The organism is Bacillus sp. FSL L8-0199 (genome assembly GCF_038005705.1).
GTDB lineage: Bacteria > Bacillota > Bacilli > Bacillales > Bacillaceae_G > Bacillus_A > Bacillus_A cereus.
Window position 1 is genome coordinate 2,619,657 of the sequence record NZ_JBBOTS010000001.1, and the last position, 230,686, is coordinate 2,850,342.

Genomic DNA, 230,686 nt, shown 5'->3' on the forward strand with positions numbered 1-230,686 from the left:
AATTTTGTATGTCTTTATATCAGTAATTCCCTCAGCCTTATTTAAGAAGTCTGTAACATTAGAAATTGATAGATTTTCAGCAAAATCATAAAACTCATCATCTGTTTGTGGTGCTTTCTCATTTGCGTATCCACTAAAAGTAACAAAATAACGATTATCTTCTATCGTTTGAATAAGAACGCCATAAGGGTTATCAGGGAAACTAGGAGACATTAGCATATTACAACAGTCTAACTCCTCATTTTCTTTAAGTTTGAACATTTTCGTTGCGTAAAATAAATCAATACGAACTTTCTCTTCTTGTACTTTAATTTCGTATTCTCGTAGCCACTCTATACTTTTCGAGCCAAATCCACTCGCATCAACTACAAGATCCGCATGAACTTCTTCTTGTGTGTTTGTCTCTAAATATTTAACTTTTACTCCACACACTTTGTTAAGCTTTGCATCTACCAATACCCCTTTAACCAATGTTTCATATTTAATAGTAATATTTGAAATTTGATGTATTCGTTTTTGAATATGCCATTCTAGCAAAGGACGACTTTGTTGAATCATATGTACTTCCCCTATGAACGGTTGTTTCCATAGACCGAATTGATGCCATTTCAAATCACGCGTAAAGTTGTTTATAATACTACCCGCTTCTATTAATTCGTTCGTAATATTAGGAAACAATTCTTCAATTGCGTTTTCTCCACCTTTTAATAACACGTGAGGATGATTACTTTGTGGAACTCTTTTTCTCGAAGACTTTCCATCCCATCTTTCACCAGCTTCTATAATGATTACTTCTTTAAAAGAAGTTGATAATGCTTTTGCTGCAAACTTTCCTGCCATACTTCCACCAATAACGATAGCCTTATTAAACATATTTTCCCCCTTAATAAAAAGAGATCCTGCCTTGTATGAATGAAACAGGATCTTAAACTAATTAACTTCTTTATCATTATACTTAAAATACATCAGTAAATTGCAACATTAAAATTAAAATACCTAATCCCCATACGTAATACGCGAATACTTTTAAGGAGTGACGTTTTAAATATTGAATCATCCATGAAACGGCTATGTATCCAAAAAACGCTGCTGATAACGTTCCGACAATTAAAGATGTGCTAGAAATAGATTCTGCTTTCCCTTGAAAAACGTCTACAAATTGCAAAATGATAGCTCCAACGATGGCTGGTGTCGATAGTAAAAAAGAAAAGTAAGCAGCAGTTTCACGGTCTAATTTTCTCCATAATGCAGCGACAATTGTCATTCCAGAACGGGAAATGGCTGGAAAAATAGCAGCAGCTTGAAATGAACCGATAATTAATGCGTCTTTATATGTTATGTCATCCATTTTTTTACGACCATTCTTTTGTTTATCTGCCATGTAGAGAAAGAATCCGGTCACTAAAAACTCCCAACCGATCGTGATTCCTGTTTTTGAAATATCTTCAAAGAAGTCTTTAAACAATAAACCAATTACAACTGCGGGTATTGTCCCAACGATAAGTAATAACATGAGCTTTGAAAATGGGTTTTTAATTAAATATATAAATTCTTTTTTGTAATAAATAAAAACCGCAAGTAAAGTCCCAATATGCAGCATCGTATCTAAAAATAAGCCAGCCTCATCTAATCGGAACAAATGCCTTCCTAAATAAAGATGTCCGGTACTACTGATTGGTAAAAATTCTGTTAAACCTTGAATTATACCTAGTATGAAAGCTTCTAACCAATTCATGATGGTCTCCTTTCTCTTTTGCTTGTACCAATATATGAGGGTTAAATTTTCGATATGAAAAAAACTATATTTCTCTATGAATTTACTTTTTATTTATGGATATATATGTAAAGAGGGGTAAGGAGGGTTATTATGTGGAAGCACACAAAATTCGGTAATGTATTACTTTGGGTGGGCCCTATCCTTGTATTTTTAGGACTATGTATGACAAATGTTATTTCAGATATTCCTTTCTTTGAGGGAAAACATAAAACGGTTGGTATTGTACTTATATTTATAGGTGTAATCTGTTTTGTTGCTGCTAATCATTTGAAAAAAGGAGAAAGATATGAAGAATAAATCTAAATAAAAAACAATCCTTGCATATTAGCTAGGATTGTTTTTTATTAATGTTGATTATTTGTAGAATACTTTATCAACGTTATATTTCGCTTTGTATTCATTAATGATATATGTTTCGTAAATTTCTCTTTCTGTTGGATCTTCTACGATACATGCATCAATGCGGTATACTTCATCACGGTGATTTTTAATTGGTGAAACATTATCTTCAAAATGCTTCTTAATACGTTGTCTAATTTTACGAGCTTTACCTACGAAAAGAAGTTCGTCATTAATATTGTAAAACATAAAAATGCCGCCTTTATCTCTAGGGAACAAGTGGAAATCGATAAATCCATTAATTGGAGTAATGATTGGCTCGTCTCCTTTAATAACTTGTTTACGTTCAGTAATTGAAACATCAGCTTCAGGAATATTAATTTTAATCAAGTTCATTCACGTCCTCTTTTATTATAAAGATAAATAATAGCATACATAAGTAAGAAAAGCTATGTTCAGAGGCATATTTCATTTTATAATTCAAATATTATAGGTGTATCATGTAAACTTTTCTTCCAAATCATATGATCACTGGATTCTCCCCAGTAATCTTTCAATACATAGTTAGGTTTTCCAAACTTTTTCGTCCATATACTTTGCGCATTTTTATATCCACTATCTAAACAATATTCTGTTATCCCTCTGCTAAGTAATGTAAGAAACATTGTATGTAGTAATAAACTCCCTATTCCCTTTCTTTGATACTCCGGAAGTATGAATACAGTTCCTATTTCATACAAATTTTTAAGTACACCACCTGTACAACTATTAATTAATGTACTTGCTGGACCGATTTCGATTGTTCCAATGATTTTATTGTTACTTGTATCAATTGCTAATAAAAAGTAACGACTTTCTCCGTTACTATCAAAATCACTTTTCAAATACTGCTTTTTTGAGTTAATTTCATTTTCTATGTCATCCAATAATTGTGACAGTCCTTCATTTTTGTATGTATTTGTAATAACTATACGGAAAAATAAATATAGTTCATCTACATCATTCAAATTCGGTCGTCTAACTGCAACGTTAGTCATGAATTCAATCTCCAATCCTCATTATGCCATTGTCAATACAACACTTTATATAATCTATTCATCATTATTCTGCAAAAACCTGCATAAATCCAACAGTATAGAAAGCTCATTATAAATATTGATAAAATAATTTTTATATCCATAGTTGTATGAACAGCAGGACCAAGTACCGGAAAGTGGAAAACATCGAGAACGATCATAATACCTATAAGTAGACAAGTTGCTGAAAAAGAAACAATCCATATTCTCCTCTTTAATTTTAAAAAGGATACTCCTAAGGCTAGACCTAATAAGCCTGTAGTAAAAGGAAAGACAATTAGTTCACTGGGCTCAATAATAAATAATAGAAAAATAGTAAGAATATAAGAAAGTATTCCCTCACGAATAGAATAGAAAATAGCAAAAAAAATCGGTAATGTCGAAAATGGACTAATGAGCAAACCTATACCAGGAACTAAGTTCCCAGCTGCTTGAAACATGGTGGCCAATGCACTCATCAAAGCTGTAAGTACTAACTTATTCGCAAGGGACAATTTTCTTTTATGAACAAAGCTCGTATCATGTTCTATCATCAGTTGATACCAATAACGTACAAACCAATTCATTAAAATACCCCCTAAAGATACCACATTCATTACTTTCTATATTATTCATACACTTATGGTTTATGAGTTGCTTTCTATTTGTTATGAATTACTATATAATAAAAGACTTTTAGGGGGATAAATTGTGCGTGTTGAAACAAAATGAATTCCTTGGATTATTAAACTGCGAGTGTATATCGTATCAAGGAATAATTTCAAAAATGGTACCTTTGTTAAAATCAGTTACTTTCATAGAACTGTAAACTCCTAAATATAATTTAGTTTGATTCGAATTTGTTCCTAAACTCATATAATAAGCTGCTTGCGTACCAAAATCATAATTGGTTTCAATAGCATAAAAGTCAGCATGTTTACCGTCTGTACCTGCTCTAGTATAGGCTAAAACACCCTTAATTGGAGACTGGGATTCTCCTTTCTTGGCAAGGTCAGTAAAAACAACGCTACCTGTTAAATTTGGAATTGCATTTCCCATATATGGCTGAACTCCTGTAAGTGAAGTTCCTCCAAACTTATCTGTTCTAGAATCTTTATGAAAATAACTAAGTAGAGGCAGAATACGCTTCACTGAAGTTTGTATTGTTTCATCATAATAAACCATCGTTCTCTCATCCAAAGTCTGATTCTCAGAACAATGTCGTATAAAAGAAGTAGGTAAATCCCCTTCCCATCCTCGCCACCCAAAATTGATAAACCCATCTTGATTGGTAGTTAACCTCATAAAATGCATTTGAACAAGTTCTGTTACCGGTATAGGTTTATATTGAACAAATGAAAAAATAGACTCTACAATATCTTGTCCGACATTTCCGGCGTATTTGATATATTGATTATAAAACCTTTGAAATGAAATGCCGGTTATATTACGTACTCCTTTTGCAATTACTGTAAGTGTTTCTTGTATAGATAAAGGAAGTTCATTAAAGCGTGTAACTACAGGAGGGTTATTTATAAATGTATTTTTACTTACATCGATTTCAATTATTTTTCCTGCTATTTCTAAATCATCTTGGCTTAAATTAAATGGATCATAACCTGATCCACCATCTCCATTTGTAAAAACAAGTTTTCCAGTCTCAGGTGAAAAGTTTAAACTATTGACTCCGTTATGATTAAAAAATGGTCTTCTTACATTCAGTAATGTTCGTCGCTTTTGAGCTTGACCATTAGATTGTAAAGTCCATTCTTCCACTGTATCAATGTGATCATATTGCGTATTTCTATTAACCCACTTTAAATTTAACGTTTTAGGGTCACAAGGATTCGGTTTAAATTGTTCAGAAAGTGCACCTGGTCCTTGAGTTCCGGCTACTGAATAATGAAGATAAAATAACCCATTTTGATAAAATTGTGGATGGAACGCAAGTCCTAGCAATCCGCGTTCATCATAACCGCTACTAGAAACACCTTCTTCAAATGTACCTAATTTAATAATTAGGTGACGAATATCTAAAAATGTCTTTATAACTCCGTCCCCTATGTAAAAAATCTCTCCTAATTGAGTTGCGATAAATAGTCTTTCGGTCGATTCACCTGGAAGTATCGTTGTTTTCAATACAGTTGGTAAATTTACGTTATGAACAATGGGTCGTAAACTAACTTTAACTTTTGTCAATTAACTGTACACCCCTTTTTCTTCTTTTTTATAGAAGAATATGATTAGAGTAGTTCTGTTAGTATCAAATAAGTTTTATTCCTTTTTATTACAATTTTGTATATAATATAATTATAAATAATCTGGGGGACGAACTATGATAATCGTGCTACAAATCATCTTACCACTAATTTTCGCAGTCTATTTATTTACCCTCTATCGTAAAGGGACGTATGGATCAGCTTCATTCCTTTTAGCAGTCATGATAGGAATTTTCGGTTTAGAGAATATTTTTCAGCATGCTAGTCTAACAGATCATGCTATTTATCCATATTGGGGCAGTTTGAAGGCTGTTGTTATCGTTTTATCAGTCGTATTTCTATTTAAAAAAGGTGGTTTAACAGGAAAATATTGATTTTTAATGCGTTACATATTTTCTTGTTAAATTGTTTTTATTTTATAAAAGAAGCAATATTTATGTGAAAACAAGAAGGGATGTGTTACATATGTCTATAAATATTATTTCAATAGTTTCTATCATAATATGGATTGTGTTAATTACAGAACTTATAAAACCTTCAAAAGAACAGAACGTACGAAAAATAGTAACTTTAGTAACTGCTGGTTCCGCATCAACACTTATTTTGACGGTTTCATTTATTCAAAATATCCCGTTTTGGAATTGATAGTGATATATATAACTAACAAAAATATGTATAAATAAAAAGATTAGGGTTCACTCCTAATCTTTTTATATTTTGAGGTAGCACCACATGCCCAGCAAGCTAAGGTCTTGAAGTAGCCCTAAACAAAATTTAAAATTTTTCTAAAGTTATTTATGTGAATTTAACTCGTTTTCAGGAACATATGTGGTCCTTTTATAATTTGAAGTTCTTTTTAAGCTTCTTATATTTTCTATACGAACGTCTAACAATGTTTAACATAAAATACGGTATTTTAACAGAGAAAGGCAATTTATAAATGAAAGGAAAATAAAAGGTGAAATATGCCTTTTCTAGATCCCTCCACTTACTATCTTCTTTTGTTTTTAAGAAATCAGATACATCGACTACATATCCCCTTCCTTTTTCCATCATCACATTTTTCCCGTGAACATCACAAGGAGTTAATCCTTGTTCCCTCGCATACTCTAAAGCTTTATTTATATCAAGGATCACCTGCTTAGGAATTTTAATCCCCTTATGAAGGGCATCGTATAAGGTAATTTCTTTTAAACGTTTCAATACTATGAAATTTTCCCCTTTATATATAAGCTTTGAATAAGAAGGATGATCTCCAATTCTTCGGTATACTTCTGACTCTTTTTCAATTCCTTCTCCTTCTCGCACGTAAACTTTCACTACCCAATCTTTGTATTCTCTGTGCATGAATACTGCGGCATAATTACCTGTTCCTAAACACTTCCAAAGTCTAGGAATACCTTTAACTACTACAGGCTCGAATTCATCATCACTTCTTATACTTACCTCTTTTAATAATTCGTCATTTATCAATCCCACAAAACTATTTATACTCATCATTCCCACTCCGGTTTTGCTAAAAGGGGGCCCACCCACATTTTAACGAAAATATACACTAAGCGAATTTTAGCATAACATGCCAAATCTATATTACTCTATTTTATAATCTAAAACATTGTTTAGAAATGTAGCAAGGGTTTGTTAATGGTTCAATTCTTCTTTCACTACTATTTTTGTTAGCTAACACTTTTATTGTTTTAATAATCTTTTGTTTAATTCCCACAATGCTGTTTTGTTGCTATCCCATTTCAAAAACGTTACTGCTTCCTCAAAGCATAACCATTTATAATTAAAGTGTTCTTTAGATAATGATATGTTTTTTGTAGGAACTTTAACTCCAAAAGAAAATTCTTTTATTACATAAACCTCTTCTCCCCAAAGGAATCCTCCAACTACATCCTCTACTGGTAGTGAAGACACAGAATCTAATTGTATATATGGACATTCTCTTGTAATACCAGCCTCTTCAAACGCTTCCCGTTTTGCTGATTCAATAGGAATCTCACCGTCTTCTCCGCCACCAGCTATTCCTTGCCAATAACTATAATCACTTCTTTTGAAAATAGCATATTGAATGGAATTAGCAGTTTTTATATAAGGAAATATCAATACTTGATATGGCGCTCTCATTGCTTAAGCTCCTCTCGAAAATAAGTTTTAAATAAATATAAACAAAGAGCCGACATCACAATTCTACATTATTAATGCAGGTTTATAATGTCGGCCTTCTATTTTTAAAGAATTTTATTTTTCATAACCAGGTTTACTCTTAACAGAGGAAAAACTGCTTATTCCCTGTCGAATGTGTTTAGCATGGTTTTTCCTAAATGTTAGCAGTACCCTATATTATTCAATTGCGCCAGCAACATCATAATCATTTAAATCTAATTCAATCGGTTGTCCGAGCGCTAGTTTAGCAAGTTCCGCTCCTAGATATGGACCAGCTGTTAAACCCGAAGCCCCTAATCCATTCGCAACGAGAATTCCTTCAAAGTTAGGTAGTGGTCCGATAACAGGTAAGAATCCTGGTGTAAATGGTCTGAATCCAACTCTCGTTTCAAGCATTGTAGCATTTTCTAAGCCAGGTGCAATTGCTAATGCCTTATGGAATACTTCATGTAAACCACCTGCTGTTACACGATGATCGAAACCAGTATCATTCTCATGTGTTGCACCAATTACGACATGCCCATTGTCAAACGTTAAAATATATTGATCGTTCGGTGGCATAACAACTGGCATATTTTCTGTTGCTGTATTCTCGATTTGCAGATGAACAATTTGTCCTTTTTGGAATGTAACTAAGAAATTAATTCCTAATGGATTCAAGATTTCGTTCGCCCATGCGCCTGCAGTTACAATAACCTTTTCCGCTAAAATTGTTTCATCGTTTACTGTAACTCCCGTAATATGATTTCCTTCACGGACTAATATAGCATCGCCTTTTATTAAAGTTGCACCATGTTTTTTCGCAGCACTTATTAATGCATTGCGTAATAATCTTCCATTTACTCGTGCAGCACCACTAATATGAACAGAACTATATTCGTCTGATAATGCTGGGAATAATTTTTTTGTTTCTTCAGCTGATAAGCGAGTGATTTCACCAATCTCTGGGGCATCTTCACGTCGTTTATAAGCTCGCTCTTCCATTTGATCTAACTTTTTCTCGTCAGTATGTAAACTAATTGCACCTACACGATTATATCCTGTGTCAGTTTCACCGTCTTCTTCTAATTGCTGAATTAACGAAGAATAGTAACGTGCACCGCCTTTAACAATTTTATACCATGCTTTATTACGACGCTGCGATAGCCATGGACATACAATACCTGCTCCTGCATCAGTTGCTTGCCCTAATTGTTGGCGATCCACGATAGTAACATTCGCACCTGCCTTAGCAAGATGATAAGCAGTAGACGCTCCTAAAATTCCAGATCCAACTACAATATACGATTTCATCTCAAACACCTTTTCTCTTTTGCTAATTATATAAATATAAGAACATTCCTTAGTATAATAGAAGGAATGCTTTTTTCAATGTACTCATCACAATTAATTGTTGCAGCATTGTGACTTTCTTAATCATTATTTTTTCTTCTTACGGAATAATTCAATTGTTTTATAGCCTTGTGAAAGGATCTCTATCATTTTCTCTAGACGTTTTTCACGTGTTTTTTCTTGTTTTACAGAAAAAAGATTACGTGCCCAATCTTTCTGATATCCAGGCGTTAAACTTTGATAAAACTTAAGTTCATTCGGATGATTAGCTAATAATGCTTCAACATCTTTAATTCGATCTGCATAATCGGCAACACATTGACTCATAGCAGATGTTTTCGTTGTTTTTTTCTTCTCGCGTTTTAAACCTACAACAGTAAAGACTTCATCCATACTTACCATTCGTGCAAATTTAATATCACTTTCTCCCACATAACCATCTTCTCCAACATTTAATGCCGGAAACATCTCATCACGGTGAATAAACGTACTATAACGAGCATTACCTTTTTTCGGATATGCGAAGAATACGTAACCTTTTTCAATTAGTAATTCTTCATTACTTATAATAAAATTCGTTTGTTTCACCATTTCATCAAGCGTTTCTACAAATATAAAGATAGCATCGTGTTCTTTTGAGAATGCAGTTTCTTTACCTGTAAAAATGTCATAATCACTTGGTTCGTTAATAACGACCATATTTGTATACTTATTAAGTTTCAATTTATCAATAACTGACATATTAATCTTCCTTTACATTCAAAATTCATTGTACATACTTTTGCGTACTGTTCTAGTGTATTATATGTATTAAGAAAATCAACTTTAAATCGTATTATTCTGCTGCAAAAGAATATAATTCTTTACTAGATGGGGTGGTTTTATGCCATATGTAATCCGAGATGAAGGGCTAGTTTTACAAGGGGATGATGGAAAAGAACCAATTTTTCATACATATGAAGAAGCGGAGGAAACATTAAAAACATTAACTATACCGCAGTTTCCGAAACATATTAGAAGAAAACCATTTACACCAAAATAATAAAGATAGCCGCTTCTGAATAAGAACCGGCTATCTTTATTATTCATAACTTAATAGCAAATAAAGTATATAAAAACTCTTTATATTGATCTTCTGTAATTTCACGCTTAGTTTTTTCCCCATGAATAATTTCGGTTAAACTTGTATTCGTTAATGAAATATGGCCAGAGTTCGTCAACTTTACTGCAATTGGTCCTTTATTAAAAATAGACTTCTCATCTTCTATCACTCTTCTTTGAACATCGTTTACTACTATCTCATTAATATTAGGTTTATAAAAAGCATGACAAACTTTCCATTCTCCATCAGTATCTATTCTTTCTAAAACATAATTTCCTTTACTTGTATCTTTTCGTCTCACTCGGTACGAACCATTTTTTGAAGAAACAGACTCGCCAGTAAAAGGTACAGGAACAAGAGGTACTAACGAAGCTATACCTACATCAATTAAATACTGTAGATTATCATAAGTTAAAATAATTGTTATATGGCCATCCTCCAGTGCCCATGCATTTATATCATTTTTATACACCGTACCTAATGCCAGTTGTACATCATAGCCACAGTCTTTTAAGAAATAGTAAAAAAGAGTATTTAATTCGTAGCAAAGTCCACCACGGGAATTAGTTAAAATTTTCTCTCGTAAGTTTTCCAGAGAGATTTGATTCGTATTTCGTGCTATAACATCTAAATTCTCAAATGGTATAGTATGTGCAAACGAAAAGAGTATGGTAGGTAATTCTTCAAACGTTACATCATTACATTTTTTAAGATTTAATCTTGTGAAAAGCTGATCTTGTAAACTTGTCATATTTAGCACCCCTTAAAAATTTATAAGTTTAAATAATATATGCTGATTGTAAATTTTAAGGGGCACTGTAACAACGTACATTTCATTTAACTGTACCGGTACAAAAATTACGATTCACGAGGTAAATTAATAGAAGGCGTCATTACAAATGCCTTTTCTGTAATTACTTCTTTTTGGAGTAGATCAAAAGCTACGAATATAAATTTAATAGTTTATCTATAGGCAAATTATTAATATCACTTAAATCAACAAAATATTGAAGTTGCCACATTTGACTCTTTTTAGCTTGATTGCTAACAGTGCTATCCCAAACAGGATAAATTCTCATTGCCATTTTCCCTGTTTGACTTTGTGTTCTCAATATTTTTTCTTTAAGAAGAATCTCTTTAGGAAAAATAAATTGTCCTAGTTTATTATCAGCAATACAAGTGATTACTAATAAATCAGGAGCAGCTTCATAAGAGAAAGCTCTATTTCGCATATTTTCATCTTTCTCCCAAAAAGAAACAAATTGACCAATTTTATTAGGTGTAACTTTTGATTTTCTAAAACGAATAGTTTTGTTATTTAAATGGAATAAACATCCTGCATATTCTGCGTTTTGCTTTTCTTCTTTTAGATTCGTAATCATTAAGTTGTTAGGTTTGTAAACTATATTATTTAAATTTTGGATTATATTATTAAAATTGTTCAAGAAAACTCCCCCTTTATTCATCTCTTAGTTTACCACAAACATCAGTTCTTCTATATCGTATATAATCATGAACTAAGTGAAATGGGGGAATTTAGCGGGATATAATTATTACTTTAATGTACTTAGTTTTTCAATTGCTTGTTGTTCAGTTGCTAAGTAAAAAATGTCATTCCCTTTATTACATTCATAAATAAAATCCTTTAAGCTTTTACTAGTATACATAGAGAAATCTCTAACAATAGCAATCTTTACCTTGTAGTTTATAAACTTTTGAAGGATATCGCCCGCAAGCCGTGTTTTTAGATCAAAGAAATCTTCATTTATTAAAGATTTATGGATAATAATATGTTTCGCATCTACCTCATATTGAACTGTTGCCATAGTATCTAATGCAGACTGAACATCCGATATTAATACCTTATCGCTCCTAATGACCGCAATATTGATTCCATCGATTACTACTTTCTTTATTTCCATAGTCCCACCCCTTTATAATTTTCACAGTATGAGTAAAATTGTTTTACAAAACTTCGTATTAATCATAGATTAAATTAGCCTCAGCTATTAAAATGGCCTCTATTTTTTGTTGTAAATATATATTTTTTTATTACTAATACGGTCAATGAAATTAATGATAGTTTCTCTTTTTTATATTTTTGAATGTATATATATGAAATTGCTTTTACTTGTTATAAAAATATTGTGGAGTAACATAACTTAACAAACTATCCAAAGTGTTAATCTCGGCATATGGTTGTATTTTGGTCGTATTCTTGATTTTTTGAGGGTTAAACCACACACCTTTTATATTTGCATTTTGAGGACCAACAATATCCTTTTCTAAGTCATCCCCAACAAATAAAGTATTTTCCGGCTGTAAATTTAGCTTCTTTAATGCTAGTTCGAATATACGTTTATCAGGTTTACTAAATCCCACTTCTTCAGAAATAATGATTGTTTCAAAATACCTATTTAAATTCGTATTAAATATTTTAGCTTTTTGCCTCTGAGTTGAGCCATTTGTTATAATTCCAACTTTAAAGTGCTTCTTTATTTGATTTAAGAAATGAATAGTATTTTGGTCTATTGAAAAACATCTAGGGAAATTTTCATTCCAAAAATCTTGGATATAATTGTGTGGCAATCTATATTTCGGCGCGAATTCATCAAATAATGATTCTAAAACTATCGTTTTATCACTAATGCCGTATTCCCTTTTATCGTATTCTTTGAATTTCTGTAACATATTGTTTTTGACTGTATCACTAACATCCTCATAACATTTTTCTAAAACTAATAAAAACAAGTTATCTACTGCCTTATCCCTATCAATTAACGTATCATCTAAATCAAACAGCATCGCTTTATAACCCATCAAATAATTTCACAACCTTTCTCACATGATTTAAATAATCCTTAGTTCAACTTTAAGCGTTTACTAAATTAGCAAAAAAACTCTAAAGTTTGTGAAGTACACTCTATAATTTCGCTAGCTTTTTTTATATTGAAATTCATTTCCGTTTCCCCTTTTAGTAAGTAGCGCAAGTATATGTTCACACAGTTTAAGAAATCACATGCAGTTCCCAATATTATACATTGGTTTTTTAGAAATATAAATCGTTCAGCTTTTCATACGATAAGTTTTTTCAAGCATACAATTATTTTTTCATAAAAAGGAATATGGCTAATCATATTTTTTGGAGAATACACATTCTTGAAAATGAAGCTAATACGTTAAACGTCCTATGAAGTTCCTATTGTATCTCCACATAAACTCCAGATAGTACGGCTATAATGACTACCAGAGGTGATATTATGAAAAACTATCATATTCTCGTGGTAGAGGACGATCAAGAAATTCAGGAATTAATTAAACAATTTTTAATGACACAGCATTATACAGTGGTAGTCGCTTCAGATGGACTAGAGGGTATGACACAATTTAATAAGCAATCATTTGATTTAATTCTTCTAGATGTCATGATGCCCAATCTTAATGGATTTGAAGTTTCTAAAATGATTCGAAGTCAGTCAAACGTACCAATTATTATGCTAACTGCGTTGGAAGAAGAGGAAGATCAAATGAAAGGATTCGACCTTGGGATCGATGACTATATAACAAAGCCCTTTTCATTTCATGTTTTGATTAGACGAGTCGAAGCTGTACTTAGAAGAAGTTATGATAAAAATGTAAATAATCATTTGATATTTAAAGAAGTGCGTATTGATGTGGATGCATATAGAGTATATGTAAATGACGTTGAAATTATATTAACGACAAAAGAGTTTGAAATTCTACAACTACTATTTCAAAATGAGAGAAAAGTACTCACAAGAGAAAATATCGTTGAAAAGGTTTGGGGTTACGATTATTTTGGAGAAACACGAATAATTGATACACATATTAAAAACCTACGCAAAAAATTAGCTATCCCTTATATTAAAACAATAAAGGGTATTGGATATAAAATTGATGAATAGTATTGTGAAACTCATGAAAATGAAGCAAATTACTTATAAACTCTTTATGACTACATCTCTCATTTTATTATCCTTTGCAGTATTGATTTATTTAACTTTATACTTCTTTCTCCCTACGTTTTATGAGCAATATAAAACAGATCAACTTCAAACAGGGATAAACGAAATCATTGATAAGTCTAAAAATCTTACGTTTCAAGATGCGATACCACTTTTTGATGAATACGCCAAAAAAAATAATGCGATGCTTTATCTTCAAAATAAAGAAGGAGTAATTATTTACTCTCCTTCATTTTCTTTTATTCAAAGTGGTACCCAAAAAACAGTAGTTACTAAAGCAACACGATTCGAGAATGCAAGTACCCTTAGCAATTCATATAACGTTACGAAACCAATTCAATTTCAAGATGGTAGTTTAACGCTTGTAGTGTTTGCTACATTTCAACCGATTGATGAAGCTTCACAGGTTTTAGTACGCTTTCTCCCCTATATTAGTATCATTGTGCTTGTTATTGGTATAGGAAGTGCTTATTTTTATTCCAGGTTTATTACAAAGCCACTTATTTATATTAATGAAGGTGCACAAAAGATGGCAAATTTAGATTTCTCCGAAAAAATTGAGGTTCGCTCTACAGATGAGTTAGGAGAATTATCTAATAGTTTGAATGACATGTCTATTAACTTGCAACAAGCTATGTTTGATTTGAAAAAAGCAAATGAACAATTAAAAAATGATATTGAAAAAGAAAGAGAAATAGAAACAAAACGCAGAGAGTTTTTTGCGATTGTAGCACATGAATTAAAGTCCCCTCTTACTGTAATGAAAGGATACTTAGAAGGAATGATATACAATATTGGCCCTTATCAAAATCGCGATCAATATTTAAAGAAAAATCATCAAATTATTGAAAGTATGGAACAATTAGTTCGTGAAATTTTAAGCGTATCGAAATTAGAACAACACACCTTCAAACTAAAAGTAGAGGAAGTTAATCTTTCAAAGTTAATAGGTGCAATCACAAAAGATCTCGAATTTTTTGCTTCTCAAAAAAGCATTGAAATAATAAAAGAAATTGATTCTGACCTTTCTATTTATACCGATTGTGCTCTTTTAGAAAAAGCATGTAAAAATATTATTCACAATGCGGTTATGTATTCACCACATAATGAAAAAGTCTATATAAAGTTAAGTGAGGATTCGAAACAAGGTCAAATCGAAATGCAAATTATAAATACAGGTGTCAATATTAAAGATGAAGATTTACAACAAATTTTCAAACCATTTTATCGAATTGAAAAATCAAGAAATCGAAATACTGGAGGAAATGGTTTAGGGCTATATATTGTTAAGCAAATTCTTGAAACGCTAGATATAAAGTATTCAATAAAAAATATGGAACATAGTGTGCAATTTTACATGAGTATTCCATTATCTAAACATAAAAACAAACAAACTCTCCTTTAAATAGGACGAGTTTGTTTGTTTTTGTAGTAAGTATAAATTTATTAACAGGTTTTTCACTTAATGGACAAATACTGCTTCTTAGATGGCGATTATCATAAGTAGTGACAAACTGTATTCAACTTACATATTTATCTTCTACTATAACAGCAAAAAAACGAAATTCCGCTTAACAGCAAATTAGATTCTCTTATTCGAGATGCATTTCATCTATGAAGATGAAAAGGAAGATGAAAAATGCATATTTCCCTCCATTTTTCAGATTAATTTAGAATTCTTTTATGATAAGCTATATGTAAAGATTAAATATAAAACATAAAGGATGATTCGTATGCAAATAAGACCAGAGGTAAGTGAATATAACTCCTATTATGCAACGTATACCAACTTGGTATCAGACGGAAATATCATACATATTCTAGAACAACAAATGAAGGACACAAATCTTTTATTAAAGGGAATTTCTGATAGTGAGGGACTTTTCCGGTATGCTCCTACTAAATGGAGTATAAAAGAAGTAATCGGTCATATAGCAGATACAGAACGGATTATGGCGTATCGATTGCTATCAATCGCTCGAGGCGAGACAGCAGAACTTCCAGGCTATAATGATGATATGTATGTTCTTAGAGCTGCTTTTGATAAGCAATCTATGCAAGATCTTCTTGAGAATTTAATAGTTGTTCGCCAATCTACCCTGTATTTACTTAGAAGCTTAGATAAAGAAGCTTGGTCACAAAGAGGAAATGCGAATAATTCTGAAGTTACAGTTCGTGCATTAGCATACATCATTGCTGGTCATGAGCTTCATCACCTTCAAATTATAAAAGAACGTTACCTTGGTTCTGATTTATATCCAGCAACTTAATATTTGAAGAAAAAGAGTCCTATTTATGTAGTGCTCTTTTTCAGTATTTATAACGGATTAGCGCTTAGAACCATGGCAATTAAATGCATTTATTTATAAAATTCACCACATAATATTTATGCTATCCCCTCTTATTCTGTACATAATTTTCTTTAGGCTGATATACTATAAACACAATAGTTCTGGAAAGGTGATGATAGTATGTATGAACAACAAAATAATAGAGATAGAGATCAAAAAATGATGTTTTCTATGCAGGGAGTTCCCTCAAATAAAATTAACATGAATCAATTACCTAAATGGATTAGAATTTTTGGCTATTGTGCGTTTGGTTGGATAATAGTATTTAGTTTAATTATGATTGTAGGTTTAATTCTGCAATAACTATACAGATACACAGTTAAACGGGACAGCATTTAGATTATATATCTAGGTACTGTCTCGTTTTTCATATGTGATTATCCCATGATATAGGTAACCAATTATAATAAAAAGAACTTGTAGAATATCCTACAAGTTCTTTTTCAAATATTATTAAAACGGGAACAACAAACTATTTTAACATTCAGTACAGGGAGACCATTTTGATTATGGCTTGATATTATTATAAATCAAATATAAGCTTTTGAAAGGTCTAGATTTTGAAAATTATGTGAATTAAATAACTACGATGTTTATATTAGATTTCATTTACGACCAACTTCTTCTTACTTAAATACACTGCACGATCTGATTTTTTAGCAACCGCCTGTGAGTGCGTCACAACAATAATGCATTTATTCTCTTTATGTGCAAGTTCTTGAAACAGTTCTATAATATCCATTGCGGTTTCCTCGTCGAGGTTTCCTGTCGGCTCATCTGCAATCAGTAAATCAACATTACAAGATAGTGCTCGAGCAATTGCTACACGCTGTTGTTGTCCACCGCTTAGTTGCAGGACGTTTCGTTTCGCTTCAACTTCTGTGAGTCCTACCCTTTCTAACAATTCTAATGCTCTTGCTGTTTTATTTTGCACTTTAACACCTGTAATTTCCATTGCTGTTAAGACATTTTGAAGAGCTGTCATATAGGTTATTAAGTTATAAGATTGGAAAATTACAGATACATTTTGATTACGGTATCGATCCAAACCAATTTTTCTAATATCTTTGCCATTATACAGTACATAACCATTTTTAGGGACATCTAGTCCACAACCTAAGCTTAGAGTTGTGGTTTTACCAGATCCAGATGGTCCTAAAATCGTGTAGAAATGTCCTTTTTGAAAAGAAAAGTTAACATTTTCTAGTATCGCTACATTTTTTCCATTACTTTCATAATAATAATCCAAATTTTTAAACTGTAAAATTGTCTCCATATCGAGCCTCCTCATTCATCTTTTAAAAGAATTTGTTTTGGGTTTAAACGTAGAATAGATAATGCCGGAAGAAGCGTTGCTATTATAGCAATAGCTAGTCCAATTCCACCCATTTTCCCTACATCTTCTCCTGTTACACTTACATCAATTTTATCAATTGGATCTTCTTTTTGATTTTGTAGAGTACCACCAGGTCCAGCCATCATTACAGTACCATGTTGCGAGGTATCTGTTTCTTCGCTTGCAGTAGCAATTTCATTCGAAAGTAAATTATCCCCGATATATTGAGAAACTTTAGCTCCTGTTGTTATAGATAATCCAAATGCTAAAATAGCGACACATACTACTTCTACTACGAACTGTGCCATCAGTTTCCACTTTTTCTCTCCAATGGACAATAGAATCCCCATTTCCTTACGACGTCCTTTAATTGATAGCATAATAATTAATCCTAAAATAATCGCACCTGCAATCGATACAATATAAATAATCATTTGAGAAGTCGAAGAGATATTTTCGATAGGACCAATCATTTGCTTGTACAATGAATCATGCGCATCTAATTTATAATAATTAAAATCAATATTAGATTTTTTTGCTTCTTTTTTAAATGCATCAATATATTGTGGATCATTCAAGAAATACACGACTTGAACACTACTTATACCTTGGTCTACTTCTAATTTTTTCATAGTTGAATGCGGCATATATAGTTTATTAGCTGGATCCATAATAGGAGGAGCCTGTTGACCCATTGCTTGCTCATTTGTTTCGTAAATACCGATAATTTCAACTTCAAGGGTTTCCTTCTTATCCCCTGATTGCACTTTAACTTTGTCTCCTAATTTCAAATTGTTTAATTCCGCTAATCGTTTTTCCATTAAAGCTACATTCTGATCCTTCATTTGCTCTGTTATTGGTTTTCCATCAATGATTTTACTTTTTCCGTTTTTAAAGCTTTCTTGTAATGCAGTCTTGCGAACTCCCTCAATCATAAAAGAAGCATTCATATCTATTTCTGTACCAGAGCTTGAACCGCCTCGCGCAGCCGTCATTCCCACTTTACCTTTTCCTTCTTCTTCTCCTTCTGAAGCTCCTACTAGTTTAAGCCCATCAGAAATACCGAAAGTGTTAGCTATGTAATTATAATCTTTTACATACTTGGACTTCGCTAATTGATCTGTTTCTTTTGCATCGAGCTGCGGCGGATTTGGCATTTCTCCAGTTTCCTTAGCTTTTTGACCTATTTTGTCGAAATCAAGACCTAAAGTAACATCTGCACCAAGTTTTTTTCTTGCAGCATCCGCTGCTTTTTTTGATGCATTTTGGATTGTGAAACCTGAAAGAACCAAATTTGTAACAATCAGAAAAACTGCCATCAAAATTAATGATGTTCCTATCCTTTTTTTCATACTGAGAATCGCTCGTTTCATAAAATTCATTTTTCTTACCTCCTTGATAACTTGTATTCTATATAGGTTATCTAGAGTTTATATGGAGCTAATCGGTAGTTTAACTAGAGATATAAGGAGTTTATGTGTAGTTATTCATTTACCTGTTCAAGAAAAACTAGAACACAAATTCAAAAATGCAGTCGTTTTTGAATATTGGTAAGGAGTTAGTCAATTTAAGAGATTTATAGAAAAGAGAGGTTAAGCTTAATTTAATGTATATAATATAAAAAATATATTTATTGTATAATTTCTATACAATAAATATAGAGAAGCTATTTGTGAATATCTAGATGGGAATTGTTAAGTTCCTCATAGAAATTACATCTTTTAATAAGAAAAGAAACAAGTTAACATTCTTCTTAAATTTTAATATAAATTATTTATAGTTTTATTTTATTGCAAGATTTATAATATAATATACAAATTTATCACCTATTTTTATAATTCAAGCACCTACTATTAGAAAAAGGGAATATTTCCCAATTAATTTAAAACATAAATTTTGTCTATGTTTTAAACAATATGTATTTTGGAGGAGGTTAATTTGATTTTTTCAAAACTCATTGATCGGTACGCCTTATATGATTTACACAAAAAAAGAAGTGTAGCGTTTCAGTTTACTTCCCTTTCTAACACTTCATTAAATATAAAGAACATAGAATCTTTTTATAAAGTAAAACCATCACATTTTCATTTTGACATTAAGCATTCAAAGCAGGAAAATGAATACATGGTTGGGCAATTCAACTATAAAAGTTCGGTTCAATCCGGTGATTCACACAACGACTCTGTAACTGGGGAATTATTCTTACATAAAAATGAAAATGCACCTCATGTTATCTTTGTTCACGGTTGGAGAATGGATTCTAACGAACGTGTGAAAAAAATATTCCACGATCATATGACCAGCCTGAAGTGGAATATGTATTATTTCACTCTACCCTATCATTTTGAAAGAAAACCCGATCAATCCTTATTCAGTGGAGAGTATATGGTAAGTGCAAATATTGAACGAACATTACAAGCAACTAGACAAGCGGTAGCTGATTTACGAGCTTTGATTAAATGGATTAAAGCAAATAAAAAGGGGCCCCTGATTCTAATAGGAATTAGTTTAGGCGGATTTATTACTAACTTAACCTCTCTTGTTGAAGAAGAGATTGATGTGTTAGCATCCATTTTCTATGCAAATCGACTTTCTTATTCTATTTGGAATACAACTCCAGGTAAATTTATTAGAGAAGACTTGGAACATCATGGTGTTACGTATGATGATTTAATAGATTATTGGAAAATCACTGAACCGAGTCAAGCATTACCAAAAGTACAAAAAGAAAATATTTTATTAATTTCAGGTAAGCACGATCTATATGTGCATTCTGAGGATACAGACTACTTGTGGGAAGCTTGGGAAAAACCTACACGATATATTTATACATGCGGGCATGCCGGGATCGTTCTTAAACGTAAAAAAATTGCAACTGATACTATCAATTTTATTCAAAATCGATTGAACGCCCCGCACTTATCCAATGCCATGCCTTAAATCGCGAGATTACTAAGTACAAAATCTTATACTTATATTGTTATATTTTTTACTAGTCACCTTTGTAAATCTTAGCCCCAAGCCTTACACGATTGAAAATGAAATAAAGTAAATAACTAAAGAACTAATTTACCATATGGAAAAACATTGCTCAGCATTTTCACCAGTGGTCCCTGTATATGCAATATTACATACAAAAATATTTATTTATTACATTATTTATTTAAAAATAAATTATTCATCCATTAATCTATACCATCCTTATTTACATTTATGGATACCCTAATTACATATGAAAAAGAGAGAAGAACATTGGTTAGTTCTTCTCTTTTTGTTTATTTTTAAGGTAACTATCTATAAAATTTTGCTTTTCATAATTCTTCATGAGTCTAGAAAATAAATTTTTCTAATGTACATAATTACAACGACATTAAAACACTTTGCTCTTAAATCTGCTACTTGTATTATTAATTGCATGAAACTCCTTCTTGAGAAAGGTTTTAATTTCCGAATATTCTGTTGACCGTTATAACATATCCAATTTACAATTTAATTGTGGTGTTCTTTCACAATTAAACTACTTAGGATACACTTCGTTTATTTGAAAACAATTACAAATAGAGGTGCTAAAATGAAAACTAGAGTAAATCCAGAATTATTACAAGGGTTAGAGATGTTTCCGGATCTCGATTTACGCCCAGAAAATTTGCAATCAATCAGAGAAGGAATAGCTCAAATGAGACCACCTACCGTTGTTGATGACTCCCTTTCTTTAACAGATAAAGTCATTGCTGGGCCTGATGATAATCCGTTACCATTACGAATTTATCGTCCAAAATCAAATCATGAATCTTTACCTGTCTTATTATGGATACATGGTGGAGGTTATATCTTAGGGTCTATAGATGATAACGATGATACTTGTATGAGGTTTGCAAAAGAAGCTAGTTGTGTGGTCGTGTCTGTAGACTACCGCTTAGCACCTGAACACCCTTACCCAGCACCAATTGAGGATTGTTATTCAGCTTTAAAATGGATTGCTGATAATGCAAAGTCATTAAACATTGATTCGAATCGAATTGGGGTTGCAGGAGTAAGCGCTGGCGGTGGACTAACAGCAGCATTATCATTATTAGCCCGAGATCGAAAATATCCTTCAATTTGTTTACAAATGCCACTATATCCAATGATTGATGACAGAAATGATACACCTTCAGCGAATGAAATTAAAGAGGGATTTGTTTGGAACCAAAAGGCAAATGAAGCTGGTTGGAAAATGTATTTAGGAGAAATGTATGGAACGGATCAAATCCCTGCCTATGCAGCACCTTCTCGAGCTGAGGATTATAGTGACTTACCGTATACTTACACATTTGTTGGTCAATTAGATCCATTCCGCAGCGAAACATTAACCTATGTAAGCAAACTAGCACAAGCTGGTGTTGATGTGGAGTTTCATTTATATCCAAATGCCTATCACTGGTTTGAAGGGTTAAATCCAAATGCCGATGTATCTATTTATGCTGTGAACGAAATAGTACAAGCAATAAAGACTGGTTTCAAACGAGTATCCAAGGTTGAGGCTTAATCCCATTACAAGAGAAACACTTATAAATAGTATATATGTATTTATCGTTTAAATATAATAGCCGATTCTAAATAAGAATCGGCTATTAATATGTAAAATCCGCCTAATATATCAAGGTTGAGAAACAGATATAAGATGTTTAGGCGATGTGTTTATTTCTTCTGCTAATGCTTTTATGTTCATCATGATTTGAAGTATTTCTTCTTTTGTTGTTCTTGGGTTGATAGAGCAAAGTCGAATTACTACTTTTTCTTTTAATTTAGTCGTACTTAGCATAGCAAATCCTCTTTGATTAATTTCTTCCACCAATTTTTTGTTTATTTCATGAATTGTATCTGTAGATGTTAGCTCACATGGAATATAACGAAAAGTAACAATTCCTAATTGGGCAGGTGTTACTACTTCCCAATCTTTTTCTTTCCTTAAAAACTCTTCAACTTGTTCAGCTAGCATAATGCCATGATCAATTGCCTCACGAAAAGCTGTAACTCCGAATGCTTTAAAAGAAAGCCATACCTTTAATGCTCTAAATCTACGAGAAAGTTCAATTCCACGCTCCCCAAAATTCACTTTTTCTTCTATATTAGTTTCTGTATCCTTAATATACTCTGGGATCATACGGAATGTTTCACTTAAATATTGGCTATTTCGAATAAGTACACAACCAACATCATAAGGCTGAAAAAGCCATTTATGCGGGTCTAACGTTAAAGAATCGGCACGATGAATTCCACTTAATAACTCCCTTCCTTTTTCACTGAGAATTGCTGCAGCCCCATAAGCTCCATCCACGTGTAGCCATATATCTTCATCACCACATACATCAGCCAATTCATCGAGGGAGTCCACCGCTCCGCAATTCGTTGTCCCTGCATTAGCAATAACACAGAATGGTTTTTTCCCTTTTAATCGATCTTCTTTTATTTGTTTTCTTAAAGTACTAACTGAAATTTTTAAATCTTCATCTGTCTCAATTCGGCAAATTTGATGCTGTTTAAAACCTAATACTTTAAGTGCTCGATCTACAGAAAAATGAGTTTGGTTAGAAAAATAAACAATCGCATTTTCTATGTCATTATTCAGCTTGACCTGTCTCGCTACAGTAAGTGCAGTCAAATTAGCCATGGAACCACCACTGACAAATAATCCTTCAGCTGAATCAGGGAATCCTAGCATTGATTTTAACCAGTTAATTGTCGTTAATTCAATTTGTTCGGCACCTGCACCTACTATCCAAGCTGTAGGAAATACATTAAACCCACTTGCTAAAAAATCTGCTAATACACTAACATAATTATTAGGACCTGGCACAAAAGCCATAAAATGAGGATGATCCACATGAGTAATTTGATTAAACACATTGTTATTAAGAAAATGAAGTAATTCCTTTGGATTAGATCCGTTTTCCGGAATCGTTTCAATTAGCTTGTCTCTAAAAATATTACTATCAATCGTTTCTGAAACTGGTTTACTTTTTAAATGATTCATATGATCAACAATCAAGTCAACCGCTTGATATCCTAACTGACGCATCTCTTCGGCTGATAACTGCAAGTTTTTTGTCATTTGATTTACTCCTATTCTATTTAAAAAGGCGAGTTCTTGCTCGCCTTTTCATTTTTTATAATTTGTAATCACCAATTGCTTGTATTGGATTTTGAAGAATCATGTTGATTAATCCATGGATGTGATTTAATATTTCCTGTATTTTCTCTGCTTCATATACCGTTTGATCAAATCCAAACTTTATTGTAAGTTTTTCTTCAGGGAAGCACATAATTCCATACTTTACATGTGGCTCATCAACAACTTCGTAATCCGTGATAGCAAAATGTCTGTTCTCATTTGAAGAAAAGATTGCTGGATTAGTTGGATAGTTTTCAAAAACCCAAAGATGGTCAGTCAACTCAGTTTTTAATTCACTTTGCTTTTGTATATCAACAAATGAATAGTATGCATACTCATTACATTTCAATGTCTCTAGTTGTACCTTTTGCAGAAAATCCACAAAAGATTGCGTTTCTGTCCATGCTAATCGGATAGCCAAAACATTTGTGAACAGACCGAACATATTTTCAATTCCTTCTACTTCGGGAGGTCTGACTGATACTAGATTAGGCAATACTACTTCTCTCGTTCCGTTAAATTTGCCAAGCAATATTCCCCATACAGCTAGTAATGCCGTATTCATAGTTATATTATTTTTAGTTACAAATGTCTGTAACTGATTAGTCAAATCCTTGTCTAATGTTAAATCCATAAAAGTGAAGTTTAACCCTTCACTTTTAGATGGGACTTTCTTTTTAGGAATACTAATTTTCTGATTGTATCCTGATAAATAATCTCGCCAAAAATGACGTGCTTTCTCATGATCTTGTGCCAAAGTCCAATCTATGAATGTTTCAAAAGGTTTTACCATAGGTAACTCCGCCGTAGTTCCCGCATTTGTAGTTTCGTAGAGCTGGAATAATTCGTCTATCAAAATGCTGACGCTCCAACCATCACATAATAGATGATGGGAACTCCAAATTACCTTATGCTCGTTATTACCTAGTTGGAATATACAGAGACGGGTCATAAGTTCACCATTTTTAAATCCTTGACTTAAATTTTCATTCATCCACTGATCTAGGAATTCTTGCTGTTCTTGTTTCGTCATCTCAATTAAGTTTTTTATTTCTGAATTTATTTGAACATCATATAGAACAGCTTGCCAAGGTTTTGCTTGTTCATCTTGCACAATTATTGTTCTTAAAGAATCATGACGATCAACTAATTGTTGGAAACACTGAATAAAGAGTTTAATATCCAGCTCCCCCTCAAGTGCCCAAATTGTTTGTTCAAAATATGCATTTGTATCAGGTTCATTCGTAGCGTGCTCATAAATAACTTCCTGGAAAGGTGCTAACGGATAAATACGTTCTATTTTTATATCCGGCATTTTTTCTTGTATTTTGGTAAGTGTATGTTGATTAAGTTGTTTATCTTTAACATTTAGTAATATAGCTTTATTATCGTTCATTATATTTACATCATTTGTTTGTGAACTTGAAAACTGGTCTAGCTTTTTAACAAATTGAACCATGTCCCTTAATATAGGAAATGAAAATAGATTTTTTGGTTCAAGCTCGAATCCTTGTCGATATAGTCTAACGGACACTTGAATCGCTTTTATCGAATCTCCACCTAAGGCGAAGAAATGATCATTTACTCCAACTTGATCTATTTTGAGTACTTCTTGCCAAATACTAGTTAATATTTTTTCCATTTCAGTTTTTGGGGCAATAAATACTTCATTTTTTTGTTTCTCCGGAGTAGGAAGCGCTTTTCTATCTAATTTCCCGTTTGGAGTCAGGGGTAATTGTTCCAAATAAACAAAATAAGAAGGAATCATATAATCTGGCAAGTGATCTCGCAAATGCTTTCGTAGTTCTGTTGTACTAATATTTTGCTCAGTTACCACATATGCAACTAAAAATTTTATTCCGTTCTCATCTGTTTGATCAATTACGACAGCATGTTCGACTTGTTTATAAGTTAGAAGACAATGAGAGATTTCTTCTAACTCTACTCGATATCCCTGAATTTTCACTTGGTAATCTTGGCGGCCTAAAAATTCAATATATCCCTCAGAATGCATTTTTCCACAATCTCCTGTTTTATATATAAGACCAAAATCAGGATGTGACACAAACGCTTCATTTGTTTTCTTTTCATCATTTAAATATCCTTTAGCAAGGCCCACTCCCCCGATATATAAATCTCCAATTACACCAACAGGGCACATTTTCTTTTCATAGTTCAACACATAATACGTTTGGTTTGCCAAGGGCATCCCGTATGGAATACTATTCCAATGTGATTCCACCTGTTTGACCGGATAATAAATTGACCAAATCGATGCTTCTGTTGCCCCTCCTAGTGAAACTACTTCTGCAATCGGAAAATGTCTTTTTATTTTTTCTGGTAAAGAAAGCGGAATCCAATCTCCACTATGTAAAACTAAACGTAAAGAAGGATATTCAAAATGAGAACCTACTTGATCCAATGCCAAATCCATGATTGCAGGCACTGTATTCCAAATTGTAATCCCTCTACGTTCAACAGTGCGGATTAATTCTTGCATGTCTCTCGGATCACGAATCATTACTAACATTGCACCTGTGCTTAAAGCTCCGAAAATATCGTATACAGATAGGTCAAAACACATGGAAGAGATACCAATAATACGATCATCTTCATTCACCTCATATTTTTGATTTATGTCTTGAATAGTATTTGTAACCGCTTGGTGAGTAATAATTACTCCTTTTGGTTTTCCTGTACTTCCTGAAGTGTATATAATATAGGCAATATCTTCTGAACCAGCAATAGCGGGCATATCTTCTGTTGTATAAAATGACAAATGATTTTCTTCATAAAGACTAGGTTCTAATAAAAGCTTGCATGAGCTATTTTTTAAAATATATGTTTGGCGATCTAAAGGATGATCGGGATCAATCGGAACATAAGCGGCACCTGATTTTAAAATACCTAACATATTAACAATTGTGTCAACTCGCCTTTTTGCTAAAAGACCCACTTTGTCACCTAGACCAATACCTTGCTCTTTTAAGAAGTGGGCAATTTGATTAGAACGTTTATGAAGTTCCGAGTATGTTAACCATTCTTGTTCAAATACCACTGCTACTTCATCCGGCGTACGTTTTACTTGGTCTGTAAATAATTGATACAGGGTAGTTGAAGGTATTTTTTCTGTTGTTTCATTGTATTGCTTAATTAGAGTTTGATCCGATTCTTTCATCTGCAAAGATGTTATATCGCTTTGTTTCACCAATTGTTCCAATAAGTCAACAAATTGGGAAAACATTGCTTCTATTACATCAACATCAAACAACTCTTCAACGTAGTTCCAGCTAATTAATAACTCTCCATTTTTTTCAATTACTACATTATCCAAATACACTTGTGGAGTCCGAGCATGAATATAGCGAAGAGAACCAAGTTGTTCCCAAGAGAAAGCACCTGCACCTGCTAACATCGAGGTGAAAACGATTGGCATAACTGCTTTTGGCGTCATTTGATGATATCGAGTAAAATCTCGAATAAAGTTAACTCCATCGTAATGACGATGTTCAAGGCCATCTAATAAAGTAGCTTGCGTTTCTTTTACTCTAGTAAAGAAAGTTTGCTCTGATTTTACATCAACATCCAATAAAATAAGTGATGTGAAATCTCCAACAATCTGTTCTACTTCATCATGAACAGGATAACGGTTAAATACAGTCAAGTTAATTGCTAATCGACGTTGATTACTCCAATATGCCAACACATCACCATATATTGTACAAAGTAGAGCGGAAGGCGTTACCTCTTTCTCTTGTGCTAACTTTCGTAGCTTTGTCCATTTTTTATTATCCAGGATTTTTGTAAGTGATTGGAATTTAGGAGTAGCAATCTCTGCTGGATCCTTTTTTAACAGCAAAGAAGGTGCAAAAGGAAAGTCAGGAAGCTTACTTGTCCAATAATCTTTTGCTGTTTTATATTCTTCGCTTTGTTCCATTTCATCATAGATAAACATATAATCTTGAAAATCAAAAGATAAAGATTCTAATTTTTGATTTGGTTTATAATAATAATGCAACAAATCCTGTCCAACAATGTTCATGCTTGCTCCGTCCATTAATAAAGCATCGTATCGAAAACATAATAAATACGTGTCTTCTTTTAAAAGAAAAGCTTTCAATTCAAACAAAGGCCATTGCCCCAAAGGGAATACATGGTTAGTCATTCGAGAACGCTCTTCTTGTAAGCGAGCATTTTGATTCCTATCATCTAAATCTATGAGACTCACTATTTCAATCTCGTAATCAGGAACGCTTTGTAATATTTGCTGTTTTCCCTCTGGTAAAATTACAGCTCGCAACATTGGATGACGATGAATTACCTTTTGAAAACTTTTTGAAAGACGATTGATATCCAATGCTGTTTCATATTCAAAATATGTTTGAGGTGAAATACCGCTTAATTCAAACTGTGAATTCCGTCCTATCATATACGCTGTCTGAACTTCTGTTAAGGAAAATGGCTTAGACAAATCTTTAACATGAGTTGGTCTACTTTCAAGGTTTTCCTCTTTATGCTCTAACTTTACACAAGAACTCAATTGAGCGATTGTGGGGTGCTTAAAAAAATCTGTTGTACTTATTTTTAAGCAGTCTTTTCTTAATAAATTAATTACCTGAAGTGCTTTAATAGATTCTCCTTTTAATGCAAAAAAATTATCATGAATACCGATTCCCTCAATCTCCATAACTTTTTCCCATGCCCGCACTAATTTTTGTTCAATTTCATTGCGCGGAGCAACGTATGGAATTGATACATAATCCGTTTGTGTTATATCCAACAATCTTTTTCTATCTACTTTTCCATTTGGATTCAATGGAATCTCTTCTACCTGAATCATTTTTTCAGGAATCATAAACTCAGGTAGTTTATCACTTAAATATTTTCTGATTTCACCAAAAGACACCTTGTTATCCGATACATAGTAGGCAGCTAATAATTTCCTATTTCCATACACTTGATCAACAACGATAGCCTGGTTTATTTCTGGATATTCCCTTAATCGAGTTTCGATTTCTCTTAATTCAATCCGATACCCCCGAATTTTCACTTGATGATCCATTCGACCTAAATATTCAAGTTCTCCATTAGGCAACCAACGAACGAGATCACCTGTATGATACATCATTTCCCCTGCCGCAAAAGGACTCGGTACAAACTTTTCATCTGTCAGTTTATTTTTACCAAGATACCCTCGTGCTACCGCTACGCCAGCAATGCAGAGTTCACCGGGAATTCCAAATGGTTTTAATTGGCCATACTTATTCAATATATAGGAATGATAATTCGGGTTAGGTTTGCCAATCGTAACTTCTTTGGAAGTGCTCAAGTCTTTTACTGTTGCGCAAATGGTTGTTTCTGTGGGACCATAAATATTTAAAATTGTTGCTTCACTGATACAACGAATTTTTTCAACCAAATCAATGGAAAATGATTCTCCTGCTAATAAAATAGATTTTAAATCTTTTAGAAAATTTGCCCCTTCTGGATCACTCAAAATCACTTCCATTCGCGATGGCGTTGATTCCCATAAATCCACCTTATGTTTTTTGACTAAAAGAGCCAATTCTTTTGTTGCAAACTGGTCCTCTGTAGCAATTACTACTTTTGAACCTTGCGTTAAAGGAAGACATATTTCTAACAAGGAAATATCAAAAGATACACTAGCAAGAAACAAGAATGATTGATTAGCCTTTACTTTTTCTCTCATTACATTTAAAAAATGAACTAGCGATTTTTGTTCGATCATTACCCCTTTTGGATTTCCTGTCGATCCTGATGTGTAAATAACATAAGCCAAATCATTAGGATTATGTTCTCGTACTAAATTACTTTCTTCACCTTGGAAAAGATATTCTTTATCAAGATACAGTACTTCACCCGCAAATTGCGGCAATACTTCCTCTGTTCGCTTACTAAGTAAATATTTTGCTTGACTATCTTGTAACATATATTCAATTCGTTCAGTTGGGTAGTTAGGGTCGATTGGTAAATACGCTGCTCCTGCTTTTAAAATCCCCATCATACCAATAATCATTTCTAATGACCGATCTACCATAACGCCAATAATACTTTCTTTTGAAACACCTTTACTTTGAAGAATAGAAGCCAATTGATTCGCTTTCTTATTCAATTCTCTATATGTCAAAGATTGATCATTACAAACAACAGCAATTTGATCTGGAGTTTTTAATACTTGCGCTTCAAACAAATCTTGAAATGATTGAAACAAATCTATGCCCGTTTGAAAAGTATTCAATCCTTCTAACAACTCTTTTTCTTCTTCTGCAATAATACAAATATCTTTCAATGCCAAATTCGGATTTTGTGAAACTTGCTTTAAAACATAACAATACGAATTGGCAAACTGTTGCAAAGAAGAGAATGAACGGGACTTGCAAGAAATTTGAAATTCAAATTCATTATGTATTTCATTCCATTTTCTTCGTATCCATAGGACTAAATTATTCTCTGCGTATTCTTCTAGCGAATTTTCATTATGTAATCCTTCCATCCCGATTACAATTTGAAAAGGAGTTAAATTGTGTTTAACTAATAATTCAGAGAGCGGATACTCCTGATTTTCATACCCGATTAAAGTCGTTTGTTCAATCTCATTTACTAATTGTTTAAAGGTGTGATGCGGATGGATTTCACTTCCTAAAGGAATCAACTTATTAAGATTCTCACTTTGTTCAAGATTCTTTTCAATTATAGGAATACCAATAGTAATTCTTTCTTGATCTGTATAATGTGCCAAACAAACCCTTAAAGCGGCTTGAAACCAGCTAAATAATAATAAATCTTGAGACTTACTTATTTTTTGTATACTTTTACTAAATTCTACATTCACTATGACTTGAACGTACTCACAAGGTATTTCTTTATTTAGTTGGTAATCGCTATTAAATTTAAATACAGAAAAATCGAGAATCTCGGAAGATAATTGCTCCTTCCAAAACGCTTCTACTTCTTTATTTTCATGAATCGAACTTCGATCTTTAATGTGCATTTTTATCTTTATCCCCCTAATATTCATTTCTTCTACTCGTTAATTTTTAAGCCAACTTCAAGCCCATGGAGAAACACTTGATGATTATCCAAACATAAAAATTGCTGAATATCTTCAAATTTCATATGACCAACTGAACAAACCCCTAAATTTAATGTCTCAGCAACCATATTTAAGGTAGCAGTGATAATGCCTGACTCAATACAAGCAAATAAATATCCATCTGAACCGTATTTCGGGATGGAAGCGTTCGCATTATAAACCAAATAAACTGAGAAGGCAGATTGAGTAAATAAATCCTGATTAATTAACTCATGATCACTTTTGATTACTTGATCAATGCTATTTACAATCACAAGACTATTTTTTGATGGGTTATAATAATAAAATCCAGCTTTCATACCCTCTATACGTTTTGGTTTTACATAAACAAAGATATCAATGGGATAGAGCCCGCCTGCACTTGCGTAATGATAGTATATTTTTTCTTCCCTAACCTGTTTTAGAGTTGATAAGAATCGGGAAAATTCCGAAAAACTAATATGTTTTTCCATATCAAATTGACGACAAGATCTACGTTCCTTGATTATAGTAGGTAGCTCATTTGTTGTTTCAAGTTGAATTTCGGTCGACCGTGCAGCAACGTGCGTGCGATTTAATTGTTCACTCATATACTTATCTAACTTTTCTTTAGAAAAGCGAATCTGGTTGCTATATGGATTTGAAAAAATCTTTTCTTGTGAAGAAAATACTTCTCTTGGGTGTAATATGTTACTTACTAACACACGATTTTTTATCATGAGCTCTATGTTTTTGTGTGTCTCTTCTACATTTCCTAATGAAAAGCGCTCTACTAGTTCACTGATTTTCACACCTTTTTGAGCCATAAAATAAAAATCAGGAAACCACTCAGACAGAATACCTGTAAATCTCATTTCCCCGATTAAAACTTCATTATGCAACTTCTCCCAATGCTTAATCGGAGACCAGTAATAAATTTTCTCGCTCATATAACCCTCCATAAACGTTTAACTTATTTTTGAAATGCAATTTTCTAATCTACAAAATTTTTTTTAGATTCTGCTCCTTGTCTCATAGTGATTATAAATACATGCACTTTAACGAAACTTGAAAATAATGAAATAACTTTTTCTTCATTAAAATTTTTTATTTCATCATAAAAAATGATTTTTTTTTGGATATTTCACATCCTTTCCCATAGTAATCCTATAAGGTATAAACCATTTATAACATTGAGAATATTCATGTATTTCCAATGTGAAATTATTGTAATGGATTGGAGAGCGGTTGAATATAGTTATTAAATCAAATAATGTTGAGAAAGTTTTATTTATTATATCGATAAAATTTTATGATGTAATTTATTACAAATAGATTAAGAAAAGAGTTTTAAATTTTTCTTAATCAGTTAGTGTGAAAATATCACATACTATTACATACAATCGAGTTACTTACATTTCATATTCAAAATAGAGAAAAGACACCATTCAAGGTGTCTTTTCTCTATTTTAATTCCATATACTTTTTACGCCTTTGTTATTTTTAAACGATTTGTAGGAATTAATACAACTCGAACATCTAGTTCGTTATATGTTCGAATATATAATAAACATTATCTGAATTACGAATGTATTTCAGATAATTTTATAAATAAACTCAAAGATATCTTCTTCTCCTACTGCCATAAAAGAAATAATCTATTGCTTATTTCTTTTATTAAATTGTAATATAATTACAGTATGTGAAATTATATTACATTAACTTTAAAAGCGAAGTGAGAATAATCTTCACTTCGCTTTTTTCATTTGCAATCCTTGTTAAATTTGCTCAATGCAGTATTTATTTCCACATTCTTCGCTTTTATTTAATCGGTTTCTCTGTTTTTAAGACAAATGAACTTAATGCAGGAACTTTAATTTTATTGTCATGGACAACATAAAGTGGTTTACTTCCCGCCTGCTTGCTGTCTACTAGTACTTTCCAAGGCCCTTTCGATGGAAGTGTTATTTCAACAGCTTCTCTATTTGCATTGTGAGCCACTGTAAAGTATTCATTTTTATTCCCCTCTATTGTATAAGCTACAGTATTTTTCGGAGCATCAATAAATGATACGTTTGTTTTTATTTGCTCTGCAGATGTCATTCGAAAAGCTGAGTACTTTTTGCGTAATTCTATTAACCCCTTCATATAATCTACTTCATTATTAAACGTTGCACGGCGCATCCAATCCATCTGGTTAATTGAATCTGGAGATTTGTAACTATTATGATCACCGTATTTCGTCCGCATAAACTCTTGCCCTGCATGTAAAAATGGAATTCCTTGTGATGTTAATAAAATTGAAGAAGACAATTTGTGCATTTGTTTTCGCACTTCTTCACTGTCACCTGAATTAGTTAACTCAAGTTTATCCCATAATGTATGATTGTCATGTGCTTCCACATAAGTTAATACCTGTTCCGGATCTTGATAGGTAGACGAATTTGTATCGTAGTCAATACCTGCCGTAATACCTTTTTTAATACGATCTTCCATGTTTTCCTTTCCATTTATAAAACCATTTTCCTTTTCCTCAAATACACTACCTTTCAACCCATCACGTATATTATCGTTAAAATGAGCAATCCCTTTCATTTTCTCTGCATTTTTTTGATTTGCTTTCAACTCAGCTGCAAGAGGTGTATTTAAATCCCATCCTTCTCCGTGTAGTATAATAGAAGGGTCAATTTGATTAACAGCTTTACGTATTTCATTCATCGTTTCATAATCATGAATACCCATTAAATCGAAACGGAATCCATCTAAATTGTATTCTTTTGCCCAATATGTGACGGAATCTATCATAAATTTCCTCATCATTTTTCTTTCTGAAGCAGTATCATTTCCTACTCCAGTTCCATTTGCAAATGTTCCATCTTCATTGTAACGATAATAATAACCTGGAACTAACTTATGAAAATTAGATTCAGCAGCGTTATACATATGGTTATATACTACATCCATCACTACTCGAAGATTATTATCATGTAGTGTTTGAACCATTTGCTTTAATTCAGTTATTCGCACAGTCGGCTCATAAGGATTTGTAGAATAGGAGCCTTCTGGAACGTTGAAATTTTTAGGATCATATCCCCAGTTATATTGCGGTTCATTTAAAGTCTCTTCATTTACTGAAGCATAATCAAATATCGGTAAAAACTGAACGTGAGTAACACCAAGGTCCTTTATATGATCAAGTCCTGTTTTTACACCTCCTGGCCCTTTTGTTCCTTTTTCTGTTACACCTAAATACTTCCCTTTCTGTTTAATACCACTTTCAGGTTGAATGGAAAGATCGCGTACATGTAACTCATAAATAATAGCATCTTCCGGATTTTTAAATTTTGGCTTTTTGTTTGCTTTCCATTTTTTCGGATTTGTTTCTTCTAAATTAACGACTGCACCTTTATCCCCATTTACAGAAGCAGCACGCACATATGGATCAACCGCTTCAGTCCACTTATCACCAATTTTGACCTTATACGTATAAAAGAGCCCTTTTTGGTTCCCCTTTAGTTCTGCTGTCCAAGTTCCCTTTTCACCTTGTTGCATGTTTATTTCAGTACCTATTTTATCGTTCCAGTTTTTATATGTAACTAACTTCGCTTCGCTTGCAGTAGGAGCCCATAAACGGAACTTTGTATGTTGCGCGGTATATGTATTTCCTAAATCGTTACCACCATAATAAAATAAATTATCAAATTCCTCGCTACGAATGACTTTACCAATTTCAGTATTCGTATCAGCTAAGTTTTCAATTTTAACTTTGTATGTTTGTTTTAAATCAATTTTCTGTTCCGTAATTATTTTAACCTTATTAGTAATATCTCCACTGTTTGTATCATACGGAGTAATATTTTTAATTTTAATGCCTTCAATTTCAATTTTCTTTTCCTTAATATGAAACGGGACATTAGTCGTTACGGTAATTTCATGGAAACTATCAATAGTTGCTTTTTGAATTGAGAGATCCGATGAAGGTTTAGAATTATATACTTTTTCATCACCCGAAAGAATCCATACTTCAGCACGACCGTCCTTTATATTTTCAATCCAACGATCCCCACCATCTTTTTCCCATTCATTTGTTCGAACTATAAATCCTACACGATTATAGTCACCGTCTATTTTTATCTTAGCGTATTTTCCAAATTCATCTTTACCAGTAAATTCATAAGATGTACCATTTGCATTTTCTCCCCATAACCAAAGATTCCAGTTTTTTGTATTTCCAAGCTTCTCTTTGTAGTGAATAATGACTTCAGTTGTTTTAGAATTTGAAACTGCCTTCACACTCTGAAAGGAGAAAACAGATGATAACATAACGATTAAAGTAAGTAATAAAACTGTTTTGTTAATTAATCTTTTTGTAATTTGCACCACATACACCCTTTCTTCAAATATTACTAACGATTTATTATGCTTTCACTGAATAACACTGCTTAAATTAATCTAGAAATCTCTTTTACTTCACCTCCATATTGGCTATTTTCACGTATGTATTTCAATGACCTTTTAATACGAAAGCGTTTGCATTAATGCTTAAAAAAATAGATTTGTTTATGCCTTCATATATTTGTAAATACTAAAAGATCAGGGAAATCATTTTAAAGCAATCGTTTGTTATCGCTTTCATTTTATAGACTTTCTATCAAGAGGTCAATATATTATTAATTTTCTGTTTTTATACACTTTAAACCTTATTGATTTGTCACTACTTCTTAAAGAGAAAACGCCTCATTATTGCTTAGTCAGTTTATTTTCAATAATACATTGCTAAGTAAAAAAACAGCTAATATCCTTAAAATGATATTAGCTGTTTTTCATAATGTATTAATATATGAATGAGAACTATATTTCTAAATTACTTAATTTTTGCTGCATCAAATGCTTTTTGAACTGCTTGAACTTCAGCTGTATTCGCACCATATTTATTAGTTGCCACTCGAATACATGCTGATCTCAATTCTTTGAAATTAGAAGTCATGTTTAACTCATCTGTATTTGCATAATAGAAAATATCAAACATTTTATCTTCACCAATTCCTTTAACAGTTACTCCGTTATGAGTTCCGCCTTTTGCAATGAGATACGCAACTTTATTAATAATACTTGAATTAAAATGAACACCGCCTTGATCCCATCCATTAAAATCGTTAAATTCACTGTAATCATCTGGATAAGGTACTCCTAGTGAAGATGGAACAGAAGCTGGGTTTTCCATATCACGGAAAACAGATCCTGTTTGTTCTCCCATTGTCCAGTTAAAGTTTCCATTATTTACGTATTTCTCAATAGATGTTCCCATAATATCAGATAATGCCTCATTAATCGCACCGGATTCCCCGTAATATTCAAGATTAGATTCGCTAGAAGTAACAGCATGTGTAAATTCATGTCCAGCTACGTCATATGCTTTAACAATAGGATCGCCATATACAAGCATACTTCCATTATTAGCACTTAATGCATTCTGCCAATTTTTCGGATCATTCGTCTCTTCAGAATCCCAAGCGTGTACAACTGAAACTACTTTTTGTCCCTTATTATCAAAGCTATTACGCTTGTATTTATCTTTATAAAAATCAAATACTTTTGTTGCTAAGTAATGAGCGCTTACTGCTTTTGGATCGTTAAATGTTGCCGAAGTACTAGTCGCTAATGTACCAGGATAATAGCTTTCTTCTTTAGTAATATCTCTGTAATTCACATCATATGTTTCAATGCCTTGCCCTCTTGTATAATCAGCAAGAGCATATTTGCCATTACTTTGTTTAGAGATACCAAATGAACGAGAAATACCTAAATCATCTTTTCCTGTTCCAGTTAATGATGTAAGACTGCTTTGTTTACTTTTCTTTAAAGCTCCAACTAGTTTGTCACTGGCTTTTAAGTTAGATTCTTGTACCATATTTTTTAACATATCACCATTTTGTGCATTTATTAAATAAGTACCAGAAACATAGGTTGGTGTTGCAGCTTCAAAGGTAACTTGGTATGCATTTTTAGCTTGTCCATTATTTTCATCAACAAAAATAACCTCTTTAACTTCTGGCTCAGAAATAAACTTGATATCGTTCCCGTACTTCGTATAAATAAATTGTTTTGCTTCATCTTTTGATAGATTAATAGGTTTTTTCAATTCTTCTTGTTTTAAATTTTGCGCGCTATCACCTGAAACACTTTTAATAACACCCTTATTATCTACGTGTGCAGTTAATTGATGGCCATATACTTCTTTTCCTTCGTATGTTTGCTGCATACGCACAAGTGTAGTTCCATCATACGAACCACGTTTTTGAAGGACTTTATAATCTACCCCTGCTTCTCCATTGACTTGTTTTTGGGACAGAGCTTGCTCTGTTTTCTCCTTAAGTGCATCCTTTACTACATTTTCTGGTGCCTTTTGTGACGGCTGTGTAAGTTCACCCGAACGGAACGATTCCTCTTGAATTTGAACTTGTAGTTGATCTGTTTCCTCTGCATGACCTACGCCATATGGTGCCACAGCTGTTAAAGCTAATCCTGTTGTTAATGCTACCTTAGTTAATGTCTTTTTGTTTTTCATTATTTCACCTCGTATAATTTTTGAAATAGAAAGCTTGTACAAAGTATACTGTCTATTCCTGTCGGAAAAAAGAGAAAATACGAAATTTATGTAACATTATGCAAAATTACATAAATTGTGGTCAATATTATAAATAATGAACGGAACACATATGTACATTATTTTGAATAAAAGAGAATCCTGATAGACACTCATCCAATTGGTTAGTTATTAATTATCTATATTCATTCTAATAAAAGTATACTTACATCTAAATAACAACATAAAAACCCACTCTTTACTATTGTAAGAGTGGGTTTCATACTATTAAAATAACAATTACTATAAGAAACCTTATAATTTATATTTTTTTAGTAATCCTATTAAGTTTTTTATAAAATTCACCTTTTGTCTTTGCATGATTAAACTCATTTGGATTAATATTTGCTTTTTGTGCGAGTGCTACAATCTCTTCTTTTGAAATTGAGTCTTTCGTATTTATAGATGCTATATTTGTGTATTTTCCGTCTTCTGTTTTTGGAATTTCTAAAATCCCTTTATTCACAAGATCAACTACAGCCTTATGCTCTGAAGAATGTAAATCTACACCAGTAATTTTCCAATTACGCATAACTTTTGGTGTGTATACACCGTTCTTTACCTCTTTTAAATATGTAATAGCAAGGTTACGAATGGTTCCACCAGTTTCTCCAAATGCATTCTCTTGTTTAGATGACCAAATTTGTTCAAACTTACGCCCCTCTAAAGCTCCCCCTTTTGCCTGAAGAGCCTCCATTCTATATGCATTCATTCCCAGCGTCATAACATCGCTCGTTTTGATTGGTTTGTTTGTACGAATAGAGCGTAAATTTGTAATTCTACTTCCATATGGTTTTGTTAAGTCAATTTCGTATTTTACGCCTCCAAAGAAATCGTTCGTACTGTATTTAGATGCACGGCGGGTTTTATCAAAGCTAACGGTTACATCTCCGGCACGAGATGAGTTAAAATATCCTGCTGCCCATTCCATATAGTCTTTTAAATCTTTTCCAGAAATCTTATATACTGTAATTTCTCCCAAGGCATATTGGTAATTGTACGCAATATCTTTTTTCTTAATAGGACCTATATCCAAACGGGCATAATCATTATCAATTTGATGGGCTACTACATCCGCTTTACTGTAGTAGAGCATGACTTCATGAAAGAAATCTGATAAAGGTGTTTCTTGAATCTGAACACTTGGAATACCTTTTATTTCATTTTCAGGAACAAGATTTCTCCCCTTTAATTGAGCGACTACAACATTTGCATCTCCTCTCGCATATTCGTGAAAAGGTGTTAATGTTTCTTCAAGTGTAGGATCAGATAATATCGTTGTTCCATCAGCATTTTTTACAGGTATAGCGGTAGCAGTTTTATCTTTTAAAACCAATTTCCCATCTTGCTTTGTAAAAGTAAGGTCAATACGTGAAATATGTGTTCCAAATTTATCTGGTTCTGTAATAATTACGCCATTTACAACTTCTTTTTTTACAAGTTTATGCATATGAGCCGCAAAAATAGCGCTTAGTTCCGGACAAGCATTTGCAATATCTTGAACACCAGTACCAGGGATACCATTCTCATTTTCTAATCCCATATGCATAACTCCTACCATTACATCTACTTTACCTTCTAATTCCTTAATTGCCTTTTTCGTCTCTTCTACCGGATTTTTCACCACTAAACCATCTAAGTGATCTGTCCCTTTTTCAAAATCACTAATCATTGGTGTATTCATACCAATAATCCCAACTTTAATTCCACCTTTTTCTACAATTGTATATGCAGGAAGAAAGCGCTCTCCATTTTCCTTATAAATATTTCCTGCTAACGTTTTTCCCTTATATTGCTCACTAACTTTTTTCAATGTATCTAATCCAAAATTGAATTCATGATTTCCAAATGCCCAGGCGTCATATCCCATTGTATTCATCGCTACCATCATTGGCGATTGTGGTTTATCGTTGAATAATTCTACTGAGTTTCCTTGAATTGTATCCCCAGCATCTACTAATATGGTATTTGGATTTTCTTGACGGACCTTCTTTATAACTGTATAAAGCTGCGTCAAACTTCCACTCATATTTGCTCCATCAAGCGCATAATCCCAAGGCATAAATCTACCATGAATATCTGCAGTACCTAACAATGTGATATTAACTTCAGATTCCTCAGCCTTAGAGATAGGTGGTTTGACTATTACTGCTGTTCCAAGCAGTAATAGAATTACAAAGTAACATACATAGTTCTTCCATTTCATTTTTTGCATAATAATAATATTTCTCCCCTTTTTGTACTTTCATAAAGTTGCTTGAACTTTAAAAATGTAACTTATTATTCAGGAAACTTCAACTACAAAAGATAATTTTGAAGGTGGTTCTGTTGCAAAATAAAGAGAATAAATTGCATACATCCCCTAACAGAATTGTATTTTATCGTTTCCTGACAGAATACCCCTTCCTTAAGCGTGTGAAGAGTACTGTCAAAATACGGACATATCATTCATCATCATAAAATCATTATTTCAATTTACTAAAATTCGCATATAAAATATGTTATGATGATTAATTTTTTGAATTTCATTGTCGAAGTATTTCCTTCTCAATGAAAATACTTCCAAAAAAATAACCCCGCTCTTCATTTAAGACGGGGTTACACTTATACAGAAAATTGGATAGTTTCATATTTTCTTAAGCTTATTGGTCACTTTCAACTAATTTCATTCTATTTTTTTCTTCTGAATCAATATGAATCAACCGTTTCCCCTGTTTATAATACGCATCAATAAATAGGGAATGATTTTTACTCTTCAATTTCACAAAGCAATTTTATCTCTTTGATTTGTTCTATATGACGCTGTTCATGCAAATAGATCAGTTCTATCCACTGATCAAGGGATAATTCTCCAAGAGCTGGATGCATCACTGCTTTTTTCGCTAATACAGACTCATCTTCTATTGTACTCAGGAAACGCATCAATTCTTTTCTTGATTCGTTTAGCATATTGAGCATTTGCTGCACTTCAAATGGTTCTATACTTGGTTCAATCATTTCTGGGGCTATAAACTTTTTCGTTCTATCTAATAAAATAGTGTGAATTTCTTTACGCTCATTTTGGGTACTATCTAACTTTTTTAATCCTGATGAAATAACTGTTATAACTCTCTCATCTAATAAAACTAAATGATGACAAACTTGTGCAATACTCCATTTATCCTTATCTGGTTTCCTATTAAATTGAGCATCACTCAACAAAGAAATTTCCTCAACTAATTGTTTTCTCGTTTCATAAAACTTGTCATTTACAAATGTATCCATGTGGATTCTCCTTTCATTGCAACCTACATACTTAAATTCCTACGCTAGAAATATTATCTTTGAAAAAAGATTTTCTTTCACTACTATTCCAATTTCATTTTAAAACCACAAATGAAGTTATTTGTTTTTTATATCTTTTTAATTGGCACAAATAAATCAACCTTTAACTTTCCTTCTAGATCTTCAGCAACATTATTTAAGCAAAACTCTAAATTATCTCTATCATAATCTGCATCATACTCACTATTTGGTAGCCACTCTGCATACATGTATTGATACGCTTCACTTAATTTATGAGGTTCATCATAGAACTGGCATAGACCATATATACCTCCATCTAATCTTTTAAATTGCACATCATGATACTTTTCTTTATCGAAGTTTTCAGGAATCGTAACACATGCATCATGCCGGCACTTATGACTTGCAACAAGTTCAGGATTATCTAATGATATTCCGATAAATGATTGCTCTGGTGGATAAAGTTTATTTTCAATTGACCAATTTAGTAACTTTCCCCAGTGATCTTGTGGTTCAAAGTAGCTACCAGTTCGTCTTATATATGCTACTTCTAATGGTGGTAATTTTTTTATAAAAACTTTCATTTACATCTTCTCCCCTATAAATATGTACACTGTTTATTTAGCTTTCTTTAAATATTTATTCCTTCTTAAATAAAAAGAATCCTCTAATCACATGAATTTTAATTGAAATACAATTGATTACTATTACTACTACTAAAGTAGTATGTACTTTCATACTTTTATTTGATTTTAAAGTCTTTTTAAATCGATATATTGATTGTAAGAAAATAAAAAGGTGGAGGATTTTAATTGATTAAAGGAATATACGAAGCGCATTTACCAGTATAATGTCCTATCAATTTATCATTAAATAAATGTAAAAAACGACCCTATTTATTCATTTTTAATGCGTATGTATGTACATTTGTTAATTTATTCGATATATTATGGGTATTGAATGATTACGTAAAGTGTATAGGTCGCTTATATAACACCTTATATTTTTATATCCGTGAAAACTACAAAGTGTATGAAAATCCATTTGTCAAATGAATTTAGTGTGGAAGGAGGTTTGTGGTTACTTCATAGGGTATAATAATCAGTTTTTTACTGATAAAAATATAGGAGGCGACATAATGTTTCGTACGATTTCAAATTTCATGAGAGTAGCTGAGATAAGAAGGAAAATCCTTTTTACACTAGCGATGTTAATCGTTTTTCGAATTGGCACGTTTATTCCAGTTCCTCATACTAACGCAGAGGTATTAAAAGTACAAGATCAAGCTAACGTTCTAGGTATGTTAAACGTATTTGGCGGAGGAGCATTGCAACACTTCTCAATCTTTGCTGTAGGTATTACACCATATATTACAGCTTCCATCATAGTACAATTACTACAAATGGATGTTATACCTAAGTTTTCGGAATGGGCAAAGCAAGGAGAAATGGGCCGTAAGAAATCAGCTCAATTCACTCGATACTTTACAATCATTCTCGCATTCATACAGGCCATCGGAATGTCTTATGGCTTTAATAATATAGCAGGTGGACAATTAATAACAGATCAAAGCTGGACTACATACTTATTTATTGCGACAGTTTTAACTGCAGGTACTGCATTTTTACTTTGGTTAGGCGAACAAATTACCGCTAACGGAGTTGGTAATGGTATTTCGATGATTATCTTCGCAGGTCTCGTTGCTGCGATTCCAAATGTTGCAAATCAAATTTATTTACAACAATTCCAAAATGCTGGAGATCAGCTATTCATGCACATAATAAAAATTGTTTTAATTGGACTCGTAATTTTAGCGATAGTTGTTGGCGTTATTTACATTCAACAAGCTGTACGTAAAATACCGATCCAATATGCAAAAGCTGTTTCAGGAAACAATCCATATCAAGGAGCAAAAAACACTCATTTACCTCTTAAAGTAAATAGTGCTGGTGTTATACCAGTTATCTTTGCTTCTGCATTTTTAATGACGCCACGTACAATTGCGCAGCTCTTCCCTGATTCAAGCGTATCAAAATGGTTAGTTGCAAATCTTGATTTCGCACATCCAATTGGAATGACACTTTATGTCGGTCTTATCGTTGCTTTCACATACTTCTACGCATTTATTCAAGTAAATCCTGAACAAATGGCTGAGAATTTGAAAAAGCAAAATGGATATGTTCCTGGTATTCGTCCTGGTAAAGCAACTGAACAATATGTAACTAAAATTCTATACCGTTTAACATTTATCGGTGCAATTTTCTTAGGTGCTATTTCTATATTACCGCTCGTATTCACGAAAATTGCTACGTTACCACCTTCTGCTCAAATTGGTGGTACAAGCTTACTTATCATTGTCGGTGTAGCACTAGAAACTATGAAGACGTTAGAAAGCCAGCTTGTAAAACGTCATTATAAAGGCTTTATTAAAAAAGTGAATTAATTATAAAAAACACAGTTGGTTATTTTTCCAACTGTGTTTTTTATTTTATCAGTCCTGTAATATACAGGGCTGTTGCTTTATGGAACTACATCTCCTTCTCTAATAACCGCCCTTTTTTGAAATAAGTCCGTAGTGTTGAACGATTGGCCAAAAATACACCAATCAATATAAGACAAGCCCCCATTCCCATTGTAGGATTTAAAGGTTCTCCTAAAATGATATATCCCACAATTATTGCAATTAATGGTGATACATATAACCACGTCGATGGAAATACTGGATTTGTTTTTGATAAGAGCCAGTAATATAATCCGTGTCCACCAATCGATCCGATAAATATGAGATATAAAATAGGCCATTGCACACTCCATGAAGTTAATACGGTTACATTTGGTTGTTCTACAATAATAGATGCGATTAGTAGTAAAATCCCTCCATAAAACATTTGAATACCGTTAATAAGAAATGGTGATACATTTGATAAATCTGACAGTATTTCTTTCGAACGAATAGAGCCTATTCCGTAAAATAACTCCCCTATAACTAACACAATACAAGCAATACTCCATATGAAACTTACTTGTTGATGCATTCCTGGTAAAGAAACAAATATAACACCTGCTAGTGCAATAACTAAAGCAACGAGTTGTTCCTTTTGTAATTTCTCCCTATTCCTCTTTGCTTGTATTAATAAAATCATCATTGGTCCCGTAGCAGAAAGAACAGCAGCTAATCCCGAAGAAATATATTGTTCTGACCAATATAAACTTGCGAATGTCATAAATGTTAAACAAAATCCAGCATACATAATGCGTTTTGAAAATATATGTGGCATAATTTCTTTTCGCTTTAATTTAAAAATAATCATAAGGATTATGCCCGCTAAAAAGAAGCGAATTCCTGCTGAAAACAACGGTGGCGCCCCTGCTTCAATTCCAATTTTTATCGTTAAAAATGTTGTCCCAAAAATAATACATACTAAAATGTAATTAAAAATGACCATTTTGCTTCCTCCTTTTTACTCTTAGAATGAGTATAGAGGCTATGGTGTATAACAGTGTATCGGTACATATAACAGTTACTTCAAGTTGTAGTTGATTCCCTATATATTTTTCGCTTTAATTAAGTTAAAAAGAAAAATAGGTGAACCTATGAAAATTGTATTGCGTAAAGAAACAAACATACCGTATTACAAGCAAATATATATGCAAATTGTTGACAGAATACAAAGTGGTATGCTTTCACATGGTGAATCTCTTCCTTCTTTACGTTGTATGGCCACAGATTTACAAATCAATGTATTAACAGTTCGTAAAGCGTATAAACAGTTAGAAACGAAAGGGTATATACGCATCGAAAAAGGAAAAGGTGCTTACATATATAAACGGGTAAAGAAAGATTTCAAACCAATTCCGTATAAATGGCAACAAACGAAAACGATTAATGTTATGCGTTCTCAATATGCAATGAATAAGCACCGTAAATATTATAATTTTTCACAAGCAATTCTGTATCCTCGTCTGTTACCAAATCCATTTTTGGCAGATGAAATGCATAAATTGCTGGATAAAAATCCGATGTTGTTAGCAACTTATGGGCCAGTTCAAGGCGATTATGAATTGCGAGTTGAAATAGCAAATTACTTAAATGAACACCAGAAATTAGTGACAGACCCATCTCAATTATTAATTACAAGCGGAGCACAACAAGGAATTGATTTAATTGCTCAAACATTATTAAAACCTGGAGATATTGTATTAGTAGAAAGTCCATGTTACAGTGCTGCGCTTGATGTTTTCATCAATAAAGGTGTTCAAATCATTCCCGTTTCTCTTGATAATCATGGAGTTCGCTCCGACTTAATTGATGATATTTGTCAAAGTAAAAATCCCGTTTTATTGTATACAAATCCAACCTTCCAGAATCCGACAGGTACAGTAATGAGTAAAGAACGAAGAATGGAACTTATAGAACTAGCGGAGCTATATCAATTTTTTATCATTGAAGATGATTCTTTCGGAGAAATATATTTTGAGGATGCTATAATCCCGCCCCCAATCAAAAGTTTTGATAAAGATGGCCACGTAATATATATAAAAGGATTTAGTAAAACGTTAGCACCAGGACTGCGTATCGCAGCACTTATTGCCGATGGCCCTATTTTTGAATGGCTATATGCAGTAAAAGGTTCGATGGATATCGGTAGTCCTTTATTAACACAGAAGGCACTTCTACCATTTTTACGTGCAGAACGTATGAAAAACCATTTAGAAAAATTACGTACAGCTTTACAAATGAGACGTGATTTAACAATTGATATATTGTCGCCATTAAAAGAACTAAACTTTGAAATACCAAATGGAGGTTTTAATTTATGGGTGACACTGCCTGATTCGATAGATCCCTTTACCTTATTACAAAAAGCAAATGAAGTAGATGTCTCTTTTTTACCAGGAACGGCTTGTCTATTAAATTACGAAACAAATGATAACCAATTAAGAATTAGCTATTCAATGTTAAACGAGAAAGATATGGAAATTGGATTAGAAAAATTACACGATACAATACGAAACAGTATTTGTTAGAAGTAATATCACAATAGCTAACAATAAATAATACCCGCAAATGAAAATGTATAGTATGGGATATTATTTATTGTTGAGCTTTTTCGTTATTCTGAACAACCGGTTTTAAAACTTGCCTTTCTTTTAATTCTTCAACACTACCATATTGATCAATAACAATTGCTTTCATTTCCTCTCCTCCTTGCTGTTTATTTTAATAACATACAATTATTTCTCAAAATTTTTTTCCTTGAATTAACATATAATTATTTTTGGGGGTAATTATGCAAGAAGCATTATAAAGTGAAACTTTAATCAACCCTCGCCAATTGGGCTTTTTCGGGCAGTTGGTCCCCTCCCAACCTCTTTACTTTCCCTGAATTTTGAGACGGGACTCTTACTGACCAGCAAATAGCGGGATGAATTCCAATACGAATCTTACACACATCTTAGAATCATCCAAAACTGTTTTATTAATTAAATTCAAAAGAAATGGGGCTAACTATATGAGTGAAAAGATATTTAAAATAAACGAAATTGATATATGTACAGAAAGCTTTGGAAACCCTAAGAACCCTGCTATTTTATTAATTATGGGTGCTACATGTTCCATGGTTTATTGGGATGAAGAGTTTTGTGAGCTGTTGGCTAGTACGGGGAAGTTTGTTATTCGCTTTGATAACCGTGATGTTGGACGCTCTGTTGCCTATGAACCTAGAACTTCCAATTATACAGTAACAGATATGGCTGAAGATGCAATTGGAGTACTAGATGCTTATCATATTGATAAAGCTCACCTATTTGGTATGTCATTAGGTGGTATGATTGCTCAAATTGCCGCTGTAAAACATCCCGAAAGAATTTTGACGCTAACTTTACTAGCGACTAGTGTAATAGGATCTGATGACAATACTCGCGATTTACCTCCAATGGATGAAAGGATTTTAACACATCATGTAAATGGCACAAGTATAGATTGGACAAATAAAAATGATGTGGCAGAGTATTTAGTTTCAGGATCTCGTCTATTATGTGGATCAGAACGAATATTTGATGAAAATAGAGTTTATAAACAAGTAAAACAAGAAATAGAACGCGCAAACAATTTATTAAGTATGTTTAATCACGCTTTACTTCAAGGTGATGATGCATATGAGGGTGTACTTCACTCCATACAAGCACCTACATTGGTTATTCACGGAACAGACGATACAGCACTCCCATTTGAACATGGCCTCGCACTAATTGATGAAATTCCAAACTCAGTGCTATTAACTCTTAAAGGGGCCGGCCATGAAAACCATCCAGATGACTGGGAAAGCATAATTAATGCTGTTTCTAAACATACATCTAAAATTTAGATAAATAACTAATGGAAGGGGCACAAATTGTATTGTGCCCCCTTCTATTTACAAACAAAACCCCATCACTGTATTCGTATGTATAGTGATGGGGACTTCTTATATTTTTCTATGTTTAAAAAAATGGACAATCTAATTGATCAACAGATTCCCATAATTTTTTTTTTGCATTTTCGGTGGATGTATTTGTGTCTAGTGTCATGTTTTTAAAAGGGTTTACCTCGACTTTTAATAAGGATGAAGGCTCCACATATAATGAGAAAACATGGCTGCTTGGTAAAGCTTTAGAAACGTCAATATCTCCTACTTGTTTAAATAGTTGCTGCGCAGCAAAGAAGAAGAAATTAGTTGGATTTGATTGTTTATTCAGCCACGCAAGCATTTCAGGTGATACCGATTTATGAATATTGATTTTTACTCGATCACCACGTTTATATCGCCTAGATCGCATACTTCCACCAACTAACTTATCGTTAAGTTTGTAAATCCTAACTCTTTTTGCTTATGCTCTCTATATTTTGGCGAACAAGTATAGACTAATAATCCTCGTGCATTTGTAAATAACGGATTATCTACAAAGATTACATTTTTGAGTCGTCCTTTTTGCTTTAAAATCATTTTTAAACTGTTTTTAATAATTACTGCACCCCCGCCATAAATAAACACGTATGGATCGTCTTTCATATCATCAATTTTATTTATAATATCTGTTGCAACACGTGCTGCTAAACCTAATAGTGCTGGCTGTGATTCCTCAACTAATAATGTATTTCTCGGATGCTTATCATTTAAATAAATTTGATTGAATTCTGTAATACTATCAATCGTTTTAGTTGGATACTTCCGGTTCCATCTCGTAATGATTTGTAGTAACGTCTCTTTTACACCATAAGATAAACCTTTACTTAGTTGCGGACGGAAATTCACCCCTAATGAAACGACTTCTTCTGTCGTCCCTGCGCCAATATCAAAAGAGAGTAGAGTTTTATCTACAAAATCAATTTCAGAAACTTGATTTTGCTCACATTCTATTTTATGTTTCACAACATTTCCTTCTTCATCGTATACAATGCCCCACGTCCCAGAAGCACCCTCAGGCAGGCATTTACAATACTCAATTGAAACATTAATTGTCACATCGCGTCCGTTCGGATAATGGAAAATAACCTTATGATTTCCCATATAACGTTTTGCATTTTCAGCAGCTATTTCTTGTGTAATAAGTTGCATAGGAAGAGCGACAGATAAATCATAACGAATATTAATATGGCTAGAAGTTGGACTTTGACGCATAGCGCTTACCGCCAAACCTGATAGTATTGTAATAACCATTAACTCATCCGTTGACTTATTTGATTTCTTCTCTACCTCAGTACCTTTTAATTGATCTTGAATGACTTTTTCTCCAACGATGTATCGTACATTATTTAGCATTAACGATGGCGAACTTATAGTCACATCAATGTGGTTTTCTAATTCAGATAATGAAACATCTACCTCATCTAAGAGTCCTGTAGGCTCACCTATATATAAAGAATAAATACTCGGAATAAAAATAGGGTCTTGCCCTTTCACCATTAACTTCAAACCGTTGTTTCCTGCATCTGCACCAGCTTTTAAAAGTATAGACATAACTACCCCCTAAATTAATCTGACATCCCTTCCAAATATATGCGAGCCCATTCTTTTACATTCAAATGTATTGTAATTTTTTATTTATCATAGAACTAAAATATTACATACTTACATATTTCATGTAAAAAGTATTTGACATGATACTTTTCCAATTTTATACTTATATTTGTAAAGAGTTTTTTACAATCGAGGGGGCAATTATTTATTGAATACTAAAAAAACTATTTTTATAATCATTGTTTTAGCATTAATTGCAATACTAGTACATGGCACATATAAATACATAACTGAAGGTTCTATTTTGGGCGGTACGATTTTTGCTATTTCGTTAATACTTAGTAATTTAATTAATTACATTACTTGGGGAGATCCCCACGGTGTATCAGAAGAAAGTCAAGATGAAATGGGACAACAAATTACATATAAAAGCTTTAAAATTGCATATTTTGTGCTTGTAGTTGTAATGTTCCTTATATTAATCTTCTCTGAAGGATTTTCTATGGGGGCTAATTTAGATGGAGTAAAAAACCTCCCTCTGTTCATCGCAATTTGCTCTTCATTCTTTATTTATCCTATTGTCGAACTCGTAGTTGCAAAACAATATAAATAAAAAGATGAGGTTTTCTACATGTAGAAAACCTCATCTTTTTATATTTACATACCCTCTACAATTGCTTTTAATTTGTTCACAGTCCGCCAATTCCTAACTGTAGCTGGTGTATGTAACTTCTGAAACTGGTTCATTAATTTAGAATTTCGAATGCTATTTTTGAAAAACAAATAAACGACCTTCTCATCTATATAGCAATCTTCAAGTTCACTTTTAAATATAAGCAATTGACTACTCTCTTCTTCAGAAAGTACATTAGCTAATAAAGCAATATGAACACTTTCTCCTTCTAACAATGAATGAACTTCATACGGACATTGCTTAATAATATTTATAAATTCATCATGTGTTCTTAGCATGACTGGAACATCGAAATCAAATTCATTTTTTATTTCCATTTGTATTCGGTCTTTTAGAAAGTTTATATCTTCCTCAGATTCGAACACTATATTACCACTTTGTATATACGTTTTCACTTGTTTTAACCCTATTGATTCAAACACTCGTTTTAACTCAGCCATTTTGATTACTTTATGTCCACCGACATTGATTCCTCTTAGTAATGCAATATAAAGTGTCATACTATTCCCCCCACAATAAAATGAACTTATCAATTGAATCGATTTTCCCACTCATATTTCTCGGATATTTGTTTTAATTCTTCTAACATATCATGAATAGATAATACCTCAAATAAAATAATATACTCACTTGAAAAATGGTGATGATAATGATTTGGTTTATAATCTTTTAAATCATTTTTATAACTCCAAGTTGAGATATTAAAAAATTCACAAACTAACACTGTAAGAAAAACTGCAATCCCAGTTTTAATCACTCTTCCCCCAACGATATTCCATTTTCTATCTTGATTCATTTTTTATATCCTTCATTTCTATTTCATTTTATATACATATATTATATATTGTTAAAATAAAAAAACCTACTACATGAATATTCAAGAGTAAGTTTTCTATCTCATTATTTCATTATAGACAAATGCATTATTATTTGTTGGCCTATTGGTCCCATTCTTCTAAAACCTTTATCTTGGAAGCCGACTTTTGCATATAAATCTTGTGCAGGAATATTTCTTTCATTCACAGCAAGTACAACTTCATTTTTTATTGGAAAATAACGTTTTACAAACTCGTCTAATAATAACAATGACTTTTTGGCGTATCCTTTTCTTTGTCTATTGTGATTTATAGAAAATGAGGTTAAAAGTAAAGCGTTTTTATTGTCTGTAAATTCCTGTACTCTATCGCCTGTTTGCAATGAGAAAAGACCCACCGGTACCCCATTGTAATCTAAAATAACAATCACATTTTTTGTACGATCACTTTTTGCTTTCTCCAGTAATGCGCTTGGATCTGATGTAAACTGAACTTGTTCACTTGGTAAAGTAAATGTTTGTATAACTTCTTTATATTTCTCCTTATACGGAACTAATTGAATTTCCCCTGTGTGTATGTTCATGCTAAACTCTCCCATTTTTTAGCTTATTAACCTATACCTTGCTGTGCTTTTGAATGCACTCTTCCATCTAAAAAGGTAATTTCAACAAATGAATTTGGATTGTTTCCTTTCCAAGCAAAAATTTGTTTAATTTGTGTAGAATGTTCTACCCCTTCTTCTATAAGTAAATCTCCTTCAAAACCAATTAAATCTTTCACTTCTGTATAAGTCATCCCTTCATTTATACTCGAGAAATGATTTATATTGATAGACTCTTTCTGTTGCTTTTCCATCACAGTAGAAGAAGTTGCTGTTTGATTTTTCACTTCTTTTCTCTGTTCACACGCTGTCATACTGAAACCTAAGCATAAACTAAACAATATACATGCGCTTTTTTTCATCATAACAGTTGTCCCTCCCATCATAATTAAACCATATTTTCCCTTAAAAATAAACTGAATATTTAATATTATATTTAAAAACCTCGTACAATTAAGTACGAGGCTAATTTCATTTATTCAAATGATTATTTGATTGATCATTCTGTTCTTTTCTTAACTCTTGTTCTTCATCTTTTGGTAATTGTTTATCATTATCTTTAATTGGATTCGTTTCTCTATTTTCTATCATATCATTTGGAACTTGTGGCATTACTCGGCCCACAATAGCGGCTAATTCATCTAGTATACCTTCACCTGTTTTTCCTTTTTTAATTTGCTTTCCAATTTGTTTGAGGCGTTCATACGTATCAACATCTGCTACAACGACTGCATTAGCACCGTCAGGGTCATTTTTTAAACTTTCTGCAACAGAGTATTTAATTGATTCAACTCGAGTTCGATCAAGTTTTGCTTTTACATCAATACCTACAATAGCATATTTTCCAACAACGACCGCGGTTGCATCATTCACACCTGGCACACTTGCCGCTAAAGATGCTAAATGATCTGCTGCTTTTTCATTTGGCTTATTTGATTTATTCGTATAATTAACATTTTTCATTGAAACATTTTTTTGTTCCGTTTTTTCGTTTGGATTGTCTTTTTTTCCAATACTGCATCCAGTTATAACAAAGCAAAGCATCAATATATATATTAGAGTTTTCATTATTTTCACCACTTCACTATTAAGGTTTAATCATAAATTTTTTCAACAGCTTGCATTTTCTTTACCTTTTCCTCGGCCCCGCTATTAGCATTAATGAATATTTGGTACGTATCTTTTCCTAAAGTGCCTACAAATTCATAGCAAAGTACTTCATTATGCAAATCATTGACTACTAAAGCTTTACGTTCTTCCATGACTTTTACATCCGGATTGATTTTCTTTCTTGCTTCTGCTGCAGTTAGCTTTGCCGATGGAACTGTTCGCTTTTGATGTGATGCTAAATATTCTTTTGCGGAGAACCCAACAATAGAACCATCATCTAAAGCAATTTTCATTTGGATTGCTTCTGGATAAATTCGTACTCCATTTTCATTTACTACATACGTAAATACACCAACATTATCATATTGAGAGCTATCATAAAGCTCCATATTATTAAACTTATGGTCCTTTAAAAATTTCAAACCTTTACTACCTGCATCGTTTAAACTAACTTTCTGTTCTTTAATTTCGCGGTTATTCATAACCCAAATTGGATATCCGCCTTTTCCGGTAATATCCATATAGAACTCATTGTTCGTTGCTTCATCTTTAATTTTCACACTATAGAAGGATTCTTTCGCACCTTTTCCGCTTTTCTCAACATCTACTTTTTCATTTCCTTTTAAATTCAAAAACGATTTGGCAATTTTCGCCGCTTCATCTTTAGAAATTGCCTTTCCTTCCGCTTCAAATCCGCCTTTTTTATTTTTTTGCGCACTTGTAAAGGTCGGTCCGAAGTTTGTAGAAGAATATGATGTTACGTTTTTCTCTACAGTTTTCAATCCATCAATAATTGTGTTATCTGCTGGATCGCGATTTGATGCAAGTGCCATTTCTACATCCATCCAGCGTAAATTATTTTTCAAAACAAGATGTTGTACTTTTCTTAGTTCATCTTGTATATTTCCTGCATTTGAATATAAAGTTTGCAACGTTTTATATTCTTGCTCATTTAACGGTTCTTTTTCTAAATCACGAATGGCTGCACGGTAACTAAAATCACCGATATTCGCTAAAAATTCTTCCGTTTTATTAAATGGCATTAATGTTAAAGGAAGTTGTCCTACATCTGAGCGAGCTTCAGATGTTAAACGCCATACATCTGCTAATGCAGGTGATAAAGATGATCGTGAATTCATCGCAAGTGTTGTGCCAATTTTATCGTGTAATAAATCGACTTCGTATGCTAAATCATGGAATGCACGTTGATAGCTATTTTCCGCTCGAATTAAAACCGCATTTTTCTCTTGGTGCTCTTTATAGCCCCAATATCCTGTTCCTACTACACCGACTGTTAATAATACAATAATAATACCTCGTAACATTGTCCCACCTCCGCTCTATTTACAGAAAATATGTTTACCGATTTTTTTAATTTGTGGACGAGTCCAAATCCATTTACTAGTCGCAGTATCTGGATTGAAATAATATAAAGCATTTCCTGTTGGATCCCATCCGTTAATCGCATCTAAAACTGCTTTTTTTGCTGTTTCATTTGGCGTTAAATATATTTGTCCATCGGCTACCGCTGTAAATGCTCTAGGCTCAAAGATTACACCTGAAACAGTATTTGGGAATGATGCACTTGTAACACGGTTCAAAATGACAGCAGCTACTGCAACTTGTCCTAAATATGGTTCACCGCGTGATTCTCCGTATACTGCGTTTGCCATAAGCTGAATATCATTTTGAGAATAACCGTTCGGAACATTTGTCCCTTTATTTTGAGGTGGTTTATTCTCTTGTGCAGTGCCACCACTATTTCCTTTATTCGTTGTCGTCCCTTTATTAGCAGTTGACTTGTCATACTTTGTTGCTTTCACGAGCATTTGCTTCGTTTTAGCTCCAGCTAAACCATCAACGGGTAATCCGAATTTCTCTTGAAAATTCCGAAGTGCCCAATATGTACCCCATCCGAAAACACCATCCACTTTTCCCGTATAAAATCCGTTATATTTCAAACGAGATTGCAGTTCAATGACATCTTCGCCAGATGCCCCTCTTTGAATGACTTGATTAGAAAAAGCTTCTACATTCTTTAGTTGTATACTACTGACCATTAAAGACAGTCCTATGAACGCAAGTAAAACTGCTATTTTAAAAATAGCCTTTTGGCGCATAATTTTCCCTCCTTAATTACGGAAATGATTTCTTGGTTATGTTTTGTAAAAGCCTCGCTTTTATGTAAAGAAGACAAAAAAATCCAAACTCATATCGTTGAAAAAATATGTAAACAATATACAAAAAAGATAAAAGGAGTTCATCATGAAGAAATTGTTAAAGCGTGTCGCACTTGTCATTCTGTTCCTAACAACATGTTCAAATATATATACAGGCTCATCAATTGTTCATGCGCAGCCGCCGTATGCCAAATGGGGTAAGCTTGCCGTAGAAAAGACGAAAGAACAATACCCAAAAGCAGAAATTATTGACTATCTTCATATAGGTAGAAAACCAAAAACAGTTCAAATAACTGTTGAAAAATTTAAATTGTGGTTACGTGAAGATGGAAAAGAATACGGTGTTTTTGTTGATGTAGAATTTGAAACGAAGACGGAGAAATTTATAAAGTTGTCGTTTCAGAAGACGAGTAGATAAAGTGAAACCTTAATCAGTGGGGGTTTTGTTCATCTCCCACTAATCATCAGCCCTCACCAATCGGACTTTTACGGGCAGCCCGACAAATAGCTGGATAAAGTGAAACCCCCACTGTTAAAAACAGACACAGTGGGGTTCTTGCATTTCTAAAATTCTTTTCTAAAGTTTCGATTCCCTAAAAATCTTACCAATATACAAATAGCACCGATTACAACTGCTATCCCTATACTGTATAAAAGTACTTTACCATACCCACCTATTCTTGGATCTAAAAACGGATATGGATACCAATTCACGATTGGGCCACGTATTAAGCTATATACAACGTAAAAACACGGGAATAAGAGCCAACTTGCAGATTGTTTCCAAGTGATTTTCTTAATAGGTGGATTTAAAATCCAATCTAAAAGCATTGCAATCGGCATGATATAATGTAGCACAGTATTTACCCATGGTATTGCCGTTTGAAGTGACTCTTCTAACCCTCTTAGTAACAAAAAATAAACGAGTCCTGTCGTAAGTATGTATACCGTTGCCGCACCACGAAGTATACTAAACTGTTCTGAGCGACCAAATGTAGCTGTTCCGATACTGCTTAAAAGGAGAATACATGCAACTAAAATGTTACTTTCGATAGTAAAGAAACTAAAAAAGTTAACTGGATTGAACGGTTTCACTTGTGCCCTGATTATGAATTGCGTAATAATGGCGCTACATACTAGAAGACTTAAACAGAATCTAAATAAAGATAAAATTTTTTCATCCTTCATACATTCCCTCCTTTTCTTATATATAATTAGAAATTCCCTGTACATGCTCAATAAATAGTTTTAATGGAACGAGCCCACGTTTTGGCATATGACTACTTATAATAGCTACTACTTCTAACTGAGGAATGATAACGATGTATTGTCCGCCGTATCCCATAGCGAAATATATACAATACGGTATGTGAAATCTTTCGGTATGTAATACCCACCAGTGATATCCATATGCGCCGACATGTTCATATGTTTCAAAATGCGCCCTACTTGACTCTTCTAACCATTTCGCTGATACAATTTCTTTTTCATTCCAATATCCATTTTGCAAACATAATTTTCCTAATTTTAATAAATCGGTAGATTTCATTTTCATACCGAAGCCGCCGACATATATACCCTGCGGATCTTGTTGCCACTCGTATTCGTTAATTTCTAATGGATTAAATAAATATTTCTTTGCAAACCGCTCTGTCGACATTCCAGTAGCTTCTTGAATAATATAGCTCAGTAAATGAGAAGAACCTGAATTATAATTCATTTTTGTAGCAGGTTCTTCAATTATTGGCTTTTCTAATATGTACTGTACCCAGTTCTCTGATTCTACAAAGTCATTTGGGAATACTACTCCATTCCCAAACTCTTTCCAGTCCTCACCAGTAGTCATTGTTAATAAGTGATATAGTGTTAAATTATGTTTTCCCCTAGGTACATTTTCAATCCACTCTGTGATCGGTGTATGTATATCATTTATATAGCCCTTATCAACTGCAATACCAATTAATAAAGATACGATACTTTTTGTAATCGAATTTATTTTATATAAGTTATTTGCACATTCGGGTGTTTTATAATACTCAGTTGTTAATTGTCCTTTTTGATAAACAAGAAATGTATTCACTTTTTTCTTTTCGAATTTATTTTCTAGTTGCTTGAAATCCAAAACTTTACCTCCATTTAAATAGTTAATCCATTTATTATATCTTGTTCCTTCATTTTAAACATAATTGTGCTCAAATAAAAATAAACCTGTCAGCCATAATGAACTGACAGGTTTATTTTTATAATTTCGTACGAACATTCCAAAGCTCTGGGAAGAATTGTTGATCAAGTACTCGCTTTAAATAAGAAACACCGGAGGATCCACCTGTACCCATTTTATGTCCAATAATTCTTTCTACTGTTTTCATATGACGGAAACGCCATTGTTGTAGCCAGTCTTCAATATCAATCAATTTTTCAGCAAGCTGATATAAGTTCCAATATTTTTTCACATCCGCATACACTTCTAACCATGCTGCTTCTACTGTTGCATCTTCTTCATAAGGCTGCGTAATATCACGGTTTAACACATCTTTATGAATAAGGAATCCTTCTTTTACTAATGCTTGAATCGCGACATCATATAGACTTGGTGCATGTAGCGCTTTATGAAGTCGTGCATGTAATTCTGGATCCTTTTCATAAATTTTTAATGCATGTGGCGTTTTATAGCCAAGTGCATACTCAATCATACGATATTGATACGATTGAAAACCTGAAGCTTGACCGAGTGAATCACGAAACTCAATATATTCTGATGGTGTTAATGTCGCAAGAATATCCCAAGATTGAATAATTTGAGACTGAATTTTTGATACACGTGCTAACATTTTAAAAGCTGGTTGTAATTTATCTTGTTTAATAGATTCAATCGCCGCATTTAGCTCATGTAAAATGAGCTTCATCCAAAGCTCACTTGCTTGGTGAATAACGATAAATAACATTTCATCATGATGGTCTGATAATCTTTTTTGAGAAGATAGTAAACTATCTAATTGTAAATATTCCCCATACGTCATATTCTCTTTAAAATCCGTATGAATCCCTTTTTCCATAATTACTTTTTCATTTTCTTTCATATTAGCCAAACGCCCCTTTTATATGATTCTACTTATATTGGTCTAATAACGGCTCGAACTGGACTTCCATCTGCATCAGTTAATGCAAGTGGTAATGCAATCAATTCATAATCACCGTCTGCTACATGATCTAGTACGACATTTTCTAAAATATGAATTCCATGTTTAAATAATTGATGATGCGCTGCTAATTCTTTATCATCTAGCGGATCAACTGATGGTACATCTACTCCGATTAAACGAATACCTTTCTCCGAAAGAAAAGGTGCTATGTCTGCACGTAAATGAGGGATCACATCTGGAAATTCTTCAGCTTTTCCATGTGAAGATGTACGTAATAATAATCGTTCTACACCTTCTAAATGAAAGCTTTCTAATTCCTTTTCCCCGATGCTTTCAAGATTAGAAACGTCAATAATCCGTGCTGGGCCAACATAAACTTGAACATCTAAATCCAATACTTTCTTTCCATCATTATCAAAATGAAATGGTGCATCAATATGAGTGCCTGTATGAATACTCATCGTTAACTTTCCAACATTTACCGAGCCACTTTCTTCTTTTGACCATGAAACTTCATATGAGAACGGTGTGTCTCCTGGCCACGTTGCAATATCATTATTTAGCGGTTGTGAAATATCAATCCACTCTGATGTTTTCATGCTTATGCCACAACCTCTCGCTTATTTTCAAACTGTTTATACTCTTCTTCTTTCATAATTTTCTTTAATATTTGTACAGATTTCCACACTTCTTCATATGTGTTATATAAAGCGACCGGCGCCAGTCTTACTCCATTAGGTGCTCGGAAATCAGGGATAACTCCATTTGCTTTTAGCGCTTTACAAATACGTGCTGCTTCTGCATGTTCTAAATATATGTGCCCGCCACGTTTTTCATCCTCTAATGGATTTCCAATTGTAAATCCGAAATCTTTTAATTCGTGATCAATTAAATTCAGCATATATCTTGTAATATGTAAAGATTTTTCGCGTAAACGTTCAATACCAGCATCTTTAAACATTTCAAGAGAACCAATTAAAGGTGCTGTACTTAATACGTGCGGTGTACCAATTTGATAAGCACCTGCATGATCGGCAGCTGTTAATGTATGCTCCATATCAAACTGCTTATCTTTTCTAGAACTAAACCATCCAGACAACCCTGGCAGTCTATTAAAATGTTTACTATTTACATAAATTCCTGCAACGCCACCCGGTCCTGCATTTAAATATTTATAATTGCACCAAACAGCAAAATCGACATCCCAATCTTTGAAATGATGCGGAATAGATCCTATTGAATGGCATAAATCAAATCCAATATGAATACCGCGTTTATGAGCTTCCGTTGTTAAACGTTTCATATCAAGAATTTGACCACTTCTATATAAAACAGAAGGTAATAAAATTAAAGCGATATCATCTTCCATCGCATGGATAATATCTTCTTCAGAAAGTGTTCTACCATCTCTGCTTTTCACTCTTACTAAATGTTCATCTGGATCTAATCCTTTTAAACGAATTTGACTTTGAAGTGCATATATATCTGACGGGAATGTTAATTCATCCGCAAGAATTTTTGTACGTATTCCTTTCGGCTCATAAAATGTGGCAATCACTTGGTGTATATTTGTCGTCGTGGAACCGGTTACAATAGTTTCTTCTGGTAAAGCTCCAATAAGAGGTGCAGTCAACTCACCTAATTTCTCCGAGAGGAAAAACCACGGATGCTCACCCTCTGTCCAGCCGTCAATGCCATACTCTTTCCATGAATCTAGCAAAGTAAGTAACGATTTCTCTGCTCTTTTTGAAAGTAGTCCTAATGAGTTTCCATCTAAATATATCGTTCCTTCTTTTTTATAGAATTCAGTTTGAAAATCTTTCAGTTCATCATGTTTATCACATTCAAGCGCATATTCATAATTCGGTTGAAATGGTTCTTTATACATGGTGTCACCTTCTCTTAATTTTCTTTTTATTCTAACTAATTGAAATATATCACCTCAATTGATACGACGTCAATGATATTATGTCAGTTGACTTTATATATGAATTTCTTTTACAATACAGTTATATTTTCAGATATTTCAGTATAAAGAGGTGATTCTTTGAAAAACAGTACCCTTTCATCAAGAAAACACCGCTCCTTAGAAACCAAGAAGAAACTATTACACTCTGGTTACACTATTTTTATACGTAACGGATTTCAAAAAACGACAATTACACAAATTATTAAACATGCAGAAACCGGATATGGTACAGCATATGTATACTTTAAAAACAAAGATAATCTCCTTATCGTTTTAATGGAAGATGTTATGAATCAATTTTATGATATTACCAAGCGCTCCTTTTTGCCTCAAACGAAGGAAGAAGCACATAAAATGATTCAAAATCAAGTTAGAGCATTTCTACAACTAGCAAAGAAAGAACGAGCTATTTTACAAGTTGTAGAAGAAGCAATCGGATTATCAAAAGAGATACGTCAAAACTGGGACGAGATACGGGAACGCTTCATAAACAATATTACGCAGGATATTACATACTCTCAAGAAAGTGGATTAGCACAGCCTGAATTAAATAAAGAAATTGTAGCACGTGCTTGGTTCGCAATGAATGAGATGTTTCTTTGGACGATTGTGAAAAATGATAAAAAATTAGAGTTAGAAGAGATAATACATACATTGACGGAAATGTATACGACGGGGTTATATAAATAGCACACCTGTAATAAATACGGTGTGCTATTTTACATTTATAAAAATATTTTATCTGGGTATGGCAATGCTAAAAGGGGCTTTTCAGATAAAGGGAAATATTTTAGTTTTAACGATTCGTCATCTATCGATCTTAACTCGCCACTAGTAACTTCACACTCAAACACAACAACAATATATTCTACTTCATCACCATTCGGATATATATGGCGGTACTTTTCTCCTCCAAATACTCCTTTTTGTTTTTTTACTTGTACTTCCAATCCTGTTTCTTCCCAAACTTCCCGAATTACTGCTTCTTCTGGAGTTTCCCCAAGTTCAATTGCTCCAGCTGGCAAACTCCAGTATTCCCCGCCAGGATATTGAAACAAAATATCTCCCTGCCCATTTTTTATAACAGCAGCTACACTTGGCATGAATATTAGTTCATGTCCTAATTGCTCACGGATTTTTTTATAATATAGCGACATAGACATAAAATTCTCCCCCACTTCATTAGTAAATACCTTTATTTCCTGACATCTATTGTATAATAATACCAATAACAATTCCTATATAGAAAGGACAAGAAAATGTCTCAAGAACAACTAGTAAATAGTTTTCTATCATTTTTAGGTGCTACAAAACAGCATACTAGCTTAAAGTTTTTAAATGAACTTATTAAAGCTCATCAAGAAAAAGTAAAGTGGGAAACTCTTACTAAAATAATTGACTGGGAAAAAGGTAATAAAACAGGTCATTTTTTTCCTTCCATTGAGACATACATATACCGTATTTTCCAAGGTAAGAAAAGAGAACATAACCTTACCTCTTCTGAACTTACTTATTGGATAACAAAGAGATTTTGTATTGATAAAGAAATATAAAAAAGAGCTTTTAAGATTTCCAATGAAAAATCTTAAAATAATAAAAACGTTACTCAATCCTTTGAGTAACGTTTTCCCCTTAATATTTCTTTAATATTAATTTTCTTTATTATAAGCAGTTTCTACACATTCTGCTAGACGCTCCATTTGTTCCATAGTTATACCTCGTGATATCCAGCCTGTTAACTTATACATAATTTTATAATAAAAATTACTAGATTCATATTCTGAAATTACTGTTAGTGCTGTACCTTCCTCATCTTCTTCTAACATATAAGTCATTGCTGAATATCCTTGCTTCATTTCACTACCAAGTGAAATAATATGCGGTGCATCGTATTCAAGGATTTCTACTTCAGCCTCGAATATTTTCTTACCGACTTTTTGAACAGTAATATATTTATCTCCTACACGTGGATTCTCTTTATCCATATTTGAAGGATAGCGATTTTCTATTATAAACGTATTCCATTCTTTTATTTTTTCATCTTCTATTATGTAGTCACATACAACATCCAATGGTGCTTTTATTACTATTTCAATTGCAAAACTCATTATACTGCCCCTCTCAAATACCCTATCCATTTCTATTTTAACTAAATCATTATGCCATATTTTATATAGTGAAATACAAGTAGAATTTCAACTTTTTATTGTGAGGGGGATTCAATAAATAATCATTTTTTATTAATTTAAAAACTTATTCATATAAAATATTTTATTAAAGATACAACAATTAAAAACAAAGCCACGAGTAGTAAAGCAATTCCTATACTTCTATTTTCTTTTCCGTTATTTTTTAAATTTTGCACGCCTAAGCTAACTAACATAAACCCTAAAAGCGTTTGTAAAATTAGCATACTCAGTTCCGAAGTATCATTCCAACTATAAATGGAATACCCCATTATAATAATTGCAAGTAAAACAGTTACGATCCTATTCATACGCAAACCCTCCCTTTTTAAAAAGAAACCGCTAAGTTTTCTTAGCGGTTTTATTAACAATTTATATTTAGTAAATGTGCTTTTCATGAATTTGATATAAGTCAAAAGAATTTCCTGTCCAATATAACTACGCATGTTAGCCCACTTTTTCTTTATTCAGTCTACTTACAATTCCAACAATAAATTTATATTCAACCCTTCTCTTCTTATCTTTCTTAAAACCCTCTTTCGTATCAAAAATAAAACAAGTTTTCCGAAACCAAATACGTACGTATAATGACTCAAAATAAATAGGTTTTATAATACCTCGTTCTTCAAATTCAGTCCCATCTTTATTTTCAGTTTCCGTTCGAACAAACCACCTATTCCCGATTCCAATTTCAATGTACTTCACACACTAACCTCCATTAGGAAATTTCCCTTCTAACAATTCTATTATTTCCCCGGTAAGCGCACATTCCGACAGAACATGAGCCCACAAAGAAAAAGTAGATTACAAAAATCTACTTTATAACTTATATTTTTGCATTCGTTTATAAAATGTACTACGGGGTACATTTAATAGTTTTGCAGCTAACGAAACATTTCCATTTGTCTTTTGTAATGCTTCAATCATGCTATCACGCTGTATTTTTTCGCGAAAATGTAATGTATGTTCTGTTTTATTTTCAACTTGTAACTCAAGTTGTTGTTGATTTCCCCTCATTGTTTGTAACAAAAAAGCTACTTGTTTTTCGCATATTTCCCGTCCTTGCGACAAAATGTAAATGCGTTCTAATACATTTACTAGTTCCCGAATATTTCCGGGCCATGTATGTTGTAAAAATTGATTGTATATACTCTTTGGAAATACAACATTCCAATTCTTCCGTTCGCAAAAGTGTTGTATAAAATATGGGATATCCTCTTTTCTTTCTATTAACGATGGAACATATAACGGATAAACGTGCAAACGATAATATAAATCTTGACGGAATTTCCCTTCTTCTACTAACCGTAGTAAATCTTTATGTGTGGCAGTAATAATACGAATATTTACTGGTACCAATTTTGAACTCCCAATTGGAGTTATTGTGCGTTCTTGTAAAACACGCAATAATGCTACTTGCATCTCTGGTGGTACTTCACCAATTTCATCTAAAAATAATGTTCCTCCGTTTGCTTGTTCAAATTTCCCTTTATATCCTTGACGTCGCGCACCTGTAAATGCACCTTCAGCATAACCGAACAATTCACTTTCCATTAATTCTTTAGGCAAAGAACCGCAGTTAACAGCTATAAAGGGCCCGTCTTTTCTTGGACTATTTTCATGAATCGCTCTCGCAACATATTCCTTTCCTACTCCTGTCTCACCACATACATACACACTAGCATCAGTCGGTGAAACAAGCTTAATTTCTTCTAGTGTGTGTTGAAATGCTCTGCTTGTCCCGGTAACTCCTGAAAAAGTAATCCCTTTTATAAATGTGAGAGCAGAATATGTATTCATTTGTTTATTTTCCTTTAAATACATACATTTCCCAATCATTCTTTCATTACTATATACTGGTATCTCTAATTTAGTTTCCAATCCATGGTGCATTAACTCTTCAAGTTTCATTCTTGACCAATTATTTATTCGTTCACGAACGCTCTTACTCGCAGAAACGATAACATCACGATGATTACAAATAACTACTTGTTCATCACTATCAATGACATCTAAAAAACGATGGATTAAGTGTAATTCATTTTGATGAACTCTTATGCTACATTCACGTTCTATTGCATGTGCCATTGAAGTTACCATACCGAGCATATATGGATGCGAAAATTCAATTGGACATGAGAAATTTAGAACACCAATTAATTTCCCGTCATCGTTATGAATGGGAGCGGCCGCACAACTCCAGCTATGAGATACCACGGAGTAATGTTCAGTACCACTTATCATAATAGCTTCTTCAATTTCTAGCGCTGTTCCAATTGCATTTGTGCCAACAGCTGCTTCCGTCCATTTTACACCTTCAATAAAATTAATATGTTTCGCTCGCTTTAACGTTTGTTTATTTCCACTTAACGATAGAACATAACCATCTGGATCGATTAATAATGCCATCATTTGTAGTTCATCAATGGTTTTTCTCATATTTTGTATTTGAGGTAATGCTATATCAAGGAAAATTTCACTCTTTTTCTTTTGTTCTTGAAAAAAATTAGAAGACAAAATTTTCTGACCTTTACTCATATGAGGATTCACATTTGCTTGTTTACATCGGTACCATGATTCTGAAATTCTTTCGTTTATACGGTTCGAATCAAGGACTCCTTCATCAATAAACTTTTTCCATGTATGTAAGTAAAACGGTGAAGCTAACATTGTATCATCTCCCTTTTAATTGTTTTGGAGATTTATAAAACATACTTTTATTATAAAACTGAATAAAAGCGTTTTCAATACAACTAGCAAGACGACACAAATATATTAATAATTTGAATATCCTAATACACTTCTTTATTCTTTTTTAGTAGTACTATATTTTGTATAATGGCCGCAAAGAAAATACATAACCAAAACCACTTTTGTGGATTACCATTTATAAAGAAAACAATCACGGCTATTGCAAATAAAATAGCGGCTGATAAACTAATATATAATTTCGTTCTGACCTGCATTAGTCTTCACTCCTATTATTTTACAGTACATACTAACTCTTCATTTTTCATCTCTACTATGTACTCCTGTAAAACATATTCTTTCCCGCCATGGTTTTCATACCATTCATGTATTCTTCTAATATGCCTCTCGTCACTTCTAATTTTCGATTCTATTTCATTATACTGTTCATAACTATCATATTCCCATATGGCAAATACTTCAGACGTACCATTCTTATTATCTTTCATCCAGCGTCCTATTAGCCTAGAACCATGCTTTAATTGATTAGGTAAGTTCGTATTATTGAAATGATCATTAAATACTTCTATGAATTCATTTTTCACTACATAGTACTTCCTTCTGTAAAACATACCTCTTCCCCTCTTTTATGAAAAGTATTAGTAAATCTTCCCATCACTACCGTATTATAATACTTTCCATCCGATAGTCTTTTGTCATTTTTCAAAATGCCTTCTACTTCAAAACCTATTTTTTTATAAAGATGAATAGCTTTCTCGTTTGTCTCTAATACTTGTAAAGATATTTTATTTACTGCATTTTCGTCAGCCCATTTAATAGATTGTTGTAATAGGCTCTTACCCATTTTATATCCCCAAAACTCTTTTAAAATGCAAACACCAAACTCCACTTTATGAGATAATCTCTTAAAATTTGATCCTTCACACCTTGAAAATCCAACGATTCGATTGTGCACTTCTGCAACTAAAAAGAGATTCTTCGTTTCTTCACTATCTGTTTTTATTATTTTTTGAAACCCTAGGTCATCTATAAATCCCTCTCCAGCATCTCTATCCATATTTTCAGTTTCTCCATCAATCTGAACTCTAATTTTCGATAACTGCTCAGCATCTTTCTCAGCTGCAGAACGAATTGTATAAGTTAATCCATTTATATGAAACTCTTGCTCTTTTACAATCATGTCAAACTCCTTTCAAATCAATATAATGGCGCTATTACAACTTGTTTACCTTGTTTCTCAAAGTCCTGAACAGTTTCTTTACTCGCCTGTTCGTCAGTTATAATAATGTCAATTTCTTTTAAAGACTCTCCTCTTATAAAACAATCTATTCCAAGTTTATTATGCGGAGCTAAACAAATATTTCTTCTAGCAATTTCACTTACTCTTTTACTAAAATAAGCAACTTCAGGTGTTGCAGTACTAATACCTTGTAATGAAATGCCTCCACCTGTAGAGAAATAAAGATCAATAGAAAATCTACTTATCAATTCAGAGGCAAGTGTATCAGTAATATTCCCTGAAGGTTTTACTTTTCCGCCAATTAAATACGTATCAATATTCTTATATTCTCGTAGATAACCAGCTATTTCTATAGAATTCGTAATAACCGTAAATGATACTTCCGGTAAATATTTCAGCATCGCATTATGAACGGGAGCCCCGCCAATAAAAATTGAATCACCTTCTTGTATATAAGATACCGCAACTCTTGCAATTGTGTCCTCATATATTGAGCTATCACTATAACGTTTAGCTGGTTCCGCGGCTAAATTTCTCACTCGCGTAAGTTCAATTGCACCTCCGTGCGTTCTTTTTAATAAACCATCCTTTTCCATAATAGACAAATCTCTTCTTATAGAATCAATAGACATATCAAATCTTTCCGCAAGATCCTTTGCGATTACTCTTCCATCTGTATTAAGTAGTTCTAAAATTTTCTCTCGACGCTCTTCAGTAAACATGTTATCACCACCGTTATTGAAGATTCAGAAACTTAAACTTTATTTTAATTATATGCATGCCTCTTCTGTTTTACAATATTTTCAATTCTTATTTATTCCGTTTTATACAGTCTTCTCCCTCTTTCTATCCTGTTAACTTGACAACCAAATAAATGTATATCTGTATATTACGCAAAAATACTTCCATTCACCTTCCTATTGATGTAAAATTATTCCTATGTTTTACTTTTTAACACAGAAAGGGATTACTATGAAATCATTAATCAAAACGACATGTACAGCATTATTATTTACTGGAATATTGACAGGATGTAATAGCAATACTACATCAAAACAAGAAAAGAGCGCTCTCGAAAAGAATGCAATGCACTATGGAGAAATAGTTAAAAACGAATACTATAGAGCGACAGTTGAAAATGCAAAGTTTGAAAAAATAGACAAAGAGCGGCGCCTTACTACTCGTGTTATGATTAATAATGTTCGGGACGATGGACAAACTATTGATCTTTCGGAAATAAAATATTTCATACAAGATGAAAAAACTGGTCAGAAATATGAAGGTGAAGCTCATCCGATAGATGACGAGCACTATAAAAATGTTCCACACGAATTCTCTTTAACTACTGACGTTGTGTTTGAACTGAAAACTTCACCAAAAGATTTAAATAATATGTATTTATACATAGATAGCAAAGCTGCGCCGTTAACAGATACATATTGGAAGCTTGATAATTTAGTATCTAAATAGAAAGACCAGTCTTACATGACTGGTCTTTTTACATTCATACATTTACCTTTCATTAACACTTATATTCATTTTCTAATAACAACTTGAATAACATCAGCTAAACCAGTGTGCCCTTTCCCTTCAACTCGCTCTTGTTCTCCATTAAAGAAATGAATTACCTTATGTTCTTCACACCAAGTAAGAATATCAATTGGATCATACAGCATATCAACATCTTTTGGTCCACCAGTACTATAGTTTATTTGTTTTTTTGAGTAAACCTCAAACATAATTAAACCACCAGACTTTATCGTTTGTATCATTTTACCTAATATCATTTTTTTATAATCATCATGAAAATGTCCAAATACCATAATTGCTGCATCATATTCATTTTCTGGCAAACTATCAGCTAATAAATCTACTTTTTTTGTATGCACGTTTACATTATGCTTCTCTGCCAATTTTTTTGTCTTCTCTAATCCATCTTCCGAATAATCAATAGCTGTTACTTCGTTCCCTTGTCTTGCTAGAAATACAGCATTTCTACCTTCTCCCTCCGCGAAAGCTATTATTTTATTGTGATTTGCTAAACGAAATGCTTGTTCTTTAATAAATGTATTAGGTTCTTCCCCGTAAAAATATTCATCTGATTTATATCGATCATTCCAAAATTTAGTCATCATCTTCTCTCCTTCTTCATATCATTTTCTAACTACAATTAAAGATATCAAAGAGTTTTTTTATCCTTAATTAATTTAAAAATAAAAGCAGATTAAAAATCCACTTTTATTTTTTCGCAAGATCTACGATTTTTTGATTTCGTAACTCTTCTTCCATTTTCTCTTCTGCTGCAAGCATTACTTCATTAATTAAACATCCAGGTTTGTCATGTAAACAACATTCAAACAATGATGTTTTACCTTCAATTGCATGTATAATATCTAAAAATGAAATATCTTCCCAATTCTTACTAAGCGAGTAACCGCCCTTTGGACCAGATGATGAATGTATCATCCCTTCCTTCGTCAACTTAGTTAGTATTTTAGACAAGTACGTTGGTGAAACATTTTGCATTTCTGCTAATTGGTGAACACTAACTAACTTATTTGGTGTAGCCTTTGCCAGAAAAAGTATTGTATGAAGAGCATAATTTGTAGCTTTAGAATATTTCATAGTACAGCCCCTATTGTAGACTTCATGTCTCTACAATAACTTTATTTTTTTATTATGTCAAACGTTTGTAATGCTCCATAAAAAGTTATTTCTTCACAAGTAATGCATCTGCCGCGCAAATCGTCACTTCTCTAAATGGACAGTCAAATAAAACACCTAGTTCAAAACCATCTTCAGTAAGAGCTATTTCATGATATAACCACCAAGCATCTTCAAAGTTTTCCGGCATAGAACACTTTGTTACTCCTATAAAGTGAAACTTTAATCAGCGGGGGTTTTGTTCATCCCCCACTGATTATTAGCTCTAACCAATCGGGCTTTTACGGGCAGTTGATCCCCACCTAACTTCTTTGTTTTCGCTGCATTTTGAGGTGGGTGTCTTACTGCCCGTTAATGCGGGATAAAGGTTACTTCAAGTTTATCAAATTCACTAAAAGTACCACTGCAATCTAATACGATAGACAAAGTATCTTCTGATTCTCTCTTTACTACTTTAATTACACTATCGTGTAGTGATGTCTTGTGTAACTGAGCGACGTTTGACGGAAGTTTTTTCTCAATGGAATTAAAATATTCTACGTATGATTGATCTAATTGTGCCACTCTTTTCTCATAATCTGTTGACCACTCTCGCATACGTTTTTTCAGTTCACCAGATGGGTATTTTGAATTAGTTGTGATGTTTTGTATAATTGAGTATATCGATTCAGGAAGGAATTTTAATAAATCTATTTTCCTTTCCTCTATTTCTTCCTTTAAACTTTTTATATCCATTTCTGACCATTCTTTTATAGACTCTATAAAACTTACAAATTCTAAAACTTGCATTTTTTTATACCAATCTCTTGTAAAATATTTCAATGACACCTCTCCTAAAACATCTTTACATCCAGTAAAAACAATATATCCACTTATTATATCATTCCAATAACTATTTTTTCTAAAGAAAAAATGTAAAACTGTAAATATTCCGCCTATTATTTCTAAAACTTCAGAATATTTACAAAAGTATAAAATTAGAATACATTTTAGCTGTACAAGATTCACCTGTACAAAAATTCAAACAAAAAGGGATGGTTATATGTTGAAGAAATTAGTAGCAGGAACATTAGTAGCGGGTTTTGCATTAACTGGAGGACTAGGTGCGGTAAGTGCTGAAGAAAAAAGCAACACAATTAAGTCATTTGATTATTTAAAAGTGGATGAACAAAATGTTAATTCATTTGCAAAATTAAGTGATCAGGATAAGAAAGATATCCAAATTACTATGGTATTACCAGAGCAAAATGAAAATGGAGATTGGCTAGCTTATGGTTTTACTAGCCGTGAAACATTAGATGCGTATATTGAAAAGGATAAAAAAGCAATTAAAAATAAAATTAATCCTTTAGGTAGCGGTGCTGGTAGTACTGATTTTTATGAACATAAAGATAAAGGTGGCCAATATATTTACTGGAGTAGCGGCTTTAAAAACTTACCATCTAGCTGGAATGACAGAATTTCTTCTGTAAGTACAGCGTCACCTTCTGCAAGTTATTCAACGACACTTTGGGAGCACACTTCAACACAAGGATATGGAAAAGGCGTTTTATTTAAACATGCTGATTGGTACGGTAAAACTGCTAATTTAGCTGCTGATTGGAACGATATTACTTCAGCGATTGAAATTAAATAGTAATAAGGTATTATTAAAAGTCAAACCACTATTCTCTTATTTATTTAGAGAATAGTGGTTTATTATATTTCCCTCTAAGCATGTACAGCATGTCCTACCGCTTGCATTAACGCTTCATGAATCGCCTCAGATAAAGTTGGATGTGCTGCAATATAATCTCTCATTATATCAGCGGTAACTTCTGTATGAATCATTACAGTTCCTTGACCAATCAGTTCAGTTGCATGAGAACCAATAATAGAAATCCCTACAATTTCTTGGTATTTAGGTTCCACAATGACTTTTACTTTCCCTACTTGTTCTCCTAAAATAAGAGCTTTTCCGTTCGCTGTAAAAGGAAATTCTCCGATGAGAATATCACCATATTGTTCTCTTGCACCTTTTTCACTTAACCCGACACTAGCTATTTCTGGAGCTGTGTATATACATCGAGGCACAGCGTGATAATTTACTTTCACGTCTTCTCCACTTGCGTGTAATGCTGCTGTCGTTCCTTCATGGAAGGCAACGTGAGCAAGCTGAATTCCACCGATCACATCACCAGCTGCGTAAATATGTGATACGTTCGTTTGCATATGTTCGTTCACAGCAATCCCTTTATTTGAAAACTGAACCCCTGCTTTTTCTAAATCTAATTGTTGTACACGTGGTTTTCGGCCGACAGAAATGAGAACATATTCCGGGTTAGCTTCTTGGATACTACCTTCATATTCAAATGAAGCTTGCTTCTTATAATTATTTAATCCTTTTAAAGCAGCTCCTGTAAATATTTCTACGCCATCACTTTCTAATTTCTCTCTTAAAATATGTGCGATATCTTCATCTTCACCTGGTAATAATTGCGGTGCCATTTCAACAATCGTAACTTTTGTCCCAAGGCGACTATAAATACTTGCAAACTCACATCCTATTACACCACCGCCAACGATTAACAATGAAGATGGTACACTCTTAAGAGACATCGCATGGCTACTATTTAAAATCCATTTTCCATCAAACGGAGCGAATGGTAATTCTGTAGGTTCGGAACCAGCTGCGATAATAAAGCTCTCTCCATCAACTACTTCTTCTTTATTTCCTTGTACAACTCGCACACGATGATCCGTTTCGAATTTCGCTTTTCCTTTTACAACTTTAATTTTATTTTTCTTCATTAAATATTGTATTCCTTGGACGAGTTGCATTACGATTTGTGATTTCCTCGCCTGTATTTGATCCCAATCAATTGATATACTTCCTGTATTAAGCGTAACCCCATAATCATTCGCTTTTCTCACAATGTCATGTACTTCAGCACTTTCTAACAGTGATTTCGTCGGCATACACCCAACATTTAAACACGTTCCGCCAAGGTCAGCTTCATCAATAAGAGTGACCTCTTTTCCATTTTGAGCCGCGGTAATTGCCGCTACATATCCAGCTGGTCCGCCTCCAATTACAACTAGTTTACTCATTCTCTCACCTCCTCTTTATAAAAGAATTGTTATAGGTTCTTCTAAATAATGTTTAATTGTGCGTAAAAATGCTGCTGCTGGTGCACCGTCTAGTACACGATGATCGAATGTTAAACTTAAAGGTAACATACTACCTTTTTTAATTTTTTTCCCTTTATATACAGGAACATGTTCAATTGCGCCAATACCTAAAATACCAGTCTCAGGTGTATTTAATACAGGTGTGAAATATTCAATACCAAAGCTACCTAAATTACTAATTGTAAATGTCGTTCCATGCATATCATCACTACTTAAGCTACCTGCTCGTGCCTTTTGTGCCATATCCTTAATCTCTTTAGACAACTCTACTAAAGATAAATTATTTGCAAAGCGAATAGCTGGAACGACTAATCCTTTTTCTAATGCGACTGCCATGCCTAAATGCACAGGTTCAAATTGATGAATGGCATCATCTATATAAGCGCTGTTCATTTCTTTATGCTCTCTAAGTGCTAATACAACAGCACGAGAAACGAAATCCGTAATGGTTAGTTTGTTTTCGTATCGTTTTTGCACAACTTCCGCTATGTCTTTATGTAATGCAACTAAATCTGTAACATCTACTTTCATCGTTAACGTTAATTGCGCACTATTTTGTAAGCTTGCATGCATACGACTCGCAATTGCTTTTCTCATACCAGTAACAGGAACGACTGTACTTTCTTCTTGTTCAGGTACTTCTGGATTTGCTACTCTTTCTTCTAGCGCCTTTAATACATCTGCCTTTGTAATCCTTCCGCCAGGACCTGTACCAACTAATGCCTTGATATCCAGATTTTCAGACTTTGCAATTTTCTTCGCTACAGGTGAAATTTTAATTCTTTGCTTCGCTACTTCTTTCCCATTTGGTTCTTGATTTTGTACTTCTATATTAGATGTTTTTTCTTCTACCACATGTGTGCTTTCCTGCATTTCTACTTTTTCATTTGGTTTACCGATGTAGCAAATTACAGTACCAGGCGGCACTCCTTCATCTTCACTTACAGCTATATCAAGTACCGTACCATCAGCTGGCGCTTCAATTTCCGTTTCAATTTTTTCTGAATTAATACTAGCAATTAGTTCTCCTTTTGCTACATTATCGCCTGCTTTAATATTCCAGCTCGTAATAATACCTTCTTTCATCGCCATACCTAACTTCGGCATTACAACTTCTACAGCCATGTGTCTCTCTCCCTTCTCATCGTTTTATTACACATGTAATAAAGATTGGTCTCCAATCATTTCTGATACAGTTTCAATTACTTTTTCTGGCGTTGGCAAATACAACTTTTCAAGTGGTGGTGAGAACGGAACAGGTGTATGTGGCGCTGTAATTCGTTTAATAGGTGCATCTAACAAATCAAAACCTTTATCCGCTACAATTGCCGCAATATCTGTTGCGATACTACATCTTGGATTCGCTTCGTCAATAACGATAAGACGATTTGTTTTTTCAACAGATGATAAAATAGTATCTTCATCAAGCGGTGATAAAGATCGTGGATCAATTACTTCTACTTCAAGCCCCTTTTTCGATAATTGCTTTGCAGCTGCAAGTGCTGTATGAACTTGTTTTCCGATTGCGACAATTGTTACATCAGAACCTTCTCGTTTAATATCTGCTTTTCCTAAAGAAATTGTATAATACCCTTCCGGCACTTCACCTTTCATATTGTAAAGTGTTTTATCTTCAAAGAAGATTACCGGGTCGTCATCTTCAATTGCCGCTAATAATAAGCCTTTTGCGTCATATGGAGTAGAAGGAACGACAACTTTTATACCTGGAATGCTCGTAAATAAGGCATACAAACTTTGTGAATGTTGTGCAGCTGCGCTAAAACCTGCACCGTGCATCGTACGTACCGTAACTGGCACTTTCGCTTTACCACCAAACATATAGCGGAATTTTGCACCTTGGTTTAATACTTGATCAAGACAACTACCGATAAAATCATTAAACATTAATTCAGCTATCGGACGTAACCCAGTTGCAGCAGCTGCCATCGCAGCTCCCATATAACCCGCTTCAGAAATTGGTGTATCCAATATACGATTTCGGCCAAACTCTTGTACAAGTCCTTTCGTAACACCAAGAACACCACCCCAAGCTTCATCATCTTGCAGATGATCAACTTGTGCACCGCCTGCAACGTCTTCACCTATTAAAATTACATTTTCATCACGACGCATTGAGATTTTCATTGCTTCATTAATTGCAGTTGACATACTTACTGTTCTAGTCATATTTTTCCACCCTCCTCTTATTTGTAAGAAACGTATACATCTTTTAATAATTCTTCATCGTCTGGGTATGGACTATTTTCACTAAATTCAATGGATCTTTGTACTGCATCATCTACTGCTTTTTCCATATCAACAAGTTCAGATTCCGTTAATAAACCTTCATGAATTAAATGCTTACGGAAATTCACAATCGCATCTTTTTCATTTAAATGTTCTTCTTTTTCTTCTGATGTTTTATATGTTTGCGCTTCACCTTCAAAATGACCGTAATTACGATATGTCATACATTCAATAATTGTTGGACCATCACCATTACGCGCACGTTCCACTGCTTCTGCAGCAGCTTTATATACAGCTAGAAGATCTTTTCCATCTACTTGAACGCCTGGAATATTATAAGCTTTTGCACGATCCGCAATAGAATCACAACTTGAAGCATATTTAAATGTAGTTGCTTCACCGTAACCGTTATTTTCTGCAATAAAAATAACTGGTAACTTCCAAATCGCCGCTAAATTAACCCCTTCATGGAATGTTCCTTCATTATTTGCTCCGTCACCGAAGAAACAAACACTTACATCTTTTGTTCCTTTATATTTAGCTGTCAATGCTGAACCGCAAGCAAGTGGGAAACCCCCGCCTACAATGCCATTAGCACCAAGCATTCCTTTATCTAAATCCGCAATATGCATGGAACCGCCTTTACCTTTACATAACCCTGTCGCTTTCCCGAAAAGTTCAGCCATCATACCATTTAAATCACAACCTTTTGCGATACAATGTCCATGACCTCTATGTGTACTTGTAATACTGTCACTATCCGTTAAGTGGGCACATACACCAACTGCTACCGCTTCTTCACCTGCGTATAAATGAACGAAACCTGGCAAAACGCCTTGCGCGAACAATTCATGCACCTTATCTTCAAACTTACGAATCTCTAACATTTTTTCGTACATCCAACAAGCTTGTTCTTTCGTAATTTCATTCTCTTTACTTTCAGTTGTTTTTAACATATCCAGCCCTCCTATTTTCTTGATCATCTTTTATATTGCAAGTACCGTGCCAAATTCTAATCCTTGATTTAATAGGTTTTCTCTTTTCTTTCATAATAAAAAAGTGGACAAAATGAGACATCTGTCTCGTTTTGTCCACTTTTGTTCACCTAATTTGAGAACTATTATTTTATTCATTATCAAAGCTCTGCTGTAATTTTCGGATGTAAATAATTTGGCCAATATGATATGCATTATGAGTTGTTACATTCGCTAACACTTCCCACCACTTTACAGAAACAGGAAATCCTACCACATCACTTTCAACCTTTTCTTCATTTATAAGATTTTGCCATTGTAACAGTTTTTCTAATAGTTTTTCCCGTAATTCATCGAAAGTTTGATTATCTGAAAGCATAAAACTTTTGTTATTATCTCCAATAGCGGGTACTGCATTCACATGTGATTCTTTATACCTAGTTTGCCACGTTGAGTTCCAATACAGTAAATGTTGTACAATCAGCTATACTATTACTCTCTTCATTCGGTTTCCAGAAAGCTTCTCTCTCAGATAGATCTTTCACTGCATCTGAAAATGGAATATACCAACTGGGATCGTTTGCATTCGCCAACAATTGATCTGCTAATACATCCTTCACATGGACCATTTTTCTTCCCTCATTTCATTATCATATTAATATACACTACTCTATATACGCTCATTCCCTATAATCCCCTTTTTTACATACAAATTGATTTCATACTGAATGTAAGAATAATAGATTTTCTTATCATAACTCGTTATGATAAAAGAAAAAGAAAGCTGGCGGAAAATGAATAAAAAAATCGCAATAATTACAGGAGCCTCAAGTGGATTTGGACTATTAACTACACTCGAACTCGCAAAAAAAGATTATTTAGTTATTGCTACAATGCGGAACCTTGAAAAACAAGTGAACTTACTATCTCAAGCCGCTCAACTCAACTTACAACAAAACATAAAAATTCAACAATTAGATGTAACCGATCAAAACTCTATACATAACTTCCAATTATTTTTAAAAGAAATACAAAAAGTAGACCTACTTGTTAATAATGCAGGATATGCAAATGGCGGCTTTGTAGAAGAAATTCCAGTAGAGGAATACCGTAAACAATTTGAAACGAACCTATTTGGAGCTATATCAATTACCCAGCTTGTCTTACCGTATATGAGAAAACAAAGAAGTGGAAAAATCATTAATATAAGCAGCATTAGCGGCCAAGTTGGATTCCCTGGTTTATCTCCTTATGTATCTTCAAAATATGCATTAGAAGGCTGGAGTGAATCGCTTCGCTTAGAAGTAAAACCTTTCGGAATAGATGTTGCTTTAATTGAACCAGGTTCTTATAACACAAACATATGGGAGGTTGGGAAACAACTAGCTGAAAACCAATCTGATACAACATCTCCTTACAAAGAGTATATGGATAAAATACAAAAACATATTAATAGCGGTAGTGATACATTTGGTAATCCGATAGATGTTGCTAATAAAATTGTAGAAATTGCTGAATCTAAGCGTACAAATTTACGATATCCAATCGGTAAAGGTGTGAAATTTATGATCTTTGCGAAGAAGATTCTTCCTTGGAGATTGTGGGAACACCTTGTTTTGAGAAGCTTTAAGAAAATGTAATAAACTTTTTGAAAACTATTTTGAAAGGGATGCTAATTAAATGTTAGGTTTACCGTATGGGAAAGTGAGTTTATGAAAGAGAAACAACTCATTGAGGAACAAATTGGCGAACATATTTTAGCGATACACCATATTGGTAGTACTTCTATTCCATATTTAAGTGCAAAGCCAATTATTGATATAGCAATTGAATTAGAAAATTATACGGACGGTATACATTGTATTAAAAAGTTAGAACTACTAAACTATAAATATAGAAAAGAAGTATTACCCGAAAGATACTATTTTAATAAAGGTGAACCAAGAACTCATCAAATTCATATGTATGAACAAGGGAATACATATTTAATAGAACAATTACAATTTCGTGATTACTTAATAGACAATAAAACTGCACGCATGCAGTATGAACAGTTAAAGATTCAACTTTCACAAGCTAATCCTACTGATAAACATAAGTATGCAGAGGATAAAACTAATTTCATTACATCTATATTAACTAAAATAAATGCTTAAATAAACAAGAAACCATTTAGTAGTAAATGGTTTCTTGTTTATTAGTTATTTCATTTAATTACTTGAAATAAATTGGACTATATTACGGTTATCCCCTTCTAAATAACTTATGATGCCTTCAGGATATGTCGGCTTCTCCTGTAATTCCTCTAGACTTTTCCAAATTAATATAATATCCTCATGCTCTTTATGCCTTATTTCATTTGTAATGATTTTTTCAACAGTCCCCCAATGTATCAATGTACAATGATGACCTTTTTCGTTGTCCCACTCAAAAATGTGTTCATTTACAATTGCTAACTCTTGAACATCAACTTTCAAATCGTATTCTTCTATTAACTCTCGAATTATTGCTTCTTTTGACGTTTCACCAAATTCAATAGAGCCACCTGGAAAACGATAAAATGATCCATTTTCATCGCATTGTACAAGTACTTTAGAATGATCTTCATTTAAAATCATTGCTTCAGCACGTAATTTAGGATTTTTCATTTTGTCTCCCCATTCATTCCACATATGATTAAATCCAATAGGTATAAAAGAAAAAATTAAGAATAATTCCTGTTATTACTAATAGCGGAACCGTTCCTAAAGAAATGACATATTCCCTCGATTCTTTATCAAATTTCCACTCCATAAATGATTGAAAGCAGTATAAAGTTATTAAAAATAAAATGGGTAAATTACTAATATAAACGGGATTTAAAGTAGCACATATCATCGTAAAAATTATATAAGAAATAATAAGAGCCCTAGTGCCCCATTTATGAAAGTTGTTTACATATTTACTATTCCAGTCTGTTTGTTTCGGTATATTTAGTTTTTTCCTCACTACTTTTTCAAAAACAACTAAGGATATAATCCATACTATTAATAAAATTCCTTTAACCCAAAACAGTGATGTTTCCTCCTTTACCTTTTCTCCGGCTGATCACTCGGATACGTAGCATTCCTTTTATTTTCTACGTCCCAACTAATAATTGTCGCACTATCACGTCCCAACTGATGATGCACGTGTTCTAAAACATTGTGAATATTTTCTTTAAGTGTTTTATCATTTCTGTTCATAGCATTATACAAATTTACAGGTATTTCATATCGGCGTTCCCCACATTCTAATACTCCATCTGTCACCATTACAATTCGGTTCTTTCCAGTACGTAATTCACGAATACCTGATGAATAGCAAGGAACAGGTAAATCAAATGTGTTTACATTTCCAATCCATTCGTAAAAATGACGTTGATTTAATGCATATTGTCCTAACTTATGTAACTCTTCATGAAATACATACACTAAACAATCACCGATAGAAAGCCACCATATATAATTTTCTTTCCTTACACATAGTAAGCAAGCTGTTTCACCTTTAATTTTTTTGCACTTTTCCTTAAATGAAGATGACTGAAAAATTGTAAGTATATGATTTTCAACAGACTGAAATACTGAATTAATTGGTTCATTCAAAATTACTTTTATATTTTCATATTCTTTTTCGATTGTATTTACTACTAACTCAACACTTTCCGCACTATTATGTCCATCTAGAATAGCTGCAAATTCCCATTCACCATTTGACCAAACTAATGCACCATCTTCATTCTTTTTCGCTCCAGCACTTTTATTCCCGCCATATTTACCAAGTACAATATCACCATATTGTTTAACTGAAATTTCTCCTAAACACATTTCTATATTTCCAACCCATGAATATTGTGTATTATTTTTTGTATGCATACTCATTTACCATATACTTTCGTATTCTTTCACATAGTTTTTTTATTTTCTCTTCGTCACCATATGGTGCGCCAGTCCATTTCGCTATCTCGGTTGGTGACCAAAACTCTTTTGGTGTATTCGGATAACGCGGAATAATGTGCATATGCATATGTGGTGCACCATTTCCTGAAACAAAAGTGTAAATATGCTCTGCACCTTCGCTTTCTTTTAGCGCTTTACTTACTCTACTTGTTATAAGTCCGAACGCTTTCGCTTCTTCATCTGTTAGTTCAGCAAGGCCAGGTACATGTCTTTTTATATCTATCATTACATAACCCAGGTATGTTTCTTCACTATCCCGGTGGACATGTCCAACGTAAACGAGTTCATCTTCGTAAATAGCTCCACCTGGAACTATAATATTTCCTATATGTTTTTTGCAAATGAAACAGTTTTGTTCTATTTGATTGTTTGTTGACATATCCATCACCTTCCTTTTCATATATAATATCACAATAAAAGGAAAAACAGGTTTCATATTCCGAATTTTCATTCTTTTGATACAATAATTTTTGAAATGAATTTACATCTCATTACTTCTTCAAAAACGCAATCCCAATTATAATCCCAATCACAATTCCGATTACTAAATTATTTGTAAAGTGCCCTTGAAATACACCAATTACAACCCCTATACCGACACCTATTGCCAAAGCATCATTTCTTTTTTTATTTTTAGCCAAAATTACATCTCCTCCCACCATTTCTCCCTAAATAACATACATTTACTTGAATGTATTAATATACGCACTATCTCGCTTAAATATTTCCAAAAAATGTCCTGTAACTTCACATATAATATTTTCCATTTTCTGTACATACTCCTTTTATATTGGAAAATTTTCAAGTAACTATTAATTATACATAGGCATTTACTATAAGAAAGCTTCGTAATTTATTGAAGGAGGAACGATTCAAATGTATCCTCATTGGAATCCAAATATAAATCAACAGTATGTTTATTCCCCTCATCCCGCAAGGAATACATTGCATCATGATTCACAATATATGATGCAGCGTATTGCAAGTCTTGAAAATCAATTAACTAAATTAATCTCATTAATCGAGGAAAATAATCAATTAATTAAATCAATGGAACAACAAAAAAACCAAGTTTGTGCACCAGCTGGAGGTTCTGTTATCGTTCGTATGTGATCTGGATGCAATAAAAAACACACTTTGTATTATAAAAGTGTGTTTTTTATTCATTATTTTCTTTTCGTATGGAACCCTTGTGTAATTCGATCTAATATAATTGCGATTACTACGATAGCTAATCCAGCTTCAAATCCCATTCCGATATTAACTTGTGTTACAGAGCGATATACATCAACTCCAAGTCCTGGAGCTCCTACAAGTGATGCTGTTACAACCATCGATAACGAAAGCATAATGCTTTGGTTCACACCAGCCATAATCGTTCCGGTTGCAAGTGGTAATTGTACTTTAAATAGTTTTTGTGATGCTGTGGATCCAAATGCATTCGCTGCTTCAATTAAATCTTCTGGAACTTGTCTAATTCCTAAGTCAGTAAAACGAATTGTCGGTGGCATTGCAAAGATTACTGATGCAATAATTCCAGGTACTACACCTACTCCGAAAAATGTAATTGCTGGAATAAGGTATACGAATGCAGGCATTGTTTGCATAAAATCTAATGTTGGTTTTAAAAATTTTGAGAAACGTTCATTTTGAGATGCTAATATACCAATTGGAATTCCGACAATAATTGAAATAATAACAGACGTAAGTACGAGTGCCAATGTTTGCATCGTTTGTGCCCAGTAGTTAATATTCAAAATAAATAATAATCCAATGAGCGTAAAAATGACTAAAGATAATTTCCTCGTTGTGTACCAAATGAGGAAACATAAGATAATAATCATCAATATGGCAGGTATTATTGTTAAAAAATTAGTGAGTAAATCAACAAATCCGCCAATAATATAAGAGAATCCTCGGAATAAGCCTTCAAAGTGCTCATATAAACTTGCAACAAATGAGTCGACCCATTCCCCTAATGGAATACGCGGTATACTATTCATCGTCTTTCACCTCTTCCTCAATGTTTCCTGCAAGAGCTTGAATGACACTTTCACGTTTAATAATTCCTCTTAGCCTTTTCTTCTCATCGATTACTGGTAACGGATATTTCATCTCCGCCATTTTTGCATAAGTCTCTTCCAGTAAAGTATCCAAATACACATGCGGAATATCATTAAGTAATAAATCAGCAATCGGCCACTGTTTTTGTACTGCTTTACTCGCATCATCCGCAGTTAATATACCTAAAAACTCATACTTTTTGTTTACAACATATACAGTTGAGACACCTGCATTCCTCATAATTTGAAGGGCTACACGAGGTCCACGATCAATTAATAAAGTTTCTGGTCGTTTTAAAATAGACTCAGCCGTAATTACTTTTCCTAAATTCACGTCCGCAACAAACTTTTCTACAAATTCATTAGCGGGGCTCATCATAATTTCTTCTGGTGTTCCAATTTGGACAATTTCTCCATCTTTCATTAATGCGATACGATCTCCAATTCGAAGCGCTTCATCTAAATCATGCGTAATAAATATAATCGTTTTTTCCATTTTATCTTGTAACTCTAACAATTCATCTTGCATTTCTTTTCGAATAAGTGGATCTAATGCACTGAATGACTCGTCCATTAGTAATACATCTGGATTATTCGTTAGTGCCCTTGCGATTCCAACGCGCTGCTGCATACCACCACTAAGTTGACTTGGGTAATTATCTTTATGATGATCGAGTCCTACTAACTGTAGCGATTCTAACGCTTTTTTCTCTCGCTCTTCAACCGGAACTCCTTGAATTTCTAAACCATATGCAACATTTTGTATAACTGTACGATGCGGAAATAGAGCGAATTTCTGAAATACCATACTCATTTTCGTTCTTCTTACTCTCCGTAACTCTTCTTTTCCCATCGTTGCGATGTCTTCACCATCTATGTATATATGACCTGCAGTTGGTTTAATCAATTGATTTAACATACGAACTAGCGTAGATTTCCCGCTACCAGACAAACCCATAATAACGAAAATCTCTCCAGAGTAAACTTCAAACGTTGCTTTTTTCACCCCAACGTTCATTCCTGTCTCTTTTAAAATTTCCGATTTACTTTTTCCTTCTTTTAATAAGGAAAGGGCCCTTTGCGGATGTTTCCCGAATACTTTTGTTACGTTTTCAACACGCACCTTTGTATTATCCATGTCACTACTCCTTTTCTACCCATCTATTCACATAGTGTTGCGATTTTACAAAGAAATATTACATAAAAATGACATTCATAAGATTTCTTTAAAATTCTCGTTTCCGTTCATAATAAGAATGCTTACTTATACATTTATTTTATAAGGCAAACGTTACTTAGGAGGTTTTCGATGCGAAAGAAAATTTGGTTTATATGCCTTGCATTATTTATTACTATGATTTTCACTTCATGTAATGCAACAAATGCAAATTCGAAAGGAAAAATTAAACTTGGTGTAACAAGTTGGAAAGAAAATATTGCAACCGCAAACATGTGGAAAGTTTTATTAGAAGAAAAAGGCTACAAAGTTGAACTTATGTATTTAGAAAAAGCCGCAATTTGGACTGGTGTCGCTCGTGGTGATGTTGATGCGAATTTAGAAGTATGGCTACCAGTTACAGATAAACCGCTAAACGATCGTTATAAAGATGATATTGTCTTAAAATCAAAATGGTACGAAGGTACTGGACTAGGTTTAGTCGTCCCTTCTTATATGAAAAACATAAACAGTATCGAAGATTTAAATGCTCATAAAGATGAACTAGAGAATAAAATTGTCGGTATCGAACCCGGTAGTAGTCTTATGAATTTAACGAATAAAGCAATGAAAGAATATGATATAAAACTAAAACTTGTCCAATCTTCTGAAGCTGCGATGATGAGTGAACTAAAGAAAGCATATACGAAAAAGAAACCAATCGCTGTTACGCTTTGGAATCCGCATTGGGGCTTTTCAGAATTTGACTTAAAATATTTAAAAGACCCTAAGAAAGTATATGGTGAAAAAGATGACATTTATTACTCTGTTCGTAAAGGTTTCGAAAAAGACCATCCGGATATCATAAAATACTTTGACAAATGGAAGATGAACGATGAACAGCTTGGTACGTTAATGGTCGAGTTAAATAAAACGAAAGATCCCGAAGAAGCGGCGCGAAAATGGATTAAGAAGAATCAAGCGCTAGTTGATGAATGGGTAAAAGATTAATAAAAATAGGCTAGAGGGTTAGCATATCCTCTAGCCTGTTTTTAACTTATTTTTTCGTAACAACGTCATCTACAATCCCATATGCCTTGGCTTCTTCTGCAGTCATAAAATAATCTCTTTCTGTATCATGTGCTACTCTTTCAATCGGTTGGCCTGTTTTTTCTGCAATCATTTTATTAATATCATGCTTTAACTTTAATATTCTTTTCGCAGTTATTTCAATTTCTGTTGCTTGCCCTTGTGCACCACCAAGCGGCTGATGAATCATAATTTCACTGTTAGGGAGAGCAAACCGTTTTCCTTTTGCTCCTGATAATAATAATAATGCACCGAATGATGCCGCAAAGCCCATGCATAGCGTTTGCACATCTGGTTTAATTAAATTCATCGTATCTAATATTGCAAAACCTGCTGTCGTTGAACCGCCAGGGCTATTGATGTATAAGAATATATCTTTTTCTGCATCTTCTGCTTCTAAAAATAATAATTGCGCTACGACACTACTCGCTACTTGATCATTAATTTCTGAGCCGATAATAATAATGCGGTCTTTCAATAACCTTGAATATATATCATAGGAACGTTCTCCTAATTTTGTTTGTTCTACTACATATGGAATTGCATTCATTTTAAATCCCTCCAATACTTGTTATGCTGCGTAAAGCATATAACTGTAGGAAGAAGGGTTTTTCACATTAAATAATAAGACTGGCTGTTTAGATGGTAATTTAGTAAAATCTATTGTCGGAAGAAGCTTCGTTAATAATTCTGGTCTTTCCTCACGAATAGATGTTACAACAACTTCAATATCCTCTGTGAATTCGACTATCTCAATCCCTTCTTCACTTACAGTTTTCAGCCTATTTCTACTCCGAAATAAAGAAGCTTTCACTGCACCTTCTGATACAGAACACAATTTAGCAATATCAGCGATACTATATTGAAAAACATCTTTTAATAATAAAATTGCGGATTGCTGTACATTTAATGAAGACAATACTTTCCCTACCATTTCATGCAAATCTGCAATGTTCTCATGTGGTTCTTCAAAAGTGATTTGTGCTCTTATTTTTTCATGAACAGACTTAGACTTCATCTGATCTAACCAACGATTTCTTGCTATTTTATAGACGAGTGTCATACAAATATCTTTATTTCTATATTTTTGAAGCACTTTACACACTGTTTCTTGGGCGAGATCTTCCCCATCCCATTTGTTTTTCGTTAAAAAAGTACAGTATCTTTTTAACTCTCCATATTGTTCAATTAAAAAGTTTATATTTGAATGATTCATATCGATATGGTTCTTTGAAACATGAGTTACTTTTGTGCACAAAATAACCACTCCTTTTCAGCGCTTACTTAATAAACGATTCAACATTAAAAAAAGTTACGGGGATATAAAAAAATAATGTTTATGTTCAATAATTCGCGGTCATAAATATGTTATGTACAATTTTACGTGAGGAGGAACAAATTTGCCAAAATTAACAATTGAAGGTGCGGGAACTTTTGATGTGAAAGAAGGAACAAAGTTAGTATTAGCAATTGAAGATAGCGGTGTCAACATTCTTCATCGTTGTGGCGGGAATGCACGTTGCACAACTTGTAGAGTAGAAATACTAGCAGGTGATTTCTGTGAAGCAAGTGCGAATGAGAAACATGCAATGACGGAAAAAGGAATTGAAGATCATTTACGATTATCTTGTCAAATGCGTGTACATAAAGATATAGTCGTTCGTCCGGTACTTACAGTTGAAAATTCAGGTCTTGATGCCGGGCCGCGTCCGGCGGAGTAAAGCGATGAATTTAAAACAGCTCGCTGGCGAATATGCCGCTAACTTTGTAAATGATGGCATGAAGATTGGGCTTGGTACAGGTTCTACTGTATATTGGACAATACAAAAATTAGGTGAGCGTGTAAAAGAAGGATTATCATTTCAAGCTGTACCAACATCAAAGGAAACTGAAGCATTAGCACATCAACTAAATATCCCCCTACTTTCGTTAAACGACGTACAAAGTCTTGATCTTACAATTGATGGAGCGGATGAAATTGATTCAAATTTACAACTTATAAAAGGCGGTGGCGGTGCATTACTTCGTGAAAAAATCGTTGCCTCTTCCTCTAAAGAACTAATTATCATTGCTGATGAATCGAAACTTGTAACACATTTAGGTAATTTTCCATTACCTGTTGAAATCATCCCTTTTTCATGGAAACAAACCGAAAATAAAATTCAGTCTTTAGGGTGTCAAACAACGTTACGTTTAAAAAATAATGAAACCTATATAACCGATAACAATAACATGATTATCGATTGTATATTCCCTAATCATATTTCTAATCCTGCCCATTTACACACCCAATTAAAAATGATTACTGGTGTAGTTGAAACAGGGTTGTTTATAAGTATGACGAGTACAGCAATTATTGGCACTAAAAATGGGATAAAGAAATTGTAATAAAAGCTAACTTTTTAAAGTTGGCTTTTTAGTATGTTCTTCTTCTCTTAATAGTGCTTTATTATGATATACTAGGAAAACGCAAACTGATTACACTAGAAAGGACTGAACATTTTGCAATCCAAACTTATAACAGAACTTACTGATTTAGAAACTGCCTTTCATATTCGAAAAGAAGTATTTGTAAAAGAACAAGGTGTTCCTCTTACAGATGAATTCGATACATTCGATGAAATCGGAGAGCAATGTAAACATATTTTAGTTTATTATCATGATCTTCCTGTAGGCACAGGGCGTATACGATTTGTTGATGGTGTCGGAAAATTAGAACGTATTTGTATTTTAAAAGATTATCGTACATATGGATTAGGTAAAGTCATCATTCAAACGTTAGAAGAAATTGCTCGTAACGAACAAGCTACAAAAGTGAAGCTACACGGTCAAACACAAGCTGAAGGATTTTATAAAAAATTAGACTATCAAACTTCTTCTGATATATTTATGGAAGATGGCATTCCGCACATACTTATGACGAAAGTGTTATCATAATAAAAAGGGTAGTATATGAATCTTATGTATTCATACACTACCCTGTTTTATTAATAGAAAAGTGAATTCTCAAAATTACCTTTTGCATCAAAGCCCATCATCTTTTAGTTCATACCTAGGTAAAACTTACACTGTTTTCCATAATGATAATGCATAAATCCAGTTTGGATCACCATTTCCTTGATAACTCTGGACTGCTTCATATACTTTTCCTTCGTGTAGAACTCTATCTCCCTTTTTATATGCTTTTTTTGCATCCCACGCTTCATGTGAAGCGCTTTCAGTTTTTGTAGTAATTGTGAATATATCACTCTGTACGGATTCATTTCCAGCTACATCAACAGCTTTCACTACATATTTATAAGTAGTATTAGCGAGCAGATTTTTATCCAAATAAGAAGTTGTATTGGATGTTGCAATCTTTTTCATTGACCCTTCTGTTTCTCTATAAATATCATAATGGTCTACACCAATATTATCGTCAGATGGACTCCACATTAAATCCACACTTGACGCTGTCGTTCCCATACTATGTAATCCTTTTGGTTGTGTTGGTGCTTCTGTATCAGGAGTCTCAACTGTCGTTTTTACTGTAAGCGCTGTACTTTCTTTCGATACATTGCCAGCTGCGTCAATTGCTTTTACAGTATAAGAGTATTCTGTACTTGGTTGTAACTTCTTATCAATAAAATGAGTCCCTGGTACTGTATCAATCATCTCTCCGTTACGGAAGATTTGATATCCTTTTACCCCTACATTATCCGTAGAAGCGTTCCATGTTAGTTCTACACTATTCGCTGTTACTTTTTGCGTCTGAAGTCCATTTGGACTACTTGGCGCTTCTATGTCTGGTTTCACATCATTAATAAGATTAACATCAATTACATTATAGAATGCATTTGCTGTATCAGCTACATCCCATACTGCTAAAATCACATGATATCCACTACGATCAGTAGGTACATTGATTTTATGAGTTAAATTATTTGAAGCTGCAGAACCATCATGTTGTACAGTTCCAATTGGTTCGAAATCTGCTCTTGTTAGCGCTTTATTTGGATTCCATCCTTTTTTAGTAATATAGTAATGCCACTTACTCGTTAAGTGAGGCGCAGTATACTTCCAAGTAAATGTATTTTCCCCACCAGTGATTGTATTTTTAAACCAACGATTTTCTGTTTGTTGATCTAAAATACCACCAAATTTTCCGCCTGCTGAAGCAATTTGTCCATCTACTGGACCACCTTGCGGGAACCCTTTTGGAGCTTCTAAACTTTGTGGTTCATACATAACACTTCCACAGTTTACATTTAGCGCACCATAAGTTGGACTACATAAAGCGGATCGGCTACCGGGCTTTTCAACAAAACCGTGCGCATAAGCATTTTGAGGAATAAGTGTCGTACTAATAATTCCAGCTGTTAATGCTACAGCTCCTAAACTTTTTTTGTTCATTTTCATATTTTGTAGTTGTTTTAAAAATCGATTATTCATGCTCATGTCTCCTTCTTTTTATACTTTGTAGTGGAATGTGGGCTTTGATGTAAAAGAATAAAAAGAGACAAACTTGTACCGATGTATGTATTAATTATGCATACACCGCAGTGAAAATATATTTTTTCCTTGTGAAACATTTCACTTTATGAATATATCATGACATAGAACTCGCCTAAGCATGTGCAGAAGTTGTGCAGAAACAGTGAAATTATTACTAACATATAAAACCACATCCTGAAATCATAAAGTAAAACTTTAATTAGTTGGGGTTTTACGGTCGGTTAATACGGGATAAAATAAAAGTGTGCAGCAGAAATTGTAGACTTAGTTCTCAAAATTCACATTTAGTATTTTCATTTTTTCCATTTAAACAATTCTTCTCTTCTTACAACAGAAAAGTGTCTATATCATTTAATATAGACACTTTTTTCATGTATAACTTTATATTTATTACTGACCTACAAATGTAAAAATTTCATCAACAGCTTCCTTATATCCACCCGATGTTCGGAATGATTCCTTCAAATTCAAAGCAGCCTCTTTATATGAAGGGTTATTTAAAATTAACTCCACACTTTCACGCAATTTCTCCACGGTTAATTCATTCATATGTAATTGAACTCCTGCTCCAAGACTCTCCACTTGCTTTGCGATTGCTGGCTGATCTGCACTTTGCGGTATTACAACGAGCGGAACCCCGTTATATAGTCCTTCATGCGTACTGTTCATCCCGCCATGTGTAATAAATAGTTTCGTATAAGTAAGCAGTTCGGTTTGAGGCACATAGTTTTTCACAATGAAGTTTTTAGGGATTTCGCCTAGATCACTTATTTTTGTTTTATTACCAATAGACATAACAATTGTATGCTCACTATTCTCAAAGGCCTTCATACACAGTTTATAAAAGTCAATCGCTTCATTAAAAACAGTACCTAATGAAATATAAATCGGACTTTTTTCTTCAATTGAAGTAAAATCAACGTCTCTGTTTTTCATTTGTGCAGAGATAGATGGTCCTACAAATTTATATGTTTCATCAAACGTATCACCAAAAGGCTGGAACTCCTTAATTGTATACACAATAGTAAGGGGTGCAGGATTACAGAAAACTTCATACGATGATTTTATTTCAACACCATATTTTTCAGTAATTCCCTTTGTTAAGTTTTGAAAATCATTCTGTATTTTATCATGAATTTCTACTGGGATATTTTTTGACAGATGACCTAACATTTGCTCAAAGGATTTTTCATCCTGCGCAAAAGATGTGCATGAATTTATGGCTGGAAGTTTAAGAATTTGAGCAATTAAATGGCCACAACCAAACATAGAATCATGAATCATATAATCAAAATGTTCACCTTCAATTTGTTCTAGAACGCTAGATATTACAATATCCGCTGTATGTAGAAGGCCATTTATTCTTTCCTGTAAATAATTTCTGCCTCCAGATAGAAACGCTTTTATAAATTTTTGATCATCAATCGTTCGTACAGTAGCACCTGTCTTCTCAATCCGCTCCCTGAAAGCTTCTATTGAAAAATAAACGACCTCTTCACCACGAGAAATCAATTCTTCTACAACTTGTAAAGTTGGATTTATATGTCCTTCTGATCCAGCGTTAATAAATAAAACACGCGCCATAATAAACACTCCTTACGTTAAATCGTTTCTATGTTGGCAAGAGTACGGATTTTCTCCATACTCTTTTCTTAGTTGTTCGTAGCATGTTCCTACTAAATTGACCTAGCGAGTCTAAAACCGAGATCATCTATATGAAATGTAGGATGGCTTCGACGACGACAAGTAGCGCTGCACCCTCTCACTGTTTCAGCCCAACTACCACCACGAAAAATGCGGTATGATCCGTACACTGTTTCATCGTACAAATCATAACACCATTCCCAAACGTTCCCTAGCATATCATAAAGTCCCCATTCATTCGGTTCTTTTTGGCCAACGTCATGAATCTCTCCATTTGAATTTTCATTATACCACGCTATATCATGAAGTTTCCCGTATGTATATCCGGTTGTACTTGCTTTACATGCATATTGCCACTCTGCCTCACATGGTAATCGGTAGCCATTTGAATCTAAATTACATTTCACAATTTGACCACCATCACTAATAGAATAATATTCTTTTAATCCCGCTTTTTTTGAAAGTACATTACAAAACGCAATGGCATCGTTCCATGAAATATTGACAACTGGTTTATGATTTTTATCAAAATTATTTAATGTACTATTTGTAATAGCATCATATAGTTCGATTGTTACAGCATACTTCGCAAGAAGAAATGGTTGAATTTGCACTAGCCATTCTTTTTTTATTCGATCATCTCTTAATACTACCTCTCCAGCTGGAATATTTACCATTAATGAATCAATTAGTTGAATTAAATCATTAGTCATTTTCTATTCCTCCAAACGTTCATTTTATATGATTTTATAGTCATATACTCATTACAAAATACAATTTTCAAAAAGCGTTAAATTTTTCATAATAAAAAACGATTAGTTTAATTAAACTAATCGGTAAGATCCAAAAAGAATTGTTGTGTCACATTGTATTATTATATGTGCTCTAAAAATTTCCGAACCTCATTTGGAGATTTTAAAACAATAACCTTTTTCTCTTCGGACAATTGCTCTAACCCTTTTAAAATTGTAGGTCGTTTAGCATTAGGATATTTCCATATCCATTTAAAAAATTGCAAATCAAATCTTTCTTCACATCCCGCGCCCATATCTGGTCTTTTTTTATTCCGGTATTTTACAATTCTTTTAAACGCACGATAAATACAAATTGTTCTATGAATAGCAAGGAAGATAATTGTATCAGCTGCATTCAGTCTGATATCCATCGTCCCGCCATAATTCCCATCAATAATCCACTTCTCATCTTTAATTAAGTTATTTTGAACTGCTATTTGTTCTTCTCTCGGAACACCTTCCCAATTCGGTTTCCAAAATAATGCATCAAGATGATGCACCTTAATATTTAATTTATTTCCTAACTGCCTTGCTAATGTAGATTTTCCTGAACCACCAGAACCAATTAATATTATTTTTTTCATACCTTTACGATACCTTCTATAACTTCTTCAATAGCTTCCTTATTAGCAAAAATCCAGAAGAACATTTCTTCATTTAACTTTAATAAATCTGGTAACTGGACAAAATAAGCAATAAAGATAATTTGAATTGAAAGCATAACATACCAAATGGCTTTTAGTTCTTCTTTCGTTAAATCATTTTGTTTATAATAACCTTCAAAGACTTTGCTAACGATATGTAACCATTTCCCTCTTAATTTTTCATCACTAAATAGCTCGCTTAATATACTTGTACAGCAATAACATAAATCAAATATTTTTACATTATTTTCCAAAATCTCAAAATCTATAAACCCTTCCAGTTTATCATCTTTAAAGATTACATTTGATAGGTGCATATCACGATGAATAATTTGTCTCGGTAATGGATGGACCGTTTCCTTGAAAGCTGCGTGCATTCGCTCCATCTTTTGAATTACCTCTCGATGAACATGCTCATTCTTTTCTAAAATCGGTATAGCCCATTCAAATACCATCTTATATAAATCTCTTTTTATTAACTCATGGTCACTATTCACCGAATGTAATGCTTTGTGCAGATTAGCTATTTCTTCTCCAATTGTACTTGCTAGCCTTTCCAGCTTATTCGTATCTTTTATTTCTAAAACACTTCCGGCAACATACTCATATAAGCAATAATATTTTTCTTTATATAATACATATTGTTCATCATTTTCTGTCTTTACTACTCTCTGTACTTTAATTCCCTTTTCATACAGTTGCTTCAAAACATCGAATTCAACTAGAAGTTGCTTTATCGATCCCGTTCTCTTTAAAATGTACTCTTTATTCTTGCATAAAACCTTCGCTACTTTTGGTTGAATTACAGTAGCTGTGACATGTTCATTTCGAAACCAAAGCTTTGCAATTTCCAGTGCTTGTTCCATTTACAATACCCCTTTTACAATTCTTATTTCTTCCGAAAAATAACCTCACACAGTATTCCCACTCCAACACCAATTGTATAAGCCACTAAATCACTCCACAAAAAACCGTATCCCAACACGAGTCCGCCCAAAGTCGTTCCACGAATGCTATCTATCCATTCCGCATGATACAATTGGCTCGCTTCAATCCCGTAGCAAAACATTAAACTAATAAAAGCCAACTTCTTCGTCTCTGTTTTAGGAAACAAAAATCCAAAGCCAGTGAAAATCATTAATGCCCATAATGCATCACCTAAATAATCATTTAATAGGTGTGGTAGTGCAAAAGCAAACTTTCTTGAGCTAAGACCTAAAATAATAACAACTATAGTAAATAGTGCATATACTACTCTATTTCGTTTCGTATTCATTTTAAAGTCTCCTAATATGTAATGTAAAACTGTAAATAGCTAGTAAAACAAAGTTATTTTACTAGCTATTTATTGATTGCTTTTATGATAAGAAAATGTGGATTCATATTTAAATAATGATATGATTTTTCGCTTACTTCTTTCATTTTTTCAATTGCCTTCGGTTCCACTATCTCTTCTAATACAAAATAATTTGTAGTTTCATTTAGTATGTCTTGTAATGATCTTCTAAAAAACTTGACTTCAATAGTAATATTCGGTTTAACCCAAGTATCTATTAATAACTGTTTTTCAAAATAATTTTCACATGGAAACTTTGTGAAATCCATAAAAGGATGATGAATAGAATATATAAGTTCTCCACCTGGCTTCAATACACGACGAAATTCTTGAAATACTTGATTCCAATTTTCTATATAATGAAGAGTTAATGAACTTACAATCACATCATACGTATTATCTTCAAATGGCAATGTTTCTTGCAGATCATGACAAAGGAACGTCGCTTCTTCTCCTATATTTTCTTTTGCTGCTTTTACCATTTCAGGACTTACATCAATTGCTGTAACATTTGCTCCTCTTCCTATGAATTGAGAAGTATACCATCCAGCTGCACATCCAGCATCTAATATCTTTTTTCCTTCTAGTTCCTTTGGAATAAGCTCCATCATCGCCGGTCTTTCATAATAACTGTTATATGGATTTGCGAAATCTAGATTTTCTTTATATGTACTCGCTAATTTATCATACGTATCTTTAATCGAATCTTTCATTACACACACTCCTAATACATATTAATCCATTAACTCCTGCTGCTTTTTCTTTGAAAATGATTGTAGTACTAAATCATACGACCAATCAATCATTTTATTAATTTGCTCCTGCTCTATACCCTTATGAATATAAACGGTATTCCAATGTTTTTTATTCATATGATACCCTGGAATAATTGTTTCTGGATAATCTTCTCTTATTCTTAATGCGACTTCTGGATCACACTTCAATGTAATCGCAGCCTTTTCACCTTCTTCATGATTTACTATCGCAAATATTTTATTATTAAGCCTCATACATGTTGCACTCCAGCCATCTGGAGAATCTTCTGTCGCTTTTCTTTTCGATAAACAGTACGCTCTTGTTGCATTCATTTTAATTGGCACCTCTTATTCTTTCCCTGTTTGATTACGATGCATCACAATTTGCTTCGTTGCTTGAAATTGCTGCTCACCGTAAAACTTTATTAGCTTCTCTCCGCAAAATAGACTAACAATATCAATATGAGATATTTCTCGAAGTAATATTGTAAGCATTTTCTCTCCAATACCTTTATTTCTTACATTCTCATGTACGACAACATCTTCAATGTATGCTCGAAAAACACCATCAGAAACGACTCTAGCAAATCCAACTAATTCATTTTCTTCCCATACTCCAATGGCTATGCTATTCTTTAACATTTTTTCAATATCGACTTCTTTTCTTTCTGGCCACCAACCGACAGAATCATAAAGCTTCTTTATTTTTTCTGCACAGATTGGTTGTTCTTGTTGCAATTTATACGTGTACATATGCTTTCTCCCATCAATCAGTATACATAATATTATTATAATCTCTTTTCAAAAAAGTGCTGACTATGACCTTTCGGATGATCTTCAACGATACCATACTCTCGGTAACCATGCTTTTTATAAAATTCTGGCGCTTGAAAACTAAATGAATCTAGCAATATTAATCTGCACCCTTTTTCCTTCGCAATTTCTTCAATTTTATGTAAAAGTTGGCTCCCCCAACCGTCATGACGAGCTGATTTATCAACCCATAAAAAGTCGATATGAAGATGATAAAAATACATCGTACCTGTTACACCACCAAATATTTTTCCTTCTTCATTTTTTACTACGAGACTTACTTCTTCCATCGGCTGTTTTACTTCATCTGTTAAGATGGACATATTATATTGAATGACTTTATTTTTAATGTATTCTCCTTCAATACGTGTACCGTTCTCTATATGTTTCATATACATTGCTTCCTTTCAACTTAGTAAGCTACATTTTATTTTTCCCCTTTAAAATACTAATCAAAACGAATCCACCATATGTAACAAAGCATGAAAAGCCAATTATCCCTGGTACAGAGACATAGCCTACCCTTATGTAACTTATAACTGCAAAACAAGCGATAGACAATGAAATAGATAGCCAAAATATAACAGCTATTTTTCTTCGTCCTCGTTTCGATGTACTTTCTTTCTCTTCAGAAACACGTGTGCCAAAAAGCAATACAATACAAATAAGAATTGCTGCAAAGTAAATTGTATCTAATGACAAATTGTGATCATATAGTGCGATTCCAACTTCAAGAGCAATAATCGTTAAAATTAAAATAATGATTGTTGAAGTCTTTAAGTTTCTTTTCAATCGCTCACTCCTAGCATGCTTTCACTATATTCTTTGTATATGTACTTTAAAACTACTGCAAAAGCTTCATCTACCTCTTTATTTTCACGGCGATTCGGTAAATCTTTTCCCCCCAATCACATAAAGAAGTGGAAATTCGTTAAACATTCCTATTATACCAATAAATTCAATATCGAATATAAAAAACCTTTTCAGCAGCTCATATGAGCTATTTAAATAAGAAAAAGGTAGCATGAATTTTTTCTTGCTACCGAAAAATATTTATTCTTCTATAGGATTTTCAGGACCGTTAAGTTCCAGCTGATAAAAAGCTAAATCTAGCCATTTATTAAACTTATAACCAGCTTTTTTTATTGTTCCTGCATGAACAAATCCATAGTTTTGATGCAAGGCAATACTTTTCTCATTCTCTGCATCAATTCCAGCAATTAAGGTCATATACTCTCTTTCCTTTGCAATTTTGATTAATTCCTTCATTAATGAAGACCCAATGCCATTTTTTCTATATGCCTTATCTACATACACAGAATGTTCAACTGAATATTTATAAGCAGGCCACGTTCTAAATGGGCCGAATGTCGCAAATCCTACTACTTTATTATCTAATTCATATACGAAAATTGGATACCCCTCAGCCTTTTTTTGTTCATACCAATCTATTCTATTTTCAAGGGTTACAGGTTTATACGCATATACAGCTGTTGTATAAAGTATCGCATCGTTATAAATATCTAAAATGTATGCTAAATCTTTTTTCGTTGCTTCCCTTATCATTGTTTTCTTCCTTTCATCATGTTCACCTTATATCACTATCTTTTCAATAGTTTTATTTTATCGAAATTTCCGATTTTTATCTACATACGAATACTAGCTTTTCGGAAACCGTCAAATATATTTATTGCAGCAGATAATGTGTAAATTACAATTCCACCGCCAACTAACCACGTTTTAAATCCCTCTAGGGAAATAGTAAATGCATTTGCCAAATACGTAATAAACCCTGCGTTAAATACATGTGGATTTACTACAATTACAATGAATACTATCGTCCCAGCTACCTGAAGAATAGCATTCCCAATCGCCAATCTTTGCGTCCATTGTCCCTGCACTAATTTATAAAGGGATATACATATTTCAAAAACGATCATAATTACAACGATTGGCCAGTACTGCAATAAAACATCTTGATTAAAAGTTGGCGAGACAAACTTCAGTCCATTTGCCGTACCGTTATATACGCCAACAAGATGATTCGCATAAAAGTAAAGTGTAGCCCAAACTGCTGTCCACATTAAACCTCCAAAAACTTCAAACTTCGAGATTGCTTTTTTCTTTGGAATATACGAGATGTTTTTCAAATCATCTGGTGTCCATTTTTTTAAACTTGTCGTCAACGGCTCGATACCTTTGTCTGTATCTGTTCTTTCTAAAATAACAAACACAAGTGTCAACCAGAAAAATACATGGAGGCCCACTTCAAAAATTTCCCCAATGCCTTTACCTATCAATTGAAAAATAACATTTAATACTGCTTGATCACCACTATAGCCTATAAAATTTTCTGCAACCATTGATATGAGTGCAATGACAGCTGCGATTGGTATAATCATTTTTAACAACGTTGTATATACATCAAAATAACGTGGTCCAATTAAATGCATCGGTCTATCCAAATAACCATTAGCCAATGAAACCGGACTCCCCAATTTTTCGAGAACGCTCTTTACATCTTTCTCATTATAATCTTCAGGTAACATATCATCTATAGTTGACCTTAGTTCAAGTGTAATATCTTCACGATTTTTTTCAGGTAATCTCTTCGCAACCTCTTGGATATAGAGATCAATTAAATTCATTCTCTTCCTCCTCCTTTAATAAGTTATAAAGTTCTTTCGAATCCTTTATCCATTCTTTTTTCAACTGCAAAAATATTTCTAATCCATAATCACTTAAAACATAATACTTACGAGGTCTACTCTCCGTTTTATCCCAACTACTCGTCACTAATTCCTGCTTTTCTAATCGGCGAAGTAGTGGATATAAAGTACTTTGATCAATTGTAACCCCTGATTGCTCCAATAACTGGACAAGTGAATATCCGTACTGCGGCGTTCTTAATTGACTTAAAACAGCTAACGTTAATGTCCCTCTTCTTAACTCAGTAATTAACGAGTTTAATAAAGTATCCATTCACTCACCTCATTTCCATTACTATATGTCATACAGTATGTGTTTTATACTATGTATCGTACAGTATTAATGTGACAAAAACTATAATTTTTTACCAAAAAACAGATAATGAACAGCGCAAATTATATGATTTGTGCTTTTTTAGCTAAGTTATATATAACACTCTAAAAGGTAACAACCTTAACTACTAATTTTGAAGTTCCAGTAATGCTATATTAAGTTACAAATATCGTATACATATGATGTGAACATAACATCTCACTATAGGAAGCTATAAAAACGGTGAATTACCATGCTTGAATGATTCCCGTTTTCAGCACCTAATCAACGTTATTTCCTTCATAAACTTCATCTTGTTCAAAATCTCTATTTTTGTTTGGTTTATTAGAGGAAAATAAAAAAACAATTAAATTAGGTTAATTGTTTTTCAAATACAAAATCTTTATTTTTTTAAATAACCTATGATATTCGAAAAGACAAATTCTCCAAATGCAAGTGGTATATAAATAAACCATAACTTTAATATTGCCTTTGTTTCTTTGTGATCAGAATCCCCCATTAAAACCAACCCTATCCTTTATTTTCAAATATTTTGATTTTATTTCCAATAATAAGAAGATTATACCATTTACAAATTTAATAGTCTATGTTTTCTAAAAATTAAATAAACATATCCCCTCAATATTCAGATAAACATAATAACTTTTTTCGTTTCATCTTCAAAGTCAATAATGGGTCCTGTTAGAATCGCTACATTACCAATCGATTAGATCCCGTGACCAATAAAATCCATCTTAAATTCTTCCCACTTTAATTTATGTAATGATATAGCAACACTAAATTTTCAACACGTGCTTAATAGATTGGGGACTTATAATGGATAAACCTCTCACTGCATTACAAACTATTATTATACATATGAATACAAATGAGCATTGGCATGATTTTATTTGTTACTGTCAGCATCGCGAAGCGGGACTTCGAAAATTAGCTTTTAAACATTTAGGGACATTTATTACAAATGTAAAAAAATGGGAATCAAAAGTTCAAGAAGAGTTTGCCATTTCGCTGTTTACTATTTTAGATGCATTAAACGAAAAAGATGAGGTCTTAACTTTCTCACTAAATAGTTTTCTAATTGACATTCTATATAGATGGACAGAAAACAACCCATTTGATTCAAGACCTTTTAGATGGATAGGAATTTATATGGACTCTAGCAATAAAGAAGACGATTTAGAAAAATTCCTTCGAAAAGCGATTGAATTAGGTGGTGATACCGAACAAGAAGCTATGATATACCTAGTTTCTAATTACATCAATACTTTAGAATTTGGCACACATGAATTCCCTTCAGGTTATTGCAGAGATTTAAGCGAATGCATAGAAAAACTTCCCTATATGCTTCAATTAATTGATAGAATTCAGAATAAGAACATAAAGGAGCAAAACATTGGGCAAATACAAGAACAACTACATCTTATTCTAGATTGGTTAAAACACACACAAACTCTAGTAGATGCCGTTCGTATATGGGAAAAAGAACAAACTAAGGAATTAGAAAAGGTCATTGTATATTATTTACACAACAGCTCAAGTCATTAATTCATCTTGTACAGAGATAATAAAGTTGTTTAAAACATAATAAAATTGTTTAAAAAACGCTAGTCATGTTATTCAACAATCGGGCTATATTAAGGAATAAATCCTTGTAAAAATTAAAAATATTTGAAATAATCATCATTAAGTTGAAGCAGAGCGATTGCAGAAAAAGGTGATACGACTTTTTCTTACTTAATAATTGCACGATAGTTAAAAAATTCAACTAATTATATTCCGAAAGGGTGTGTGTAGTATCTTATCAACTAATGTTTTTACTTATAAATCTAAGGATGGAAAAACAATAATAATTAGAGAAGCTAAAGAACAGGATGCAGAAAGAATACTAGATTCTGCTTCAAAAGCTTTAATAAACGCTCCATACATGCTAAGTACGGTTGAGGATGTAAAAAAGGTGCGTATCGATGTTATTCAAAAAACGTTAAAATCTTATCATGAAAATCCAAATTATGTACAGTTTATTGCTGAAGTTTCTGGTAAGTTAGTCGGTGCAATAGATTTTAAGAACGGAAACAAAGAAAAAATCAGTCATCAAGGGGCTTTTGCGATGAACATACTACCTGAATATCGAAATTATGGTATTGGAAGAGCTCTTCTAGAAACGTTAATCAATTGGGCTAAAAATAACAGTAAGATTGAAAAAGTTTGTCTTGAGGTAATGGAAGATAATCTAAGTGCAATCCAGTTATATAAGAATCTAGGCTTCTTTGAAGAGGGTAGAAAAGCAAAGGGTGTAAAATTGGATGGTGGCTATCAAGATTTAATATTAATGGCTTTATTCGTTTGAAATTGAACATTATTCAACAATCGGGCGCTATTGTTGAATAATGTTTAGATTTTTAAACGACTTTATTGTTATATTTTTAAGTACAGTGAAGTATCTTATATCGAAAATTAAATAACTTTATTGTCATTTTACACGTCTACCATTTTAATATAAAAAAGAGGATTTTCATACAGTACTAGAAAATCCTCTTTTTATATTTATCCCACATTAGCTTGCAGTAAAACTCCCCACTGATTATAGTTTCACTTTATTTTAATCCTTTAATTAAAGGTGACGCTTCCCCACTATGGAAAATCCATAAGTCATGAAGTGATCTCGTACATCCGACATATAGTAACTTTGCATCATGTTTTGTGTTTTTGTAATGTTCCTCATCCACATCAATTAAAAGCACCGCATCAAATTCTAAACCTTTCGCTAAATAAACAGGTACTACTGATATACCACCTTCATATTTACTTTGGTTTGCTTCAATTACGTTTACCGTTAATCCTGCATTTGTTAATTTCACATATATATCACGGCATTCATCTTCTGTTCTTCCGATTACCGCAATTGTTTTCACATCTGCATTTTGCAAATGTTTTACCGTCTTCACAATTTCAGTAAATTGATTTTCCGCATGAATTACTTTCACATCTTCTCCACTGCGGAAGACTGGTGTTGCGAGTCCTACTGGGATTTCTGCATTTTTAATTATTTCATTTGCAAATTCAATAATTTCTTTTGTAGAACGATAACTTCTTGTCAATTCATAATAACCGGTTTCTTGGAATACTTCCTTAAAAGCATTCCAATCTTCAATTCCTTGGTAATCATAAATCGCTTGCGATAAATCACCTAATATAGTGAAAGAATTACCTAATGTAATTTCTTTTAATACATAAACTTGGAAAGGCGAAAAATCTTGCGCTTCATCAATAACAACGTGATGAAACTTCTGCCCGATTTCAATCCCTGTTATACGATGATGTATGTATATTAAAGCTGGTAAATCTTCTACATACACTTCTTTTTTACGACAACTCTTTTCTGTTTCTTTAACAAGTTCTTCAGGTAATACCTCGAGTATTTCTTTACTTTTTACTATTGAACTATACAGTGAAAGAGCACTCATTTTCGGCCAAAACTTCATATATGCGTTCAGTCTCTTAGTCGCTTCTTTTTTAAGTAATTTTTTCTCGTTTGTTTCCCCGAATTTTTTAAGTTCAATTTCAATCCAGCGCTTCATTCGTCCTACTAATCGTTCTCTTCTTTTCTGTAAAGGATAATGTTTATATTCAACTTGCATCCATTTTTTAATATCTTCTACTGGAATAGTCGCTCTATCCCACGCCTCAAAATCTTTTGTCGGAACTAACTCATTTTCAAATTGGATCATTCTCTCTTCAATAAACGTCTTAAATTCCAACGTACCCTTTAATTTACCTAGCATTACCTTCTTTTCATCACGATTAATTGAAAATGCTTCTTTCAATTTTTCTTCTGTCTGCTTTAGTTTCACTGAATCATCTAACGTACGTAATGCCCAATCCGGAAACGTTGTTTGACTAATATTTCCTACACCTAATTCAGGAAGTACACTCGAAATATAGTCTAAAAACAGACTATTCGGCGCAAATACGATCATTCTTTCTGCTTCTAATTGTTCACGATATTCATAAATTAAAAAAGCAAGGCGATGTAAAGCAATTGTTGTCTTTCCGCTCCCTGCAACCCCTTGAATAAGTAATGGTAAATTTCTTTCCGCTCGAATAATATCATTTTGTTCCGATTGAATTGTTGAAACAATATCCTTTAGCTTATTATCTTTATTCTCACCTAATCGATATAGAAGAAAATCATCGGCATGCGATACATCTTCATTTCCTTTTACATATGTATCAACAACACGTTCAAGTTCTCTTTTTCGAATGGAAATGTTTCGTTTTAAATACACATCACCTTCTACTAACCCATCTGGTGATTGATAAAATGCTAATTCTTCTCCACCGGTAAATGAATAAAACATACTTGCGACAGGCGCTCGCCAATCAATAATGATTGGCTTCATCGTGTCCATATCCGAAACCCCTACTTTTCCGATATAAATCGGCATAACTTCTTCTTTTCCATCTTCCTGAAAATCTAACCTTCCAAAGTACGGCTCTTGCACACCAATACGTAAGTTTTGTCTATTAGACTCCCTCATACTTTCAAGAATTTGCTCTTTAAAATCTTCTCCATAATAAACCGGGGTTTTTTCAAGCTTATCCAATTGCTCATCCATCGTATGTAAAGTATCCTTCATTTTTTGTAACTCATCTTCAAATATGTTGCTCATTTCGACGATTCCCTCCTGTCCGTTCTAATTTTTCAGTCGAAGTATCATTGTATTAAAAACCCAATCATAAAGTCAATAGTTTCCATTTAAATTTTCCGAAAAAACTTACTTTTCATCTTTCTAATTTTAAAAGAATATGCAACATCTAAATCACAGAAATACACATATAGTATAGTGATGCATACAAAAGATACTACTTTCTATTTGTCTCCTATTTAATTTATCTATTAAAAAACATTGTAAAAATGAAAGACTTTAATCAATGGGCGTTTTACTGCCCACAAATAGTAGGATAAATAAAAGTAAAGGAGGCTCTTCAAATGAATGTCGCGAAAAAGAAACCGTTAAAGTTATATTTACTTATTTTTGTATTCACTGTTTTGGCCAGTGGGTGGATTGGGGTATTTCTAGATTCTCTTCTAACAAATCAACCTGAAGGAAACACTTTAGGTATGGGATTATGGCTAATATTACCTTTCCTCGTAAGCATTTTACTTAGAGTTATTAGCCGAGATTGGAATGATTTTGGCATCAAGCCAAATTTGAAAGGAAATTTTATATGGTATTTCACTGCACTACTTATTTATCCATTTGTTACAGTAATAACGATAAGCATATCGCTCATTTTTGGAATAGCTCATATTTCTAGTTTTGATATATCCACGTTATTGTCACTCATAGTCATGTCTACTATTGGTAACTTTATTAAAAACATTTTTGAAGAGTTTTCTTGGCGGGGTTATTTAACTCCAAAGTTGATTGAACTAAATCTAAACGATTGGTACATTTATATTATTTCTGGTTTCATTTGGGCACTTTGGCATGCTGCTTACTATCTAGTCTTTTTACCAAATGAGTATTTTGAATCTATCTCAAGATTAAATATGCTTCTATCTGGCTGTATCCTTATGGTTTGTTGGTCAATTATGTATGTTGAAATATATAGACTTACAAAATCCGTCTGGCCATGTGTTATCATGCATGCGATCGAGGATGCTGTTCCTACTGTTTTAGTTACAATAACAGGGATTATTACTCTTACAAACAGTAGTGATTTTTGGTTAAATCCTATTAGCGGGGTCGCTGCTACTGTTTTATTTCTCGGAATTGGAATCGTACTAAGAACTATAAGAATAAAAAGAGAACGACAATTATTCACACAATAAAAAGCAGATAATGAATTCGTCATTATCTGCTTTCCAATTTTTAAAACTACCTTATTATATTTTTTGATACATAAGCCAGTCACCAGAGTCTATCACTTTCTTTAACATCTTTTTATCCTGAGCGATATACACATATGCCTCAATTTCCCTATCAGCAACATATACTGTTTGCGTGATTCGATTATATAAATCAGTCTCCGCATTGCCTGTATATTCTTCTAGTTCATCTAACTTACACAATATCTCATCATTTACTACATAAATTTCTCCATACACTTGTTCTTCAATCGAATAAGTCATGGCTGGATATCCTTCGTTCGTATCAAATAATTTTCCATATGTCCAAGCTCTGTCTGCGATGCATGTTGCACCTAGCATATAATGAGCATTCGTTTGTCCTCTTCTTAACGTTCCATAAACGAAAACATGATACATAAATTCTTATCCCCTTTATATGCCTCTACTTTCTTATTTGTAAATAAGCACGAATCATAAAGTAACTCACTTCATTCGGAAGCTGTTCTTTAATAGATTTCAGACCACCATCTGCATTTTGAACGGCAGTTTCAATAAGAGATTCATACTCTGCTGAAACAAAGCTTTGCCAATCTACTTCCATTCCATCCTCATAGCAGCGAATTAAATGGTTTTCGATTGTTTGTCTTGATAAGTTACGTTCTTTTGCAATCTCATTCAAATCAATACCTTGTTTATACATTTCATATGTTTCTAAATGAGAATTTGCGGACGCTTTTCCTGACTTTTTACGCTCTGAAACTACTTCTGTCTTAATCGTTTCAGCATAATTTGGATTTTCCTTAATAAAATGCTGAACTGCTTGTAAGAAGTGCGAGCCATATTTCACAAGTTTGTGTTCTCCGATACCTTTTACCGTCAACAATTCGGAATCACTTTGCGGCATTTTCACACACATATCTTTTAATGTTTGGTCAGAGAAAATAACGAACGGAGGTACACCTTCTCCTTGTGCAATTTCTTTACGTACTTCACGAAGCACTTCAAATAAAGGATGGTCTTGAACAATTTGTCTTGTCTCTACTCGTTCTTTTCGTAAAACATTCTCTTTACCAAGTAATACTTCTTTCCCTTTTTCAGTTACTTTTAACGTCGGATAAGTGCCATGTTCAACTGCAATTAACTCGTCTGAAATTAAAAACTCAATAAACTCACTGACCTCTTTTACACTACGGTTCGATAAAAGCCCATACGTTGGTAAAGTATGAAAATTAAATTCAATAACTTTTTTATTCTTCGACCCAGTTAATACTTGCGCTATCATTTGCTTTCCAAAGCGTTGGTTGGTTCTAATCATGCATGATAAAACCATTTGTGATTCTCTTGTCACATCGATGCTCTCGCGATTGTCTGTACAATTACCACAGCGTCCACAATCTTCTTTCGGTTCTTCTCCAAAGTATTGCAAAATGAATGATTGTAAACATTGTTCTGTATGACAGTAATCGGTCATATTTTGCAATTTTTCAAGTTCATTTGAAAAACGTGATTCTCCAGTTGATTGATCAATTAAAAAACGCTGTACTTGTACATCTTGAGAAGAATATAACAATATACATGTACTATCTAATCCGTCACGACCAGCACGTCCTGCTTCTTGATAGTAACTTTCCATATTTTTTGGAAGCTGATAATGAATTACGTAACGAATATTCGATTTATCAATACCCATCCCGAATGCAGATGTTGCTACCATTACACTTACTTCATCTCGTAAAAAGAGTTCTTGTTGCTCATTTCGATCAATATCACTCATACCAGCGTGATATTTTGATACAGAAACTCCTGCCTTCATTAAATCTTCATATAACTGATCGACTACTTTTCTAGTAGCTGCATATATAATCCCAGATTCCTTTTGATTTTGACGAATATAATCCGCCAAATATGCATTTCGATCTTGCCCTTTAATGACAGAAAACGATAAGTTCTCACGCTCAAACGTTGTCATAATTGTATTTTCTTGATTAATTTCAAGTGTATTACAAATATCATCACGTACTTGCGGTGTTGCTGTTGCTGTTAATGCTAATACGAGCGGCTTTTCTGGAAGATAATCTAATATGCGATGTATATGTAAATAACTTGGACGGAAATCATGTCCCCACTGTGAAATACAGTGTGCTTCATCAATCGCAATCATAGGGATTTTCATATCGATAAGTTGGTCAACAAACTCCATCGAATCAAGACGCTCAGGCGCCACATAAAGTAACTTGTAATGTCCTTGTTTCGCTAATTGAATTCGCTGATTTGCTTCTGCAATAGATATAGAACTATTAATATATGTAGCTGAAATGCCATTCTGTACCAATGTATCTACTTGATCCTTCATAAGTGATATTAAAGGTGATATAACCAACGTCGTTCCTTCAAATACTAATGCCGGAATTTGATAACAAATCGACTTACCGCCACCCGTTGGCATGATACAAACCGTATCTTTCCCATCTAGTACATTTTTAATTGTTTCATCTTGTCCTCTTCGAAACGAAGAATAACCAAAGTAGGACGCTAAAAGTTCTTGTGCTTTAGTAAACAAAAAAGAGTCACCTGCTTTTCTTTATCTTTCATCTACTTCTATTATATCAATCACTTATGCGACTTGAAAGGGATGATTAGATGCTTATTGTTTTTTCATTATTCTATGTTTCTTCACTTATTTAATATGAATTAGCATCATTATTTTATATGTTTTACAACATTTATAACGTAAATCCAGTACACAAGAAGAAAGAGTTTCAATTTAAATGTTCATTTTATTTCCCTTTCTTGAATACTACTAATCGTATACATATAAATTCAGGAGGTTACTATATGAAACATCGTAATATGAGGTCCATCACGGCAAAAACGAAAACAAAACAACTCCAATTCTCTAATAATGATGCGTGGAAATATGAATCATACTATAAGTATCAGCCATTATTCTCTTATAAAAAGCTTTTTAATTTTCTTTCTCAACTTTTTAAACGTTAATATATGCCCAAAAAATATATTATTCACAGAAGTTATAGACTTACTACAATTGAGTTGTTAACATATATAATAATCTGTTGGATAAACCCCTTAAGTTGACCTGCTTATATTAGCAGGTCTTTTTCATGATTACATACTTCTGTGTACCTCGATCTCACTTCCAAGTCTTTTCTCCATTTTATAACCATATTTAACTCCCAACAATTAATGATAATCATAAATTGTTGGGAGTTAAATTGTTCGTATATAATTATGCAATTCTTCTTTCTCAATACACAAAACACATTTTACTTGTTACTATAAAAGTACTCCAGATGAGTTTTTTGCTCATCGACATTATCTAGTTATTGGGATCTGCCGCGGGAAGCAGGTCCCTTTGACTGTATGAAGGTCCCAATTTCATTTGGACACATTTACCAGGTTTTTTCAAAAGAATTTTATGATAATATTACGTAGTCGAGTCCGACATCTCGGCAATACCCTTTTGAGGGTCTGTAACTTCCCTTGCAGACCCTCTTTTACTTTATATTCAAATTATTCATATATATCACAACATCATTCATTGAATTTCTCCATTTCAAATTCCCTAAAAATAATCTAGGACACGGAACTAAAAATAAATCTTCATCATACTTTGAGTTATACATGTTCAAAGGAGTGTTACTATTTATGTATTCTTATTGGCAATCGTATTACTCTCCCTACCATAACCCTTATGTAAACTATGATTTATCCGTACGGAACTACCGAATTAGTAAAAATGAGAATTTTTTAAAAGGATATATGCGTTCTTTATGGGAACAACACGTCGCTTGGACGAGATTGGCTATTATAAGTATAGTATTTAATTTACCAGATGTTAACGTTACTGTTGGACGACTTCTACAAAACGCAACACATATGGGACTATCACTTGAACCATTTTACGGTGAAGATGCAGTAAAAAAATATAGTGCATTAATTAAAGATCACTTAGTAATTGCAGCGGATCTTGTTAAAGCGGCAAAAGCTGGTAATCAAAATGCAGCGGCCGCTATAGAGAAAAAATGGTACGCTAATGGTGACGCAATTATTGAATTTCTTAACAGTATCAACCCATATATAGATAAAGAAGAATTTAGAAAAATGTTTTATGAACATTTAGCACTAACGAAAGCAGAAGCACTTGCCTTCCTAAATAAAGATTATGAAGCAGGAGTAAAACTTTACGATAAAATTGAAAAAGAAGCATTAGAAATGGCTGACATGATAACAAACGCAATCGTAAAACAATTCCCGCAAGTCTTTCAATAAAGTGAAACTTTAATCAGTGAGGGGTTTGTTCATCCCCCACTGATTATCAGCTCTCACCAATCGGCTTATTTAGTTTTCTCTCCATGATATTTCACCTCTCCTCTTTACATTTAGCTTATATCGATATATTTTATTAATATCCGTTTTTTATAGGAGGAAATAGTTTGATTAACGCGATTGGTCTCGTTTTTATACTTACAAATAAACACGAGAAAAAAAAGAAAGTTTACTTAAATGAAAAATTTGCACTAATAGATATTATTGATTCTAAAGAAGTATTTGATGATGAAGGGAATCCTTTAGTAGAACTAACATGTAAATACAGTATATATTTAGATGAAAAATATTACTGTAAATCTCTCGATGATTATACCGGACAAGTCTTTCCTTTCTTAAGTGCAAAAATAGGAAAAGGTCTTCTAAGAAACTTAAACTACTACTTTTCTTACGTTGATGCCTATGATAAGAAACCACCAGTTAAAGAAATAAGACCACTTATGAAACAAGTAACTAACAGATAGCCAAAAATACCAAAAAAAGAAAGCATCTAACCCTGGATGTTTTCTTTTTTATTAAAAACTCATTAACTTTCATCCTCTTCTAAAAGTATGTATCCAAGCATATTTTAAATTAAAAACATTGGAGGATTAGAGTGAATGAAATACTCAGAAACAATTATAAGCAAACGACTTCGAATACTTAAAATGACGGGTATGTTTTTCATGCTAGTGTTAATAGCATGGATTGGCTATACAAAATTACTTTATGAAAACGGCTTTCTTCAAGAAAAAAAGAATTCAGTAGAAGTAATGAACACTAGCATTACAGGAGAAATAGAGCAGCTTTTTCATATAAACTTGCAAGGTTATCGAAAAACAAGCCTTGATGCTGTTATAGAAGCCAGTAAAACCGATCCAAGTGAACTATCCTTAATTGAACTAGTCAACAAATCCTGCTCGCGAGATTGCATAGGTGAACCAGTTACATATGTAAACTCAAACAATGGATATATCTTTTATAAGGAATCTAATGGAACTAATGTAGCTATAACGGTTAAAAAGAAAGACACATGGGTAATTGTAAAGAAATCTGTTCAAAATGGAATATAATCACCCCAAAAAAGAGTACGCATCGTACTCTTTTTTATTATTAATACCCTTCCTCTTCATGCCTACAATGGCATTTCGCTTTTGTTTTACAATGACATTTTTCACACTCACACTTCGGTTTCTCTTTGCAACAACACTCGTGAAAATCATTGCGCTTACATCTACATCTCCCAAACATTAAATCATCCCAAAATTTATTACAATCTTGAAAATGTCCACAATGACAAGTATTTCTCATAAATATGCTTCCTCCTTGATAGAATTCATCATATTCTATGTTTGAAAGTATACAAAGGCTTGTTTATTAGTCTATTTTCTCCATATTATAAGTAGAGTTAAAAGATTAAATAAAAATAAAAACCGTCACATGACGGCTCTTATTTTTGCAAACTACTCTTTTGTATAAAAATATTTAATTCCTTTCATATCTAACCAAGCAGTCGCTTTGTCCAGTTCGTTCCCTTGACGATAATCTGTTTCGAAATACACAAGCCCTTGGTTATCTCCACGAGATATTATTTTAGAAGTATATCCAAGCTTATCCATCATTTGAATCATGTCAGAAATTAAATTTACACCAAATTCATAAGTAACTACTTTGTTATATTTATTCACTATAATTCCAACCCCTTCTTGTTTTTTTATCGGCTCAACAATTTGATTTGTAAACCAAGCTAACGGCTTATTTCCAATCAGCTTATTTAAATCACACTTGCCGATACCAGCCACATTGCCTGTCTCTGTGTATTGCCAAATATCACATGGATACGCCGGTTTGTTACCACCATAACGAGGAATCCATACAAAATCACAATTGACATTTGCCATTCCAAATGGAGCATGCATATGATGAGCAATATATAAACCGACTTTCTTAGCTCCTAATCTGCGTAATTCATCAATAAAAGCTTGTGCACCCGCTCTCATATCGTTCATTGTTCTTACTTCTACGTCAGCTACCCAAACTGTTGCATTTTTATCACCACGGTTCCAAAAGTCTCTTGCTTCTATCCGTGCATCCTCTACTGAAACGAAACGACAGAACGCATAATTACCAAACGGAATATTCCTTGCTTTCATTGCTTGTACATAATTTTTATATAAAGGATCTACATAGTTTGAACCATCTTGCACACGTGCAATTACGAAATCTAATTGTGGTGCTGCGATATCCCAGTTAATGTCGCCATTCCATTTCGAAATATCTACAATATAACCCATTATTTAACATCTCCTTTTTCATTATTATATTCAAAGCTTGTTTTTTTGTTATTATCAACTAATAAATAGTATGAGAGGTATTATATTATTGGGTAATAATTTAAAATTCGGCTTATGTATTGAGAAAACAAAATATTATTACGGGTTTAATAAGTAAAGATTTACAAAACTCTAAACTATATAAAGTGAAACGATAATTAGTAGGAGGCTACGAGCAGTGTAATTCCCACCTAATTTCTTAGCTTCATCCGAATTTTGAGGTGAGAATTTTACTTCCCGCAAATAGCTTGATAAATAAAACCACCTTTCTGACAGGTGGTTTTGTGTACTAATTTACATATAAATTGTCCATATTTTTATAGTTACTTAATATACTTGTTAACTAAAAATAAGACAATTTTTAGTTTTTAATCAAACCAATTTTCGTTTTATCTCACGTACTCATAGTACCATTTACGTGCATCTAACCAAGCTGTAAATTTATCGATATTCCCGGACGGATAGCCATTCGTTATAGCATAACCAATGTCATCTTTTTGAACGACAATTTGTCCATCAATACCCGCATCAACCATAGCTTGAGCCAAAGCTTGTAAATTACTAAATGCTACACCACCAGTTTTTACTTTGAGCAAATTCGCTTCACCTCCTCCAGTTTGTCCTGTAAGAGCAAATACAATAGAATTAGCGATTTTATCAACATTCCATTTTGCCATGTCGGATTCATTATCAATAAATCCTAATTCAATAAGAATAGCCGGTGCCTTCGTTCCATTTAATACTGCTAAATCTGTACGTTGTTTCGCACCTCGATCACGCCATCCAATATCTTTTGCTAGTTGAGCTGAGATTTTAGCCGCCAAATCTTTCTGATCATAATATAAAACCTCAACACCCTGTCCATTTCCATCACTTGCATTAAGATGAAAAGAAATAACTAAATCCACAGCATGGGAATTGCTATTCCGAATGATATTATTTAAATTTTGTGATTGAGTTGCCCCTACCTCGTCCGTATCGTCATAAACCGTGTGTCCTAGGGCTCTTAACTTAGCCGCCACGGCATCTTTAACTTGCCTATCTAGAACGTGTTCTTTCCGATTCCCGAAATTAGCACCTTGAACAATACTATTGTGTCCTCCGTGCAAACTATATCTAGCCATTATTCATCAACATCTCCTTTCTTAATATCTTATTCAAAACTTGTCTTATTGCTATTCCCACTTGCAATCTTAACTGTGCCCATACGTCCTACATTTTCTAAAAGTGACGCAATTTGTTTTCGATATAAAAAAGCTATCGCTTCATAAATCGAATGATTTATTCTCTAAATTACTTTTACATGAATGACGACACGAACAAAAAAGCATCACCCTTTCGGCGATGCCTAAAAACTCTATTTTACTTTTCAGCTCCCTAAATAAATAGAGTTTAAAATCACTGAAACTACACCTATATTTCCTCCCCTTCCTTCACAGCTTCTTTCAACCTCTGCAACATATACCCAATCCCTTTACACCCCTCTAGCGGATATGTAATCATTTCTTCTGGATATAACTTTGTCACTACTTTTTTATGCTTCTTCCCTGCTAATAAGACGATTTCGTCAAACTGTAGTAAACTTTTATCTACCATCTGTTTTTGTAATTGCTCTATACTTATTACCTCATCGCTTTTTGAATCAAATGCAAGATCATAGTTTTCTAATACAATATCACTTGGTCTTAAAAATCCATGTTTCGCTGATAATATAACCCAGTTTTCGAAAAACATAGTTGCGTACGCCTGACATGCTTTTCCGAACGGACTAATATATACATCTTTTGCTTCCATCGGTCCGTAGTCTGAATGTTTATCCCAAATTTTCTTTTTTCCACATGGAATTATACATAGCCTTTTCATATATATTTCTACTCCCTTTACTTTGGTAAATAAAATTCGTTATTTTGTACATTTTTCTCTCGAAATACTATATAATAATTCTGAAAGTTTAAATTACACATTTTACCATATACGTACTATAGATTACTCTCATTGCAAATATTATAATACCATAAAAATTTTTCATTTTTTCTTCAAAATAATGAAAGTAAATTATAATACTAGCATGTAGTAATAAAACAATAAAGGAGGTTCATAAAAATGAAAAATATTATCCCTGCACTATTAGTCTATTTTATCGTTTGCGTTATTTCCGTTATCATCCCAGCATCTGAAGGCTATAATTATGTCGGCTGGAAGTTATTTGTTGGGCAAGTGTATGCGATACCTATTTTCTTCATTACTACGATAATCACATTTTATATAAACAAGAAAAAATCTTACGAATAAACGATTATAAGGATAGCTAACGCTATCCTTATTTTAATTCGTTAATCAAAACTTTATATCCTTTCTTCTAAAAAGTTAAACGCAGTTCCTCCGAAATCCAGCTCTCTAATTTTGAAACAGATTCAATATTTTTTCAAAAAGCCCCTGTAATTTACTTTTCAATACTTCCATATCATTAAGCATACACAATGCGACTGTTTAAAAGTTAAAAATTTCTGCTTATTATAAATAAAAAAGGACAAGTAGCCAATCTGACTACTTGTCCTTACTGTTCATCTGTACGCAATACGATTAAGCTTGGAATGCTTCTGTTAATACTGGTACGATTTGTTTTTTACGAGATACAACACCTTTTAAAGTAGCTGTATTGTTTTCTAGTGATACGTTGTATGCTTTCTCAACAACGTTTGCTGCTTTACCGATTGCAAGACCGACAGAATCGTTAGTTAAGATATCAGTTACAACGAATAAGAATAGGTCTAAACCTTTTTCTTCTACTACTGCAGAAATTACTTTTTCAAGTTCCGCTTGGTGTACAAGAACGTCGTTTGTATCAACAGCGTTTACTTGTGCGATTTCAACTTTCGCATTACCCATTTGGAATTCTTTAGCGTCAAGAGAGATTAATTGCTCCATTGTTTTTCCGCTTAAGTCAGCACCAGCTTTTAACATTTCTAAGCCGTAGTTATCTGCATCTACACCAGCGATTTCCGCTAATTCACGAGCAGCTGCTACGTCTTGTTCTGTGCAAGTTGGAGATTTGAATAGTAAAGAATCTGAAATGATTGCAGATAACATTAAACCTGCAACTTCTTTACGAATTGTTACGCCATTTTCTTTGTACATTTTGTTTAAGATTGTAGCTGTACAGCCAACTGGCTCACAACGATAGTATATAGGATCGCTTGTTTCAAAGTTAGCAATACGGTGATGGTCAATAACTTCTAACACACGAACTGATTCGATATCGTTAGCACTTTGTTGACGCTCGTTATGGTCAACTAAAATAACGTTGTCCACTTCGCTTGCTACTGTCTCAACAAAACGCGGTCCTTCTACTTTAAAATAGTCTAACGCAAATTGAGTTTCACCGCTGATTTCGCCTAAACGTACAGGCTCAGCATTCATTCCTAATTCTTTTTTCAATTCTGCATAAGCAATTGCAGAACAAATTGCATCTGTATCTGGGTTTTTATGCCCGAAAACTAGTACTTTTTCCATGTTTTCCACCTCTTCATGAAAAGGATATCTTAAAGAAGCAAATATGACAATATTTAAAGCATATTTTTTTATAAATAATTGCACTTTCTTCTATATTTTTCATCATTTTCATAAAAAAAATCATCTAAAATGAATTAGATGATCGAAATGTATGTTTCAATTAAAATAGTGTAGGAGCTTGCACTACATTGTTAAAAGCGAAATTTGAGGATAAGCCATTATTCAAAAGGTTTACATCTATAACTTGATAAAACGCATTTCCAGTGTCTGCAATTTCCCAAACAGCTAAAATAAGATGGTATCCACTACGGTCAGTTGGTACATTCGCTTCGTGCGTTACTGTTGTTCCTGGTCTAGCTCCACCGTCATTTTTCACATAGAATGGCACTAAATCTAAATCTGATCGCGTCAAAGGTTTATTGGGATTCCAACCTTTTTTCGTAATATAGTATTTCCACTCTTTCGTACTATGAGGAGCCGTTAGTTTCCACTTGAATGTATTCGTCCCGCCATTTAACGTAACTTTCTTCCACCTATCTACAGTTTGAACATCTAAAGCGGGAAAATGACCAGCCCCTGCAATTTGTCCATCAGAAGGTCCTAGTTGCGGAAATCCACCTATTCCTTCTACGCTTTGAGGTTCATATTGAATCGGTCCACAATTTACATTTACCCCTTGCTTACATAAATAAGATCGGCTCGCTGGTGATTCTACATATCCATGAGCTGAAGCCTTTTCTGAAAATCCAAATGTTAATAATCCCGTAAGTAATACGCCACCACTTAAAATAACTTTCTTCATCTTTTGTAAACTATTCTTTTTCATTCTTTCATCCCCTTCCCATAATAAAGCGAAAATAACTATAGTTGGCTAGTCATCTTCTCTACATTTATTATAAGACGAGAATCATTACTAAAAGAACCCTCTAAAAACTTTCTCAAATTCATTTAGTGCGTTAATTAGATTATAATTAACTATTTTAACACCGCCAGAAAAATATAGACGGTGTTAAAAATAGTCGTTTATTATTCACTTACTAATAATTAAGCACTCTCCCCGTTTGATTATACCTTAAATGTTTTTATAATAAATAACCGTAGCACCTAACTTTCCATTCAGAGAAATTGCATACCCTGGTATTGTTCCAACTTCTTGGTAGTCTAGTGATTTGTACAATTTATTGGAAGGATCTCCTTCTCTTGTATCTAATACTAAAAGAGACCTGTTTTCTTGCTTTGCTCGTTCCTCTGCTTTTTGCATAAGCGCTCGTCCAATACCGTTACGTCTAAAGTTTGGATGAGTCATTAATTTGCAAATCTCAGCTCTATGAATTCCGTTAGGCTTTGTAACTAACTGTAATTGAATACTCCCTGCTACTTCGTTGTTTATTTTAGCCACATACAATATCACTTCTGGCGCTAATACTGTTTGCCAATACTTTGTTGCATCTTTTTGTTCCAGTGGAGGCAAAAAACCAATTGATGCCCCATCATTTACAACCATTTTCAAAAGTTTCGAAAGTTCTTCTATATCATTTTCTAGTTTCTTAATTTCTTCAATTACTAAATTTCGCATTACTTTTCCCCCTTTTGTTTCATTGTAACAATTTTTAAAGAAGGAATAATGAAATAATAAGAGGAATTTATAGTAAGATATGATTTTTTGTGAAAGGATAACGATATGAAATATATATTAGATAGAACATACGCAAAAGAATTACTCGAATGGGCATATGAACAAAACCCGGGCCCTTGGTTTGAACATTCACTACATGTTGCTCATGCAACTGAAAACATAATTATAGAACTTATAAAAAAAGGGTACAAGCTAGATGCTGACATAGCATATAACGCTGCCCTTTTGCATGATATCGGAAGATACAAAGGTTTTACCAAATCGGTCATTCATTCCTATGATGGTTATATGTATATGAATGATTTAGGGTATACAGGAAACGCTGTTATTTGTGTGACACACTCATTCCCATGCAAAAATGAACATATAGATATCGCAGCGGAATGGAGTCTCGTTCCTGACCATATGAGAAGCCGGTTAGTTGAAATATTAAATGAACATTGTAACTACGATTTATACAATAAAGTAATTACTCTTTGTGACGCTCTTGCTGATGCGGATGGCTTTACTACGCTGGAAAGAAGATTAATTTCTGTTGGTTTGCGTCATGGTACAACATCTCATACATCTTTACATTGGAAAGGGTTTTATGCGATTAAGAAAGAATTAGAAGCTTTAATCGATAAGAGTATATACACAGTTCTTCCTGATGTAGAAAAATCTATTTATGAAGATATAGAATATTAAATTGAAAACGATAAAAATTTGTATGTATGTTTCTAAACAGAAAAACAAAACAAAAGCCATTGATTATATGAAACAATTGAAGCTTTTTACAAAACCTTAAAACTAAATAAATAGTTGTTATTTCTCATTCCTACTAAATTTAAAATTCTCCCATTATTGTATAACCATAAATTGAACCCATCCTAGATAATTTTTATACTCAAATTTAATTTCACATAAAAAACGTTTTAAACATAAAGTTTAAAACGTTTTTTTATTCAATGCTTTTGATTTTTCAGTTCTGTTAAACACTCTTGCACTAAAGTTACCGCTTGACTCATCGCAGCTCCGCCAGCAAATGCTGCTGAAACACCACATGCTTCCAGAATCTCTTTATCCGAACATCCTTGATCAAGACAACCTTTTGTATGATAAATTGTACAATACTCATCTTGCGTTGCTAAACTAATTCCTAATGCAATAAGTTGCTTTTCTCTTTTTGTTAAAGCACCCTCTTGAAAACAAGCTTGCGTGAACGCATTATATGTCTCAGCGATTTCAGGAATTTGATTTGTAAAACTACCTATACCTTCTTTATAATGATGTAGAATATCATTTATCGAACTATGTTGCTCATGTTCCATCTTATTCCCTCCAGTCATATTATCCATACTTATTGTAGTATGTGATAATATGGAGGTAATATACCTTCTTTTAAATTAAGAATTTTCAGTTAATTTAAGTTATAATTTTAAATTATCATCTACAATAACTTTTTCTCTAGAACTTTTTCTTTCAACCTCTTTACTTCTTTCTTCCCAAAATGTTAATCCTTCAATCCCCACATTTTTAGGATTAAATACTGGATCTTTCCCTTCTTTTTTCTGCGTTTCATAATCTTTTAACACTTTTAATGCGGTTTTACTTAAAAGTAAGATTGCGATTAAGTTTAACCATGCCATACTACCGATTCCTAAATCTCCAAGATTCCATAAAAGCGACGCTGATTCAACGCTACCGATGTAAACCATAATTAAAAATCCAAATTTTAAAACTGGTTTTAACCAGCCATACTTCAGTTGACGATCTAAATAAGTAAGTGTTGTTTCAGCGATATAGTAGTAAGCGAGTAACGTTGTAAATGCAAAAAAGAAAATCGCAATTGAAATAAATATTGGACCAAACCCTGTTATCACAGTTTCAACTGCTTGTTGTGTATAAATTGGACCAGCTTCCACATTTCCTATGTTTTGTACAATGGTGGTTTTCCCTTCAGGTATAACATTGTACATACCTGTTATTAAAATCATAAGAGCTGTCGCTGTACATACGACAATTGTATCGATATATACGGAAAACGCTTGAACTAATCCTTGTTTTGCGGGATGCGATACTTCAGCAGCCGCCGAACTATACGTCGCTTCTCCGACACCAGCAACGTTTGAAAATACAGCGCGTTTTACGCCCCATGCAATAGCTGCACCAACAATTCCACCAAACATTTCATTTACACCAAATGCGCTAGAGAAAATTAAAGCAAACATACTTGGAATCTCCGTTACATTCGCAATTAATATGATACATGTAACAATTACATAACCAATTGCCATAAATGGAACAAGCATTTGAGAAACGCCAGCAATTCTCTTTACACCACCAAAAATAATTGCTGCTAGTAACAAGACTAAAAATATACCAGTTATATATTTGCTAATACCATTAGAGTTTTCAAATCCAACTGCGATACTACTAGATTGAATACCTGGTAATAAAACGCCATATGAAAGTGTTACAACTACTGCTACAATGACTGCAAACCATTTCATTTTCAAACCTTTCTCAATGAAATATGGAGTACCGCCGCGATATTCATTCCCTATTTTACTTTTGTATACTTGAGATAATGTTGATTCTACAAACGCGCTCGCTGCCCCTAACAAAGCCATTACCCACATCCAAAATACAGCTCCAGGACCGCCGAAAGCAATTGCTGTCGCTACCCCTGCAATATTACCAATTCCAACTCTTCCTGATAAGGCTAAACAAAATGCCTGAAAAGATGATATTCCCGTCTCTGAACTCTTTCCTTCAAATAATAGTTTAATCATCTCTTTAAAATAACGGATTTGCAAAAAGCGTGTTGCAATCGTGAAATATACGCCTGCCCCTAATGCAAAAACAACTAAACCGATACTCCACACTTGCCCTACTAACCATTCTACTAAATTCTCCATCCAAATCCCCCTTATCATTCTTTTGAAAAGCAATTTTGTATATAAAAAAAACGGACAACTATTATCAAACTTTCTAGTTGTCCGCATCTTTCATTATTTCATCCCTCAATTTTTATCAGTAAAACGCCCTATTACTTTATATTTACCCAAACACTTTTCACTTCTGTATAATTATCAAGCGCATATGAACCTAATTCGCGGCCAATACCAGATTGTTTATATCCACCAAATGGTGCAGCTGCATTTTCTAAGTTATAATCATTAATCCATACTGTTCCTGCTTTTAATTTATTTGCCACTTGATGACCCGTTTTGATATTTTGCGTCCATACACCCGCAGCAAGGCCATAGGATGAGTTGTTCGCTCGTTCAATTACTTCTTCTGTCGAATCAAATGGCAGAACAACAACAACTGGTCCAAATATTTCTTCCTTAACGATTGTCATATCGTCTGTAACGTCTGTGAATACAGTTGGCTTAACGAAATAACCCTTTTCAAGTGCACGTTCACCACCAGCCGCAACTGTAGCGCCTTCTTTCTTCCCTTGCTCAATGTAATTTAACACACGCTCTTGTTGTTTCTTAGATACGAGTGGACCCATTTCCGTTTCTTTCTCCATACCTGCTCCAAGTTTTACGTTGTTCGCCATTTTCACAAGTGCATCTACTACAGTTTCATAATGTTTACGATGAACAAACACACGTGATCCTGCGCTACAATTTTGACCGTGATTATACATAATACCTTGGAATGCACCATTAATCGCTTCTTCCAAGTCCGCATCTTCTAAAATGATATTTGGTGATTTTCCGCCAAGCTCTAACGTTACATGCTTAATCATTTCTGCAGACTGACGCATAATGTACTTTCCTGTAACAGTAGATCCTGTAAAAGCAACTTTATCAATGTCGTGATGATTTACAATTGCAGCCCCTGCTTCAGGACCAAAGCCTGGTACAAAGTTTACAACGCCGTTTGGAAATCCAGCCTCTTTAAAGAGTTTCGCTGCATATAGTAAAGATAAAGGTGTTTGCTCTGCTGGCTTTAATACAATCGTACAACCTGTCGCCAGTGCAGCTCCCATTTTCCAAGAAGACATAACAAGCGGAAAATTCCACGGAATAATTTGTCCTACAACACCAACAGGTTCATGTCTCGTATAATTTAAGTAATCTTTTGAAATCGGGATTGTTTGCCCAATAATTTTTGTAGTCCATCCTGCGTAATAACGATAATTTTCTACAGTCGCTGAAATATCATCATCAAGTGCTACTTGGTATGGCTTTCCATTATCTAAAGCTTCTAGTTGCGCTAATTCTTCTCTATGTTCTTCAATTAAATCTGCTAATTTATAAATAAGATGCGCTCTTTCAGCAGTAGTCATTTCTGCCCACGGGCCAGATTCAAATGCAGATTTTGCCGCTTTTACTGCAGCATCAATATCCTCTTCTTGCGCTTCACATACGACAGCTAGAACATCTTCTGTTGCTGGATTGTACGTTTCAAACGTCTTTCCGCCAATAGCAGAAACAAATTCGCCATTAATAAACATTTTAATTTCTTCATTTAAAAACGCTTCCACTTTTGGTTTCAGCTCAATATTTGTCTTTAACATTATGTCCTCCTCCTTATTTAAACAGCTGCATGAGCTGCAATATTTGATAAAATCGTTTGAAGCTTTTGATCTTCTTCTACAGTTAACCCTAGTCTTGGATAGCGAGAAGGTCCTCCCGCTTGCCCATGTAATTCCATAGAACGTTTAACGATTTGAACATATTTCCCTGATCCTTCAAGAAACTCGCAAAGTGGTAAAATAGCATCGTTTATTTCCCACGCCTTTTCTAATTCACCATTTTGAAAATGCTCATACATTTTTGTAACGAGACCGGGAACGATATTTCCTGCTACTGAAACCCATCCCGAGGCACCAACTAAATATGATTCCATAACTAAATCTTCAGAACCACAGAAGACTTGGAAAGCCCCTTCACTTTGTCTTACTAAATCTCTCGCTTTTCGAATATCTCCGCTAGATTCTTTAATATGTGTAACATTTTCACACTCTTTTCCAATACGGAGCATTAGCTCTGTACTCATATCAACACCAGAAGTAAATGGATTATTGTATAACATAATTGGTATATTTACAGAGTTTGAGATTTCTTTAAAATGAAAATAAATCTCCTCTTCCTTCGGTTTACAATAGTAAGAGTTTATAATTAATGCACAATCCGCTCCGTGTGCTTCTGCATGCTTCGTATATTCAATTGTTTCTTTCGTCGTTTCCGCAGCAGTTCCAACAATAACTGGAATACGGCCATCAATTTCTTTCAAAACGGTTTCTACCATTTTAAATCGCTCTTCTTTTGATAAACTTACAAACTCTCCTGTACTTCCATTAATGATGATACCTGCAACGTTTTGTTCGATAAAGTAATTTACATTTTGCTTTACCCCATCCCAATTAATTTCCTGAAATTCATCCATCGGTGTTATTAATACTGGGAATGCCCCTTTAATTTTTTGCATATTTATCTCTCCTTATCACATTTTATTTTAATAAGAAACCTGCCGGAAATGGATCCGTAGGGTCTAATAGAAACGTCTGCATCCCTGTAATAAATCCTCTACTTTCAAAACGGAAAATGTATCCTAGTTCCTCCTTCTTCACTTTTTCCACAGTTATAAAACTATTAAATATACTTTCATTTTTAAAAGGTTTATCCGCCATATAATCATTTTTAAATAACGCATGAACATAGGATACAATAGTAGAAACAAAACCTGGCGAACGTACGATAAAGTTATCTTCATGAAATGTAATCGATTTTATATGGTTCTTTTCTTTTTGCGAAGGATCTACTAAAATAAGCCTTTTTATTAGCGACTGTTTTTGTATAGCCTGCAGTGTAGCTTCTCCCCATCTTTTCAATTCAGAAATGTTTTCCATGCGAATTTCTGGCGAATACGCACCTTTTTCTACAACTGCATATACTTTATCTGCTTGTATAAGAGAATAACTTACATTACCAACCTGTAAATTTTTCTCAATCATATAGCATAGTTTGCTTTCAAACGAAACCGATATAACTTCATCATTCTCTACATACGCATGAACTAAAAATATTCCACATAACGTTTCAATTTTGTATTGATTGGACTCTCTCTTTTTTAAATACCTACTTTCGAGTAACATCGTTATTACTGCAACAATGCCTCCATAATGAAGCGGAACCGAACCTTCATGATTAAAAAATAATACAGCTGCATCCACTTCATTATAGATAGATGGAACGACAATACACCCATTCAAACCGATAAAACCACGTGGTTCATTTAATAAAAGCTTCATCTCTTCTGCTAATTCACCTGAAAATTGTTCATTTAATTGCTCCAAACTGTAGTAGTATTTGCATGGTACGTCTTTCATTACACGAAATGCCTCGCCATTTACATGTACGTCTACTGCTGTATACATTTTTTGAATGTTCATTTTATATCCTCCGTTTCATGTTCCATCGGCGGAATTAGCAAAAATCCTTCTTTAAGTGGATCCATTTCATTGTAAAAAAATCTATGCATACCCATAAGCCAAGCTGATCCCGTAATTTTCGTTATGACAGCTTCAATATTTTCAACATGTGTCGTATTCATGACATATCCTTTAAATAAAGAACCAACGATACTCTCATGAATGAACTCTTCACCAATTTCGATTTCTTTCTGAGCGTATAATACAGCTAGCTTCGCAGATGTTCCTGTACCGCATGGAGATCGATCTATTCCGCCTGGTGGTACAACAACTGTATTTTTCACATGCGCACATTCATGAGTAGGATCTGTATAAAATTCAACATGCGTTAATCCTCTTATAAACGAATACTCTGGATGAGTGATTTCAAACTTCTCATTAATTGTGTTCCTTATATGAATCGCCTTATCGATGATTGTAGATGCATTTTCTGGTACTAATTCTAGACCTACTGATTTCGCATCAATAATGGCATAAAAATTCCCTCCATACGCAATATCAGCCTCTATAGTTCCAATGTCTTTCACTTGTACAGTAATATTTTTCAATAAAAAAGCTGGTATGTTACAGAAAGATACTTCTTTTGCTTTTCCATCTTGAACAGCAATATCTACTTCAACTAAGCCAGCCGGTGTATCTAGTTTTAAAGAAGTAATCGGTTCAACTACCGGAATTAAACCTGATTCAACTAACGCTGTACATACACCGATTGTATCGTGACCACACATCGGTAAATATCCACCTGTCTCTATGTATATAACACCTATATCAGCCTCAGGATGACACGGGTCTGTTAATAATGCTCCTGACATTACATCATGACCACGCGGTTCATTCATTAACAATTTTCGAATCCAATCATACTCCTTTTTCATATGTAACATCTTCTCTGCTATCGTCTCTCCAATCAACTTTGGAAGTCCACTAATTAATGTCCTCGTTGGATTCCCACCTGTGTGTGTATCAATCGTCGTAAAGACTCTTTGTGACCTCATCCGTTTAACACCCTTTCTGTAAAACGACTCAAACGAAGTGGTTCAATAGGAATAATTGTCTCTTTTTCATTTAATAACTCTTCAATTACTTTTCCAGTAACTGCTGCAAGACTAATCCCATCACCTTCATGTCCAGCGGCAATGAAATAATTCGGAATATGTTCCACTCGTGAAATAATCGGTAAATGATCTTCTGTCCACGGACGTAAACCAGCGTAAGAACGAATTACCATCATATCTGCCATTTTCGGATAAAAGCGAATTGCTCTATTTGCGATACATTTAATGACTTCATTATTTATCCTCGTATGAAATCCTACAAATTCACGACTACTACCAATTAAGAAATTTTGACTTTCAGTAGGCTCAAATACGAGCGCAACCCCGTATTTTTCAGTTAAAGCATCCACTTTTCGTTTTCCGCCAAATTTAGAAATTAAATAACCGAATTCCATTACTTTACGGCATCCTACGTGTTGTTGCCTTGAAGCTACAATAATATGCCCTTTTCTCGGTTCAATTGGTATATTTATATTTAACATCTGACCAATCTTAGGAGCCCACACACCGGCTGCATTTACAACTTGTTGTGCTGTAAAAGTTCCATTCGTAGTTTCTACAACAAATGAACCATCCGTCTCTATTTCCATACTCTTTACTTCCGTCTGCTTAAAAGCTTTTGCGCCAAACTTTTGTGCCTCTGACAGAAGCGAGAAAGCAAGGAGATATGGATTCACAGTTGAATCCGTCGCACATTCTAAACCGCCTAATAAATCATCAGCAAAAAAAGGCGACTCTTCCCTTATATCTTGCCTATCAAGCATTCGAAACGGTAATCCAGCTTCTTTTTGCCGATTTACCCATTGCTGCGCAGCTTCCATCTCTTCGTCTGACTCACATACGAGAATACTTCCTGGTGCCCTATATTCAAATGAATGCTCTAATTCTTCACTTAAATCAGTTACTAATTTTTGACTTACTAAAGACATTTGACTATCAAATCCCGGGTCTTTATCAATGGCCAAAATATTCCCATCACACCGTGAAGACGTCCCGCTGACAAATTCCCCTTTTTCAATGATTGTTACGTCTCTTCCGTATTTTGAAGTGTAATAAGCGATAGAACACCCTATTATTCCACCACCTATAATTAAAACGTCGCAGTGCCTCACAATATACTCCTCCTTTCCTAGCCCTCTCACTTTCTTTTTATGCAATTGACGTGCCAATTCTGTACATATACAATTTTTATAAATAATATTTTTATTTGTAAAAATATTTTAAATTCATAGTAAATAGGTGTATTATTTTTTTATCACTGTCAAAATTTTTATACATAACAGGAGGACATTATGGAATTCTCATTTCCGACTATACAAGAATTTTTGGAAAGCGTTTTAATCAATCATACATGTAGCCTTGATCCCATTAAGAAAATAAACGAAAGGTTTTATTACCTCCCTTCTACTACAGAAGAATATAATTGCGCAATTATTTATGTAGATGACTCATTCACTGCATTAATTGACGCTTTTTCTTATGAATTAGCTGTTATCATCCTTAACGAAAACGATGAGCCGATATGCTGTATAACTTCTCAGCAAATGATTCCATTTCTTTATAAGTCCTACAATGAACTACAGTCATTTTATGACACTGTAATACAAACAACTGACTCTTCTGTTACAGTAATTGATAGTAAAGAATGCGTTCGAACTTGGACAGATGGTGCTGAAAAAATATTTTCAGTCAACCATAATGAGATTATTGGGCAACCGATTACTCGTTTTTTTGATTATAAAGACTTGGAAATTTTACAATCTTTACATGATGGAAAAAGCATAGTCGCTCAGTTCCATCAGCCTCGTCCCGATTTATTCGTATTAATTAATTCAAATCCAGTTTATTGTAATGATGAAATTATAGGAGCAGTCGTTTCAGAAACAGATGTTACAAATCAAGTCGCTTTAAATGAAAAACTATTTAATATGTCACATGAAATGCACCGTTTAGAACAAGAAGTGGCAAAGTATAAAGATGAATCCGATCCATTCCTTGCGATGAATGGAAAAAGTCCTGTTATACAAAGAACGATACAATTAGCTAGAAAAGTTTGTTCGGTGAAATCAACTGTTTTAATACTTGGGGAAAGCGGAGTTGGAAAAGAAGTATTTGCGAAAGCAATTCATGAAGCAAGTGAAGCAGCGAAGGCGCCTTTCATTTCGATTAACTGCGGGGCAATTCCAGAAGCATTATTTGAAAGTGAATTATTCGGTTACGAGCGTGGGGCGTTTTCTGGAGCAAATAGTAAAGGAAAAAAAGGTAAAATTGAACTCGCGCAAGGCGGTACTTTATTTCTTGATGAAATAGGTGAAATGCCACTTGATATGCAAGTAAAACTGTTACGTGTACTGCAAGAGCGAAAGTATTACCGAGTTGGTGGTGAAAAAGAAATTAATATTGATTTCCGTATTATCGCTGCTACAAATCGTGATTTACAAGAAGAAATGAGAAAAGGAACTTTCCGAGAAGATTTATATTACCGCTTAAATGTAGTTAGCTTGCAGATTCCACCGTTGCGCGAAAGACGCGAGGATATTATTGAATTAACCTATTCTTTCTTAAACGATTTTTCAATCAACTATAACAGACCAATTCGTGACTTACCTTCAAGCATTATGCATGAACTGCTTCATTACAATTGGCCAGGTAATATTCGCGAACTTCGAAACGTTGTTGAACGGCTTGTGGTATTCGCAACAGACGGAATTATAAAACAAGAATATTTACCATTTCATACGACTGAAACTTTAGACAACCATACAGCCCATTCCCTATTACTCAGCAACAATAATACAATCCTTTCTTTACAAGAAGAGATGGATGAGCATGAGAAAAAAGTTATCGAAAGGGCTTTACGAATTTTAAATGGGAATAAATTAGAATGCGCAAAACAACTTGGTGTAACAAGGGCTACTTTATATAACCGTTTAAAGAAACTTGGACTTCAATAAAGAAGCAGTATGCACCGATCAGGCATTTACAGATAGCCCTCTCCTCCTCTATATTGGCATGATTTTTGCATATGTAATTTGTGAAAACCGAACTAGAGGAGGAATACACATGACAAATAAAAACAACTTAATCGTTTGTCGTTGTGAAGAGGTTACATATGGGCAACTTCAATCGACAATTGCTGAATATAAATGCTCGGCAAGAGAATTAAAACTAAGAACACGTGCTGGCATGGGATTTTGCGGTGGTCGCACATGCAGAATAATGATAGATCGAATGATTGAAAATGCGAATCCTGACGTAACTCTTAATGAACTACCGTTAAAATATCAACCACCAATACGTGCAGTTACTTTTGGATCGGTAGGTGAAAGTAAATGAGTAGAATTACACATCACCCTATTTTAGGCACTTTACAAAGTAGTAAGCGTATTACCTTTCAATTTAACGGTCATCAATACGAAGCATATGAACATGAAACGATAGCTGCTGCCCTGTTAGCAAATGGAATACGGACATTAAGAGTTCATGAAGATAGCGGAACACCGCGAGGTATTTATTGTAATATCGGGCACTGTTCCGAATGCCGCATGACAGTAAATAATCAAACAAATGTACGCGCATGCTTAACTGTTGTAGAAGAAAACATGGTTGTTGAAAGCGGGAAACAGCATCCGAATATCGTGAGAGAGATGGTGAAAAAACGATGAGTGATGTAATTATTATTGGTGCAGGGCCAGCGGGATTATCTGCTTCTATTTCTTGTGCTCGTTTCGGACTAAAAGTGCTCGTTATTGATGAATTTATGAAGCCAGGCGGGAGATTGTTAGGACAGTTGCATCAAGAGCCTACTGGAGAATGGTGGAACGGAATAAAAGAATCGAAGCGACTTCATGAAGAAGCAGAATCACTTTCAGTACATATCAGGTGCGGTGTTTCGGTCTATAATTTAGATAGAGATGAAAACAATTGGTTTGTACATACTAATATCGGTACGTTAGAAGCACCTTTCGTACTACTTGCTACTGGAGCTGCGGAATATTCTATTCCCCTTCCTGGCTGGACACTTCCAGGAGTGATGTCAATTGGAGCAGCTCAAGTTATGACAAATGTTCATCGCGTGCAAGTTGGAAAAAAAGGAATTATTATTGGTGCTAACATTTTGTCTTTCGCCATTTTAAGTGAATTGCAATTAGCGGGAATTACAGTGGATCATATTGTACTCCCTGAGAAAAGCGAGTTAAGTCAAAAAGCTGGTGAACCTGAAGAAGTTTTAAACTCTCTTTTAAATGCAGCTCACCTCGCTCCTTCTGCTTTCTTGCGAATAGGTAGCCACTTTATGAAATTTGATTGGATTCGAAAAGCTGGATTAACATTCTATCCAAACAACGGAATGAAAATAAACGGAACGCCACTTCACCTTCGGAAAGCAGCTCTTGAAATTATCGGAACAGATCAAGTTGAAGGTGTACGTATTGCTAATATTGACTCTAAAGGAAATGTTATTAATGGATCAGAGAAAATATATGAAGCAGATTTTGTTTGTATTGCCGGAGGATTATACCCACTTGCCGAACTTGCAGCTGTAGCTGGTTGTCCCTTCCATTACATTTCAGAATTAGGCGGACACGTTCCTCTCCATTCCGAAACAATGGAAACCCCTCTTCCTGGTTTATTTGTAGCCGGCAATATTACAGGCATTGAAAGCGGAAAAATTGCGATGGCGCAAGGAACAGTTGCAGGTCTATCTATTGCTAAATATGCAAGCAAAAAACGTGATATAGTCGACCAACAATTATCTCACGCCATTCAAAACGTTCACTTTGTTCGTCAGAAAGCTGCAATTCAGTTTAATCCGATGGTAGATATCGGTAGACGAAAGATGAATGAAATTTGGCGTGATTACTCATCTACATATGCACATACTAAAAAGAGCTGCTGAGATTATTCTCAACAGCTCTCTTCTCTACTCATCTGAGTTATTAATTTTCGCTAATGCGTAAATGCCTTCTTCATCATCTAATTCAAGTTGTAATCTCGCTGCGAATGGATTGACATTATATTCTCTGTCAAGCAATAAGCGTAAAGCTTCGATTAAGTTTGCTTGAATTAAAATTTGCTGGCGACCATTTACCTCTACTTCCGCAGAGAAACCGTAGTCGTCATCATACATGAGTTCAACTAATACTTCTTCTGGACCCACTTGTCTTTTTTCAGCGATATATATACAAAGCGCATTTATAAGCTCTTGTTCAGAAATTTTTATTGTTTCCATGCTACTTCATCTGCCTTCTTCTTACGTTGGTCTTTGAAGTATTTAAATGCACGAACTGCTAACATTACGATACCAGCCATTACTAACATATTTACCATAAACGCTAATACAGAACCAAGAGCTCCCATATTTGCAAATAAGCTACCCATTAGTAAACCACCAAGACCACCTAGTAATAAACCTTTCATAAAGCTTCCTTTATTACTTTTTGGTGCCGTGTTTGTTGCTTTCGTTTTTGAATCTGGAGTCGTTTTTTGAGAATTTACATTTGAGTCTTTTTTGTTTAAATCAACTTTTGACTTTTGACCTGAACTTGGTGTAAATGATTTTTTACCAGATTTGTAACTTTTCGCTGCTGCATGATCTACGAACATAAAGCTACTAGCCCCAAAGATAACCATGAATGCTGTCATTACTGCTACAAGTTTTTTCAACATATTATATCCATTCTCCTTTTATATAGATATATGTGAAATCTATCTTTCTAGTAAATTCAGAATGATAGATTTGTTTTTAAGAACATTTTAAAGGTTCTTATGAACTTATTATATGAACTTTTGTCGAAATATGCAAGTATTATTTACTTTCAACAGTTTGGTCACAAAGGAAAAATTAAGCAAAACAGAATTGACTTTAAATGAAACAAAACATATTATAAGTTCATAAGAACTTTTTATTATTTTGGAGGTGAAAAGATGGAAACATTTCATCTCACACGAAACGAAATGGCTACCCTTCTTCTATCACTAAGAGGATGGAATACGAAAAAGCCTCTCGGTATTTTACAAGAAGCTTGGGCAAAGTCACATAAAAAAGATATTGAAAGCGGACAAAGCGTTACAGCTTTTATTACTACCGCACTTTCACCTATTTTTGAAAAGCTGATTAAAATTGACGATACTGATGTCGGTTTTTCTTTAAATGAAATAGTTGCGCTTGGCAATCAGATTGAAAACACAAGTTTCTCTGTAACTGCTATGCAAAACTGGGTGAAACGAGATATAAAAGAAATGATTGGCTCTCCTCAAAAAGGGAAAAAATATTCAATTGAACAAGCAGCCTTACTATTTATTGTCGAAGATTTAAAAACAGCACTTGATTTTGAATCCATTCGTAAGCTATTACGCCTTATTGTAAATGATCCAGCTGATCGAAGTGATGATTTAATCAATCCTGTTCATTTATATGTAGCATACTCTTCTCTATTTGAAGAACTCAATCAAGGAAATTGCTTACAATTAAATGCAACAGATACCGTTCATACAATTGAAAACATCGTAAAAGAAAAAGCTGATAAAATCGCAAGTAAGTTCGATCAAATTAATAACGAACAACGCGAAGCAATTCGTAACGCTATTATTATTGCGACCCTTTCTGTACATACCGCTTATGTACAAATGTTAGCAAAGCGTTACGTAACAGCAACTTTATTTTTACAGAACTTAGATGTGAAGCCGTAAAAAATAGGAGCAGAAATGCTTCTATTTTTTTATGAAAAATTCTTAATCATCTTGTCATTATCTCTTCATGAAAACTGAACTTATATATTTTACTATAATACTTATGTGATACATAAAAGAATTGAAATAGCAATCCCCTATACAAATAAGGTATAATCTACACATAGTGAATCTTTTATGTTATTAAGTATTAGGTTCACCTATTCAAAAATACATAAACTAGAAGGTGCAACAATGGTAAGTAGTTTTATTCACTCAGTATTAACGTTTTTTGAAGGATTAGGTTATTGGGGCATTATGCTTGGACTTATGATTGAGATTATCCCAAGTGAGATTGTCCTTGCTTATGCGGGATTCCTAGTATTCAATGGTAGTATCTCATTTGTAGGTGCAGTTGTATTCGGTACAATTGGCGGCGTTATTGCTCAAATCTTTATTTATTGGCTTGGACGATACGGTGGACGACCTATATTAGAACGATATGGAAAATATATTTTCATTCATAAAAAACATATAGATGCAGCTGAAGATTGGTTTAACCGTTACGGAACTGGTGTAATTTTCACTGCACGCTTTATTCCAGTAGTACGTCATGCGATTTCAATTCCTGCTGGTATTACAAAAATGCCATTATTACGTTTCACTACATTAACAGCACTTGCAATCATTCCTTGGTCTATCATTTTCATTTATTTAGGTGAAAAACTAGGTCAAAATTGGGAGAATATAAACGATATTGCGGGACCGTATGTGAAGTCTTTCGCAATTGGCGGCGTCATACTTATCCTACTATACTTCATCCTTAAAAAATGGACAAAAAAACGTAAAAATCTTGCTTAAGATAATATAAAAACCGCTATACATTCATTGCGAATGTTAGCGGTTTTTATATTAGACTTGATTATGTATTAAAAATCGGATTATTTCTTCCTTATGCTTTAAGTCATGCTGAATGAGTGATGAAAAATAATGATTTAGCCTTACTTTTTTAGTACCAATTTGAAAGTCATCATTAAAATTATAGACAGGAATTCGCTCAATTTCATCTACTAATTGTTTACGAGTATAGCTAAACTGGTTAATAAGTTCTTCTCTTGAAATACCTGATCTCGCATATATAGTTGCACTATTATTCATTTCCTCTACATCTGTTGGGATATAAGGTATTGATTTGGCACTTAGAAAATAAGGAATTCGATACTTTATTACAAAATCATCCCAAATAATAAAATGTGAAATCACATCTGCAATTCCCCACGTACCATTTTTAAATGATTGAAACCATATATCATCATGTACTTCCTTCAATGTTTGACACCATTCTATTATATTTAACTTTTCTTCTAAAATATTTTCTTTCTTCATTATTCATTCCTTTCTCGCACTTGTAATTCATTCATATTAATATCTTCTAGAAATTGAATAAACAGCCTCCATATTTATGTGGATAAGCAACAATTCACTCGTCCATTTCGTATATTATCTCAAAAAGGAGTGATTCCCCTTATGCATTGGCAACAAAAAATACAATACTTAATCGGACGCCCTATCGGTATTTCCTTCCTAAATGGGCAAGGAACTTCTGGTGTATTATGTTCAGCACATGATGGTCAATTATATGTGTATGAATACCTTTACCAAGCTCAGTTCGCAATGAAGCATTATGATTTCAGACAAATTCAAGATATACATGCCTTTCCGAATTGCCCACATCAAAATCCTCTATACTAAAAAAAGGAACAGCTTATAGCCGTTCCTTTTTCTCCACACTTATTTCTCAGTATAAAAGTTTTGCACTGCTTCATCAAAATAAATCCAGCCTTTCCAGCCTAAATGAATTGTATCTTTTAAGAAATACTTATCATATTCATGGCCAGAAAAATCAACTACTGGGTATCCTGCTTTCTCAACTTGTTCCCGAACTTTTTTATAATACACTTCGCGGCGTTCTTTAGGGAAACCAGCGTAATCATACCATGGTCCGTTTACAGGTACAGAAATGAAGAGTGGCTTGACATTTTTCTCTTTAAAAATATTTAAAACAATTTGTAAGTCATCATATTCAGGTGATTCTTCATACGATTCATTTGCTCTAAAGTTTTTTAAACCTTTTAATTTTTTCTTTAAATTATGTTTATAGTAATACGGATTTTCAATTCCAAATGTGTTTGTAGTAGATTCCAATTTCCCTTCTTCCTCCGCATGTTTACGTGCATCTACCCAAGAAATTGAACGGAGTCCCATATTTGTTTTTTCTTTCATCGGTTCAATCTTAAATAAAGAGTTAAACAAATCTCTATGATCTAAAATATTACGATGCATATAAGCAAGTGGTTTAACTAAACCTGCTTTTATGTTATGTTTCGTATCATTATACACAATACCTTCTAATGAATTTTTTAATATATCATCTTCTTGAACAACTTTATAATCTAATAGTCGTTTCGCAATTTGCTTCTTCATTTCAACATTTATTTCATCATTAAAAATAAAATGATATGCTTGTTGCTTAGAGAAATTGTTCGTAAAATCCCCCTGTGATACCCCAGTCTTTGTAAACCATTGTGGCGATAAAACAAAGACTACTTTTTTACCTTCTAATTCATCTATCGTAGACGTCATATTTAATATATGAGCTAAACTTTGCGTACCGCCAATCCCCATTAAATATGGTGTAAAACCAGCCGGATTTACTTTAAAGTAATTAGACGGGTGATATGCATCCATTCGTAAAAATTCAGATGAACCATACATCGGTAAATACTGCGAATTCTCTAACATTTTTTGCTGTAAGAAAACGCTTTGTAGTTTTTCTTTTTGTAAGGAAGTTGCCGCATCTTCTACCTTTTTATCACTAATAAGTGATACTAAACTTTTCGATGGGATTAATATAATAATAAAAAAAAGCACACATGCTAAAATTATCGGGCCAAAAGCATGCTTCATCTTCATCGTCTCTTCCTCTTTCTATTGCTATTAAATTGTAACCCTTGTTTTTGACACGCCATCATTTCTCTCCTTTTTCTCTATACATGTTCCATTCTATTTATCTATTATATACATGTATGTATTTCTTTTCTTGTTCTATTCAGTCCTATAGAAATATCACAAGAAAATGTTTCCATAGAAACACGTTAATTATACAAGATTCTACATAAATTTCACACTGGAAATTTAGTGATAATTTTATTTTTCAAAGATGAAAAAACATAAAAAAAGTCTTTAAATTAATCTTGAGAAATAAAATTGTATAATTATATGGTCTTACATACACATAACCCCGTTTTAAAACTAGAACGGGGTTAAACATAAGAAAGTTTTATAATTCAATAATTGTCTCTTTTAACGAAGATTAATCACTTACAATATACAAAATGTATAAATCATTAAATCTATTACTATTCCATTTTTACTTGCTCCGTATAATATTCCATCGCTTGATTAAGCCATTTTTGTTCATCTTCTGTGAAAGGTGAAGGTATCATATTTTCAAGTTCTTGAATATCCAGTTCTTTCGCATTAGTATTAGCTAGCTTTTGTATCAAATCCTCACCAAGGAATGAAATAGACGCTTCCAAATAATCCTTAATCATCTCTTGTACTTTCGAATCTTCTACGGGGTTACCATATAATTGTTTTACTTTTTTAGACAATTGAATTAACGTTTTATCTAAATTAATTTTATCTTCTTCTGATTTCTTTGATAGTTCTTCCATAATGTTCGGTAATCTATGCTGCTCCATCCAATCTTTGTGAGTATGTTCTGTATTCATACCGTAAACAAGACTAAATAATACATTACTATCTACTTCTCCTTCCTCCTCGACCAACTTGATTACTCTTTTAATTGCTTGCATAGATTGCTCAATTTGTTCTTTTTCTCTCTCTAAAACTTGTAAATGAAGAGACAAGCTTTCATTTAGATCAACGCTAAAACTTGATTCATGTAACAAATTAGCGACTTTATCTAAGCTATAGCCTAGAAATTTTAGACTTAGAATTTTTTGTAACGTTATAATATCTTCATACTTATAAATGCGGTGCCCTGAAGAAGGATTCTTTTCTGGTTGTAACAATCCGATTTCATCATAGTAATGCAACGTAGGAATTGGTATGCCCGTTTTTTCTGAAAATTTCCCAATAGAAAATATTTTATCCTTACTCATCTAAATCCCCCCATCAAAAGTATAAGTTCATTATAAAACCTCAAGTAACTAGAGGTTCAACAGTTAAATTAAGAAAGTCCAATAATATTTCATTTCATAAAATCAATGTTTTTTGTCCTCATTTCATACCATAAGCATCATTCTTGTTACTTAAAAGGAGGTATAAAAAAAACAGGCTATCACACATGTGAAGTCTGTTTCTCCATACTTTTATTTTTGTACATCGGCCCATTTTAAACTAGTTGCCGGACCGAATTGATGTACGTATAAATCTTTCACATATGGCTTTTGTAAGTACGATAATCCTCGCTGGAATACCGGTGCAATTACTGCGTCATCTAGCAGCATTTTCTCCGCATCTTGCATTGCTTTCCAACGAGCTTTTTCATCATTACCTAATTCTGTTTTAATCTTCTTAATTAACGCGTCATATTCTGGGTTTGCATATTCTGTATTGTTCACACTGCTTCCAGAAAGGAATACTTCTAAGTAAGTCATTGGATCTGGATAATCCGGTAACCAGCGTGATAATGACATTTCATATTCTTTCTTCTTCTCTAACGCTAGTTTTTGCGTATGCGGTTGTAATTTTACATTTACTTTTAAGCCTGGTAAGTTTTTCTCTAACTCTTCTTTAATGTATTCTCCTACTTTTTTGAAGTTTTCTAAGTCATAGTTTAATAACTCAAGTGTCACTTCATTTGTACCTGTTTCTTGCTTCGCCTTTTCCCAATACTTTTTCGCCTGTTTTACATCCGTCTTATTAAACTCACCTGCTGTACTTCTAAAATCTTTCTTATCTGGACCTTTTAAAAATCCTTTTGGCACGTAATAGTTCGCCGCAACCGAACCATCATTTAAAAATGAATTCGCAAGTCCTTTCTTATCAAACACTGTACTTAGCGCAAGACGTGCATTTTTATTTTTAAGAATCGGTACATTTTCATTGAATCGGAAGAAGTACATAACCGGATCTGTATATTGTTTTAGCTCTTTATTATTTTTATATTTATCGACGAATTCTGTAGAAATGACAGCTCTATCCACTTTATCTGTTTCATATAAATTTACCGCAGTTGAAACTTCTTTAACAATTTGATAGTTTACTTCATCTAGCTTCACTTCTTTTTTATCCCAATACTTATCGTTTTTCTTCATTGTAAAGCTTGCTTCATGCTTCCACTCCGATAATGTAAACGGCCCGTTATATACCGCTTTATTTGCTTCTAATCCGTATTTATCACCTTGTTCTTTCGCATATTTTTCATTAATTGGATAAAAGGACGGTAAAATAAGTAGTTTCGTAAAATACGGCACTGGATGTTCTAACTCTACAACAAACGTTTTATCATCCTTCGCTTTTACCCCTAATTCCTCTAACCCTAGTTGTTTCTTATTTATTTTCTCTGCATTTTTCACATCGTACGCAATGTATGCATATTGAGAAGCAGTATCCGGATTAATAAGTTGCTTCCAAGCGTATACGTAATCTTGTGCTGTTACTTGGTCTCCGTTAGACCATGTCGCATCACGTAAGTGGAATGTATATGTTTTCCCATCTTGGCTCACTTCATATTTTTGTGTTCCAGCTTCAATCACTTCATCATTTTTCGATAAACGGAATAATCCTTCCATTACGTTATTTAAAACGTTAAACGATACCGCATCTGTTACTTTCCCTGAATGTAAAGACGGAATTTCACCCGTTTCTAGTAACTGTAATACTTTTTTCTCATCTTTTGGCTTTGTCGTTGTTTTTTCTTTTGTGCATCCTACTAAAAATGAAGAAACTAATAGAGTACTAACTAATGAGTAACGAACAACTTTTTTCATTTGAAAACCCCCTCTACTTTTTAAGGTAAGTAACGACGAGCACCAGCGTATTCTTCTATATATCCTGGTGTATTTAGCGGTATAATCTCTACCGATCTTTCAGCTCTTGGTGAGTGAATCATATTGCCATCACCAATATACATTGCAACGTGATGGACACTACCTTTCCCTTGATCATGTGCAAAGAAAATTAAATCACCTTTTTGTAGATTTTCTTTATCAACTGCAACTCCTGCTCTTGATTGCGGTCCAGAATCTCGCGGAATTGTAATGCCGTGCGATTTGTAGATTGTATGCGTGAAGCCAGAGCAATCAAATCCAAAACCACTTGTACCAGCCCATATATACGGTAATCCTAAAAACATTTTCCCTGTGTTAATTAAATCATCAGCCGCCGGAGTTGGAATATCAGTTTGAGATTGGTAAACTGTTCCATCATTTTTACGTATCCATGCTTTTTGACCATTTGGCAACAATACACGGTATGAAATTGTGTCTTCACTTAATAGCGGCAGTCTTGTATTATAACTGACTTCAAGTGATTTATGTTTTTCAGAAGGGTTTATATATAAAATCGCTGTTGGTTTGGTTATTAAGACAAAAGGTTCATTTGTTTTATCTGCAAATTCTTGATTATATGTTAATTGTTTTTCAGGTATCCAGCCCGGATAACCTTCTTCATTTCGTGGTGTTGGCTGTCCATGCACTAATACCTTCACCCATTCGCCTTTCTTATCAATAACAGTTACTTCTTGACCGAGTAACGCTTGTGTTTCTAATTTATTTGCATTTGTTAACCATAGTTTCTCGTCAAGTGTCATTGATTTCGTCCATTTCCATAGATCCACTGGATTTGTTGCACTCGGTGTATCGATTGGCCTTAATGAATCAGGTACTGTCCATAACGTTGCAGCAGATACATCTATAAATGCTTTATTATCCTTCTTTTCTTCAGCATTTGCCGATGTAAACGATGAAAATATAAATAAAGTTGTTAAAAATGCAGTTCCTACTTTTTTCATATTTATCCCCCTTAAAAGATAGTTTACTAGTCTCTTCTCCTAAAACTTACTATTCACTGCCGATTGAAGGTTTATCTTTGATCCAGAATAAGTCATTCCTTCTGGCTCTTCCATTAACCAAAGCGGTGCATCAAGATCAAAATAATGAATATTAGGATGCGCTGCCGCTAAATGCGCAACAGCACTAACGGAAAGTGAAGACTCCATCATGCTGCCCACCATACACTTCACACCAGCTGTTTCTGCGATATCTGCAATACGCCATGCTTCACGTATGCCACCACACTTCATTAATTTAATATTAATGAAGTCTGCATATCTTCCTTGAACGAGCTTTAATGCGTCACTTGCTGAAAATATACTTTCATCGGCCATAATTGGCGTTTGCACACGATCTTTGACGTACTTTAACCCATCCCAATCTTTCGCGTGTACTGGTTGTTCAATAAATTCTATATTTAAATTACGATTTTCCATCTCTTGAATGATAGAGACCGCTTCTTTTGGACTCCAACCTTGATTCGCATCTAAACGTAATGTCGTATTTCTTGGTACCACATTTCGAATTGCCTCAATACGTTCCAAATCTAAATGCGCCTCTTTACCCACTTTAATCTTTAATGTTTGAAATCCTTTTTCTATATGTTTCTTCGCTTCTTTTGCCATTAATACAGGTTCATCCACACTCACTGTAATATCGGTATGAATTTTTTTCTTCCCGCCTAACAATGCATATAACGGCACATTTTGATATTGGCAATATACATCATATAAAGCGATATCTACCGCTGCTTTCGCACTTGAATTTCCAATACAACTCATTTGAATGTCCTGTAATAACTGCTGAAACTGAATGATATTTTGACCAATTAAACATGAACGCATCGGTCCTAAAATCGCTTCTTCTATTCCGCTGGTGAAATCCCCCGTAATAACTGGCGTTGCGGCTGCAGCCCCCTTACCAATCACTCCTTCGTCTGTATGAATATAAACATCTATACTTTCAATTTCTGTTACAGTACGAAGTGCGGTTTTAAACGGTGTATGCAGTTTTACACGTCTACGATTTACTTTTACATCTGTAATTTTCATTTTGTTCATCCTTTCGTTCCCCAATGAAGTGAAATCTTAATCCACCGGAGATTTATACCCACGAATTATTAGGTAAACCCATTGGACATTTACTCTTCTATCACTCTACTTTGTTTTCGTTTACTTTTGATGTAGAACGATAATGTGAAATAAAAAAATCCAGCCATAAGAATGATTCTTACGGCTGGATTTTGTCTATGATTGAGTAGACAAAGCAGCAATCTGATTATATTTTTTCTGTGCATCTTTTAGCGCTACAAGTAACGCTTTTTGAGAAGAACCGAAATATCGGTTCTTTACTTCCATTACTAATGCCGGGTCATTTATATTTTTATGTAGAAATAAATATTTAACAAATTGAGATGTTAATGCAATTGTCGCTGAGCAGTCTGCATCTACAATTTCCCCTGTATCCTTAACAAGTATAAATGCTACAAAATAGCTTTTAAACTTTTCAGTAATGGGATTATTTTGAGGTGCTTTCGCATCCCCTACGATATAAATTGTATTTGAAGCGTACACAGCTATCTTCCTTTCTTATACGAGGATAACGGGTTTCTTAATAGTCGTATGAGCGAGGAACTCAACGTTGATTAAAAAATGTATCCGCTTACCTTTTATTATAATATAATTGACAGAATTTTAACAACATTTATTTCAGTGCATATTCCATATTTATGAAAATAGCTTAAACTCTTCATTTCTACAATATGTGATTGTTCCTTGTACCATGACATTCATACATAAAAAACTGCACCCCCAATTGTTAGACGGCGTCTAACAATTGGGGGTGCAGTTCAATAGCTAACTGTTTTTTATTACTTTGGCATCACAAATATAGTTTCATTTGACTTAGAAAATTGATACTCTTTTCTCGCTAACTTCAAAATTTCTTCCTCATCGTCTGTTAAATTTTCTATGTTAGTCTTTAAAGAATCTTTATCTTTCTTTAAAGATACTAATTGTTTCTTTTGATCCGTAATCGTATCTTTCTTTTTATCAATTACTTCTTGTTGTTTCGTTAAAATATATTGAACATATAGAGTAGTTGCCGCAATAAAAAGGACCATTAAAATAAGTCGCCTTAACTTCTTTTTATTTACCCTACGCTTGTCACTAGGTTGTGATAATTGCTCTGGTATATTAGGAACATTTACTCGCTCGAGTTTCCTCATTCAAATCCCCCTAACCCATATTTTTCACTACCATCGGCACGTTTTCTTACTAAACTAAATTCTATTCTTATAAAATAAACTCCTTCACAAAAATATCCCATAAATTAACCAATTAAAGATAGCATTCGACGACATTTCCATATTTACACCGATTTTTTTTATACATGCTGCTATAAAATAGTAGTTTCTGTAATTCTTTTTCTACTATTGTAGAAGAGTTTTTTCACACACAAAATTCCTTCCCCACATATCCATGTTATAACATGCTTACAAGGAGGGGGAATATGCATTACCGCACATTAGGTAAAACTGGAATAACTGTTTCTGAAATAGGTTTTGGCGCATGGGCAATCGGTGGTGATGAATGGGGACCTGTTAACGATAAACAATCTATAACCGCTATAAAAAAAGCAATTGAATGTGGTGTGAATTTTATTGATACTGCGGATGTGTATGGTTTAGGACATAGTGAAAAGTTGGTGGCTACCGCGATTAAAGGACATCGTAATGATATTATCCTATCAACAAAAGGTGGTTTAATCGGACATCACTACGACCTTAATGGAGTTCCTGTATATGATACTCCCGAAAAAATCATCGCCGTATTCGAAACAAGTTTACAACGTCTTCAAACAGATTATATTGATCTTTATTTTTGTCATATTTGGTGGCATAATCGTAGAGAAACAGAAGCATTTCTACGTGCATTTGACATATTAAAACGTGATGGCAAAGTAAGAGCAGTCGGTGTTTCGACTCATGATTTACAATACATTCATCATTTCAATAACAACAACGAAATTGATATCGTACAACTTGATTACAATATATTAAATCGAAAACCGGAAAAAGATATATTACCATTCTTACAAGAGAAAAATCTAGGAGCTGTTATTCGTGGTCCATTAAAAATGGGCATTTTAACTGGAAAATTCACAAATAAAACAATTTTTCCAGATGGAGATTTACGCAAAGATTGGCCAAATGAAACTTGGTTTCAAGAAGACTTACAAACCGTAGAGAAACTTCGGTTGCTCTCAAATAAAAATCAAACCCTAGGGCAACTTGCACTTCGCTATGTACTCTCTCATCCGGCAGTAAGTGTTGTAATTCCTGGTGCAAAAACAGGAACACAAGCACAAGAAAATGCAAATGCATCTGTTCGCCCTATTTTGAGTGATGAAGAGCTTAACTATATTCATTCAATATAAAAAGCCCAATCCGGGCTTTTTATATTGGCAAACTAATATCATACTCCATTCGCTTCGCTGTGTCCTCCGCAACATACACACCTAACAAGTTTTTCACAATATGAAATGCCATATTAATTCCAGCTGAAATTCCGGCAGATGTTATAATATGTCCTTCATCTACAAACTTTACATTTTCTATAACTTCAACATTTTGAAACTCATTTTTAAACTTTTCAATACTAGCCCAATGTGTTGTTGCTTTTAAACCTTCCAGTAAACCTGCTTTCGCCAGTAATAGCGCTCCTGTACAAACTGAAGTCATCAGCTTTACTTCTTTCATTTGTTGGCGAATCCATTTTATTACTATTTCATTTTTTATTTCATATTTTCTAGCACCTAGCCCACCTGGAATTATTAAAATATCCACTGGTGGTAAATTTTCAATACTATAATCTGGCTGTACCTTCAATCCATTCCTTGCTGTAATCATTTCCCCATTCTCGCTAACTGTATAAACAGTAAATGTTTTTTCTTCATTCACCTCAGTTACAGAAAAAACTTCAAATGGCCCTGCAAAGTCTAACACTTCTACTTCATTAAATAAAAATATACCAACACTCCATTTATTCATCATAAGTTCACTTCCTGTTTCAAATGATGTAAAAGGTGATTATATCCTTTTTCTAATGCAATATCATACGCTGTTTTCCCATCATTTTTCTTAATCATCTTATTAGCTCCATTTTTAAGGAGCAACATAATTATTTCTTCATTTCATAATAATGCTGCTTCGTGGAGTCCTGTCCAGCCACCACTTTGCATAATATTTACATCTGATCCTTTTTCAATTAAGAAAGCGACAAGTTCACTTTGCTTGTTCGCAATTGCCGCTTGCAAAGTTGTATTTTCATTTTCGTTTTTCGCTCTACTATGTATATCTGCACCGCTTTCTAAAAGAAAACTCGCTATTTCTTTCTGTCCAAAATAAGCTGCTAAATGAAGTGGTGTCCAGCCATCTTCACTACATTCGTTAACAATACTTGGACTCGCCTTTATAAACTTCACTACTTTTTCCTTATTACCACTTATAACAGCTTGTGCTATTGATTGTAAATGCTCCATAATAATCTCCCATCCTTCAAAATATTTAAGCATCTCCTTCTACATGTTCTATTAATTATTATATTTTCCTTTTAAAATCTTAAGTTTACATAATAATATTATATATATTACTTTTTGTGCTTAATGCTGAATAGCAATAATGTTAAAAATACTACCTTTAAACAATGAAGACCATGATTTCATTAGAGTTACTGAAAAAGCAAGCAAAAAACTATACACATAGTTTTCATCATATTTGTTCAGTTGCATGAACTAAAACAGGTAATGTTTATTCTGCTATTTATGCTTTCAACATATCAAATAATATTATTCCAATAAAAAAACAATCCATTTTTAAAATGGATTGTTTTTTTATTTCTGTTTTATGCGGTTTATTTTATTTTTGTATTTTCAATGATGAAATAATTACATTTACAAAAATGAAACGCTACTATCTTAGCCCCTCTTATAGTAAGTTTTTCGTTTGAAACAAAAATACAATTTCACCTTACGATTGAAAAAAACATATGTAAAAGTTTCTAAAACAGCTGCCTTATCATACTAATCTATAGCAATTCTGTCTTCTTCCCTTACCTGTTTCCTTTAACACATACGATTTTAAAACTAGCGCCGTTAATGAATCTGTTAATGTTTTATATGATAAATTTGATAATGCCAATAGATCGTTCGTATATAACATTCTATGCTTCTCTAATAATAATAGTACTAATCGTTCAGACGGTTTTAATGCCTCATCACTTTCTAGTATAAAGTCTATATTTTTCATTTCTCTAATTATTACTCCTTATATAAAAAAATACTTTAGACGCTTATTTAATATAAAAATAATACATAACAAAATTATAAATATATTAAAATAGCACCATCTAAAAACACTATTATACTATAACATAGAAGTAGTGTTTACCCAAATAGGAAATGCTTTTTTATATCGCTTATAACATTTTTGCAAACCTACATAATATTTTGTACCATTACCCGCCAAGTTTTCTTCTAATTTTGCTGGTCATCCCGATGTATTTGTAATCAATGAAGTTCTTCTAAATTTATAAACAAATAAAAACGGTTCGTCTATCATGCCCTAAACATGAATGACAACCGTTTTCCAGCTTCTTCTTAATTAACATGTTCTATCTTAAATATTTCTTGCAATATGCGGCTTACTGTAATGACTTGTTTCACCGCCACCTACTACTACTTTACCGCCTTTTTCGAAAATTAATAATTTACTTGAACCATCTGCAAGAAGCACTATTACTTCAGCATTATTACTTGTTGCTACATAAATTACATAACCACTCTTTGATATACAAGTTTCCCAATTCGAATCAAATTCTGATCTTACTACACGATTTGAATACACTTGATTTTCAATTCTATCTTGTTCTACGTTTTCCAAATTGATTCCTCCCACTTCACTAAAATAGCATTTATAGGAAAATAACAGCCCTATATAAAATAGTAGCCGACTTTAACATAAATAGTATGTGTAATTAGTAGGAGAATGCTTGGACAACGAAAACGAAATAGACTTCAAAAATTTCACAATTGAAACTTCTCTTTAATCATTTCCGCTACTTCTTTTGCACTCAAATACGTGTTATTAATTTTTATATACTCTTCTTTTTCAATTTCACCATGAAGAGAGTTTAATCTATGCTTTTTCATCGTTTCTTTCAAATTATTTTCAGACCACTCAATATCTCTTTTTTTCGGTTTATGTTCTAATCTATTCGGGCTTTTATTTCGTTCTAATCTTTCATCTAATTCCGCTTCCAGCTCTACAAAATACACTGTCCCACCTTTTGATTCAAAAATACTTTCTACATGATGTATATAATTCCAATCCGCTTGGAGGTCAAATGCCCATATATACGTAAAAATCATTCCAGATAAATCACTTTTAGATACTTCTTCAAATATTTCATTACGAAATAAACTTACTAGTCTTTTTGCTTCTTTCGTACTGTAATCAAAAATTGGACTTACTAAATCAATTGTCATGTGGTTATGAAAAAGTTTTAAACCGGTTAATGTTGCTAATTCTTGCCCCACTGTCATTTTTCCAACTGCTTGTGGGCCAAATATTAATATAAGTTTCATTTATTTCCCTCCAATCTTTCTCTATAAACCATTACATAAAATTAAAAATAAGGCAGCCGATTTTAAATCGATTGCCTTATTTTTTATTCATAGTTTTAGTTCTATTCTTTTCGCATAGCTTCAAAAGTAATCATTTGATTTGCATTTGACGGTTCTTTTTCATAATCATATTCAGCAGAGCAAGTAATGTTAGAGAAACCTATACTTTCTAACAGAAGTTTAAACTCTTCTATTCCACACCAACGTACCGCAAAGCGTTGTAGTTCTGTTTGTACTAACTGTCCTTTACTCCACTTTTCATATTTCAAATATGATACAGTAACTTGGTTCAGCCAATCTATTTCAATTGATTTATTTTCTAATGTGATTCCGTCTCCACTCGGCAAAGAGAAAGTCGATGTATGAATTTCCCCAGTCTTCCAGTCATGCGGAAGCATAATATCTACGATTAATCGTCCATCTGGATTAAGATGTTCATAAAAACATTTCAATGCATTTATAGAATCCACACGATTTTCAATTAAACAAAAAGATCCAGTAGGAATGATAATTGCGTCATATTTATGCGGAAGTGAAAATTGTTGCAAGCTTCCTTCATATAAATTAGGATGTAAGCCTCTCTCTTTACAGCGCTTACGGCAAGAATCTAGCATTTCAGGTGAATAATCTATCCCATCCACTTTAAAACCAGCCTCTAGAAGCGGAATGATGACACGCCCTGAACCTACTGCAGCTTCGAGGATTCTTCCTCTACAATCTTTTAAACGTTCTTTGTAATACTCAATATCACCATTTAAAGAATAACCGACTGGTTTTGTGTAATCATACAGTTCCGTACAAAGTGTACTATAAAAGCTAAACATTTATTTTCTCCTCCGTTTTTACGTACGGAAGATTTCAATTCAACTAATCTTCCTGTACCTCTAATTTTAATGATATTTCGAAAGAGCTGACTGTCATAATATATCACTCACTTTCCATAGAATATAATGATATTGTATTACATAACCTTCCAATTTGAAATATAAAAATTAAAAATTCAGACTACAAATTAAAGAGCTTACTTTAGTAAGTTCTTTAGAAAAAATATTTATTTCACAATCGGCAATGTCACTTCACTTAATTTCACTGTAAGTTTCGTGCCAGCTTTCGGTCTAATTGTATAATCATAATCACTTGCAATTAAAACAACTCCGATTTGATGCCCCACTTTAAATACATAATCATCTGGCTGCATGTCCCATGTAAATGTATAATCTTTGCCCGGTTGAATCGCTGTTGAATTTTCTATACTCTTTAAGTTTTGTGGATCCATCCAGCCTCTCGTTACGATTTCCGGCTTCGCTCCTCCATAGTCAACAAGTAATGCTGTTAAATTTGATACAGATCGATCAATATTTCCTGTAATTGAAATCTTTGGTGTACCACTTATACGCGTATCTTTTTGCAGTACAGGCATTGTATATACTAATCGATTTGCTACTTCTAATTCTGGGTTTGCTACTAATTGGTTTGATTTCATTTGTGCATCATCTAAGACTGAGAAAACTTTATTAGCCGCTCCCATACTTAATGGTAAATTGACTGATTTATTACTTAAATACATACGGATTTTTGAAGGTACAGCCGCTGGATCTGGCCAATTTTTTATCTTTTGCCACGTTTTATTTTCTCGTTGCACATCAACCATTGGTTCATCCATAATTCCATTTTCAATTCCGTACAACCAATAATCTAACCATTTATTTTGTGTTTGCTGCCAGTTATTACTTGATGTCCCACCATGACCACCTTGGTGTAGCCACATTTTACGAGGAACATTATTTTCCGCAAGTGCTTCCCACCATTGCGCGAACTGTTTCGTCTTAACATTCCAATCGTTTAAACCATGAACAACAAATACACTCGCTTTTACATTTTTAGCATCTTTTACATAGTTACGTTTATCCCAAAAATCATTATAATTACCTGTTTTTCGGTCTTGTCCAGCCGTTAATTCTTTTATAACTTGTCCGCAAACTTCAGGATTTTCCCTTGTCAGTACTGCTTCTGCCATATTATCTGTATCTTCTCCTTGATATCCGCCTGGAGCAATGACTGCACCATTTGCACGATAATAATCATACCAACTACTAATTGCTGCGATTGGAATAATTGTTTTTAAACCTTCGACTCCAGTAGTCGCAACAGCATTTGGTAAAGTACCATTATAGGAAACTCCAGTCATACCTACATTTCCTGTAGACCAATTTGCCTGAACTTCCTCACCCTGTTCTGTAAATGCTTTCGCGCGACCGTTTACCCAATCAATAACAGATTTTGTCCCGAGTATCTCTTGTTCATCTCCAGTTGTAGGGCATCCATCTGATTTTCCAGTACCGATACTTTCGCCTAGAATAACTGCATAACCTCTTGGCACGTAATAGTTCCCATACGAACCAAGATTAACCGCTCCATACGGTTTTCCTTCATACGCATATAATTCTTCATCTACATTATATACAGGAACAGCTTTTAATCCAGATCGATATGGACTCATTTCATAAATAACAGGAACTTTCACATTCGGATCTGTCTTTGGACGCATAACTTTTATCGATACTCTATCTTTCTTACCGTCTCGATCACTATCAACTTCTGTCTCTACATATAAATTTTCGATAATAGCTTCATCGAGAGAATAAATCGGCTTTGTCATCCCATTTTCTAATTCAATTTTCGTATTTTTAATCTCTTCCTTCTTCTCTGCATGCACATTCATAGTAAAGCTAGGTATAATTGTTGCAGATAGCATTGCTGACAGTGTAATTGCCATTTTCTTTTTACTCAAAATGTTCCCTCCCCTTATTCGTTCTCTTTTACTATATAACAAAATAACTGAAAATTCAGTTTTATTTTTATATAAAAGTTGAGAAACTCAAAGATTTCTTATTAAGTAAAATTTAATGCAGGTATGAAAGTATTTTCCCGCTTCCTCCTTCTTTATAAAGTAAAACTTTAATCAGCCCTCACCAATTGGGCGTTTACGAGCAGCAGGGCCACTTCTTTGCTTTCGCTGAATTTTGAGGTGGGGTCTTACTGCCCGGCAAATAGCGGGATAAATAGAGAAAAAGACAACCGATATTTCTATCGCTTGCCTTACATTCCATTTATTATTTTTCTAACTCTTTAAAGGTATCTTTCAAGTCTTTATCAGATACCTTTACATCTGCATTTTTAAGCAGTTCTCTAGTAACTTGTTGATGGAATTGAGGATCTTGTATACGTTGCTGTTCTAATTCTTTACGAATATTCTCTTTCTCTTCCTCATACGGTTTAAGCTCTTTTTTATCCGTTAGCTTAATAATATGATATCCGAAAGAAGATTTAACAGGTTCACTCAATTGACCAACTTCTAACTTATACGCAGCATCCTCAAATTCTTTCACCATCATACCAGGTCCAAATTCAGATAGTTCCCCACCTTTTTCTTTAGAACCTGGATCCTCTGAATATTGTTTAGCCAATGTCGCGAAATCTTCGCCACTATTTAATTTTTCTTTAATTTCTTTTGCTGTCTTTTCATCTTTTACTAAAATATGGCTAACTTGAAGCTTTGGCTTATAATGATCTTTAATATCTTTTTCCGTTACGGTTGCTTTAATAGCTTTTTCAAAAGCAAAAGTAAGCTTTAATTTCTCTTTCAACTGATCTTCATTTTTCACACCATTAGATTCCATATATGTATTAAAATTATCGCCCATCTTGTCTTTTAATTCTTTTAGTTGTTTCGTTACCTCTTCATCCGTAACTTTATATTTATCATTTAATACTTTTTCTACTACCATTTCAGATAAATTCTGTTTACCGTAGTTTTCTTTTAATTTTTTGTTAAAATCACTTTCTGAAATGCTTCCTGATTTTGTCGTTACAATATTATCTGATGAACCACATGCAGATAAAGATAACGTCATACCCATTAAAATGCTACCAATTACTAATTTCTTTCTTTTCAAATCTGAATACCTCACTTCATTAAATTCAAATATAACTATGTAAATATAACGTTTTCCTGTGAACTTCACGTGAATTTAATGAAAGTAGAACATTTGCTAATTCTCCATTTAATACATCAATTTTGAAAATTATGGTGATTCATCCTGTATCGCTAATCTCTAAAGCTGCAAAAAGGACTAATATTTTCATTAGTCCTTTTTCACATTTATATAAAATTGAATTTCTCTATCTATAGAGGAAACTCCATATTCAAAACCATGCCTTTCTAAAATACTTTTCACTATCGCTAGACCTAATCCTGTACCTGATTTTTCTTTACTACGAGAAGATTCTAGTACATAAAAAGGCTCCCAAATTTTCTCGATATCCTTAATTTTATCCGTAGGAATGCCATTTTTTATTTGGAAATATATACTTTTATTTCTATCTTCTAATGTAATTATTATGTTTTGATTTGCTGTATATTTTATCGCATTAGAAATTAAATTTTGAAACACCATTCTCATTTTATTTAAATCTGCATAAACGATTGTATCGCCCGCATTACAATTTACTTGCAAGTTAATTTCTTTCGAATCCAGTTCAATCTGATGCTTATCTAATATACTCTGGACCAGTGGTTCAATGGGGAATTCTTCTTTTTGTAAAATATCTCTTTCTAGTTTAGAAAATCGTAATAGTTCTTCAATTAAGTTTGATATTTGATCTGTTTGTTTAATAATTGTATCTACATAAGTCCCATCATCTAATCCATCTTTAATCCCCATAGAGTATGCTTTTACTAATGCGATCGGTGTCTTTAATTCATGCGTTACATCACCCATAAATCGTTTTAAATGTTCATTACGATCAGTTAAGTCTTGATGTGCTTCATGTAGTTTTTCACTCATGATATTAATACTATTGGCCAACTCTCCTATTTCATCATTCGTTTTCACTTTCGTTCTTTTAAACTGCAAATGTGAAATATCCTGAGCCACATCACTTAACTCTTTCAGTGGTGTCGTTATTATTTTTGAAAGTATCCACACAAGTAAAATAATAAGAAGGAGCGAGAAACATAGGATATATAAGTAAAATGTATTTAACGTATTTATAATTTCATTTGAATTCGCAATGGAAGTCCCAATTAAAATTATCGTATCATCTTTCGCAATATATTTAGCAAAAAAACTCGCTTTTACCTTTCCTTGATCGTACAGTTTATTCGATTGCCCTTCCGTCTTCACTTTCATAACTTCGTCTTTCGTAATCCAAAGCTTATTTAACGTTACTTTCTTTTTCGTAAGTTGCATGCGTAACGCGTCGTTCATAGCATCTTCTGACTGATTAATTGGCGTATACGCAATTGTAACATTATTTTCACTTTCAATTGTATGAATAACATCTTCTAAATCATTGACTGGCGCATTTTGTATTTGAGTTGTAAATTCATTTAAGTTTTCACGTGTTTTATAAATATTATATTTCGGCAGGAGAAAGTTAATTAATAATAAAGAAATTGTAAATATAAGAATAACGGTTAAAGAAATGCTGAGAAATAGCTTTTTCCCAAGTTTATTCACTTTGTTCCTCCAAACTATAACCCAGCCCACGATGCGTCTTAATAATATTTTCTCCAATTTTTTTACGCAGCCTTCTTACATGTGTATCAACCGTTCTCTCTTCTCCAAAATAGTCAAATCCCCATACAATGTCTAACAATTTTTTACGAGTTAAAATAGTTCCTTTATGATTTAAAAAGCATTTTATTAATTCGAGCTCTGTTTTTGTAATTTCTAACTCTATATCATTTTTATATACTTTATTTTTGGCGAAATTTATCTTTACATCTTGTACTTGAATAATATCATCATGCTGAATAAGTTTTTTCGCTCGTGTAATTAGTACTCCTGGATGAAATGGTTTTTTTACGTACTCATCTGCCCCACTTTGAAGCGCTGCTAATTCATCTTCACTTTCACTTTTCGCCGTAAGCATTAATACTTTTACGCTTGAATTCTTTTTTATTTCCTGACAGACAGTAATACCACTATGTTTCGGCATCATCCAATCCAAAATAGCTAAATCAATTTTTTCATCATAAAATATTTGAAGTGCTTCCTCTCCGTCTTTCGCTAATAATACTTCAAAGCCTTCTTTTTCAAAATAAGCTTTTAAAATCCTTAACATATCTTGTTCGTCATCTGCAATTAAAACTTTCATATTTTTTCCTCCATTGCTTTTAAACAAAAACCAATTGTATCATACAACATCTTTGTTACATGAATGTGACAGAAAAATATTTAAAGCTTTTGAGGGGATAGTAATGGTGAGGTGTTGTACTATGATAAAAAAAATCGGGGTCATTTCTCTTCTTCTATTTCTATTATCAACAAATGCGTTCGCAAATACAAATCAACAAATTGAAGTATTTGATTGTCAAAAAGAAATGGTCATTCAAAAACAATCTTTAGATCCAGTAATCCAAAAAGAAGCAGTTCAATACGCTAAATCAATTACTGGTCCATTTAAAAACTTAAATGTCGTTCCAAAAGATGGCTATATGATAAAAATCCCTTTATCTAAGCCGGTTTCTATTACTAATCAATGGTTACACACTACAATAGACGAAGTACTTATACTACTCCCACTAAAAGAAAAGCCTTATATTATGCTTTATGATGATGAAAATAATCCGCATTTTTATTATGTAAAAGGTAAACCAGGATTATTATTGAAACAAATGAAGGTTAAAACGTAATTGACTGAAAAGGAGTCACCTTATAAGCTAAATTTTAAAAGCTAAGGTGCTCTTTTTTATAATAACAATTTGGTAAATGAAATTATAAAAGTTGTTTCTAATATAAGGGTCGCACCTTCATATATATCAGCGATTTTTTAAGATATATCGATTTATCAACGAAAATACCTTTCCGTAGCTATTGTTTGGATAGCAATCTCTATAATACTTTGTAGTGACTTGATCCCTTATATAATCCCCCTTTCACAAATCCATTTGCAGTATAAAACACATCCCCTTGCTTCGTGTCAGTATGTAAAACAATCACTTCAAAATACTTTTCCGCATGACCTAATAGCTGGTTTAATAATAAGTTCCCTAACCCTATACGCCGATAATCCCTTAAAATATAAAATCTCCTTAACCGCCCAATCCTATTGTCTTTTATGTACGAATCTTTATTTAAACCTCCAACTCCGACTAACATATCCCCTTGGAAAATACCATATAAACATTCTCCAGTTTTATTGAATACATTTATTTTGTTTTTATATTCATTTATTAGCCTTATAAGGAAATTAAAGCCCTCTTCTTCACTGTCTTGAACGAGATGACTGAATTCATATTCCATTAAATTTTCTATTTGTTGAATATGTATATCTTTCAAGTCCATTCCCCCTAAGTACGAAAATACATAAAAATGCTCGAGAACCATTTATTCTGAGCATTTTTATGCTTATTACTTTATTTAATTCATAGTATGCATATACTTCACTTCATATGTAAATCGATAATACAGTCGATTAATTTTATTATGAAAATATAAGAGCCTTGTTACAATCTAGTGTGTCGTAAGGCTCTTTAAAGTTGTTTAATTCTTATTGAACTAAAGCATCTGTTTGTTTAAGTGTATACATTCACCATTTATAATTTCTCTCAAATATACTATCAGTTTATATATTCCTCATTCTTCTCTAACAGGTTCAAGATAAATTATAATTTGTTAATCGATATGTTTGTGTAACCACTGTTCAAATATCTTTAACTGTTCTTCGGTATGAAAGTAATGTTCACCCGTCTCCATAACTTCTAATTCACAACGATGTTTTTTTGTAAAATAGTTAATAGTTTCAAGTTCACACAGTTCATCCTTAGCTCCGTACATAATATATGTATCTGTATTCCATGTACTAATAGGATGCTCTTTTACATAGCATAAATAATCCCAATATAACTTTTGACCAATAGGTGTCTCTATAGTCATTTCTTTTTGCAAAAGCTCCGGTGTTACATTAAAGCATTTCATCATATTTTCAATAATTCGTTCCATATTAACTACTGGTGATAAAAATAATGCCTTTTCTAGCACATCATTTTGATAAGCTAAAAGGCTAAAATACGCTCCCATACTACATGCAAATACGTTTATTTCTTTCCAATGTACTTTTCCGTAGTTCATAATTATAGATAATTCATTAACACAAAACTGTACTTTACAAGGAGTGTTATCATTTTTTCTCTCTCCATGCTCAGGTAAATCAAAGCTTAATACTTGATAACCTTTTCGATTGGCTTCTTCAGCTAATATTTGAATAACTGCATCTTCCTTATTTGACATATTTCCATGTACTGCAATAAAAACTTTTTCACTCTTCTCTCCCCACAAAACCGCAGGAATATTACTAATTTTAAAATTATTTTTAAGCATACTCCCTCCATAAAATAAGACATATAGGACTTGGAAAAAATGCACACACTTTATTTATCTCTGTACAGCAGGCAGTATCCGCTTTAACTCTATTAAATCATCTATTACTATATCAGCGTGAGCAAGTTCATCTTCTTGCGCAAAATCAAAATTGCACCCAATTGCAAGTAAACCGTTGTCTTTCGCTGCATTTATATCAGATAGCCGGTCACCAACTACCGCTGCCTCTTTTATATCATATTTGTTCATAATACTTTTAACTAAGTCACCTTTATTTAGCGATTGTATTTGTTCAATACTAAACGTTTCTGTCACCCACTTGTCTAAAGCATAATACGTTACGATTGCTCGTAAATATTCTTTCAAACCATTACTAGCAATGTAAATTGAACAATTATTTTCTTTTATATATGTAAATATTTCTTTTACATTTGGATATAAAGCGCCTTTTCCGCTTTTTATGTTTTCAATTAATCTATCTAAAAAATATGCATCTGTTTGTTCTCTTATTTCAATAGAATGGTCCGGTAATAAAGCTTCCCAAACTTTCGGTAGCGGCACACCCATAATTTCACGGTATTTTTCAATCGGTGTTACCGTATCCCATAATTGAAGTGATCTTAAGTGATCAAAAGTATCATCTAACGATAATTCTAAAATTTTATCTGTTTGAAATAATGTTCCATCCATATCAAAAATTAATGCTTGTAACATTCCTATCTCTCCTTTTGGACTATAGTTTTACCAGATATATTTTTAAGCATCTCAATAATAATTTCTGAGCAATAATTCGCAGCAGTTTTCGCGAAGTCATCATAAGAAACTTGAGCTTCATCATCTGCGCTGTCAGAAATACATCGTATAACAAGAAACGGTATATCATTTATGTAGGCGACATGTCCAATTGCTGCCCCTTCCATTTCTGTACAATGAGGTGCATATTCATCTATTAATTTTGCCTTTAACTTTGAATCTTCAACAAAACATTCACCACTTACAATTCTTCCTTCGTGAGCTTGAATATTTGAACTATTACTGTTACATGCTTTACGTGCTAACTCTATCAATTCCTTACTTGCAATAAACTCCTCTTGAAACGGGAATAATTTTTTCATTTGATTTTTACTTACATCATGATGGGTAACGTTAGTTGAAATAACTAAATCGCCAACTTTTACACCTGGATGTAATCCACCAGCAACGCCCGTATTGATGATAGAGTCTACATTAAATTTATGAATTAATGTTTGCACACATGCAGCAGCATTTACTTTCCCTACACCAGAACGTGTAATAATTACTTCTGTTCCCATGAATTCTCCAATATAAAATGGCATTCCCGCAATTCTCTGTTCTTCTTGTATTACTAGCTTTTTTAAAAGTAAATCTATTTCAATTTGCATTGCTCCGATAATGCCGATTCTGTTCATGTATGTAGCCCCCTTTATTAATTAATCCCTTTAATCCTCTCAGACATAACCGATAATAAAAATTTCGGAAGTACAAGTTGTCGCTTTAATCTTTTCGGCTGTGAGAGTAACCTATACAGCCATTCAGTTCCAGTATCCCTCATTATTTTTGGTGCTCTTTTTACAGTACCAGATATTATATCAATCATACCTCCGATACCAATAGATAGCGGAACGTTTAATGTTTGTATGTTTTCATAGATGAACTCTTCTTGTTTTGGTGAGCCTAGTCCTACGAGTAGTAAATGCGGCTTGAACTGCTTAATTTTCATTTTTATTTCTTCTATTTCTTCACCATTTACAAATCCATGCTGTCCTTTAAATTGTGCTCCTGGGAACTGCTCATTTAATTTTTCTAATGCCTTTTTATTACTTTCTGGCGCAGCTCCAAAAAGAAAGACACGATATTCATTGTCGTTACAATATTTTATTAAATCGTGAGTTAAATCCGCCCCAGTAACACGTTCTTTCAAAGTTCCTTTTAATATTTTCGAGCCAATTATGACACCAATCCCATCCGCTGTTATTAAATCCGCAGATAGTAACATCTTTTTAAACTCCTTTGATTTTTCCGTATTTTCCTTTGCAGACATAACAATTTCAGGATTTGCAGTTACTACAAACCTGGGTTTCTCTTGTTGTTCATGTAGCCAACCTTTTAATAAACTTATAGCTTTTGCATATTCTAAAGTTGAAAAAGGTATACCTTTTATAAACTGCTGATCCACTGTACTCTCCCCTTACATAAGCTGCAAATATTTATCAATGTCTTTAGAAATTTGAATAAAAGCTTTATTCCAAAATTCATAATTTCTTATATCTATTTCAAAATGTTTTTTCATAAGCTCCTCTACTGGAGCCTTTCCTGTTTCTCGTAAGAACTCTTTATATTTCGAATGAAAAGTACTTTTACCTTCTTGAGCTATTTCTAATAAGCTAAAACTTACTAAATATCCAAATGTGTATGGATAATTGTAAAAAGGAACATCTGCTATATAAAATTGAATATATTTCATCCATACAAACGGCTGGTATTCACTTAAAGCTTTTCCATAAGCTTCTTTTTGTGCAATTATAGATAATTTCTCAATTTCATCAGCACTTAAAGGACCCTCTTTACATTTTTCATAAAATGTTTTTTCAAACTGATACGATGCTCGTATTGCCATTACATAATTAAAACTATTTCTTATTTTCCAGCTAAGTAATGACTTTTTCATATCTTTACTATCCGTTGTTTCAATTAGATAATTTAAGAGTACCGTTTCAAAGAAAATAGATGCTGATTCAGCCGTACTCATTGGCAAGTAATCATCTAAAAAAGATGTAGATTGTTCAAAACTCATATTATAAAAATGCCAAGCATGTCCTAATTCATGAGCGAGCACTCTTACACTATCTATACTCCCATCATAACGAATGGAAATTCGCGATTCTTTCTCACTGAAAAATGGAGCACAAAACCCACCTGGTGGTTTATTCTCTCTCGGTTCAGCATCTACCCAACCACTTTCTATCGCATTACGTGCAAATTCTGCTAATTCTTCATCAATATTCTTACATGCATCATAAACGTTTTGTATTGCTACTGAAAAAGGAATCATGACCTCATTACTTTCCTTTACCGTCATAAGTTCATGCCATGTAATTGAAGCTTTTCCTTTCTTATACACGTTTAAAGCACTTACTAATTTATCAAGGTTTTCTTCTGTCGCATTCCACATTTGGAATAATACAGTTTCTGAAATGCCATTCGCATGAAAAGATTGTGTTAAAATCTCTCTATCTTCTATTTCATTACTCTTTGCATTACGCAATCTCCCTATTTGATTTAATACAGTAGCAAAAATTTCTTTATCCTTATGTAAAGTACTTGTAAGTAACTCGAATACTTCTAATCTTTCCTTTTCATTATCACTATTCATTGCAATAGTATTTGCTTGTCCAAAGGATAATTGTCTATTATTGCGCTCTATTTCTATCCTATCCCGTAATTGTATGTACATATTTTCCCACGCATTAAGCTCATCTTTTATTAACTTAGTATTATCTGAAGTTTCCACTTCATTATGTTTTATTACTTGCTGTAATTCATTTTTTAGTTCCTTCACTTTCACGGTCAATTTAGTAAGGTCAGATGGTACACTTTCTTCAACTGATCTACAGTACAAATAGTATTCTGCTTTTTCAATAGCTTGTATTAGCTTTGAAAGAACCTCTACATCTTTTGTTACAAAATATTGCTCTTTCAACTCCAAAATCGGAAATAGAATATCCTCATTCGAATACAATCGATTTAAATCCCATCTAGCAATTTCTTGCATTTTTATAGCCACCCCCTATTTTTACAAATAGTTACAGATATTTCTCCCCACACAATTATATATGAAATGGCAAAATTTTGATATCTTCAAATATTTAAATTCCTACAAATACATTCTTATTTATACTCTTTTCTTCTACCATTAAGTATCATTCCACATATAAAAAATACTCCCTCTACAAGAGAGCAATTCATATAGGAAAACTTCAAAGATTTTATCTTCACCAATACCATATCGACCGGTAATCACAGATTAAAGAAAAAAGGATTGATCAAATGATCAATCCTTTACTCTACTTCATTTAAGAAAAATAACGTTATAACGCCAGGTCCTGTATGTGCTCCGATTGCTGCACCAATTGTATTTACGATAAATACTTCACAACCGAATCTTTCCGTAATTAATGATTTTAATGCTTCCGCTGTTTCTAAGTCATCACCATGAGTCATACCGATTGTTTGACCTTTAAGGTCTTTACCACGTTCTTCCATAATATCAACAATTCGGCTTAATACTTTCTTTTTCCCTCTTACCTTTTCAAGTGGTACAAGTTTTCCTTCTTCCACGTTTAAGATAGGCTTAATGTTTAGTAAACCACCGATAAAACCAGCTACTTTACTTAAACGTCCACCTCTAACAAGGTACTGTAAGTCAGCTACAGTGAAGATGTGCTCCATATGGTTCATTAGAAAAGCGACACGGTTTAAAATATCTTCTTTTGATGCGCCGTCTTTTGCCATTTTAGCAGCTTCTAAAACGACAAGACCTTGACCAAGCGAGGCGCATTTTGTATCAATAATTTCTAAATCTAAATCTGCATATGTTTCTTTTACTTCCTCTTTAATGACAACTGATGATTGATATGTACCAGACAGTTCAGATGAAAAAGCTAAATATATACAAGGATTACCTTCTTTTGCATAAGAAACAAATTTTTCTTGGAAAGTTTCAAGCGAAGGCAATGACGTTCTATAAACAGCGCCTTCTCTCATTTTTTGCAATAATGTAACTGACTCTAATGTTACTCCATCTAAATACTCTGTTTCTGCTTCATCATATACACGGAGTGGGATTAAATCAATATCATATGCTTGCAGCAATTCTACTGGTAAATCCGCCGCACTATCCGTAATGATTTTAACACTCATTTTTAAACCTCTATTCTGTTATAAATATAAAATAATAAAATAAAAATAGTACTTTTAAATTATATACGTAAAACTTAAATGAAGAAAGGAAAACACTTTATATTGTATGCACTATTCTTCAAAACTTGAACTATTAATGAAAATGATTCTATTTTAAACATCCTTTTCTTATTATTTTTCTATAACACGAGTAATTTTATAAGTATTTTGTATCAGTATATTTTACTTCTTTAACTTAATATTATCTTTTCAAATTTATACTGTTTAAAATTTAAAAGCCAAATCCAATAAAGGAAATGGCTTTTAAATTTTCGTAAAATAACCAAACTTTATTTTCCATCACATTGTTTGTTTACATTCATACTTTGGTGATGTTGAATATTAGTCCAGTTATGATAAATATTTATAGCCTGTACTATAATTAAAACAGTGAATATTTACCTGTAAGATGCACTATATCTAAAAAAGGTTAAACATTTTATAAAATATTTAATTTTACTAGTAAAGCTAATAAAATTTGGAGAAGAATTTGAACATTTACTGCTATGTCTGTATCTGTAGTCGTAACTGTAACATTTCTAGAATTTCTAATAACAGTTTCTTGTTTATTAATTTGTTTAATAGATGATTTTTGAAACAATTCTTGTGCTACACGGTCAGCTTTTTCACTATCTGCTATAGAAATACTTATTATAACCACGATAGCTGCTTGTAATGCAGCTTGAATAGATAACGCAGCTTTTGTATCTGTAGTCGTAACTTCTACATCTGCTGAATCTACAATTGTAATAGATTCTTCAGAAATTTGGTAAGTTTTACTTTCTTGTGCTGCAGCTTCTGAAACGGTATCATTTTTAAAAGATGGATGAGGATTTGAGGAGTCTAATGCACTCCACCTTTTATTTTCATCTGAATGACATGTTTTCTTCATACATTCACCCCCTTTCAATCTAAATAATTATTAACTTGTGATTGTATTTCAGAAACAATACTTTTAATTTGCTGCTTTTTTTCTGGCGATAAATTTTTTAGTTTTTCTTCATTTATCCCATGCCTATTAAAAATATCTGAGAGTAAAAGGTCTATAATTATATTCTTTTGATCCTTATCAAACTTAAAGGAAGAAAACTTATTTAAATCATCCATTTACAATATTCACTCCTATCAGTTTTCTATAAAAATTTAGATTAACTACCAGCATTATATGTATTTAAATAAAAAATGCTTGGACAAGTAACTTAATCTTTTATTTTCACGGCTTTTTACTAATAAAATTAAAAAGCTGTCTTCTAATACGAAGACAGCTTTCCTTTACTTCACATATATAAGTTTTATTCACTGTTAAATAATAGGTTCACCTTTGTTATTGTGTAGTTTTCCACACTTAATTTCCCATCAATCTTGAATATTAATTCGGTCATAATGAGAAAGTCCAAGCTTGTACCACATATTACAACAAAAAATATTTACTTAGTGTGAACCCTTATAGCTAAATATAAATAGGATAGACACTTTATAAAATGTTTAGTTTAACTAGTAACGCTAATAAAATTTGAAGCAGAATTTGAATATTCACTGCAATATCTGTATCAGTAGTTGTTACGGTTACGTTTCTGGAATTTTTAATAAATGTTTTTTGTCTATTAATTTGTTTAATAGATGATTTTTGAAACAATTCTTGTGTTATTTTATCTGCCTTTTCACTATCTGCTATAGAAATACTTACTACAACCACAATAGCTGCTTGTAACGCGGCTTGGATAGATAGTGCAGCTTTTGTATCTGTAGTCGTAACTTGTACATCTGCTGAATCTACTATTTCAATATATTCCTCAGAAACTTGATCGATTTCATCTGTTTGTATAGCTTCTTCTAAAAAATTTGCATTTTTACTAAATGAATAAGAATTCACTGATTCGGAATCCTGTTTTTTTGGTTCAGAACCCCGATTTAATGGATCACGTTTTTTCTTTCTTCTACAAACTTCACAATCACACATAAAATCACCCCTTTTAGTCTAAAAAATTAGCAATATAAAAATATTGGCTAACTACTAGCATTTTATGTATTTTTTAAAAAATTGTTTGGACAAGTAACTGAATTTATATTTTATTTCTAATTCTTTTTTGTAATAACAAAAAGCTGCCTTCTAATAAGAAGACAACCCTCTTTTATTTCACATTTATATAAAAGACCCATACTTAAATACACTTAACTTCATATGATATATTGCATCCTCTCTTTTTAGAATGAGTAGTCGTTACTGAAGGGCACTTTTCGAAGTGCTCTTATCTTTAATCCCCCTCTTTTTCAGGAAGAATTTTTTTTACTAAATCCTAATATGATTTGTATCACTAGGGCTGGCGATTACCACATTTCCTTAATAGCTTCAATGAATACAGTAGCTACTAATTAAAATAACCCTATGATTTTCTCTACACTTAAACAATCGTACGTTACCGAACACATAAACTAATTTTTATTTTGACTATGTAACACTAAATTCACAAGATTATTATCCTATGTTTGGTGAAGCCATGATTTCAATGCCAGCAATCCCACACTTTTAACTAATAACTTAAACAAATGTGCTATCTCAAGGTTCTTTTGATATAGTATCTTATGTTCTATATAATGAAGAGAGCGCTAGTATTCCGAAGGAGGATGTATATGAGTATTCAATTGGCCACATCTAACGATTTAGAATGGATTAATAACCAATATGACTCAATAGGATTTGTACGGAGTGATTTAAAGAGAGATAAAGTTGCAATTATTACATATAACAACGAGTATGCAGGTGTTGGCCGATTAGTCCAAATAGATGAAGATACTTTAGAAATGGGCGGAATTTTTATTCTGCCTCAATTTAGAGGGCTACAATTAGCTGGTGAGCTTGTTTCATTTTTAGTAGAAACTGCAAAAAAATCACAAATACAAAATGTATATTGTCTTCCTTTTGAGGAATTAGAAAACTTTTATAAGAAATATGGATATACTGAAGTCGATACTACGAAAGAAGCAGTCCATCCAATCATTCTAAAAAAATATAATTGGTGTTTGGAGAATTACGATAAACACGTTCTACTCTTCAAATTGTAAATGTAATAAAAAAATATATTCTCAATCGTTTTTCTATCAGTACTCCTAATTGGAGCTAAGGATTAATCAAAGATATTTTATCTCTCCTTTTATAAATGGCTGATTAAAACTCAATGTTCTGTCAATACTATAGGTAACATGATTGTATTTCTCCATTCCCCCTTGGAGAAGAGCAGTTAGCTTTTGCTAGCTGCTCTTTTATTTTTTCAAAAAGTCACATAAATATCTTTAATTCCAAACATTCAAAAGATAAAATATGATAAAATTGTTATGAAGATATTTACCAACTAATAAATACGCCCTAGGCTTACGTACTAGGGCGTATTTATTTTTTAGTATGTAACTCCTTCACTCATCTATTATCTACAAAATAAGTATCATATGCCTTATCAAATTCATATCCTAACTTTTCTGCTAGTTTAGCAGATGTAGTATTCGCTGCGTCCCAGTTTGGATACTTTCCATTTTCTAAGCAATCCAATATAATAGCTGCACTAACTACAGTTGCCAAGCCCTCTCTTCTATGATTGTGATCAGTCGCAACTTCAATTTCAATCCCGTCATTATAAATACTATACGAGGATGCACCGCATACAACTTCTCCGTTATATAAAATGCTATAACCTATACCACGGTTTATATAATCTTCTACCGAATGAAATTGACTTGTAAAATCTTCAGATATCTTATGTAATTTGGGGCTATTTGCGATATGCTCATCTATTCTTCTTAACTCATATTCTTTTGGAAGTGTTGATATAAAAGATTGTAATTTTGAACGATTAAAAACTTCTGGATTTCGTTTGAATTTATAACGTAAAAACTTATCTATTTTTCTTTCATGGAATGTTTCTAAGCGTTGTTTCCACTCTTCACTATTTACGATAACTAAAATTCTTTCTGGAATATTACGTAATAACTCTTCTGTTTCTTTCGTATTTGGGTCTCCAGCGTAAAATGTAAAAATCCCTACCGTAACTTGTGCTACTTTTGGATTTTCAAGGTCATTTACCCAAGCAGTACCCATATGCCCTTGTAAATAAGAAAGTAAAACAACGTTATTGAAATCCTCAAACATAGAAACTAGTTTTTTTCTTGTATGTATATTCGCTTCATATATCATTTACATTCCCGCCTTCTTTAGAATCAACTACTCTTAACATTTTCATGAGCGCTCCATAATTCGTATTCATATACATACCCACCTGTTCATCATAAAAGCAATTGACTATTAAATTAAAACTTCGAATATTTATAAAATATCAGTAAACATAAAATGATTATAACATCTACTAACTATGAAATGATCAACCTATAAAATAAGTCAACAATAAATATATTTCTTACCCGTTAACAAACGGTTTGAAGGACCAACATAATTAATTATGTAACAACCCTCAACAATAGTTTGAGGGTGCATTTAAATACATGTATTATAACTCATTTTTATAAATAAAAGATTCCGTCTCACCGTTCTTATATACTTTAGTCAATTTAACAACTGATTTGTACGTGTTAACGTCATCCTCTATCATTTTTTTATCTCTTCTATTTCGGCATCACCAGTTCCGCCCTCTATTTTTAAACAGTTCGAAATGGAAAGGTATCCGCTTGATGCCAATATAAAAATAAAAATCGTATCAGGAAAATTAATAAATAATAATCCGTAGTTTAAAGGGTCTCCAGCTGGATGTGATAAAAGTAATCGAAAACCTACCAGTTCAGGTACTTGAACAAAATCTCTAGAAACTCTCGGTTCACAACCCACTTACACTCCATCCCTTCTCTATATAGAATTGCTACTACATATATATGAGAAGAAAATAAGAAAAGCTTGGACAATATAACTTTAACGTAACATTATCGTTACCTACTTGTACATTTATATGGAAATTACACCAATTTTGAGTAAGGACACATAATTTTTACTATAAATACATATAACAATTTCATCTTTCATAAAAAAAACGTTATAATGAGGTGTAGCCTCTACGATTACGTTATAAAGGAGATTAAAATTATGGCTAAAATTAAAGTGTACCAAGCAAAAGAAGAAAATATGGATGCAGTAAAAAATATCATTGATGTTGAGGAACAAAACCCAACTACTGAAAATTTACAAAATCTATATGCGTGTGTATTAGATACTGAAGATATGGCATTGCCTGAATCATATATTGAAGAAGATATCTTAATTGATTCTATTGAAGTTATGGTTAACGCTTCTCAAAGCAAAGTAAGAGACTTAGGCGCATACGATGTAATCGAAGTTCAAAACAAAGGCAAGAAAACGCAAATTTTATTACTTGCAGACGAAGAATACGAAATTATCGAAGGCTAATCTAACACCGTACATACGAAAAAGCTCCTTTCCAATTGGAAAGGAGCTTTTTCATTACGCTTTTGATGTTTCACTCTTTTTATTCATTTGTTCTTTCTTAATTACCATACGCTCATTTCCCATAAAGAAAATGAATATGAATGCTAATCCAGCTGGTACCAATGCCCACATGAATGTTTGAACAATTGAACTAGAAAGAGCGTCAATAATTTTATCTAATATTTGCGGAGGGATTTGAGATCTTGCCGATTCTGATAAAATGGCTCTTGAATCCCCTAATTTTGTATTCATTCCCCCGCTCATCCCTTTAAATGCTTCTTCTAATTGATCTTGGAAACCTGTTCTTTGGATCATTCCGAAGATTGTAATACCTAGTGTCATTCCTAATGAACGAATGAAGTTACTCGTTGAAGTCGCAGATCCACGCTGTTCCATACCGAAGTTATGAATTGAAGCCATACTTAGTACAGAGAATGAGAAACCTACTCCAAATCCGATAATAATCATATAAACTGTTAATAATACACGACTTGTTTCTGGCGTTAATGTACTTAATAAGAATAATCCGATTAACATAATAACAGCAGAAATAATCATAATGTTTCGGTAGCTCAGCTTAGTCGTTAAAAATCCACCTAACTGCGCTGTTACGACTGATCCTAGCATCATAGGTAAAAGTAATAATCCTGAGTTTGTTGCAGTCCCGCCGTATACACCTTGAATGAATAACGGAATGTAAACAGTTGCTGACATAAATGCAGCACCGTAACATAATGCAATAATTGTACTCATTCCGAATAAGCGCTGCTTAAACATCTCAAATGAAATAATTGGTTCTTCTACTTTTCGTTCAATAAAAATGAATGCGATGATTAAAATAGCGAATCCACCAAATAAACTTAAAATAAAGCTAGAATCCCAATCATATTTTTGTCCGCCTAGTTCAAGCGCAAACATTAAAGAAACTACTGCACCAACTAAAGTAATTGCGCCAAACCAATCAATTTTTTGCTTTCTATGAACGCGTGATTCTTTATAAAAGAATGTAATAAAAATAAGTGCTAAAATGCCAAGTGGTAAGTTAATATAAAATACCCAGTGCCAGCTAATGTAATCGGTAATATATGCGCCAAGTAATGGCCCGAAAATACTAGATAATCCAAATACAGCTCCGAATAAACCACCCATTTTCCCGCGTTTTTCAGGTGGAAAAATATCAAAAACGATAGTAAACGCGATCGGCACTAATGCCCCGCCACCAATACCTTGAATGGCACGATAAATACCTAACTGTGTAATATTTTCAGCAGTACCACAAAGTGCCGAACCAATCATAAAGACAATTAAACCGAAAATAAAGAATCTCTTTCTACCATACATATCTGATAGCTTACCGAAAATCGGCATGCCTGCCATTTCTGCGACCATATAGGCAGAAACGACCCATACAAAGTTTTCAAGGCCTCCTAAGTCACCAACGATTGTTCCCATCGCCGTTACAACAATGGTATTATCCATCGATGCCATTAAAATACCTAGCAATAAGCCCGCCACAACAAAGCCGAGCTTATTATTCTTCTCAACCATATCTCTTGCTCTCCCTCATACTACTTATATTTGTTTATGTTCTTTTACGACTGCATTACCTTTTTGATTAAAACTAGTATGATATTCTACAACACTAATTTCACATCCAGGACCAATTGTGACGTTGTTGCCTCTTACCACTTCAGCGATCGTATGTTCTAAATAGATATCATCTCCTTCAACAATCGAAGTTTGGAGGCTCCCAGCATGACTAGTAAAAGGAATAAATCTCGCCTTTTTACGAACGGTAATTTTTTTACCACCAATTTCTCTTATCTTACTGCCTTCATAACGAAGTGAAATTTCAATATTTTCAGCATTAAGTAATCCATCACTTTCAAGACCACCAGTTAATGATAAATCTTCTACTTCAATATCTCCCTTTACATTTAAAGCACCTTTTACATCTACGAAATCACCTGAAAACTTTCCTTCAATATTTATCATACCTCTAACTTTTGTTTTTTCAATATGAGCATCACCATGAATTTGTGTATTACCATATACTTTTACATATTCCGCATCTACATTTCCTTGTACTTCGTTATCTCCATACACGACATAATTTTTCACTTTCACATTACCGCGTACATCACTCGTTCCGTACGTTTTAAACTCATTACAACTCATATCATTCGTAATTGTTCCTTCACCGCGAATCTTCACTTTATTATAATCTCCGCCTGCTGAATTACCAGAACCATTTACTGTCAGACTATGTGGATGTTCCATACTGATTTCTCCCTTCCGTTAAACCTGCTTAATTTCTTTTACATTTGCATTTTTATCAACAGTAAGAACACCAGTATATTCAATCAGTTCAATCTCACAGTTTGCTCCTACTGTAACATTGTTTCCTCTTACCGTTCTTATGTGAGCATAATCAATATCGATATTGTCACCTTCTAATAGTTCAGCTTCTAACTGCAAGCCAAACACTGTTTTAAATAGCCTACTAAATGTACCTGATCTATGTCTTACTTTAATCGTTTGACCACCAATTTCTTTCGCTCGACATGTACCGTGAATATTTATATTAATTTCATCTGCGTTTAATAAACCACCGATTGTAAATTGTCCTTCTGAAGAAAAAGTATCCACTTCACAATTACCGTCAATTGTAGCTTGACCATTGACTTTAAATTCTTCACCAGTGACATTTCCACCTATCGTACCTTTTCCTGCAATTTTCAAACTGTTTGCTTTTACATTTTGCGTAATTGTTGCTTTTCCATCAATTCGCATCGTTTCAGCATGAACTGTGCCATCAACTTTACCAGATCCGCTAATTCGTGCACTACTACTTTTCAAATTGCCAGTAACTGCACCGTAACCGTTACATTCAAATTGCTCACATTCAACATTTCCATTCACAGTTCCTTTTCCGTTTAATTGCACTTTATGAAACTCGCCGCCATTCGATGAACCGTAACCATTTATAATCAAATTATCTGTACGCATACTTTCTCCTCCACTACAACAATTTAGTTTTTAATGCTTCGGTATATTTCATAATCGCTTCGCGTAAAACGATTTTGGTGCCTTTTTCAAAAATTAAATCGTCCACGTTTGAAACTAATAAACATGTAGAAATCCCTAACTTTCGGACAATGATTAAGTCACAAGTTTTATGTTTAATTGCTTCATAATTTTCACGTAAAACTTGCAAGACCATTTTTCCTTCTTCTAAACTAATCTCTCCTGATTGTAGTAATTCTTCTAACATGTACACATAAAGAATATCTACAAATTGAAAATCTGCTCTTTTATTCGTTTGTTCTATGAAAAATTGTAAAACTGGTTCTGATGCAATCCCCTTGCGTAAAATGTCTTCCTTTGTTAAAAGAATTTCTCTCACACTCGGTGAAAACATGTTAGCTAGTTCATCAAGTGATAAATCCTCTTTCATCGTTTGGATTTTATCGATACGCTCTAATATCTTTTCTTTCGGAAAAAATGTCTCTTGACCTGTAAACGTTGATTTTCGTACAAACCAATCTTCCGGAATTAAATTTTTTCTTTTCCACCTATATAACTGTCCATATGAAATACCAGTTAGTTCTAATAAATCTTTTTTTGAAATTAAATCTGTACTCAACTGTATAACACTCCTTCCTGATAATAATGTAACATAACACTGTTACGCTGTAAATAAACTTTTATCACAAGTAGCGTAACAATGTGTAAAACAAACCTATTCCTACATACAAAAAAGGCTCTTACACACCTTATGAAAATGTGCAAAAGCCCTTATATATCAAGACTTAAACCAAATATTATAAAAATCAATCCAACCTTGTGAATTAATCATTATATTTTGAACTTTTTCATGTGTACTTACCTCTTGTTTATTACGATATAAAGGAATAATATGAATTTGACGTAACAAAGTATCCTCGATATCACGTAACAGTGTAACTCTTTTCTCTAATTCTTCTTGTCTAAAATAAGGAGACAACTTTTCATGAAAGTCCATGCTGCTTTGTCCATGAATAAAACTATTTTTTGTAAGAAACATATATAATAGACTATCTTCTATTCGTTCACTAATTGTGGCACTATCATGCATCATATCGGCCTTTTGTATCGTACTTACTTCCAATAGCTCTTCTATATCAAGAAAATTATTTTCTACACGAATCCCATATTTCGCACACTCTTTTTGTATCCACTGTGCATCTTCAACATGATCTCGTCCTGTAAATGTGTAGAGTTGTAGCACTTCATTATGATAAGTACTCCTTTTAATTAAACTTTCTACATCTTCCTCAATCTCTACAATGCTTTCACCTGCTAATATTAGTTTTTTTGCCACTTCTCCACGTTCTCCGCCGAGTTCTTGAACGATTGTATAACCATGAATGATGTTATATAACGCTTTCCGAAATAACTCATCTTGCATTGGTCCTTCTTTCGTAAGATTACATGTTATATATGTCACGTTCGACTCAAGCCGAGACAATTCTTTATTATGTTTTTCTTTATCTTTATACTGCGCCTTTACTAAAACATCGTATGTACCTACACCTTGTTCTACATTCCACAACTCAACACGATCTAAAAAAGGTCTTTCACGAAAATATAAAGGATGTCCTTCTAAAATGAACAGATTTTCATTACTTTTATATAATTGAAAAGGCCCGGTTCCAATTAGCCCTCCTGCTTCATCTTCATTCACGATAGAACACTGTTCTGCACTTAGCATATGTAAAAACATTCGATTTTCTGTATGTAATTGAATTTCGAAAACGTAGTCATCCACTGAACGGATACTTTCAACGTGTTGTAACATCCATGCGTGTGCATTATTTTCCAGCTTCATAAATCGATTCAACGAGTATATAACATCATGTGCAGTAAGTTGTTTTCCATTATGAAAGTGAACTCCTTTTCGTAAGTAAAACGTCCATATTTTTTCAGCGTCATTATATTCCCAGTGAAATGCAAGTCTTGGCTCTATAATGTTTGTATTACCGTCTACATACACGAGTGTGTCGAATATATGTTTTACCATATGGCATTCTGAGCGCATTGTAGCGTATACAGGATCTAATGTGATATCTAAATTCATTTGTACTTGCAACCGGAGTACATCTCTTCTCCCTTCAGATGTCATTTCAACCTTATGACCAAATATTGAATCCACCCAGGAATGATATTCTCCCTTTACTGATGGAAAATGTGAGCTATAGCGTTCCACAAATATACTTCCGCTTTTCACATCCCCTTTTTTCGTTATTTCTTTTCCTCTATCTAAAATTAAAGATATCGGGTGCTTTTGAAATATTAACTTAGACCGATTTCCTCTGCCGCGACCTGGAAACCACTTGATCCAATTTAACTCATCTAATTTTTTTATAATTAACTTACTATTGCGCTCTGTACAAAATAATGTACCAGATATATTTTGCACTGTTACTTCCAATCGTTCTCCCTCTTTTTTTCCTTTTCCATAAGCAATCCATAGTTCAATGTATTGATCTAAAATAAACATCATACTCCCCCTAAAAGGTGAAAAATCCTCCCTATAGTCTCTACCCTTTTTCCAACTCTCCTTTCATCTTATCATTTCAATATAGAAAGGAGGAATTACTGATAAATATGGCCGAAAAAAGATTATGTTACTCGGATTATTACTACAAGGTGTTGCAATCGGCAGTTTCGTTTTCGCTCAATCTGTTTTTATATTTGCACTGTTATATGTCATTAATGGTATTGGCCGTTCCTTATACATTCCAGCTCAGCGTGCACAAATTGCTGATTTAACAAAACAAGAGCAGCAAGCAGAAATTTTTGCTCTCCTACAAACGATGGGAGCAATTGGATCCGTAGTCGGCCCTTTAATCGGTGCATGTTTTTATAATACTCACCCAGAATATTTATTTATCGTGCAAAGTGTAACCCTTACGATATATGCCGTTGTTGTTTGGACCCAGCTCCCAGAAACCGTTCCACCTATGAGTAAGTCGAAACAAACAGTTGAGGCAAGTTCACCAAAGCAATTTATTTTTAAACATTATGCTATATTCGGTCTTATGGTTTCTACACTCCCTATTAGCTTTTTTTATGCACAAACTGAGACGAATTATCGTATTTTTGCAGAACATGTATTTCCTAATCTCGTATTCATACTCGCATTTATTTCAACATGCAAAGCCATTTTGGAAATCATACTACAAATCTTCCTCGTAAAATGGTCTGAACGATTTTCTATGGCGAAAATCATCCTTATTTCTTACGCCTGCTATACAATAGCTGCAGTTGGCTTTAGTTATTCAACGACGATATTGTCGTTATTCTTCACCTTACTCTTTTTAGTCATTGGAGAAAGTATTGCTCTAAACCACTTATTACGATTCGTTTCAGAAATTGCACCTCACAATAAACGTGGTTTATATTTTTCAATTTACGGTATACACTGGGATATATCTCGAACGTGCGGACCAGTTATTGGTGCAGTTTTATTAAGTAAGTTAAATGGAAGTATGCTGTTTTATATTTGTGCTAGTTTCTTATTAATTGGAGGTATTGTTCAAGCACTGTTTGTTCAAAATTTAGAACGTAAAAAAATCACGAACCAGCCTACACATAATTTATAGGTTACTACTTTTTCAGTAGATCAATATTTCTTATTGGATGAATATTAAAAAACAAAAGTGAAGTATTTCGCGTATGAAAGTATGTTTTATATGGCAGGAGACGTTCCTTATTTACAACTAAAAACACCTCATTTAAGGAAAGTGAGGTGTTTTTGAAATCACTTAATTTCTTATCCTGCCATTTTATTAATACTATCCTCTGGTGAAAATACAGAAATATGATCTACCTTACCAGTCGATTTTGGAATGACAAATTTCAGCTCATACTGGTTATTTACTTTGTATACATATATTTTATCTTCACCATTCTCTTTAACTGAAGATGGTTTTCCTAATGCTTTTTCAATTTCTTGTAATGTAATCAATTTTAGTTCTGCATGATATGAGCGTACATCAAAAACTTGTGACCCTTTATTAAATCCGAAAACAATATTTTTATTTGTAAAAGTTGCGTACATTCCGTTCCCTGCATATTCGGTTTTATTTGCTTTCCCCCACGCTTTTTCAATTTCTTCAATATCCCCTGTATGGGCTCCAAATGGTACATTAGGTACTTTTCCTTCTTTTGCGAGTTCAAACAAATCTTTAACGTGGTTAATTGATTTTTGATTAAGTGTTCTATTTTTCGAATCTGGGTCAGGCGATGGTTTTGTTGTTTTTTCATTGCTTGGTTTTGCTTCAGGATTTTTCTGTTCTTCTGAAAAATTACTCTGTTCATTTTTATTATTTTCCGAGGTTGGATTTGTTTCCTTTTTTTCGTCTGTCTCTTTACATGCGGCTAGCGCAAACATACATGTAAACACCAAAAATAACATAACTATTTTTAAATATATTTTCATCATCTTTACCCCCTATTGCATCTTATTCATTTCGTTAACCAACCCATTACACTACTTTTCAAATTATGTTTGTTCCAAAAAAGTCAGTGCTTCACTCTCTCCAAAAGCTTGTACAAAATATATTACAAAAGCTGTTTCTAAAAAGTAACCAAGTCTGTTATATCCGAAGTAACTACCTCCTGATAAACGAAACCATTTTCATCTCCTTATTTAAACCTTCTCTTCTCAATGATAATATCCTCTATCTATAACTTAAAACATGCTCTCACAACAGCTCCTTGAAACAGAAAAAAACCAGTAGGAAGTGATTACTCTTTTCCTACTGGTTAAAATAAAATTATACGGTAAATCTTAGCTTCTTAAAAAATGTAGCGATAGTATTTTTTACAGTTTCAAAATTATAAGCAAACGTGTTATCTCCACTTAATGATGAAATACATGTTAAACCTGCAGCTTTAATAAAAGCTTTTACATCTACAAGCATAAAATTAGCCTCCATGAATTTAATTACAATCATTATAACAGGTGTTTTACGATGCTAACATGAAAGTAATAAATAAATTTCTATTATTAATTTATCCCGCTATTTGCCGGGCAGTAAGATCCCCACCTCAAAATTCAGCGGAAACAAAGAAGTTAGGTGGGGGCCCTGCTGTCCGTAAAAGCCCGATTGGTGAGGGCTGATAATCAGTGGGGATGAACACCCCACTGATTAAAGTTTCACTTTATTTAGCTCACAGTACACCATTCCAATGTCATATAAAAAAGCTGCCCAAAAAGGGCAGCTTCAAATATGTATATTACACTTCGATTGATTTACCATCTTCAACAATATGATAAAGTAAATGCGCTAAATGATGAATTGGACCGTATTCTTCCTCTTCCTCATCTGTTTCACCTTGGAACTCAAGATCGTTTAAGTACAGTGCTAAAAATTGATAGTATAGTTTTAAATCAAATCCGTAGCACGCAGTTGGCTCTTCATGATCACCTTCGTATTGTAACATTAAGTATTGATCGTTTCCTTCTGCATCTTCTGCATCAAAGAATACGAAGAATCCAACGTTTGTATCTAAATCAAATAGATGACGAGTGCCTTTTTCTGTTGCTTTGTTAAAGTCCTCTTCACTTAATTTATGTACTGTTGTCGCTTTAGCATTATCTTCTTGATGGAAATTTACTGTGAATGTTTTCAATGCTGACACCTCCTGATTGTATAATACTAGCATAACATATAAAAAGGACTGCTTACAAATGTAAACAGTCCTTACATTCATTTTCGCATTGCTCGTAATAAGAAGCTTACGATGAAAATTAAAATGATCGCACCGATTAAAGCTGGAATAATTGCATATCCGCCAATGACTGGACCAAAACTACCAAGTAATTTCGAACCAACCCAAGAACCGATAATACCAGCAATAATATTACCAATTACACCACCAGGTACGTCTTTTCCAGTAATTAAGCTCGCAAGCCATCCTAATATACCACCGACGATTAAAGACCAAATCATATAATAACCTCCTTTACATTTCACCAATCAAAATATAATTAGAAACAATTGCTTACCATTAGTTATGTGACATTTTTCATAAGTTATTCATGTTGTTCAACTTTAAGATTTTTGAGAATAATACACACAGATTAAACCTTTTTTTGAACTAACGATTTATCCGACTTGTTATTACACACATTAAGGACAATCTGGCTTCAATATTGTTCGCATAAACTCTTCTTTAAAAGCTGCATAGTTAAAACCAACAGCAATTCTTTGAATCGGCCGATCATCAAACCTTGTTGGCTCAGCTATTTTTCTAAAGTCTGCTACACTTTGGCCCCTAGTCACATCATTTGTCGTACTAATCCACACTGCCGATTTTTTATATTCGAAAATACTGTCATTTATAAACGAGATAAACGGTAGTAAATCGTGTATAGGACTTCCACCAATACCCGGATATTCTTTTTTATAAAAGTTCTCATAATAAAAATCAATCATTGGTTTAATGAGTTTCGCCTGTCCAGTTCCTTGTTTATCTATTATATTGGCCATTTCAGGTGTTATAAGCGCGCCCTGTGTTACATTTAACGGGTATATGCTAGCGTTTTTCGCATATTTCATAACAATATTTGCTGCAATTGGATCACCATAAAAATTCGCTTCAGATACTGGTGTAACATTACCTGGAAATAGGAAAGCGCCGCCCATTATATAATACGAACAAATACGATCCATTATATTTGGATACAATAAAAATAACGTAGCAAGCGTCGTTAGTCTCCCTGTCGCCACAATTATAATATCTTCTGGACAAGGTTCGATTAATTTGATTAATTCACAAAAATTTTCTCGTTTACAAATTCTCATCTCAGGTGGAATAATAGGACCTAAACCGTGATCCCCGTGGATTTCAGGGAAAAACAAAGGCTCTTCAGCTGTCATCGGTCTACTCGCACCTTCAATAATTTTCACTTGTGTAGCATAGTACCTTTCTAAAAAATAAACATTTTCCGTAACGATATCTCGTGATACATTCCCGTACTCAGCAACAATACCTAGAATATCTAATTTACATGTTTTATTTGCATAAATTAACGCTACGGCGTCATCAATACCAAAGTCTCCAAAAAAGATAATTTTCTTATTAACTATTCTCACCCCTCTTGAGCATAATCTACTATTATTATTATGTAAAAAAGACAAGGCGGTGAAACAGCGCAAACTAAAAAAGCCGCCTATTTATTGGCGACTTCAATCTTTTTATAAGACAAATATGCAAGTACATTTTTACTTGAATCGTATTTCGGGTTATTTCCTTTTCTCGGCTCTCTCATATGTGTCTTTTCAAATCCAGGAATGTCTGGCATTTTCCCCATAAATTCAAGCATTTCTTCCTCAGTACCTTCAATGCGTACACGAATCATTATAACTATTCCTCAATTCTCAGTTTCTCTGTACTAAGTATATCGTACTTCAGAAAGACTGCAACACATTTATCTTTTTAACGTTGTACTTTTTTTACATATAAACATAGCCATTTCAGTATAGAACGATTCTACTTTATTATTTTTAAATTGAATATTAAAATATCCCTTCATTTCGTTTGGTGCTTTCATCATACATTCTGTTAATTTTTCACGCTTTTGTAAAGGGACATCCATCATATTACACCACCAGTCAAAATCAAACTTCTTATCAAAAGTAAGACATGACTGCATTTGCAAACCGTTTTTTTCTAATAAAGTAAGCCATTCTGTCTTTTTTAGAGCTCGTTCATGACTTGGGTCACGCTTTTTTTCTATAAAATTATAAAATGTATCATATTCATTATTTTCTGGCGAAACATTATCTATTAAGATGAATAATCCATTATCCTCCAACGTACGATTTACTTCATAAATAAATTGAGCCGGACTCGTAAAATGATGGGCTGCAATCCGGCATGTAATTGTATCAAAAAAATGGTCTGCAAATGGTAAATTCTCTGCATTTCCTGCTACAAAAGATACATTTTCATGACCATTCTGCTTTATAAAAACTTTTGCTTTTTCTAACATCTGTTCTGTTAAATCAAGTGCAACTACTTCTTCAAACATAGGTGCTAACATATTTGCCACATGCCCGCCACCAGTAGCAACATCAAGAAGACGATTATTATGACGAGACTCAACTTGTTGAACTACATATTGTAAATCCAGTCCTTTAGCATGTATTTTACTATTTACATATTTATCTGCATTGCTGCCAAACTGTTTTTTCACAAGCTCTTCTTTACTCATATTAGCATCTTCTTTCTATTGTTATTTACATATACGACTCATATAATTATTACAATTCTCTTAATGTATTTTCAAATCCTCTTTTCATCTCACTTCTTATCATATTACCTTTCATTAAAATAATATAATTTTGCATTTTATTATTAAACAAAAAAAGGCTATGGGAACTTCCCCCCTAACCTGAATAAATATTTACTACATTTTTATTTCTTCGTATATATCTATATAATATAAATCCTCTTTCAACTTCATAATAACATCTACTTCGTTATAAGTAGCCTCACGAGCATGTAAACCAAATTGATCCATACCAATCCATATCCACCCAGGTGTAAGATATAAAACATCTATATTAAAATAATCTAACTTAGTAAGCTCCGATGTAATAAATTTATCTTTATTAGCGATTTGTTTATCTATTAAACCGTATTCTTTCCCATTTTCAAATAGCGATATAAATTTCCCTACAATCGGATGTTCACGAACAATAAAATGATATTCTTTTTCTTCTATATTTACCACAATCAAACGAGAAACAGATAAATCAGGCCCTGAATTCGACATATTTGTTTATTCACCTCCTTATATAGGCTTCTTAAATATGATAACAAATGAATATTCAAATTAAGTTAATATAATGTAAAAAATAAAAAAGCTGATTTCTCTTTAGAAATCAGCCTTTATAATTTGATCAACTTTATTCTTTTACAAATTATTATAATGTTTCTTTTTCCTCATCATTTCCAGAAACTAAATTTCCTATAGCATCCGCTGTTACTTCCACTACAAATTCACAAATACCAGCTACAACTTCTCCAATTATTTCATCCATCTTTTTACCCCCTTATTTTATGTAACCTATTTGCATTATAGAAGAAACTGGTAAATACAAACTATCGAAAAAGGTGACATAAACCTTACAGAATTGTAAGCTCTTTCATCCCTTTACTTATCCCCTTTGAAACTCCAAGTATTTTTAGCAGACATATAGGCCATCATAATATGAAGCAAGTAATAATCTAGTGTCAGGAGGCGTTTAATATGTATTACGTAAAATTAATTAAAGGTCAATCTTTCTACGCTTTTGATCATCGTTTCTTAGTGTCTGAAGAAGAAGAGGTTTCAGAGAAAATTTATAATTACTTACGACGTAATGAATTTTTTGAAGTACGTAAAGAAGAATATTCTGCTTAATTACAAAAAGCATTAAGAAAAATATCATCTTATTGTGATATATTCTTAATGCTTTTATGTGAATTTCTTCTTTTCAATAATTATTGTTGACTCTATTAAATAATCTAGTATTTGTCCAAACTAATTATTCACTATTTTCATATTCTAGTATATGAGGAGGTGAAGAATATGACTCATATCATTGATTACCAAGCTACTCAATCTATTAGTAAAACTGGTGAAACAACTTTTGCAATCCCATCTTCTCCAAATAAAGCAATTTTAGCAAATTTGAAATTGCGAATTTCAAGTAGAGATTCACGTAATAATCGAGTAGAATTAATCGCTACAATTGGTATAGAAGGTATAACTGAGACTTCACAAGTTTTATTCCGAATTTTCCGTGATAATATTGAAATTTTTAATGCACAAGTAGGTATTGAATCTACAGATTCTGAACAATTCTATGTACAAACATTTCAAGCTATAGATCAAAACGTTAGCAGTGGAACACACGAATATTCATTAACTGTAGAAAACCTTACTAGTGGTGCAAGCGCAGAAGTTGTTGGCCCACTATCTTTTAGCGCTTTAGCTATTGGACAAGAGCGTAAATGTTGCTAAGTGAATCTAATATTTAATTTTGTACTTGAGAAAAGCGAGGCGTAGTTATACGTTCTTGCTTTTTTATATGTCCCCTTACTTTCTATTAGCTTTAATCATAAATTTTTTACGTTTTGATTCACTTATTTCATCAATTAACACATCAAATTTTTGACAAATCAAAAAGATTGAAATCCAATTATGAAACACGTAATATAGACTCTGACTCTAAAAAAGTTCGTATAAAAATACTACATAAATAAGGAGGTTTTATATACGCGTTTTTCATTTTAAAAGACGGAGAGGTTTTATGTTATGTGGCGTAATAAAAACGTTTGGATTGTTTTAATTGGGGAGTTTATTGCAGGTCTAGGATTATGGCTTGGTATTCTTGGCAACCTTGAATTTATGCAAAAATATGTCCCTTCTGATTTCATGAAATCAGTTATATTATTTATCGGACTATTAGCCGGTGTTCTAGTTGGACCTATGGCTGGCCGTGTCATCGATCAGTATGAAAAGAAAAAAGTTCTTCTTTACGCTGGGTTTGGTCGAGTTTTAAGTGTTATTTTCATGTTTTTTGCTATTCAATTTGAAAGTATCGCATTTATGATTGCATTTATGGTTGCTCTTCAAATTTCAGCAGCATTTTATTTCCCTGCATTACAATCTGTAATTCCACTCATCGTACGTGAGCATGAGTTATTACAAATGAATGGTGTACATATGAATGTTGGTACAATCGCTCGTATTGCAGGTACTTCACTAGGTGGAATTCTTTTAGTTGTGATGAGTTTACAGTACATGTATGCCTTCTCAATGGCAGCATACGCCTTATTATTCCTCTCGACTTTCTTCCTACAATTCGAAGACAAGAAATCAACAACACCAAGTAAACAAGCTGCAAAAGATAATAGCTTTATGGAAGTATTTCGTATTTTAAAAGGAATTCCTATTGCTTTTACAGCACTTATATTAAGTATCATCCCTCTATTATTTATAGCTGGGTTTAATTTAATGGTTATTAACATTAGCGAAATGCAACATGATCCTACGATTAAAGGGTTCATATATACAATTGAAGGTGTCGCATTTATGTTAGGTGCCTTCGTAATTAAACGTCTATCTGATCATTTCAAACCTGAAAAATTACTATATTTCTTCGCAGTTTGTACTGCTTTTGCACATCTGTCATTGTTCTTTAGCGATATAAAATGGATGGCTCTTACATCATTTGGTTTATTTGGGTTTAGTGTTGGCTGCTTCTTCCCTATTATGTCGACGATTTTCCAAACGAAAGTGGAAAAAAGTTATCACGGTCGCCTCTTCTCATTCCGTAATATGTTTGAGAGGGTTATGTTCCAAATCGTCTTACTTGGAACAGGCTTCTTCTTAGATACAATTGGGTTACAATATATGGTTCTCATCTTCGGAGTCGTTTCATTATTGATTATTTCTATTTCCCTTTCTAAGCAGAAACATTATGAAAAACAGCATTCACAATCTGCGAATTTATAAAATAAACAAAGAAGTATGGATCTAATATTGAATCCATACTTCTTTGTTTTATAATACGCCTATTTATTACGTTTATTGAAATTACCTAAAGGAGTATCCCCCTTTTATTTCGAATAGATTATAAAAAGTACTCTTTATAAAAGGAGTGGTAAAATGTCTGATGGCATCCAAGTATTTATTGTCCTGCTCTTTGCAATTGCTCTGTTTAGCATCCTAAACTTTTTAGCCATTTCCTTATCTGGACATAGTTTTAAAAAAAGAATCGTGGCAGGTTTCATATTTTTAATACTGACTCCCATTATCTTTTTGACTATCGCAACATTTGCTTCTATATTCGATGCAGGTACGTTAGCCTTTATGATCGCAAGCGTATATATATTAAATGGAATAGTAATTCTGCTTTCCTCTTTATTTATCCTCAAAAAAGACATAACATAGGCTATAGTACTAGCATGAATCTGACTTTACACTAGATTCATGCTTATTTAATTTCTCCTAAATTTTTATATGAAATTAAATAATTCTTTAAAAAAATTTAAACTTTATTTATTATAATATCCCTATCGTATTCGCACGTTTATTCAAATTTAAAAGAAAGGAGCACAAAATGAAAAAGGTTCTACTTACAATTCCTATACTAATCATCCTACTTAGTGGATGCAGCAATAACGATATATACGGTTCTTGGGAAGTCGTTGACAATAAAAAAGGTGAATGCCCTGTATATTATAAATTTGAAACAGTTGTCAAAAAAGAAAATAAAGAGGAAATTGTGCAAAATTTAGTAGAAATGCAAACAACAAAGAATAAAGACGATTTATATAAAGGCTCATTTGTCAAAAATTCTAATGTATATCACATTGATTATGGTAATTCATTTACATCGGACCAAACTTTAAAAGTTGCCGACGGTACATTAAATGTATACTTTTTGACAGCCGAAAAATTATGCACATATAAAAAGAAATGATTACATTTCAGAGGAGACGCAGAAAATATTTTCTGCGTTATTTCACTTTAGAAATCGTCCGCAAAAATAGCCCTTGTTTTCGTATTCTTTTTCATTCAAAACATGAGAAATATACTTAATAAAAACTAGAAAATACCTTAAGTTATATAAAATGAATTATATAATACACATTTCAATTAATATATCTACGTTATTTACATCGTTACTTTTCAAAATAGGCTAATCCTCCCTCTAAATTTATCAATCGTTTTAATTTTCATAAAAAAATGATAAAATGTAAACATGTGTTTTCAGAATAATTAAAAACGCAGAATGAAAGCACTGTTTTTAGGAGGGGTTTTGATGACTTACACGTTAGCAACTAGAATGAAAGCATTCCAATCTTCTATATTTAGTGAATTAGGAGCCTATAAAAAAGAAAAAATTGCAGCAGGTCATAACATGATTGATTTGAGCATCGGAAATCCTGATATGCCGCCCGCTGATTTTGTAAGAGAAACAATGGTACATACAGCGAGTGAAAAAGAGAGCTACGGGTATACATTATCCGGTATTCAAGAATTTCACGAAGCTGTAACTGAATATTACAACAACACTCATAACGTTTTATTAAATGCGGATAAAGAAGTTTTATTATTAATGGGTTCACAAGACGGGCTCGTTCATTTACCTATGGTTTATGCAAATCCAGGTGATATTATATTAGTTCCTGATCCAGGATATACAGCTTATGAAACAGGTATTCAAATGGCTGGTGCAACATCTTACTACATGCCTTTAACGAAAGAGAATGATTTCTTACCAGACTTAGAAGTCATCCCTGAAGAAATTGCCGATCAAGCGAAGATGATGATTTTAAACTTCCCAGGGAATCCCGTTCCAGCAATAGCTCATGAAGATTTCTTTAAAGAAGTAATCGCATTCGCGAAAAAGCATAATATTATCGTTGTCCATGATTTTGCTTATGCTGAATTTTATTTCGATGGTAATAAGCCAATTAGCTTCCTCTCTGTACCTGGTGCTAAAGAAGTTAGTGTAGAAATCAATTCTTTGTCAAAAAGTTATAGTTTAGCAGGTAGCCGTATTGGATATATGATTGGAAACGAAGAAATTATTCGTGCACTTACTCAATTTAAATCTAATACCGATTACGGTGTATTTTTACCAATTCAAAAAGCGGCATCTGCAGCACTAAGAAATGGCGCTGCATTTTGTGAGAAAAACCGCGATATTTATCAAGAACGGAGAGATACTTTAGTCGATGGATTCCGAACATTTGGCTGGAATGTCGATAAGCCAGCTGGTAGTATGTTTGTCTGGGCTGAAATTCCACAAGGATGGACTTCTCTAGACTTCGCTTATGCATTAATGGATCGTGCGAATGTCGTTGTTACACCTGGTCATGCATTTGGACCTCATGGAGAAGGCTTCGTACGTATTGCACTCGTTCAAGATAAAGAAGTTTTGCAACAAGTTGTTGAAAATATTAGAAATAGCGGCATTTTCGTCCTTGAAAAAGTAGATGAATTAGTTAAAAATTAGTTCCCACTCCCCTGCTTAACTTTAGCAGGGGTATTATTAATTGGAGGTACTTTCATATGCATATTAAAGACACGCTTCCCCATCGTTATCCATTTTTAATGATTGATAAAGTAACAAATGTAAAACAAGGTGAATCCGTTACAGGATATAAACTCATTACAAATAACGAATGGTTTATAAATGATAGTCAAAAACATATGCCTCATATGTTAATTGTAGAATCACTTGCCCAGCTTAGTGCATTTGTACATACAAGTGATTCTGAAGGACTAGGATTCCTCTCCTCTTTAGATGGAGTTGAATTCCACGGAAAAGCATATCCCGGTGATAAACTTGATTTACATTATGAGCTAACGCGCAATCGCCGAGGTTTTATTCTTGGTAAAGGTATTGCAACTGTAAACGACCAGCCTATTGTAACTATAGAAAAACTATTAATATATCAAGCAGATTAAAGTGTTCCTTATATCAGTTGGAAATATCTATTCTCAACCAATTAAGTAAATAGGAAAACATATTACGTAGTTAGGAGCAGGAAAATGGAACGTACTATCGGTATCGATGCTGGAGGCACATTAACGAAAATAGCTTATTTTAACGAAAAAAAGCTATTAACTTTTGAAAAATTTTATTCGCATGAACAACATAAAATAATAGATTGGATTAAAAACAACAATGGCATAAAACAAATATGTATTACGGGTGGTAAATCGAAACTATTACAGCATCTGCTTACAGCTTCATATAAAATAATAGAGCTAAACGAATTTGAATCTACTCTTGCAGGTGTCCAATACATATTAAAAGAAGAAAAACACACTATAAACAATTTTATTTTAACCAATATCGGTACAGGTACTTCTATCCATTATGTTTATAATGAACAATATATTCGCGCTGGTGGAACCGGAGTTGGCGGTGGGACTATTATGGGACTTTCAAAATTGTTAACAAATATAGATCATTTTGAAGATGTAATCCCTCTAACAAAAGTAGGATCTAGAAAAGAACTAGATATTACGGTTGGAGATATTTATAGTGGTATTCTCTCACCTATTGATAATAGCTTAACTGCTAGCAATTTTGGTAAAGCCGCTATTTCAGAATCGAAATATAATAGCTCAGACATACTTGCTACTATACAAGGACTTGTCGGTGAAGTCGTTACTGCATTAAGCCTTCAATTCGCTGAAACAAAAAACATTGAACATATTATTTATATTGGTTCGACTTTATGTAATAACGTACAACTTCAACATATTATGAGTAGCTACACCGAATATCAAAATAAAACACCAATCTTTTTACAAGATGGTGGTAATAGCGGTGCAATTGGTGCATTACTTCATGCTACGAAATAAAAAGCTGACTTTTGTCAGCTTTTAAAAAATGGCACTTCAAATTCAATAATTGATTCCCCATTCTCTCCAATTCGCTCCACGCTTATTCTATCAATCACACAATTTAACTTCCCATGAAAACTAGGAATCTCCTTCACTACTTCAGCAGCTAATTCGGCACTTTCTTTTCTTCCGACTGTTACATGTGGGATGTACGGAATGTCTTCTTTCAAAAATTGTAATAAAGGTCCTGTATACAGGCTATCATGTAGTTCTTCTATTTGTTTTCTTCCTCTATCAACTTCTAAAAACAAATAGTTTCCTACGCTAGTGATACGATTTGCAAACTCAATTTCAATTTTGCCTCCCCCTTTTGATACATTAAAAATATGAGATTTTAATTCATCATTTGAAATATTACTCTTAAACGGGAATACGATTGTTATATGCGGTGGAATTAATCCAAATAAAGGATCATGTTTATGTCTAATGTTCTCTATTTTATCGATGGACATGTTGTTTAGAAAAAGTAAAATTGTACGCATTTTTATCCCCTCAACTTTTCCTCATTATAATATGTATCATATTCTATGACAGCCTGCCCTTCAACAACTTGTTTTGCTTACCTATAAAAATAAAAAAACTTCTCAAATGAGAAGTTTTCATATAGCATGATTATTATTTTCCCGCCAAACTTTTCTAAACTTATACTTTGAACTGTTCCACCACCGGGTAAATGATTAACAATTGCAACCACATCTGAGTTATTACCAACATATGTTCCAGCATATTTCTTAAAGTCACTAGGTTTCACATCACATATTTCTTTTATTCTTTCTCCGCTAGAACAAGCAGTAATAAATAAAAAAATTGTTAGCATAACAACTACATTACGATGCATATATTTCATTTAGCATCCCCCATTTTTATCGATATTTCGTTAATTACAATACATCTTCTCAAAACCCTTTAAAACATACGCATTTTAATCAAAATTAAAAATTTTCAATTTTTCCGTTTACAATTATCCATTAATTGTATATAATTACTAACGTAAGAAAAATATTCTAAAAGGAGGTCGAAGGAAATGATGAAATTACAATTACATGCATTAACTTTAGCGTTAACTGCACCTGTGGTTTCTGGACAATTAAATATGAATTCGACCACCCTAATGGAGAATTGAAAATCGTACTTTATTTCATTTAATTCATAAATTCGCCACAGGAGGTCGTATACTTTCCTGTGGCTTTTTCACGCCCAGCCATAGGAGAACTGTATCTTCCTGTGGTTTTTTTGCGCGATTTTTTAGTCTCTTACATTATTTTTCTAAGAAAGGAGCAACATTCAATGACTATTAGCGTATTGTTTTTAAGTATTACGATTCAAAGAAATACAATTTCCAAAGATGAAATTCTTCATAATGAGCAAATTGAAAAAGCTATGAATGATGTTAAGGAGCGCCAAGCACTTTACTGTGATCACCTGTAATTCCTTTTCGAAAGGAGGAATTCATTTATGACTTTTCATATTTTCTTTTTTACGACTGTACTTCAAAAAAATACTTTATCTGAAACTGAAATTAATCGTAAACAACAGTTAAAACAACTGACTGATAAAATAACTGACATTAAAAGTTCATACTACACTCAAATGTATTAAAAATATATTTTAAAGGGGTAATATATTCATGAAATTTAAAGCATTCTTTTTAACAATCACCATTCAAAAACGTAAACTTTCACAGAAAGAGATTTTACGTGAGCAACACATCCAAAATATTATGGACGAAGTAAAAGAACGCCAATCTTCTTATTACACTCGTCTTTTCTAAAACACTTATAAAGGGGCAATTATTTTATGAAATTTAAAGTATTCTTTTTAACCATTACCATTCAAAAAAATAAATTTTCCGAGTCTGAAATGCTTCATGAGCGACAAATTAATCAGGCTATGGATTCTGTAAAAGAAAGACAAAGTCATTACTGTAGTCACCTGTAATTTCTTATTACACTCGTTTTTTCTAAATCACTTATAAAGGGGCAATTATTTTATGAAATTTAAAGTATTCTTTTTAACCATTACCATTCAAAAAAATAAATTTTCTGAGTCTGAAATGCTTCATGAACGACAAATTAATCAGGCTATGGATTCTGTAAAAGAAAGACAAAGTCATTACTGTAGTCATCTGTAATTCCAATTCGAAAGGAGGAATTCACATATGAAGTTTCACCTATTCTTTTTAACGATTACGATTCAAAAAGAAACAATATCTCAAAATGAATTAAAACAAGAAAGACAATATAAACAAGTTATTGATGAAATTCGAGATCGTAGAAGCAAGTACTACACTCACCTTTAATCGTTTAACTATATAGAATTGAAAGGAGTCGATTATGATGATGATAGCACGCTGTAAGGAAATGATTTGGATAGTTCAGAGGGATTCCACATAGTTTTATAGAGCTTATATCCCACAAGTTCATCACTGAATTTGATGTATAAAAAATATATAATAAAATCAAATCAACCCGCTTTTAATTATTTTTTATAAACAAAAGATACACCACTTAAAAAGAGGTGTATCTTTCTCAGGTTTTACTATTTCCGATTACTTCTCTTCGTCTTAAACAATCTCACTAAGTTCGAAACAACTGTTTTTGTTACTGCATAAACTGGTACTGCTAAAATCATTCCGATGATTCCAGCAAAGTTACCTACCCCTAAAATTAGGATAATAATTGTTAATGGGTGGATGTTTAATTTCGAGCTCATAATACGTGGTGAAATAATATTACTTTCAAACTGTTGTACAATTGTTACGATAATAATTACGTATAAGGCTTGCATCGGAGATACGAACAGTCCTACAATAACAGCTGGTGCTGCTCCGATAAATGGACCTAAGTTAGGAATGATGTTTGTAAATGCTGCGATAATCCCTAAAACGAAAGCGTACGGTAAATCGATAATTAAATAACCGATAAAAGTAAACGCACCTACAAATATACAAACGAGCGCTTGCCCTTGAATATATGCAGATAATGTTTCGTTCGTTTCCTTAATGATACGAAGCCCCTCTTCACGGTAAGACTCTGGTAATAAACTTACCGCTTTCCCTGGAAAGGCATGTCCATCTTTAAACATGTAAAATAAAATGAACGGTACAGTAAATACAACTAATGCAACGTTCGTGATAATACCAAATAAAGCCGTTGCACTCGACGTAATTGTATTTGGTATATCTTTTAAGTATTCAATCGCATTTTTTTCAATTGTTTCAATGGAAACGTAGTTTTGTGTAGATAACCATTCAAACAACCTATGATGTGATAATTCTTGTATGTATACTTTTCCCTCTTTTATGTAGCCTGGCATATTTTTAACCAAGTCCATTAGCTGTTGTGAAATCGTAGGAACAACTACTCCAACGCCAACCGCAGTTAATGTTATGATAAAAAGATATAACAGCAATATCGCTAAATTTCTAGGTACTTTTTTATTCTCCAAAAAGATTAATACAGGATTAAATATGAAGTATAAAAAAAGCGCGATTAAGATTGGGAAAAATAATGTTGATATGAAGATACCAATCGGTTGAAATAAAAATGATATTTTTGTGCAAATAAATATGATTCCTACAACCATTAGCACTTCTAATGTCCAAAAGTGCACTTTTGATTTCAAAAAAATGGCCTCCTTTAAACTAGCACTTCTCTTCATTGTACCAAAATAAGTATGAATTTCACATAATATTTTCCTTTACAATATTCCAAAATACCAATAAATACACTACAATGAGATTACATACAAATTTGCAGGTAAAGGTGATAAAAATGACACAATGCATCATTTGCAGAAAAGATACGAAAGAACTTAGTGAACAATATGTCATTCCAGAAATATTATGTGGATATTATTTCACAAACTCAATTTGTGATACTTGTCATGAACAAATGACAACAAATATTGATCGTCCTTTAATTAGGCATAAATTGAGTCAATTTAAGATTGAACAAATGAAAAGACAAATTGATTCCCCACTCTATACGAATGAGCACGGTGAAGAACTTGCGGCTGCTGAGACTGATGTTGTCGAAGTAAGCGACGAAATTCTTTATTCTAATGCATTAATTATGAAACTATGTAAAAAGCACGATATTTCCTTACATAATGAAATTTGGAAAGAGGAACGTGTAACGAAAGTAGCGAGTTCTATTCAACGTGAATTGCTATTGGATAACCGTAAATATAAAATGAGTATATTAAAAATGGCTTATACATTCGCTGTACAAACAGTTGATGGCTACTTTGAAAATCAAGATGCGATTGATATCTCTACCATTCTCTCAAATGCAGATTTCGTGGAACTAAAAGAAAAAAGCATTGTACGTGATTTAAGCAAAAGTTCTTTATGGAATACGCTAAATACAAGTAGTGAAAATCATTACTTTATTTTACTTAGCGATAAAGACGGTCTGTTTTGCTTCATTCGTTTGTTTGACATCTTTGATGTTGTCGTTCATTTATCAGAAAAAAGATTTGACCTTCCATCACCCATTGTCGGTGTAAATAATGTGAATACACAGAAATTTTATGTCCAAAGTTTAAAACAGTATATGGATGGTCTGTTTAAAGAAAAAGCACCTACTATATAATAGGAACCAGAACGTATGGTCTCCTTTCTTGATGAAAAGACACTGTGTTATAATGAGTATGAAAAGAACAATACAATCACATAAACCAATTATAAATTGTATATAAATAAAAAAGACTAGTGTGCGGCTACACACTAGTCCACGTAACTTAGCAGATTGGATTGTTCATTTATCCTATTTGTTTCTTACAAACAAAACAACCCACATTCTATAGGCATAGGTGGGTTGTTATTTTTTGAGCTTGTCTATTAAAACGACGACGAACGTTAACAATGCAACGAGAAACAGTCCACCTTGCAATAGCAACGCTATTTCACTCACGAATTATCACCCCCCTCCTACTTGGAGAAGTGATAATTGAACAACCAACCGCACCTTAAGTTACCCTTTAATTTTACCATATTTTCTAATAATTTACGATGAAAACCCGCAAGCGAATAACTTGCGGTTTTTTTATACCGTATTAACAGGCAGTAAACAAAATGAAGCAATAAATAGGTGAAACTTTATTTCTCACTATTTTTTTAATGCATATGCATCAGCAATCATTTCACCAACAATTTTATTTTCTTCTTTCTTCTCGTCTTTCAATAATGGGAATAACAATTCTGCCACTTCATACGCTTCTTCTAAATGCGGATATCCTGATAAAACAAACGTATCAATTCCTAACAATTCATATTCTTTTATCCTTTCTGCTACTGTATGCGGATCGCCTACAAGTGCAGTACCTGCCCCACCTCTTACAAGTCCGATTCCAGCCCATAAATTAGGGCTTATCTCTAACGACTCTCTCGTACCTTTATTTAAATGGGTCATCCGTTTTTGACCAACCGAATCATATCTTGCAAATGTCTTTTGAGCAAGCCCAATTGTTTCATTATCCACATATTGAATTAAACGTTCTGCCTCTTCCCATGCTTCTTCTTCTGTTTCTCTTACAATTACGTGTAATCTAATGCCAAATCGCACTGTACGCCCCTTCTCTTCTGCAAGTTTTCTTACTTCTTCTATTTTCTCTTTCACTTGCTCTGGCGGCTCTCCCCACGTTAAATATACATCACTATGTTCAGCTGCTACTTCTTTTCCAGCAGCTGACGATCCTCCAAAATATATAGGAGGATATGGTGTTTGAACTGGTGGGAAGACAACTTTACTATCTGTAACTTTAATATGTTTTCCTTCTAAAGAGATCGTTTCACCTTGCAATGTCGATTTCCAAACTTTTAAAAATTCATCCGCTGCTTCATATCTTTCATCATGATCAAGATATAATCCATCTCCTTGTAGTTCAACTGGATCTCCTCCAGCTACTACATTAATAAGCAGCCTCCCATGTGAAATTCTATCAAATGTAGATGCCATCCTCGCTGCAACTGTAGGGGACATTAGTCCTGGTCTCACTGCTACTAAAAATTTTAGTTTTTCTGTTTCAGCAGCAAGAGCTGAAGCTAACACCCAAGGGTCTTCACATCCTTGACCAGTTGGAAGTAAAACACCCGTATATCCTAAATAATCAGCTGCCGCAGCAACTTGCTTATAATAACCATATTCAGCTGCTCTTCCTCGTTTTGTCGTTCCTAAATATCGACCATCTCCATAAGCCGGAATAAACCATAATAATTCCATACCTTTACACACCCCTTATTTATTTTGAATCGTATACTAACACATTCTATATAAATTACCCCTAATAATTTATATGTTAATTCCCTGTCTCACCTTTAAAGTTATCTCGCCATCTTAAAAACTTCACTTCTAGTAAACGTACTAGAGAGTCAGAAAACTTCCCAACAAATGCAAATATAATTATGCCGACAAATACAATATCTGTATTTGAAAATTGCCTTGCATCCATAATCATATAGCCAATACCTTCTGTAGACCCCATAAGTTCTGCTACTACTAAACTCACCCATGCAACACCTAACGATAACCTTGCTCCTAGTAAAAGGTTAGGCAATGCAGCTGGTAAAATTAGTTTCGTGATTAATTTTCTTTTACTAAACTCTAACACTCTCGCAACATCAAATAACTTTGAATCCACACCTCTAATACCTAAAAATGCGTTTACGTATAAAGGAAAAAATGCACCATCTGCAATTAATAACACTTTCGATGTTTCACCAAAACCGAACCATAATACGAAAAGCGGTGCAACAGCTAAATGAGGTACAGTTCTTAACATTTGCACAGATGGATCTAAATATTGCTCACTTCTCGTTGAAAATCCAACAATCGTTCCTAAAATGATTCCTAAGCCCCCACCAATAAAGAAACCAGCCGCAGCCCTAAATACACTAATACTTAAATGGCCGAATAACTCTCCTGTTTTAATAAGCTCTTGGAAAGCTAGAAAAATATCTAATGGTGTTGGTAAAACTGTTTTAGAAACAAGACCGAATACACCAGCTAACTGCCAAATTATTAATATAATAACCGGTATAGTAATCGCCCTTACTAAAACTTTTACATTTAACTTTCGCATCTTCTTGACGTTGTTTTTCTCAATCGTTATACTCGCTGGTTTAATAACAGCTTTCGTATTTCCCACTTTACAAAACCTCTTTTCACTTCGCTTTCAATGCTTTTTCTACGAAAGAATTATCTACAACTTTTTCCGTCTTAATTTCTTTCTTTATAGAACCGAGCTTATATTGAAAATCCGCTGTCTTTTGTTGTTCTGCTATTATTTCCTTCGTTACTGGAACTAAAATTGGTTTGTCGTGATTAAACACTTCTTTTACGATCTTCGCATCTATCTTTTTTACAGAAGTATATACTTTTATTGCTTCATCTAAGTTAGCATCTTGCCATACACGTGCTTTCTCATAAACTTTGAGGAATTTCTCAACTAATTCTGGATGTTCTTTCGCAAATTTTGTTCTCGTAATTAAAAATTCTGGTGAAGAGACATTTAATGTTTCACCGTCTGCAATCACCTTCGCACCTTTATTTAACGTATGTAATGATATGAAAGGGTCCCAAATCGCCCATGCATCTACTGATCCTGATTCGAATGCAGGCTGCGCTTCATCTGGTTGTAATTGAATGACATTTACATCTTTTGAATCAATCCCTTCTTTATCAAGTGCTCGATACAATAAATTAAAAGCACTACTTCCTTTTGCTACTGCAATTTTTTTACCTTTTAACTCTTTTACACTCGCAATTTTGCTATCTTTTTGAACGAGAATTCCAGTTCCTTTTCTCGCATAACTTGTATTGGCGATTTCGGTAAATCCAATACCTGCTGCTTGCGCTGAAATGACTGGAGAATTCCCTACTTCACCAAAGTCTAATCGGTTTGATGCGATTGCTTCAAAATAAGGAGGTCCACTTTGGAACTCTGTCCATTTCACTTTAACTCCTTCTTTTTTAAACTCCTCTTCAAACCACCCCTTTTTCTTTGCTAGTAATAGCGGGCTTAATCCTTGCTGTATACCAATTTGTATTGTTACATCTTCTTTCTTACTACTTGCTGTACTTTTTTCACATCCTAATAAACATACTGATATAGCTAAAACAAAAGAAAGAATTTTTAATTTTTTATACATATAAAATCCCCCTTTTCCTATATACTTGTTTGAATCAACCCTCCATATTCAAACTGCTGTAATACTTTCGTTCGAAGTTGTTGGAACGATTGAGAAGTTTTATTCCGCGGATAAGGCAAATTATTTTCAATCACTTTATGTATTTTCCCTAGTTTTGCACTCATAATGATGATTCGGTTTGAAAGATATATCGCTTCGTCTATATCATGTGTAACGAATATCATTGTTGTTTTCTTATGCTCCCAAATATTTAGCAATACTTCTTGTAAATGACTTCGAGTAAAAGCATCCAGCGCTCCAAAAGGTTCATCAAGTAATAATACATTTGGATCTCTTAATAACGCTCTCGCTATCGCAACACGTTGTGACATCCCGCCTGAAATTTCTTTCGGATACGATTTTTCAAAGCCATCTAACCGAACGATTTCAACCCATTCTCTCACCTTATCTTTCACATACTTATCTTTTAACGACAAATCTGCCGCTATATTTTCTTCAACTGTTAACCATGGAAAAAGCCTATGTTCTTGAAAAATAAAACCTTGTTTCTTGCTCGTTTTTAAGATAGGCTCCCCGTCAATAACAACTTCACCTTCAAAATCATTATCTAGACCTGCAACAATTTTTAGTAATGTACTTTTTCCGCACCCACTCGGACCAATTACTGTAACAAAATCCCCTTTCTCTAATTGAAAATTAATATTCTCTAGCACTTGAACCGTACCAGTTTGTTTCAAAAAATATTTTGATACCCCATCAATTGAAACAGTCATTTCTTCCCCTCCTTAAAATGATTCATATAAATGAACAGATTCAGTATTTGTGCAATAAAAAAACCAAAGGCATTTTATCAACAGATAAAATGCCTTTGGTTTCTCCAATCGGCAATACGTTATGGAATTAAGTACATATTATACAAATATTTCCGATAAGTCAACTAGGTTTTGTCAAAACATACATATGATTCGTTTGAACATTTTTACTGTTGTTTATTTGAACAATATCATTTACTTACTATTTTTTCTGATCTTTAATCTACTGTAACCAATAAGAAAACTCACACGCTAAATGCAGTTGATGGGATTTAATAACTAAGCGACGAAATTTCTACAAAAAAAGAGTAATTTCAAGAAATATGCTACTAACCTTAGATTTATTAAAAAAGTTAGATCGTATAACTTGAGACTACTCATTCCCATTCAAAATATTTATGTAATTAAATTTTATTTCCTCTGCACCCTGGCTGTCTCCAAAACTATTGGTGGCAGCTCTTTTTGAATGATTTCTTTTAATCCATAAAGAGCTTTCCTCACATAACCACCTTCGAAATTCCCTAATGGTTCTGGTAATTCATCTTCATCCAATATGAAGTATTCTCCATTTGGAAGTACCATAATATCGATGATTAAATCTTCAAAGGAAACCACTGCATCTTTTATTTGTGTGTTTTTTACGATATTAAAATAGGAACCTAAATACTTTCCTTTTATATCTCTCCATACGTATAAATTGTACGGACGATCTTTCCAGTAATATGCGATTGTATAACTTCCTTTTGGGATTGTTAACTTAGTATCATTTGCAGTCATTGTAAATGAATACTGCACCTCGTGAAATAAAACGATACTTTGTGATTGCTTTTCAAGTAATAAGCAATTGTGATCTACTATTGTTGAGTTATACTGGATTTTTCTTTCTATAATTTCAATTTTCGATGTAAGTAACTTATTCATTATTTTGTTTCCCCTTATGCTAGTTCTATCCTCAATTATATCCATTTATATAGCGATAAAGAAGTGTATAGTTTTTTATATAATGATTTATACAAGTACATAATAAAAACTCCTTCTTATTTAGAAAGAGTTTTTATTATGTAACTAACAGCACTATTACTCATGTTTTAACTTTTCCTTAACCGCATCATAAAATTTTCGTTCTTCATCAACATTCAAGTAAACACGACTTACTGTTTTAGAAAATCCGTATAACAACTGCGCTTTCACTGGCTCTTTTAATGTTATTTCAAAAGTAGCAGGTTCTTTTATGAACTCCATAACAGTTGCATCCAATACCTGTTTCCTTTCTTTTGCCGTTAGCAATTCCCCCTTGTAGAACGCAATACTATCAATTTGTGTAAATGGCATAACAATTTTCTTTCCTAATCCGATTTGAATGATTACTTGTTCTTCTGTTACGACAAGGGGATTTTTGCGCATCGCTTGTATTTCAGCTATAAAATAAATCATCGCGTATACATTTAAAATAAGTAAAATCCATGCTATTACTGGATTCCACTGATGTAGTAAATAATGAAAACCAATGCTTTCAATTATTGTTGCATGAATAATCATGATATACACACCTATAGCACCAGTCTTTTTATGATATGAGTATACAGATTTACCTGTTGGTACTTTTTCACGCCACGATAAAAACGCATAATAGATTAACTTACACTCTGTTAGAATGACATCTACTAACTTACTTCTTTTCATAGTAGCGTCAAACGCTGCATCAATTGCATAAGAAAAGGAATAATTTTCTCTTCTATATTCTTTATATTTTTTTATTATTTTAGGAAGCACTCTAACAATTTTATAGAGAAGGAATAATTCTAGACCTACAAATGCAATTTCAGCCGCAACAATAATATAAGAGATGAATGAAAAAGCTTGTAAATAGTCACTTGGAATAATAAATCTTGCAAAAATATAACCAGCTATTACAACAGGAACTATATACGTTAACGAGTATCTTTTTCGAATAATGAAGAAATACGTGATGATTGGAATGACAAACATGTAATCTAATAATGACCCAAGCACAACTTCTTTCGGCGCAACTGGTACAATTGGAAGGGCATACAATAAATAGTTTGATAGCATAATTAAAGAGACGAGTCCAATCCAAACACCTTTTCGCCTTCGTGATAGTGTAACCTCCATACGTTCACTCCTTTATTTAAAAACCTCATTTAAATGGTCTTTATAAAATGAAATGGCACGTTCAAATTCTTTTACTTCCTCTACTTTCACGACAGTTTCAAGTAATAATTTCATCGCTGATTCGTGATCGTTTACGTTATATTTTGCTAATGATAAAAATACTTTCATCGGAGCGTTCTCTGGGAATTTTTTCACCCCAGCTTCTAATACTGTAATTGCCTTTTCATATTCCCCTATACAACGATATGTACTTCCTAAACCAATATAAGCACCGCAAAGCGATTCGCCATCAAGTCCATTTGCGATTGCCTGCTCATAATACGGAACTGCTTCTGTTTCTAGCCCCATTACATCATGTATCCACGCACACTGATACAGTACTTCTGCATCCTTTGTAAAGTTTGTTAATCCTATAAGCATCTCTTTAGACTGCGCATATTTCTTTTCGTTTCTAAGTTTAATAGCTTGCTTTAATAAATGTTCCATAGAATCCACTCCTCACCAATTATTCTGTGTATAGCTCTTGATTGGTATACGCTTCACATTCGTGTAAAAGTAAAATTCCCACCAATTAAAGTTTCGCTTACTTATTACTATGCGGATTCATTCTCATCTAAAAACTTAATTTTAAAAAGCAGTGACACGATTACATAATAACTCTAAGCTTTTGACAATTTCTTTCGCTGTTTCATCTTTCCCATTACACAACTTCCCTTTACCATCCTGTCCAATTACATAATGCACAGCTCCGCGCGAATATAAAGAATGTGGTGAATTCGCAATCATTACATTCGCCCTTGCTTCTTTCATTCTATTTTTTGCTCTTTCAAACAGTTCTTCTTCATTTAAATCACTTTCAAGTTTAAAACCAACAAGTACTGTTTCTGGGTCCCATTCTTTTATTTGTTTTAATACTTTTGGAGCCTTTTGAAAGTGAATAATCGGTGCTATATCACTTGAAATTTTTCCGTTCATATTAAGAACATTACCATCTTGATCACAAATTTTCTCCACAATCCAATCTGATCCAGCCGCTGCCATAATGACTGCATCAATCTTTTCATGTGATATGATACTTTTCATTTTATCTTGTAAATCAACGATTCCTTCAAATGGATGTAATTCTAACCCTCTATGTACATCACTCGGTTTCTCCGCAAAATAACCGTGTAAATATATAACATGTGCCCCTTTAGCTAGAAGTTCTTCTGCGATTATCCTTCCGATTGTACCTTTGGCCATATTCGTATGCCCGCGTACTTGATCCCATTTTTCTAGACAACCACCGCTCGTAATTAATACCTTTTTCCCCTTCATTGTAACCATCCCTTACTAATTTTTCTTACGAAACCATTCTGTTCCAAAGTCAACTATATCACGTTGTTTCATTAGACGACACGTTGCATTCCCTATCTTCCCATTTTTTACAGTTCCTTTTCGCTCAAACTCCACACCAATTTCTACAAACTTCTCAGATTCGTAATCCATTTCAAAAAACTCTTTCCATACTCTTTCACCATTTTCTATAATAGGTGCTCCTACTTGTATTAACTCACATGCACCAGAACGCACCTCGGATAAATGAACAGACGTATTAGAATCATATCCAACACCAATTAATAATACGTACCCGTCTAAATCATATATTTTTCTTAATGGAGATTCTTCTCCAAAGCTCATTGATAACGAATGGTTCATTGTTATTTCTACTGCATGTTTCCCCCATGCAGCAAAACTTCCTAACGGATGATTACTACGTACTACATTCGGATATGTACGAAAACATTCAACTATTTCACCCATTCCCCTTGTTGGGGTTATACGTGAATCAAATGCTGGGACGTTATCTCGGATAATTTGCCACCAGTCTTCCGGTACAGGTGGTCTTGACCAATGTTTCGGATCGGACAAATCCGAAGATTGCGTTGGCATTATTATCGTTCCTTCTTCCGTAACAACTTTCATTAATGCTTCTACTACAGCAACCGCACCACCAGATATCCACCCGATAGAACTTAGTGATGAATGAACGATAATTGTCATTCCTTTTTCGACTCCTAATGCTTTTAAATCTTTTGTTATTGTTTCGATTGTATTTGGAAATTGTGTACTTGCTACTATTTCATTCATTTTCATATTGGTTCCCCCACTAGCTACGTAAATTTAAACTTTTATATAAATATATTATCATATTTTTCTTAATTTTTAACTTAATCATTTTTCACATCTATAAAAAATAGTAATATTATTACACAAAAAATATTTGAATTATGATATTCAGATTTAAAACACAAAAAGAAAGTGAAGATTTTACATCCCCACCATAAAAAGCTGTTTTATACATAGACGAAAGAGCTCATCACAAATGATGAGCTCTTTGTTTACTTTATCCTTCAATTGTAACCCCAGTAAACATTGATAAGTTTCCCGTTATTTTCTCACCTACACGTAAAAATAAGCCTGCTGCTCTTCCACTTATACAGTGAGAGCCAATTAATAGTTTACCAGTATATGGACCATCCCATGTGTCAATGGTACAGTCAGGCATTTCTATGTATTGCTGGTATATCTTCCTTTGTTCAAAGTAATACTCTGTTTTATCTTCAGCTAATAATTCATCATTTTCGTATATAGATACTCCGCCACCTTCACGACCAAATACAGGTTTTGAAACGTATGATTCATGTCTTTCTAGAAATCGCTTATTTGAAAAATATGTTGGTAGAAAGTATTTATAAATAATGTCTTGCTCTTCTTCTGTAAAGAAAACACTTTCTTCATAAAGCTTCCAAATTAGTGCGAGTACACTTTTGTTTTGCATAACAAACGCGGCTGGCGGATTAATAATTTTCACTCTTTCTTGCGCAATATGATCTAAAAATTGTAAACCAATCCTTTTTCCATTCTTATCAACGTCCGTTACTAAATACTCTATTGGATACAGTCTATATAAATATTTTATTTTTTCTCCACTTGGCGTATATATACCATCTTCCGCAACGACAATGTCTTGTATTCCTACATAGTCCGTTGACTGATTTAAGCAATACGTTCTTAAAAACTGAACCGTTTGACTATCTTCATCGTGCCAATCATAACTAGTAAAATATATCGTCTCTTCAGGGCCTATATGATAGTCATGTTTAATTTGTTCCCATGCCTGCACAATATGCTCTTCTATATGGTTTGGGTGATTTACATCATGATAACGGCATAACACTTCATTTGCGACAGACGGTTCTAAATAGCCTGTTGGCGTATCACAATTTACTTCTATTAATTTTATATCGTCACCATTTACGATAAAATCAAACCTTGTAAAATATGAAAATAAACCATTATGTTTCATTCTCGCCATTTCCCACGCTTCAGCTGGGAATCCAAGTTTTTGAAAATCTTTTGTCGTATTTACAATATATTGATACGTTCTATATAACACATACATGATTTCTTCTGTCGCTTTTGAGATAGCAGTATAAGTTTTTGCTGGCATGCGATACATCCCTGTTGCCATATATTGATTCCATTCTTCATTCTCTAACAGACTAGGCCAAGTGAAACCATTCCTACTAGCCTCTTCTGCAAGTGAAAACCATACTTTCATATACTCTTCTTGCTCTCGTTCTGTATACATTACTCCATTACCCTTTCGTTTTAGGATCCTACTGGCGCTTTTGCGTTTCCAATTCCACTTGAACCAGAGTTTACTTTCGGTGTTTGCGTAGTAGATGATTTTGGCGTATTTGTATCTGGTGTTACTTTATTGGATGGATTTGGCTGCTGTTTATTTAAATCTACTTTATTGGAAATATTATTATTACCGTTAGAACCACCAGAATAACCACCGCTACTACCGCCACCTGTTCTACGCTCATCTTTTTCACGATATGGAATAACATTATTTGCATACGGTTTCTTCATTAAATTTGGTTTTGCTGTATAATTCATATTTGAAGTTCTACTCGCTAATAAATATCCTGCTACAAATGGAAGTATCGGTAAATGAGAGTTTTCATGATAAGATGAAAATGACGGATTATTTTCCTTGCATAACGCATCTATCTCTACATTTTCATTGGTTGGGGCTTTATCATCACAATTTAATGTTTCTTGTTCATTTCTTTGTTTTGCACCATCTGTTTTAACAGCTGTACTTTCTTGCTGAGCAGTTTCTTCTTCATAATCACCACAACCTGTTAATAAAAAAGATGACACCCCTATTGAAGTAGCTATTTTTATAAACTTACTTTTCTCCATTCTCACGTGTTATACACCTATCTTCTTTTATCTATATTTTTCCAGATACCTATATTATATAATGAAATTATTATTTTTTTCAAACTATATTCAATATGTACAATTATATATTTTCATGCTATTTTTCCATGTAACAATGAAATCTTTCTATCCCTGGATATTTTTCTCCTAAACTTTTAACTTGAAAACCAATTCTTTTATAAAATTCTACCGCCCCATCGTCTGTCTCCGCTTCTATATAAGTCAATTGGTATACTCTTACAATCTCTTTAATCATTTGTAGTGCAATTCCTTTTTGACGATAATCTGGAGCCACTGCTATATGACATATTCGTGCTTTAGTTTCTCCGATTATTTCAATACCTAGACAAGCTTTTTCTTCATATTTGTACAAAGTCCCTTTATTACTTTGATAAAATATTACTGCCTTCTTTAAGCTTATATCATTTGGACCGACGGCATATTGTAGCACATTTAATATTGAATCTTTTTCAATTTGTTCAACGCGATGTATATTCATACTTTCATCCCTTTCTATGAAAAAAACTAGCTCTTAATAAAAAGAGCTAATCTCATTACGCCGTTATTTTTTCTTCTTTTTTTACAACGACAGCCACATAACTATGAAGTATCATTCCAATAATAACGAGACTCATACCAATCCAAGATAATGATGACGGAATTGGTGCAGATAACCAGATCAGCTCTCCTACTAGCGCAAATAAAACTTCACCAGACTGCGTCGCTTCCACTGTTGCTAATTTTTGCAGATCATCTTTCACAAGATCTGTTGCAAAGAAAAATAATACTGTCGCGATTAACCCAGAGCTAACTGCTACAATAAAACATTGAAGAACTTGGCTACTTGACGGTAATCCGCCAGTTGATACTTGGTAACCAGATAATAAAAACCAAAATGGTAAGCTTGATAAAGTCATACCGAGTACTCGCTGAAATACATCTAATTCCCCTTTACAAACTTGCATCATTTTTCTATTTCCAAGAGGATACGCAAATGCTGCAATAAGTACAGGAACTACACATAAAACGGTTTCACGAATACCTAATGAAGAAGCATGTTCTACTTGCATAAGAACAACACCGAATAAAATAATGCCCGACATAACTAATTCCTTCATCGGAAGTTTTTTATGTAGTGGATCCACCGCAAAAAATGGTGTTAACAAAATCCCTGCAACGATTGTAATTTGCCATGTTGATGCAACAAGCCAACCTGGTCCGAACGCTCCAGCAAAACTAAGTGGTGCATAAAAGAGACCAAATCCAACGATACTCCACACTAACCATTCTTTCGGATTGTTTTTCATATATTGAAAGAGTTGCTTTAAGTTCCCTCTATACATAACAATAAGTAATAGCATTGGAACCATAAAATAATACCGTAATGATGCACTCCAAATCCAGCTTCCACCTTCTAAGTCCATTGCCCTGTTTAAAACAAAAGTAAAGGCAAAGAAAAAGGATGCCAATATCCCTATAACAATTGCTTTCATTGTAAAACCCCTTGTATTTAATTTTTTATCTCTATGACATATATTTTAGTATACGCGATGAAAAATCTACATTCAAACTTACATTTCACTTTGGGATGATGAAGGAATTGTAGTAGATTTACATGGGAATAAAGTGCATTGGTATGAAATCGAGGCCATTACATATCAAAATTTTCAAGGGTCAAAATCTACTTTAATCTCGCCCCACTATACTCACCATGAAAATATACGCATCCGCTATAAAAGATGGCTACCAACTATTGCACATTCAATTTACTGGTTTTCTATTGAGAAACCAAAAGATTATCATAAAAATTTAATGATAGCTTGGGAAGAAAAGCGAACGAATAAAAACAAACGCCTCCTTTAATTATTATTTAGGGGCGTTCGTTCATTCAAAAATTAAAGAATCTGTAGTTTATATTCTCTGTATAATTTCTTCAATCGACTTATATGGGCTTGATGATACCGATTATGATCTGCTATATGCCATATTCCCCATCTTATTGTCGCAGTTTCCCCTTTTTCATACAAAACTTCCCGCGTTAAATCAGTTTCTGTTAGTTTCATACATTCTTCATAAAACAATTTTTGCACTGCTTCATAATCTTGCATTAACTCTTGCAATGTGTTTTTTCTTAAACATGGTAATTCTCCTACTTCATTTAACATAGGACCATATTTATTTTCAAATGCTGGCGGAACATCTTCTCCCTTGAAACGATACACCCAATGTAAATCAACAACTGCTAAATGCTGAAGTAACTGCCCAATACTATTTTCATTATTTTCAGACCCTTTATAGGATAGTTCGTTCTCTTCAGTACCTTCGACTAACCTTTGCAATCTATTAAACGTATCAGCAACCGTCGCATACAAAATCGCTACTTGAGGGTCCATATTTCTTTCTAAATAGAGATCTTTCATACAAAACTTCCTCTCTTAAAAGAACAACACCATATGTTCATCATCACTATACACACCATTCATTTTTATAGCCCTTTTTTCAATTCCGTATGTTTTAAATCCCATTGATTCATATAATCGTTTGGCTGGTTCGTTCGTTGACACAACCCCTAAATTCAATTGCTCTAGCTTCATCTCTTTTGCCCTTTCAATTGCTTTACGTATTAAATCACGTGCAAGACCACTTCTTCGATTTTCAGTATCTACATACATTGCAACGATATGTCCTTTATGCTTATATGCGTCTTTTTCTTCTGTTAATAAAGTAACAACCCCAACTAAACGATTTTCATTATTAAAAGCACCAAATGTAAAACTACTATTGGATGAAAGATTACTAGCAACTCGTTCAAGAGGATTTTCTTGACGTACTGCTTCTTCATAAGTCGTTATAAATGCTTCTGGATTTACTTGTAATGCTTGTAAACGTAACTCCCAATATTGTTTTGCATCCGCTTTTGTAAGTAATCGAATCATTTTATCTTCCCCTTTTTAATTTACATAATATTTTTATAGGCTACTTTTTTGATTCATACTCTTCTTTTAATATACTGTAACGATTGCGATGAATGAACTTCCCCTGTCTCAATCGATCATTTCTCATTAACCCTTCGCATACAAATCCGGCACTTTCATAACTCTTTTTAGCTTTTGTATTATCTTCATCTACACGTAACCAAATTTTCTCCAATTCAAACTGAGAAAAACCTATTTGTAACATGCTGTTTAGAGCTGCCATTCCAAATCCTTTACCCCAATAGTCTTTATTTCCAATCGCAATTCCTAGTTCAGCATTTTTATTTGTTTTATCAAAATTTTTAAGGTCTACCCATCCAATATGTATACCTGCCTCAGTAACGATTGCCCTTTGTTCATAACCATTTTTTCGGCTTATACAAGCTTCAATCCAGTTTCTCGTATCTCCACGAGTGAATGGAGGATATCGATCTGGTACGACTAAATGCTTTATTACATCTCTATCTAATGACCATTGATAGCGATCTTCTACATCATCTAGTGTCAATTCTCTTAATTGAACATATGGTACATTCATTTTTCTCGCCCCTTTTTATTTACCAATAGAAAATCCTTCGAACACTCTTCCACCATACTGTTCTAACGTCTTTTCTATAAAATGAATTAATTCATTTTTCTCTCCCGTTTTATAAAAATGATCAAAAGCGGCTACAAATTTGTTTGCATATTGCTCATCATATCTTCTTAGCACTCTAATAAACCATTTTGAACTCCCAAGCCACTTACCATTTACTCTTAATACATATTCATGTACTAAATCCGCTAATAAATTAGCGATAAACAATTCTTCTTCTCTTTTTGTTGCACCAATAAAGTCATCTAAAGTATCTGTAATAAAATATCGCTTCTGCTTAATCGTTTCTTCGGACCATTTAGCTGGTCCTTTATGTAGTAAATCATTCGCTTCTTTTTTTAATTTCTCAATAATTTCCTTTTCCCCTTTTAATGCAATCCCTTCTGAAACTAATTGTGGTAACGACGGTCTCCCTCGATCACAATCCATTTTGAAAAAGGTTTTATATGTTTCAAAATTATGAACAAACACCTCAACAGGCCATCCATTACTATAGAAAGATTCTCTATAGCAAGAAGTTAAACTTTGATCGATTATTACAATATCAAGGTCAGATGTTTTCGTCGCTTCTCCTCGTGCAACGCTTCCGCCGAGTAAAGCTACATCACAATTCGGAAATTGTGATATAATTATGTTTTGTGCTGCTTCAATTGGTTTCATAACTGTTCCTCTTTTCTTATTTCACTTTCTTTTTTCAGCTCTTTCTCTCGCTTTTTTTATATAGCTTTCTGCATCTGGTGTTTTACATGACGTTGCACCGTGATCAACCTCTACTTTTCCAATTTCACGTGCAATTTCAATCGCTTGTCGCTCTAAGTCTTCATTGCGAATTCCTATTGCGATTAAAGCACTATTCATCGCTTCTTTTTTTCTATTTTTTTCATTATGTATATTTTCTTTAATCTCTTCTAAGTACGGAGAGAAGAAATCATCATGTAACGTTTTATTTTTAATCGCTATATTTGCTAATAAAGACCAGCCAGCTCTTCCAATCCATTCATCATTAGACTTTGTCCACTCTTCCATTCTTTCTATTGCAATTGGCGAAGTACATATAGATTTCATAAGAACATCCATTAAACAGTAATAATCAACATTCTGAATCCAACTATTAAGCTGTTCTGTCGCTATTTTTTTCGGATCTAAAATATAAGTTGCTAATGTCATTGCGTCCATATTGTTCGTTTCCCACAATCCAACTGCTAAATCGTGATCTTTTTTTATCTTCTTTTTTAACAATTTTAAATTCGCAAAACTAACTCCAAATAACGGCTCTTTCGCTCCGTGGTTTTTATACGTTTTTCGATTTTGTTCTGTTCCATATTCCTCTAGTTGCCGCATTACTTCCTCAAGTAACATATACCCACCTCTTTATCTTTTATGTTGACTGTATATATGTATGTACGATATATTCTACATTACTTTTTGGTTTTCCTATATTTATTTTGAAAGTACGGTATGTGAAATTTCTTAACATCGCACAGCTACACCATCAAAAAACTGTATGTTTAACATGTACAGTTTTTTGATGGTAACAATTTTCCGTAGAATAAAATATTTTGTTTTTCGTCCGCTTCTTGTAAATATTTATTAATCATTCCAAGTGCTGCCCTACCCTTAATTGATCCTGTAGGGTTATGCCATTCACATTTAGCATAGATAGAAAGGTTCTTCGTTTCTTCGCATTCTAATTTAATGAGAGGTGTATTCCCGACATTTTTAGAAAACTCATACAAATGTTTTAATGTCATACTTCTATACCTCCTGCATAAATGATATTGATTACATTTATTCTTAACCAAAATACTTTCTACATTTTAATAACTCTCTTAACTAAATCTTCTTATATAAAAATCCCTACAAACGCTGTAGGGATTTATGTCTAAATCATTTTGTTACACTCTATTTCATATGAAAATAGTTTCCTTATTCAGATGCATTCATAAGCACAATTCTCCAACCATCGGGATCCTCTATTGTGGTTCCCTTTTCTATCCAATACGGGTTTTCTGGTTCCACCTCATGATAGCCCATATTACTTAATCGATTCACTATCTTTTCAATTTCATCTTTATTAGGCATATAAAAAACTAGTAAATTATCTTTTGTCGGTGCCGGACATGGACTTCCATTAACATGTGTAGTAAACTCCAAATGATACTCTTCATCTGGTAATCCAAACATAACCCCGTCATATCCTTCGTGATTTTGAAATTCCCCTATACGTTTTAGTCCTAATCCTGTTTCATAAAAACTGATCACTTCTTCAAATTTATCTGTTGGTCTTGCAATTCTAAATCGAACCCAATTCTTCATGCAAATCTCCTCCTTTTCATTTTTCAAAGCTTTATAGTAATTAGTATAAGTTACATATATTCCCTTTAACATCCCTCATTAGTGTGAGCTTCCTAAGTTGAAAGACCTATTAGTTAATAAACAATAGGACTTTAGTATAATTTGCTATTTTGCATTGTTTCTAATGTTATCCATGACTGCCCAATTTGATTAACATATGGCCTTTCCTCATTACAAATTTTACAGCGAGAAGGTGCTTATTCATTTTCGGGATACTGTACTCCACATGTAGTGCAAATATAATTATTCATATTCCCGCTCCTTTTTTCATGTAATTGTTTCTTTATCAATATTTTAATAAAAATCAAAAATATTCGAATCAATAATTGGAACGAAAACGAAGTGATACGAAAGTATGATTTGGTGATTGAAAGTTTAAATAATAAAGTTTAAATTCATTCTATTTTTCAAAACTGCAATTGATATAAAATCTTGCATACTTTTGAGTAAACTTTTTTACACTTGTAAAAAAGTTTTTTTGCATTTCCCTACCTATAATTGCTAATATAGTAGAGTAGAACTTTTATAGAGAGAAGGAAAATTATGCACAATGGAATTCGAATGACAACTTTAGTAAAAAGGGCTATGTTAGTTTGTGCGGGGGTATTATTCACATACGAAGTGGCTTTTGGATCAGTACATACTGCTCTAGCTAGTACAGAGGATGAAGCAAAATCTGTTCAACTTGTAAGTGAGATTCAAACATCTCTTGCTCCGAAAGAAGCTCCAAAACATTATAACGGGCAAGTTAGAAAAGTCGCTTATTTAACATTTGATGACGGTCCTGGAAAATACACAGCTGAGCTTTTAGATATGTTAAAGAAAGAAAATGCAAAAGCAACATTCTTCCTAATTGGTTCAAACGTAAAAGCTTTCCCTGATCTTGTAAAACGCGAAGATGCTGAAGGCCACTACGTTGGGATGCACAGTATGACTCATAACTACAAGAAACTTTACACTGAAGGTCATTACGTAGATGAAATGAAGGAAGACCAAGGCTTAATCGCTGGTGTTTTAGGTAAATCACCAGTATTAACTCGTCCATCTTACGGCTCTATGCCAGGATTAAACGAAGCTCTTCGCAACAAAGTTGTAGAAAATGGCTTAAAAGTTTGGGATTGGACAATTGATTCTTTAGACTGGAAATATAACAAAATGCAAGTTGATGCTGCATCTGCTAAAATTGTAGAAAACGTTCTAGCTCATTCTACAAATCCAACAGAAGTTATCCTTATGCATGATATTCATCCACAATCAGTAAAAGCAGTACCTGGAATTATTAAAGGACTGAAAGAAAAAGGATATGAATTAGAAGCGTATAATGAGAACGAACACTTCCCATTAAACTTCTGGCATGATAATCGTATGTAATGAAAAGACTTGATTCCCTCTAGTAGGTTATCAAGTCTTTTTTATCGTTTTTAGAATTTCCTTATAGAGAAAACCTATACACGCTTGCACCATATCAATAGTATACGTCCCTTTCCTTTTATCAAATAAATTTAACTTTGAAATATCACATGCTATCTTTAACCTAGTTTAAATAAGTGGATGTTATATAATCGTATTTATAGTGCAAACTGAAGAAGCTTGGAATCAATTTAAGAAAGAAACGCGATAAGTAAAAAACTACAAAAGCGACTTATTCAAAATAAAAACATACATATCAGAATACAGTCAAAAAAGGATTGAATATACAATTTCAATCCTTTTTTTTATATTATCAACACTTTAGCACATATTACTCTTAAGGAGTGATATGTATATGGATTTTCTTTCATCTGAATATTTGTCTGCCTTGCTTGCCATTATTGTAATCGATTTAGTGTTAGCCGGAGATAACGCCATTGTAATTGGATTAGCAGCAAGAAGATTACCGAAAGACCAACAAAAGAAAGTTATCATTTGGGGAACCATTGGAGCAATCGCTATTAGGGCCCTCGCTACCTTAGTTGTCGTTTGGTTATTAAAAATACCTGGATTACTCCTAATTGGTGGTGTACTTCTTATTTGGATCGCTTACAAGCTGATCGCTGAGGGCAAAAATCATGATATTAAAGCCGAAGAAGGATTTTGGTCTGCTATTAAAACCATTATTATTGCTGATGCGTTAATGGGCATTGATAATGTACTCGCTGTTGCAGGAGCTGCCCATGGTAACTTTTCTTTAGTAATCATCGGACTATTAGTGTCTATTCCAGTAGTCGTATGGGGCAGTACATTAATTTTAAAATGGGTGGATCGTTTTCCTGTCATCATTACGATCGGAGCAGCCGTTTTAGCTTATACTGCCGCGAAAATGATTGTAGATGAGAAGTGGTTCGCTGGATTTTTCGAAAGTAACCCTTTCGTTAAATGGGCATTTATCATTATTATCATCGTCGGTGTAGTTTTCTTCGGAAAGGCAAAACAAAAAGCAACAGCTGGTTCTGTCTCATAATGATGGTATATTTACAAATAAAAGGCGCTATTCATATGAATAGCGCCTTTTATTATTTAGCTTCCCCTTCCGGAGTCGTTTTTACCTTTGTTTTGTTTTTATCACGGTTGTTATAGTTATACTTCGAACGATCTACTGGAGTGAATCCTTCCGGTGTGTAGAATCGTAATAAGTCACCATTTACGACTTGGTCAGAGTATTTTAGTGAGTTTTGAACCATTTGTTCATTTTTCTTTATTTCATCTGTAAATTCTACAGGTTTTCCAGTAGTTGTATCATAGTATTTGCCGTTTAGTGCAGTAACTGTTGGGCTTACGTAGTTACCGTTACGGAACGCAACGACTTGTTTATGATCTGGTGATAATAAATCAGAACCGAATTGAACATAATTCTTTGTATCTGTACCTAGTAAGTGTAATAGCGTTGGAAGAACGTCAATTTCACCACCATATTGATGTTGTACGCCACCTTTCACTCCTGGTACACGAACGATTAATGGTACACGTTGTAACTGTGCATTTTCAAATGAGTTCATTTCTTTACCCATTACTTTTGACATTGCTGCGTTATGATTATCTGAAATGCCGTAATGGTCTCCGTACATAACAATAATTGAGTTATCATATAAACCAGATTGTTTCAAGTAATCGATGAAGCCTTTTACAGATTCGTCTAAATAGCGTGCTGTTTGGAAGTACGTATCTACTGATGAATCACCTGTTGTTGCTGGTTCAATCGTTGCTTCTGCCTTATCGATTGGATAAGGGAAATGGTTCGATAACGTAATAAACTTCGTATAGAACGGTTGTTTCAACGTTTGTAATAACGGAATAGATTCATTAAAGAACGGTTTATCTTTTAACCCGTAGTTTACTACGTCTTTTTCATTCATATCGTAGTATGACGCATCAAAGAATTTATTAAAACCAAATGATTTATAAATATCATCACGGTTCCAGAATGTTTTGTAGTTACCGTGGAATACTGCTGATGTGTATCCTTGTTGTCCTAAAATAGCTGGTGCTGATTGATACGTATTATGAGATTTCGTTGTAAAGACAGAACCTTGCGGTAAACCAAACATTGAATTCTCTAACATAAACTCCGCATCAGATGTTTTCCCTTGTCCTGTTTGATGGAAGAAGTTATCAAAATAAAGTGTATTCGCATCTTTTGTAAATGAGTTTAAGAACGGTGTAACTTCTTGACCATTTAATTTGTAATCAATTAAGAAGTTTTGGAATGACTCTAAATGAATGTAAATTACGTTCATTCCCTTTCCTTTACCGAAATACTCAGGATTTGGACTTGCATAAGTTGATGTTAAATAATTTCGTACTTCTGTCATATTATCACCATCAGCTAATGCTCGTTCTGTCGATGCTTTCGCACTTTGAATTCCATCATAAATTGTGTAGTTGTATGCACCTAAATATTTCACAATATAATTACGGTCAAACGTTCTTGTTAATAATTCAGGACGGTCAGACTCTGCAAGACCTAAGTTAACACTGAATAATAAAATACCTGCTACAAATACTAGAGATAATTTATGCTTCGCAACACGAATTGGTTTTGGATTTGCAAATTTTGTTGCGACTAACACAATTAATATAATCGTGTCTAAGAAGTATAATGGATCATAAAGATGTAGCAATGCAAGAATACTACCACCTAAATCTCCAAAGTTATTCGTTTGTGTTAATGTCGGGAACGTAATAAAGTCACTGAAAAAGCGATAGTATACTACGTTTGCGTATAAAAGAATCGACAATAACAAATTAATGATAATTAACCAAATATAAGATCGTTTCCCTTTTGCAAATAATGCTAGTCCTAAAAATAGAACTGCTGAACTAAGCGGGTTAAAAAACAGCAAGAATTTTTGGATTGTGTTTGAAATTCCTAAATTGAATTCTGTTACATAAGCTGCATATGTTTTGAGCCACAATAAAATAACGGCAAACAGAAAGAATCCAAAATGATTGCTTAACACACTTTTGCTCTTTAATAAGAACTGTTTCATTTCTCCACCTCTTTTGATCATCCAAGGCTTATTTTTTTATAAGTCTGTCTCTCTATTCAAATTTTCTTCTTCAAATAGATTATCTTTATTTAACTATATGAAGAATATTAGTAATTATAATTTGAAGCTAGTATTTATTCAACTATTTCTTTCTAGACATTTTGACCTTGGTTTCTATTTAACAAAATAAATTTGTAACATTTCCTGTTTTCTCCCAAGATTCATCCACTAATTATGACACCCCATACTATATACCTTTATAAACTCATTCGCAAACTATTCTATCTCCAAATTTGGTACATATTTCACATGACAAAATAATACGATTTGATTATATTACTCCACTTACATTTCCCTTCTTCAACTAACTCTTTAAATCTTAAAGTCATTACATCCCTTCCATACATGAAAGAATTCTCCTGTTCATTAATATTATATTTGAATAATTATTCATTTGACCGACCAGCGATGTTACATTTTCTCGACAAAAAAACTCGCTCTAAAAAGAGCGAGTTTTTTCATTATATATTATTGACCTTTGTACATTGCATCTACTTGTTTTTGAAGTTCCTCATTTTCTAAGAACTCATCATAAGTAGCCTCTTTATCGATTACACCGTTTGGTGTTACTTCGATAATGCGGTTTGCAATTGTTTGCACGAACTGATGGTCATGAGATGTGAATAAGATTGTACCTTTGAATGCAATTAAACCGTTGTTTAATGCTGTAATTGACTCAAGGTCTAAGTGGTTCGTTGGATCGTCAAGTGTGATTACGTTCGCACCACTTAACATCATTTTAGATAACATACAACGAACTTTTTCGCCTCCAGATAATACAGAAACGTTCTTCTTAACTTCTTCACCTGAGAATAACATACGGCCTAAGAAACCACGTAAGAAGCTTTCAGACTCATCTTGTGGAGAGAATTGACGTAACCATTCAACTAAGTTGTAATCACTGTTCTCAAAGTACTTAGAGTTATCTCTTGGGAAGTAAGATTGAGAGGTTGTAACACCCCATTTGAATGAACCGCTATCCGGCTCCATTTCACCCATAAGAATTTTAAATAATGTTGTCATCGCAATATCGTTACGGCCGATAAATGCAACTTTATCACCTTTATTTAAAGTGAAGTACACATTATCTAACACTTTTTCACCATCAATTGTTTTAGAAAGACCTTCAACAGTTAATAAGTCATTTCCTACTTCACGCTCAGGTGTGAAGCCAACGAATGGGTAACGACGTGATGACGGTCTAATATCATCTAATGTAATTTTGTCTAATAATTTTTTACGAGAAGTTGCTTGTTTCGCTTTAGAAGCGTTTGAACTAAAGCGTGCAATGAAGTTTTGTAACTCTTTTACTTTCTCTTCTTTTTTCTTATTAGCATCTTGTGTTAATTTTAAAGCTAATTGGCTTGACTCATACCAGAAGTCATAGTTACCAACATAAAGTTGAATTTTACCGAAATCAAGGTCAGCCATGTGCGTACATACTTTATTTAAGAAGTGACGGTCATGGGATACTACGATAACTGTGTTTTCAAAGTTCATTAAGAAGTTTTCTAACCATTGAATCGCTTTTAAGTCCAAGTGGTTGGTAGGCTCATCTAATAATAGAATGTCAGGTTGACCGAATAAAGCTTGAGCAAGTAATACTTTTACTTTCTCTGCCCCAGTTAATTCTGACAATTTCTTATCATGAAGGTCTTCACCAATACCTAAACCTTTAAGAAGAATTGCAGCTTCTGACTCAGCTTCCCAACCGTTAAGCTCAGCGAACTCACCTTCAAGTTCAGCAGCGCGCATTCCATCTTCATCACTAAAGTCTTCTTTCATGTAAATAGCATTTTTCTCTTGCATTACTTTGTAAAGTTGCGTGTGACCCATAATTACTGTTTCTAATACTGGGAACTCTTCATATTCGAAGTGGTTCTGTTTTAATACTGCTAGACGCTCACCTGGCGTAATATGTATGTCACCTGTTGATGGTTCAATTTCTCCAGATAAAATCTTTAGGAATGTAGATTTACCAGCACCGTTTGCTCCGATTAAACCGTAGCAGTTACCTGGCGTGAATTTTATGTTAACATCTTCAAATAATTTGCGATCCGCGAAACGCAAACTAACGTTACTTACTGTAATCATTTGTGTCCTCCTACTAATACCGCTTATTTCAGCGTTTTCTCACCGATTGTCTTAAAAAATCGCATATTACGACTCAATTATTGTAGACTATAGCTATTATATAGTAGAAGCTGGATGAATAGCAACGGTTGATTACCTTTCTACAATGAAATCGGATAGTTTTTGTCCATTCCCCTAGCTATTTGTATGTATATCATCGACCTCTTTCTCATATAACCTTTCACTGCTCATTCTGTAATATATCGGATTCATTTTCATCTGAAATATTATATACCGAAAAAACTGTAGAGAAATCATTCCCTACAGTCTCTTCTTATTTCGTATTTATTATTTTCTCTTTGTAACTCTTCATTTTACTCGTTAACCCTATTAACGCCGGTAATAATATCGGCATCACAATTAAAGCTAATAGAAGAAGTGCAACACCAACTACTGACGCAACTTGTATAAGTGTTAATACACCTGATGGAATTAATGCTGCAAATGTCCCGCCTAAAATTAGCGCAGCTGATAATACAACTCCTCCTATATGACGAGATGCAGTTACAATTTTCGTTACCGAATCCCCTTCTACCTCGTTATAGCGCATCATTACGAAAATACTATAATCCACTCCTAAAGCGACAATCATAATGAAGCTAAAGAATGGAACATTCCAGCTTAATGACTCTACATGTAATACATGTGCACTAATTTGTTCGCTTATACCGAGTGATGCAAAGTACGCCAATAGTAATGAGCCAATAATAAATATTGTGTTTAGTAATGAGCGTGTAATTACGATTAATACAATCGCAATGCCAATCAACATAATCGTAGCTGTACGTAAGAAATCTTGCCCTGTTACTTCTTTTAAATCAACGTTTCTAGCTGTTGTTCCGCCAATTGCTGTTTTCGCATCATGTAATTCCGTTCCCTTTACAGTGCCATCGATTGTTTTATTGATTTCTTGAATAATTGGCATCGCTTCTTTTGAATACGGATTTACATCTAAAATGATAGTCATTTTAGCAATTTTTCTATCCTGTGACATGTACGTGTTCAATGCTTTTTGGAAATCTTCTCCCTCTAGCACTTCTTTTGGAATATAAAACTTCTCAGAGCTCTTCGATTCATTGAGCTCCCCTAAATATTTCTGTGCGTCATGCAGGCCATTACTTACTTTTCCAAGCCCTTCTGTACTTTTAGATAAACCAGATTGTAATTGCCCCATCTTTTCTTGCAGGTCTTTAAGGCCCGTTAAAAGTTGTCCTTGCCCATCGTTTATTTTCGTTAATCCAGATTGTAACTCAACTGATTTATTTGCAATTTGTTTTGAACCTGAAGAACCTTCATTTAATCCATTTTTAAGATCGGCTGCTCCCTTTTGTAACTTATTAACTCCATTGCTCATTTCTTTTAAGCCGTTATCCACTTTCAGTAACGATTGATTCGCTTCTTTAAATGAACTCATCGCCGTTTTGTGCTGCGTTGCTAATTGATTTAATTCATTTGAAAGTACGCTTAATTTCTTTTGAGCCTCTTTAGCAATTCCTATCGTTTGTTGTATGTTTGGATCATTCGCTAATTCCGGTTTCGTTTGAACGAAATTGGTCATTAACATTTCAATTTGTTCATACCCCTTTTTCGCACCATCAATCGCTTGAGAAATACTTCCGAAGTATTGATCGTAAGAGTTTAAACCTTTTTCTAACTGTGCATAACCAGCATGCAGCTGCGACGTTGCATTAGATAGAACATTTATATTTTCGTTTACTGAAGCTAAACCACTCTCAATTTGCTGTGCTCCTTGTACACCGTCGTTTATGCCATTTGATAATTGATGTAAAGCTGTTCCTAATGCTGATACCCCGTTTTTCGCCTCGTTCGTTCCATCAATTAATTTTTGAACATTCGCAAGACTATTTGAATCATTACTTCCCATTTTATTTTTCGCATCCGTTAATCCATCATTAATTTCCTTTATGCCACCATCGGCATCTCCTAATCCTGTATTCAATTCTCCCGCTTGCTTATTTAAATATAATTCTTTTATCTTCTCACCAGTTGGACGTGTTGGTGCATATACTTCTGACACACCTTTAACTTTCGAAATTTTATCAGTTAATTCATCTAAAATTTGTAGAGAAGTTCCTTCATCCAGCTTTTTATCAGATTGAATGACTAATGTACTCGGTGAAGAGAAACCAGGCGGAAAATGATCTTCTATTACGTTAATACCCATCTTTGATTCATACTTATTATCCACTTCAAATAAATCATTGTAATTAAGTGTATTAGAGTATTTTAATACGAAAGGAATCGATATTACGAATACGATGATTAAAGCGACAAATGGCCTTGCTACTGAGTTTTTCGCAAAGAATCCCCATAAGCGACCATCCTCATGACCTTTAAATGTTTTAACTGGATAAAACATTCCTTTTCCTAAAAGCACCATAAAAAATGGATTTAAAGTCGTTAATACGAGTAATAATACTAAAACACCAATTGCTACCGCTGAAGTAGATTGATATAATTTAAAACTTGCTAACGCAAGTGATGCAAAACCAATTAGCACCGCTATTCCGCTATATAATACAGTTTTACCTGCTGATTTGAATGTTTCTTTCGTAGCTAAAAATGCATTTTCTTGTTTACTTAATTCTTCTTTAAACCTCGTATATAATAAAATGTTATAATCTGTTCCTACCCCAAACAGGACGACGACTACGAACACTTGTGTAAAGTTTGAGAATGGAAAATTAAATTGATCTACAAGCTGGGCAATAATCCCCATTGAAACTAAATACGATATACCAACTGTAAGAAGAGAAACAATTGGAACAACTGGTGAACGGAATACGAGGATTAATACTACAAGAATGAAAATGATTGAAATAACTTCTGTCTTTTTCACTCCCTCTTGAGAGGATTTAAGAAAATCACCCGCTATTAAGTCACTTCCTGTTAAATACGTTTTTACCCCTTTCGTTTGCACTTTTTCATGAAGATTATTTGAAACTTTTGATATTTCACCATGTTTTTTATCTATCGATATTTGCGTTAAAATAGTCGTATTATCTTTAGAAACTAATTGTTTCTCCAAGTCTTTATTGTCTAAATGTGAAACAACTTCCTTAATTCCTAATTGCTCTTTTTCATTTTGCAGGGCGTTGATTGTTTTTGTTATTTCCTTTTTTTGTTCATCTGTTAAAGCTGCCTTATTGCCACTATTAAAAACGGCTATAATTTCATACTTTTCAACCCCTTCTTTATCCATCTCTTTCATCATCTTGTCAGCAATACTGCTTTGCTTTGTATTAGGGATTGTAATTTTCCCTTTTTCTTTCACTAATTGATCCATATTAGGCATCGTTACGACCATTGTAATAGTAATAACTATCCATAATAGAAAAGATAAACTTCTCCAACTTTTTAACTTGCTCATTTGAATCATCTCCCAATATGAAATTCACATGTGGAATGAATATTCATTTCTACTCTTTTGAAAACAATTTTCGGAATGAACGTTCATTCCTATCATTCTATTAAATTATTAATTAACTTTATTAAACTAGGTAAATCGGAATGAATATTCATTCCTTCGGTTATAAAGATTTATTATCTCCTGTTATTCTTTTTCATACCTTTTTTCGGAATGAATGTTCATTCCTGTCCTTATAACGCTATAGAATCAAATGATTCTAATAGCATTCCAACAACTTTCTTCCAATTCCTTTACCAATTCATCTGTATATTCTAACTGCCCTGTTTCCATTACTTTAATTAATTTTTCTATTGGTTGATATACAATAATAATTAAAGCAATTGGTGGTAATGGACGAAGCAAACCTTTTTCGATTCCATCTTCAATCAAGTTCATGAAGAAACCCATGAAGTCCTCGAATATTTCATTACTATGTTCATCTAGAAAATAACTATCACAGTGAGAATTTGTAAAAAGAAAAGCATCTGCATTTTGTCTCGCAAATTCAAATAAACGGTTGTATGTATGGCTAAACTGTTCACGAATATTTGCGTCGACCGGGAAATCATTTTTTATTAATTCCGATAGTTGTAAAACACTTTTCGTAAATAAAGAATTAACAAGCGCTTCTTTATTTTCAAAATAACGGTAAATTGTACCTGCACCTACTTTTGCTTTTTCAGCAATCATGGGAATTGTTGTACCATCATAACCTCGTTCTGCAAAAAGTTGTATTGCAGCATCAAAAATATCTTCTTGTTTGTTTTTAGCCATTTTTCCACCTCAATTTCCAGGAATGAAAATTCATTCCGTTTTTAATTATAAATTAGATGCGCTAAAAGTCAAGTGTGTGGCAAAGTATAGCTGTGATTTTTTATCCCCTATTTATGAATGAAATTATATGAGCGATTTTCTAGATATATTGGCGCAATTTAAAATTATATCAGCGATTTTCAGGATATATCAGCGAAACTCTAATTATATCAGCGATTCTCAGGATATATCAGCGAAACTCTAATTATATCAGCGATTCTCAGGATATATCAGCGAAACTCTAATTATATCAGCGATTCTCAGGATATATCGACTTACCGAAAGAAGTTCACAATATAAGAGGAGGCTATCCCAAAATTTCACTTGGGATAGCCCGCCTTCATACATGCAAATTAAAAGAAATCATAAATAAACGGCTTACGCACTGGTACTAAATTCTCAAATGATCGTATTGCCTCGTCACTTCCACTAATGAATTCAAGTTCATTTAGTTCTAATGGCCGTTTATATCCAAGCATTATTGCCGATAACGCAGTTATATCCAGTTTAATTCCTTTTTCAGTTTTTTCTTCTACAATTGTTATTTCATGATTTGCAAGTCTCACTGTTATGTTATTCCACGGAGCAAATGCATCTGTAATGTTTAGGATCACTTCTTGCTGTACATTGTTCCAATTCAACTCATATTGTTTTAAAAACTGCTCCACATCTACAATTCTTCCCATAAAATATGGTTTTATTTCTGTCTTCACGCGTGGCTCTTGCAATGAATATAATAACGGTTCGCTTTCACTTACTGTCATTTCAATTTCTTTAATCATAGAATCATGCTGACAAATAAAGTTCCACAGACCATTTCGTGCTTCATTATGCAGTGGTACAAATTCTTCTACTGTCATTTTATAGTTTTCTATTTTGTATAACATGTAACCTGCTGCCTTTTTATTTTCATCATAGTAAATCGCTAATGTTAAATCATCATAAACCGCTTGTAACCACCAGTTCTTCTCTCGAACTAACATACATGAAAAACGTTCTGCAAATGCTTCATAGAGCTTCTCGACTTCTTCTGGATGATTTTCTTTATTAAAACGTTTCACAGTACCATTTACTTGTTTTTTCATCACTAAATCGCTCTTACTCATATGACATTTGAGTAGATTCGCACAAAGTTCCCAGCCGTATTTACGGTAAAATGAAACAGCAAATGGATGTAACATAGAGACTGTAAAGCCATCTTTTTTCATTGTTTGAAGTGAATGTTGAAGTAGCTCTTTTACATACCCACTTCTTCTGTACTCTGGATACGTCGCTACTCCTGCAACGCCACCCATTTTAAATTTTTCTTTACCTATGTAAATATGAAACGGGATGAGGTGTAGTTTTGTAGCTAAGTCTTCCCCTTCCATAATGCCGTATATTTCATGACTTTCCTTCATTTTTGTAAGTTGCTGCTGTAATCGTTCCTCATCTACTGTATATTGAAAAGCGTATTCTGATAAACGTAATGCTTCTCTGAACTTATCTTCTTTTAATTGTATGACATTCATATAATTCTCCTCCATTCCCTGTTTGAATTATATCATAATTCTCACTATTATAATTCGGTAAGTGAAACTACAAGGACGTTTCAACAAAAAAAGCAGATACATCACGTATCTGCTTTCCATCCTTTTTATTTAGCTAATTTTTGAAGTTCGTCAAAGAATGTAGGATATGATACACCTACTGCTTCTGCATCTTCAATAATTGTTTTTCCTTCTGCCAGGCAACCAGCAATTGCAAGCATCATTCCGATACGGTGATCACCATAACTATTTACTGTATTGCCTTTTAGAGCTGATTTTCCGTAAATGATCATACCGTCATCAGTTGCTTCTATGCGAGCTCCTAGTTTCGTTAACTCAGCAACGACTGTATCAATACGGTTTGTTTCTTTTACTTTCAATTCATGTGCATCTTTAATTACTGTAATTCCTTCTGCTTGCGTTGCCGCTAATGCGATTACAGGAATCTCATCGATTAATCTAGGGATAATATCTCCGCCAATTTCAATTCCTTTTAATGAAGATGTTTCGATTGTAATATTTGCAGCTGGTTCTGATGCCCCTTCGTTAATTAGATCTACAGTGAACGTAGCACCCATTTTTTCTAAAACATCAATAATACCTGTACGGGTTGGATTCATCCCTACATTTTGTAATACTAGTTTACTATTTGGGATGATTGCACCTGCTACTAAGAAAAATGCTGCTGATGATACGTCACCTGGCACTTGAATGTCTGTTGCTGTTAATTTTTGTCCACCTGACAACTTCACTGTTTTCCCTTCGCGAGTTACTTTAACACCAAATGCTTCGAGCATTCTTTCCGTATGGTCGCGTGAAATATGTGGTTCTGTAACAGCTGTTACACCTTCTGCACGAAGACCTGCAAGTAAAATAGCCGACTTTACTTGTGCACTTGCAACAGGAGAAATATATTCAATTGCTTTTAAATCTCCGCCACGTATTGTTAACGGTGTAAATGTTCCTTCTTCTCGGCCGTCTATGTTTGCGCCCATTTGTTTTAATGGGTTTGTTACACGCTTCATCGGTCTTTTTGCGATAGATTCATCACCTTGTACGCAAGAGAAAAATGGTGTGTTAGCTAATATACCTGACATTAATCGGATTGTTGTACCAGAATTACCAACATCTAATACAGCTTTCGGTTCTTGTAAACCTTCTAATCCTTTACCAACTACAGTAACCTCATCACCGTTTTGCGTAATTTCTACTCCCATTTCTTTAAAACATGAAATCGTACTTAAACAGTCTGCACCGGGCAAGAAACCTTTAATTGTTGTTTTCCCTTCTGCAATAGAACCGAACATAACAGCACGGTGTGAAATGGATTTATCACCTGGGATTGTAATATTGCCATTCAATCCGTTATTAACAGGTTGTATTGTTCTTTCTTTCACGTTTTTCACCTTCTCATTTAAATTGTTTCATAAGTTTGGTATTCTTCTTCTCCAAGCGCTAGCTTTGCTTTCATACGATCTTCTTCCCTTTGGAAGCTAATACGTAATACCCCAAGCAGTCCTTCACGCGCTTCTAATATTTGCAAGTTCGTAATACTAATTTCCTCGCGCGCTAAAATACTCGTAATATGAGCCAATGCCCCCACCTTATCTAATACATCGACGTATAAGTCGTGATAGGCAGGAATTGCCCCTCTCTTTCTTACTGGTAAAGAATCACGGTATTCTTTCGCATCTGCAAAATAGTTTTGAATCTCGCCTGCATCTCCGGTAGAAACTGTTTTATATAAATCTTCCATTTCAGAGATCCACTCTTTTAATAATACCATTAAATGCTCTCGATTTTGCTTTACAATATCACTCCACATTTTTGGACTACTAGATGCGATACGTGTAATGTCTTTGAAACCTCCAGCAGCTAGTTGATGAATGAGCGGATTATCTCCTGCATGTTTCTCAACTTGCTTTACTAAACCTGCTGCGATAAGATGCGGAAAATGACTAACGATCCCTGTTACATAATCATGTTCTTCCGTATTTAAAACAAGAAAATGTGACCCTGTTCCTTTTAACCATACTTTAAGGTCTTCCACTTGTTTATTTGGCACGTGATTCATCGGTGTTAAAATGTAAAATGCATTTTCAAATAAATGTGCCTTTGCACTTTCAACTCCCGTTTTATGAGAACCCGCCATCGGATGTCCACCAATGAAAGAAACATCCTTTGAAAATAAAGCTTCCGCTTCGTTCATAATAGACCCTTTTGTACTACCAACATCAGTCACTATAACATCTTCTCGTAAACGGAATGACGCAAGTTTGTGTAATAGCTTCTTCGTTTCTTCAACTGGAGAAGCAAAAACAATTAAATGTGCCTCTTCACATGCACCCTGTAAATCACCTGCTATTTCATCTACTACGTGTAATTCTTTTGCACGCTCTACTTGCTCTTTAAATATATCGTACCCTGTTATTGTTACATCGTGCTCTTTCTTAATTGCTAATGCGAGAGAGCCTCCTATTAAACCTGTTCCAATTAATACTACCTTTTTACGCATTGGCCTCATCTCGAGACTTATTTTTTTTATTTTCAAAGTGTTGTTTTAACACTGAAATCACTCCTTCATTTTGCTCCCTTGTTCCAACTGTAATACGGACACCATTTGGGAATGGACGAATAATAAATCCTGCATGTGCACAAGCTTCATAAATCTCTCCAGCATTATCTACCGGTAAAAAGATGAAATTAGTTTGTGACGAATAAAATGGTATTTCGTTTTCCTTACAGAAACTCTCGTATTGCTGTAATCCTTCTGTATTCACGTGAACTATTTCTTTAATAAACTCGTCATCACCAAAAGCAATCGTAGCTGCTTTTTGCGCTAATGAAGATACGTTAAATGGTAAACGTACGACATTTAATTTCTCAATTAGCTCTTCCTGTCCAATCGCATATCCAACGCGGAAAGAAGCTAATCCGTACGCTTTAGAAAACGTTCTAAGTACAAGAATGTTTTTATGTTTTTCTAAAAGCGATAATGTCTCAGGGAAATCTTTTGCTGTTACGTATTCATAGTACGCTTCATCAATGACAATTAACGTATTCTCACTAATACCTTCAATAAATTGATTCAATTTTCGATCATTCACATATGTGCCTGTCGGATTGTTCGGATTACAAATCCATACGATTTTCGTATTATTATTTACTGCTAATGAAATTTCGTCTAAATCGTATACACCGTTATTTAAAGGAATTTCTTTCACTTCACAACCTTCAATAATTGCATGATGACGGTACTGCGGGAATGTCGCACCAGCTGTCACGATGTTATCTCCTGCCTTGAGTACTGCACGACTTATGATTTGAATGACTTCATCTAAACCACTACCACAAAGTACTTGTTCCATTTGCACATGCAACTTATCTGCGATTGTTTGACGGAGCGTTGTAGCACCTCCGTCAGGATATAAAGCATGTTCCAACCAAGAATTTTGCAACTCTTCTAAAACTCTCGGTGAACAACCGAATGGATTTTCATTCGATGCTAATTTCACAAACGAATGATCTCCGTACACTTCTTTCATTTGTTCTGGTGATTTACCTGGTTTATATGGTTGTAATGATGATAGTTGATCTTTTACTTGCACGTTAAACCCACCTTTTTATTAAAATTCTTTTGCGTAGTTATTGTGTTGCATAATGTTTTGTTTTAATAATTCCATACGATCTTTTCCGAATTGTTCGACTAGTGCATCTGCAAGTTCCCATGCCACAACAGATTCAGCTACTACACCCGCTGCTGGTACTGCGCAACTATCAGATCTTTCAATACTCGCTTGGAATGCTTCTTTCGTATCAATATCAACGCTTGCTAACGGTTTGTATAAAGTAGGAATTGGCTTCATCACGCCTCTTACGATAATTGGCATACCTGTTGTCATACCGCCTTCTAAACCGCCGGCATTATTCGTTTTTCTCGTGTATCCTTTTTCTTCATCCCACAGAATTTCATCATGCACTTTGCTTCCCGGTTGTCGTGCGGCTTCAAAACCTACGCCGATTTCAGCACCTTTAAATGCATTTATACTCATAATTGCGCCAGCAAGTTTTGCATCTAATTTACGATCGTAATGAACGTAACTACCAACTCCAATTGGCATACCTTCTGCAATGACTTCCACAATACCACCGATTGAATCTCCACTACTTTTTGCGTTGTCAATCGCATTCATCATTTCTTGCTCTACTTCTTTATCTAAACATCGAACTGGTGAGTTTTCAGTAATTGTTTTAATTTCTTCAATCGATAAGTTTGAAATATGTTTTGCTTTTACTCCACCAATTTCAAGAACATGTCCTGCAATTTCCACGCCTAATTCGCTTAAAATTTGTTTTGCAACTGCACCAGCAGCTACACGAACTGTCGTTTCTCTTGCAGATGACCGCTCTAATACGTTTCTTATATCACGATGACCATATTTAATTGCTCCATTTAAATCTGCATGTCCGGGACGTGGTTTTGTAATTGTACGTTTCATGTCTTTACTTTCTTTTTCCGAAATTGGCTCTGCACCCATTACTTTCGTCCAATGTTTGAAATCATCATTTTTTACAATTAACGTAATCGGTGATCCAAGTGTCATCCCGTGACGAACACCACTTACAATTTCAACTGTATCTGTTTCAATTTGCATACGTCTTCCGCGTCCATGACCTTTTTGTCTTCTTAATAATTCTTTATTAATATGTTCCGCCGTAAGTGTCAAACCTGCTGGTACACCTTCTAAAATAACTGTTAACTGCGGTCCATGTGATTCTCCAGCTGTAATGTATCTCATTTCTCTTGCCCCTTTACTATTTTTTTGTACAAAAAAGTCCCTACTGAGCGCTCAGTAGGGACGATATTTATCGCGGTACCACCCTAGTTGTAGACTTCTTTCGTCTACCTCTCTTCTTCTTTAACGATCGTTCGACCGTCTTACCCTCCAAAAGTTGTCGGGAAAGATGCTCCAAGGCTGTAATTCATGCTTACCTTTGTACTGATTCACACCGACCATCAGCTCTCTTTAACAGTGAGATAAGCACTACTGTTTCCTCTTCAACGCATATATGATATGGAATTAAGATAATTTATTTTTGAAACCTTTTAACTCATCCATGAATCTATGGAATTCTGGAATGTCCATTTGTTGTGCAGAATCTGATAATGCAACTGCTGGATCTGGATGAACTTCAGCCATTACTGCATCTGCACCAATTGCAAGTGCCGCTTTCGCTGTTGGTAATAATAAATCTCTGCGTCCAGTTGAATGTGTTACATCAACGATAACTGGTAAATGTGTTTCTTTCTTTAAAATTGGTACTGCAGAAATGTCTAATGTGTTACGTGTTGCTCTTTCGTATGTGCGGATACCGCGCTCACAAAGAATAATTTGATCGTTACCTTGCGCAATGATGTATTCCGCTGCGTTAATGAACTCATCAATTGTTGCTGCTAATCCACGTTTTAATAATACTGGTTTGTTAACTTTACCTACAGCTCGTAATAAATCGAAGTTTTGCATGTTACGTGCGCCAACTTGAATTACATCAACGTAGTCTAATGCCATTTCAACATCGTTCGGATTTAAAATTTCACTAATAATTGCTAAGTCAAACTCGTCTGCTACTTGACGTAAAATTTGAAGTCCTTCTACTCCTAAACCTTGGAAATCATATGGAGAAGTTCTCGGTTTGAATGCACCACCGCGCATTAATTTTAAGCCTTGGTCTTTCATCGCTTGCCCTACTTGACGAACTTGTTCTAAACTTTCTACTGCACAAGGTCCCATGATGAACGTTTGTGTTCCGTTTCCAATCAATTCACCTTTTACATCAACGATTGTATTTTCTTGTTTCTTTTTACGTGATACTAGTAACGCTTTACGGTTATCATCTTCTTGTAACTCTAAGCTTGCTTTGAAAATCGTTTTGAAAATATGTTGAACTGTTGATGTTTCGAATGGTCCTTCGTTATGCTCTGCAATCATATCAAGTACTTCACGCTCACGTACTGGATCAAAGCGTTTCGTGCCTTGTACTTGCTTTTGCTCTCCAATTTTTTGAACAATTTCACCACGTTTGTTTAAAAGGTGTAATAGTTGTAAGTTAATTTCATCTACCTGTTTACGTAATTGATCTAATTCATGATTTGCCATTTGGAAATCCTCCTCTAATGTTTTAAAAGTATAGTAAGAGAATAAAAGATTCTCTATTTTCTGAACTGACTAATTATACAAATTTATAGTGGAATCGATACCTCTTCTTATTTTAAACTAATAATTCGTACAAAGACATGAACTACTAGTTAAAAACCCACTTTTTTGTACAAAAAAGCCCTACTGATCCAATCAGTAGGGACGATATTTATCGCGGTACCACCCTAGTTGTAGACTTCTTTCGTCTACCTCTCTTCATTGTTAACGATCATCTGACCGTCTTTCCCTTCATAAAGACAATACTATCTTTACTACGAAAAAGATGCTCCAGGACTGTAATTCGCTCTTGTTTATGTACTGGTTTGCACCAACCACCAGCTCTCTGTTACAGGGAAACAACAACTACTGCTTTTCCTTTCAATGCATGACTATTTAATTTTCAAGTTGAACCACTAAAATACAAAAAGTCCCTACTGAATAAATCAGTAGGGACGATATTTATCGCGGTACCACCCTAGTTGTAGACTAACTTTCCGTCTACCTCTCTTCACTGTTAACGATCAATTGACCGCTTTTTCCTCATAAAGACAAACTATCTTTATTACGAAAAAGATGCTCCAAGACTGTAATTCATGATTATCCCTGTACTGGTTCACACCAACCACCAGCTCTCTGTTACAGTAAGACTAACCACTACTGTGATCTCTTCATTGCACTTTGTTTATTCAAATGTTTTTGAAATTGAATAAGTATGATTCGTATTATAGAACGCTTTTCAAAACACTGTCAACAACTTTTTATATATTTTTTTAAATTCCACTTTCGTCCTATAATTCTTTTTGTAAATCACCCATTACAATTCCTATGCGAATTATTTCATTTTCTAGTAAATGTAAAACATATTCCTCTACTTCATACTGAACTAATAATTCTTTTATTTTTATGATTTCTTTTTCAAATAAAACGGCTTCGTGACATGTTTGTAGTAAAATAAAAAACACATTTGCAAATATTTCTTTATGCGCTTTCATACTTTCTTTTTTATGAAGCATTTCAATCAATAACTGCTTCATTTCCTCACCTGTACATTTACCATGTACACTTGAAAATGCACGAGACATAATACATAATCCTTTTTCTAATATTTCATCCATGTATAAAATAATACGTAAAAGCATTACATATTCTCTTGCAGTTATCTCACCCATTTTTGGTCGTTCTCGCAAAAATACACTGAGCCAAGCTGTCCAAAATTTTTGTTGTTCTTTTACACTTAATGTTTTGACGTAATAGCATAAAAACTTCATAAACTTAATTTTATTTTCTTCATTTTCTAGTATGAGTAACGGGTATAACCAATCTGTTTTTTGCTCCCAATATAGTACACATTTAATAAATACAAAGCTAAGCCACTTCAAGAAAGCTTCTCTCGTATGCGGATGTAATACTTCCAAATGTTCTATCGCATACTTAATAAATCGCTTCATTTCTGTAAATAAAGGTAAATTTATTTGCGTGTAACATAAGCCGGCCCATGCATATTCCGTAATCTCATTTTGTTTTTTTAAATCTAAGTATGGTAACAAATATTTTCGGCACCATTGTTTTTCAATATGATATAGAAATGTAATATCTGCTATTAAACGAGCAAACATAAAGTTTGTTCGTTCCGAATTAACTCTTACTTGTTCTTCAAATAAAAATAAATATTCATATACATTACGATCGTATAAATGATCATATGATAACAACTTTAATAATACAGCCGTCATTTTTCCAACTGGATGCTGAATTGATTCATTATAAAAATCTTGTTTCCCAAGCTTAAAGTCTGTATCACTCTTCATAACTTGAGGAAACACTGAAAAAGCAAATCGTTTTACAACACGTATACTATTCTCTTCTAACTCTTCTAGTCGATTACTAATTTCATATAGAAAACTACTAATTAACCAATGAAAAGCAGTATTTCTAACAAATTTCTGCAATAGCGGAATAATTTTTTGGATTTGCTCATTCGTCATTCCTCGATTATTTCGCCATTCTCTAATACAAACAAACCATACTTCATTACTTATTTCTTGCACTCCTACTAATTGGTATGCAAATGAAATACTCCACTCTGTGTTTAATTTACACGCTTTTGATAACATCTCTAAAAAATGGCGTTGTTCAAAAACACCATCTTGCGAAAATTGCTGAACTTGCTTCATAATTTCAACATCTTTCAGCTGCAATAATCCGTCAGCAGTTACATTACAAGTAATGCTTTCTGCTGTATCTTCTTTCTTTTGTACACTGTATCGTTCAGAATGAAAATGAGGATGCTTTTGCTTCATTAACTCATACCCATTTGCCGTAGATGGGCTATTCGAATCACACTTGAATAATAAGTCTAATACGAGACATGCATCAAATACCCTCTCTTCTGTAAGATGCTTTATTACAGTTCGAGTGACTTCTTCTTTTGTTTTTTCTAAACAATGTGCATAATGCCTTTTTAAAAGTTGAAAAACTTCGTGTTTATAAGTGAAATCTAAAAGAAGTCCTTCATGTAACAACCATTTCATTTTGTCATCTACACGAACAAAAATATTTTTATTCATCGCATCAATTGCAATTCGCTTTTGAAGTACACTATTTGCTTCTATCATTTCTGTAATATAATAATCCGCTTTTTTCTCATTGTTTTCGCATAAATAAGTTAGACACTCTTTTACAATTCGTATTAAAAATGCAAGATCATTTTGATGAAACTCTTTCTCTACATTTTCCTTATTTCTTTTTTTCAGTGCCGTTTGTCTTAACGACAACATTCTCAATTTTTCTAATCCAATCATCATAATTGGAACAGCATAATAAGCGATATATGGCCTCATCTTTTCGTTCCAAATTTGCTCCACATGAGAAAATGTAGATACTGGTAAGCGACTCGATTCCTCGAGTTCTATTGATTCTTGCGTATCATTTCCCCATTTTCTTACACGTTTCAACTTCAGTTTTCCGTCTAAAATAAAAGTTAGTAACAATAAGGCAATTTCTTTATGCTCAGGAAAAGAACATTTTTGCAGTAACTTAGAAATCTTTTCTATAGAGCTACTATCTTTTTCAGCTGTTTCTAATAAAAGGAGTGTCCACCTTGCAAACAACAACGGGTCCATCTTACTCTTCGTTTCGTTTAAGTAGTTACAAATTGTTCTCCATAATAACGGTGATATTTTAGAGTAGTTTTTATAAATTAATTGAAATAATTCTTTCTGATGACTAAAAAGAAATTGTTCCACTAACCATTCTGCAAGTAATTCATCTACTTCATTATAGTTTGGCGTAAGCATAAACAAATTTTGTAATTTACCTTCTGCTTCTAACCATTCGACCCATTCATAATCATGAGCAAATTCCACAAAGTAACGAACTGTTTCAATTTTTTTAATCGATTGCTTTATGTATGATAATTGTTCCTGTTCTACTGACGGGGGAACCGTTACAATATCCCGAATACGCATTCTTTTCGTAATATAATTATCGCCCATTAATTCCGCCCAGCGTTTTACCGCTTTTACGAGGGATTGATGATTATTCACTTTATTCGGATACACAATTGGTCTTATCCCTAAATGTTCCCAGTGGTACGTATTTTCCCCTTGTGCGACAAAAGCAAATCGTCTTGTACTTGGTGGTAAACCAGTTGCTAAATATTTCATTACTGGGTCATTATGACTATATCCAACGAATAAAACGGTGTAATTCGAGAATAGATCGACTAAAAATCTTCTCGCCCACCCTTCGGTTAAGTAAGCCCTTCCAAAATCACCGTCTGTTAAAATTAAAGCCTCTTTCTCCTGTTCTACATTACCATGTATATAAGCAAGACCTTTAAATGCTCTCCCAGTCGGTAAAGCTGGAGCATAATAAACATTGATATCTCTATGTATTTCCTTAATTGCAGTTGTAAAATGTTGATCAAAATTTGTTGTTACAATGCGGATATCTGTATCTAAAGGAAATAACCTTGGAATTGCATAATGCAATGGATTCGGTTTTGATTTCTCTATATGAACAAGATCTCTTGCGACTTGATGTACATCTTTTGTTTTCGCAATTTTACCAAGATAATAATCATGTGGTTCTGTTATTTCACGTTTTTCGACATATAACGTTTTTGCAATTTCATCAACTAAATCATCAAAATTCGGTAAGTTTGATTTCCCTTTCATAGAAACTCCCGCTCCAACAAATAACACTAACTTTCCTTGCTCAAGGTGATCAATTAACTCATCTGGAATTTCTACTTCTGAAGTAATCCACATCTTGGATTCCCCCTTACCTAAAAATGTCATACACTCTCATTTTACTATAACATTTTTTCGTTGTTTTTATAATATTTAGACTAAATTCCGAACATGAAAAAGTTTTATGTAAATAAATCCGTTACAATGTATGAACTCCAGAATTTATTGAAAAACTATGTATAAATCGGAGGTGTAAATTTTGAATGATTTCACAGTAGTGCTTATCAAGTTTATATCGTGCATTATCGCATTTAGCATTGGGCTTGCTTTATTTTTCCCTGCAACGTTTGTTCAAATTATTTCATTCAGTCTCTTTGTTACAATCGTATCCTACATGTTCGTTGATAAAATCATTTTAAATCGAATTGGCAATACTGGTGCCATTATGTCGGATTTCTTATTAACATATTTAAGCGTATGGATTTTCGGTAATATTTTATTAGACAACTATATGCAAATTGCATGGGGCAGTATCCTTTCTGCCATCGTCTTCACTTTATCTGAAGTAATCGTTCATCGCTTCTCTAACTCTCATACAAGGCACAACAATGATAACATTCGTATTAATCGTCGCTTTGCATATGGTACAGAGTTTGCTGAAGAACAAAATATATTGGATAAAGATAAAAAAAAGTAACGTTTTAATACAGGAGCGCCCTTTTTAATTATGTGGTGCTCCTTTTTTGTATTTTTTCATTATGGTACGTGAAATTATATAAGTGATTATTTCAAAATACCGACTTACTAACAATATTTGACGCTATTTTTTCTAATAAAAAACTGCCTCTTATTTAGAGGCAGCCACTTTTAAGTCTTTTACTTCAACAACATCCGCAAACGCTCCCAATACTGCGTTATGATGTTTCACAATATCTTCAGCACGTAACACTTCTGTATTAAATGTACTATGTGCATCACTCACTAACGTTACTTTATATCCTTCACTACATGCTCTGCGCGTTGTCGTATCTACACAATACTCTGTTTGCATTCCCGAAAGAATAACGTGTTCAATTCCTTTCTCTTGTAACACTTCGCTTAAGTTTGTATTATGGAATGAATCTGGAGTCGTCTTTTCAACTATATTATCTCCTTCTTGCGGAGCGATGGCCGCATGGATTCGCCATCCATCCGTACCTTTTTCTAACGGATGATCTTTAGGACCGTTATGTTGGATATAAATAACTGGAATATCATTTGAACGACATTCCATAATAAGCTCTTGCAATGTTTGTAAAAACTTTCCCCCATTATGTACTGGCATTCCAGCTGTATACATACCCGCTTGCACATCAATTACGATTAATGCTTTTTTCATTTCACACATCCCCCTTTGTTTGTATAAGCCATTATTATTGTTTATATTCCATCATCCAACAATCTTCTAATTTCCCCTCATGCAACTCATGTTCCTTTAAAATCTTTACTTTTTTAAATCCACTTTTTTCATAACACTTTATTGCTCGTTCATTATTTACTTTCGGATCCATTGCAATTGCTTCTGCTCCCATTTCACCCATAATATATGTAATTGCTGCCTGAACGAGTTTTGTTCCAATTCCCTTTCCCCAATAGGCTGGTTCACCGATAAATTGGTCCATACCCCATACATTTTGTGATTCTTTATAGCCATATAACGCTTTCCACTCTGAATCCACTGGGTACATTTGTATGTAACCAATCGGAACCGTATCAAATTCTATTAAACATCTTTTTTCATTACTGTTTGGACTATGTATAAAATGATCAAGCACCTTTTCTACAGATTGCGGATTATCTCGTCCTTCGTAATACCGCAGGACTGCTGGGTCCATTAACCATTTAGAAATGATAGATGCATCATCTTCCATTACGTATCTAATCAATAAACCTTCTTTTTGAAAAAGCATATTATACCTCTATTATTCCTTTATATTTTTTCTTGCTGTTACATCTTTCATTGCACCTACTAATGCATATGGTAGTAATGTAATCGCAAAAAATGCTGTAAATACGTTAAATTGCGGGATTGTATAGAGTGTGAACCATTCAGTGAAAAATTGAGAATTTAATATTCTATTAAAAAACTCTCCGCCTGGCCTAAAGTTTGGCGCCCACGCAGTGATTTCATACAAAATAAAGTGAAACTTTAATCAGTGGGGGGTTTTGTTCATCCCCCACTGATTATCAGCCCTCACCAATCGGGCTTTTACGGGCAGTTGATCCCCCACCTAACTTCTTCGCTTTCGCTGAATTTTGAGGTGGGGGTCTTACTGCCCGTTAATGCGGGATAAACAGTAACTGAACAATAAAAAATGCCCCTAGATAATGAAACCAAGTCCGTTTCCATATAGGTTGTGCATTTTTTAATATATCCCCCATCTTACCCCCTCCTTAAATATCCATCATATTGATTATACACTTTCCTCACTTTATTTGTTAAAATTTTCTATATAATTAATGCTGTTGGGGGGAATACATTATGTCTAATCCTATATTTACATCCACTTTAATCATTCTTAGAGGAAACTCCGCAAGTGGTAAAACAACGATTGCAAAACAACTACAAGAACATTTCGGACAAGGGACACTTTTAGTATCACAGGATGTTGTACGTAGAGATATGCTTAGAGTACACGACACAATGGGTAATTTATCACATGATTTACTATTTGAAATTACGAAGTACGGAAAAGGAAAATGTGAATTTGTTATTTTAGAAGGTATATTGAACAGTCATAGGTATGGTGAGATGTTAAAAGAATTAATTCGTTATTTTGATGAAAATGCATTTGCATATTACTTTGATTTATCATTAGAGGAAACTATTAGACGACATAACACAAGGGACAAACGACATGAATTTGGTGAAGATTCCCTACAAAAATGGTATAATCCGCACGATACTATTAAGGTTGCCAGAGAAACTATTTTTACAGATAACTTTACGCAAAAAGATATATTTGATGCAATTCTTAATGATGTTGCGATCAAAAAACAAGCCTAACATAATATGTTAGGCTTGTTATGTATTTTGTATTTCAGTTTTTATAATTAAACAATCTATACATAAATAATAGTATATATTCATTTCCCCAAACTGGAAATCAACTACTGAAATAAGTCCACGTTCCTCAATATCTTGAGTAATTGTAGCAACATATTTCATCTCTTTCGCACAAGTTGGACACGCCAAATCCTTTGGAAGATCATCATATAACGGTACCCCTAATAATCTACATACATATTCAGAACCGAACAAGTTAAAAGCTTCCCAGTAACTATCTTCATCTGTAGGTATATCTTCATTTTTCATATTTATAAGCTTTACCGTTGTTTTTGGTAATGAAGCTGGTAACTTAATTACAGATTTAGTAATAAGCCATTTAAAAATCCTATTATCCTTCTACTAAAAAAATAAAAGCCAGCCTCAATAAAGAGAACTGACTTCTATTTGGATAATTATTGTTATTATAAAATTTTCACTTTAACAGTTTGTCTTCCCCAATTCATAGCTTTACTTTTTGAACCCATTAAAACATCAATACGATTACCTTTAATTGCACTTCCAGTATCACCAGCGATAGCTTCTCCATAACCTTCTACCCATACTTTAGATCCTAATGGGATTACTTTCGGATCAACTGCGATAATTCTCATATTCGGATTTGCCGTTAAATCATGACCCATCGCAGTTAAAACGCGTCCACCATATGTACCATTTTCACTTGGATCAGCAGTATACGCTGTCGCTACTACCGTTAATTCACGTTTAGCAGACTGTATGTTGTTTTTAGATACTTCTTTCGCTCTCTCTTCTTCTTTAGCCTTTGCTATTTCTCTTGCTTTTTCTTCTTCTTTAGCCTTTGCTATTTCTCTTACTCTCTCTTCTTCTTTAGCCTTTGCTATTTCTCTTGCTTTCTCTTCTTCTTTAGCTTTTGCTATTTCTCTTGCTTTCTCTTCTTCTTTAGCTTTTGCTATTTCTCTTGCTTTCTCTTCTTCTTTAGCTTTTGCTATTTCTCTTGCTTTCTCTTCTTCTTTAGCTTTTGCTATTTCTCTTGCTTTCTCTTCTTCTTTAGCTTTTGCTATTTCTCTTGCTTTCTCTTCTTCTTTAGCTTTTGCTATTTCTTGTACTTTTTCTTCTTCTTTAGCTTTTACTATTTCTTGCGCTTTCGCTTCTTCTTTGACTTTTTCTTCTTCTTTAGGCTTTACTATTTCTTGCACTTTCGCTTCTTCTTTGACTTTTGCTTCTTCTTTAGGCTTTACTATTTCTTGCACTTTCGCTTCTTCTTTGACTTTTGCCTCTTCTTTAGGCTTTACTATTTCTTGCGCTTTTACTTCTTCTTTGACTTTTGCTTCTTCTTTAGGCTTTACTATTTCTTGCACTTTCGCTTCTTCTTTAACTTTTACTTCTTCTTTGACTTTTACCTCTTCTTTAGGCTTTACTATTTCTTGTGCTTTCGTTGTTTCTTTCGCTTTTGCTACTTTCTGCGTCTTTACTTCTTTCTTTTCTTTAACTGATTTTTGTACTTTCGCTACTTGCTTCGTTTTCTCTTCGGTTTTCTTTTCAGTTGGTGCTGTACTTGATAGGAAAGAAACGTTTGCATAAGCAGTTTTTCCTTTATACTCAAATTGCAGCCATCCGTCTTTTACTTGATGCGTTGATTCAATTACATCATCTTTTTTTAGTCTGCCAAGAATTTCTGAATCCGTGTTTGCTTCAGTACGTACATTTAACAAATTCGCCGTTACATGATATACATCTTTTGTAAACTCCGAACTTACAAACACTTCTTTACCATTCAACTCAATTTTTGACCAGCCATCTTCGGTATTTATGACTTTTAACTCTTGCCCATTCTTTACTTTTTCGACCACTTTTGATTCTGTAGTCGGTTTTTCACGTACGTTAAGTACATCTGCTGTTACGATTGTTTCTGCGGTAGCAGTTGAGGTAAACGCCCCCAATCCAAAAATAGTTGCGGTTGCTGCGCCAATTACTTTTTTCATATTAGCCTCCATTATATTTTTTCGAATTTTATCAAATGTCTCCGTAAAACTGTATAATTTTACATAATATCAAAACATTTGCAACAGTATATTAATATTGTTTAATATACCGTTATTAAAACTCCTTACTCCAATACTATCAAATTCTCATTTCTAATTCTATATATTATAAATCTCCTTATCTTTTATAAAAGCTCCATGCTCTTCTTCACACTAAATAGTTGTAGCAATTCCCGCCAAAAATAAACTTACGATTGCTAAAATTTGAGTAGCGACAATAGCCCCTCTTAAATGAAACTTATAATCTTTATATCCTTTCATACCTTCCGTACTAGGAATCACAACAAACCTTGGAGTAATCCAGCAAAAAATTAGCCAATCAATTATAAGTAAATCTACTAAATTGAAAATCATTAAAATACCAAAATTGTGTAAATAGGCATCCATATACATTAACTTTTCATGCTTATGTAGTATATATGTAGAAACGAAAGGACTACCGAAAAGAATAGTATTATATACAATATTAAAATAAATGCTTTGCTTTTTTTCATGAATCGATTTTGGAAAAACTACTTTTTGAATATCTTTCGGATAATCAGTTAACGAAAGTCGAGGATTATAATATAAGGACCCTAAAATCATTACAGATAGTACAATAGACATGATGACACCAACGTACATCATTTGTTCAAATTGATTCATATACTGTATTCACCCTTTTCTGTAATTACTATGATGGTCATTCACTTAATTACATATTGTATGTACGTACATAATCAAAAATTAACAACTAGCTTTAATAGCAAAGCAAAATTGTTGCAATGCAAATGCAAATTTAATACAGTGGAAGCCTAATTGATACAGATAGGATTGGTGAAACCTATGAAAATTGAACATATTGCAATTTGGGTAAATGACTTAAAATGTATGCGTGATTTTTATATAAAATATTTTAATGGTAAAGCAAACTCGTTATACCATAATGAAATGAAACAATTTGAATCTTATTTTATTACGTTCGAATCTGGAGCAAGGCTTGAACTTATGCGTAAAAAAGGGATTGAAAATAAGCCTAATTTAAACATAACCGGCTATGCTCATATGGCTTTTTCTGTCGGTAGTGAAGAACGAGTGAATGAACTGACAAAGGTGATAAAAGATGCTGGTTATCCTTTATTAAATGGACCACGTTTTACTGGAGATGGCTATTATGAAAGTGTAATAGGCGATCCAGAAGGCAATCAAATAGAAATTACGATTTAACTTACATTGTACAAGCTGCAGCAGAACAGAAGTACATGATCCATTATGGGGTTTAAATGTAATTCAAAAAATGCTTAGGATTTCTCCGAAGCATTTTTTGTATGTTACTAATACATTTATTCCTTAACCATTTAGTCAATGCTTGAGCCTATGGTCCCTTCTTTTACAAGTGAGGGCGCCCCTATTAATCTAAATAAGCGTCTCGTTTCCAATCTTCCAGCTAAACCATCTCCCGTGTCCTTCTGTTTCTCCAACCGTTTCACGATATTCGTTTCCGTTAATATAATAATCAATATGAAGGTCACGATCCCACATATTGTTATACAGGTGGAATACATCACGTTTTGCGCCGATTTCTTGTATTTGTTTTTCTAATTTATGTTTAACTTGTTCTGGTATTTGATTTGCGACGTGTGTATGGAAAATACAAATAACAGCTTCTTCACTTATTTGTTCAATAATAGATGATAATAGCTCTACACCGTCTCCTTCTATTAATTGGACAGATTCATTTTTCACTAAAGATGCAGCTTGATCAAACATCTCAAGCCTTTCTTTATGTTCTGGCCAAATTAAAGCACGTAACCATAAATAATCTTCCTCATTATGTAAATCATTCACATGTAAGTCCAGTCCGATTCTTTCTACGACAGATGGGCTTTCTTTTAGAAAATGCGGTACATTCTCCCCTCTTATTTCAGAAGTTACATGCACATTTGAATTTATATTTCCGTACATTTCATCCGTCCCGTACGAATAACGATATTGGTCCCAGAACAGTTGCAACCCAGAACTTGTCCCAATTTCAATTAACGCTAACGGCTTCTTCACTTTGTTAAATATGTAGCAGAAACTTGGGTATAAGTATGCGCACCGTCTTACTTCATTTGTTTGAACGAGTTTCGTTTGTAACAAAGTAATGATTTCTTCTCGGTACTCTTTACAGAAATCTTTAAAATGATTAAAAGCTTTATCTAAATTTGTATCAGCATTTTCAACTAAACTACTATAATACGTTTTTAAATGATGTTCTTTCCCTGCTAG

The 230,686-nt window shown here is 33.4% G+C and carries 239 protein-coding genes, 14 pseudogenes and 3 other annotated features (2 of these 256 only partly in view); of the genes and pseudogenes, 67 read left to right on the plus strand and 186 right to left on the minus strand.

Features of this window, described 5'->3' with window-relative positions; all coding sequences use genetic code 11:
* Together NST86_RS13585 and NST86_RS13590 are read right to left on the minus strand one after the other, a co-directional pair.
* A protein-coding gene (locus NST86_RS13585) for an FAD-dependent oxidoreductase (protein ID WP_000482054.1) crosses the window boundary here: on the minus strand, positions 1–873 show its 5' portion. 450 nt of this gene lie to the left of the window's left edge; only the first 873 of its 1,323 coding nucleotides appear in the window; the start codon lies at positions 871–873; the stop codon falls past the left edge of the window.
* A gap of 82 nt (positions 874–955) precedes the next feature.
* Positions 956–1,735: an undecaprenyl-diphosphate phosphatase gene (locus tag NST86_RS13590; RefSeq protein WP_001104298.1), complete on the minus strand. Its 780-nt coding sequence runs from the start codon at positions 1,733–1,735 to the stop codon at positions 956–958.
* Between the two features lie 132 nt (positions 1,736–1,867).
* On the opposite strand from NST86_RS13590, the gene NST86_RS13595 reads away from it, so the two are divergent.
* Positions 1,868–2,074, plus strand: coding sequence for a hypothetical protein (locus NST86_RS13595; RefSeq protein ID WP_000265477.1), 207 nt, complete (start codon positions 1,868–1,870; stop codon positions 2,072–2,074).
* 57 nt (positions 2,075–2,131) lie between these two features.
* On the opposite strand, the gene NST86_RS13600 is transcribed toward NST86_RS13595, so the two are convergent.
* From NST86_RS13600 to NST86_RS13615, 4 genes are all read right to left on the minus strand, one after another.
* Positions 2,132–2,512 carry a nucleotide excision repair endonuclease gene (locus tag NST86_RS13600; protein ID WP_001048941.1) on the minus strand — a complete coding sequence of 127 codons (381 nt, stop codon included), beginning with the start codon at positions 2,510–2,512 and terminating at the stop codon, positions 2,132–2,134.
* Positions 2,513–2,589: 77 nt separating this feature from the next.
* Positions 2,590–3,153, minus strand: coding sequence for a GNAT family N-acetyltransferase (locus tag NST86_RS13605; protein ID WP_000185963.1), 564 nt, complete (start codon positions 3,151–3,153; stop codon positions 2,590–2,592).
* A gap of 32 nt (positions 3,154–3,185) precedes the next feature.
* Positions 3,186–3,758: a hypothetical protein gene (locus tag NST86_RS13610; RefSeq protein ID WP_001103993.1), complete on the minus strand. Its 573-nt coding sequence runs from the start codon at positions 3,756–3,758 to the stop codon at positions 3,186–3,188.
* Positions 3,759–3,939: 181 nt separating this feature from the next.
* Entirely contained in the window at positions 3,940–5,370 is a 1,431-nt protein-coding gene (locus NST86_RS13615; protein WP_086423218.1) for a PQQ-dependent sugar dehydrogenase, read from the minus strand.
* Between the two features lie 136 nt (positions 5,371–5,506).
* On the opposite strand from NST86_RS13615, the gene NST86_RS13620 reads away from it, so the two are divergent.
* A complete protein-coding gene (locus tag NST86_RS13620; RefSeq protein ID WP_000587704.1) occupies positions 5,507–5,764 on the plus strand; it encodes a hypothetical protein in 258 nt (85 codons plus the stop codon).
* 91 nt (positions 5,765–5,855) lie between these two features.
* A complete protein-coding gene (locus NST86_RS13625) occupies positions 5,856–6,035 on the plus strand; it encodes a hypothetical protein (RefSeq protein ID WP_000026328.1) in 180 nt (59 codons plus the stop codon).
* Between the two features lie 192 nt (positions 6,036–6,227).
* Here the strand turns inward: NST86_RS13625 and NST86_RS13630 are convergent, their stop codons facing one another.
* The 4 genes from NST86_RS13630 to NST86_RS13645 form a co-directional block, all read right to left on the minus strand.
* Entirely contained in the window at positions 6,228–6,887 is a 660-nt protein-coding gene (locus NST86_RS13630; RefSeq protein ID WP_086392479.1) for a serine/threonine protein kinase, read from the minus strand.
* A gap of 192 nt (positions 6,888–7,079) precedes the next feature.
* Positions 7,080–7,520 carry an NUDIX hydrolase gene (locus NST86_RS13635; RefSeq protein ID WP_001202591.1) on the minus strand — a complete coding sequence of 147 codons (441 nt, stop codon included), beginning with the start codon at positions 7,518–7,520 and terminating at the stop codon, positions 7,080–7,082.
* A 216-nt stretch (positions 7,521–7,736) separates the two neighbouring features.
* On the minus strand, positions 7,737–8,852 hold the full coding sequence (locus NST86_RS13640) for an NAD(P)/FAD-dependent oxidoreductase (protein WP_000844388.1): 1,116 nt from the start codon (positions 8,850–8,852) through the stop codon (positions 7,737–7,739).
* 126 nt (positions 8,853–8,978) lie between these two features.
* Positions 8,979–9,632 (minus strand): YdeI/OmpD-associated family protein, encoded by a 654-nt coding sequence (locus NST86_RS13645; protein ID WP_000110844.1) that lies wholly within the window; start codon positions 9,630–9,632, stop codon positions 8,979–8,981.
* A 142-nt stretch (positions 9,633–9,774) separates the two neighbouring features.
* Between NST86_RS13645 and NST86_RS13650 the strand changes: the two are divergent.
* A pseudogene (locus NST86_RS13650) lies at positions 9,775–9,956 on the plus strand (hypothetical protein).
* A gap of 20 nt (positions 9,957–9,976) precedes the next feature.
* Here the strand turns inward: NST86_RS13650 and NST86_RS13655 are convergent.
* The 4 genes from NST86_RS13655 to NST86_RS13670 form a co-directional block, all read right to left on the minus strand.
* Positions 9,977–10,744, minus strand: a complete 768-nt coding sequence (locus NST86_RS13655) for an arylamine N-acetyltransferase family protein (protein WP_086423217.1) — start codon at positions 10,742–10,744, stop codon at positions 9,977–9,979.
* Positions 10,745–10,934: 190 nt separating this feature from the next.
* Positions 10,935–11,459: a MepB family protein gene (locus NST86_RS13660; protein ID WP_086423216.1), complete on the minus strand. Its 525-nt coding sequence runs from the start codon at positions 11,457–11,459 to the stop codon at positions 10,935–10,937.
* Positions 11,460–11,546: 87 nt separating this feature from the next.
* Positions 11,547–11,915, minus strand: coding sequence for a DUF4180 domain-containing protein (locus NST86_RS13665; RefSeq protein WP_340933999.1), 369 nt, complete (start codon positions 11,913–11,915; stop codon positions 11,547–11,549).
* 205 nt (positions 11,916–12,120) lie between these two features.
* Complete coding sequence (locus tag NST86_RS13670; RefSeq protein ID WP_140159024.1) at positions 12,121–12,813, minus strand: HAD family hydrolase; 693 nt, start codon at positions 12,811–12,813, stop codon at positions 12,121–12,123.
* A 440-nt stretch (positions 12,814–13,253) separates the two neighbouring features.
* Here NST86_RS13670 and NST86_RS13675 point away from each other — a divergent pair, with 440 nt between their 5' ends.
* From NST86_RS13675 to NST86_RS13690, 4 genes are all read left to right on the plus strand, one after another.
* A complete protein-coding gene (locus tag NST86_RS13675; protein ID WP_000800727.1) occupies positions 13,254–13,919 on the plus strand; it encodes a response regulator transcription factor in 666 nt (221 codons plus the stop codon).
* A complete protein-coding gene (locus NST86_RS13680; protein WP_001084901.1) occupies positions 13,912–15,384 on the plus strand; it encodes a sensor histidine kinase in 1,473 nt (490 codons plus the stop codon). Before NST86_RS13675 ends, NST86_RS13680 begins: the two co-directional genes overlap by 8 nt.
* Positions 15,385–15,712: 328 nt before the next feature.
* Complete coding sequence (locus tag NST86_RS13685; RefSeq protein ID WP_086423214.1) at positions 15,713–16,249, plus strand: DinB family protein; 537 nt, start codon at positions 15,713–15,715, stop codon at positions 16,247–16,249.
* A gap of 201 nt (positions 16,250–16,450) precedes the next feature.
* Positions 16,451–16,633, plus strand: coding sequence for a hypothetical protein (locus tag NST86_RS13690; RefSeq protein WP_000273229.1), 183 nt, complete (start codon positions 16,451–16,453; stop codon positions 16,631–16,633).
* A gap of 295 nt (positions 16,634–16,928) precedes the next feature.
* On the opposite strand, the gene NST86_RS13695 is transcribed toward NST86_RS13690, so the two are convergent.
* A complete protein-coding gene (locus NST86_RS13695; protein WP_000447862.1) occupies positions 16,929–17,606 on the minus strand; it encodes an ABC transporter ATP-binding protein in 678 nt (225 codons plus the stop codon).
* A gap of 11 nt (positions 17,607–17,617) precedes the next feature.
* Positions 17,618–19,048 (minus strand): ABC transporter permease, encoded by a 1,431-nt coding sequence (locus NST86_RS13700; protein WP_086423213.1) that lies wholly within the window; start codon positions 19,046–19,048, stop codon positions 17,618–17,620.
* Between the two features lie 556 nt (positions 19,049–19,604).
* On the opposite strand from NST86_RS13700, the gene NST86_RS13705 reads away from it, so the two are divergent.
* Both NST86_RS13705 and NST86_RS13710 read left to right on the plus strand, forming a co-directional pair.
* Positions 19,605–20,606, plus strand: a complete 1,002-nt coding sequence (locus NST86_RS13705; RefSeq protein WP_061663157.1) for an alpha/beta hydrolase — start codon at positions 19,605–19,607, stop codon at positions 20,604–20,606.
* A gap of 631 nt (positions 20,607–21,237) precedes the next feature.
* Positions 21,238–22,194: an alpha/beta hydrolase gene (locus NST86_RS13710; RefSeq protein ID WP_016118038.1), complete on the plus strand. Its 957-nt coding sequence runs from the start codon at positions 21,238–21,240 to the stop codon at positions 22,192–22,194.
* 111 nt (positions 22,195–22,305) lie between these two features.
* Here the strand turns inward: NST86_RS13710 and NST86_RS13715 are convergent, their stop codons facing one another.
* The 8 genes from NST86_RS13715 to NST86_RS13750 form a co-directional block, all read right to left on the minus strand.
* Positions 22,306–23,760, minus strand: a complete 1,455-nt coding sequence (locus NST86_RS13715; protein ID WP_086423212.1) for a pyridoxal phosphate-dependent decarboxylase family protein — start codon at positions 23,758–23,760, stop codon at positions 22,306–22,308.
* 55 nt (positions 23,761–23,815) lie between these two features.
* Positions 23,816–30,832, minus strand: coding sequence for a non-ribosomal peptide synthetase (locus tag NST86_RS13720; RefSeq protein ID WP_140159022.1), 7,017 nt, complete (start codon positions 30,830–30,832; stop codon positions 23,816–23,818).
* Positions 30,833–30,864: 32 nt separating this feature from the next.
* Positions 30,865–31,842, minus strand: coding sequence for a SagB/ThcOx family dehydrogenase (locus NST86_RS13725; RefSeq protein ID WP_016110111.1), 978 nt, complete (start codon positions 31,840–31,842; stop codon positions 30,865–30,867).
* 871 nt (positions 31,843–32,713) lie between these two features.
* Positions 32,714–35,272, minus strand: a complete 2,559-nt coding sequence (gene pulA / locus NST86_RS13730) for a type I pullulanase (RefSeq protein ID WP_086423210.1) — start codon at positions 35,270–35,272, stop codon at positions 32,714–32,716.
* Positions 35,273–35,756: 484 nt separating this feature from the next.
* Positions 35,757–37,460 carry a M4 family metallopeptidase gene (locus tag NST86_RS13735; protein WP_000791444.1) on the minus strand — a complete coding sequence of 568 codons (1,704 nt, stop codon included), beginning with the start codon at positions 37,458–37,460 and terminating at the stop codon, positions 35,757–35,759.
* A gap of 340 nt (positions 37,461–37,800) precedes the next feature.
* Positions 37,801–39,753: a bifunctional metallophosphatase/5'-nucleotidase gene (locus NST86_RS13740; protein WP_016118041.1), complete on the minus strand. Its 1,953-nt coding sequence runs from the start codon at positions 39,751–39,753 to the stop codon at positions 37,801–37,803.
* Between the two features lie 533 nt (positions 39,754–40,286).
* Positions 40,287–40,802, minus strand: coding sequence for a DinB family protein (locus tag NST86_RS13745; protein ID WP_000379372.1), 516 nt, complete (start codon positions 40,800–40,802; stop codon positions 40,287–40,289).
* Between the two features lie 128 nt (positions 40,803–40,930).
* Positions 40,931–41,407, minus strand: coding sequence for an AraC family transcriptional regulator (locus tag NST86_RS13750; RefSeq protein ID WP_086423209.1), 477 nt, complete (start codon positions 41,405–41,407; stop codon positions 40,931–40,933).
* 554 nt (positions 41,408–41,961) lie between these two features.
* On the opposite strand from NST86_RS13750, the gene secY reads away from it, so the two are divergent.
* The gene (gene secY / locus NST86_RS13755) at positions 41,962–43,266 is read left to right on the plus strand and encodes a preprotein translocase subunit SecY (RefSeq protein ID WP_000490131.1); all 1,305 of its coding nucleotides are present in this window, start codon (positions 41,962–41,964) and stop codon (positions 43,264–43,266) included.
* An 85-nt stretch (positions 43,267–43,351) separates the two neighbouring features.
* Here the strand turns inward: secY and NST86_RS13760 are convergent, their stop codons facing one another.
* Positions 43,352–44,269, minus strand: coding sequence for a DMT family transporter (locus NST86_RS13760; protein ID WP_000234333.1), 918 nt, complete (start codon positions 44,267–44,269; stop codon positions 43,352–43,354).
* A 148-nt stretch (positions 44,270–44,417) separates the two neighbouring features.
* Between NST86_RS13760 and pdxR the strand changes: the two genes are divergently transcribed.
* A complete protein-coding gene (pdxR, locus tag NST86_RS13765; protein WP_086423208.1) occupies positions 44,418–45,851 on the plus strand; it encodes a MocR-like pyridoxine biosynthesis transcription factor PdxR in 1,434 nt (477 codons plus the stop codon).
* A 485-nt stretch (positions 45,852–46,336) separates the two neighbouring features.
* Entirely contained in the window at positions 46,337–47,191 is an 855-nt protein-coding gene (locus NST86_RS13770) for an alpha/beta fold hydrolase (RefSeq protein WP_001290766.1), read from the plus strand.
* Positions 47,192–47,306: 115 nt separating this feature from the next.
* Here NST86_RS13770 and NST86_RS13775 read toward each other — a convergent pair whose 3' ends face one another.
* Together NST86_RS13775 and NST86_RS13780 are read right to left on the minus strand one after the other, a co-directional pair.
* A complete protein-coding gene (locus NST86_RS13775; RefSeq protein ID WP_001257760.1) occupies positions 47,307–47,642 on the minus strand; it encodes a hypothetical protein in 336 nt (111 codons plus the stop codon).
* Between the two features lie 11 nt (positions 47,643–47,653).
* A complete protein-coding gene (locus NST86_RS13780; RefSeq protein ID WP_000025622.1) occupies positions 47,654–48,823 on the minus strand; it encodes a ParM/StbA family protein in 1,170 nt (389 codons plus the stop codon).
* Between the two features lie 208 nt (positions 48,824–49,031).
* Here NST86_RS13780 and NST86_RS13785 point away from each other — a divergent pair, with 208 nt between their 5' ends.
* Entirely contained in the window at positions 49,032–49,436 is a 405-nt protein-coding gene (locus tag NST86_RS13785; protein ID WP_001093144.1) for a hypothetical protein, read from the plus strand.
* Positions 49,437–49,480: 44 nt separating this feature from the next.
* Here NST86_RS13785 and NST86_RS13790 read toward each other — a convergent pair whose 3' ends face one another.
* The 7 genes and pseudogenes from NST86_RS13790 to sleB form a co-directional block, all read right to left on the minus strand.
* On the minus strand, positions 49,481–50,017 hold the full coding sequence (locus NST86_RS13790; RefSeq protein WP_086423207.1) for a DUF1697 domain-containing protein: 537 nt from the start codon (positions 50,015–50,017) through the stop codon (positions 49,481–49,483).
* 224 nt (positions 50,018–50,241) lie between these two features.
* A pseudogene (locus NST86_RS34870) lies at positions 50,242–50,313 on the minus strand (hypothetical protein); the annotation flags it as partial.
* A gap of 104 nt (positions 50,314–50,417) precedes the next feature.
* The gene (locus NST86_RS13800; RefSeq protein ID WP_001999922.1) at positions 50,418–50,930 is read right to left on the minus strand and encodes a GNAT family N-acetyltransferase; all 513 of its coding nucleotides are present in this window, start codon (positions 50,928–50,930) and stop codon (positions 50,418–50,420) included.
* A gap of 11 nt (positions 50,931–50,941) precedes the next feature.
* A complete protein-coding gene (locus NST86_RS13805; RefSeq protein ID WP_000976442.1) occupies positions 50,942–51,298 on the minus strand; it encodes a hypothetical protein in 357 nt (118 codons plus the stop codon).
* A 106-nt stretch (positions 51,299–51,404) separates the two neighbouring features.
* Entirely contained in the window at positions 51,405–52,001 is a 597-nt protein-coding gene (locus tag NST86_RS13810; protein WP_000854059.1) for a YhcN/YlaJ family sporulation lipoprotein, read from the minus strand.
* 26 nt (positions 52,002–52,027) lie between these two features.
* On the minus strand, positions 52,028–53,368 hold the full coding sequence (gene ypeB / locus NST86_RS13815) for a germination protein YpeB (protein WP_000943727.1): 1,341 nt from the start codon (positions 53,366–53,368) through the stop codon (positions 52,028–52,030).
* Positions 53,369–53,383: 15 nt separating this feature from the next.
* The gene (gene sleB, locus NST86_RS13820; protein WP_001249053.1) at positions 53,384–54,163 is read right to left on the minus strand and encodes a spore cortex-lytic enzyme; all 780 of its coding nucleotides are present in this window, start codon (positions 54,161–54,163) and stop codon (positions 53,384–53,386) included.
* Positions 54,164–54,308: 145 nt separating this feature from the next.
* Here sleB and NST86_RS13825 point away from each other — a divergent pair, with 145 nt between their 5' ends.
* Positions 54,309–54,641 (plus strand): DUF3889 domain-containing protein, encoded by a 333-nt coding sequence (locus NST86_RS13825; protein WP_000734901.1) that lies wholly within the window; start codon positions 54,309–54,311, stop codon positions 54,639–54,641.
* Positions 54,642–54,787: 146 nt separating this feature from the next.
* On the opposite strand, the gene NST86_RS13830 is transcribed toward NST86_RS13825, so the two are convergent.
* From NST86_RS13830 to kynU, 5 genes are all read right to left on the minus strand, one after another.
* A complete protein-coding gene (locus NST86_RS13830; RefSeq protein ID WP_000650949.1) occupies positions 54,788–55,411 on the minus strand; it encodes a Pr6Pr family membrane protein in 624 nt (207 codons plus the stop codon).
* A 16-nt stretch (positions 55,412–55,427) separates the two neighbouring features.
* Positions 55,428–56,345: a serine hydrolase domain-containing protein gene (locus tag NST86_RS13835; protein WP_000346264.1), complete on the minus strand. Its 918-nt coding sequence runs from the start codon at positions 56,343–56,345 to the stop codon at positions 55,428–55,430.
* 118 nt (positions 56,346–56,463) lie between these two features.
* Positions 56,464–57,303: a tryptophan 2,3-dioxygenase gene (gene kynA / locus NST86_RS13840; protein WP_000661953.1), complete on the minus strand. Its 840-nt coding sequence runs from the start codon at positions 57,301–57,303 to the stop codon at positions 56,464–56,466.
* A 32-nt stretch (positions 57,304–57,335) separates the two neighbouring features.
* Positions 57,336–57,965, minus strand: coding sequence for an arylformamidase (gene kynB / locus NST86_RS13845; RefSeq protein ID WP_000858060.1), 630 nt, complete (start codon positions 57,963–57,965; stop codon positions 57,336–57,338).
* 2 nt (positions 57,966–57,967) lie between these two features.
* Positions 57,968–59,254, minus strand: a complete 1,287-nt coding sequence (kynU, locus tag NST86_RS13850) for a kynureninase (protein WP_000276259.1) — start codon at positions 59,252–59,254, stop codon at positions 57,968–57,970.
* 159 nt (positions 59,255–59,413) lie between these two features.
* On the opposite strand from kynU, the gene NST86_RS13855 reads away from it, so the two are divergent.
* Positions 59,414–60,025 (plus strand): TetR/AcrR family transcriptional regulator, encoded by a 612-nt coding sequence (locus tag NST86_RS13855; protein WP_000798556.1) that lies wholly within the window; start codon positions 59,414–59,416, stop codon positions 60,023–60,025.
* Positions 60,026–60,060: 35 nt separating this feature from the next.
* Here NST86_RS13855 and NST86_RS13860 read toward each other — a convergent pair whose 3' ends face one another.
* Positions 60,061–60,498: an NUDIX domain-containing protein gene (locus tag NST86_RS13860; protein WP_000062930.1), complete on the minus strand. Its 438-nt coding sequence runs from the start codon at positions 60,496–60,498 to the stop codon at positions 60,061–60,063.
* 96 nt (positions 60,499–60,594) lie between these two features.
* Between NST86_RS13860 and NST86_RS13865 the strand changes: the two are divergent.
* Positions 60,595–60,885, plus strand: a pseudogene (locus tag NST86_RS13865) (hypothetical protein); the annotation flags it as partial.
* Between the two features lie 99 nt (positions 60,886–60,984).
* Here NST86_RS13865 and NST86_RS13870 read toward each other — a convergent pair.
* The 8 genes from NST86_RS13870 to NST86_RS13905 form a co-directional block, all read right to left on the minus strand.
* Positions 60,985–61,443, minus strand: a complete 459-nt coding sequence (locus tag NST86_RS13870) for an SRPBCC family protein (RefSeq protein ID WP_086423204.1) — start codon at positions 61,441–61,443, stop codon at positions 60,985–60,987.
* A gap of 149 nt (positions 61,444–61,592) precedes the next feature.
* The gene (locus NST86_RS13875) at positions 61,593–61,832 is read right to left on the minus strand and encodes a DUF3953 domain-containing protein (RefSeq protein ID WP_001080075.1); all 240 of its coding nucleotides are present in this window, start codon (positions 61,830–61,832) and stop codon (positions 61,593–61,595) included.
* A 136-nt stretch (positions 61,833–61,968) separates the two neighbouring features.
* Positions 61,969–62,226, minus strand: a complete 258-nt coding sequence (locus tag NST86_RS13880; protein ID WP_000873842.1) for a DUF3977 family protein — start codon at positions 62,224–62,226, stop codon at positions 61,969–61,971.
* 114 nt (positions 62,227–62,340) lie between these two features.
* On the minus strand, positions 62,341–64,191 hold the full coding sequence (locus NST86_RS13885) for a sigma-54-dependent Fis family transcriptional regulator (protein ID WP_086423203.1): 1,851 nt from the start codon (positions 64,189–64,191) through the stop codon (positions 62,341–62,343).
* A gap of 122 nt (positions 64,192–64,313) precedes the next feature.
* Positions 64,314–64,487, minus strand: coding sequence for a hypothetical protein (locus NST86_RS13890; protein ID WP_044797651.1), 174 nt, complete (start codon positions 64,485–64,487; stop codon positions 64,314–64,316).
* 15 nt (positions 64,488–64,502) lie between these two features.
* Positions 64,503–64,841, minus strand: a complete 339-nt coding sequence (locus tag NST86_RS13895; protein ID WP_044797650.1) for an NIPSNAP family protein — start codon at positions 64,839–64,841, stop codon at positions 64,503–64,505.
* Positions 64,814–65,410 carry a GNAT family N-acetyltransferase gene (locus NST86_RS13900; RefSeq protein ID WP_000635674.1) on the minus strand — a complete coding sequence of 199 codons (597 nt, stop codon included), beginning with the start codon at positions 65,408–65,410 and terminating at the stop codon, positions 64,814–64,816. Before NST86_RS13900 ends, NST86_RS13895 begins: the two co-directional genes overlap by 28 nt.
* 17 nt (positions 65,411–65,427) lie before the next feature.
* On the minus strand, positions 65,428–66,192 hold the full coding sequence (locus NST86_RS13905) for a DeoR/GlpR family DNA-binding transcription regulator (RefSeq protein WP_061664207.1): 765 nt from the start codon (positions 66,190–66,192) through the stop codon (positions 65,428–65,430).
* A gap of 250 nt (positions 66,193–66,442) precedes the next feature.
* Between NST86_RS13905 and NST86_RS13910 the strand changes: the two genes are divergently transcribed.
* On the plus strand, positions 66,443–66,940 hold the full coding sequence (locus NST86_RS13910; RefSeq protein WP_000838469.1) for a hypothetical protein: 498 nt from the start codon (positions 66,443–66,445) through the stop codon (positions 66,938–66,940).
* A gap of 65 nt (positions 66,941–67,005) precedes the next feature.
* On the opposite strand, the gene NST86_RS13915 is transcribed toward NST86_RS13910, so the two are convergent.
* The 4 genes and pseudogenes from NST86_RS13915 to NST86_RS13930 all read right to left on the minus strand — a co-directional run.
* Positions 67,006–67,605: a class I SAM-dependent methyltransferase gene (locus tag NST86_RS13915; protein WP_140159020.1), complete on the minus strand. Its 600-nt coding sequence runs from the start codon at positions 67,603–67,605 to the stop codon at positions 67,006–67,008.
* 103 nt (positions 67,606–67,708) lie between these two features.
* Entirely contained in the window at positions 67,709–68,095 is a 387-nt protein-coding gene (locus NST86_RS13920) for an Rrf2 family transcriptional regulator (protein WP_044797645.1), read from the minus strand.
* Positions 68,096–68,180: 85 nt separating this feature from the next.
* Positions 68,181–68,348, minus strand: a pseudogene (locus NST86_RS13925) (DUF4085 family protein); the annotation flags it as partial.
* A 152-nt stretch (positions 68,349–68,500) separates the two neighbouring features.
* Positions 68,501–68,956, minus strand: a pseudogene (locus tag NST86_RS13930) (DUF4085 family protein); the annotation flags it as partial.
* A gap of 220 nt (positions 68,957–69,176) precedes the next feature.
* Here NST86_RS13930 and NST86_RS13935 point away from each other — a divergent pair.
* On the plus strand, positions 69,177–69,770 hold the full coding sequence (locus NST86_RS13935; RefSeq protein WP_000914434.1) for a hypothetical protein: 594 nt from the start codon (positions 69,177–69,179) through the stop codon (positions 69,768–69,770).
* A gap of 74 nt (positions 69,771–69,844) precedes the next feature.
* Here NST86_RS13935 and lpdA read toward each other — a convergent pair whose 3' ends face one another.
* From lpdA to NST86_RS13960, 5 genes and pseudogenes are all read right to left on the minus strand, one after another.
* Entirely contained in the window at positions 69,845–71,224 is a 1,380-nt protein-coding gene (gene lpdA / locus NST86_RS13940) for a dihydrolipoyl dehydrogenase (RefSeq protein ID WP_340934011.1), read from the minus strand.
* A 15-nt stretch (positions 71,225–71,239) separates the two neighbouring features.
* On the minus strand, positions 71,240–72,430 hold the full coding sequence (locus NST86_RS13945; RefSeq protein ID WP_000257769.1) for a dihydrolipoamide acetyltransferase family protein: 1,191 nt from the start codon (positions 72,428–72,430) through the stop codon (positions 71,240–71,242).
* Positions 72,431–72,457: 27 nt separating this feature from the next.
* The gene (gene acoB / locus NST86_RS13950; protein WP_000198907.1) at positions 72,458–73,492 is read right to left on the minus strand and encodes an acetoin:2,6-dichlorophenolindophenol oxidoreductase subunit beta; all 1,035 of its coding nucleotides are present in this window, start codon (positions 73,490–73,492) and stop codon (positions 72,458–72,460) included.
* Positions 73,493–73,509: 17 nt separating this feature from the next.
* Positions 73,510–74,508, minus strand: a complete 999-nt coding sequence (acoA, locus tag NST86_RS13955) for an acetoin:2,6-dichlorophenolindophenol oxidoreductase subunit alpha (protein ID WP_086423199.1) — start codon at positions 74,506–74,508, stop codon at positions 73,510–73,512.
* 169 nt (positions 74,509–74,677) lie between these two features.
* Positions 74,678–75,155: pseudogene (locus NST86_RS13960) on the minus strand (DinB family protein).
* A gap of 165 nt (positions 75,156–75,320) precedes the next feature.
* Here NST86_RS13960 and NST86_RS13965 point away from each other — a divergent pair.
* Entirely contained in the window at positions 75,321–76,166 is an 846-nt protein-coding gene (locus tag NST86_RS13965; RefSeq protein WP_001034801.1) for an oxidoreductase, read from the plus strand.
* Between the two features lie 57 nt (positions 76,167–76,223).
* Positions 76,224–76,682 (plus strand): annotated as a pseudogene (locus NST86_RS13970) (GrpB family protein); the annotation flags it as partial.
* A gap of 54 nt (positions 76,683–76,736) precedes the next feature.
* On the opposite strand, the gene NST86_RS13975 reads toward NST86_RS13970, so the two are convergent.
* The 5 genes from NST86_RS13975 to NST86_RS13995 all read right to left on the minus strand — a co-directional run bounded on the left by NST86_RS13975 (position 76,737) and on the right by NST86_RS13995 (position 79,162).
* Positions 76,737–77,174: an NUDIX domain-containing protein gene (locus tag NST86_RS13975; RefSeq protein WP_000795352.1), complete on the minus strand. Its 438-nt coding sequence runs from the start codon at positions 77,172–77,174 to the stop codon at positions 76,737–76,739.
* A gap of 28 nt (positions 77,175–77,202) precedes the next feature.
* Positions 77,203–77,541, minus strand: a complete 339-nt coding sequence (locus tag NST86_RS13980) for a DUF4181 domain-containing protein (RefSeq protein WP_074628857.1) — start codon at positions 77,539–77,541, stop codon at positions 77,203–77,205.
* 53 nt (positions 77,542–77,594) lie between these two features.
* Positions 77,595–78,419: a PP2C family serine/threonine-protein phosphatase gene (locus NST86_RS13985; RefSeq protein ID WP_052660139.1), complete on the minus strand. Its 825-nt coding sequence runs from the start codon at positions 78,417–78,419 to the stop codon at positions 77,595–77,597.
* On the minus strand, positions 78,403–78,903 hold the full coding sequence (locus NST86_RS13990) for an HIT family protein (RefSeq protein WP_137026416.1): 501 nt from the start codon (positions 78,901–78,903) through the stop codon (positions 78,403–78,405). Before NST86_RS13990 ends, NST86_RS13985 begins: the two co-directional genes overlap by 17 nt.
* Before the next feature lie 91 nt (positions 78,904–78,994).
* Positions 78,995–79,162 (minus strand): hypothetical protein, encoded by a 168-nt coding sequence (locus tag NST86_RS13995; RefSeq protein ID WP_000508470.1) that lies wholly within the window; start codon positions 79,160–79,162, stop codon positions 78,995–78,997.
* Between the two features lie 217 nt (positions 79,163–79,379).
* Between NST86_RS13995 and NST86_RS14000 the strand changes: the two genes are divergently transcribed.
* Positions 79,380–79,616, plus strand: a complete 237-nt coding sequence (locus NST86_RS14000; protein WP_000283222.1) for a hypothetical protein — start codon at positions 79,380–79,382, stop codon at positions 79,614–79,616.
* Between the two features lie 53 nt (positions 79,617–79,669).
* Here the strand turns inward: NST86_RS14000 and NST86_RS14005 are convergent, their stop codons facing one another.
* Positions 79,670–80,506 (minus strand): ABC transporter permease, encoded by an 837-nt coding sequence (locus tag NST86_RS14005; protein WP_001084760.1) that lies wholly within the window; start codon positions 80,504–80,506, stop codon positions 79,670–79,672.
* Positions 80,499–81,704, minus strand: a complete 1,206-nt coding sequence (locus tag NST86_RS14010) for a quaternary amine ABC transporter ATP-binding protein (RefSeq protein ID WP_000370606.1) — start codon at positions 81,702–81,704, stop codon at positions 80,499–80,501. The genes NST86_RS14005 and NST86_RS14010 overlap by 8 nt, the downstream gene beginning before the upstream one ends.
* A gap of 171 nt (positions 81,705–81,875) precedes the next feature.
* Between NST86_RS14010 and NST86_RS14015 the strand changes: the two genes are divergently transcribed.
* A complete protein-coding gene (locus NST86_RS14015) occupies positions 81,876–82,733 on the plus strand; it encodes a glycine betaine ABC transporter substrate-binding protein (RefSeq protein ID WP_001227620.1) in 858 nt (285 codons plus the stop codon).
* Between the two features lie 46 nt (positions 82,734–82,779).
* Here NST86_RS14015 and clpP read toward each other — a convergent pair whose 3' ends face one another.
* On the minus strand, positions 82,780–83,361 hold the full coding sequence (gene clpP, locus NST86_RS14020) for an ATP-dependent Clp endopeptidase proteolytic subunit ClpP (RefSeq protein WP_000991610.1): 582 nt from the start codon (positions 83,359–83,361) through the stop codon (positions 82,780–82,782).
* 21 nt (positions 83,362–83,382) lie between these two features.
* Positions 83,383–84,069 (minus strand): RNA polymerase subunit sigma-70, encoded by a 687-nt coding sequence (locus NST86_RS14025; RefSeq protein ID WP_000337523.1) that lies wholly within the window; start codon positions 84,067–84,069, stop codon positions 83,383–83,385.
* Between the two features lie 142 nt (positions 84,070–84,211).
* Between NST86_RS14025 and NST86_RS14030 the strand changes: the two genes are divergently transcribed.
* The 3 genes from NST86_RS14030 (at position 84,212) to NST86_RS14040 (ending at position 85,748) form a co-directional block, all read left to right on the plus strand.
* Positions 84,212–84,532, plus strand: a complete 321-nt coding sequence (locus NST86_RS14030) for a 2Fe-2S iron-sulfur cluster-binding protein (protein WP_001125388.1) — start codon at positions 84,212–84,214, stop codon at positions 84,530–84,532.
* Between the two features lie 4 nt (positions 84,533–84,536).
* Positions 84,537–85,199 carry a ribose 5-phosphate isomerase A gene (gene rpiA, locus NST86_RS14035; protein WP_001049985.1) on the plus strand — a complete coding sequence of 221 codons (663 nt, stop codon included), beginning with the start codon at positions 84,537–84,539 and terminating at the stop codon, positions 85,197–85,199.
* A 114-nt stretch (positions 85,200–85,313) separates the two neighbouring features.
* Positions 85,314–85,748 carry a GNAT family N-acetyltransferase gene (locus NST86_RS14040; RefSeq protein ID WP_001190880.1) on the plus strand — a complete coding sequence of 145 codons (435 nt, stop codon included), beginning with the start codon at positions 85,314–85,316 and terminating at the stop codon, positions 85,746–85,748.
* Positions 85,749–85,874: 126 nt separating this feature from the next.
* Here the strand turns inward: NST86_RS14040 and NST86_RS14045 are convergent, their stop codons facing one another.
* The 14 genes from NST86_RS14045 to NST86_RS14110 all read right to left on the minus strand — a co-directional run bounded on the left by NST86_RS14045 (position 85,875) and on the right by NST86_RS14110 (position 96,273).
* Complete coding sequence (locus NST86_RS14045; protein WP_001065150.1) at positions 85,875–87,242, minus strand: lytic polysaccharide monooxygenase; 1,368 nt, start codon at positions 87,240–87,242, stop codon at positions 85,875–85,877.
* Positions 87,243–87,695: 453 nt separating this feature from the next.
* Positions 87,696–88,889 carry a macrolide family glycosyltransferase gene (locus NST86_RS14050; protein WP_227593166.1) on the minus strand — a complete coding sequence of 398 codons (1,194 nt, stop codon included), beginning with the start codon at positions 88,887–88,889 and terminating at the stop codon, positions 87,696–87,698.
* A 92-nt stretch (positions 88,890–88,981) separates the two neighbouring features.
* On the minus strand, positions 88,982–89,662 hold the full coding sequence (locus NST86_RS14055; RefSeq protein WP_086423195.1) for a formylglycine-generating enzyme family protein: 681 nt from the start codon (positions 89,660–89,662) through the stop codon (positions 88,982–88,984).
* Positions 89,663–89,823: 161 nt separating this feature from the next.
* Positions 89,824–90,327, minus strand: a complete 504-nt coding sequence (locus NST86_RS14060) for a DNA topology modulation protein (RefSeq protein WP_144575653.1) — start codon at positions 90,325–90,327, stop codon at positions 89,824–89,826.
* Positions 90,324–91,253, minus strand: coding sequence for a phosphotransferase enzyme family protein (locus NST86_RS14065; protein ID WP_000434089.1), 930 nt, complete (start codon positions 91,251–91,253; stop codon positions 90,324–90,326). Before NST86_RS14065 ends, NST86_RS14060 begins: the two co-directional genes overlap by 4 nt.
* Before the next feature lie 23 nt (positions 91,254–91,276).
* Positions 91,277–91,663 carry a ribosomal maturation YjgA family protein gene (locus NST86_RS14070; RefSeq protein WP_001093462.1) on the minus strand — a complete coding sequence of 129 codons (387 nt, stop codon included), beginning with the start codon at positions 91,661–91,663 and terminating at the stop codon, positions 91,277–91,279.
* Between the two features lie 65 nt (positions 91,664–91,728).
* Positions 91,729–92,436, minus strand: coding sequence for a class I SAM-dependent methyltransferase (locus NST86_RS14075; RefSeq protein WP_000655256.1), 708 nt, complete (start codon positions 92,434–92,436; stop codon positions 91,729–91,731).
* A gap of 21 nt (positions 92,437–92,457) precedes the next feature.
* A complete protein-coding gene (locus tag NST86_RS14080) occupies positions 92,458–92,811 on the minus strand; it encodes an MmcQ/YjbR family DNA-binding protein (protein ID WP_000994622.1) in 354 nt (117 codons plus the stop codon).
* 15 nt (positions 92,812–92,826) lie between these two features.
* The gene (locus NST86_RS14085; protein ID WP_000288969.1) at positions 92,827–93,231 is read right to left on the minus strand and encodes a GNAT family N-acetyltransferase; all 405 of its coding nucleotides are present in this window, start codon (positions 93,229–93,231) and stop codon (positions 92,827–92,829) included.
* Between the two features lie 35 nt (positions 93,232–93,266).
* Positions 93,267–93,683 (minus strand): GNAT family N-acetyltransferase, encoded by a 417-nt coding sequence (locus NST86_RS14090; protein ID WP_000680411.1) that lies wholly within the window; start codon positions 93,681–93,683, stop codon positions 93,267–93,269.
* Positions 93,684–93,711: 28 nt separating this feature from the next.
* Positions 93,712–94,083: a hypothetical protein gene (locus NST86_RS14095; protein WP_000827992.1), complete on the minus strand. Its 372-nt coding sequence runs from the start codon at positions 94,081–94,083 to the stop codon at positions 93,712–93,714.
* Between the two features lie 261 nt (positions 94,084–94,344).
* Positions 94,345–94,857, minus strand: a complete 513-nt coding sequence (locus NST86_RS14100) for a GNAT family N-acetyltransferase (RefSeq protein ID WP_000617513.1) — start codon at positions 94,855–94,857, stop codon at positions 94,345–94,347.
* Positions 94,858–94,937: 80 nt separating this feature from the next.
* Positions 94,938–95,939 carry an HAAS signaling domain-containing protein gene (locus NST86_RS14105; RefSeq protein ID WP_016118056.1) on the minus strand — a complete coding sequence of 334 codons (1,002 nt, stop codon included), beginning with the start codon at positions 95,937–95,939 and terminating at the stop codon, positions 94,938–94,940.
* Entirely contained in the window at positions 95,926–96,273 is a 348-nt protein-coding gene (locus NST86_RS14110; protein ID WP_000380301.1) for a PadR family transcriptional regulator, read from the minus strand. The genes NST86_RS14105 and NST86_RS14110 overlap by 14 nt, the downstream gene beginning before the upstream one ends.
* An 876-nt stretch (positions 96,274–97,149) precedes the next feature.
* Here NST86_RS14110 and NST86_RS14115 point away from each other — a divergent pair.
* Positions 97,150–97,878, plus strand: a complete 729-nt coding sequence (locus tag NST86_RS14115) for a hypothetical protein (protein ID WP_144575655.1) — start codon at positions 97,150–97,152, stop codon at positions 97,876–97,878.
* Positions 97,879–98,119: 241 nt separating this feature from the next.
* Positions 98,120–98,680, plus strand: coding sequence for a GNAT family N-acetyltransferase (locus NST86_RS14120; RefSeq protein WP_170964354.1), 561 nt, complete (start codon positions 98,120–98,122; stop codon positions 98,678–98,680).
* Positions 98,681–98,927: 247 nt separating this feature from the next.
* On the opposite strand, the gene NST86_RS14125 is transcribed toward NST86_RS14120, so the two are convergent.
* The gene (locus tag NST86_RS14125) at positions 98,928–101,003 is read right to left on the minus strand and encodes a HelD family protein (RefSeq protein WP_016118059.1); all 2,076 of its coding nucleotides are present in this window, start codon (positions 101,001–101,003) and stop codon (positions 98,928–98,930) included.
* 320 nt (positions 101,004–101,323) lie between these two features.
* Here NST86_RS14125 and NST86_RS14130 point away from each other — a divergent pair, with 320 nt between their 5' ends.
* Positions 101,324–102,169, plus strand: coding sequence for a CPBP family glutamic-type intramembrane protease (locus NST86_RS14130; RefSeq protein ID WP_016118060.1), 846 nt, complete (start codon positions 101,324–101,326; stop codon positions 102,167–102,169).
* Positions 102,170–102,223: 54 nt separating this feature from the next.
* On the opposite strand, the gene NST86_RS14135 is transcribed toward NST86_RS14130, so the two are convergent.
* Together NST86_RS14135 and recQ are read right to left on the minus strand one after the other, a co-directional pair.
* Positions 102,224–102,604, minus strand: a complete 381-nt coding sequence (locus tag NST86_RS14135; protein ID WP_000274905.1) for a gamma-glutamylcyclotransferase family protein — start codon at positions 102,602–102,604, stop codon at positions 102,224–102,226.
* Between the two features lie 25 nt (positions 102,605–102,629).
* Positions 102,630–104,747, minus strand: coding sequence for a DNA helicase RecQ (gene recQ, locus NST86_RS14140; RefSeq protein ID WP_000494268.1), 2,118 nt, complete (start codon positions 104,745–104,747; stop codon positions 102,630–102,632).
* A gap of 275 nt (positions 104,748–105,022) precedes the next feature.
* Here recQ and NST86_RS14145 point away from each other — a divergent pair, with 275 nt between their 5' ends.
* From NST86_RS14145 to NST86_RS14160, 4 genes are all read left to right on the plus strand, one after another.
* Positions 105,023–105,184 (plus strand): hypothetical protein, encoded by a 162-nt coding sequence (locus NST86_RS14145; RefSeq protein WP_000682736.1) that lies wholly within the window; start codon positions 105,023–105,025, stop codon positions 105,182–105,184.
* Between the two features lie 669 nt (positions 105,185–105,853).
* The gene (locus tag NST86_RS14150; RefSeq protein WP_000287727.1) at positions 105,854–106,477 is read left to right on the plus strand and encodes a hypothetical protein; all 624 of its coding nucleotides are present in this window, start codon (positions 105,854–105,856) and stop codon (positions 106,475–106,477) included.
* A gap of 164 nt (positions 106,478–106,641) precedes the next feature.
* Positions 106,642–106,998, plus strand: coding sequence for a hypothetical protein (locus tag NST86_RS14155; protein ID WP_000606231.1), 357 nt, complete (start codon positions 106,642–106,644; stop codon positions 106,996–106,998).
* A 135-nt stretch (positions 106,999–107,133) separates the two neighbouring features.
* On the plus strand, positions 107,134–107,586 hold the full coding sequence (locus NST86_RS14160; RefSeq protein WP_000877574.1) for a hypothetical protein: 453 nt from the start codon (positions 107,134–107,136) through the stop codon (positions 107,584–107,586).
* Here NST86_RS14160 and NST86_RS14165 read toward each other — a convergent pair whose 3' ends face one another.
* The 4 genes from NST86_RS14165 to NST86_RS14180 form a co-directional block, all read right to left on the minus strand.
* On the minus strand, positions 107,587–107,760 hold the full coding sequence (locus tag NST86_RS14165) for a hypothetical protein (protein WP_000503012.1): 174 nt from the start codon (positions 107,758–107,760) through the stop codon (positions 107,587–107,589).
* A 216-nt stretch (positions 107,761–107,976) separates the two neighbouring features.
* Positions 107,977–108,807: a GH25 family lysozyme gene (locus NST86_RS14170; protein ID WP_016118061.1), complete on the minus strand. Its 831-nt coding sequence runs from the start codon at positions 108,805–108,807 to the stop codon at positions 107,977–107,979.
* A gap of 428 nt (positions 108,808–109,235) precedes the next feature.
* Complete coding sequence (locus NST86_RS14175; RefSeq protein ID WP_016118062.1) at positions 109,236–109,970, minus strand: N-acetylmuramoyl-L-alanine amidase; 735 nt, start codon at positions 109,968–109,970, stop codon at positions 109,236–109,238.
* A 289-nt stretch (positions 109,971–110,259) separates the two neighbouring features.
* Positions 110,260–110,709, minus strand: a complete 450-nt coding sequence (locus NST86_RS14180) for a DUF6884 domain-containing protein (protein ID WP_000824872.1) — start codon at positions 110,707–110,709, stop codon at positions 110,260–110,262.
* Positions 110,710–110,949: 240 nt separating this feature from the next.
* Here NST86_RS14180 and NST86_RS14185 point away from each other — a divergent pair, with 240 nt between their 5' ends.
* Positions 110,950–111,138: a DUF4017 family protein gene (locus NST86_RS14185; protein ID WP_000789486.1), complete on the plus strand. Its 189-nt coding sequence runs from the start codon at positions 110,950–110,952 to the stop codon at positions 111,136–111,138.
* Between the two features lie 291 nt (positions 111,139–111,429).
* Here the strand turns inward: NST86_RS14185 and ppaC are convergent, their stop codons facing one another.
* The 3 genes from ppaC to NST86_RS14200 form a co-directional block, all read right to left on the minus strand.
* A complete protein-coding gene (gene ppaC, locus NST86_RS14190; RefSeq protein WP_000416865.1) occupies positions 111,430–112,359 on the minus strand; it encodes a manganese-dependent inorganic pyrophosphatase in 930 nt (309 codons plus the stop codon).
* 160 nt (positions 112,360–112,519) lie between these two features.
* Complete coding sequence (locus NST86_RS14195; RefSeq protein ID WP_000742279.1) at positions 112,520–113,185, minus strand: lytic polysaccharide monooxygenase; 666 nt, start codon at positions 113,183–113,185, stop codon at positions 112,520–112,522.
* A gap of 246 nt (positions 113,186–113,431) precedes the next feature.
* Positions 113,432–113,935, minus strand: a complete 504-nt coding sequence (locus tag NST86_RS14200; protein WP_016118063.1) for a GNAT family N-acetyltransferase — start codon at positions 113,933–113,935, stop codon at positions 113,432–113,434.
* A gap of 105 nt (positions 113,936–114,040) precedes the next feature.
* Between NST86_RS14200 and NST86_RS14205 the strand changes: the two genes are divergently transcribed.
* Complete coding sequence (locus tag NST86_RS14205; protein ID WP_016118064.1) at positions 114,041–114,682, plus strand: HD domain-containing protein; 642 nt, start codon at positions 114,041–114,043, stop codon at positions 114,680–114,682.
* A gap of 257 nt (positions 114,683–114,939) precedes the next feature.
* Here NST86_RS14205 and NST86_RS14210 read toward each other — a convergent pair whose 3' ends face one another.
* The 7 genes from NST86_RS14210 to NST86_RS14240 form a co-directional block, all read right to left on the minus strand.
* Positions 114,940–115,332, minus strand: a complete 393-nt coding sequence (locus NST86_RS14210) for a carboxymuconolactone decarboxylase family protein (protein ID WP_001999958.1) — start codon at positions 115,330–115,332, stop codon at positions 114,940–114,942.
* A 72-nt stretch (positions 115,333–115,404) separates the two neighbouring features.
* On the minus strand, positions 115,405–116,895 hold the full coding sequence (locus NST86_RS14215) for an alanine/glycine:cation symporter family protein (protein WP_000429511.1): 1,491 nt from the start codon (positions 116,893–116,895) through the stop codon (positions 115,405–115,407).
* 131 nt (positions 116,896–117,026) lie between these two features.
* Positions 117,027–118,511 carry an aldehyde dehydrogenase family protein gene (locus NST86_RS14220; protein WP_227593165.1) on the minus strand — a complete coding sequence of 495 codons (1,485 nt, stop codon included), beginning with the start codon at positions 118,509–118,511 and terminating at the stop codon, positions 117,027–117,029.
* Positions 118,512–118,528: 17 nt separating this feature from the next.
* Positions 118,529–119,425, minus strand: a complete 897-nt coding sequence (gene dapA / locus NST86_RS14225; RefSeq protein ID WP_001169465.1) for a 4-hydroxy-tetrahydrodipicolinate synthase — start codon at positions 119,423–119,425, stop codon at positions 118,529–118,531.
* A gap of 22 nt (positions 119,426–119,447) precedes the next feature.
* Entirely contained in the window at positions 119,448–120,389 is a 942-nt protein-coding gene (locus NST86_RS14230) for a proline racemase family protein (protein WP_001025573.1), read from the minus strand.
* Positions 120,386–121,423, minus strand: a complete 1,038-nt coding sequence (locus NST86_RS14235) for a proline racemase family protein (protein ID WP_001257519.1) — start codon at positions 121,421–121,423, stop codon at positions 120,386–120,388. The genes NST86_RS14230 and NST86_RS14235 overlap by 4 nt, the downstream gene beginning before the upstream one ends.
* On the minus strand, positions 121,420–122,595 hold the full coding sequence (locus tag NST86_RS14240) for an NAD(P)/FAD-dependent oxidoreductase (protein WP_016118066.1): 1,176 nt from the start codon (positions 122,593–122,595) through the stop codon (positions 121,420–121,422). The genes NST86_RS14235 and NST86_RS14240 overlap by 4 nt, the downstream gene beginning before the upstream one ends.
* 180 nt (positions 122,596–122,775) lie before the next feature.
* On the opposite strand from NST86_RS14240, the gene NST86_RS14245 reads away from it, so the two are divergent.
* From NST86_RS14245 to NST86_RS14260, 4 genes are all read left to right on the plus strand, one after another.
* A complete protein-coding gene (locus tag NST86_RS14245; RefSeq protein ID WP_000395822.1) occupies positions 122,776–124,437 on the plus strand; it encodes a sigma-54 interaction domain-containing protein in 1,662 nt (553 codons plus the stop codon).
* Between the two features lie 109 nt (positions 124,438–124,546).
* Positions 124,547–124,819 carry a (2Fe-2S)-binding protein gene (locus NST86_RS14250; RefSeq protein WP_086392499.1) on the plus strand — a complete coding sequence of 91 codons (273 nt, stop codon included), beginning with the start codon at positions 124,547–124,549 and terminating at the stop codon, positions 124,817–124,819.
* Positions 124,816–125,148, plus strand: coding sequence for a (2Fe-2S)-binding protein (locus tag NST86_RS14255; protein WP_000087074.1), 333 nt, complete (start codon positions 124,816–124,818; stop codon positions 125,146–125,148). The genes NST86_RS14250 and NST86_RS14255 overlap by 4 nt, the downstream gene beginning before the upstream one ends.
* Entirely contained in the window at positions 125,145–126,380 is a 1,236-nt protein-coding gene (locus tag NST86_RS14260) for an NAD(P)/FAD-dependent oxidoreductase (RefSeq protein ID WP_016118067.1), read from the plus strand. The genes NST86_RS14255 and NST86_RS14260 overlap by 4 nt, the downstream gene beginning before the upstream one ends.
* A gap of 24 nt (positions 126,381–126,404) precedes the next feature.
* On the opposite strand, the gene NST86_RS14265 is transcribed toward NST86_RS14260, so the two are convergent.
* Complete coding sequence (locus NST86_RS14265) at positions 126,405–126,713, minus strand: YxcD family protein (RefSeq protein WP_000447748.1); 309 nt, start codon at positions 126,711–126,713, stop codon at positions 126,405–126,407.
* Positions 126,701–127,150, minus strand: coding sequence for a hypothetical protein (locus tag NST86_RS14270; protein ID WP_000914478.1), 450 nt, complete (start codon positions 127,148–127,150; stop codon positions 126,701–126,703). The genes NST86_RS14265 and NST86_RS14270 overlap by 13 nt, the downstream gene beginning before the upstream one ends.
* A gap of 258 nt (positions 127,151–127,408) precedes the next feature.
* On the opposite strand from NST86_RS14270, the gene NST86_RS14275 reads away from it, so the two are divergent.
* Positions 127,409–128,173, plus strand: a complete 765-nt coding sequence (locus tag NST86_RS14275) for a DUF1836 domain-containing protein (protein WP_000447231.1) — start codon at positions 127,409–127,411, stop codon at positions 128,171–128,173.
* Between the two features lie 234 nt (positions 128,174–128,407).
* Positions 128,408–129,013 (plus strand): DedA family protein, encoded by a 606-nt coding sequence (locus NST86_RS14280; RefSeq protein WP_061664652.1) that lies wholly within the window; start codon positions 128,408–128,410, stop codon positions 129,011–129,013.
* A gap of 51 nt (positions 129,014–129,064) precedes the next feature.
* On the opposite strand, the gene NST86_RS14285 is transcribed toward NST86_RS14280, so the two are convergent.
* Entirely contained in the window at positions 129,065–129,538 is a 474-nt protein-coding gene (locus tag NST86_RS14285) for a DinB family protein (protein ID WP_144575659.1), read from the minus strand.
* Positions 129,539–129,679: 141 nt separating this feature from the next.
* On the opposite strand from NST86_RS14285, the gene NST86_RS14290 reads away from it, so the two are divergent.
* The gene (locus NST86_RS14290) at positions 129,680–129,904 is read left to right on the plus strand and encodes a hypothetical protein (RefSeq protein WP_061664649.1); all 225 of its coding nucleotides are present in this window, start codon (positions 129,680–129,682) and stop codon (positions 129,902–129,904) included.
* Between the two features lie 39 nt (positions 129,905–129,943).
* On the opposite strand, the gene dltD is transcribed toward NST86_RS14290, so the two are convergent.
* From dltD to NST86_RS14325, 7 genes are all read right to left on the minus strand, one after another.
* The gene (dltD, locus tag NST86_RS14295) at positions 129,944–131,125 is read right to left on the minus strand and encodes a D-alanyl-lipoteichoic acid biosynthesis protein DltD (RefSeq protein ID WP_061664647.1); all 1,182 of its coding nucleotides are present in this window, start codon (positions 131,123–131,125) and stop codon (positions 129,944–129,946) included.
* A gap of 446 nt (positions 131,126–131,571) precedes the next feature.
* Entirely contained in the window at positions 131,572–132,339 is a 768-nt protein-coding gene (locus NST86_RS14300; RefSeq protein ID WP_061664646.1) for a MerR family transcriptional regulator, read from the minus strand.
* A 210-nt stretch (positions 132,340–132,549) separates the two neighbouring features.
* Complete coding sequence (locus NST86_RS14305; protein WP_061664643.1) at positions 132,550–134,172, minus strand: peptide ABC transporter substrate-binding protein; 1,623 nt, start codon at positions 134,170–134,172, stop codon at positions 132,550–132,552.
* Between the two features lie 20 nt (positions 134,173–134,192).
* Positions 134,193–135,194, minus strand: coding sequence for a C40 family peptidase (locus NST86_RS14310; protein WP_000755427.1), 1,002 nt, complete (start codon positions 135,192–135,194; stop codon positions 134,193–134,195).
* Positions 135,195–135,233: 39 nt separating this feature from the next.
* The gene (locus tag NST86_RS14315) at positions 135,234–136,295 is read right to left on the minus strand and encodes a dipeptide epimerase (protein WP_001038455.1); all 1,062 of its coding nucleotides are present in this window, start codon (positions 136,293–136,295) and stop codon (positions 135,234–135,236) included.
* A gap of 186 nt (positions 136,296–136,481) precedes the next feature.
* Positions 136,482–136,808, minus strand: a complete 327-nt coding sequence (locus NST86_RS14320) for a DUF3870 domain-containing protein (protein ID WP_000271312.1) — start codon at positions 136,806–136,808, stop codon at positions 136,482–136,484.
* A gap of 296 nt (positions 136,809–137,104) precedes the next feature.
* The gene (locus NST86_RS14325; RefSeq protein WP_001228374.1) at positions 137,105–137,461 is read right to left on the minus strand and encodes an FtsB family cell division protein; all 357 of its coding nucleotides are present in this window, start codon (positions 137,459–137,461) and stop codon (positions 137,105–137,107) included.
* A gap of 284 nt (positions 137,462–137,745) precedes the next feature.
* Between NST86_RS14325 and NST86_RS14330 the strand changes: the two genes are divergently transcribed.
* The gene (locus tag NST86_RS14330) at positions 137,746–138,672 is read left to right on the plus strand and encodes an aldo/keto reductase (RefSeq protein WP_000559352.1); all 927 of its coding nucleotides are present in this window, start codon (positions 137,746–137,748) and stop codon (positions 138,670–138,672) included.
* A 19-nt stretch (positions 138,673–138,691) separates the two neighbouring features.
* On the opposite strand, the gene NST86_RS14335 is transcribed toward NST86_RS14330, so the two are convergent.
* The 10 genes and pseudogenes from NST86_RS14335 to NST86_RS14380 all read right to left on the minus strand — a co-directional run bounded on the left by NST86_RS14335 (position 138,692) and on the right by NST86_RS14380 (position 148,080).
* Positions 138,692–139,288: a DJ-1/PfpI family protein gene (locus NST86_RS14335; protein WP_000981433.1), complete on the minus strand. Its 597-nt coding sequence runs from the start codon at positions 139,286–139,288 to the stop codon at positions 138,692–138,694.
* A pseudogene (locus tag NST86_RS14340) lies at positions 139,285–139,776 on the minus strand (ankyrin repeat domain-containing protein). The gene NST86_RS14335 and the pseudogene NST86_RS14340 overlap by 4 nt, the downstream one beginning before the upstream one ends.
* Positions 139,777–140,311: 535 nt before the next feature.
* Complete coding sequence (locus NST86_RS14345; RefSeq protein WP_000789031.1) at positions 140,312–140,542, minus strand: hypothetical protein; 231 nt, start codon at positions 140,540–140,542, stop codon at positions 140,312–140,314.
* A gap of 369 nt (positions 140,543–140,911) precedes the next feature.
* Entirely contained in the window at positions 140,912–141,175 is a 264-nt protein-coding gene (locus NST86_RS14350) for a hypothetical protein (protein WP_000432428.1), read from the minus strand.
* Between the two features lie 143 nt (positions 141,176–141,318).
* Positions 141,319–141,879, minus strand: a complete 561-nt coding sequence (locus NST86_RS14355; RefSeq protein WP_000767064.1) for an AAA family ATPase — start codon at positions 141,877–141,879, stop codon at positions 141,319–141,321.
* Positions 141,880–141,980: 101 nt separating this feature from the next.
* Complete coding sequence (locus NST86_RS14360; protein ID WP_000490908.1) at positions 141,981–142,742, minus strand: class I SAM-dependent methyltransferase; 762 nt, start codon at positions 142,740–142,742, stop codon at positions 141,981–141,983.
* Between the two features lie 227 nt (positions 142,743–142,969).
* Positions 142,970–144,709 (minus strand): Xaa-Pro dipeptidyl-peptidase, encoded by a 1,740-nt coding sequence (locus NST86_RS14365; protein WP_016118078.1) that lies wholly within the window; start codon positions 144,707–144,709, stop codon positions 142,970–142,972.
* Positions 144,710–145,031: 322 nt separating this feature from the next.
* Positions 145,032–145,874: a peptidylprolyl isomerase PrsA gene (locus NST86_RS14370; protein WP_227593163.1), complete on the minus strand. Its 843-nt coding sequence runs from the start codon at positions 145,872–145,874 to the stop codon at positions 145,032–145,034.
* A 189-nt stretch (positions 145,875–146,063) separates the two neighbouring features.
* Complete coding sequence (locus tag NST86_RS14375; protein WP_016118080.1) at positions 146,064–147,440, minus strand: sensor histidine kinase; 1,377 nt, start codon at positions 147,438–147,440, stop codon at positions 146,064–146,066.
* Entirely contained in the window at positions 147,433–148,080 is a 648-nt protein-coding gene (locus NST86_RS14380) for a response regulator transcription factor (protein WP_000865979.1), read from the minus strand. The genes NST86_RS14375 and NST86_RS14380 overlap by 8 nt, the downstream gene beginning before the upstream one ends.
* A gap of 121 nt (positions 148,081–148,201) precedes the next feature.
* Between NST86_RS14380 and NST86_RS14385 the strand changes: the two genes are divergently transcribed.
* A complete protein-coding gene (locus tag NST86_RS14385; RefSeq protein ID WP_000591772.1) occupies positions 148,202–148,618 on the plus strand; it encodes a hypothetical protein in 417 nt (138 codons plus the stop codon).
* 199 nt (positions 148,619–148,817) lie between these two features.
* On the opposite strand, the gene NST86_RS14390 is transcribed toward NST86_RS14385, so the two are convergent.
* The 10 genes from NST86_RS14390 to NST86_RS14435 form a co-directional block, all read right to left on the minus strand.
* Positions 148,818–149,312, minus strand: coding sequence for a GNAT family N-acetyltransferase (locus NST86_RS14390; RefSeq protein WP_137074989.1), 495 nt, complete (start codon positions 149,310–149,312; stop codon positions 148,818–148,820).
* A 288-nt stretch (positions 149,313–149,600) separates the two neighbouring features.
* Positions 149,601–150,305 (minus strand): alpha/beta hydrolase, encoded by a 705-nt coding sequence (locus NST86_RS14395; RefSeq protein WP_016118081.1) that lies wholly within the window; start codon positions 150,303–150,305, stop codon positions 149,601–149,603.
* A 54-nt stretch (positions 150,306–150,359) separates the two neighbouring features.
* Positions 150,360–151,019: an HAD hydrolase-like protein gene (locus NST86_RS14400; protein WP_000938420.1), complete on the minus strand. Its 660-nt coding sequence runs from the start codon at positions 151,017–151,019 to the stop codon at positions 150,360–150,362.
* 2 nt (positions 151,020–151,021) lie between these two features.
* Positions 151,022–151,735 (minus strand): 5'-methylthioadenosine/adenosylhomocysteine nucleosidase, encoded by a 714-nt coding sequence (locus NST86_RS14405; protein ID WP_016118082.1) that lies wholly within the window; start codon positions 151,733–151,735, stop codon positions 151,022–151,024.
* Between the two features lie 17 nt (positions 151,736–151,752).
* Complete coding sequence (locus NST86_RS14410; RefSeq protein ID WP_000372655.1) at positions 151,753–152,502, minus strand: WecB/TagA/CpsF family glycosyltransferase; 750 nt, start codon at positions 152,500–152,502, stop codon at positions 151,753–151,755.
* Positions 152,503–152,514: 12 nt separating this feature from the next.
* The gene (locus tag NST86_RS14415; protein WP_016118083.1) at positions 152,515–154,098 is read right to left on the minus strand and encodes a M3 family metallopeptidase; all 1,584 of its coding nucleotides are present in this window, start codon (positions 154,096–154,098) and stop codon (positions 152,515–152,517) included.
* Between the two features lie 287 nt (positions 154,099–154,385).
* Positions 154,386–155,246, minus strand: coding sequence for a DegV family protein (locus tag NST86_RS14420; RefSeq protein WP_000111646.1), 861 nt, complete (start codon positions 155,244–155,246; stop codon positions 154,386–154,388).
* Positions 155,247–155,724: 478 nt separating this feature from the next.
* A complete protein-coding gene (locus NST86_RS14425) occupies positions 155,725–156,177 on the minus strand; it encodes a spore coat protein (RefSeq protein WP_000750488.1) in 453 nt (150 codons plus the stop codon).
* A 14-nt stretch (positions 156,178–156,191) separates the two neighbouring features.
* Positions 156,192–156,392, minus strand: coding sequence for a spore coat protein W (locus tag NST86_RS14430; protein ID WP_000342253.1), 201 nt, complete (start codon positions 156,390–156,392; stop codon positions 156,192–156,194).
* 367 nt (positions 156,393–156,759) lie between these two features.
* Positions 156,760–157,245, minus strand: coding sequence for a spore coat protein (locus tag NST86_RS14435; RefSeq protein ID WP_000332786.1), 486 nt, complete (start codon positions 157,243–157,245; stop codon positions 156,760–156,762).
* Positions 157,246–157,916: 671 nt separating this feature from the next.
* Between NST86_RS14435 and NST86_RS14440 the strand changes: the two genes are divergently transcribed.
* Positions 157,917–158,348: a GNAT family N-acetyltransferase gene (locus NST86_RS14440; protein ID WP_000027151.1), complete on the plus strand. Its 432-nt coding sequence runs from the start codon at positions 157,917–157,919 to the stop codon at positions 158,346–158,348.
* 352 nt (positions 158,349–158,700) lie between these two features.
* Here the strand turns inward: NST86_RS14440 and NST86_RS14445 are convergent, their stop codons facing one another.
* Together NST86_RS14445 and NST86_RS14450 are read right to left on the minus strand one after the other, a co-directional pair.
* Positions 158,701–159,471, minus strand: a complete 771-nt coding sequence (locus NST86_RS14445) for a GNAT family N-acetyltransferase (protein WP_016118084.1) — start codon at positions 159,469–159,471, stop codon at positions 158,701–158,703.
* A 310-nt stretch (positions 159,472–159,781) separates the two neighbouring features.
* Positions 159,782–160,107: pseudogene (locus tag NST86_RS14450) on the minus strand (BC_2878 family exosporium-associated protein); the annotation flags it as partial.
* A 261-nt stretch (positions 160,108–160,368) separates the two neighbouring features.
* On the opposite strand from NST86_RS14450, the gene NST86_RS14455 reads away from it, so the two are divergent.
* Entirely contained in the window at positions 160,369–160,689 is a 321-nt protein-coding gene (locus tag NST86_RS14455) for a hypothetical protein (RefSeq protein WP_001062731.1), read from the plus strand.
* Positions 160,690–160,743: 54 nt separating this feature from the next.
* On the opposite strand, the gene NST86_RS14460 is transcribed toward NST86_RS14455, so the two are convergent.
* The 5 genes from NST86_RS14460 to NST86_RS14480 all read right to left on the minus strand — a co-directional run bounded on the left by NST86_RS14460 (position 160,744) and on the right by NST86_RS14480 (position 166,270).
* The gene (locus NST86_RS14460) at positions 160,744–162,276 is read right to left on the minus strand and encodes an MDR family MFS transporter (RefSeq protein WP_016118086.1); all 1,533 of its coding nucleotides are present in this window, start codon (positions 162,274–162,276) and stop codon (positions 160,744–160,746) included.
* Positions 162,277–162,300: 24 nt separating this feature from the next.
* The gene (locus tag NST86_RS14465; RefSeq protein ID WP_000400909.1) at positions 162,301–163,008 is read right to left on the minus strand and encodes a hypothetical protein; all 708 of its coding nucleotides are present in this window, start codon (positions 163,006–163,008) and stop codon (positions 162,301–162,303) included.
* 18 nt (positions 163,009–163,026) lie between these two features.
* Positions 163,027–163,737: a bactofilin family protein gene (locus NST86_RS14470; RefSeq protein ID WP_001258387.1), complete on the minus strand. Its 711-nt coding sequence runs from the start codon at positions 163,735–163,737 to the stop codon at positions 163,027–163,029.
* A 13-nt stretch (positions 163,738–163,750) separates the two neighbouring features.
* The gene (locus tag NST86_RS14475) at positions 163,751–164,374 is read right to left on the minus strand and encodes a YhbD family protein (protein ID WP_000102244.1); all 624 of its coding nucleotides are present in this window, start codon (positions 164,372–164,374) and stop codon (positions 163,751–163,753) included.
* A 159-nt stretch (positions 164,375–164,533) separates the two neighbouring features.
* Entirely contained in the window at positions 164,534–166,270 is a 1,737-nt protein-coding gene (locus NST86_RS14480) for an ABC transporter substrate-binding protein (protein WP_000470200.1), read from the minus strand.
* 94 nt (positions 166,271–166,364) lie between these two features.
* On the opposite strand from NST86_RS14480, the gene NST86_RS14485 reads away from it, so the two are divergent.
* A complete protein-coding gene (locus NST86_RS14485) occupies positions 166,365–167,375 on the plus strand; it encodes an MDR family MFS transporter (RefSeq protein WP_340934846.1) in 1,011 nt (336 codons plus the stop codon).
* A 170-nt stretch (positions 167,376–167,545) separates the two neighbouring features.
* On the opposite strand, the gene NST86_RS14490 is transcribed toward NST86_RS14485, so the two are convergent.
* From NST86_RS14490 to NST86_RS14530, 9 genes and pseudogenes are all read right to left on the minus strand, one after another.
* On the minus strand, positions 167,546–168,217 hold the full coding sequence (locus NST86_RS14490) for a YjgB family protein (protein ID WP_001987496.1): 672 nt from the start codon (positions 168,215–168,217) through the stop codon (positions 167,546–167,548).
* A gap of 23 nt (positions 168,218–168,240) precedes the next feature.
* A pseudogene (locus tag NST86_RS14495) lies at positions 168,241–168,412 on the minus strand (aminopeptidase); the annotation flags it as partial.
* 139 nt (positions 168,413–168,551) lie between these two features.
* Positions 168,552–168,698 (minus strand): hypothetical protein, encoded by a 147-nt coding sequence (locus NST86_RS14500; RefSeq protein WP_000959548.1) that lies wholly within the window; start codon positions 168,696–168,698, stop codon positions 168,552–168,554.
* A gap of 316 nt (positions 168,699–169,014) precedes the next feature.
* A complete protein-coding gene (locus tag NST86_RS14505; protein WP_000847587.1) occupies positions 169,015–169,410 on the minus strand; it encodes a hypothetical protein in 396 nt (131 codons plus the stop codon).
* A 77-nt stretch (positions 169,411–169,487) separates the two neighbouring features.
* A complete protein-coding gene (locus NST86_RS14510) occupies positions 169,488–169,730 on the minus strand; it encodes a GlsB/YeaQ/YmgE family stress response membrane protein (RefSeq protein ID WP_000638306.1) in 243 nt (80 codons plus the stop codon).
* Between the two features lie 180 nt (positions 169,731–169,910).
* A complete protein-coding gene (locus tag NST86_RS14515; protein ID WP_001223681.1) occupies positions 169,911–170,876 on the minus strand; it encodes a nucleoside hydrolase in 966 nt (321 codons plus the stop codon).
* A gap of 77 nt (positions 170,877–170,953) precedes the next feature.
* Positions 170,954–171,142, minus strand: coding sequence for a DUF3970 family protein (locus NST86_RS14520; protein ID WP_000621885.1), 189 nt, complete (start codon positions 171,140–171,142; stop codon positions 170,954–170,956).
* A gap of 69 nt (positions 171,143–171,211) precedes the next feature.
* The gene (locus NST86_RS14525) at positions 171,212–171,997 is read right to left on the minus strand and encodes a class I SAM-dependent methyltransferase (RefSeq protein WP_000031305.1); all 786 of its coding nucleotides are present in this window, start codon (positions 171,995–171,997) and stop codon (positions 171,212–171,214) included.
* A 195-nt stretch (positions 171,998–172,192) separates the two neighbouring features.
* Positions 172,193–172,561, minus strand: a complete 369-nt coding sequence (locus NST86_RS14530; protein ID WP_000071478.1) for a hypothetical protein — start codon at positions 172,559–172,561, stop codon at positions 172,193–172,195.
* Positions 172,562–173,038: 477 nt separating this feature from the next.
* Here NST86_RS14530 and NST86_RS14535 point away from each other — a divergent pair, with 477 nt between their 5' ends.
* From NST86_RS14535 to coaW, 8 genes are all read left to right on the plus strand, one after another.
* A complete protein-coding gene (locus NST86_RS14535; RefSeq protein ID WP_000291905.1) occupies positions 173,039–173,191 on the plus strand; it encodes a YqbF domain-containing protein in 153 nt (50 codons plus the stop codon).
* 168 nt (positions 173,192–173,359) lie between these two features.
* Positions 173,360–173,794, plus strand: coding sequence for an exosporium protein ExsC (gene exsC / locus NST86_RS14540; protein WP_016118089.1), 435 nt, complete (start codon positions 173,360–173,362; stop codon positions 173,792–173,794).
* A gap of 294 nt (positions 173,795–174,088) precedes the next feature.
* Positions 174,089–175,291, plus strand: a complete 1,203-nt coding sequence (locus tag NST86_RS14545) for an MFS transporter (RefSeq protein WP_000269261.1) — start codon at positions 174,089–174,091, stop codon at positions 175,289–175,291.
* 153 nt (positions 175,292–175,444) lie between these two features.
* Entirely contained in the window at positions 175,445–175,729 is a 285-nt protein-coding gene (locus NST86_RS14550) for a hypothetical protein (RefSeq protein WP_016118090.1), read from the plus strand.
* A gap of 169 nt (positions 175,730–175,898) precedes the next feature.
* The gene (locus NST86_RS14555) at positions 175,899–176,261 is read left to right on the plus strand and encodes a hypothetical protein (RefSeq protein WP_000757017.1); all 363 of its coding nucleotides are present in this window, start codon (positions 175,899–175,901) and stop codon (positions 176,259–176,261) included.
* Between the two features lie 342 nt (positions 176,262–176,603).
* Positions 176,604–177,803, plus strand: a complete 1,200-nt coding sequence (locus tag NST86_RS14560) for an LL-diaminopimelate aminotransferase (RefSeq protein ID WP_016118091.1) — start codon at positions 176,604–176,606, stop codon at positions 177,801–177,803.
* A gap of 56 nt (positions 177,804–177,859) precedes the next feature.
* Complete coding sequence (locus tag NST86_RS14565; RefSeq protein WP_000547659.1) at positions 177,860–178,258, plus strand: 3-hydroxyacyl-ACP dehydratase FabZ family protein; 399 nt, start codon at positions 177,860–177,862, stop codon at positions 178,256–178,258.
* 84 nt (positions 178,259–178,342) lie between these two features.
* The gene (coaW, locus tag NST86_RS14570; protein ID WP_000442489.1) at positions 178,343–179,164 is read left to right on the plus strand and encodes a type II pantothenate kinase; all 822 of its coding nucleotides are present in this window, start codon (positions 178,343–178,345) and stop codon (positions 179,162–179,164) included.
* Between the two features lie 14 nt (positions 179,165–179,178).
* Here coaW and NST86_RS14575 read toward each other — a convergent pair whose 3' ends face one another.
* A complete protein-coding gene (locus NST86_RS14575) occupies positions 179,179–179,688 on the minus strand; it encodes a 2'-5' RNA ligase family protein (protein WP_001259207.1) in 510 nt (169 codons plus the stop codon).
* 134 nt (positions 179,689–179,822) lie between these two features.
* Positions 179,823–180,053, minus strand: a pseudogene (locus tag NST86_RS14580) (DUF4825 domain-containing protein); the annotation flags it as partial.
* Between the two features lie 440 nt (positions 180,054–180,493).
* Between NST86_RS14580 and NST86_RS14585 the strand changes: the two are divergent.
* Genes NST86_RS14585 through NST86_RS14610 form a run of 6 tightly spaced genes read left to right on the plus strand, consistent with a single transcriptional unit; the run spans position 180,494 to position 181,505 of the window.
* The gene (locus NST86_RS14585; RefSeq protein ID WP_000156193.1) at positions 180,494–180,634 is read left to right on the plus strand and encodes a YrzI family small protein; all 141 of its coding nucleotides are present in this window, start codon (positions 180,494–180,496) and stop codon (positions 180,632–180,634) included.
* 27 nt (positions 180,635–180,661) lie between these two features.
* Entirely contained in the window at positions 180,662–180,805 is a 144-nt protein-coding gene (locus tag NST86_RS14590; protein ID WP_000142729.1) for a YrzI family small protein, read from the plus strand.
* Positions 180,806–180,833: 28 nt separating this feature from the next.
* Complete coding sequence (locus NST86_RS14595; RefSeq protein ID WP_000668963.1) at positions 180,834–180,977, plus strand: YrzI family small protein; 144 nt, start codon at positions 180,834–180,836, stop codon at positions 180,975–180,977.
* A gap of 26 nt (positions 180,978–181,003) precedes the next feature.
* Complete coding sequence (locus NST86_RS14600; RefSeq protein ID WP_000669805.1) at positions 181,004–181,144, plus strand: YrzI family small protein; 141 nt, start codon at positions 181,004–181,006, stop codon at positions 181,142–181,144.
* A gap of 52 nt (positions 181,145–181,196) precedes the next feature.
* Positions 181,197–181,337: a YrzI family small protein gene (locus NST86_RS14605; RefSeq protein WP_000669805.1), complete on the plus strand. Its 141-nt coding sequence runs from the start codon at positions 181,197–181,199 to the stop codon at positions 181,335–181,337.
* 27 nt (positions 181,338–181,364) lie between these two features.
* Entirely contained in the window at positions 181,365–181,505 is a 141-nt protein-coding gene (locus NST86_RS14610) for a YrzI family small protein (RefSeq protein ID WP_000668497.1), read from the plus strand.
* A gap of 239 nt (positions 181,506–181,744) precedes the next feature.
* Here the strand turns inward: NST86_RS14610 and NST86_RS14615 are convergent, their stop codons facing one another.
* The gene (locus NST86_RS14615; RefSeq protein ID WP_000837892.1) at positions 181,745–182,830 is read right to left on the minus strand and encodes an AI-2E family transporter; all 1,086 of its coding nucleotides are present in this window, start codon (positions 182,828–182,830) and stop codon (positions 181,745–181,747) included.
* Positions 182,831–182,979: 149 nt separating this feature from the next.
* On the opposite strand from NST86_RS14615, the gene NST86_RS14620 reads away from it, so the two are divergent.
* The gene (locus NST86_RS14620) at positions 182,980–183,801 is read left to right on the plus strand and encodes an HNH endonuclease (RefSeq protein WP_000189713.1); all 822 of its coding nucleotides are present in this window, start codon (positions 182,980–182,982) and stop codon (positions 183,799–183,801) included.
* A 228-nt stretch (positions 183,802–184,029) separates the two neighbouring features.
* Here NST86_RS14620 and NST86_RS14625 read toward each other — a convergent pair whose 3' ends face one another.
* From NST86_RS14625 to NST86_RS14725, 21 genes and pseudogenes are all read right to left on the minus strand, one after another.
* Complete coding sequence (locus NST86_RS14625; protein ID WP_001289320.1) at positions 184,030–184,122, minus strand: putative holin-like toxin; 93 nt, start codon at positions 184,120–184,122, stop codon at positions 184,030–184,032.
* Positions 184,123–184,317: 195 nt separating this feature from the next.
* Positions 184,318–185,430 (minus strand): FMNH2-dependent alkanesulfonate monooxygenase, encoded by a 1,113-nt coding sequence (gene ssuD / locus NST86_RS14630; RefSeq protein WP_000422261.1) that lies wholly within the window; start codon positions 185,428–185,430, stop codon positions 184,318–184,320.
* A gap of 76 nt (positions 185,431–185,506) precedes the next feature.
* A complete protein-coding gene (locus tag NST86_RS14635) occupies positions 185,507–186,355 on the minus strand; it encodes an ABC transporter permease (RefSeq protein ID WP_000528518.1) in 849 nt (282 codons plus the stop codon).
* Between the two features lie 16 nt (positions 186,356–186,371).
* The gene (locus NST86_RS14640) at positions 186,372–187,358 is read right to left on the minus strand and encodes an aliphatic sulfonate ABC transporter substrate-binding protein (RefSeq protein ID WP_000277092.1); all 987 of its coding nucleotides are present in this window, start codon (positions 187,356–187,358) and stop codon (positions 186,372–186,374) included.
* 17 nt (positions 187,359–187,375) lie between these two features.
* On the minus strand, positions 187,376–188,131 hold the full coding sequence (locus NST86_RS14645) for an ABC transporter ATP-binding protein (RefSeq protein WP_340934027.1): 756 nt from the start codon (positions 188,129–188,131) through the stop codon (positions 187,376–187,378).
* Between the two features lie 450 nt (positions 188,132–188,581).
* Positions 188,582–189,091, minus strand: coding sequence for a DUF402 domain-containing protein (locus NST86_RS14650; protein ID WP_016118094.1), 510 nt, complete (start codon positions 189,089–189,091; stop codon positions 188,582–188,584).
* Between the two features lie 156 nt (positions 189,092–189,247).
* The gene (locus NST86_RS14655; RefSeq protein ID WP_109140801.1) at positions 189,248–190,303 is read right to left on the minus strand and encodes a hypothetical protein; all 1,056 of its coding nucleotides are present in this window, start codon (positions 190,301–190,303) and stop codon (positions 189,248–189,250) included.
* 12 nt (positions 190,304–190,315) lie between these two features.
* A complete protein-coding gene (locus NST86_RS14660; protein WP_000400636.1) occupies positions 190,316–190,789 on the minus strand; it encodes a tetratricopeptide repeat protein in 474 nt (157 codons plus the stop codon).
* A gap of 141 nt (positions 190,790–190,930) precedes the next feature.
* Positions 190,931–191,620: a phosphopantothenoylcysteine decarboxylase domain-containing protein gene (locus NST86_RS14665; RefSeq protein WP_000676724.1), complete on the minus strand. Its 690-nt coding sequence runs from the start codon at positions 191,618–191,620 to the stop codon at positions 190,931–190,933.
* Between the two features lie 15 nt (positions 191,621–191,635).
* Positions 191,636–192,439 carry an aminoglycoside N(3)-acetyltransferase gene (locus NST86_RS14670; RefSeq protein ID WP_000783344.1) on the minus strand — a complete coding sequence of 268 codons (804 nt, stop codon included), beginning with the start codon at positions 192,437–192,439 and terminating at the stop codon, positions 191,636–191,638.
* 250 nt (positions 192,440–192,689) lie between these two features.
* The gene (locus tag NST86_RS14675) at positions 192,690–193,937 is read right to left on the minus strand and encodes a glutathionylspermidine synthase family protein (protein WP_016118096.1); all 1,248 of its coding nucleotides are present in this window, start codon (positions 193,935–193,937) and stop codon (positions 192,690–192,692) included.
* Between the two features lie 20 nt (positions 193,938–193,957).
* Entirely contained in the window at positions 193,958–194,566 is a 609-nt protein-coding gene (locus NST86_RS14680) for a hypothetical protein (RefSeq protein ID WP_001242221.1), read from the minus strand.
* A gap of 112 nt (positions 194,567–194,678) precedes the next feature.
* Positions 194,679–195,080, minus strand: coding sequence for a GNAT family N-acetyltransferase (locus NST86_RS14685; protein ID WP_001020844.1), 402 nt, complete (start codon positions 195,078–195,080; stop codon positions 194,679–194,681).
* Positions 195,081–195,135: 55 nt separating this feature from the next.
* Complete coding sequence (locus tag NST86_RS14690; RefSeq protein WP_000644597.1) at positions 195,136–196,074, minus strand: DMT family transporter; 939 nt, start codon at positions 196,072–196,074, stop codon at positions 195,136–195,138.
* A gap of 402 nt (positions 196,075–196,476) precedes the next feature.
* Positions 196,477–197,001: a DinB family protein gene (locus NST86_RS14695; RefSeq protein WP_086423168.1), complete on the minus strand. Its 525-nt coding sequence runs from the start codon at positions 196,999–197,001 to the stop codon at positions 196,477–196,479.
* A gap of 15 nt (positions 197,002–197,016) precedes the next feature.
* Positions 197,017–197,517: a GNAT family N-acetyltransferase gene (locus NST86_RS14700; RefSeq protein ID WP_000620317.1), complete on the minus strand. Its 501-nt coding sequence runs from the start codon at positions 197,515–197,517 to the stop codon at positions 197,017–197,019.
* A gap of 40 nt (positions 197,518–197,557) precedes the next feature.
* Positions 197,558–198,094 carry a GNAT family N-acetyltransferase gene (locus tag NST86_RS14705; RefSeq protein ID WP_086423167.1) on the minus strand — a complete coding sequence of 179 codons (537 nt, stop codon included), beginning with the start codon at positions 198,092–198,094 and terminating at the stop codon, positions 197,558–197,560.
* 15 nt (positions 198,095–198,109) lie between these two features.
* The gene (locus NST86_RS14710; protein ID WP_000802421.1) at positions 198,110–198,811 is read right to left on the minus strand and encodes a nucleotidyltransferase domain-containing protein; all 702 of its coding nucleotides are present in this window, start codon (positions 198,809–198,811) and stop codon (positions 198,110–198,112) included.
* Between the two features lie 21 nt (positions 198,812–198,832).
* Positions 198,833–199,510 carry a DNA alkylation repair protein gene (locus NST86_RS14715; RefSeq protein WP_016118099.1) on the minus strand — a complete coding sequence of 226 codons (678 nt, stop codon included), beginning with the start codon at positions 199,508–199,510 and terminating at the stop codon, positions 198,833–198,835.
* A 152-nt stretch (positions 199,511–199,662) separates the two neighbouring features.
* A pseudogene (locus tag NST86_RS14720) lies at positions 199,663–199,902 on the minus strand (pyridoxal-phosphate dependent enzyme); the annotation flags it as partial.
* A gap of 175 nt (positions 199,903–200,077) precedes the next feature.
* Positions 200,078–200,467 (minus strand): VOC family protein, encoded by a 390-nt coding sequence (locus NST86_RS14725; protein WP_000800682.1) that lies wholly within the window; start codon positions 200,465–200,467, stop codon positions 200,078–200,080.
* Between the two features lie 582 nt (positions 200,468–201,049).
* On the opposite strand from NST86_RS14725, the gene NST86_RS14730 reads away from it, so the two are divergent.
* Both NST86_RS14730 and NST86_RS14735 read left to right on the plus strand, forming a co-directional pair.
* Positions 201,050–201,877, plus strand: coding sequence for a peptidoglycan-N-acetylglucosamine deacetylase (locus NST86_RS14730; RefSeq protein ID WP_000551451.1), 828 nt, complete (start codon positions 201,050–201,052; stop codon positions 201,875–201,877).
* 394 nt (positions 201,878–202,271) lie between these two features.
* Entirely contained in the window at positions 202,272–202,946 is a 675-nt protein-coding gene (locus NST86_RS14735; protein ID WP_000346955.1) for a TerC family protein, read from the plus strand.
* A 52-nt stretch (positions 202,947–202,998) separates the two neighbouring features.
* Here NST86_RS14735 and NST86_RS14740 read toward each other — a convergent pair whose 3' ends face one another.
* From NST86_RS14740 to NST86_RS14790, 11 genes are all read right to left on the minus strand, one after another.
* Positions 202,999–204,972, minus strand: coding sequence for an LTA synthase family protein (locus tag NST86_RS14740; protein WP_000808770.1), 1,974 nt, complete (start codon positions 204,970–204,972; stop codon positions 202,999–203,001).
* A 528-nt stretch (positions 204,973–205,500) separates the two neighbouring features.
* Positions 205,501–207,126, minus strand: coding sequence for an ABC-F family ATP-binding cassette domain-containing protein (locus NST86_RS14745; protein WP_000633864.1), 1,626 nt, complete (start codon positions 207,124–207,126; stop codon positions 205,501–205,503).
* A gap of 313 nt (positions 207,127–207,439) precedes the next feature.
* Positions 207,440–210,556 carry an MMPL family transporter gene (locus NST86_RS14750; protein WP_140159017.1) on the minus strand — a complete coding sequence of 1,039 codons (3,117 nt, stop codon included), beginning with the start codon at positions 210,554–210,556 and terminating at the stop codon, positions 207,440–207,442.
* A gap of 246 nt (positions 210,557–210,802) precedes the next feature.
* A complete protein-coding gene (locus tag NST86_RS14755; RefSeq protein WP_001107290.1) occupies positions 210,803–211,369 on the minus strand; it encodes a TetR/AcrR family transcriptional regulator in 567 nt (188 codons plus the stop codon).
* Positions 211,370–211,761: 392 nt separating this feature from the next.
* Positions 211,762–212,919, minus strand: a complete 1,158-nt coding sequence (locus tag NST86_RS14760; RefSeq protein ID WP_016118103.1) for a GNAT family N-acetyltransferase — start codon at positions 212,917–212,919, stop codon at positions 211,762–211,764.
* Positions 212,920–213,044: 125 nt separating this feature from the next.
* Complete coding sequence (gene aroA / locus NST86_RS14765; RefSeq protein ID WP_000664630.1) at positions 213,045–214,334, minus strand: 3-phosphoshikimate 1-carboxyvinyltransferase; 1,290 nt, start codon at positions 214,332–214,334, stop codon at positions 213,045–213,047.
* A 17-nt stretch (positions 214,335–214,351) separates the two neighbouring features.
* On the minus strand, positions 214,352–215,452 hold the full coding sequence (gene tyrA / locus NST86_RS14770) for a prephenate dehydrogenase (protein WP_016118104.1): 1,101 nt from the start codon (positions 215,450–215,452) through the stop codon (positions 214,352–214,354).
* Entirely contained in the window at positions 215,445–216,545 is a 1,101-nt protein-coding gene (hisC, locus tag NST86_RS14775; RefSeq protein WP_001197277.1) for a histidinol-phosphate transaminase, read from the minus strand. The genes tyrA and hisC overlap by 8 nt, the downstream gene beginning before the upstream one ends.
* An 18-nt stretch (positions 216,546–216,563) precedes the next feature.
* The gene (aroC, locus tag NST86_RS14780) at positions 216,564–217,736 is read right to left on the minus strand and encodes a chorismate synthase (RefSeq protein WP_016118105.1); all 1,173 of its coding nucleotides are present in this window, start codon (positions 217,734–217,736) and stop codon (positions 216,564–216,566) included.
* A 53-nt stretch (positions 217,737–217,789) separates the two neighbouring features.
* Positions 217,790–218,009 (minus strand) — a binding site (T-box leader).
* Positions 218,010–218,018: 9 nt separating this feature from the next.
* Positions 218,019–219,095, minus strand: a complete 1,077-nt coding sequence (locus NST86_RS14785; RefSeq protein WP_001273575.1) for a bifunctional 3-deoxy-7-phosphoheptulonate synthase/chorismate mutase — start codon at positions 219,093–219,095, stop codon at positions 218,019–218,021.
* Between the two features lie 194 nt (positions 219,096–219,289).
* Positions 219,290–219,525, minus strand: a binding site (T-box leader).
* Positions 219,526–219,579: 54 nt separating this feature from the next.
* Positions 219,580–219,815, minus strand: a binding site (T-box leader).
* Between the two features lie 107 nt (positions 219,816–219,922).
* Positions 219,923–223,405 carry a DUF4020 domain-containing protein gene (locus NST86_RS14790; protein ID WP_140159009.1) on the minus strand — a complete coding sequence of 1,161 codons (3,483 nt, stop codon included), beginning with the start codon at positions 223,403–223,405 and terminating at the stop codon, positions 219,923–219,925.
* 181 nt (positions 223,406–223,586) lie between these two features.
* Between NST86_RS14790 and NST86_RS14795 the strand changes: the two genes are divergently transcribed.
* Complete coding sequence (locus NST86_RS14795; protein WP_000997702.1) at positions 223,587–224,024, plus strand: YndM family protein; 438 nt, start codon at positions 223,587–223,589, stop codon at positions 224,022–224,024.
* 150 nt (positions 224,025–224,174) lie between these two features.
* On the opposite strand, the gene NST86_RS14800 is transcribed toward NST86_RS14795, so the two are convergent.
* From NST86_RS14800 to NST86_RS14815, 4 genes and pseudogenes are all read right to left on the minus strand, one after another.
* Positions 224,175–224,705, minus strand: a complete 531-nt coding sequence (locus tag NST86_RS14800; RefSeq protein ID WP_044797280.1) for a cysteine hydrolase family protein — start codon at positions 224,703–224,705, stop codon at positions 224,175–224,177.
* A 34-nt stretch (positions 224,706–224,739) separates the two neighbouring features.
* Positions 224,740–225,276, minus strand: a complete 537-nt coding sequence (locus tag NST86_RS14805; RefSeq protein ID WP_016118108.1) for a GNAT family N-acetyltransferase — start codon at positions 225,274–225,276, stop codon at positions 224,740–224,742.
* A 12-nt stretch (positions 225,277–225,288) separates the two neighbouring features.
* Positions 225,289–225,507: pseudogene (locus tag NST86_RS14810) on the minus strand (YfzA family protein); the annotation flags it as partial.
* Between the two features lie 139 nt (positions 225,508–225,646).
* Complete coding sequence (locus NST86_RS14815; protein ID WP_392389473.1) at positions 225,647–225,748, minus strand: YfzA family protein; 102 nt, start codon at positions 225,746–225,748, stop codon at positions 225,647–225,649.
* 100 nt (positions 225,749–225,848) lie between these two features.
* On the opposite strand from NST86_RS14815, the gene NST86_RS14820 reads away from it, so the two are divergent.
* Complete coding sequence (locus NST86_RS14820) at positions 225,849–226,373, plus strand: kinase (RefSeq protein WP_000070081.1); 525 nt, start codon at positions 225,849–225,851, stop codon at positions 226,371–226,373.
* Between the two features lie 18 nt (positions 226,374–226,391).
* Here the strand turns inward: NST86_RS14820 and NST86_RS14825 are convergent.
* From NST86_RS14825 to NST86_RS14835, 3 genes and pseudogenes are all read right to left on the minus strand, one after another.
* Positions 226,392–226,730, minus strand: a pseudogene (locus NST86_RS14825) (hypothetical protein); the annotation flags it as partial.
* Positions 226,731–226,837: 107 nt separating this feature from the next.
* On the minus strand, positions 226,838–228,376 hold the full coding sequence (gene entB / locus NST86_RS14830; RefSeq protein ID WP_340934036.1) for a cell wall-binding protein EntB: 1,539 nt from the start codon (positions 228,374–228,376) through the stop codon (positions 226,838–226,840).
* 213 nt (positions 228,377–228,589) lie between these two features.
* On the minus strand, positions 228,590–229,081 hold the full coding sequence (locus tag NST86_RS14835; RefSeq protein ID WP_001071231.1) for a hypothetical protein: 492 nt from the start codon (positions 229,079–229,081) through the stop codon (positions 228,590–228,592).
* Positions 229,082–229,261: 180 nt separating this feature from the next.
* Here NST86_RS14835 and NST86_RS14840 point away from each other — a divergent pair, with 180 nt between their 5' ends.
* A complete protein-coding gene (locus tag NST86_RS14840; RefSeq protein ID WP_000687546.1) occupies positions 229,262–229,642 on the plus strand; it encodes a VOC family protein in 381 nt (126 codons plus the stop codon).
* 189 nt (positions 229,643–229,831) lie between these two features.
* Here NST86_RS14840 and NST86_RS14845 read toward each other — a convergent pair whose 3' ends face one another.
* Positions 229,832–230,686, minus strand: partial view of a DUF2332 domain-containing protein gene (locus NST86_RS14845; RefSeq protein WP_016118113.1) — the 3' portion only. The gene runs 192 nt beyond the window's last position; the window shows 855 of its 1,047 coding nt (coding positions 193–1,047); its start codon lies beyond the right edge, outside the window — the gene reads right to left on this strand; it ends in the stop codon at positions 229,832–229,834.

Bases quoted from the DNA above. Each gene is read 5' to 3' on its own strand.
- NST86_RS13590 (WP_001104298.1), bottom strand. From the start codon at position 1,735: ATGAATTGGTTAGAAGCTTTCATACTAGGTATAATTCAAGGTTTAACA.
- NST86_RS13595 (WP_000265477.1), top strand. From the start codon at position 1,868: ATGTGGAAGCACACAAAATTCGGTAATGTATTACTTTGGGTGGGCCCT.
- NST86_RS13600 (WP_001048941.1), bottom strand. From the start codon at position 2,512: ATGAACTTGATTAAAATTAATATTCCTGAAGCTGATGTTTCAATTACT.
- NST86_RS13605 (WP_000185963.1), bottom strand. From the start codon at position 3,153: ATGACTAACGTTGCAGTTAGACGACCGAATTTGAATGATGTAGATGAA.
- NST86_RS13610 (WP_001103993.1), bottom strand. From the start codon at position 3,758: ATGAATTGGTTTGTACGTTATTGGTATCAACTGATGATAGAACATGAT.
- NST86_RS13620 (WP_000587704.1), top strand. From the start codon at position 5,507: ATGATAATCGTGCTACAAATCATCTTACCACTAATTTTCGCAGTCTAT.
- NST86_RS13625 (WP_000026328.1), top strand. From the start codon at position 5,856: ATGTCTATAAATATTATTTCAATAGTTTCTATCATAATATGGATTGTG.
- NST86_RS13630 (WP_086392479.1), bottom strand. From the start codon at position 6,887: ATGAGTATAAATAGTTTTGTGGGATTGATAAATGACGAATTATTAAAA.
- NST86_RS13635 (WP_001202591.1), bottom strand. From the start codon at position 7,520: ATGAGAGCGCCATATCAAGTATTGATATTTCCTTATATAAAAACTGCT.
- NST86_RS13640 (WP_000844388.1), bottom strand. From the start codon at position 8,852: ATGAAATCGTATATTGTAGTTGGATCTGGAATTTTAGGAGCGTCTACT.
- NST86_RS13645 (WP_000110844.1), bottom strand. From the start codon at position 9,632: ATGTCAGTTATTGATAAATTGAAACTTAATAAGTATACAAATATGGTC.
- NST86_RS13655 (WP_086423217.1), bottom strand. From the start codon at position 10,744: ATGACAAGTTTACAAGATCAGCTTTTCACAAGATTAAATCTTAAAAAA.
- NST86_RS13660 (WP_086423216.1), bottom strand. From the start codon at position 11,459: ATGAATAAAGGGGGAGTTTTCTTGAACAATTTTAATAATATAATCCAA.
- NST86_RS13665 (WP_340933999.1), bottom strand. From the start codon at position 11,915: ATGGAAATAAAGAAAGTAGTAATCGATGGAATCAATATTGCGGTCATT.
- NST86_RS13670 (WP_140159024.1), bottom strand. From the start codon at position 12,813: ATGGGTTATAAAGCGATGCTGTTTGATTTAGATGATACGTTAATTGAT.
- NST86_RS13675 (WP_000800727.1), top strand. From the start codon at position 13,254: ATGAAAAACTATCATATTCTCGTGGTAGAGGACGATCAAGAAATTCAG.
- NST86_RS13680 (WP_001084901.1), top strand. From the start codon at position 13,912: ATGAATAGTATTGTGAAACTCATGAAAATGAAGCAAATTACTTATAAA.
- NST86_RS13685 (WP_086423214.1), top strand. From the start codon at position 15,713: ATGCAAATAAGACCAGAGGTAAGTGAATATAACTCCTATTATGCAACG.
- NST86_RS13690 (WP_000273229.1), top strand. From the start codon at position 16,451: ATGTATGAACAACAAAATAATAGAGATAGAGATCAAAAAATGATGTTT.
- NST86_RS13695 (WP_000447862.1), bottom strand. From the start codon at position 17,606: ATGGAGACAATTTTACAGTTTAAAAATTTGGATTATTATTATGAAAGT.
- NST86_RS13700 (WP_086423213.1), bottom strand. From the start codon at position 19,048: ATGAATTTTATGAAACGAGCGATTCTCAGTATGAAAAAAAGGATAGGA.
- NST86_RS13710 (WP_016118038.1), top strand. From the start codon at position 21,238: ATGAAAACTAGAGTAAATCCAGAATTATTACAAGGGTTAGAGATGTTT.
- NST86_RS13715 (WP_086423212.1), bottom strand. From the start codon at position 23,760: ATGACAAAAAACTTGCAGTTATCAGCCGAAGAGATGCGTCAGTTAGGA.
- NST86_RS13720 (WP_140159022.1), bottom strand. From the start codon at position 30,832: ATGCACATTAAAGATCGAAGTTCGATTCATGAAAATAAAGAAGTAGAA.
- NST86_RS13725 (WP_016110111.1), bottom strand. From the start codon at position 31,842: ATGAGCGAGAAAATTTATTACTGGTCTCCGATTAAGCATTGGGAGAAG.
- NST86_RS13735 (WP_000791444.1), bottom strand. From the start codon at position 37,460: ATGAAAAACAAAAAGACATTAACTAAGGTAGCATTAACAACAGGATTA.
- NST86_RS13740 (WP_016118041.1), bottom strand. From the start codon at position 39,753: ATGCAAAAAATGAAATGGAAGAACTATGTATGTTACTTTGTAATTCTA.
- NST86_RS13745 (WP_000379372.1), bottom strand. From the start codon at position 40,802: ATGGATACATTTGTAAATGACAAGTTTTATGAAACGAGAAAACAATTA.
- NST86_RS13750 (WP_086423209.1), bottom strand. From the start codon at position 41,407: ATGAAAGTTTTTATAAAAAAATTACCACCATTAGAAGTAGCATATATA.
- secY (WP_000490131.1), top strand. From the start codon at position 41,962: ATGTTTCGTACGATTTCAAATTTCATGAGAGTAGCTGAGATAAGAAGG.
- NST86_RS13760 (WP_000234333.1), bottom strand. From the start codon at position 44,269: ATGGTCATTTTTAATTACATTTTAGTATGTATTATTTTTGGGACAACA.
- pdxR (WP_086423208.1), top strand. From the start codon at position 44,418: ATGAAAATTGTATTGCGTAAAGAAACAAACATACCGTATTACAAGCAA.
- NST86_RS13770 (WP_001290766.1), top strand. From the start codon at position 46,337: ATGAGTGAAAAGATATTTAAAATAAACGAAATTGATATATGTACAGAA.
- NST86_RS13775 (WP_001257760.1), bottom strand. From the start codon at position 47,642: ATGCGATCTAGGCGATATAAACGTGGTGATCGAGTAAAAATCAATATT.
- NST86_RS13780 (WP_000025622.1), bottom strand. From the start codon at position 48,823: ATGTCTATACTTTTAAAAGCTGGTGCAGATGCAGGAAACAACGGTTTG.
- NST86_RS13790 (WP_086423207.1), bottom strand. From the start codon at position 50,017: ATGACACTTTATATTGCATTACTAAGAGGAATCAATGTCGGTGGACAT.
- NST86_RS13800 (WP_001999922.1), bottom strand. From the start codon at position 50,930: ATGGGAGAGTTTAGCATGAACATACACACAGGGGAAATTCAATTAGTT.
- NST86_RS13805 (WP_000976442.1), bottom strand. From the start codon at position 51,298: ATGATGAAAAAAAGCGCATGTATATTGTTTAGTTTATGCTTAGGTTTC.
- NST86_RS13810 (WP_000854059.1), bottom strand. From the start codon at position 52,001: ATGAAAACTCTAATATATATATTGATGCTTTGCTTTGTTATAACTGGA.
- ypeB (WP_000943727.1), bottom strand. From the start codon at position 53,368: ATGTTACGAGGTATTATTATTGTATTATTAACAGTCGGTGTAGTAGGA.
- sleB (WP_001249053.1), bottom strand. From the start codon at position 54,163: ATGCGCCAAAAGGCTATTTTTAAAATAGCAGTTTTACTTGCGTTCATA.
- NST86_RS13825 (WP_000734901.1), top strand. From the start codon at position 54,309: ATGAAGAAATTGTTAAAGCGTGTCGCACTTGTCATTCTGTTCCTAACA.
- NST86_RS13830 (WP_000650949.1), bottom strand. From the start codon at position 55,411: ATGAAGGATGAAAAAATTTTATCTTTATTTAGATTCTGTTTAAGTCTT.
- kynA (WP_000661953.1), bottom strand. From the start codon at position 57,303: ATGAAAGAAAATGAAAAAGTAATTATGGAAAAAGGGATTCATACGGAT.
- kynB (WP_000858060.1), bottom strand. From the start codon at position 57,965: ATGAAAACATCAGAGTGGATTGATATTTCACAACCGCTAAATAATGAT.
- kynU (WP_000276259.1), bottom strand. From the start codon at position 59,254: ATGTATAAAGAACCATTTCAACCGAATTATGAATATGCGCTTGAATGT.
- NST86_RS13860 (WP_000062930.1), bottom strand. From the start codon at position 60,498: ATGTCTATGTCGCTATATTATAAAAAAATCCGTGAGCAATTAGGACAT.
- NST86_RS13870 (WP_086423204.1), bottom strand. From the start codon at position 61,443: ATGAGTTTTGCAATTGAAATAGTAATAAAAGCACCATTGGATGTTGTA.
- NST86_RS13875 (WP_001080075.1), bottom strand. From the start codon at position 61,832: ATGAATAGGATCGTAACTGTTTTACTTGCAATTATTATAATGGGGTAT.
- NST86_RS13885 (WP_086423203.1), bottom strand. From the start codon at position 64,191: ATGTTAGCTTCACCGTTTTACTTACATACATGGAAAAAGTTTATTGAT.
- NST86_RS13890 (WP_044797651.1), bottom strand. From the start codon at position 64,487: ATGCAGGTCAGAACGAAATTATATATTAGTTTATCAGCCGCTATTTTA.
- NST86_RS13895 (WP_044797650.1), bottom strand. From the start codon at position 64,841: ATGTTTTACAGAAGGAAGTACTATGTAGTGAAAAATGAATTCATAGAA.
- NST86_RS13900 (WP_000635674.1), bottom strand. From the start codon at position 65,410: ATGATTGTAAAAGAGCAAGAGTTTCATATAAATGGATTAACTTATACA.
- NST86_RS13905 (WP_061664207.1), bottom strand. From the start codon at position 66,192: ATGTTTACTGAAGAGCGTCGAGAGAAAATTTTAGAACTACTTAATACA.
- NST86_RS13910 (WP_000838469.1), top strand. From the start codon at position 66,443: ATGAAATCATTAATCAAAACGACATGTACAGCATTATTATTTACTGGA.
- NST86_RS13915 (WP_140159020.1), bottom strand. From the start codon at position 67,605: ATGATGACTAAATTTTGGAATGATCGATATAAATCAGATGAATATTTT.
- NST86_RS13920 (WP_044797645.1), bottom strand. From the start codon at position 68,095: ATGAAATATTCTAAAGCTACAAATTATGCTCTTCATACAATACTTTTT.
- NST86_RS13935 (WP_000914434.1), top strand. From the start codon at position 69,177: ATGTTGAAGAAATTAGTAGCAGGAACATTAGTAGCGGGTTTTGCATTA.
- lpdA (WP_340934011.1), bottom strand. From the start codon at position 71,224: ATGAGTAAACTAGTTGTAATTGGAGGCGGACCAGCTGGATATGTAGCG.
- NST86_RS13945 (WP_000257769.1), bottom strand. From the start codon at position 72,430: ATGGCTGTAGAAGTTGTAATGCCGAAGTTAGGTATGGCGATGAAAGAA.
- acoB (WP_000198907.1), bottom strand. From the start codon at position 73,492: ATGACTAGAACAGTAAGTATGTCAACTGCAATTAATGAAGCAATGAAA.
- acoA (WP_086423199.1), bottom strand. From the start codon at position 74,508: ATGTTAAAAACAACTGAAAGTAAAGAGAATGAAATTACGAAAGAACAA.
- NST86_RS13965 (WP_001034801.1), top strand. From the start codon at position 75,321: ATGAATAAAAAAATCGCAATAATTACAGGAGCCTCAAGTGGATTTGGA.
- NST86_RS13975 (WP_000795352.1), bottom strand. From the start codon at position 77,174: ATGAAAAATCCTAAATTACGTGCTGAAGCAATGATTTTAAATGAAGAT.
- NST86_RS13985 (WP_052660139.1), bottom strand. From the start codon at position 78,419: ATGCATACAAAAAATAATACACAATATTCATGGGTTGGAAATATAGAA.
- NST86_RS13990 (WP_137026416.1), bottom strand. From the start codon at position 78,903: ATGAAAAGGAAGGTGATGGATATGTCAACAAACAATCAAATAGAACAA.
- NST86_RS14000 (WP_000283222.1), top strand. From the start codon at position 79,380: ATGTATCCTCATTGGAATCCAAATATAAATCAACAGTATGTTTATTCC.
- NST86_RS14005 (WP_001084760.1), bottom strand. From the start codon at position 80,506: ATGAATAGTATACCGCGTATTCCATTAGGGGAATGGGTCGACTCATTT.
- NST86_RS14010 (WP_000370606.1), bottom strand. From the start codon at position 81,704: ATGGATAATACAAAGGTGCGTGTTGAAAACGTAACAAAAGTATTCGGG.
- NST86_RS14015 (WP_001227620.1), top strand. From the start codon at position 81,876: ATGCGAAAGAAAATTTGGTTTATATGCCTTGCATTATTTATTACTATG.
- clpP (WP_000991610.1), bottom strand. From the start codon at position 83,361: ATGAATGCAATTCCATATGTAGTAGAACAAACAAAATTAGGAGAACGT.
- rpiA (WP_001049985.1), top strand. From the start codon at position 84,537: ATGAATTTAAAACAGCTCGCTGGCGAATATGCCGCTAACTTTGTAAAT.
- NST86_RS14045 (WP_001065150.1), bottom strand. From the start codon at position 87,242: ATGAATAATCGATTTTTAAAACAACTACAAAATATGAAAATGAACAAA.
- NST86_RS14050 (WP_227593166.1), bottom strand. From the start codon at position 88,889: ATGGCGCGTGTTTTATTTATTAACGCTGGATCAGAAGGACATATAAAT.
- NST86_RS14055 (WP_086423195.1), bottom strand. From the start codon at position 89,662: ATGACTAATGATTTAATTCAACTAATTGATTCATTAATGGTAAATATT.
- NST86_RS14060 (WP_144575653.1), bottom strand. From the start codon at position 90,327: ATGAAAAAAATAATATTAATTGGTTCTGGTGGTTCAGGAAAATCTACA.
- NST86_RS14065 (WP_000434089.1), bottom strand. From the start codon at position 91,253: ATGGAACAAGCACTGGAAATTGCAAAGCTTTGGTTTCGAAATGAACAT.
- NST86_RS14070 (WP_001093462.1), bottom strand. From the start codon at position 91,663: ATGAATACGAAACGAAATAGAGTAGTATATGCACTATTTACTATAGTT.
- NST86_RS14075 (WP_000655256.1), bottom strand. From the start codon at position 92,436: ATGAAAGATTCGATTAAAGATACGTATGATAAATTAGCGAGTACATAT.
- NST86_RS14080 (WP_000994622.1), bottom strand. From the start codon at position 92,811: ATGAATGCAACAAGAGCGTACTGTTTATCGAAAAGAAAAGCGACAGAA.
- NST86_RS14085 (WP_000288969.1), bottom strand. From the start codon at position 93,231: ATGTACACGTATAAATTGCAACAAGAACAACCAATCTGTGCAGAAAAA.
- NST86_RS14090 (WP_000680411.1), bottom strand. From the start codon at position 93,683: ATGAAACATATAGAGAACGGTACACGTATTGAAGGAGAATACATTAAA.
- NST86_RS14100 (WP_000617513.1), bottom strand. From the start codon at position 94,857: ATGATAAGGGAAGCAACGAAAAAAGATTTAGCATACATTTTAGATATT.
- NST86_RS14105 (WP_016118056.1), bottom strand. From the start codon at position 95,939: ATGAATTTAATTGATCTCTATATCCAAGAGGTTGCGAAGAGATTACCT.
- NST86_RS14110 (WP_000380301.1), bottom strand. From the start codon at position 96,273: ATGGATACTTTATTAAACTCGTTAATTACTGAGTTAAGAAGAGGGACA.
- NST86_RS14115 (WP_144575655.1), top strand. From the start codon at position 97,150: ATGGATAAACCTCTCACTGCATTACAAACTATTATTATACATATGAAT.
- NST86_RS14125 (WP_016118059.1), bottom strand. From the start codon at position 101,003: ATGAGCAACATATTTGAAGATGAGTTACAAAAAATGAAGGATACTTTA.
- NST86_RS14130 (WP_016118060.1), top strand. From the start codon at position 101,324: ATGAATGTCGCGAAAAAGAAACCGTTAAAGTTATATTTACTTATTTTT.
- NST86_RS14135 (WP_000274905.1), bottom strand. From the start codon at position 102,604: ATGTATCATGTTTTCGTTTATGGAACGTTAAGAAGAGGACAAACGAAT.
- NST86_RS14145 (WP_000682736.1), top strand. From the start codon at position 105,023: ATGAAACATCGTAATATGAGGTCCATCACGGCAAAAACGAAAACAAAA.
- NST86_RS14150 (WP_000287727.1), top strand. From the start codon at position 105,854: ATGTATTCTTATTGGCAATCGTATTACTCTCCCTACCATAACCCTTAT.
- NST86_RS14160 (WP_000877574.1), top strand. From the start codon at position 107,134: ATGAAATACTCAGAAACAATTATAAGCAAACGACTTCGAATACTTAAA.
- NST86_RS14170 (WP_016118061.1), bottom strand. From the start codon at position 108,807: ATGGGTTATATTGTAGATATTTCGAAATGGAATGGCGACATTAACTGG.
- NST86_RS14175 (WP_016118062.1), bottom strand. From the start codon at position 109,970: ATGGCTAGATATAGTTTGCACGGAGGACACAATAGTATTGTTCAAGGT.
- NST86_RS14180 (WP_000824872.1), bottom strand. From the start codon at position 110,709: ATGAAAAGGCTATGTATAATTCCATGTGGAAAAAAGAAAATTTGGGAT.
- NST86_RS14185 (WP_000789486.1), top strand. From the start codon at position 110,950: ATGAAAAATATTATCCCTGCACTATTAGTCTATTTTATCGTTTGCGTT.
- ppaC (WP_000416865.1), bottom strand. From the start codon at position 112,359: ATGGAAAAAGTACTAGTTTTCGGGCATAAAAACCCAGATACAGATGCA.
- NST86_RS14195 (WP_000742279.1), bottom strand. From the start codon at position 113,185: ATGAAAAAGAATAGTTTACAAAAGATGAAGAAAGTTATTTTAAGTGGT.
- NST86_RS14200 (WP_016118063.1), bottom strand. From the start codon at position 113,935: ATGCGAAATTTAGTAATTGAAGAAATTAAGAAACTAGAAAATGATATA.
- NST86_RS14205 (WP_016118064.1), top strand. From the start codon at position 114,041: ATGAAATATATATTAGATAGAACATACGCAAAAGAATTACTCGAATGG.
- NST86_RS14210 (WP_001999958.1), bottom strand. From the start codon at position 115,332: ATGGATAATATGACTGGAGGGAATAAGATGGAACATGAGCAACATAGT.
- NST86_RS14215 (WP_000429511.1), bottom strand. From the start codon at position 116,895: ATGGAGAATTTAGTAGAATGGTTAGTAGGGCAAGTGTGGAGTATCGGT.
- NST86_RS14220 (WP_227593165.1), bottom strand. From the start codon at position 118,511: ATGTTAAAGACAAATATTGAGCTGAAACCAAAAGTGGAAGCGTTTTTA.
- dapA (WP_001169465.1), bottom strand. From the start codon at position 119,425: ATGCAAAAAATTAAAGGGGCATTCCCAGTATTAATAACACCGATGGAT.
- NST86_RS14230 (WP_001025573.1), bottom strand. From the start codon at position 120,389: ATGAACATTCAAAAAATGTATACAGCAGTAGACGTACATGTAAATGGC.
- NST86_RS14235 (WP_001257519.1), bottom strand. From the start codon at position 121,423: ATGAGGTCACAAAGAGTCTTTACGACGATTGATACACACACAGGTGGG.
- NST86_RS14245 (WP_000395822.1), top strand. From the start codon at position 122,776: ATGGAATTCTCATTTCCGACTATACAAGAATTTTTGGAAAGCGTTTTA.
- NST86_RS14250 (WP_086392499.1), top strand. From the start codon at position 124,547: ATGACAAATAAAAACAACTTAATCGTTTGTCGTTGTGAAGAGGTTACA.
- NST86_RS14255 (WP_000087074.1), top strand. From the start codon at position 124,816: ATGAGTAGAATTACACATCACCCTATTTTAGGCACTTTACAAAGTAGT.
- NST86_RS14260 (WP_016118067.1), top strand. From the start codon at position 125,145: ATGAGTGATGTAATTATTATTGGTGCAGGGCCAGCGGGATTATCTGCT.
- NST86_RS14265 (WP_000447748.1), bottom strand. From the start codon at position 126,713: ATGGAAACAATAAAAATTTCTGAACAAGAGCTTATAAATGCGCTTTGT.
- NST86_RS14270 (WP_000914478.1), bottom strand. From the start codon at position 127,150: ATGTTGAAAAAACTTGTAGCAGTAATGACAGCATTCATGGTTATCTTT.
- NST86_RS14275 (WP_000447231.1), top strand. From the start codon at position 127,409: ATGGAAACATTTCATCTCACACGAAACGAAATGGCTACCCTTCTTCTA.
- NST86_RS14280 (WP_061664652.1), top strand. From the start codon at position 128,408: ATGGTAAGTAGTTTTATTCACTCAGTATTAACGTTTTTTGAAGGATTA.
- NST86_RS14285 (WP_144575659.1), bottom strand. From the start codon at position 129,538: ATGAAGAAAGAAAATATTTTAGAAGAAAAGTTAAATATAATAGAATGG.
- NST86_RS14290 (WP_061664649.1), top strand. From the start codon at position 129,680: ATGCATTGGCAACAAAAAATACAATACTTAATCGGACGCCCTATCGGT.
- dltD (WP_061664647.1), bottom strand. From the start codon at position 131,125: ATGAAGATGAAGCATGCTTTTGGCCCGATAATTTTAGCATGTGTGCTT.
- NST86_RS14300 (WP_061664646.1), bottom strand. From the start codon at position 132,339: ATGAGTAAGGATAAAATATTTTCTATTGGGAAATTTTCAGAAAAAACG.
- NST86_RS14305 (WP_061664643.1), bottom strand. From the start codon at position 134,172: ATGAAAAAAGTTGTTCGTTACTCATTAGTTAGTACTCTATTAGTTTCT.
- NST86_RS14310 (WP_000755427.1), bottom strand. From the start codon at position 135,194: ATGAAAAAAGTAGGAACTGCATTTTTAACAACTTTATTTATATTTTCA.
- NST86_RS14315 (WP_001038455.1), bottom strand. From the start codon at position 136,295: ATGAACAAAATGAAAATTACAGATGTAAAAGTAAATCGTAGACGTGTA.
- NST86_RS14325 (WP_001228374.1), bottom strand. From the start codon at position 137,461: ATGAGGAAACTCGAGCGAGTAAATGTTCCTAATATACCAGAGCAATTA.
- NST86_RS14330 (WP_000559352.1), top strand. From the start codon at position 137,746: ATGCATTACCGCACATTAGGTAAAACTGGAATAACTGTTTCTGAAATA.
- NST86_RS14335 (WP_000981433.1), bottom strand. From the start codon at position 139,288: ATGATGAATAAATGGAGTGTTGGTATATTTTTATTTAATGAAGTAGAA.
- NST86_RS14345 (WP_000789031.1), bottom strand. From the start codon at position 140,542: ATGAAAAATATAGACTTTATACTAGAAAGTGATGAGGCATTAAAACCG.
- NST86_RS14355 (WP_000767064.1), bottom strand. From the start codon at position 141,879: ATGAAACTTATATTAATATTTGGCCCACAAGCAGTTGGAAAAATGACA.
- NST86_RS14360 (WP_000490908.1), bottom strand. From the start codon at position 142,742: ATGTTTAGCTTTTATAGTACACTTTGTACGGAACTGTATGATTACACA.
- NST86_RS14380 (WP_000865979.1), bottom strand. From the start codon at position 148,080: ATGAAAGTTTTAATTGCAGATGACGAACAAGATATGTTAAGGATTTTA.
- NST86_RS14385 (WP_000591772.1), top strand. From the start codon at position 148,202: ATGATAAAAAAAATCGGGGTCATTTCTCTTCTTCTATTTCTATTATCA.
- NST86_RS14390 (WP_137074989.1), bottom strand. From the start codon at position 149,312: ATGGTTCTCGAGCATTTTTATGTATTTTCGTACTTAGGGGGAATGGAC.
- NST86_RS14395 (WP_016118081.1), bottom strand. From the start codon at position 150,305: ATGCTTAAAAATAATTTTAAAATTAGTAATATTCCTGCGGTTTTGTGG.
- NST86_RS14400 (WP_000938420.1), bottom strand. From the start codon at position 151,019: ATGTTACAAGCATTAATTTTTGATATGGATGGAACATTATTTCAAACA.
- NST86_RS14405 (WP_016118082.1), bottom strand. From the start codon at position 151,735: ATGAACAGAATCGGCATTATCGGAGCAATGCAAATTGAAATAGATTTA.
- NST86_RS14415 (WP_016118083.1), bottom strand. From the start codon at position 154,098: ATGCAAGAAATTGCTAGATGGGATTTAAATCGATTGTATTCGAATGAG.
- NST86_RS14420 (WP_000111646.1), bottom strand. From the start codon at position 155,246: ATGAGTGTTAAAATCATTACGGATAGTGCGGCGGATTTACCAGTAGAA.
- NST86_RS14425 (WP_000750488.1), bottom strand. From the start codon at position 156,177: ATGAAGAAAACATGTCATTCAGATGAAAATAAAAGGTGGAGTGCATTA.
- NST86_RS14430 (WP_000342253.1), bottom strand. From the start codon at position 156,392: ATGGATGATTTAAATAAGTTTTCTTCCTTTAAGTTTGATAAGGATCAA.
- NST86_RS14435 (WP_000332786.1), bottom strand. From the start codon at position 157,245: ATGTGTGATTGTGAAGTTTGTAGAAGAAAGAAAAAACGTGATCCATTA.
- NST86_RS14440 (WP_000027151.1), top strand. From the start codon at position 157,917: ATGAGTATTCAATTGGCCACATCTAACGATTTAGAATGGATTAATAAC.
- NST86_RS14445 (WP_016118084.1), bottom strand. From the start codon at position 159,471: ATGATATATGAAGCGAATATACATACAAGAAAAAAACTAGTTTCTATG.
- NST86_RS14455 (WP_001062731.1), top strand. From the start codon at position 160,369: ATGGCTAAAATTAAAGTGTACCAAGCAAAAGAAGAAAATATGGATGCA.
- NST86_RS14460 (WP_016118086.1), bottom strand. From the start codon at position 162,276: ATGGTTGAGAAGAATAATAAGCTCGGCTTTGTTGTGGCGGGCTTATTG.
- NST86_RS14465 (WP_000400909.1), bottom strand. From the start codon at position 163,008: ATGGAACATCCACATAGTCTGACAGTAAATGGTTCTGGTAATTCAGCA.
- NST86_RS14470 (WP_001258387.1), bottom strand. From the start codon at position 163,737: ATGCGTACAGATAATTTGATTATAAATGGTTACGGTTCATCGAATGGC.
- NST86_RS14480 (WP_000470200.1), bottom strand. From the start codon at position 166,270: ATGTTTATTTTAGATCAATACATTGAACTATGGATTGCTTATGGAAAA.
- NST86_RS14490 (WP_001987496.1), bottom strand. From the start codon at position 168,217: ATGATGAAAATATATTTAAAAATAGTTATGTTATTTTTGGTGTTTACA.
- NST86_RS14500 (WP_000959548.1), bottom strand. From the start codon at position 168,698: ATGCTTGTAGATGTAAAAGCTTTTATTAAAGCTGCAGGTTTAACATGT.
- NST86_RS14510 (WP_000638306.1), bottom strand. From the start codon at position 169,730: ATGATTTGGTCTTTAATCGTCGGTGGTATATTAGGATGGCTTGCGAGC.
- NST86_RS14520 (WP_000621885.1), bottom strand. From the start codon at position 171,142: ATGATTCGTGTACGCATTGAAGGTACTGAGGAAGAAATGCTTGAATTT.
- NST86_RS14525 (WP_000031305.1), bottom strand. From the start codon at position 171,997: ATGAGTAAAGAAGAGCTTGTGAAAAAACAGTTTGGCAGCAATGCAGAT.
- NST86_RS14530 (WP_000071478.1), bottom strand. From the start codon at position 172,561: ATGTCGAATTCAGGGCCTGATTTATCTGTTTCTCGTTTGATTGTGGTA.
- NST86_RS14535 (WP_000291905.1), top strand. From the start codon at position 173,039: ATGTATTACGTAAAATTAATTAAAGGTCAATCTTTCTACGCTTTTGAT.
- exsC (WP_016118089.1), top strand. From the start codon at position 173,360: ATGACTCATATCATTGATTACCAAGCTACTCAATCTATTAGTAAAACT.
- NST86_RS14545 (WP_000269261.1), top strand. From the start codon at position 174,089: ATGTGGCGTAATAAAAACGTTTGGATTGTTTTAATTGGGGAGTTTATT.
- NST86_RS14550 (WP_016118090.1), top strand. From the start codon at position 175,445: ATGTCTGATGGCATCCAAGTATTTATTGTCCTGCTCTTTGCAATTGCT.
- NST86_RS14555 (WP_000757017.1), top strand. From the start codon at position 175,899: ATGAAAAAGGTTCTACTTACAATTCCTATACTAATCATCCTACTTAGT.
- NST86_RS14560 (WP_016118091.1), top strand. From the start codon at position 176,604: ATGACTTACACGTTAGCAACTAGAATGAAAGCATTCCAATCTTCTATA.
- NST86_RS14565 (WP_000547659.1), top strand. From the start codon at position 177,860: ATGCATATTAAAGACACGCTTCCCCATCGTTATCCATTTTTAATGATT.
- coaW (WP_000442489.1), top strand. From the start codon at position 178,343: ATGGAACGTACTATCGGTATCGATGCTGGAGGCACATTAACGAAAATA.
- NST86_RS14575 (WP_001259207.1), bottom strand. From the start codon at position 179,688: ATGCGTACAATTTTACTTTTTCTAAACAACATGTCCATCGATAAAATA.
- NST86_RS14585 (WP_000156193.1), top strand. From the start codon at position 180,494: ATGACTATTAGCGTATTGTTTTTAAGTATTACGATTCAAAGAAATACA.
- NST86_RS14590 (WP_000142729.1), top strand. From the start codon at position 180,662: ATGACTTTTCATATTTTCTTTTTTACGACTGTACTTCAAAAAAATACT.
- NST86_RS14595 (WP_000668963.1), top strand. From the start codon at position 180,834: ATGAAATTTAAAGCATTCTTTTTAACAATCACCATTCAAAAACGTAAA.
- NST86_RS14600 (WP_000669805.1), top strand. From the start codon at position 181,004: ATGAAATTTAAAGTATTCTTTTTAACCATTACCATTCAAAAAAATAAA.
- NST86_RS14605 (WP_000669805.1), top strand. From the start codon at position 181,197: ATGAAATTTAAAGTATTCTTTTTAACCATTACCATTCAAAAAAATAAA.
- NST86_RS14610 (WP_000668497.1), top strand. From the start codon at position 181,365: ATGAAGTTTCACCTATTCTTTTTAACGATTACGATTCAAAAAGAAACA.
- NST86_RS14620 (WP_000189713.1), top strand. From the start codon at position 182,980: ATGACACAATGCATCATTTGCAGAAAAGATACGAAAGAACTTAGTGAA.
- ssuD (WP_000422261.1), bottom strand. From the start codon at position 185,430: ATGGAATTATTATGGTTTATTCCGGCTTATGGAGATGGTCGATATTTA.
- NST86_RS14640 (WP_000277092.1), bottom strand. From the start codon at position 187,358: ATGTATAAAAAATTAAAAATTCTTTCTTTTGTTTTAGCTATATCAGTA.
- NST86_RS14645 (WP_340934027.1), bottom strand. From the start codon at position 188,131: ATGACTGTTTCAATTGATGGGGTATCAAAATATTTTTTGAAACAAACT.
- NST86_RS14650 (WP_016118094.1), bottom strand. From the start codon at position 189,091: ATGAATAAGTTACTTACATCGAAAATTGAAATTATAGAAAGAAAAATC.
- NST86_RS14655 (WP_109140801.1), bottom strand. From the start codon at position 190,303: ATGGAGGTTACACTATCACGAAGGCGAAAAGGTGTTTGGATTGGACTC.
- NST86_RS14660 (WP_000400636.1), bottom strand. From the start codon at position 190,789: ATGGAACATTTATTAAAGCAAGCTATTAAACTTAGAAACGAAAAGAAA.
- NST86_RS14665 (WP_000676724.1), bottom strand. From the start codon at position 191,620: ATGAAGGGGAAAAAGGTATTAATTACGAGCGGTGGTTGTCTAGAAAAA.
- NST86_RS14670 (WP_000783344.1), bottom strand. From the start codon at position 192,439: ATGAAAATGAATGAAATAGTAGCAAGTACACAATTTCCAAATACAATC.
- NST86_RS14675 (WP_016118096.1), bottom strand. From the start codon at position 193,937: ATGTATACAGAACGAGAGCAAGAAGAGTATATGAAAGTATGGTTTTCA.
- NST86_RS14685 (WP_001020844.1), bottom strand. From the start codon at position 195,080: ATGAATATACATCGCGTTGAACAAATTGAAAAAGATTCAATATTAAAT.
- NST86_RS14690 (WP_000644597.1), bottom strand. From the start codon at position 196,074: ATGAAAGCAATTGTTATAGGGATATTGGCATCCTTTTTCTTTGCCTTT.
- NST86_RS14695 (WP_086423168.1), bottom strand. From the start codon at position 197,001: ATGAAAGATCTCTATTTAGAAAGAAATATGGACCCTCAAGTAGCGATT.
- NST86_RS14700 (WP_000620317.1), bottom strand. From the start codon at position 197,517: ATGATTCGATTACTTACAAAAGCGGATGCAAAACAATATTGGGAGTTA.
- NST86_RS14705 (WP_086423167.1), bottom strand. From the start codon at position 198,094: ATGAATGTACCATATGTTCAATTAAGAGAATTGACACTAGATGATGTA.
- NST86_RS14710 (WP_000802421.1), bottom strand. From the start codon at position 198,811: ATGAAACCAATTGAAGCAGCACAAAACATAATTATATCACAATTTCCG.
- NST86_RS14715 (WP_016118099.1), bottom strand. From the start codon at position 199,510: ATGTTACTTGAGGAAGTAATGCGGCAACTAGAGGAATATGGAACAGAA.
- NST86_RS14725 (WP_000800682.1), bottom strand. From the start codon at position 200,467: ATGAAGAATTGGGTTCGATTTAGAATTGCAAGACCAACAGATAAATTT.
- NST86_RS14730 (WP_000551451.1), top strand. From the start codon at position 201,050: ATGCACAATGGAATTCGAATGACAACTTTAGTAAAAAGGGCTATGTTA.
- NST86_RS14735 (WP_000346955.1), top strand. From the start codon at position 202,272: ATGGATTTTCTTTCATCTGAATATTTGTCTGCCTTGCTTGCCATTATT.
- NST86_RS14740 (WP_000808770.1), bottom strand. From the start codon at position 204,972: ATGAAACAGTTCTTATTAAAGAGCAAAAGTGTGTTAAGCAATCATTTT.
- NST86_RS14745 (WP_000633864.1), bottom strand. From the start codon at position 207,126: ATGATTACAGTAAGTAACGTTAGTTTGCGTTTCGCGGATCGCAAATTA.
- NST86_RS14750 (WP_140159017.1), bottom strand. From the start codon at position 210,556: ATGAGCAAGTTAAAAAGTTGGAGAAGTTTATCTTTTCTATTATGGATA.
- NST86_RS14755 (WP_001107290.1), bottom strand. From the start codon at position 211,369: ATGGCTAAAAACAAACAAGAAGATATTTTTGATGCTGCAATACAACTT.
- NST86_RS14760 (WP_016118103.1), bottom strand. From the start codon at position 212,919: ATGAATGTCATACAATTAAAAGAAGATAAGTTCAGAGAAGCATTACGT.
- tyrA (WP_016118104.1), bottom strand. From the start codon at position 215,452: ATGCGTAAAAAGGTAGTATTAATTGGAACAGGTTTAATAGGAGGCTCT.
- aroC (WP_016118105.1), bottom strand. From the start codon at position 217,736: ATGAGATACATTACAGCTGGAGAATCACATGGACCGCAGTTAACAGTT.
- NST86_RS14785 (WP_001273575.1), bottom strand. From the start codon at position 219,095: ATGGCAAATCATGAATTAGATCAATTACGTAAACAGGTAGATGAAATT.
- NST86_RS14790 (WP_140159009.1), bottom strand. From the start codon at position 223,405: ATGTGGATTACTTCAGAAGTAGAAATTCCAGATGAGTTAATTGATCAC.
- NST86_RS14800 (WP_044797280.1), bottom strand. From the start codon at position 224,705: ATGAAAAAAGCATTAATCGTAATTGATGTGCAAGCGGGTATGTATACA.
- NST86_RS14805 (WP_016118108.1), bottom strand. From the start codon at position 225,276: ATGCTTTTTCAAAAAGAAGGTTTATTGATTAGATACGTAATGGAAGAT.
- NST86_RS14815 (WP_392389473.1), bottom strand. From the start codon at position 225,748: ATGGGGGATATATTAAAAAATGCACAACCTATATGGAAACGGACTTGG.
- NST86_RS14820 (WP_000070081.1), top strand. From the start codon at position 225,849: ATGTCTAATCCTATATTTACATCCACTTTAATCATTCTTAGAGGAAAC.
- entB (WP_340934036.1), bottom strand. From the start codon at position 228,376: ATGAAAAAAGTAATTGGCGCAGCAACCGCAACTATTTTTGGATTGGGG.
- NST86_RS14835 (WP_001071231.1), bottom strand. From the start codon at position 229,081: ATGAATCAATTTGAACAAATGATGTACGTTGGTGTCATCATGTCTATT.
- NST86_RS14840 (WP_000687546.1), top strand. From the start codon at position 229,262: ATGAAAATTGAACATATTGCAATTTGGGTAAATGACTTAAAATGTATG.